The sequence below is a fragment of the Telluria sp. Soil_C_11 genome (assembly GCF_057657395.1).
In genome coordinates this window covers 114,359-341,320 of sequence record NZ_JBDGIN010000001.1, presented here as the reverse complement: position 1 = coordinate 341,320, position 226,962 = coordinate 114,359, and the positions used below count along the sequence as shown (strand labels likewise).

Sequence of the window (226,962 nt, the reverse complement as noted above, 5' to 3'; positions counted from 1 at the left end):
GTCGGATGCGCGTTCGCGGACCGCGCTGTCCGGCGAGGACGTGGACCGGCTGGTCGATGCGCAAGAGGGCGAGCGTATCGAGCAATCCTGGGACATCGTGGTCGGCGAGCCCGACACGGCGCCGATGCCGGCATTCGGCGCGCTGCCCACCCGCGCCGGCGCAGGCGCGCCGGCAAAGGGGGCCAAAAGCACGGCGCAGGGAACGCCGACCATCGAATCGGTGGCCGCCCCCAGCTCGCTGCCGTACACGATCTACTACGGCAACCTGCACAGCCAGACCAACCACAGCGACGGCGGCGGCGTGCTGTCCTCGTGCACCGGCGCACAGAATCCGCAGGCCGGCGCCTACGGTCCGACCGACGCCTGGAACTACGCGATGGGCAAGGGCCTCGACATCCTGATGGCGTCCGAGCACAACCACATGTACGACGGCTCGGACTCGACCAACACCTCGGCCAGCCCGGCCACCGCCAAGTCGCTCTACCAGTCCGGCCTGTCGGCGGCCGCCAGCTTCAACACCGCCCATCCCAACTTCCTTGCCGTGTACGGCCTGGAGTGGGGCGTGATCAGCAACGGCGGCCACATGAACATCTTCAACACCGGCGAACTGCTCGAGTGGGAATACAACAGCGGCAACCAGCTGATCGGCGACACCTACACCGCCAAGAGCGACTACGCCGCGCTGTACACCCTGATGAAGAACCGCGGCTGGATCGGCCAGTTCAACCATCCCGATACCACCGGCCAGTTCCTGGTGAATGGCGTCCCGCTCGGCTACACGGCCGACGGCGACCAGGCGATGGTGCTGTGCGAAGTGCTGAACACCTCGGCCTTCTCGACCAACACCAGCGAAACCGAAACCAGCCGCAGCAGCTACGAAGGCGCCTGCAAGAAGGCGCTCGAGGCGGGCTTCCACGTCGCCTTCTCGACCAACCAGGACAACCATTGCGCCAACTGGGGCGCCTCCTACACCAACCGCACCGGCGTGCTGATCCCGAACGGCACGGCGCTCAGCAACGCCAGCTTCATCGAAGCGCTGCGCGCGCGCCGCGTGTTCGCGACCATGGACAAGACTTCGCAACTGGTGCTGACCGCGAACGGCCACGTGATGGGCGAACGCATCAGCAACAGCGGCCCGCTGAACCTGGTGGCCAACTTCGCCAGCACCTCGGGCAAGACCGCATCCACGGTGGTGATCTATGAAGGCGTCCCGGGCCGCAACGGCACCGTCACCCAGCTGGCGGCCAGCGCCAGCACGACGATCACGCCGGCCACCGGCGAACACTTCTACTACGCCAAGGTCACGCAAAACGACGGCAACAGCCTGTGGTCGGCGCCCATCTGGGTCACGCAAACGACCGGCACCGGCGGCGACACCACGCTGCCTTCCGTGAGCGCGAGCGAGAGCGGGACCAGCGGCACGATCACGCTGTCGGCCACGGCCAGCGACAACGTCGGCGTCACCAAGGTCGAGTTCTATGTGGACGGCGTACTGAAGGGGACCGACACCACCGCAGCGTATTCGATGACGCTCGACTCGACCCTGCTCGCGAACGGCAGCCACACGCTCACCGCGAAGGCCTACGACGCGGCCGGCAACGTGGCCACCTCGAGCGCCGTCGGCTTCAGCGTCAGCAATACGGCGCCATCCACGCAGCTGCTGGCGAATCCGGGCTTCGAGTCGGGCGCGGTATCGTGGACCGCGTCCAGCGGCGTGATCACCAACGATGCCTCGGTGGCCGCGCACGCCGGCAGCTACAAGGCCTGGCTCGACGGCTACGGCGCGACGCACACGGACACGCTGTACCAGCAGGTGACGATTCCCTCGACCGCCACCAGCGCGACCTTGGCGTTCTGGCTGATGGTGCTGTCCGACGAGACCACCACCACGACCGCCTACGACACCCTCAAGGTCCAGGTGCGCAACAGCAGCGGCACGGTGCTGGCCACGCTGGCGACCTACTCCAACCTGAACAAGGGAACGAGTTATTCGCAGAAGAGCTTCGACCTGTCGGCCTACAAGGGACAGACCGTGCAGGTCTACTTCGTCGGTGCGGAAGACTCGACGATCCAGACCTCGTTCGTGCTCGACGACGTGACGCTGACCGTGAACTGACTGAAGCGGGGCTTACCAGTTCTTGACGAGGGTGAGCCTGAACGAGCGCGATTCGAGCGGGTGGAAGTGGATGTCCTCGCGCGGCGCAGGCTCGCCGCGCAGCTGCGAGGCATAGTAGTAGTCGATGCTCGAGACGCGCCGGTTGGCCAGGTTGAAGCCTTCCAGCTCCAGCCGCAGGTCTTTCGCGACGCGGTAGCCGATGCGTCCGTTCAGCGTGGTGCTGGCGTGCGAGCGCACGCTGTTGTCCTCGATGAGCGGGCGCGGCCCGAAGTAGCGCAGGCGCAGCGCGCCTTCCCAGGCGCCGTTGTTCCCGAGCTGGCTGGCGGTGATGGCCAGCTGGCCCACGCCCTCGACGGCGCCGGGAATCCGGTCCTGTCCCGGCGCCACCCCGCGCGAGCGCGCGTGCGCGAACGCGGCGTCGAAGTCGATCGACAGCCATTTCATGGGCTTGTAGTAGTTCGAGAACTCGATGCCGATGCGCCGGCTCGGCGACCCGGCCTCGGTCGTTCCTTCGTCGCCGACGTAGCTCAGCTCCGAATCGAAATCCAGGCGGTACAGCGACAGCGCGGTCTGCATCTTCGGAACCGCTTCCGTGCGCAGGCCGATCTCCATGCCGCGCGAGCGCACCAGTCCCGGCGCCCCGGCGATCACCCCGCGCGCATCGTTGCTGTGGAAGCCCTGGCCATAGTTCAGATACAGCTCGCTGCTCTTCCAGGGGCCGAACACCAGGTTCAGCGAAGGGCTGAGCAGGGTATCGCCGGCGCTGCCCGAATTGCCGGCCAGGCTGCTGCGGACCCTGAAGCGGTAGTCGTCGGCGCGCAGGCCGACGATGCCGCGCAAGGATTCGCCCCAGCGCGTCGCGCTCTCGATCCAGGCTGCGCGGCTGGTCTCGACGATGTGGTCCTGGCGCGTCACGTCCAGCACCTGCCGGGCCTGCGTGTGGACCAGCGCATTGAAGATATTGTCGTTCTGGGCCTGTGCGCCGACGCTCAGGTCCGAGGTGAGCGTATCGCTGTGGTAGGCATGCCAGGTGTGTTGGGCGTTGACGCCGGCGGTGACGCGGCGGTCGGGTTGGGCGAACTGGTCGCCATGCACCGGGTCGTTCATGAAATAGGTGAAGTTCGACCACAGGTCCAGCTGGTTGCGGATGATGTAGGCATTCAGCTTCGAGGCCGAATCGGCGGCCGTGCGCCGCCACACGCCCGACAGGCTGTAGCGCCGCGCTTCGCCGCCGTCGCTGTCGTCGATGGCATCGAAGCGCCCGATGCCTTGATTGTCCACTGAGTCGCCGACGGCGCGTTCGGGGATCTGGTCGGTCGCATTCCAGCGCCCGTGGTAGGCCATCGCCGTGACGCTCCAGCCATTGTTGGCATAGCCGCGGCTGTAGCGCAGCACGCCGTTCACCTTTTGATAGTCATCCGGATGAACATAGGGACCGTCGTTGTGCAGCAGTTCCAGCGCGTAGGTGAGGGCGCCGCCGGCCGCGTCCTGCGAGGCCGCCAGCGCCGTGCGCGCATAGCCGTTCTGCCCGACGCTCAGGGTGGCTACGTCGCGCGCCAGCCGGTTGGCATAGGTGATCGCGGCGCTGCCGGCCGAGGCGAAGTCGCCGTCGCGCGCCGAGTACGGCCCCTTGCGGTAGTCGAGGCGGGCGGTCAGTTCCGGGATCAGGAAATTCAGGTCGGTCCAGCCCTGGCCGTGGGCGTGCGAGCGCTGGTTGACCGGCATGTCGTCGACCCAGGTCGCGAGGTCGGTGCCGTGGTCGAGGTTGAAGCCGCGCAGGTAGAACTGGTTGGCCTTGCCTTCGCCGCTGTGCTGGCTGGCGATCAGGCCGGGCGCCGCTTCCAGCAGCTCGCCGGGGCGGTAGATGGTGCGCATCTCCAGTTCCTTCTGGCTGACGCTGCCGGCGTTCGCGGATTCGGCGATGCCGAGCTGGCTGGCGCGCGCACCTTCGACCAGCACGCGCTGGATCACCAGGTCGTCGGCATGGGCGCAAGGAATGGCAAACAGCGGAGAGGACAGCGCGGCCAGCGCGCAGGGCAGGACTCGGAGAGGCATCGATTAATGAACCCTAAACTCGGAATGACTGCTGCTGAAGCCGAAGGTGCGCACGCTGCCGGCCACCGTCAGGTTCACGGTATTCAGCTGGTCGGGCATGAAGTCGGTCATGACTGCGTCGTGGATGATCTCGACCTTCGCGGCCGGGGTCTGCGGCGCTTCCTGGTAGATGACGACGCTCTGGGCGTCGGCCGTCATGCCGACCCAGCTCAGCGGCAGGCGGCGCTTGTCCTTGTCCGCCAGCCAGAACTGCCTCTCGACGTATTTGCGGAACACGGCCTGGTCCTCGGGATCGGACAGGTCGAACTGGCGCTGGTACAGGTTGGTCAGCAGGGCTTCGACGTCGTGCGCCATATAGGTGTGCACGACTTCGAGGCTGCCGGTACGCTCGTTGTGGCTGATGTCGGTGATCCCGGCATGGAAGTTGTGCGCCGGCGCCAGCGCGCAGGCGCCGGCCAGCACGGCGGCGCCCGCACACCGGGCAATGAAGCGTTTCAGGTTCATTGCACCTTCCTGCCCGCTTCGATGGACTGCTCGGCATCCTTCACGGCTTCCTTGCTGTCCTTCGTTTTCAGTTTTTCACTGTAGTCTTTCATCATGTCGTCCTGCGGGTGCTGGCTCTTGAACAGTTCCAGGCGCGACTGCACCGGCTTGCGCGGCCAGGCATTGTCGCTCTGGTCGACGTCGGCGGTTTCCCGGTACGGGTCCTGCACCAGGCTGGTCATCGGCTCGTCGGTGATGATCAGCTTCGTGATCTTCTTCGGGTTGTAGCGCCACACTTCGGCGGGCACGCGCTCGATGTACTTCTTGCCGCTCGCCAGCGTGATCTCCAGGATCAGCGGCGTCACCAGCCCGCCCTTGTTGCTGAAGTCGACCAGGTACAGGTGCCTGCCTTCCTTGAGCAGCGCCTTTTCCCAGTCCTCCAGGCCTTCCACGGTTTCATTGTACTTGTTGCGGTCCTTGTTGGTGACCGTGAAGTCGTCGTGCTTGTTGTAGAAATCCTTCAGTTCCGGATGGGCGTCGACGCGGCGCGGCAGGGTGCCCTTGTTGCGCTGGTCGGTGACCGAGACCGGTTCTGCATCGTGGCGGGCGCGCTTCCAGGCCTTCTCGACTTCCGGATCCTTGCTGCCGATGGTGTATTCGCTGATGCCGTCCACGCTCACGTCGACCGCATCGGTGGTGTAGAACCAGCCGCGCCAGAACCAGTCGAGGTCCGTGCCGGAGGCGTCTTCCATGGTGCGGAAGAAGTCGGCCGGGGTGGGGCGCTTGAACTTCCAGCGCTCGGCATAGGTGCGGAAGGCGAAGTCGAACAGTTCGCGGCCCAGCACCGTCTCGCGCAGGACGTTCAGGGCGGTGGCCGGCTTGGCGTAGGCGTTGCTGCCGCGGTTGGTGATCGACTCGGAATTGGTCATGATCGGCTGCTGGTTGCGGCTCTTCATGTAGTCGACGATGTTGCGCGCTTCGCCGCGGCGGGCCGGGTAGTTGTCTTCCCACGCGGTCTCGGCGAGGAACTGCATGAAAGAGTTCAGGCCCTCGTCCATCCAGGTCCACTGGCGCTCGTCCGAGTTGACGATCATCGGGAAGTAGTTGTGGCCGACTTCGTGGATGATCACGCTGATCAGGCCATACTTGGTGCTGCGCGAGTAGGTCAGCTCGCCGGTCTTCTTGTCCTTCGTCGGGCGGCCGCCATTGAACGAGATCATCGGGTATTCCATGCCGCCCACCGGGCCGTTCACCGAAATCGCCACCGGATAGGGATAGTCGAACGAGTACTTGTTGTACTGGTCGATGGTGTGGATGATGGCCTGGGTCGAATACTTTTCCCACAGCGGGTTGCCTTCCTTCGGATAGAAGGACATCGCCAGCACGTCGGTCCCGCCCTTCCTGAAGCCTTGCGCATCCCAGATGAACTTGCGGCTGGTGGCCCAGGCGAAGTCGCGCACGTTGTTCGCCTTGAAGCGCCAGGTTTTCATCGTGGTGGCGCGGCCTTTTTCGCGCGCTTCGGCGTCCGCCTGGCTGGCGATGACGACCGGCTGCTTCGCCGTGCGCGCCTGCTCGAGGCGCTGGCGCTGGGCCGCGCTCAGGACCTCGCCCGGGTTCTGCAGTTCGCCGGTGGCGGCCACGATGTGGTCCGACGGGACCGTGATCTCGACGTCGTAGTCGCCGAATTCCAGCGTGAACTCGCCGTCGCCCAGGTACTGCTTGTTCTGCCAGCCATGGACGTCGTAGTAGGCGGCCATGCGCGGGTAGAACTGGGCGATCTCGAACAGGTCGTTCTTGTCTTCCTTGTCGAAACGTTCGAAGCCCATCCTGCGGCCCAATACGTTCGTCTCCGGCACGTTGAAGGACCACGCCATGTTGAACGAGAAGCGCGAACCCGGCTTGAGCGGCTGCTCGAGGTCGATGCGCATCATGGTCTTGTTGATCACGTAGCGCAGCGGCTTGCCGTCCGTACCGGTGACGCTGGCGACCTTGAAGCCGCCGTCGAACTTGCGGCTCTCGACCAGGAAGCGGGCCGCCTCGTACTGCAGGCCAGTCTGCCCGCCGGGGCCGGCCGTGCGCCATGCCTCGCGCGACGGATAGCTCGAGATGTTGCGGTTGTCGGAGTCGGCGCGGAACATGTTCTGGTCGAGCTGCACCCACAGGTAGTTGAGCGTGTCCGGCGAGTTGTTGTGGTAGGTGACGGTCTCGCTGCCGGTGATGGCGCGTCCGGCCTCGTCCAGCTGCGCACGGATCCTGTAATCGGCGCGCTGCTGCCAGTAGGCGTGGCCCGGCGCGCCCGATGCGGTGCGGGTGTCGGTGGGCGTGGGCAGCAGTTCGTCGAGCTGGCGGAACTTGTCGTCGAACGGTTCCGCGGCGTGGGCGGAACCGGCGATGGCGGCGATCAGGGCGAGGGCGGCGGGGAGGCGTTTCATGTGTTTGATGTGGAAACGGTAGCCGGACCTGGCTGGCGCGGCTACCGGAATGACGTCACGTCGTCCCCGCGCAGGCGGGGACCCAGGTTGGATGCGTTGCGACAGCGCTGGCAAACCTGGATTCCCGCCTTCGCGGGAACGACGGGGGTGGGTTACTTGGCTGCGCCTTCGGCGGCGTTCACTTCCGGCTTGGCATCCTTGGACTCTTTCGACTCCTTGGTTTTCAGCTTTTCGTTATAGTCACGCATCATGTCGTCACCGCCATCGCGTTTCGACTTGAACAGTTCCAGGCGCGACGGGGCCGCCTTGCGCGGCCAGGCGTTGTCGCTCTGGTCGGTGTCGGCGGTTTCCCAGTACGGGTCCTGCACCAGGCTGGTCATCGGCTCGTCGGTAATGATCAGCTTCGTGATCTTCTTCGGGTTGTAGCGCCATACTTCGGCGGGCACGCGCTCGATGTACTTCTTGCCGCTCGCCAGCGTGATCTCCAGGACCAGCGGCGTCACCAGCCCGCCCTTGTTGCTGAAGTCGACCAGGTACAGGTGCTTGCCTTCCTTGAGCAGCGCCTTTTCCCAGTCTTCCAGGCCTTCCATCGCCTCGTTGTACTTGTTGCGGTCCTTGTTGGTGACCGTGAAGTCGTCGTGCTCGTTGTAGAAGTCCTTCAGTTCCGGATGCGCATCGACGCGGCGCGGCAGGGTGCCCTTGTTGCGCTGGTCGGTGATCGAGATCGGCTCCTGGTCGTGGCGGGCCTTCTTCCACGCCTTTTCGATTTCCGGATCCTTCGTGCCGATGGTGTACTCGCTGATGCCGTCCACGCTCACGTCCACATGGTCGGTGGTGTAGAACCAGCCGCGCCAGAACCAGTCGAGGTCCGTGCCGGAGGCGTCTTCCATGGTGCGGAAGAAGTCGGACGGGGTCGGACGCTTGAACTTCCAGCGGCGCGCGTACTCGCGGAATGCGAAGTCGAACAACTCGCGGCCCAGCACCGTTTCGCGCAGGACGTTCAGCGCGGCGGTCGGCTTGGCGTAGGCATTCGGGCCCAGCGCCGAGATCGACTCGGAATTGGTCATGATCGGCTGCTGGCCGGCGCTCTTCATGTAGTCCACGATCGCGCGCGGCTCGCCGCGCGACTGTGGGTAATTCTCTTCCCAGGCCTGCTCGGCCAGGTACTGCACGAAGCTGTTCAGGCCCTCGTCCATCCAGGTCCACTGGCGCTCGTCCGAGTTGACGATCATCGGGAAGTAGTTGTGGCCGACTTCGTGGATCACGACGCCGATCAGGCCGTACTTGGTGCGTTTCGAATAGGTGATTTCGCCGGTCTTCTTGTCCTTGGTCGGACGCGGGCCGTTAAACGAGATCATCGGGTATTCCATGCCGCCCACCGGGCCGTTCACCGAAATGGCGACCGGATACGGATAGTCGAACGAGTACTTGTTGTACTGGTCGATGGTGTGGATGATGGCCTGGGTCGAGTACTTTTCCCACAGCGGGTTGCCTTCCTTCGGGTAGAAGGACATCGCCAGCACATTGGTCGCATCCTTCTTGAAGCCTTGCGCATCCCAGATGAACTTGCGGCTCGACGCCCATGCGAAGTCGCGCACGTTCTTCGCCTTGAAGCGCCAGGTCTTCATCGTGGTGGCGCGGGTCTTTTCCTTCGCTTCGGCCTCACGCTGGGTCACGATCACGACCGGCTGCTTCGCGGTGCGGGCCTGCTCCAGGCGCTGGCGCTGGGTCGCGGTCAGGACCTCGCCCGGGTTCTGCAGCTCGCCGGTGGAGGCCACGATGTGGTCGGCGGGGACCGTGACGGACACGTCGTAGTCGCCGAATTCCAGCGTGAATTCGCCGGTGCCGAGGAACTGCTTGTGCTGCCAGCCCATCACGTCATAGTAGGCGGCCATGCGCGGGAACCACTGGGCGATCTCGAACAGGTCATTCTTGTCTTCGTCGAACTTCTCGTAGCCGGAGCGGCCGCCGAGCACCTTCTGCTCGTTGATCTTGTAGCTCCACTCGACCGAGAACGCCACCTTCGCGCCCGGCTTGAGCGGCTGCGGCAGGTCGATGCGCATCATCGTGCGGTTGATGACGTAGTGGAGCGGGGCGCCGCCGGCATCCTTCACCGACTTGATGTTGAAGCCGCCGTCGAAGCTGCGCGCAGTCATCAGCGACTGCAGCGCGTCGAACTTCATGCCGTCGTCCGGGCCGCGCGGCTTGTCCCACGCGTCGCGCGAGCGGATCGTGGCGCCGGTACGCGCATCCGAGTTCGGCTTGTAGATGTTCTGGTCGAGCTGGACCCACAGGTAGGTCAGGGTATCGGGGGAGTTGTTGTGATACGTGATCGTCTCGGCGCCGCTGATCGCCCGGTTGGCCTCGTCCAGCGTGGCGCGGATCGAATAGTCGGCGCGCTGCTGCCAGTAGGCCTGGCCCGGAGCGCCGGAGGCGGTGCGGATCGTGGTCGGGGTGGGAAGCAGTTCGTCGAGCTGGCGGAACTTGTCGTCGAAAGGTTCGGCTGCGATTGCGGACATGGTGAGGCATAGCGCCGCCAAGCTGATCGGCAAACGTATCATATTTACCCTGCGATAGAGGTTGAAAAGAAGAAAATATTCTAGTCTTACCTCTAAAACAATGGTTCGCTTGATTTGTAACAACGTTGTTACAAAGCACTAAAACGCCTGAGTGTGGCGTTTTGGATACTGTCGTACGGCCGGGGAGGGGGCGCTCAGGCGCTTGGCGCGGCGGCGTTCAAACCGCCAATGAAGCCGGTCACGAAGTCGAAGGACCCGGCGCCGAACCACAGCAGCAGGGCGGCGCCCAGCAGCATGTTGCGGTTGGTGCTGCGGAAACCCATCACGAGAAGGATCAGGCCCAGCAGTTGGATGGCCAGCGAGATGGCGACCATGGATGTCTCCGTGTCTGCGTTTTGACCAACGAATTATAGGCAAATCTAATTTATTTTTGTCAACTATCAGCAAGTCTCATGCACGCCGCACCGTGTTCGCCACGCCCCGCAGGTAGAGCGTGGCGATGGCGATCAGGATGCCCAGAAGCAGCAGCACCGTGTTCATCTCCAGCTTCACCTGCAGCGCCATCGCATAGCTGGCCGTCATCGCCAGGATGGCCAGGTTCTCGTTGAAGTTCTGCACCGCGATCGATTGTCCGGCGCTCATCAGGCTGTGGCCACGGTGCTGCAGGATGGCATTCATCGGCACCACGAACAGCCCGGCCAGCACGCCGATTCCCAGTAGCAGCGGCAGCGCGACCTGCACCGTGTGCACGAACACCATCGCGCACAGGCCGACGCCCAGCACGATCCCGACCGGCATCACCGCCATCGAGCGCACCAGCGGCACGGTCTTGCCGGCGATCGCGGCGCCGACCACCACCCCGGCCGCGAACACGCCCTGCAGCGCGGCCGCCTTGTCCAGCCCCAGGCCGAGGGCCGACTGGGCCCAGGCCAGCAACAGGATCTGCAGCACCATGCCGGCGCCCCAGAACAGCGACGTCACGCCCAGCGACACCCGGCCCTCGCGGTCGCGCCACAGGGTCGAATTGCAGCGGTAGAACTCGAGCAGCAGGGAAGGGATGGAGCGGCGCGCCTTCGCATAGCGGGTGCCGGCGTTCACGACGCACAGGTTCAGCACCCCGGCCAACAGGTAGGTCAGCACGATCACGGACACCGCCGCCTGCACCGGCGTATTGGCGATGCCGCCATGCGCGGGCGCGAGCCGCAGCAGCCACCCGATCATGTGCTCGTTGGCGGAAATCAGGCCGCCCAGGATGGTGCCGAGGATCATCGAGAGCACGGTGGTGCCCTCGATCCAGCCGTTGGCCGCCACCAGGCGCCGCGCCGGCAGGACTTCGGCCAGGATGCCGTACTTGGCCGGCGAGTAGGCCGAGGCGCCGAAGCCGACGATGCCATAGGCGAGCAGGGGATTGGCCTTGGCCAGTATCAGCGAGCAGCCGACCATCTTGATCGTGTTCGTCACCAGCATCACCCGTCCCTTCGGAAACATGTCGGCGAAGGCGCCGGCGAAGGGCGCCAGCAGGATGTACGAGAGAACAAAGCCCATCTTCAGCATCGGCGTCATCCATTCCGGAAACGACAGCGTCGTGATCAGCGAGACGCAGAGGATGAACAAGGCGCTGTCGGCCAGCGAGGAAAAGAACTGGGCCCCAACGATGGCGAAGAAGGCGGGTTTCATGGCATCGGGCTCGATGGTTGGAGAGCCCTTATATCACAGCCACTATAGCGCTCGGTTTCGCTTGGATCATGCGGAGCGGATGATGCAAGTATTTCATTGTGAGCGCAATCTTTATATTTACCTATTGACAATAGTATTATGCTTCTGGCATCGTTATTTGATTGCTGGAATTTCCGTAGTCGAGACCAAGGATGGATCCGTTCACACTCGTCGTGGCGTCCGCGCTGGTGGCCGCCATCATGGCCGTCAGCATGCTGCTCATCTACCGGACCAGTTCGCGCCAGTCCTGCCTGCTGGACTGGGCGCTGAGCGGCCTGTGTTTCCTGGTGAGCAGCATCATCGGCGCTTTTGCCGCGAAGTACCAGCCCGTCGGCGTGCTGGTGCCCGCCATCGCCAACGCCTTCTATATTGCCGGCCATGCCGGAATCCTGGTCGGCATGCGGCGCCACCTCGGCCTGCGCGCGCGCTACGACATGCTGGCGCTGCTCGCATTGGCCGTGCTGGCTGCGCACGCGCTGCCTTTCGCCCAGGGTTCGGTGCTGCAACGCCTGCTGATGTTCACGCCGGTCGTGGCCTGCATCAACCTGGGCGTCGCCTGGCTGCTGTGGCGCCAGCCCGACGACGGCGACAAGCCCGCCTACCTGCCGCTGATGGCGCTTGAGCTGCTGTTCATGGCCCAGATGGTCCTGCGTACCCTCTACCTGGTGATCAGCGATGACCGCAGCCTGACCTTCATGGGCAGCCAGTTCCTGCAGACCTCGGGCTCGCTGTTCGTGCTGGTGTTCCTGTCGGTGGCGACCATGAGCTGCGCCGTGATCGTCACCCACCACCAGGAGCTGGCCCTGCGCCGCGCCTCGCTGACCGACACCCTGACCGGCTGGCTGAACCGCCGCGCCCTGCACGACATCGCCCGGCGCGAATTCGAGCGCCGCCAGCGCACCGCCATGCCGCTGTTCTTCATCACCTTCGACATCGACCACTTCAAGGCGATCAACGACCGCTACGGCCACGGCGTGGGCGACACCGCGATCCGCCACGTGACCGCGCTGTCGGCGCGGGTCCTGCGCGGCTACGACGCCCTGTTCCGCGTCGGCGGCGAGGAATTCGCGGTGCTGGTCGGCGGCGGCAGCCTGGCCGACGTGCAGGGCATCGCGCAGCGCCTGCGCGAACTGGTTGCGTCCACGCCGCTGCTGGAACAGGGCCTGATGGTGCCGATGACGGTCAGCGTCGGCGTGGCCGCAGCCCGGGAGAACGACCTGCGCTGGGAAGACGTGCTGCGGCATGCGGACGAGGCGATGTATCACGCCAAGCAGCAGGGGCGGAATCGCGTCAGCGTGTATGGGGTGGAGGTGGGGATGAAGGAGGCGCGGCTGCAGGCGATGGCTGCCTGAGCCGCTCCTGCGGGTAGTGCCGGTCAAGATGGCCGATAAAGCCTTGGGCAACCTTGTTCCGCAGCATTATTCGTTGCTTTTTTGCACTTGAAATCAACAATTATTTTGTAGGACTGTTCTTACAAAGTATAGTCCTAAAAATCTGTTGATCAAGTTGCAATCAAGCCACTCAATGAATTACAAAAATAGCAGCACCGGTCGCCGGGGAGAATTCTTTGCACTCGCCCTGATCTACGGTTTTTCCGTTGCCAACGTTTTGAAAATCAAGGAAATCACCTTGAGCGAAGGCGGGTACCGGATCGTCAGCCGGATTGTCGGTGAGAGCGAAGCCATGATCGGCTGGTTGTCCCGCCTGCATTTCTACTCGGCAGATATCCTGCTGCTGCTGGGATTGATTCCTGTTGTGCTCGTGGGCATGGCCAGGGTCCTGACCCCCAAGGTCTTTGCGCGCATCGTTCTGCTGCTGTCCCTGGGCCTCGTCGGCCTGTCCTTCGTCAACATCAATGCGTTGGGAGTCACCGGCAAGTTCTTTTCTGCCGACCAGGTCGGACCCGTGCTGACCTGGGTGCAGGAGCGTCCGGATACCGTTTTCGAGTATATGTCACCGTCCGCGCTGTTGAAGCTGGGATCGATCTTGGCGCTCATCTGCACGATCTATCGCTTCAGAATGGCGTCGCTGTTCTCCTCGTTCACGCCGGCACCGGTCCTTCTGTTCGCGGTGGCGTGTGTCGCCAATGTGCTGTCGGTCTATGCCTGGGAAACCGATCGCATCCCGGAGACCAGGTTCCATGCCGCCGCCGCGATACAGATGAGCGAAGCGCTGTTGCCCGAGGAGACATCAAGAGTTTCGCCGGATGACATGAAGCGCGCCTCGGAGCACCTGGCCTATGTCTGCGAGCCGCCGGCCTCGCGCGGCAAGGCGGCGCCGGCTCCGGGAAAGCGTAATTTCCTGCTGTTCGTCATGGAGACCGTTCCCTATGAACTATTCGCCAGCGCCGACGCGGCGGATACCAGGACCTTCGACGATCTGGCGAAATCCGGCTACCGGTCGAGGCAGCATTTTTCGACCTATCCCTTCACGAGCTACGCCCGGTTTTCGATCTTCACGGGCCTCTATCCGTCATACCGCCTGGAGAAGACGCTGCCGCTCGGCGCGCAACATCCCTATCGCAGCTTCTTCAGTGCGCTGGCCGGACAGGGATACGATTTCAAGGTCTTCGATCCGGTGACGAAGCGCTACGAGGTCGACGACTGGCTGGTGCATCAGTTGCAGGGCCAGGTGGTCAGCGCGGACACCGATGGCACCGTCAAGGAAAAGGATGAGCAGGTCCTCCAGAAGCTGATCGAGCATATTGGCCATGCCGAAAGGAGCGGGCTCCCCTTCGTGTATGCCTACCTGCCGCAGATCACGCATGGCCCCTGGATTGCGCCGGGCGCGTCGAAAGAAGCGCTGTACAAGGATGGCCACGACCGGCTCCGGCAACTGGACGCCAGCCTAGCGGCCGTCGTCGGTGCCCTGAAGCAGAACGGGATGTACGAGGATACTGTCATCGTCGTGACAGCCGATCACGGACTGAGGACGAAGAAGGAAGCGGAATTCCTGAAGACCAGTGTGCTCAACGAAGTCTCCTATCACGTCCCGATGCTGATCCACGATCCGCGCATGAAAAAGCGCGTCGAGATCGACGGGCCGACGAGCCACCTGGACATCTCGCCGACGCTGCATTGCCTCTACGGTGCGCAGTCGGCCCAGATCGACACGCAGGGAAGGACGATGACTGCGGCGCTTTCTCGCCCGCGCATGCTGCACTTCGGCGGCGCATGGTACAACGGCAGCGATGGACTATGGGATGGCAATGCCTTCTATAGCTACAACCGTCAACTGAACATGCTCTGGAAAAGCGACCGCTTCGATTTCGACGAATCGATGCCTCTGCGCGATGCACGGCTGGTCGACGAGGTGGGCGGCATCATGCAGCGGCAGAGCAGCTTTCAGGAAGCACTGCTCGGCAACAGGAAGCCGGCAGATCAGTCGAATCCGCGCACCGGCAGGCTGGCATCCCGCTGGATCCAGTTCCGCGCCGAATACGCGGTCCGCCCATCCGTCGCATGCAGGGTGAACGCATGCCGCGACACGTTCGAGCGGTTCGGCGCGCTGTAGTGCGGCAGCAGGCCGTGGAAGCACACCAGGCTGCCGGCCTTCGCTTCCAGCGGCACCGCCGTGCTGTCATCCGGCCAGGGCGTCGGGTCCAGCTTCTCCATCGTGATCTTGTCGCCGTTGCGCAGGAAGCGCTCGCGCAGCGGGCCGCGGTGCCCGCCCGGTTCGACCCACAGGCAGCCGTTGTCGACGGTCGCATCCTCCAGCGCGAACCAGAACGTGGTGACGCTGATCGGGGTCGAGTCGAAGAAGGTGGCGTCCTGGTGCCAGCGCACCTCGCCGCCGATGCCGGGCTGCTTGAAGATGTACATCGACTGCCACACCTGCGGCTGATCGAGGCCGAGGTCGCGCGCCACCGCCGCCAGCTTCGCATCGCGCGTGAACGCTTCGAACACCGGGTCGAGGTCGTGCATGGCGTGGCCGATCTTGTTGATCGACAGGGCCTTGGCCTGCTTCAGTTGCCCGTGTTCGTCGAAGGCTTCCTCTTCGAAGAAGCAGCGCACCGTGTTGTCCGAGCCGAGGAACCAGGCGTCGCTGGCGTTTTCCTGGTCGCGCGTGGTGAAGACGGCGCGTGATTCCGCCGGGTCGAAGGCGTCGACGATGGCTTCGGCGCGTACGCGCAGGCGCGCGATCTCCTCGGGCGCCTTGAAATCCGGGATGACGATGTAGCCGTCGCGCTGGTACTGTTCGCGCTGTTCCTTGGTCAGCATGGTGAAGTAGGCTCCGTTAAGTGAGCGTTTATTCTACGCCGCCACGGTCCAGGCGCCATCGGCGTACACCCGCTCGTCATCGAGGTAGACCGCATCCGTCACCACGAACACATCGATGTGGTAGCGCGCATCCTTGCGCTTGAAGCCGGGCTTGGCGTACACGCCGTGCTTGGCGCCCAGCGACAGGTGGATGCCGCACATGCGCTCGTAGGTGCCGATGTCGTCGACGCGGCGCTCGCGCGAGAAGGCGCGGTTCATGCCGAAGCCCAGTTCGCGCACCCAGACCTCGCCCTCGTCGCGGCGGATGATGTCCAGCACCTGCTGGAATTCGGGCGTCGCGTTCTCGGCGCCCACCACGCGCCCGCGCTCGATCAGCAGCGTGACCGGCGCGTCCGGACGGTTCACGAGGTAGGAGGTGTCGCCGAACACATGGACCTGGGCGCGGCCGCTGACGGCTTCCAGGTCGCGGGCTTCGGTGAACACTTCGCCGATCGGGAACTGGCCGCCGACATTGTTCATCGCGCTGTAGTCGCCGACGTTCAGCTTGGCCGGTTCGAAGGGCGAGTCGAACACCAGCACGTCGCCGCCGCCGTGCACCTCGGCGCGCTTTGCCGTGTCGATGCGGCGCTTCAGCGCGTGGCCGACGCCGCGGAAGTAGTGCGGGTCGTAGGCCAGCGATGCGATGTAGTGCTCGCCCTGCGCGCCCGGCATGCGCGACAGGTGCACGTGCTCGATCACCTTCAGGCCCAGCTTGAACAGTTCCACGCGCAGGCGGAAGCCGTCGAGGCGGAAGTTGGTCGACTGCACCAGCACCACCAGGTCGCCCGGCGCATAGGTCTTGAAGGCGGCCAGCACGGCGTCCGGCGTCACGGCGTCGAAGTCGATGAAGTCGGCATCTGGCAGGTTGCGGCGGTAGCCCTCGAGCAGCGCGCGCGACAGCGCCGTGCGCCGGTCGAACACCACCAGCGCGCGCCGTCCCGGCCCGTGTCCGAGCGCGATCGCGAGCACGTCGCGCAGGTGGGCGGCGGCGGCGTCGATGGCGGAGGAGGGCAGCGAATCGGAAAACTGCGCGGAAAACTGCGCGGAAAACTGCGTATCCGGAAGTGCGGTGGCGGTCATGGCGTCGGAACGATGGGAAGCAACCCGTCATTATAGCCGCGCCCGGGCCGCCCGGAGGCCCACGGCCGGCGCTTGCGGCAGCTCACGGCCGCCCGCCCGGCTTTGCTGCACAGTCTGCCTGTAGGGGGCTTATCATGTTGATTCTAAAAGAAAAATTTCCTGTCTTCAAACTGTTCGGGCTGCTGCTCGCGCTGGTGCTGGCCGCCGCGGCGCCGGCGCGGGCGCTCGAGGCCAGGGCTGCCGGGCGCGCGCCGGACGCCGTCGCGGTCGAGTTCTACCGCTGGTACCTGGAGACCCTGGGCGCCGACCAGGATCCGCTCAGCGACCGCTACGAGACCTTCACCCGCTACGTGTCCAGGGAGCTGGCGGCGCGCCTGGTCGAACGGCTGCAGGGCGGGCGGGCGCCGCGCAGCGATTACTTCACCCAGTCTTCCAGCTATCGCCCGGCCTGGCAGCGCGGCGTGCGCGCCGCCACCATGCGCCAGCGCGCGGGCACGGCCGATGTCCTCGTCGCCCTCGGCGATGGCGGCGAAGGGGATGACAACGCCGGCCCGCGCCGGGTGCTGGCGCTGTCGATGGTGCTGGAGAACGGCGCCTGGAAGATTCGCCGGGTCATTTCCGTCGATGCGCCCGGAAGTTCCGCTGAACAGCCCGTCATTTGATCCCCGCGGGACCGCCCCGCGCTCCTTTCGTGAACGGCGCGCCGTGCCCCCCATGGTGGCGCTATGATTCCAAAAGCATAACGGCCCCATGATGGTGCGGGTCGTGGCATTTTTTTGGCGATCCAACGGCGGAGGGATATGGGAGATCGGGCGTACCGATGGGAAACTCCGGCCAGCGTCTGGCTGGAAGACGAGCGCGGACAATTCGAACTGGCCGCCAGCGAAGGGCTGGGCCGGATCGACTGGAGCGCCCATGCACGCGGCCGCATCGAGGATGTCGCCCACCTGCTCGGCGCCTCGCTGCCGCAGGCTTGCGCCGGCCATGGCGAAGGCCGCGCGTATTCGCCCATCTATCCGGAAGGTTTCGCTTTCTGCCCCGAATGCGGGCGCCCCTTGGCCCGCCTGGCCGGGCGCCAGCAGCGCCGTCCCGACTGGTGGGGACCGCATGCCGACCAGCTGCTGCCGCGCCATGTGCCGCATGGCCTGCCCGTCACCTCGCTGCCGCTCGGCGACAGCCTCGAAGAGCGCCCCGCGGCGCCGGCCGTCGGCCGCTTCGACGAGGCGATGCCGCCGCCGCCGAACGCCCAGTGCGTGTTCGCCGCCGCCGGTTTCGGCTTTCCGGAACAGCGCCTGCTGGCCCTGGCGCCGGGACGCGGCGTGCTGCAGTACTGGGATCCGCTGGGCGCGCTGTGGCACGTGCTGGTGCCGGAAGAGGGCACGGCCGACCTGCGCTTCGGGGTGTCCGACTACGGCTGGCTGCCCGCGCAGGATGGGACGCCGCAGGCGCCGCGCCGCGGCGAAGTCGGCCTGGTGCCGACCGCCCAGGGCCTGTACCGCCTGTGGATCAACCCGATCAACGAAACCTACCGCCTCGAACCGGTGCTGGCCGCGCCCCTGGCCGCCGCGCCGGGCCTGATGCGGCGCCAGCTGGCCTGCCCGGTGCGCGGGAATGCCGGGCTGCTGGCGCTGGCCACGCTGGATGCCGACCTGGCTCCTGGCCCGCACTACGATTGCGGCGCGCTGCCGCTGTCCGGCTGGAGCCGGCCGATCGGCTACGATGGCCAGCTGTTCTGGCTGCACGACGAAGGCCAGCTGCTGTGGCGCCCGGGCGAGGCGCCGCGTTTCCTGCCCTGGCCCGACACCTGGCTGCCGCGCCTGCAGTTCGGCGGCCCGACCCTGAGCCGCGACGGCCGCATGTGGCTGATCGGGCACGACGGCCAGTCCTACTGCTTCCTCGAACTCGGGGTGGCGAACCCGCAGCGCGAACCGATCGACGGCGCGCGCCTGGGCTTCGCCAACCTGCTGTTCCGGCGCGGCCATCCGGTGGTCGACGAACCCTGGTCCGGCGAACATGTCGAAGACCAGCACGAAGACGATTCGCTGGTGCTGCCGCTGCTGCGCAGCTTCAACAACAACCGCAGCCAGCCCAGCGGGCTGGTGCTGCGCTTCCACAAATACACCGGCCGCGCGGAAGACGCGCTGGCCGACCGCGTGATCGCCCGCACCACGGTGGAATGGATAGGCCGGCGCAACGTCATCCTCGACGAGATCGCACGCCTGTCGCGTCCGCTCGAGTGCCTGCCCTTCGTGTACGCCAACCGCCTGTGGCTGCACCACCCAGACTGGAACCGGATCCGCGGCTGGAACCTGGAAGAGCTGTCGTGAGGCGCGCGCTCGCCCCGGTTGCGACCCGCTTGGCGATGCTGGCGGCCGGCCTGCTCTTCATCGCCGCACCCGCCTTCGCGATCCCGCAGGTGGTGCTGGTGCAGAACTCCGGCTGGATGGAGCCCTTCTACAGCGATCCCGGCTCACCCTTCAAGCCGCTGGTGACGGAACTCGTGTCCAGCGTCGTGCAGCCTGGCGATGCGCTGGTGCTGGCCGCCTTCAACCAGTCGCTGCCCGGGGCGCCGTCGCCGCGCGGGCTGCTGTCCGAGCAGGTCGATGCGAACACCGTGCATGGCCACGTGCAGGCCGCGCTGGCCGGCCTGCAGATGGCGCGCAAGCCGGGTGGCCAGGCGCTGGCCGACACGGACCTCGGCGAAGCCGTCGACGCCGCCCTCAACCAGGTCCTTGGCGGCAAGCCGGGCCTGGTGTGGCTGGTGACGAACAACCGCAACAGTCCCAACAACGACCAGGCCACCGCCGCGCGCAACCGCGAGTTCTACACCCTGATCCACCGCGGCGCCGCGATCGACAAGGCCCTCGCGTTCCCGCTGCGCATGCCGGTCAAGGGCGTGCACTACAGCGCGAACGGCCTGATGGTGTACGTGTTCGCGGCCGGCAAGGAAGGCACGCGGGCGCTCGACGCCCTGCTGGCTTCCGGCCGCGTGCAGCGCGTGATCACCGAGCCGCCGGCGCGCCTGAAGCCGCTGGACCGCGACATCGTGCGCCTGGTGCCGCGCCGCGTCGAGGGCGCGCCCGGCGTGTCGCTGGCGATGGACGCCGGCGGCCGCCTGCGCGCCGACGTCGAACCCGGCGCGACCGCGCCCAGCACCCGCATCCAGTGGCAGCTGGAGAACACGATCTACCCGTACACCATCGGCGATGCGTCGATCAGCGCGCGCTCGATGCTGGCCGGCGAAAGCCGCCCGATCGAACTGGCGCGCCGCGAAGTGCGGCAGCTGGCGCCGGGCAAGACGGAACCGCTGGCCTCGACCCTGCAGCTGCCGGTGGCGAAGCTGCCCGGCAAATGGTCGATGGAGGCGCTGAAATCCGCCGGTTCGGCCTATGTGCTGCCGGGGCGGATCGAGCTGCACCTGGCCGGCCAGCGCCTGGTGCTGTCGCAGGCTTTCCGCGAACGGATGGCGGCGCTGTTCCCCGGCGATCCGCTGCCCGAGATCTTCACGCCACCCGCCGAGATCCAGGCCTCGACCGCGGTGCTGCCGCTCGAAGTGAGGGTGCACTACGGCTCCGGGCCGCTGCTGGCGCTGATCGGCGGCGCGCTGGCGGTGCTGGCCGCGCTGGGCGGCGCGGCCTGGGCCTACGGCCGCCCGCGCCGCGTGCGGCTGACCGTGGAGGACGAACTGCGCACCATGCACACGCGCGCCGGCGCCACCCAACCGATCTACGACAAGGCGGGCAAGCAGGTGGCCAGCCTGAAGACGACGCTGTTCGGCCACCGGCTGATCGACCTGCGCGAAGGCGCCCAGGTCAGGCTGGAGCCGTGAAATACCAAATAAAAAATACCCGAGAGGACCCCATGCAGAACCAGAAACCTACCGACCCCGGCTTCAGGCTGCCGGACCAGACCCAGCAGGCCACGCCCCCGGGCGCGCTGCCGAAGACCGCGCCCGACACCGCCACCCAGCCGGTCGAGATCGCGCCGGGCGGCGCCACCAACACCAGCGCGGCGCCGCTGCGCGACACTTCGGCGCGCGACCTGGCGATCGGCGGCGCGGTGTTCGTGGTGCTGCTGGTGATTTACTTCTTCGTGCGGAACGCCTACGTGCACCACCTGGTGGTCAGGCGGGTGGCGCCGTCCTCGGCCGGCAGCGCGGGCTGGCTGATGTTCGTGGGCCTGGCCTTCCTGTCCTTCGCGGCGGTGCTGGCGATCATCAACGCCAGCAAGTACCTGACCCTGGCGATCACCGGGCCGCTGGTCGTGATCGGCGTGGTGGGCCTGATCGCGGCGCTGTTCATTGGCCGCCGCTAAAGCAAAGGGAGCATGACATGGCAGATTTTCCCGACCCATCGGCCCTCGGCCAGAAGACCGAGCTCAAGGTAGACCTGCGTCCGACGCTGTTCATCGGCGCCGGCGGCACCGGCATGGAAGTCATGATGCGGATCCGCCGCCGCATCCTGTCGGCGGTCTGGAACCGCCAGCATCCGACCCGGGTCGAGTCGATCGCCGACTTCCCGGTGGCGCGCTTCCTGCACTTCGACCTCGACAACCAGGCCATCATCGACGAAGGCAAGTCGCAGCGCACCGACCCCTGGTTCGAGCTGGTCAAGCTGACCGACGAGGAGCGCCTGGTCGAGCCGCTCGACCTGCCGCAGTACCACGAGTCCGACGACAGCCTGGCGCGGTTTCCCTTGATAGAACAATGGATGCCGCTGCGCCCCAAGAAGCTGCGTTCGCTCGGCATCGACCCGTCGAAGGGCGCCGGCCAGATCCGCGCGCTGGCGCGGCTGTATTTGTTCGACAAGTACCCCAAGCTGCGCGGCCGCATCAAGGGCGCGCTGAACTTCCTGAGTTCGAACGCAGGCATCGAGCGCAAGGAGAATTACCAGCGCCTCGGCCTGCAGGTCGATACGTCCAAGTTCCGCATCGTCGTGATCGCCTCGAACGCCGGCGGCACCGGGGCCGGCAGCGCCATCGACCTGGGCTGGATCGCCAAGGCCATCGCGCGCCAGGAAGTGTCGGACAGCCAGGTCGACCTGGTGATGTTCATGCCATCGGGCTATGCCAAGGCCAACAAGGAGCGTACCGAGGCCAACGCCTACGCGACCCTGATGGAGCTGGAGACCACCATGCGCGACATGAACGCGCGCGTGCAGTGGATGGACCCGGACAGCGTGGTCGGGCGCGGCGCGCCGTTCGACGACGTGTATTTCGTCGACACCGCCAACCTGGCCAACAAGGCGACCCAGGACGTGAAGGACGTCTACCAGATGGTGGCCGACACCCTGTTCGAGGACTTCGCCTCGGCCGATTTCGCCAACCGCAAGCGCTCGGTGGCGGTCAACCAGCAGCAGCACAAGCTCGGGCCCTACAATCCGCGCGTGCCGGAGCAGCGCTTCGGCGACATGCGCCTGTCCTACTCGAAGGTGTATTCGGCCTTCGGCAACGCCGTGCTCGATACCCAGCAAAGCCTGCGCGACGACATCCGCGCCTATGAACTGGCGGCGCAGATGGTGAAGGCCTTCTTCGGACTCGCATCGACCGACGGCACGGCCGCGCGCCGCGCCACCGACGCCGAGCGCGACAGCTTCATGCGCGAACAGATGGGCATGGGGGAGCATCCCTTCTCCGAATTCCCCGACTTCCGCAAGGGCACGGTGGACGTCACCCCGTTCCAGGAATACGCACTCACCGACACGCTCCTGATGGACAAGGACCAGCGCTCGCTGCTGGAGCGGGTCGAGAGCAAGGTGCAGGTCGAGATCGACCGCATCATGGCCTCCTACGACCTCAAGTTGTGGCGCGAGAAGGTGGTCGAGCTGCTGCCCAACCTGGAGCGCGACGCCATCCGCGAAGCTGGCGCCACCGCCGAGACCAGCGAGGACCGGATCAAGCGCCACACCGGAGAGCTGCTGGCCAACCTGCGCCTGAACGTGCGCGGCCGCCTGTACATGCTGCTCGACGACCGCAAGCAGGGCGGCCTGGAATTCGTGCTGTCGCTGCTCGAACAGGTCAAGGCACGCCTTGGCCAGCGCGACCTCGCCAATGCCCAGCGCAATGGCAAGCGTTACCGCGACATCCGCGACGCCCTGCGCACCCGCCAGGTCGAGGAATCGCTGAACAACCTGTCGCAGGCCGCCGGCCGCCTGTTCGGCAAGGACGCCCAGGCGCGCGAGGTGATGAACCACCTGAAACGCGACATCGCCGACTACCTGCGGTTCCACTTATTAGCTGTTGCGTCGGGCCAGGCGATCGACGTCATGAACAGCATGTCGGCCTGGCTCGGCAATCCGCAGGGCACCGACGAACAGGGCCAGGCCCAGTGGAGCGGCATCGCCGGCGAATTCCAGGAAGGGCGGCGCAACGTGGCGGCCATGCTGGCGGCCTGCGACCAGCGCATCGGCCAGCTGCGCGACGATGCCCGGCACGAGCACGCCACCTACATCAAGCTGGCCAGCGACGCGCTGCCGGAACCGGTCCGCCTCACCAGCGACGTCAGCGGCTGGGCCGAGGAAGTGCTGCTGGAATTCGGCGGCTCGGCCAGGCTGTTCCCGCAGCTCGGCGACGAGCGCCTGCGGGCCGAGCTGCTATTGAAGCTGTTCCGCCGCGCGCAGACCCAGCTCACCGCCATGCAGGCGCAGGGCGCGGAGCCGGCCCAGGCCGTTGACCCATTGCTGGAACGCCTGGGCGCGATGTCGCCGCAGGAGCGCCACCGCGTGTTCGGCGAGTGGATCCGCAGCGCCATGCCCTGGATTAACGCGCGCTTCTCGGCCGAGTTCACGCCCAGCGCCGACCAGTTCAAGTGCTTCATCGGCGTCGGCGATCCGGCGGCGTGGCGCAAGCTGGAACCCGAGATCCGCGCCGCGGTGCCTGCAGGCCTGTTCCACGGCGACGCGGTCGCGATCGTCAACACCGGCGTGGCCGGCAGGGCGGTGTGCTATATCGAGCTGTCCGGCTACCCGATGACGGTGCTGCGCGGCCTGCCCACCTGGCGCGCCTCCTACCAGATCGAGAACCCGAAGATCCCGACCCACCTGCACTTCGATTCGACCCGCTTCCGCCACCCGATCTCGCCCTCGATGGACGAGCTGAACCGCCTGGCCGACGACTACGAGTGGTTCCTGCAGGCGGTCGCGCTGGGCGTGATCCGCCGCAAGCAGGATGCGGGCGACCGCGAAGCGGCCTTCCAGCCGCGCGGCCAGTACCTGTTCGAGGTCGAGCCGGGTTCCGGCGAATGGCTCCAGATCGGCAACGAGTATGCGGTCCGCTCGAACGGCCTGCCGCCCTACTACCGCGAACAGGTGATCGCGGCGGTGCGCCAGCGCCTCGGCACGATGGGACCTTACCGGCTGGCGCTGCTGGCATCGCTGATGCGCTATTACCAGCTGCGCGTCTACGAACCCAGGCTCGAAGTCGACGAGACCGGCGCCCAGCTGCCGTCACCCTCGCTGCCCACCATCACGGCGCGGCGCCTGTACGACCAGTGGATGCGGCGCGCCGCGACCCTGCATCCCGGGCTGTCGCCGGCCCAGGTCGAGGCGGCGCTGGCCCAGCTCGACCTGTGGTCCGAGCCGGTGCCGGATTCGGCCAGCGACGCCTACCAGTGGGAAGTCGAGCGCCCGAGCGACAAGCGGGTGATCCGGCCCGAGTTCCTGGCCAGCGAGGCGCGCGCGCTGCAGGCGCTGGAGCGGCGCGCGGCGGGAGCGTCGGCGCCGGCAGCCGGCCTGTCCGCGCCCTACGCCTCCGCCGCCACCCCGGGCGCCACCATCGTCAGCCCGTCGATGCCGGCAATGCCGGCGGCGGAAGGCGTGCAGGCGGCCGGACTCGGGCCGTCTGCTTTCGTGGTGGGGGCCACCCCGATGGCGCCGCGCTACAAGCTGTTCGTGAACGGCGCCCAGCGCGGTCCGTATGCGCTGGAGGAGGTCGCGCAGCTGCTGGCGCGCGGCGAGATCGACCACGGCACGCGCATCTGGAACATGCAGTGGAATCCGCGCCAGGACAAGTGGAAGACAGTCGCCGAGATCCCGGAACTGGCGGCGAACTTCGATGCCGCGATCCCGGATCCCGACGACGGGATTCCCGATCCGGAATAAGGGAGCGCCGTGGCCGACGAAGCAATCATCTACCGCTGCATCAACGAAGCCTGTGGCCGTCCCGCGCCGCGCCCCGTGAACTTCTGTCCGTGGTGCGGGACGGCGCAGGGGCGCGCGGGCGTGCGCGCGCCGTCGCCGGCTGCTGCCAATGCCGCCGCGCCGGGGGGCTCCGACGCCGCCACGGCGGCCGCGGCGGGTGAGAGCGCCGCGGCCGCGCTGTCCGGCTGGTCGGATGCGCCATCGCAGGCGGAAGCGCCGGCCGCCGCCGCGCCGCGTGCCGCGCAGCCGGCCGATGCGCAGCGCGCCGAAGCGGCCGCTCCTTCGTCCGGGGTCCCGCAAGGACCGGCGCCCACCCCGAGCGCGGCCGAGTTCGGGCACGCCGGCAAGGGCGTTCCACCCGCGGGGCCGGCAGCGCCGCCGCCGCAGGAAGTGCCGCGCCCGCCGCTGGACGCGCGTCCGCCCCAGCGCAAGCCGATCCGGCTGCGCTGGTGGGTGCTGGCGCTGGCCGTGCTGTGGGGCGTGTGGCTGATGGCCAAGCCGTCGGCCAGGAAGATCGACCGCCGCATCGACGCCGCGATCGCGCTGGCGCACCAGTGCAAGGGCAGCGAGGCGCAGGCCGAGCTGATCGCCCTGCGCAAGTCGAGCGCCACGCCGGAGCAGTTGCAGCGCCTGCAGCAGGGCCTCAACGACGAAGCGGCGATCTGCACGCGGCGGCGCCAGCGCGCCGCTGCCTGGGAAGAGACCAGCGCCGCGGCCGAGTCGGCGCTGGCGTCCGCCGGCTGGGAGAAGGCGCGCACCCGCCTGAATGCCTTCATCCGGCGCTGGGGCGAGGACGACAGGACGCGCGCACTCAAGGCCCGGATCGAGGATGCGCGCCGCGAGGACGAGGCGCGCCGCTCCCATCCGCTGGCGGCGCCTTCGGAATAAGAGAGGAGGTAAGGCGATGAAACACGTTTCGATGTCAGTTGTGCTGCTGGCGGCCGCCGTGCTGGCCGGCTGCGATTCGTCGCCCGGCGACGGGGTCGGACCGGCCCAGCGCGCCGGCAAGGCGGTCGACGAGGCCGGCGCGAAGGTCACCAGCGCGGTGCAGGAGCAGGTCGTCAAGGCGGATGCCGCGGCCGAGCGGGCGCGCGAGAAGGTGAAGGACGCGACCGCCGATGCCAGCCGCAACCTGGACCGGGCGACGGCGGAGGTGGGGAAGAAGGTCGAGAAGGCGGGGGAAAAGCTGCAGGAAAAAGCGGCTCGCTGAAACCGTCGTTCCCCCAGAAACCGTCGTTCCCGCGCAGGCGGGAACCCAAGTTCATTCGCGTTTCGTTAGCGCACGCAAAACTTGGGTCCCCGCCTGCGCGGGGACGACGGGGTATGGCGCGGGAACGACGGTTTTGAATTCAGGAAGCCGCCCGCAGCTCGGGCCAGCTCCCCTGCACGATCGACAGCTCGACACTACCCGCGCGCCAGGCCGCTTCGATGTCCTGCTCGATCTCTTCCATCGTCATGCCGGTTTCGCGTGCGAAGCCCTGCACGCCGTAGGCGCGATTGCGGCCGTGGCCCTTGGCCAGGTAGAGCGCCATGTCGACCAGGTTGACGGCGCGTTCCCACGACATCGGCTTGCCGCCCGGAGCCAACGGGAAAGGCGCGAAGCCGATCGAGACGTTCACCGACAGCGTGACGCCCTGGTACTCAATGGTGCGGGCCGGGATCCCGCTCAGCAGGCGGCGCGCGACGTCGTCCAGGCTGCTGCGCGGCACCGCCGGCAGGAAGGCCAGGAATTCCTCGCCGCCCCAGCGCACGATCATGTCGGTCTCGCGCAGGATCTCGCGCAGGCCGTCGGCGATCTCGCGCAGCACCGCGTCGCCGGCGCCGTGGCCGTAGGTGTCGTTGATGTGCTTGAAGTGGTCGACGTCCATCAGGTACAGCGCGCTGACCGTCTCCTCGTTGGCGGACTTCGCCACCGCCTGGTGGCCGCGCATGAATTCCTGGAAGTGGCGGCGGTTGTACAGGGCGGTCAGCGGGTCGCGCGCGCTTTGCTGCTTGAGCTCCTGGTTCTTGACTTCGAGCTGGGCGTTCGCATGGCGCACCTTGCGGTACAGGAAGGTGACGATCACCGAAGACAGCGCGAACACCAGCGCCAGCAGCCACCAGACACGCTGCTGCAGGCGGCGGTTGTCGATCTCGGTGCTCTTGACCTGGTTTTCCTGGCGCAGCAGCTGGATCTGGCGCTGGCGCTTGTCCGCCTCGTACTTTTCCTGCAGCTCCATCATCGCTTTCTGGCGGCGCTTTTCGAACAGCTCGTCCGACAGCGCGCGCTCGCGGTGATAGGCGCGCAGGGCGCCGGACAGGTCGCCGGCGCGTTCCAGGGCGTCGCCGTATTCATTCAGGAAGGCTTGCAGCGAGGGCTTGTCGCCCTGCTTTTCGTACCAGGCCAGGGCTTCTTCGATGTACTTCTTGCCCTCGGCCATGCGGCCCAGGCCGAGGTAGGCTTCGCCGATGTTCGTATATGCGGTCGCGATCGAGCTTTCCCGGTTGATCAGGCGCGCCTGCTCCAGCGACTGCTGGGCGTACGTGAGGGCGTTGCGGTAGTCCCTCAGCTTCAGGTAGCAGTCGGACAGGTTGACCAGCGACGTGGCGACCATCGGGCCGGCGCCGATCTTGCGCTCCAGCTCGACCGCGACCAGCAGCGCCTTCAAGCCGCGCTGGACCTGGCCGGAGTCGATCGACAGTGCGTATTCGGTATTCTTCAGGGTCGCCAGGCGTCCCAGCGAGTCGATGCCCTCGGCGGCGCGGTAGGCTTCCTGCAGCGCGTCGAAGCCTTTCTCGTGCTCGCGCATCTGGTTGTACAGGTAGGCCAGCGAATTCAGGGCGATCGTCATCAGCATCGGATCGCCGCTCTGGCGCGCCAGCGTGACGGCGGCCTGCAGCTTGCCCAGCGCCATCGGGAAGTTGCCGTCCTCGGCGAAGGACTGGCCCGACGAGATCGTGACGCGCACCCGCAAGTCCATGTCGCGGCTGCCGGCGGCCAGCTTTTCCGCCTGCCAGACCAGCTGGTGCGACTGCGCCAGCTCGTTCATCGCGAACAGCACATAGCCCTTGGCCAGCATGCCGCGCGCGATGATCGTATTGTCCGCATGCTGCTGGCCGAGCTGGATCAGCTCGTCGCACAGCTTGTTGGCGAGTTCCTGGTGACCCAGATTCTTGTGGGTCTTGCAGGCCAGGTCGAGGAAGGCGGCCTTTTCGACCAGCGGCGCGCTGCGGCTTTCCTGCTCCAGCCTGGACAGCATGGGCAGGGCGCGCAGCGGCGTGAACCGGCTGATGTCCTGGATCGCCTCGAGGCGCTGGGCCAGCGGCAGGGGAGCGTCGGCAAAGGCCAGGCCGGACGCCAGGAAAAGCGCCGCCAGCAGTCCCAGACTGCGCCGGTGATGCGATCCGCGTTGTAGGCCTGCCAGCATAATTCCCCAGGAACTGTCGGTTGTCCCACCCGGGACTCAGCCAAATATTGTACGCCGGTTGCTATCGAGAAATACAAGTTTTCCGGGATATATGCGAAAAAGATACATATATTCCTTTAACTTATGGTTTCTCGTCAGACGGCCAGCTGCTGCAGCAGATACAGGCGCTGGTACAGGCCTCCTTCGATGCGCATCAGCGCTTCATGCTTGCCGGCTTCGCTGATGCGGCCGTGGTTCAGCACGATGATGCGGTCGGCGTCGCGGATGGTCGACAGGCGGTGCGCGATCGCGATCACGGTGACCTTGCCGCGCAGCCCGACCACGGCCTGCTGCACGATCTGCTCGGTCTGGCTGTCGATGCGGGAAGTGGCTTCGTCCAGCAGCAGGATGCGCGGGCGGCCGGCGAGGGCGCGCGCGATCGCGATCAGCTGCTTCTGCCCCGACGACAGGCGCGAGCCGCCTTCGCCCAGCGGCGTGTCGTAGCCCTGTTCCAGCGCCGCGATGAAGTCGTGGGCGTGGGCGGCGCGCGCCGCGGCCTCGATCGCCTCGATGGAGAGTCCGCGCCCCATGTCGATGTTCTCGCGCGCCGACGCCGCCAGCAGGAAGGGATCCTGGGGCACCAGTCCGACTTCGTTGCGGAAGCGCTCGTTGTCGATGCCGGCCAGCGGCTCGCCATGGATTTCGATGCTGCCCTGGCGCGCCGGGTAGTAGCGCAGCAGCAGCGACAGCAGGGTCGACTTGCCGCTGCCGGTGTGGCCGACGATGCCGAAGAAGGCGCCCTGCGGGATCTCGAGCGACAGGTGGTGCAGCACGGTCTGGCCTTCGACGTAGGCGAAGCTCAGGTCGCGCACCCGCACGGCCGGCGCGTCCGGCGCGGCGTTGGCGGGGTCGTCGGCCGGGCGGCCGCCGCTGCCGCTGCGCTGGCCGTGCTCGGGGGCCTTGCCTTCGTCGAGCAGGGCGGACACGCGCGCGGTGGCGATCACCGCCTGCTGCAGGCCGCTGAACTGCATCGTAATCTGGATCAGCGGCTCGACCACCCGCGCGATGTAGCTGATGAAGGCGTACAGCACCCCGACCTCGACCGCGCCCATGCTCTGGCGGCCGAAGCTGAAGATCACCACCGCCAGCAGGATCACGTTGAGGAAGTCCAGGGCCGGGCGCAGCAGGAAGGCGTTGGCGCGCAGCTCGGCCACCCGCGCCGTGTAGTGCTGGTCGTTGGTGGCGGCGAAGCGCTCGCCGAAGCGGTGCTGGGCATTGTTCGCCTGCAGCACGCTCATGCCGCCGATCGATTCCGCCATCTGGGCGTTGATGTCGCTGCGCAGGGCGCGCGCGCGGGTGACGGCCGGCGCGCTCAGGCGCTGGTACAGCCAGATGATGCCCAGCACGGCCGGCAGCAGGGCCAGCACGATCAGCATCAGGCGCCAGTCGAGCCAGGCCATCGCGATCGAGGTGCCGACCAGCACGATGCTGCTGTCGAGGATCACGAACAGCACCTGGATATACAGCGTCTTGACCGCCTCGGTGTCGTTGGTGACGCGGCTTACCAGCTGGCCCGTGATGGCGCGGTCGAAGAAGGCCATCGGTAGGCGCAGCACGTGGCCGTAGACCCATTCGCGCAGGCGCTGCACCGAGCGCATCGCCAGGCCGGACAGGCGCACCAGCTGCAGGAAGCGCAGCCAGGACGCGGCCCAGCCGGTGAGCAGCACGCCGGCCAGCAGCAGGGCCATGCGGGTCCAGTCCAGCCGGTGCGGCAGCAGGTGCTCGTCGATCAGTTTTTTGCCAAGCAGGGGACCCAGCACTTCGAGGCCGGCCGCCAGGACCAGCCAGGCCGTGGCCCAGCCGAGGTGGCCGCGGTCCGGGTGCGCGGCGCGGCGCAGCAGGCCGGCTGCCTGTTTCGCTTGATTATTGAGCATCGAGGCTGGCCTCCAGTTGTTGATAGCGCCACTGGCTGGCGTACCAGCCGTCGTGCTCCAGCAATTCTTCGTGGCTGCCGGATTCGACGATGCGGCCATCCTTCAGCACGACGATCAGGTCGGCCTTGACCACGGCCGACAGGCGGTGGCTGGCGATCACCGCCGACAGCTCCGGGCGCCTGGCGCGCAGCTCGTCGAGGTGTTCGAGGATGCGGGTCTCGGTGCCGGTATCGACCGCCGACAGGGCATCGTCGAGCAGCAGCAGCGGGCTTTGCGCGAGCAGCGAGCGGGCGATCGCGACGCGCTGGCGCTGGCCGCCGGACAGGGTGATGCCCTTTTCGCCGACCGGGGTGTCGTAGCCCTCCGGGAAGCGCAGGATGTCGTCGTGGATGTCGGCCATCCTGGCCGCGTGCTCGATCTCGGCGCGCGAGGCGCCGGGCCGGCCGAGAGCGATGTTCTCGGCGATCGAGGCCGAGAACAGGAAGGATTCCTGCGGCACCCAGCTGATCCCGGAGCGCAAGGTGGCCAGGGTATAGTCGTCGAGCGCATGGCCGCCCCAGCTCACCTTGCCGTGCTGGGGCTCGGCCTGGCGCAGCAGCACCCGCAGCAGGGTCGACTTGCCGGCGCCGGTCGGGCCGACCAGGCCCAGGGTCTGGCCCGGCTCCAGCCTGACCGACACCTGCTTCAGCGCCGGCGCAGTTTGCTCGCCTCCCTGGCTGCCGTAGGCAAAGCTGACGTCCTGCAGCACCAGCGGGCCGCGCCCCAGCCGCTCGACCGTGCCTTCGTCGACCACCGTCAGCGGCGCGTCCAGCAGCGGCTGCAGGCGCGCCAGCGCGGCGCGTCCGCGCTCGATCAGCGACAGCACCCAGCCGGCCGCGAACATCGGCCAGATCAGCTGCCCGAGGTACATCGTGAAGCTGGTCAGCGAACCGATGGTGAGCTGGCCGTTCCACACCAGGTAGCCGCCCAGGCCGAGGGTCAGGCCGGTGGCCGCGGTCAGGGTCAGGCCCACCGCCGGCTCGTAGGCCGCCTCCCATTTCTGCGCCGCCAGGCTGGCGTCGGCGGCGCGCGCGGCCAGCTCCGAGAACTGCTTGGCGCTGCGCTGCTCCAGGCCGAGGGCGCGCAGGGTGCGCACGCCGCTCAAGGTCTCCTGCACATGGTCGTTCAGCGCGGAGAAGCGTTTCAACGAATCGCCGGACGCGGTGTGGATGTGGCTGGAGATGCGCCAGAACGCCAGCGCCATCAGCGGGAAGGGCAGCAGGGCGATCAGGGTCAGGCGCCAGTCGACGCCGAGGAACATGATGCCCAGCACCATGACGAGGGTGAGGGTGCCGTCGAAGCCGGCCAGCATCGCTTCGCCGGCGGCCTGCTCGATGGCGTCGATGTCGTTGGTGGCGAGCGCCATCAGGTCGCCGGTGCGCTGGCGCTGGTAGAAGGCCGGACCCTGGGCCGACAGCCGCGCATACAGTTTCGTGCGCAGCTCGACCCCGAGCCGGTAGGCGGCCGAATACAGGCGCAGCCGCCAGGCCACGCGCAGGACGTAGATCGCCAGGCCCAGGCCGAGCAGCTGCAGCAGCTGGAAGGTGAGTTCAGGGCCCTGGAGGCGATGCGCCGCCAGGGCGTCGATGGTGGCGCCGACCTTGCGCGGCACCAGCACCGAGCAGAGGGCGACGCCGAACAGCATCACCGCCGACGACGCGTACGAGCGCCAGTGCCGGCGCACGAAGCCGCCGATCAGCCTTGCCAAACCCATTGCCTGTCCTGTTCTTTGTTCCGGTTCCGAGGACCGCTAATGTACTATTTTTGGCAAGCTCTTGCGCTGTTCGCTTACTTCTTGCGCGAGGCGCGCGGCGGCTTCGGCGGGGCGGCGTGTTTCGGCGGAGCGACGGTTTCCGGCGGCGTGACCGGCGGCAGCTCGACCTGGCCTTCGGCCTGCAGCGGCACGGTGGAGGCGAGCGGATGCTCGGCGCCGGCCGGTTTCGGCGAGACCTCGTTCAGGGCCTTGGCCACCGGATTCGGTTCGGCAGGCGGGACTTCGTCGGCGATGGCGGTATCGATCGCCGCTTCGGCCGCGGCGAGCCGGGCATCGACCGGTTCGGGAGCCGGCGCGGCCTGCGTGCGCACCACGGTGCCGGCATCGATCGCGGCTTCGGTCTGGGCGGCACTGATGTCCATGACCGCGGCGGCGATCTCGCCGCTGATCGTGGTGGCGGCGTCGGTGGCGATCGAAGCCTGTTCGATCGCCTGGGTGTAGCTGGTCGGCACGTTCGCGGTCCGTGCCGGCGCGGCCAGCAGCGGGATCGTGGCCGGCAGCGCCCGCGCGCCGATGGCCAGGCCAAACAGTTCGCGGCCATACGAGAACAGGGTATGCCACTGTCCCTGGGCGGCGGAGCCGAGGGCGAACAGGTCGCGCGGGTCGCGCACTTCGAGCAGGTGCTTCATGGTGCCGGCAGCTTGCTCGATCGAAACGCGCGAGGTGCGCGCATTCAGCACGGCGATCTGGGCGGCGCTGTCGAGCACGCGGGTCGTCATGGTGCGGAAAATGTCGAGCTGGGCCTCCAACTGGGCCTGGCGGACGGCGGACAACTGGTCGGAAAATAGAGTCATCTGGATCCCTTTTTTGTTCAGTTATGACGCACTGCAATAAGGACTAGTGTAAAGGCGTTCGGTAGTGTTGGAAAGAAGTATTTGTGTTGTTTTTACAAGGAAATCTTGCGTCGCAGCATGACTTCTTAACCTGCATCATTGACACGGCGAATTTCCTGCTAAGCTGACTACAATCAGGCAAGCTCATCAGATCATCAGATCATCAGGAGAAGGCATGGACCTCGTCATCCGCAACGCCACCCTGGCCGACGGCCGCCACGGGATCGACATCGCCATCGAGGGCGAACGCATCGCCGCGCTCGGGCCGGACCTGCCGTGCCAGGGCCGGCGCGAGATCGATGCGGGCGGCGACCTGGTGAGCCCGCCCTTCGTGGACGCCCACTTCCACATGGACGCCACCCTCAGCTACGGCCTGCCGCGCGTGAACCAGTCCGGCACCCTGCTGGAAGGGATCGCGCTGTGGGGCGAACTGAAGCCGCAGCTGGCGCAGGACGCCCTGGTCGGGCGCGCCCTCCAGTACTGCGACTGGGCGGTGGCGCGCGGCCTGCTGGCGATCCGCACCCACGTCGACATCTGCGACGACCGGCTGCTGGCGGTCGAAGCCCTGCTGGAAGTGAAGCGCCGGGTCGCCCCTTACATCGACCTGCAGCTGGTGGCCTTCCCGCAGGACGGCCTGCTGCGCAGCCCCGGCGCGTTCGACAACCTGAAGCGCGCGATCGCGATGGGCGTGGACGTGGTCGGCGGCATCCCGCACTTCGAGCGCACCATGGCGCAGGGTGCGGAATCGGTGCGCCTGCTGTGCGAGTTCGCGGCGGAGCAGGGCCTGATGGTCGACATGCACTGCGACGAGACCGACGATCCGCTGTCGCGCCACATCGAGACGCTGGCGATGGAAACGCAGCGCCTGGGCCTGCAGGGCAGGGTGGCCGGCTCGCACCTGACCTCGATGCACTCGATGGACAACTACTATGTCAGCAAGCTGCTGCCGCTGATCGCGGAATCGGGAGTGGCGGCGATCGCGAACCCGCTCATCAATATCACCCTGCAGGGGCGCCACGATAGCTACCCGAAGCGGCGCGGCATGACCCGCGTGCCGGAGCTGCTGGCGGCCGGGGTGCCGGTCGCCTTCGGCCACGACTGCGTGATGGACCCGTGGTACGGCCTCGGCTCCGGCGACATGCTGGAAGTGGCGCACATGGGCCTGCACGTGGCCCAGATGACGGGCCAGGCCGTGATGCGCCAGTGCTTCGAGGCCGTGACCGCGACCCCGGCGCGCATCCTCGGCCTGCAGGGCTATGGCATCGAACCGGGCTGCTACGCCGACCTGGTGCAGCTCGACGCCGGCGGCCCGGTCGAGGCGATCCGCCTGCGCGCCGCGCGTCGCCTGGTCGTGCGCCGCGGCCGGATCGTCAGCGAGGCGCCGCCGGCGCGCGCCACCCTGCACCTGCCGAACCGGCCGTCGAGTGTCGATTTCCGCCTGACACGCAAGGAGTAGAAATCCCTCCCATTGTCGGCTTTGCAAGCTAAACAAGGGGCGGAATCGCTAAACATGCGGAAAATTTGTGCTAGTTCGTCCGAAAACGTTGCCTACCGTTATTCAATTTCTTTCTGTAAATGCAGTTACATTTTTCTGTAGCCGTGTGGACAAATACCGGTTTAGAATCTTGCGCTTTCGTTACATTCCAGTAGGCCAGCAGTGAGAGACATCAAGATTCGTCCAGCGTGCGACGCCGACTTCAATGCAATGTGGACCATTTTCCAGGCGCATGTCGCAAGCGGAGAAACCATCGTCCATGGTTCCTCGACCAACCGGGAAGACAGCCATGAATACTGGTTCGCGCCGCGCGCGACGACCTTCGTGGCCGTGAAGGGCGAGGAAAGGGTGCTCGGGATGTACAAGCTGCAGCCGAGTCACGCCGGGCGCGGCGACCACGTGGCCAACGCTTCCTACATGGTCAGCCCGAACGCCCAGGGCGTGGGGGTGGGGCGCCTGCTCGGCGAACACAGCATCGAAGAAGCGCGCCGCCAGCGCTACCTGGCAATGCAGTTCAATTACGTCGTCAGCACCAACAATGCCGCGATCAACCTGTGGAAGCGGCTCGGGTTTTCGATCGTCGGCACCCTGCCCAAGGCCTATCGCCACCGCCGCCTGGGCTATGTCGACGCCTATGTGATGTATAAATTACTGGAAGACCCGGCGCGCTGGGACCATCCGGAGGAAGACTGAATCCATGCAGATTGCCGAGACCGCGCGCCTGCGCGTGCGCACCGCGACCACCGACGATGCCGCATTCTTTTACGCGCTGGTCAACGACCCGGCCTTCATCGAGCATATCGGCGACAAGGGCATCCGCTCGCTGGACGAGGCGCGGCATGCCCTGCTGACCGGGCCGATCGCGATGCAGGAAGAGCGCGGGCACTCGCTCTACGTGGTCGAGCTGAAGGGGGAGCGTACGCCGATCGGCATGTGCGGCCTGATCAAGCGCGACACGCTGGACGGCATCGACATCGGCTATGCCTACCTGCCCGACTGGCGCGGCCAGGGCTATGCCTTCGAGGCCGCCCAGGCGGTGCTGGCCTATGCGCCGACGCTGGGCATCCGGCGCCTGCTGGCGATCGCCTCGCCCAACAACATCGCCTCGAACGGCCTGCTGCGCAAGCTGGGGATGGGGTTCGTGCAGTTCATGCACCTGGTGCCGGAGGATGCGGGGACCAATCTGTACCGCATGGAGCTGCCGGAGATGGCGGAGCGGGTATGACTGCGTTCTGAAACATCGTCGTCCCCGCGCAGGCGGGGACCCAAGTTTGCACGCGTATTCGCATCACCAAGCGCTAGCGGTACGCGACGAACCTGGGTTCCCGCCTGCGCGGGAACGACGGTTTACTGCTTCGCACTCCCCCAAGGGAAGAACCAGGTCAGCGGCTTCTCCACCCGCGCCGCCCACGAGGCTTCGTTGTGGCGCCCGCCTTCGGCCTTGAAGAACATCAGGTCCTCGCTCTCGCGGTAGCCCTTGGCCCGCATGGCGTTCACCATTCTGGTCGTGTCTTCCAGCCCGTCGTCGGTGGTGCCGGCGTCGAGGTAGAACTTGACCGGCACGCGCGCCGGCAGCTTCGAGATCAGCGCGCCCTGGTTCCACCAGAACGAGCTGGAGACGCCGCCCGCCTTCGAGAAGACGTCCGGGTAGCGCTGCGCGATCGCGACCGAGGCGATGCCGCCCAGCGAGGAGCCCATGATCGCGGTGTTGTCCTTGCCCGGCAGCGTGCGGTAGCTGCGGTCGATGTAGGGCTTGACCGTCTCGACGATGAAGGCGCCGTAGGCATCGAGCTTGCCGCCACCGTATTTCGGGTCGCAGCAGGGCGTGTATTCGGGAATGCGGTCCGGCGTGTTGTCGATGCCGACCACGATCACCTCGTCCACCGTGCCGGCCGCCACCAGGCGGTTCATGGTCTCGTCGATGCCCCATTCGACGCCGTAGGCCGCGGTCTTCGCATCGAACAGGTTCTGGCCGTCGTGCATGTAGAGCACCGGATAGCGCTTGGCCGGATTCTCCGCATAGCTGGGCGGCAGCCAGATGCGCAGCGCGCGGCTGTTCTTCAGCTGCGGCGAGGCGAAGTCCTTCACGATCGTCACCTTGCCGAACGGCGCGCCGAAGAAGGGGTAGATATCGACCGTGGATCCGGGCGCCAGCCTGTAGGCGCCGCCGATCGAGACCTTGTCCTCGCCCAGCGTCGGCTTCATCTGCACCTCGCCCAGCGCGTCCGGCCAGGTATAGGTCCAGATGTTCACCGGGCCGTCGGGCGCCTGCGCCGGCACGCTCTTCGACCAGCTCGTCAAGCCTTTGTCGCCGACGATGCCGATGCCTTCCTTGCCGGCCGGGTAGTGCACGCGCACCGTGGTGGCGGCGGCCTGTCCGGCTGCCAGTGCCAGCAGCATCGCCGCTGCGGCCAGATTTACGAGTCGTTTCATGGGTTTCCTGTTCAGTGCACGCGCAGGAGGCGCACGCCATAGATGTCGAAGCGGTTGAATGGGCCCTCGGCGCCGCCCGCCGCGCTGAAGGTGCTGTTGCTCTGCAGGTAGCTCATGTTATAGAAGTCGCTCATCTCGATGTGGTAGACGCCACCGGCCTTCAGGCGCGCCGCCAGCGGGGTCGAATACACGATCGGCGTGTGCGCCTTCTCGATGCGCGCGTGCGGCAGCTGCACCACGCCCTGCGCGACGATGGCGCCCGACTCATCCTTTACGGCGAGCCATTTTACGCCACCGCTGATGCCCAGGTTCACCTGGTTGGCGCCGTTGTGGTAGCGGACCTGCACCGCGTAGTCGCCGGCCGAGGGCAGCCTGATATCCCTGACGCTGAAGCGGTCCTGCGGCTTGCCCCAGCCGGCCAGGTGCGGCTCGTCGAAGCGTGCGCCCGGCGCGGCCAGCGGCACGCCGGCGCTCACGCGCGCATCCAGGGCGGCGATCTCGACGCCGACGTCCACGCAGCGCGGCCGGCTGTGGTGGCTGCGGTGGCCCGAGCCTGCGAATTCCGCTTCGACGGCGTAGCAGGCGGTGCCCGAGGCTTGCCGGTCGGTCCAGGCGCCGGCCGGCAGCCTGGAGGCCACCAGCCTGCCGTCGCGGTAGACGTTGTAGCGCACGTTGCCGCTGTCTTTTGCTTCGATGGTCAGCTTCGCATGGCCGGCGGCATCGCGTTTCAGGTCGGCGATGACCGGTTCGTGCGGTCCGAACACGGCGGGCGTCTCCGCATACGGATCGGCGCTCACGCGGCGGATCGCCTGCTCGCCCGGCTCGAGTTTGCCGAGCACGATCTCGATGCGGTTATCGGCCGCCAGTTCATTCCACTTGATGGTGGTGCCGGCCGGCTTGCCGTTCAGGAGGATGTGCTCGACCGCGTAGACGCCGTTCGTGCCCGCGCCCGCGGACGCGGGCAGGCGCAAGGTCACGTCGAGCGCGCGGCCCTGCAGGCGCAGGTTGGCCAGCGTGACGGTATCGGTGGACGCGAACACGCCGCCGCGCAGCTTCGCTGTCACAAACGGCTGCAGGGCGATGCCGTCGCCGGTGGTCGAGACCCCGAACACGTTGCGCACCACCATGCCGAGGTAGGCGCCGACGGACCACAGCTGGCGCTTCGAGTTGATCACCGGGCCGATCAGCTTCGGATGGGCTTCGTCCAGCAGCAGCGGCTGGCCGGACAGCCACTCGAGGTTTTCCATGTTCGACAGGTTCAGGGCCGCGCCGCGCATCAGCGAGTCGTAGGCCGCGTCGGCGACGGCCACGTTGCGGCTAACGGCGGCGGCGCGCAGGCCGTAGGCCGTTACGAAAGGCCACATCGCGCGGTTGTGGTAGACCGGCATGTCGAGCTGCTGCGGCCAGATCACGGGCGCGCCCATCGGGCCGTGCGGATAGGCGGCCAGGATGCTGCGCGCGCGCTTGCCGTCGGCGATGCCGGTGACGATGGCGAGCGACTGCCCGAGCCAGTCGAACTTGTGCATCGGCGCGCCGTCGAAATGCGCGGCGGTCAGGCTGCTGTACATGCCGGCGTCCTGCAGCCACAGGCGGGCGTTGATGGCGCGCTTCAGGGCGCGCGCCCAGCCGGCGTAGCGTGCTGCACGCGCGGCGTCGCCCTGTTCGCGGGCCAGCCGGCTTGCCAGCGTCAAGGCCTTGTAGTGGCCGACGTTGGTCGACAGCGCCTTCGAACTCGCCATCGAGGCCAGGTCTTCCGGGATCCACGACGCGTAGCTCTGGTCGCGCCAGTCGAGGAAGGACTCCTCGCCCGTGTACAGGCCGGTGGCTCGATCGAAGGCGGCGATGCGGTCGTTGTCGATCGTGTTCGACAACGCCTTCAGCGCGGTGGCGGCGAAGGCCTGGCGCTCGCCAGGCGGCAGGGCCTTCAGCACTTCCTCGGCGGCGAAGGCCCAGGTGATGCGGTCGGTGCTGACCGGCCAGCTGCCGCCGCTGCCGGTGTCCTGCGCGATCTGGAGGCCGTCCCTGCTTCCCGCCACCTGCGGGGCAGGGACGATGCCTTCCCGCCAGCCGGACAGCTTGAACAGCAGCGAATTGCGCACCCGCTGCGGATCGAGCATGGCGAGGCCCAGGTCGGCCGCGTAGGACAGGTCGCGGGTCCAGACGTAGTGCCACTTTTCCCCGGTCTCGAAGCAGTCGCAGGGAATGGCGTTGTTGCCGTTGTAGTTACCGTCGCGGATTTCCTTGACGGAGTCCAGGCGCATCTCGTGGGCCGCCAGCGCGAACAGGGCGTCGAAGCCGAGGTTGCCGCTACGGACCCGGGGCAGGGCGGCGTCCTCCTGGTAGGTGACGTATTGCGGGCCGGGATCGCGCAGCTGCATGGTGGTCGAGTGCGCGTAGCTGCGCAGCGGCGCCTGCGGATCGCGCACCGAAAAGCGCGCCGTCTCCTGCTTGCCGTCCCAGGTCGGGAAGGTGAGGGAGGCGGTCGCGCCGGCGTTCGCATGCGGATCGGCGGCCGGCCCGCCGGCGGGCGTCTCGACGCGGCTCACGCTCAGCACCGGCTTCGACGGATCGGACACGTCGACGCGGAAGCGGAAGGTCGCGGTCTGCTTCGTGAACAGGTAGTCCTCGGGGCCTGCCTCGGTGGCCAGCGGGTAGGCCGTGCCGGGCGCCACCGACACGCTGGCGGACGGGTTCGCGACCCACTCGGCGTTCCAGTCCTTGCTGCCGATCTTGAAAGCGTGGTTGCCGGGGCTGACCAGGATGTCGGTCTCGTAGATGCCCTTGCCCTTCCAGGCGAGCTGGTTGTCGGTGCCCCAGCCGTTGAAGGCGCCACGCACGTAGAGGTCGAAGCGCAGCGGCGGCGCTTCGGCGGCGATGGCGGGCAGGGATTGCGCGAACAGGGCCGCGGCGATGGCGATAATTGTTGGCTTCATAGGTAGGGTGGGCACCCCGTGCCCACGCGTGACGTTTGCGTGATGTTGGCGATTGCGTGGGCACGGTGTGCCCACCCTACGTCAGATTTCCAGAATGAGAGTCGACTTTGCCGGGAGGCGGATCTGGTCCTTCAAAGCGACCACGTTACCGGTCAGGACATCGCGTCCGGATGAAACGCCCGACAGCATCTCGTGGAAGCGCCCCGCATCCAGCACGGTCTCCTTGTCGTTGGCGTTGAAGGCCACCATCACTTTCTTCTGGCCGTCGTAGCGGAAGTAGACATAAGTATTGTTCTCCGGCCCGTAGTGCATCAGCTTCCCGTGGTGGATGACGGGGCTGTTCTTCCTCCAGTTGACCAGCTTGCGAACGAATTCCTGGGCCTCGCGCTGGCGCGGCGTGAGGCCGGCGCCGGTGAAGGCGTTGACCTTGTCGCCGGCCCAGCCGCCCGGGAAGTCGCGGCGGTAGCTGTTGTCGTCGCGCTGGCCCGTGGCGCTGGTCATCAGCAGCTCGTCGCCGGTATAGAAGTGCGGGATGCGCGGCATCGTCATCACGAAGGCGATGTCCATCTTGTAGCGGTCGAAGTCTTCGCCGACCACGCTGTAGATGCGCGCCATGTCGTGGTTGGCCTCGAACAGAACCAGGCGGCTCGGGTCCGGATACAGGTAGTCGAGCGACAGGGTCTCGTAGACCGGGTTGAAGATGTTCTCGGCCCAATCGTCGCCGCGCTGCTTGGGCGCCAGCGCCGTGCGCATCGCTTCCGTGAGCGGGAAGTCCATCATGCTGGGCATCGAGCTGACATAGCCGTCGAAGTTCACCTTGCCGCGCTGCCAGTGCGAGACCACGGCCGGCAGCTTGCTCCATTCCTCGCCCACCATGTTCAGGTGCGGGTACTCGGCCATCAGGCGCTTCGTGTATTCGGTGAGGAAGGCGCCGTCGGAGTAGCCGAAGGTGTCGATCCGCAGGCCGCTCAGGCCCGCGTACTCGATCCACCAGATGTTGTTCTGGATGAGGTAGTTCGCCACCAGCGGGTTGGTCTGGTTCATGTCCGGCATGCCCGGGCTGAACCAGCCGGTGGTGAAGTTGCTGGCGTCCTCCTTCGACGCGTACGGATCCTGCACGGCGGTGCGGTGGTGCTGGGTCGAGACGAACTTGCCGGCGTGGTTGATCCAGTCCGGCGTCGGCAGGTCCTTCATCCACCAGTGGTTCTTCCCGATATGCGAGAGCACCACGTCCTGGATCAGGCCGATGCCGTGCTTGCGCGCTTCCTTCGACAGGCGCACGTAGTCTTCGTTGCTGCCGTAGCGCGGGTCGATCCTGTAGTGGTCGGTCGCGGCGTAGCCGTGGTAGGAGGCGGCCGGCATGTCGTTCTCCACCAGCGGCGTCGGCCACAGCTGGGTGAAGCCCATGCCGGCGATGTAGTCGAGGTGGTCGATCATGCCCTGGATGTCGCCGCCGTGGCGGCCGTGACCCAGCTTGCGGTCCAGTTTGTCGGCCAGGCCGGCCACGCTGTCGTTGCCCGGATTGCCGTTGGCGAAGCGGTCCGGCATCAGCTGGTAGATCGCGTCCTGGGTATCGAATCCCTTGCGGTCGGCGGAACCGGCCTCGCGCGCCAGCAGGCGGTAGGTATGGCTGGCGCCGCGGCCCCTGGCGTCGCCGCTGCCGCGGAAGTCGATGCGCAGGTTGCCCGGCGCCGCCTTGCTGTCGACGACCAGGTCGATGAACAGGTAGTTGCGGTTGGCGACCCTCGTCACCTGGGCGATGCGCACCCCGGGATACGCCAGCGCCGGTTCGAGGTCGGCGATGGCGGGGCCGTGGATCATCAGTTGCAGGCGCTGGTCGTGCATGCCGGCCCACCAGAACGGCGGCTCGACGTGGTCGATGGCGGGCGCCTGGGCGTGGGCCGCGCCGGCGGCGAGCAGGGCGGCGCCGATGAAGAGGCTGGACAGGGTGTGGCGGATGGTGCCGGGCATGGGATTGTCTCCGTAAGTAGCGTAACTACATCGGCTGTCGGACGGAAGTGTCCGGGGAATTGTGCCGGAGTTGGATTGTTGCCCAGAGAATACACCAGCCGATCTATGGCTTCAACGACAGTGCGCCAGCGAATCTCTAGTTTTGCTACAGCGTTTTAGCAATGTACGTACGCATTGCGTGACACAGTCCTTGACATAAGCTGAAAATCTACTACGAAAATTTGCACCAACATGGTGCAAAAGCAAGCAATGTTGGTGCAAAGTAAGCGGTTTGTAGTACGACTACATTGTCTGTATAGCGACTTTGTAGCTCGAATACAACGATATTCCGCTTCACTCTGAGAAAACCGCGTAAAAAATCCACATTCCCGTAGTCGCGGACAAGTTCCGTTGACAGTGCATCTAGTTTTAGTACAGAATCGTTGGCAGAACGTCTAAGAACGTTTGCTTCTGGCTCCCGTGGTGATGGCTCTCCGGCTAGTGTTTTCGGGAAAAACATAGATTTGAACGATTTGAGGGGACAAATGAACCTTATCAACAAGCGCGCGGCGCGCACTGTGCCGGGTAGTATTGCATTCAAGCTGAGCCCGGTTGCAGCAGGCTGCGCCGTCTTCATGGCACTGAGCAGCCATGCCGCGCTCGCGCAGGAAACCAGCGGCCAGGACGCCGCCGCGACCGGCGCAACGAATTCCAGCATCCAGACCGTCCAGGTGACCGGCATCCGCCGCGGCATCGAGGCGGCCATCTCCGTCAAGAAGAACAACGACTCCATCGTCGAAGCGATTTCGGCCGAAGACATCGGCAAGCTGCCGGACCAGTCGATCGCCGAATCGATCGCGCGTCTGCCGGGCGTGACCGCCCAGCGCACCAACGGCCAGGCGGCCGTGATCTCGATCCGCGGCATGTCCCCGGACTTCTCGACCGGCCTGCTGAACGGCCGCGAGCAAGTCTCGACCGGCGACTCGCGCGGCGTCGAATTCGACCAGTACCCGTCCGAACTGCTGTCGGGCGTGGTGATCTACAAGACCCCGGACGGCGCCCTCGTCGGCCAGGGCCTGTCGGGCACCGTCGACCTGCAGACCGTGCGTCCGCTGGACTTCGCCAAGCGCACCGTCGCCATGAACTACCGCCGCGACAAGACCGGCCTGGGCATGGACAACGCCAAGGGCCACGGCAACCGCTTCACCTTCTCGTACATCGACCAGTTCATGAACCGCCAGGTCGGTATCGCGTTCGGCTTCGCCCGCCTGCAGGGCAAGAGCGGCGACACCACCCGCTTCGAATCCTGGGGCAACGGCAAGGCCAAGTACAACGGCCAGGATGTCGCCGTGCCGTACAACGGCTTCAATGCCTGGACCGATGGCTACGAGCAGTCGCGCAACGGCCTGATGGGCGTGATCCAGTACCGTCCGAGCAAGGAATTCACCTCGACGGTCGACCTGTTCTACACCCGTTACGACCGTAACAACCGTACCCGCGGCATCCAGATGCCGCTGAACGACGACTACACCAGTCCCACCAGCGCGTACGACCAGCCGGGCCACCTGATCAACCCGACCCTGTCGGGCAGCACCGCGACCGCCGGCGCCTTCGACAACGTCAAGGCCGTGGTCCGCAACGACGCCGTGCAGTGGACCGACGTCACCAAGTCGATCGGCTGGAACAACAAGCTGCGCGTGACCCCGGACTGGACCGCCAACATGGACCTGTCCTTCAACTCGGCGGAGCGTAACGGCACCAACATCGAAACCTATGGCGGCGCCGGTCTCGACACCGTCAAGTTCACCGCCGGCAGCCACACCTTCGTGCCGGGCCTGAACTACGCCGATCCGAACGTCGTCAAGCTGACCGACCCGCAGGGCTGGGGCGGCGCCGACGTGCAGGCTGGCTACGTCAAGTTCCCGCACGTGTACGACAAGATCAACGCCTTCCGCCTGGACGCATCGCGTGACCTGCCGGACGGTATGTTCTTCAGCAAGCTGACCACCGGCGTCAACGTCTCGAGCCGTTCGAAGACCCGCGAGTACACCGAGAACCTGCTGTCGATCAAGGGCAACAGCAACCGACTGGCTACCGCACCATATCCGGCCGGCAGCGGCTCGGGCATGGCCGGCGACAGCGGCATCAACGTGATCACCTTCGATCCGGTCGCCAACCTGAACGCCCTGTACGACCTGAAGCGCAAGGACCATCCGGACATCTGGAACAAGGACTGGATCGTGAACGAGAAAGTCGCGACCGCCTTTGCCAAGCTGGGCATCGATTCGCAGATCGGCGCGATCCCGCTGCGCGGCGCCCTGGGTGTGCAGATGCTCCACACCAAGCAGGATTCGACCGCGTACTCGGTCGACAAGAACGGCGGCACCAGCGATGCCAATCGTCCGGTCGCTCCGGTCACCGAAGGCACCAGCTACAACGACTTCCTGCCGAGCCTGAACCTGATCGGCGACCTGGGCAACCAGCAGACGCTGCGCTTCTCGCTGTCGAAGATCATGGCTCGTCCGACCCTGAACGACATGCGCGCCAGCGGCAACTTCGGCTATGACGCCACCCGCGCCATCTACAGCGGCAGCGGCGGCAATCCGAAACTGGATCCGTTCCGCGCCAAGGGCATCGACCTGTCGTACGAGAAGTACTGGGGCAACAAGGCCTACGTCAGCGCCGCGACCTTCTACAAGAAGCTCGATACGTTCATCGTGACCACCGGCCGCCAGTTCGACTTCACGCCGTTCATCCAGCCGAGCACCGTGAAGGCGCCGACCAACATCGGCGAGATGACCTCGCCGGTCAACGGCCACGGCGGCAATATCAAGGGTATCGAACTGGCAGCATCGATGCCGCTGAACGTGTTCACCCGTTACCTGGACGGCTTCGGCGTGGTGGCCAACGCTTCGCAGACCAGCAGCTCGGTCACCGCTCCCGATACCGCCGAAGGCGGCTCGGGCACGATGGCCCTGCCGGGCCTGTCGCGCCGCGTTGCCAGCCTGACCCTGTACTACGAGAAGGCAGGCTTCTCGGCACGTGCCGCCGAGCGCTACCGTTCGGACTTCATCGGTGAAGTCAGCACCAACACGGGCGACCGTCAGCTGACCTACATTAACGGCGAGAAGGTGCTGGACCTGCAGTTCGGCTACGAGATCCAGAGCGGTCCGATGAAAGGCCTGTCCTTCCTGCTGGAGATGAACAACGTCAACGACGCTCACTTCAAGCGCTATCGCAAGACCAAGGATAACGTCATCGAAGACACCCGTTACGGCCGCACCGTGCTGTTCGGTCTGAACTACAAGATGTAATCCCGTGTTGGCGCAAGCCGACAAATAAGTAAGCAAAAGCCTCTTGCCCGGTGTTGCCGCGCAAGAGGCTTTTTACTATGCTGGCAGAACAATGAAAACCGAGACGACTCCCCACACCCCCCTCAAGAACATCGTGATCGTCGGCGGCGGCACCGCCGGCTGGATGACAGCGGCCTCGCTGTCGCGCCTCCTGCAGAACCGCTACCAGGTTCGCCTGATCGAATCCGACGAGATCTCGACCGTCGGCGTCGGCGAATCGACGATCCCGATGATCCGCCTGTTCAACACCGCCCTCGGCATCAACGAGGACGAGTTCATGCGCGAGACCAGGGCCACCTTCAAGCTCGCCATCGAGTTCGAGGACTGGGGCAGGCTGGGCGAGCGCTACATGCATGGTTTCGGCACCATCGGCCAGCCGCTGTGGACCCTCGAATTCTTCCAGTACTGGCTGCGCGCCTGGCAGGCCGGCAAGGCGCCGGACCTCGAGCACTATTCGCTCAACCGCATGGCCGCCAGGGCCGGCAAGTTCATGCGCCCGTCCACCGACATGCCGAATTCGCCGCTGGCCGACATCCCTTACGCGTTCCACCTCGATGCGGGTCTGTATGCGCGCTACCTGCGCAAGTACGCCGAAAGCCATGGCGTCGTGCGCACCGAAGGGAAGGTGGTCGACGTGCGCCAGCGTGCCGACGGCTTCGTCGAATCGGTGGTGATGGAGAGCGGGACGGCGATCGAGGGCGACCTGTTCATCGACTGTTCGGGTTTCCGCGCCCTGCTGATCGAGCAGACGCTGAAGACCGGCTTCGAGGACTGGAGCCACTGGCTGCCCTGCGACCGCGCCTGGGCGGTGCCCTGCGAACTGTCGGGCGAACTTCCTCCCTATACGCGCGCCTCGGCGCGCCCGGCCGGCTGGCAGTGGCGCATCGGCCTGCAGCACCGCACCGGCAACGGCCACGTGTACGCGAGCCGCTTCATGAGCGACGACGAGGCGGCGGCCATCCTGATGAAGAACCTGGACGGCAAGGCGCTGGCCGAGCCGAAGATGCTGCGCTTCACGGCCGGCAAGCGCAAGAAGACGTGGAACAAGAACGTGGTCGCGATCGGCCTGTCGTCGGGCTTCCTGGAGCCGCTGGAATCGACCTCGATCCATCTGGTCCAGTCGACCATCTCGCGCCTGGTGGGATTCTTCCCGGATCGCGGCTTCGCCCAGGCCGACATCGACGAGTTCAACGCCCAGTGCGACTTCGAGGTCGAGCGCATCCGCGACTTCATCATCCTGCACTACCACGCCACCGAGCGCAACGACACCCCGTTCTGGGACCACTGCCGCACGATGGACATTCCGGACACCCTGCGCCGCAAGCTGGACCTGTACAAGACCCACGGCCGGGTGATCCGCGACAACAACGAGCTGTTCGCGGAGGTCGGCTGGCAGCAGGTGCTGCACGGGCAGGGCGTGCGCGCCCAGGGCCACCATCCGCTGGCCGGCCTGCTGGACGAAAAGGAGCTGCTCGGCTTCCTCGGCAATATCGAACAGGTGATCGGCAAGTGCGTGGACTTCATGCCGGGCCACAAGGACTTCATCGACGCTATCGTTGCGGCGGGCCGGCCAGGTACTCCTCGTCGCTGACCTTCTCGAGCCACACCACGTTCACGCCATCCAGCGCTTCCTGGATCGCGATGTGCGTCATCGACGTGGTCGGCGATGCGCCATGCCAGTGCTTGTGGCCGGGCGGGCACCAGACCACGTCGCCGGCGCGGATCTCGACGATCGCTTCGCCCTCGCACTGGGTCCAGCCGCAGCCTCGCCGGCCTCGGTCGGCGCCACACCGCGCGTGGTGCGGGCCAGCAGGCGCACGCCCAGCCTGGCTTCCAGCGCGCGGATCGTGTGGCTGAGCGCGGACTGCGACACGCCCAGCTGGGCGGCGGCGCGCGTAAAGCTGCGCTCGCGCGCGACGAGGATGAAGGCCTGCAGGTGGTTGAAATCGGGACGTGCCATGGACGAGGAGTGTAGCAGCGCGTCGTATTCCGGGTGCATTGGCCGCAAATAATCGGGCTTACCGGGCCGTGAAAGAGTAAACTGCAGGTTTGCCTACGATTTTTAAGAGAATTTCCTACATGCATGACACCCCGCTCCCGACGTTTGCCGACCTGAACATCCCCGCGCCCATCCTCAAGGCGCTGAAGGACGTTGGCTACGAGACGCCGTCGCCGATCCAGGCCGCCACCATTCCCCTCCTGATGGAAGGCCGCGACGTGCTGGGACAGGCCCAGACCGGTACCGGCAAGACCGCCGCGTTCGCGCTGCCGGTGCTGTCGCGCATCGACGTCAAGAACCCCGCCGTGCAGGCGCTGGTGCTGGCGCCCACGCGCGAACTGGCGATCCAGGTGGCCGAAGCCTTCCAGAGCTACGCCGCGCACCTGAAGAATTTCCACGTGCTGCCGATCTACGGCGGCCAGGCCTACGGCCCGCAATTGTCGGCGCTGCGGCGCGGCGCGCAGGTCGTGGTCGGCACCCCGGGCCGCGTCATCGACCACCTCGACAAGGGCACGCTCGACCTGTCCCAGCTCACCACCCTGGTGCTGGACGAGGCCGACGAGATGCTGCGCATGGGCTTCATCGACGACGTCGAGCGCATCCTGCAGGAGACGCCGGAACAGCGCCAGACCGCGCTGTTCTCGGCCACCATGCCGCCGCAGATCAAGCGCATCGCCACGACCTACCTGCACGAACCGAAGGAAGTGACGGTGGCCGCCAAGACCACCACCGCCACCAACATCACCCAGCGCTACTGGCTGGTGGCCGGCCTGCAGAAGCTGGAAGCGCTGACCCGCATCCTCGAAGCGGAACCGTTCGACGGCATGATCATCTTCGCGCGCACCAAGCTGGGCACCGAGGAACTGGCGTCCAAGCTGCAGGCGCGCGGTTTCGCCGCCGCCGCCATCAACGGCGACCTGGCCCAGGCGCAGCGCGAACGCACCATCGAGCAGCTCAAGAACGGCAAGATCGACATCCTGGTCGCCACCGACGTCGCCGCGCGCGGCCTGGACGTCGAGCGCATCAGCCACGTGATCAACTACGACGTGCCGTCCGACCCGGAAAGCTACACCCACCGCATCGGCCGCACCGGCCGCGCGGGCCGCAGCGGCGAGGCGATCCTGTTCGTGACCCCGCGCGAGCGCGGCCTGCTGAAGGCGATCGAGCGCGCCACGCGCCAGCCGGTCGCCCCGCTGACCCTGCCCACCATCAAGGCCGTCAACGACGTCCGCATCGCGAAATTCAAGGACCAGATCGGCGAAGCCCTCGCGGCCGGCGGCCTGGACATGTTCCGCAACCTGATCGAAGAGTACGAGCGCGACAACAACGTGCCGGCGATCGACATCGCCGCCGCCCTGGCCAAGCTGAACCGCGGCGACGAGCCGCTGCTGCTGGAGAAGCCGGACCGCGAGCCGAAGCCGGAGTGGAAAGAGCGCGAGCCGCGTGGCGAGTGGCGCGACGATGCGCGTCCGGCCCGGGGCCGCGAGAGCTTCGGCGGCGAAGAGCGTCCGGCACGCCCGACGCGCGAAGGTTTCGCCCAGCCGCGCGAGAGCTTCAAGAAGGAGCGCGTGATGCGCGCGCCGGAGCCTGGCATGGCGACCTACCGCATCGAAGTCGGTCACGCGAACAGCGTCAAGCCGGGCAACATCGTCGGCGCCATCGCCAACGAGGGCGGCATCCCGTCCAAGGAAATCGGCCGCATCGAGATCTACGACGACTACTCGACCCTCGACATGCCGTCCGACCTGCCGCAGGACCTGCTCGACCACCTGCAGAAAGTGTGGGTGGCGGGCCGCCAGCTGAACATCACGCGCGACGGCGAAGAGCCGATCAAGGCGGCGCCGAAGAAGAAGTTTGGCGAGAAGAAGACCTACAAGAAGGGCTAAGTTGGCCGTCATTTGCAGACGTCATTCCCGCGAAAGCGGGAATCCATACTGAGGCACCGGAGTTACCGCCGTTAATCAGGCCGCGTTTTGTTTGGATCCGCGAATCCGGTAATTCAGCATGGGTTCCCGCCTGCGCGGGAACGACGGTGTCGGTTGTGTTGTTTGACTACATAAAACCGCCGCTTCCTAGGCATTCCCCGGATTGACACTCAACATTCCCCATGTTACTTTGCTACATGGAGGTAGTCTGGCATGAGTCCGGGCACCGTTAGGGGACAAAGATGGAAATGCAAACTCACTCGCTCAAGCCGCGCCTGTCGTTCTGGCAGCTGTGGAACATGAGCTTCGGCTTCTTCGGCATCCAGTTCGGCTTCGCACTGCAGAACGCCAACACCAGCCGGATCTTCACCACCCTTGGCGCGTCGCCCGACGACCTGTCGCTGTTCTGGCTCGCCGCGCCCGTCACGGGCCTCTTGGTGCAGCCGGTGATCGGCTACCTGAGCGACAACACCTGGCACCCGACCTGGGGCCGCCGCCGTCCCTTCTTCTTCCTCGGCGCCATCCTGGCCGCCGTCGCGCTGTTCCTGATGCCGAATTCCGCCGCCGTCTGGATGGCGGTGGCCGTGCTGTGGATGATGGATGCCGCGATCAACGTCTCGATGGAGCCGTTCCGCGCCTTCGTCGGCGACAAGCTGGACCCCTCGCAGCAGACCGCCGGCTACGCGATGCAGACCTTCTTCATCGGCTGCGGCGCGGTGATCGCCTCGCTGCTGCCGAAGATCTTCGCGGACTACCTGGGCGTCTCGAACGTGCCGGTGGACGGCGCGATTCCGGACACCGTGCGCTACTCGTTCTACGTCGGCGGCGCCGTGTTCCTGGCCGCCGTCAGCTGGACCGTGTTCACCGCCACCGAACTGCCGCCGCCCGACCTGGACCGTTTCCAGGAACAGCGCAAGCATTCGCGCAGCTTCGGCGTGGCGCTGCGCGAGATCATCGGCGGCTTCGGCCAGATGCCGAAGACCATGGTGCAGCTGGCCTTCGTCCAGTTCTTCACCTGGATCGCCCTGTTCGCGATGTGGATCTACACCGGCACCGCGATCGCGGACAACGTCTACGGTACCGTCGACGCCCAGTCGGCCGCCTACCAGGAAGCCGGCAACTACGTCGGCGTGATGTTCGCGGTGTACAACGGCGTGTCGGCGCTGGCCGCCTTCCTGCTGCCGATCCTCGCGCGCGCCACCAGCCGCAAGGCCTGCCACACGATCTGCCTCGCGATCGGCGGCCTGTCGCTGGCCAGCCTGTTCCTCATCCACGACAGGCAGGCGCTGATGCTGCCGATGATCGGCGTGGGCATCGCCTGGGCCAGCATCCTGACCATGCCGTACGCGATCCTGGCCGGCGCGCTGCCCGCCAACCGCATGGGCTACTACATGGGCCTGTTCAACTTCTTCGTGGTGATCCCGCAGATCGTCAGCGGCCTGCTGCTCGGCTTCTTCACCAAGCACTTCTTCGGCGGCCACACGGTCCTGACCCTGGTGCTGGGCGGCGCCTGCATGGTGCTGGCGGCCGTATTGACGCTGTTCGTGACCGACAGGGCCGAGAAGTAAGCTGCGCCACCATTTCGCCTCCTGTCGTATCGTAAAGGTTTGACAACAAACCCATGCACTAGCGAATACGACAGGAGCGACAATGACGATTCAGACAGTAGCGACCACGCCGTTCGCCGGGCAGCGCCCCGGCACCTCGGGTCTGCGCAAGAAGGTGACCGAGTTCCAGCAGCCCGGCTACCTCGAAAACTTCGTCGAGGCGATTTTCCTGACCCTGGGCGACTGCAGCGGACGCACCCTCGTGCTCGGGGGCGACGGCCGTTTCTTCAACCGCACTGCGATCCAGACCATCCTGCGCATGGCCGCCGCGCACAAGGTAGATAAAGTACTGGTCGGACGCGGCGGCATCCTCTCCACGCCGGCGGTCAGCTGCGTGATCCGCAAGCGCGGCGCCTTCGGCGGCATCGTGCTGTCGGCCAGCCACAACCCCGGCGGCCCGGACGGCGACTTCGGCATCAAGTACAACATCGAGAACGGCGGCCCGGCGCCCGAGAAGGTCACCGAGGCGATCTTCGCCCACACCCAGTCGCTGCGCGAATACCGCATCAGCGATGCCGGCCCGGTCGACCTCGACCGGCTCGGCACGACCCGGCTCGAAGAGATGACGGTCGAGGTGATCGACCCGGTGGCCGATTACGCCGAGCTGATGTCGCGCCTGTTCGACTTCGACGCCATCCGCGCCCTGTTCGGCCGCGGCTTCACGATGCGCTTCGACGGCATGAGCGCCGTCTCCGGCCCCTATGCGAAAACCATCATCGAAGGCATGCTGGGTGCGCCCGCCGGCACCGTCGTCAACGCCGAGCCGCTGGAAGACTTCGGCGGCCACCATCCGGACCCGAACCCGGTCAACGCGTCCGATCTGGTCGCGCTGATGGACGGCCCGGACGCGCCCGAATTCGGCGCCGCCTCGGACGGCGACGGCGACCGCAACATGATCGTCGGACGCAAGCTGGCCGTGGCGCCGTCGGACAGCCTGGCCATCATCGCCGCCAACGCGACCATGGCGCCGGGCTACCGCGGCGGCATCAAGGGCATCGCGCGCTCGATGCCGACGTCAACGGCGGCCGACCGCGTCGCCGAAAGCCTCGGCATCTCCTGCTTCGAGACCCCGACCGGCTGGAAGTACTTCGGCAACCTGCTCGACGCCGACCTCGCCACCCTGTGCGGCGAGGAGAGCTACGGCACCGGCTCGAACCACATCCGCGAGAAGGACGGGCTGTGGGCCGTGCTGTTCTGGCTGAACCTGATCGCCGCCAGCGGCAAATCGGTCAACCAGCTGGTGCGGGAACACTGGGCCCGCTTCGGCCGCAACTATTATTCGCGCCACGACTACGAAGCCGTCGACGCGGCCGCTGCCGAGCGCATGATGACCGACCTGCGCGCGGCGCTCCCGAGCCTGGCGGGGAAGACCTTCGGCGAATTCCGCGTCGCCCAGGCCGACGACTTCGTCTACACCGACCCGGTCGACAACTCGGTCGCCAGCCGCCAGGGCATCCGCATCATCATGAGCGACGGCTCGCGCATCGTGCTGCGCCTGTCCGGCACCGGCACCGAGGGCGCGACCGTGCGGGTCTACCTCGAACGCTACGAAGCCGACCCGTCGCGCCACGACCTCGACACCCAGGAAGCGCTGGCGCCCTTGATTGCCATTGCCGAGCAGGTGTCGGAACTGAAGCAGCGTACCGGGCGCACGGAACCGAGCGTCATCACTTAACCGTCGTCCCCGCGGAGGCGGGGACCCAATTCACGACCAGAGGACCCTGAATGAAGATCTCCGCCCTTGCCGTTTCCCTGCTGCTCGCCTTCGGCTCCGCGTCCGCCGCCCCGGACCTGACGCCGGTGAAAGGAAAGCCCTTCACCTGGGAGAACGCGACCGTCTACTTCCTGCTGACGGACCGCTTCAACAACGGCAACCCGGCCAACGACCACGCCTATGGCCGCAAGGACGATGCCGCCGTCGCGCGCGGCTTCATGGGCGGCGACCTGGCCGGCGTCACGGCGAAAATCAAGGAGGGCTACTTCGACGACCTGGGCGTGGACGCGATCTGGATCACGCCGCCGGTCGAGCAGATCCACGCGCCCACCGACGAGGGCACCGGCAAGACCTACGGCTTCCACGGCTACTGGGCACGCGATTTCACCGCTATCGACGCCAACCTCGGCACCGAGAAAGACATGCGCGAGCTGGTCGACGCCGCCCACGCGCGCGGCATCCGCGTGCTGCTGGACGTGGTGATGAACCACACCGGCCCGGTCACCGCCGACGATCCGGCATGGCCGGCCGAATGGGTGCGCACCTCGCCGGCCTGCACCTACAAGGACATGAAGACCACGGTCGAGTGCACGCTGGTGAAGAACCTGCCGGACATCCGCACCGACAGCAACGAGAAGGTCGACGTGCCGCCGGCCCTGGTGGCGAAGTGGAAGAAGGAAGGGCGCTACGAGCGCGAGACGGCGGAGCTGAACGACTTCTTCAAGCGCACCGGCTATCCGCGCGCGCCGCGCTACTACCTGATGAAATGGCACGCCGACTGGGTCCGCAAGTACGGCTTCGACGGCTTCCGCGCCGATACGGTCAAGCATACCGAGCCGGGCGTGTGGAAGGACCTGAAGAAGGTCGCGAGCGCCGCCTACGAGGACTGGAAGCGCACCCCGGCCGGGAAGCAGACCGTGGCCAGGATCGGCAACCTGCCGTTCTTCATGACCGCCGAGACCTACGGCTACGGGATCGGCGCCGGGCGCCAGTTTATCTACGACGGCGGCACCAAGGTCGATTATTACGACAACGGCTTCGACAGCATGATCAACTTCAGCATGGCGGGCGACGCGCGCCAGGGCTACGAGCAGCTGTTCTCGTCGTACTCGGCGGCGCTGCACGGTCCGCTGAAGGGCTATTCGGTACTGAACTACCTCGATTCGCACGACGACGGCCATCCCTTCGACGCGCTGCGCGAGCATCCGATGGAAGAGGCGAACAAGCTGCTGCTGGCGCCGGGCCAGGCCCAGATCTACTACGGCGACGAAACCGCCCGCGTGCTGAAGATCGACGGCGCGGAAGGCGACGCCAACCTACGCTCCTTCATGAACTGGGACCAGCTGAAGAACAACACGAAAGTCGGCCTGTTCGGCGTGGCCGAGGTGCGCGACCACTGGGCGCGCCTGGGCCGCTTCCGCCATGCGCATCCGGCGGTGGGCGCGGGCGCGCACCAGATGCTGCAGTCCAGCCCCTACGTTTTCAAGCGCACCTACGAAAAGGATGGCGTGACGGATCGCGTGGTGGTCGCGCTCGGCCTGCCGCAGGACCGCCTGGTGGCGATCCCGGTGGCCGGCGTGTTCTCGGACGGCCAGACCGTGCGCGACTGGTACACCGGCAAGACCGCCCTGGTCTCGGGCGGCAAGGTGCAGTTCGAGCTGCGGGCGCCGGTGGCGCTGATTGCGCTGGACTGATCAGCAGCCGGTCGTCTTCAGGCGCTCGACCTCGAGCCCGAACAGCGGGCGCAGGCGGGTGCCGAAGACGTTGCCGGCGAACGCGGCGACCAGCCACAGCCAGCCGTGCAGGCTGCCCGACACGATGCCGCTGAAGTAGGCGCCGATGTTGCAGCCATAGGCCAGGCGGGCGCCGTAGCCGAGCAACAGGCCGCCGACGACGGCCGCGATCAGGGAGCGCAGCGGCAGTTTCCAGACCGGCGCATAGCGGCCCGCGAGGGCAGCCGCCAGCATCGCGCCGAGCACGATGCCGATGTCCATCACCGAGGTCACGTCATGCGAGACCGGCGCGGCCAGCGCGGCGGCGTTGGCCTTGGTCGACCAGTAGGCCCAGCTGGCGGTATCGATGCCGATGCTTGATGCGGCCTTCGCGCCCCACAGCGCGAACGCCGAGGTCACGCCCCACGGACGGCCCGACAGCGCGAGCGTGGCGAAGTTGAGCACGACCAGCGCGATGGCGCCGGCCACCAGCGGCCACGGGCCGTGCAGCCAGGTCGCGGCGCGTCCGGCCGGCAGGTCCGGGGCGACCAGCTTGCCATGGCGGCGCTTTTCGACCACCACCGTGATCCACGCGATCAGCGCGAACACGGCCCAGTTCAGCAGCAGCGCGGGCGCCAGGCCCAGCGTCTTCACGAGCGAGATCGGCTTCAGCTGCGGCAGCGAGGTCCAGAACGGCATGTGCGCGGTGGCGATCACGGAACCGGCGATGAAGGCGATCAAGGTGACGATCATGCGCGTGCTGCCGCCGCCGACCGTGTACAGCGTGCCGGAGGCGCAGCCGCCGCCCAGTTGCATGCCGATGCCGAACATGAAGGCGCCGATGACCACCGAGGCGCCGGCGGGCGAGACGAGGCCGTTGACCGGATTGCCGAACAGGGTGCCGGCGGCCAGCGCCGGGAAGAACAGCGCCACGCCGACGGCGAGCATGATCATCTGCGCACGCAGGCCGGCGCCGCGGCCGTCCGCGATGAAGACCCGCCACGAGGACGTGAAGCCGAAGGCGGCGTGGTACAGCGCGAGGCCGAGCAGGGCGCCGACCACGAACAGGGCGGACAGTTTCGCGCCGACGGTCTGCGCAAGATACACCGCCCCGCCCAGGATGAGTAATAGCGAAACGCCGAGCGGCTTCGGATTGATGTCGACACGGCGCGGGACAGACAAGGTTGCTGAATCGGACATATTAAGTGTTTGAATTTGAACCGGAATCCGTTATTTTCGCGCGTTTTCGGATTTCGTGCAGGCGGCCCGCCGCGCATCCGCAGAGGTTCACTCTTTCAGGCGGATCGCATCGATCACCAGCGCCAGCGCGCGCGAATTCTGGCGCCGGCTCGGGTAATAGGCGTAGGGAGGGCGCACGCGCCGCCTGAGTTGGCCGCGGTCTTGTCGTATGATGAGCCCATGACCCAGACTCCGCCTGCTACCGCCGCTGCGCCGGTCACCGAAAAGGAGATCCGCGCCGTCTACTTCGCCCTGATGGCCGTGCTCGGCCTGGGCGCGCTCGACCAGAGCATCGTCGCCACGGCCCTGCCGCGCATCGTCGCCGACCTCGGCGGCATGGCCCATCTGTCGTGGGTGGTGACCGCCTACGTGCTGGCCTCGACCGCCACCATGCCGCTGTACGGCAAGATGGCCGACCAGTACGGCCGCCGGCCGATGATCTTCACGGCGCTCGCCACCTTCCTGGCCGGCTCGGTGCTGTGCGGCCTGGCCGGCAGCATGACCCAGCTGATCGTGTTCCGCGCCATCCAGGGCATGGGCGCCGGCGGCTTCATGCCGCTGGCCCAGATCATCATCAGCGACCTGGTCGCGCCCCGGGACCGCGCCAGGCGCCAGGGCTCGATCGCGATCGTGTTCGCCGTCACCAGCGTGCTCGGCCCGGTGCTGGGCGGGTTCATGACCGACCTGCTGTCGTGGCACTGGATCTTCTTCATCAACCTGCCGGTCGGCGCCTTCGCCTGCTGGGCCATCGCGCGCTCGCTGCGCAAACCCGTGATCACGCACGCGCACCGCATCGACTACCTGGGCTCGGTCCTGCTCACGTCCAGCATCGTCTCGCTGCTGCTGATACTGGCGCTGGGCGGCACCGAATGGCCCTGGGATGCGCCCCAGATCAAGGTCTGCGCCGCGCTCGCCGTGGTGCTGGGCGGCTGGCTGTTCGTGCACCTGCGCCGCGCCGCCGAGCCGGTGCTGCCGCCCGACCTGTTTGGCAACCGGGTGTTCAACCTGGCCAGCGTGGTAATGGCGCTGAGCTTCGTCGGCCTGATGGGATCGAGCGTGTTCTTTCCGCTGTTCTTCCAGCTCGTGATGGGCAGCAGCCCGGCGACTTCCGGCATGCTGACGGTGCCGATGATGGCCGGGATGATCGTCGCCTCGAGCCTGGTCGGCCGCCTCGTGGCGCGCGCCAACAGGTACAAGGAAGGGCAGGTGGCGGGCCTGGCGGTGGCGGTGGCCGCCTTCGCCGCGCTGACCTGGGCCATGGCCACCGGACGCGGCTACCTGTTCATCGAGCCGCCGATCTTCTTCCTCGGCGCGGGCCTGGGCCTGGTGATGCCGAACATGACCATCGTCGTGCAGAGCGCGCTGCCGGTGGCGCGGCGCGGCGTCGGCACCGCCATGCTGACCTTCTTCCGCTCCTTCGGCGGCCTGCTCGGCGTGACCGGCTCCGGCGCGATCCTGGCGCACCAGCTGCAGGCCCACGGCATCGCGGCCGCTGCCAGCGCCGGCTCCGGCAAGATCCTCGACCCGGCCATGCGCGAGGTCTACCGGCAGGCCATCGCCAACATCTTCGGGGCCGGCACCGTCATCGTGCTGGCGGCGCTGGTAGTGTTGTGGTTCATGCCGGACGTGCGGGTGGAGGGGGCGGTGGCGCCGCAGCCGCCGCAGGCGGAATAGTCATCTCCGTCGTCCCCGCGCAGGCGGGGATCCAAGTTCTGCGTGAGCTGTCGAAACGCATACTAACTTGGGTCCCCGCCTGCGCGGGGACGACGGCCTACGACGGGCTAATGGTTTTGGTGCCTTTCAATCAATGGTATCCTTGGGCAATGAATACCGAGTCCGACACCGAACAGAAGCAACCCCGCGCCGCCTACGCCGACGGTCCGCGCCTGCTGGCCGACATCGGCGCGACCCATGCGCGCTTCGCGCTGGAGAGCGCGCCCGGCGTGCTGCGCAACGTCGCCGTGCTGCTGTGCGACGACTATCCCGGCATCGTCCCGCTGCTGAACGCTTACCTGGAACAGACGGGCGGCGTGCGCATCAGCCATGCCGCCTTCGCGCTGGCGAACCCGATCAGCGGCGATTTCATCCGCATGACCAACCGCGACTGGCAGTTCTCCACCGACGAGGTACGGCGCACGCTGGGCCTGGCCACGCTGCTGATCGTGAACGACTTCACGGCGCTGGCGATGGCGCTGCCGGGCTTCAAGCCGGACGACCTGCTGCAGATCGGCGGCGGCAAGCCGCAGCCGCATGCGGTGGCCGGCGTGCTGGGCCCGGGCACCGGCCTGGGCGTGTCCGGCGTGATCCCGACCGTGGACGGCTTCGTCACCCTCGGCAGCGAGGGCGGCCACGTCAACTTCGCCCCTGCCGACGAGCGCGAATTCGCGATCCTGCAGTACGCCTGGCGCGAGTGGCAGCACGTGTCGAACGAACGCCTGATCTCTGGCCCCGGCATGGAGATCATCTACCGCGCGCTGGCGCAGCGCAATGGCGTGCAGGCCCATGATGGAGCACCTGCGCGCAACGCCGCCGACATCGTCAACGCGGCGCTCGAACAGAAGGACCCGCTGTGCCTGGAAGTGCTGGAGTGCTTCGCCGGCATGCTGGGCGGGGCGGCCGCCAACCTGGCCGTCACGCTGGGCGCGTTCGGCGGCATCTTCATCGGCGGCGGCATCGTGCCGCGCGTCGCGCAGTGGTTCGCGACGTCGCCGTTCCGCGCCCGCTTCGAAGCCAAGGGCCGCTTCTCGGATTACCTGGCGCAGATCCCCACCTACGTGATCATGACGCCCAACCCGGCGCTGTACGGCGTGGCCAGCATCCTGTCCGAACACCTGCGCGGCCGCACCGGCGCCAACACGCTGATGGAAAGGGTGCAGCACCTGCAGCACGAGCTGTCGCCGGCCGAGCAGCGCGTCGCGACCCTGGTGCTGGAGCATCCGCGCAAGGTGCTGTCCGAGCCGATCGCCGAGATCGCGAAGCTGGCCGACGTCAGCCAGCCGACGGTGATCCGCTTCTGCCGTTCGCTGGGCTTTTCCGGCCTGGCCGACTTCAAGCTCAAGTTCGCGGGCAGCCTGACCGGCACCATCCCCGTACGCCACAGCCAGGTGCGCATGACCGACAGCACCCACGACCTGTCGGCCAAGGTGATCGACAACACGGTGTCGGCGATCCTGAAGTTCCGCGACCAGCTCGACGTGCATTCGATCGACCGCGCCATCGAGATCCTGCGCCGCGCCAAGCGCGTCGAGTTCTACGCGATGGGAAATTCGCGCGTGGTGGCGCTGGACGGCCAGCACAAGTTCTTCCGCTTCCGCATCCCGACCTCGTCCTACGGCGACTCGCACCTGTTCTCGCTGGCGGCCGAGCTGCTGGGGCCGGGCGACGTCGTGATCGCGATCTCGACCACCGGCCAGCTGCCAGAGCTGCTGTCCGCCGTCGATACCGCGCGCGCGGCGGGCGCCGACGTCATCGCCATCACCAGCAGCAAGTCGGCGCTGGCGAGAAAGGCCAGCATCTGCCTGGCGGTCGACCACAGCGAGGACAGCACGACCTTCCTGTCGATGATTTCGCGCATCCTGCAACTGCTCCTCATCGACATCATGGCGGTCGGCATCTCGCTGGGCCAGGAGAACGGCGACACCGGCGAAGGCGACAGCGAGCGCCGGCGCCTGCTGATTTCCCACCTCGATATCTGATCGGCCGGTCCGGCGCACGAGCCGGATCGGGATCAGCGGTTCCGGTCCGGCTGGATCAAGGATGTTTCCTTGCGGCATTCCACAATGGGCGTATTTCCCCATTGGAGAGCGCGATGATGCACCCGGATGACATCAGGCGGCTGGCGATCATGGCCACGTTGATCATGTTGTGCGTGCTCAGTTCGGGCCTGGCCAGGCCGCCCCTCGGATGAGCCGTTCACAAACCGGTTGCCTGCCGGGCGGCGATGCTTCATCCTTGTTGAACATACATCAACAACAAGGGATGGAGCATGAAGCGACGCGAGGTGTTGACGGCTTCCCTGGGCGCCGCGCTGGCGGCGGGCGGCCTGCCCGGACTGGCGCGGGCGAAGACCACCTATTCACGCGTGCGTCCCGGCGGCCCCGGCTGGCCGAATGCCGCCGCGTGGGACGGGCTGCGGCGCGCGACGTCGGGACGGCTGCTGAAGCTGGCGCCGCCGTTCGCCGCCTGCTCCCTTGATGCCGCCGCCTGCGCGGCGGTCCGCGAACAGCTCAAGAATCCTTACTTCATCGGCGACACGCCCGCGCTGACCCAGACCAGCGGCTGGCAGGACGCCTGGCTGTCGCAGCCGAGCGCCTACGCGGTCGCGGCGCGCGAGACGGCCGATATCGTCGCCGCCGTCCGTTTCGCCCGCACCCACAGGCTGCGCCTGGTGGTGAAGGGCGGCGGCCACAGTTACAAGGGCGCCTCGAACGCGCCGGACTCCCTGCTGGTGTGGCCGCGCGCGATGAACGCCGTCGAGCTGCATGACGCTTTCGTGCCGCAAGGGGGAGCCAGGGCCGAGGCCGCGCCGGCGGTGAGCGTCGGCGCCGGCGCGATGTGGATCGATGCCTATACGGCCGTGACCACGAAAGCCGGCCGCTATGTGCAGGGCGGCGGCTGCACCACGGTCGGCGTGCCGGGACTGGTGCAGGGCGGCGGCTTCGGCAGCTTCTCGAAGCGCTACGGCACCGCCGCTGCCAGCCTGCTCGAAGCCGAAATCGTCACCGCCGACGGCGCCGTCCGCATCGCCAACGCGCACACCAATCCGGACCTGTTCTGGGCCATCAAGGGCGGCGGCGGCGGGACCTTCGGCGTCGTCACGCGGATGACCCTGGGCACCCACGAACTGCCGGAGTTCTTCGGCGGCGTGTTCGGCGAGATCACGGCGAACACCGACGCGGCGTTCAAGCCCCTGGTCGCGCGTTTCATCGCCTTCTACCGCGAGCGCCTGTTCAACCCGCACTGGGGCGAAACGGTCTCGCTGCGCGACGGCCGGCAGCTGCAGCTGTCGATGGTATTCCAGGGACTCGACCGCGCTCAGGCCCAGGCGATCTGGGCGCCGTTCTTCGACTGGGTGCGCGCCAGCGGCGACTACACCGTCAAGGAGCCGACCATCATGGCGATCCCGGCGCGCCGGTTCTGGGATGCGGAGTTCTGGGACAAGACCGCGCCCGGCATCATGGCGCGCGACGGCCGCGCCGGCACGCCCGCGCATCACGTGGTGTGGGAGGGCGACCGCGGCCAGGCCGGCTGGTATATCCACGGCTACGAATCGACCTGGCTGCCGGCCGCGCTGCTGGAAGAGGGCGCCCAGGCGCGCCTGGTCGACAGCCTGTGCGCGGCGGCCGGCCAGTGGGACGTCGGCCTGCACTTCAACAAGGGACTGGCGGGCGCGCCGCCGGAAGCACTGGCCGCCACGCGCGCGACGGCGACCCATCCGGGCGTGGCCGAGGCGTTTGCGCTGGCCATCATCGCCGGCGGCGGCGGGCCGGCCTATCCCGGCATGCCGGGCGCGAAGGTCGACGAACAGGAAGCGCGCCGCCGCGCCGCGACGATCCGCCGCGCCATGGACGCGCTGCGCAAGGCGGCGCCGGGCGCCGGCGCCTACGTCTCCGAAAGCGATTACTTCCAGCAGCGCTGGCAGGATGCCTACTGGGGCCCCAACTACGCCAGGCTGCTGCGGGTGAAGCGGCGCTACGACCCGGACGGCCTGTTCACCGTCCGGCACGGCGTCGGTAGCGAGGATTGAGCGCTACTTGAAATCGGCATCCAGCACGATCCGGTAGCTCGCCTTGCCGGCGCGCAGGTGGTCCATCGCCTCGTTGACCCGGCTCATCGGGAAGTGCTCCACTTTCGGCGCGACGTGGTGGTGGGTGGCGAAGCGCAGCATGGTGTCGATCTGGTCGCGGTTGCCGGTCGGCGAAGCGGACACCGCCCGCTGGCCCATCAGCAGGCTCATGACCTGCACCGGCACCGGTTCGAGCACGGCGCCGAGGAAATGCAGGCGGCCGCCCGGCGCCAGCAGGTTGATGATCGCATCCCAGTCGAGCGTCGCGTTGGCGGTGATGAAGATGAAGTCGAAGCTGCCCGCCAGGCGCTGCAGGTCGGCTTCGGAACGGCTCGACGCCGCGTGGTGGGCGCCGAAGGACAGCGCCTCCTGCACCTTGTTGGGCGAGGACGTGAAGGCCGTGACGTCGCAGCCCCAGGCTTTCGCGAACATCAGGGCCATGTGGCCCAGCCCGCCGATGCCGAACACCGCGACCCGCGCGGTCGGCGGCACGTGCAACTGCATCAGCGGCGCGAACACGGTGATGCCGCCGCACAGCAGTGGGCCGGCATTGCCCGGCGCCAGCGCGGCGGGGATCGGAATGCTCCAGATCCAGTGCGCCCGCACGCGGTCGGCGAAGGCGCCGTGGTGGCCGACGATGGTGGCCTGCCCGTTCTCGCACAGGTGGAAGTCGCCGCGGATGCAGGCCGCGCAATGCTGGCAGCTGCGCACGTTCCAGCCGACGCCGACGCGCTGGCCGATGCTCAATCCCTTGGTCCGCGCAACGTCGCCGAGGCCGACCACGTGCCCGATCGCCTCGTGGCCCGGCACGAAGGGATAGGCGGTGATGCCCCATTCGTTGTCGAGCATCGACAGGTCGGAGTGGCAGACGCCGCAATGTTCGACCTGGATTTCCACGTCTTCCGGCCCCAGCGGGCCGGGGTCGTATTCAAAAGGAACAAGTTGGCCGCCCGCGGCTTGCGCGGCCCAGGCCCGGATCTTTTCCATGCCGCCCTCCTTGAGGTAATGGAAAAAATACTAGCACCGCTGCCGCTGCGGCCTTGTTCCTTTGCTGCGCGGATATCCCGGCGACGCTCCCGGGCGCTCAGTCTTCCACGAACACCACCGCCGTGCGCGGCGGAATGCTGAACGCCCCGCTCGCCGGGTCGAACGTCGCCTGGGTCGCGCGCTTGTCGGCCGCGTTCGGTGACAGGAACACCGGATGCAGGCGCATCGCCTTGCCGGCCGCCTGCGGATCGAACACCGTGTGGCCGACCTTGTCGACGTTGATGAAGTAGCTGATCCCCTTGAAGCCGGCGCCTGGATAACCTTCGCCGTCGAGGTGGGCCGCGACCACGGTCGGGTTCTGGGTCGAGCCGGTGTTGAAGAAGCGCAGGCGGCGCCTGATCTCCGCGCTGGTGGGCAGGCGGAACAGGGTCGAGCTGGCGCGGATGGCCAGCAGGTCGCGGAAGGCGTCGCGCGCGAAGGCGATGTCGGCTGGCGCCGGCTTGAAGGCCGGGTTGCCCAGCAGGGGCTTCAGCAGGGCGTAGTCCTTGCCGTTGTCTTCCGCCGGCGGCAGGCCGGTGCCGAAGTAGTTGTCGCGGTAGGTCCAGTCCAGGCGATTGAACCAGTCGCCCGAGTTGAAGCTGTTGCGGTCCAGGGACTTCGAACGCAGCACGTCGATGCCGGCGTGGAAGTAGGCGATGCCCTGCGCGAACGCGTCCACCGCCATGCCAAGCACCTGCACGCGGGCGCGGTCCTGGCTGGAGGTCGATGCCGGCAGCTTGAACACGTCGATGTCGTACAGGGTCTGGTTGTCGTGGTTCTCGACGTAGTTCACGACCTCGGACGGTTCGCTCGCATAGCCGGCCGGCTGGTCGCCGTAAGCGATCGCCTGCAGCGGCACGGTCCTGTCGTCGTAGGTCTGCAGCGGATAGCTGCGGATCGAGCCCGCCAGGCCGGCGCGCACCATGTCGGCGGCGCGCAGCAGCTCGGCGGGGTCACGCTTGCCGGCGTGGCCGTTCGGGTCGTAGACCAGGCCGTTGATCCAGCCCTGGCGCGCGAACAGCGCTTCGCCGGAATCGCCGGCCGAGCCGCCGCGCACGGCGTCGCGGGTGCGGTCGTTGAAGGTGCCGATGCCGCTGCCGTTCAAGGACAGCTGCGAGGCCTGCACGAAGCGCGCGCCGTTCGCCACTTCGCCGAAGTTCCAGCCTTCGCCGATCAGCTGCACCGGGTGGCCGGCGGCCGCGTTCACGCGCCGCTGCAGGGCTTCCATGGTGGCGCGCGGCTGGTGGCCCATCAGGTCGAAGCGGAAGGAATCGATTTTGTACTGGGTCGCCCACAGGGCCACCGAGTCGATCATCAGCTTGCCCATCATGAGGTTTTCGGTGGCCGTGTTGTCGCAGCAGGTCGAGCGCTCGATACTGCCCGTCGCGTTGAGGCGGTGGTAGTAGCCGGGCACGACGCGGTCGAGCACCGACTTCTCGTGCTGTCCGGCGATGAAGGTGTGGTTGAACACCACGTCCATGCCGACGCGCAGGCCGAGCCTGTGCAGGCTGCCGACCATCTCGCGGAACTCGACGATGCGGCGGGCGCCATCGGCGGGATCGGTGGCGTAGCTGCCTTCCGGCGCGTTGTAGTGGTAGGGGTCGTAGCCCCAGTTGAAGCAGTCGGTCTGCGCGGTTTTTCCGATCAATGCCTGCTGGGCCTCGCTGTCCGGCGCGCCGGTAGGCTTCGGTACGGCGCAGCCAACTTCGGGCACGCTGCCGATGTCGTACACCGGCAGCAGGTGGATGTCGGTCAGGCCGCTTTTCGCCAGCGCGGCCAGGTGGCGCACGCCGTTCGAATCGCTGCGGGTGAAGGCGCCGTACTTGCCGCGCAGGCGCTCCGGCACGCTCTCGTCATTGATCGAGAAGTCGCGCACGTGCAGTTCGTAGACCACCATGTCGGTCGGGTTCCTGACGGTCTGCGGCGAGGGCGTGGCGTCCCAGCCGGCCGGCTTCAGGCGCGGCGAGTCCAGGCGTACGATGTAGCTGCGCTTCGAATCGGTGCCCAGGCTGATCGAGTAGGGATCGGTGACCAGGTTGCGCACCATGCCCACGCCGTCGACCGGCACCTCGACCGCATATTTGTAGTATTTGCCGCTCAGGTCGCCCGGCACCGCCGTATTCCAGGCGCCGCTGGCAGGGTCGAAGCGCAGCTGGTAGACCGCGCGCGCGGTGCTGCCGGCCGAGTTGTAGACGCAGACGGCGGCTTGCCGCGCGGTCGGCGCCCACACCGTGAACGCCGTCTTGTTGTCGGCGATGTCGACGCCCAGCTTGTCGAGGCTTGCGGCCGACGCATACAGGTCGTCCAGTGCGCCCGCCACCTGCACGCGCGTGGCCGCGCGCACGGCGCCCTGCGCATCTTCCTGCACCAGCACCAGCTGTTCGCGGTGCAGGTCGCCGATCCGCGACAGGTCGTTGTCATCGAGTTGCAGCACCGGGCCGGCGCCGACCCACTTGAAGCGCGCGGCCAGCGGCGCGGGCACGCCGTCCCTGGCCAGGCCGAGGACCAGCGCGCCGGCAGCGCCCGTGACCTTGCCGCCGACCTGCGCGGCGATCGCGCCCGTGCGCGAGTGATAGAGCTTGAACACGCCATCGGGCGCCGCGCCGGGGAAGGCGATCAGGCGCCGGTCGAGCCAGACGGCGCGCGCGTCGAAGCTGGCCGCGGCAGGATGCAGGACGGTCTGGAAGCCCTTGCTGTCGCAGGCGTCGGGGGTGATGGCGGCGTGGGCGCCGGCGGAGGCGAGCAGGGCCAGCAGGCCTGCGGCGGTGGTGGTGATTCTATTCATTGAATAATTATGTCTAGTTAGCTTAACGGGACCTCGACAAACCGTAGCGAGCGGAAGCCGAGTTGGCCGAGAAGCGCAGCCGTACTTACGGTACGGCGAGCATCGCAGGCCGACTCCGCGACGCGCAGTAGGTTTGTCGAGGTTCCCTCATGCAGCCTCGTTGCGGTAGTTGTCGACCATGCGGTAGCGGGTGGCGTACCAGCCGAACACCAGCGCGGCAAGGAGGGCGAAGGCGGCGAAGAAATACATCTGGAAGGCCATCACGCCCAGGCCGGTGCTGGCGATGTGGCCCAGCACGGCCTCGTTCTTGACGCTGGCGTTCACGATCAGCACCCACAGGCTGCCGACCGTCACCGCCAGCGACCAGAAGGCCATGATCACGCCCTTCATCGATGCCGGGGCCTGGCTGTAGGCGAATTCGAGGCCGGTGGCGGACACCAGCACCTCGCCCAGGGTCAGCAGGGCGTAGGGCAGGATCTGCCAGGCCATCGAGACCGGCGTGCCGCCGTCCATCACCACCTGGATGGTGCCGATCGCCACCCAGGACAGCGCCGACAGGGCGATGCCGGCGGTCATGCGGCGCAGCGCGGTCGGCTCCCAGCCCAGGCGGCGCAGGGCGGGAAACACGACCAGGTTGTTGAACGGGATGAGCAGCATCACCAGCAGCGGATTCAGGGCCTGCATCTGCGCCGGCTCGAAGCGGAATTCGCTGCCGAACAGCGACAGGGTCGGACGCATCATCGAATTCGCCTGCACGATCCAGGTCGACGCTTTCTGGTCGAACAGGGACCAGAACGGCGTCACCAGCGCGAACACGATCAGGATGCGCAGCACGCCGCGCACGCCGTCGACCGCTTCATCCGGATGCAGGCCGCGCGCCCGCTCCAGCTGCAGCGCCACGCCGATGCCGCCGAAGGCCAGCAGCAGCACCAGGGCCGTGCAGGCGGCGATCACGAAGCCCCAGCTGGGCGTCATCGCCAGCGAGGCGAGCGCGCCGATGGCGCCGACCGATGCCACGGCCAGGCCCGGCCGGCCGGCGCCGCCGCGTTTCGCCAGCAGGGCGGTGCGCGCGACGTTCATGAAGGAATGCGGATTGGCGGGGCTCGGCGGCACGTGCACGTACTTCCTGCGGCCGCTCCAGAACACCAGGGTGGCGATGGCCATCAGGATGCCGGGAATGCCGAAGGCCACGGCCGCGCCGTAGTCGCGCAGGAAGATGGGCATCAGCAGCGAGGCGAAGAAGGAGCCGAAGTTGATGATCCAGTAAAAGGCATCGAACACCACCTTCGCCTTGTCCTTGTTGGTGTGGTCGAATTGGTCGCCGACGAAGGAAGACACCAGCGGCTTGATGCCGCCCGAGCCGAGCGCGATCAGGAACAGGCCGAGGTAGAAGCCCTGGACGTTGCTCTCGAACGCGGCCAGGCAGGCGTGGCCGGCGCAGTAGACGAGGCTGAGCCAGAGCACCGTGTTGTACTTGCCGAAGAAGCGGTCGGCCAGCCAGCCGCCCAGCAGCGGGAAGAAGTAGACGCCGATGACGAAGGTGTGGAACACATGCTTGGCCTCGCCCGCGCGCTCGGCCTCGGGCAGGAACAGCAGCAGCGAGGAAATCAGGAAGGGCGTCAGGATGTTGCGCATCCCGTAGAAGCTGAAGCGTTCGCAGCCCTCGTTGGCGATGATGAAGGGGATCTGGCGCGGCATGCGGCCGGTTTTTACAGGGGGCGGGTTCTGGGTCATCGGCGTCTCCTTTTATTTGAACGTCATTCCCGCGAAGGCGGGAATCCAAGTTGTACGCGTCCCGGCGGCTCAACAAACTTGGGTTCCCGCCTTCGCGGGAACGACGATGAGTGATGCGATGCTATTCAACCCACTCTATCTTGGCAACAAGAACTTGTTCGGCAAGCACGTCACCCTAACATCGAATCTGTAGTTTGACTACTACACCGCCATATATTCTTCAGTCAACATTTTTATAAGACACTGATTTTCAAGGATATTTACGATAATTCATCATTTTCCGGCAGATTGTCAGCCCAGTATCGATGCTGTATATTGCCTAAAAATTTACTAACCGGACATCATCATGAGCACTCCCGACGCGAACAATCCGTGGTGGAAAGAAGCCATCATTTACCAGGTCTATCCGCGCAGCTATCTCGACACCAATGGCGACGGCGTCGGCGACCTGCCGGGCATTACGGCCAGGCTCGATTACATCGCCAGCCTGGGCGTCGACATCGTCTGGCTGTCGCCCTTCTTCAAGTCGCCGCAGAAGGACTTCGGCTACGACATCGCGGACTACTGCGACGTCGACCCGATGTTCGGCACCCTGGCCGACTTCGACGCGCTGGTCGCCAAGGCCCACAACCTGGGCCTGAAGATCATGATCGACCAGGTGATGTCGCACACCGCCGATACCCACCCGTGGTTCGTCGAAAGCCGCGCCAGCCGCGACAATCCGAAGTCCGACTGGTATGTGTGGGCCGACCCGCTCCCGGACGGCAATCCGCCGAATAACTGGCTGTCGGTGTTCGGCGGCTCGGCGTGGCAGTGGGATACCCGCCGCAAGCAGTACTACATGCATAACTTCCTGGTCAGCCAGCCGCAACTCAACTTCCACAATCCGGACGTGCAGCAGGCCCACCTGGACGCACAGCGTTTCTGGCTCGAGCGCGGCGTCGACGGCGTGCGCATGGATGCCTGCGTGTTCCACTTCCACGACCGCCAGCTGCGCAGCAACCCGCCGGCGCTGGTGCGCGACACCTCGACCGTCACCGACGTGAACCCCTACGGCATGCAGGCGCACATCTATGACAAGACCCAGCCGGAGAACATCGCCTTCCTGCAGCGCGTGCGTGCGCAGCTCAATGAATTCGGCGCGGTGTCGATCGGCGAAGTGAGCTCCGACGATGCGCTCGAACAGATGGCCGAGTACACCGAAGGCGGCGACAAGCTGCACATGGCCTACAGCTTCAACCTGCTGACGCCGGTGTTCACGGCGGCGCACATTCGCCAGCAGGTCGAGGAATTCAATGCGCGCGTGAAGGATGGCTGGGCTTCCTGGTCGGTCGGCAACCACGATGCGATCCGCGTGGCCACGCGCTGGGCGCGCGGGGAAATCACGCCCGCCCTGTCGAAGCTGGTGCTGGCCATCCAGCTGTCGCTGAAGGGCACTCCCTGCCTGTACCAGGGCGACGAACTGGCGCTGCCGGAAGCGGACGTCCCTTACGAGCTGCTGCAGGACCCCTACGGCATCACCTTCTGGCCCGAGTTCAAGGGCCGCGACGGCTGCCGCACGCCGATGCCGTGGACCGCGCTTGACGCAAACGGCGGCTTCACGACCGGCAAGCCGTGGCTGCCGGTGCCGGCCGAGCACCTGGCCCTGGCGGCGGACCTGCAGGACAAGGATCCGCAGTCGATGCTGAACTTCCAGCGCGCCATCATCCACTGGCGCCGCACGCTGCCGCAGCTCACGCGCGGCGACATCGTGTTCTTCGACGTGCCGGAACAGGCGCTGGCGCTGCGCCGCGACCTGCCGGGCCACCCGTCGGTGCTGGCCGTGTTCAACACCACCGGCCAGCCGCTGAACTTCGACTGGCCGGAAGCGGCCGGCGCAAGCAGGCTGAATGGCCACGGCATGCCGGGCGAGGTCGGCGGTACCACCGTCACCCTGCCGCCCTACGGCGCCTGGTTCGGCACCGTGGCCGGGAAGGGCTGAGGTATGCAGGAGCAGCCGGACCATGTCCGTACCGCCTTCGCCGACGGCCCGCGCCTGCTGGCCGACATCGGCGCGACGCACGCGCGTTTCGCCCTGCAGGTCGCGCCGGGCACCTACCGGAAGGTAGCAGTGCTGAAATGCGACGAGTTCGACGGCATCGTTCCGCTGCTGCGCTTCTACCTGTCCGAACATGAGGACGTGCGCCTGAACCACGCGGCGCTGGCGCTGGCCAACCCGGTGGACGGCGACTACGTGCGCATGACCAACCGGCCCTGGGCCTTCTCGACCGACGAGGTGCGGCGCGAGCTGGGCCTGACGACCCTCCTGATCGTCAACGACTTCACGGCGCTGGCGATGGCGATCCCGGGCCTGAAGCCGGAAGACCTGATGCAGGTCGGACCGGGCAAGCCGGCGCCGCATGCGGTGCTGGGCGTGCTCGGGCCGGGCACGGGCCTGGGCGTGTCGGGCGGGATCCCGACCGTGGACGGCTTCGTCACCCTCGGCAGCGAGGGCGGCCACGTGAACTTCGCGCCCGGCGACGAGCGCGAATTCGCGATCCTGAAGACCGCCTGGCGCGAGTGGAGCCACGTGTCGAACGAGCGCCTGATCTCCGGCCCCGGCATGGAAATCATCTACCGCGCGCTGGCCGAGCGCAATGGCGTGGATGCGCGCCCGCGCGACTCCGCCGCCATCATCGCCGCCGCGCTGGACGAGAAGGACGCGCTGTGCCTGGAAGTGCTGGAATGCTTCTGCGGCATGCTGGGCGCCGCCGCGGCCAACCTGGCCGTGACCCTGGGCGCCTTCGGCGGCATCTTCATCGGCGGCGGCATCGTGCCACGCCTGGGCGAGTGGTTCCGGACGTCGCCGTTCCGCGCCCGCTTCGAGGCCAAGGGACGCTTTTCGGGCTATATCGCCGACATCCCGACCTACGTCATCGCCACCCCCCACGTGGCCTTCGACGGCGTGGCCAACATCCTGTCCGAGCACCTGCGCGGGCGCAGCGGCGACAACACGCTGATGGACCGCATCCGCCAGCTGCAGCCGGAACTGACCCCGGCCGAACAGCGCGTGGCCAGCCTGGTGCTGGAGCAGCCGCGCCTGGTGCTGAACGAGCCGATCGCCGGGATCGCGAAGCTGGCCGACGTCAGCCAGCCGACCGTGATCCGCTTCTGCCGCTCGCTGGGCTTCCTCGGCCTGGCCGATTTCAAGCTGAAGTTCGCCAGTTCCTTGACCGGCGCGATCCCGGTGCGCCACAGCCAGGTGCGCCACAGCGACAGCACGCATGACCTGTCCGCAAAAGTGATCGACAACACCGTGTCGGCGATCCTGAAATTCCGCGACCAGCTCGACGTGCGCGCGATCGACCGCGCGATCGAACTGGTGAGCCGCGCCAAGCGCATCGAGTTTTATGCGATGGGCAATGCGCGCGTGGTGGCGCTGGACGGCCAGCACAAGTTCTTCCGCTTCCGCATCCCGACCGCGCTGTACGGCGACTCGCACCTGTTCAGCCTTGCCGCGGACTTGCTGGGGCCGGGCGACGTGGTGGTGGCGATTTCGAATTCCGGGCGCCTGCCCGAGCTGCTGGGCGCCGTCGACAAGGCGCGCGCCGCCGGCGCCGACGTGATCGCGATCAGCAGCAGCCAGTCGCCGCTGGCCCGCCGCGCCAGCGTGCTGCTGGCGGTCGACCACGCCGAGGACAACACCAGCTTCCTGTCGATGATCTCGCGCGTGCTGCAGCTGCTCCTGATCGACATCATGGCGGTGGGCGTGTCGGTGGACGTGCACCATGCGCGCCCATCGTCTTCGTTATCATCGCCGACGCAGGCCCTCATTTCGCACCTTGATAGCTGAGTTCCGGTAGCGGGCCGGTCATTTGCTTTTGTGATGGCCGGCATCAGAACATGTCATTGGACGACATATCAGCAGCTCTTTAACATGGTCACCAATCCAAACATTCTTCGAAAGGTGAATCATGTCCAACCAGTCCAGCGCAGTCGCACAACTGCAATCGATGTCGTCCCCGGCCCTCGTCCAGCCGGGCCGCGGTTTCTGGCGCAGCCTGTTCGATGCGTGGGTGCAGTCGTACGCTAATCGTATCGACCCGGAAGGTAATGTTCTGATCGAGCTCTGAGTCAGCCTGAAGACCGTCGTCCCCGCGGAGGCGGGGACCCAAGTTGCACGCGTTACGATAGCGCCAGTAGAACTTGGATCCCCGCCTGCGCGGGGACGACGTTTTAAGGCACGTGTCCTCGTTTTAAGGTACGTGTCTTCGCTTTAAAGTACGTGTCCTCGTTTTAAGGCACGTGCCCTGTTCCAGGCCTAGTACTTAATCTTCCAGCACCACCACCGCCCGAAAATCATTCACATTGGTGAGCGTCGGCCCGGTCACCACCGCATCCCCCAGCGCCCCGAAGAAGCCGTGTCCGTCGTTGTCCTGCAAGGCATCGGCCGGCTTGATCCCCAGCGCCCAGGCGCGCGCCAGCGTGTCCGGCGCCAGCACCGCGCCCGCGATTTCCTCCTGGCCGTCGACGCCGTCCGTATCCCCGGCCAGCGCGTGAATCCCGGCCCGTCCTTCCAGCGCCAGTCCCAGCGACAGCAGGAATTCGACATTCCGTCCGCCGCGGCCCTGGCCGCGCACGGTCACGGTGGTTTCGCCGCCGGACAGCATCACGCAGGGGCGCGCGAAGGGCTGGCCGTGGTCGGCCACCTGGCGCGCCATGCCCGCCATCGCCTTGCCGACGTCGCGCGCCTCGCCCTCGATCGCGTTGCCGAGGATGTAAGGCGTGATGCCGGCGTCGACCGCGACGGCAGCCGCGGCTTCCAGCGCCATCTGCGGCGTCGCGATCATCCTGGTTTCGCAACGTTCCAGGCGCGCATCGCCCGGCTTGACCGATTCGCCACGCCCGCTCTCCAGCACCTCGCGCACCGCGGCCGGCAGGGCGATGCCATAGCGGCGCACGATCGCCAGCGCGTCCGCGCAGGTGGTCGGATCGCCGACGGTCGGGCCGGAAGCGATGTCGCAGGGGTGGTCGCCGGGCACGTCGGAGATCAGCAGCGTGACCACGCGCGCCGGATGGCAGGCTGCGGCCAGGCGTCCGCCCTTGATCGCAGAGAGATGGCGCCGCAAGCAGTTCATTTCGCTGATGGTGGCGCCGGAAGCGAGCAGGGCGCGGTTGACCGCCTGCTTGTCTTCCAGCGTGATGCCGTCCAGCGGCAGCGGCAGCAGGGACGAGCCGCCGCCCGAGATCAGGCAGATCACGGTATCGTCCGGGCCGAGACCCTGGACCAGGTCCATCATGCGGCGCGCCGCATCCAGGCCGGCCTGGTCCGGCACCGGGTGCGCGGCCTCGACGATCTCGATGCGCTGGCAGGGCACCGCATAGCCGTAGCGCGTGACGACCAGGCCGGACAGCGGACCGGCCCAGTTTTTCTCGAGCGCGCGCGCCATCGCGCTCGACGCCTTGCCGGCCCCGATCACGATGGTCCTGCCCGCGCCCTGCGAGGGCAGGTGCGGCGGGATGCAATGTTCGGGCTGGGCGGATGCGATCGCCGCCTCGAACATCTTCACCAGCAGCTGGCGTGGGCTTGAAAGCGGCGGAGTCATTTTTGCTGCTGGCCGATTTCGAAGTTCGCCATCTTTTCCAGCGCGCGCACCATGGCCGAGTGGTCCCAGCCGCCGCCGCCGTGGGCCGCGCAGCTGTTGAACAGCTCCTGGGCGGTGGCGGTGTTCGGCAGCGAGACGCCGACCGCGCGCGCGCTCGACAGCGCCAGGTTCAGGTCCTTCTGGTGCAGCTCGATGCGGAAGCCCGGATCGAAGGTGCGCTTGACCATGCGCTCGCCATGCACCTCCAGGATGCGCGAGGCCGCGAAGCCGCCCATCAGCGCCTGGCGCACCTTGGCCGGATCGGCGCCCATCTTCGATGCGAACAGCAGGGCTTCGCCGACCGCCTCGATGTTCAGCGCGACGATGATCTGGTTGGCGACCTTGCAGGTCTGGCCGGCGCCGTTCTCGCCCACCAGGGTGATGTTCTTGCCCATTAGTTCGAACAACGGCTTGACGCGGTCGAACGCGGCTTCCGAGCCGCCGGCCATGATGGTCAGGCTGGCCGCCTTGGCGCCGACTTCGCCGCCGGATACCGGGGCGTCCACGTATTCGCAGCCCAGCGCCTTGATGCGCTCGGCGAAGACCTTGGTCTCGACCGGCGAGATCGAGCTCATGTCGACCACCACCTTGCCCGGCGTGAGGCCGGCGGCCACGCCGTTCTCGCCGAACAGGGCGTCCGCCACGTGCGGGGTGTCCGGGACCATGGTGATGATCACGTCCGCGTTCTGCGCCACTTCCTTGCTGGAGGCGCAGGCCTTGCCTCCGGCTTCGACCAGCGCGCCCGGCACGCTGCCGTGGGTGTACAGGAAGACCTCATGGCCGGCCTTGATCAGGTGGCCCGCCATCGGGTTGCCCATGATGCCCAGGCCGATGAATCCGATTTTGCTCATTGTGTTTCTCCGTGATTTTTACAAAGCGTACTTGTCGCGCAGCGCCTGGGTGGCGGCGCGGAACAGGCCCTGGTCGCTGCCGACGGCGACCATGGTCGCCCCCATTTCGATGTAGCGGCGCGCGTCGTTCTCGGCGGGCGCGAGGATCCCGACCGGCACGCCGGTGGCCTTGGCGGCGGCGAACACGCGCTGCATCGCTTCCTGCACTTCCGGGTGGTTGGCGTTGCCGAGGTAGCCGTAACCGGCCGCGAGGTCGGAAGGGCCGATGAAGACGCAGTCGACGCCGTCCACCGCGCAGATGGCTTCGATGTTGGCGACCGCGGTGCGGCTCTCGATCTGCAGGGCCACCGTGATGTGGCGGTTGCTGACCTGGTGGTAGTCGGGGATGGTGCCGAAGCGGTTGCCGCGCATCGACACCGAGACGCCGCGCACGCCTTCCGGCGCATAGCGGGTCGCGGCGACGGCCTGGGCTGCCTCGTCGGCGTTCTCGACGAAGGGGATCAGGAAGTTGTAGAAGCCGGCGTCGAGCAGGCGCTTGATCTGCACCGTGTCGTTCGACTGCGGGCGCACTACCGGCGCGCTCGGGCTGTCCTTCAGCGCCATCAGCTGCAGGATGAAGCTGTTCAGGTCATTCGGCGAATGCTCACCGTCGAGCAGCAGCCAGTCGAAACCGGCCAGGCCGAGGATCTCGGTGGTGAAGGGATTGGCCAGCGAAGACCAGCAGCCGATCAGCTGCTTGCCCTCACGCAGGTCCTGCTTGAAGCGGTTCGGGATGCCGCTGTAGGGAGTGGTGTAGCTCATGATGGTCTTCTGTCAGCGATAGGAATCAGCGCACCAGGCAGGGGCGCTTGTTGTCGAAGGTCCAGTTCGGAACCAGGAATTGCATCGCGGCGGCGTCGTCGCGCGCGCCCAGGCCCATGTTCTTGTAGGCTTGATGGGCTTTGTCGAGTTCATCGAGATCGATCTCGATGCCCAGGCCAGGCCTAGACGGGATGCGGATCATGCCGCCCTCGATCTTCAGCGGGTCCCTGGTCAGGCGCTGGCCGTCCTGCCAGATCCAGTGGGTGTCGATCGCGGTCACCTTGCCCGGGGCGGCGGCGCCGACGTGGGTGAACATGGCCAGCGAGATGTCGAAGTGGTTGTTCGAGTGCGAGCCCCAGGTCAGGCCGAACATCTCGCACAGCTGGGCCACGCGCACCGAACCCTGCATGGTCCAGAAGTGCGGGTCGGCCAGAGGGATGTCGACCGACTGCAGCTGGATCGAGTGGGCCATCTGGCGCCAGTCGGTGGCGATCATGTTGGTCGCGGTCGGCAGGCCGGTGGCGCGGCGGAACTCGGCCATCACTTCGCGGCCGGAGAAGCCGTTCTCGGCGCCGCACGGGTCTTCGGCATAAGCCAGCACGCCGTGCTTGTCGCGGCACACGCGGATCGCTTCCTGCAGCGACCAGGCGCCGTTCGGGTCGAGCGTGATGCGGGCATCCGGGAAGCGCTCGTGCATGGCGACGATGGCTTCCATCTCTTCGTCGGCGGACAGCACGCCGCCTTTCAGCTTGAAGTCGTTGAAGCCGTAGCGTTCACGGGCCGCTTCGCACAGGCGCACCACGGCTTCCGGCGTGAGCGCTTCTTCGTTACGCAGGCGGAACCAGGCGTTGCCGGCGTCCGGCTCGCTGCGGTAGTCCAGGTTGGTCTTCCTGCGGTCTCCGACATAAAAGAGGTAGCCCAGCATCTCGACGGCATCGCGCTGCATGCCTTCGCCGAGCAGGCTTGCCACGGGAACGTTCATGAACTGGCCCAGCAGGTCGAGCAGGGCCGATTCCACCGCGGTGACGGCGTGGATGGTGGTGCGCAGGTCGAAGGTCTGGTTGCCGCGGCCGCCCGCATCGCGGTCGGCGAAGGCCTTGCGCATCGCATTCAGGATGTTGTTGTACTCGCCCAGCGTCTTGCCGACGATGAGCGGCTTTGCATCCTCGATGGTCTGGCGGATCTTCTCGCCGCCGGGCACTTCGCCCAGGCCGGTGTTGCCGGCGCTGTCGGACAGCAGGACGATGTTGCGGGTGAACCAGGGGCCGTGTGCGCCGCTCAGGTTCAGCAGCATGCTGTCCTGGCCGGCCACGGGGACGACCCGCAGGTCGGTGATGACGGGAGCGCCCGAAACGTAGGTAGTCATGTTGTCCTTCCTCGATAAATCTTGGATGATGTTTATTTCGCGATCAGCGATTTCTTCAGGCTGACGCGCTTGATGTCGCCGACGATGAACAGGTAGCAGGCGATCGCCAGCGCCGCGTTCGCGCCGACGAAGACCAGCGCGCCGGCGAAGGAGCCGGTGCCCTGCACGATGTAGCCGATGACGATCGGGGTGGTGATGCCGGCGGTGTTGCCGAAGGTGTTGAACAGGGCGCCCGACAGGCCGCCGGCTTCTTTCGGCGAGGTGTCCGACACGACCGCCCAGCCCAGCGCGCCGACGCCCTTGCCGAAGAAGGCCAGCGACATCACGGCGATGACCAGCGTGTCGGTCTCGATATAGTTACAGGCGATCATGCTCATCGACATCAGCATGCCCAGCACGATCGGCAGCTTGCGCGATACCGACAGCGAGTAGCCGCGCTTGGCCAGGCGGTCGGACAGCCAGCCGCCGGTCACGCCGCCGATGAAGCCCGCGATCGCCGGCAGCGAAGCCACGAAGCCGGCCTTCAGGATGGTCATGTGGCGCTCCTGCACCAGGTAGACCGGGAACCAGGTCAGGAAGAAGTAGGTCAGCGTCGTGATGCAGTACTGGCCGATGTACACGCCCAGCAGCATGCGGTTGCCCAGCAGTTCCTTGATGGCGGCGAAGGTGTTGACCTGGGCCGGGGCCTTCTGCGCGCCGTCGAGGTCGACCAGCGCGCCGCCTTCCTGGATGTATTTCAGTTCGCTCGGGCTGACCGAGGGGTGGTCCTTCGGTGCGTAGATGACCTTGAGCCAGACGAAGGCCATGACGATGCCCAGCGCGCCCATCACGTAGAACACGCTGTGCCAGCCGTAGGAATGCACCAGCCAGCCCATGATCGGCGCGAACAGCACGGTGGCGAAATACTGCGCCGAGTTGAAGATGGCGGCGGCCAGGCCCCGTTCGTTGGTCGGGAACCAGCTTGATGCGATCCGGCTGTTGCCCGGGAAGGAGGGCGCTTCGGCGGCACCGACCAGCAGGCGCAGGGTGAACAGCATGGCCACCGCGGCGCCACCGGCGACGAAACCTGCGGCGCCGGTCAGCATGGTGAACACCGACCACAGGAAGATGCTGAAGAAGTAGGTGATTTTCGAACCGAAGCGGTCGAGCAGCCAGCCGCCCGGCAGCTGGGCGATGACGTAGGACCACGCGAAGGCCGAGAACACGAAGCCCATCTGGACCGCATCCAGGCCGAGCTCCTTCTTGATGCCCGGGGCCGCGATCGAAATCGTGGCGCGGTCGGCGTAGTTGATGGTGGTGATCACGAACAGCATTGCGAGGATCATCCAGCGGGTACGGGTCTGCACCTTGGCCGCTGCGGCGGTCCTGATGGCTTGTGCTTGTTCCACAAGTGTCTCCTAGTGTCGTTGTATCGCCCCCGCCGGCGGCAGGGGTCCGATTCGATTTATGTTTTTATGACACCAATCTTAGAGCGGCAATCATGCTCAAACAAACCAATGAGTGTTTGGATCGATTCAAGAATTGGATCGCTGGCTGCGTACGAAGGCTGGCAGGATGTCGCGCCGGAAGATATCGAGGATGGGGTTGCCGTTGTCGCGGCGGTAGGCGCAGATGGTCTGCACTGGCTCGGGCGGGTCGGTCTGCATCGTGCGCAGCACCACGCCGCGCAGCTGCAGGCGCGCGGCCGCGGTGGGAATCAGGGCCACGCCCACGCCCGAGCTGACCAGGGCCAGCATGGTGTGGATCTGGCCGATGTGCTCGACCACGTCGGGCGTCACGCCGGCCGCGTCGAAGCAGTTGTTCAGCAGCTGGTAGAAGTAGCGCGCCTCGTAGGGCGAATACATGAGGAAGGGCTTGCCGTGCACGCAGTCCAGCGTGGGGCGCTCGGGCCAGTCGGCCGCTTCGCGCTCGGGAATCGCCAGCATCAGCGGCTCGGTGGCCATCAGCACGGTCTCGAGCTCGCCGTGGCGCGCGTGCGGGCGCATCAGGCCGATGTCGAGCTGGCCGCTGTCGAGCCCTTCCAGCTGGGAGGTGGTGACCAGTTCCTTCAGGGTCAGCGAGATGCCGGGCGCGCGTTCGCGCAGGCGCCGCACCAGGTCGGGCAGCAGGCCGTAGCCGAAGGCGGCGGTAAAGCCGATCGCCAGCCCGCCCTGTTCGCCCTTGGCGACCCGGCGCGCCGTGACCACCGCCTCATCGGCCATGCGCAGGATGCGCGCGGCTTCGGGAAAGAAGGCCTTGCCGGCCGCCGTCAGGCGCACGCCGCGGCTGCTGCGGTCCAGCAGCCGGGTGCCGACGTGATGTTCGAGCAGCTGGATCTGCCGGCTCAGCGGCGGCTGCGTCATGTTCAGGCGCTCGGCGGCGCGCCCGAAATGCAGTTCTTCCGCCACGGCGACGAAGCAGCGGACCTGGCTGATCTCGAACATCCTTTCTCCTTGTTAGAACACGTGGCGGATACCCAGGTTGTAGCCGGTGTTGCCGGTGCCCGATTCCGTATTGTTGGCGACAGTGTAGCCTGCGCCGTTCTGGTTGCGGATATGGCCGTACGCCGCGTACAGGCCGGTGCGCTTGGACAGCCCGTACAGGTAGCCGATGCCCCAGGCGTTGGCATCCTGGTTGAAGCTGGTGCGGTCGTCCTTGTGCTGGACCGAGGCCATCAGCGTGCCCGGGCCGATCGGCGCGGACAGGCCCAGCAGGATCGAGCGGCCATCCGTCGACGGGGTCGGCTTGACGCCGCCGTAGGGGTTGTTGTTATTGCCCAGCGTGGCGGCGTTGAAGCCCTTGTCGATGCCGTAGGCGAAGCGCAGCGAGGCCACCGGGAACTGCCAGGCCGCGGTCAAGAGGGTGTTGCGGCCCAGCGAGCGGCTGACGAAGGGAGCGCTGGCGGTGGCGGCGACGTCGGTGTTCTTGCTGTTGTAGGCCAGGCGCAGGGCCAGCGGGCCGTTGGCGTAGCCGACCGCGCCGCCGAACTGGCGGCCGGTCGAGGCATCGGGCTGCTCGCCGAAGGCATAGGCCAGTTCGCCGTCGAAGCCGTTCACCTTCGGCGATTTATAGGTGATGGTGTTGCTGGTGCGGACGTTCGAGCCGTTGTCCGGGAACAGGTTCTTCGAGGTGCCCGCATAGCCGGTGCCGAAGGGGTCGACCGCGGCCAAGGCCGTGTGCCAGGGCGTGTACTGGCGGCCCAGCGCGACCTGGCCGGCGCCGCTCTTCAGGCCGACGAAGGCCTGGCGGTTGAAGATGGTGCCGGCGGCGTCGACCTCGCCGGTGTCGATCTTGGTGCCGGTTTCGAGCGTGAAGAAGGCAGACAGGCCGCCGCCCAAATCTTCCGTTCCGCGGAAGCCGATGCGCGAGGCCGAGGCTGCGCCGCTGGTGATCCTGGTGGACGGGCTGGCCACGCCGCCATGTTCGCCGACGATGGCGGCGTCGACGATGCCGTAGATGGTCACGTTGGTCTGGGCCTGGGCCGAGCTTGTGCTCAAGCCCGCGGCTGCCATGCCGATCATCAGTGCTGCTGCTTTCTTCATGCTGCTGTCTCCTTGTGGTTGTTGTAGGGGGCGTACGCCGGCCACGCCGGCTTCTCGCATGGAGAGGCCGGACGCGGCAGGTGCCTGGATGAAAACGGGACTCACGGGTGACCGCTAGGTCAACGGGGCCGGATTGAACAGCGCCAGCGCGTTATGCAGGCGCCAGTGCTCCGCCCAGGTCTTCTTGCGGCCGCTGGCGACGTCGAGGATGAAGTGGAACAGTTCCCAGCCGACGTCGGGAATGGTCGCCTCGCCGGTGGCGATGCGGCCGGCGTTGATGTCCATGAGGTCGTGCCAGCGGCGCGCCAGGTCGTCGCGCGTGGCGACCTTCACCACCGGCACCGCGGCCAGGCCGTAGGGCGTGCCGCGGCCGGTGGTGAACACGTGCACGTTCATGCCGGCGGCCAGCTGCAGCGTCCCGCAGATGAAATCGCTGGCCGGCGTGGCGGCGTAGATCAGGCCTTTCTGCTGCAGCTTCTCGCCCGGCGACAGCACGCCGGCGATGGGCGCGGTGCCCGACTTGATGATCGAGCCCATCGCCTTTTCGGTGATGTTGGCCAGGCCGCCCTTCTTGTTGCCGGGCGTGGTGTTGGCGCTGCGGTCGACGCCGCCGCGTTTGAGGTATTCGTCGTACCAGGCCATCTCGCGGATCATGGCCTGGGCCACGTCTTCGTCGACGGCGCGCGCGGTCAGCTGGTCGATGCCGTCGCGGACTTCCGTCACTTCCGAGAACATCACGGCGGCGCCGGCGCGCACCAGCAGGTCGCTGGCGAAGCCGACCGCCGGGTTCGCGGTCACGCCCGAGAAGGCATCGCTGCCGCCGCACTGCACGCCGACGACCAGGTCGGACGCCGGGCAGGTCTCGCGGCGGCGCGCGTCCAGTTCCATCAGGTGCCGCTCGGCGGTGTCCATGATGTTCTCGATCATGGAGCCGAAACCGACGTGGGCGTTATCCTGCAGGCAGACGTGGTCGGGACCGGCGACGTCCTTGATCGGCATTGCCCCCGCCGGGAACAGGCGCCCCGGCTGCAGTTTTTCGCAGCCCAGGCTGACCAGCATGGCGCGGCCGCCGAAGTTCGGGTTCTTCGCGATGTTGCGCAGCGTGCGGATCGGGATCTCGGCGCCCGGCGCCTCGATCGCCACGCCGCAGCCGTAGGTGTGGTCGAGGCTGACGACGTCGTCGACGTTCGGGTACTTGGGCAGCAGTTCGCTCTTGATGCGCTTGACGGCGAAATCGACCACGCCGGAGACGCATTGCACGGTGGTGCTGATGGCGAGGATGTTGCGGGTGCCGACCGAACCGTCCGGGTTGCGGTAGCCTTCGAAGGTGTAGCCGTCCAGCGGCGGCAGGGGAGCGGGGCGGATCGTGGCGATCGGGAGGTTGTCGAGTTCGCGGGCCGGCGGCATGCCGACCAGGGATTCTTCGATCCACTGGCCCGGTTCGATGTCGCGCAGCGCATGGCCGATGACGACGTTGTAGCGCAGGATCGCTTCGCCTTGCGCGATGGGCCGCAGCGCCACCTTGTGCCCTTGCGGGACCTTGTCTTTCAATACCAGGCCGTCGGGGAAGACGGTGCCGGCCGGCAGTCCGCCATCGTTGGCGACGATGGCGACGTTATCGTTGTCGTGCATCCGGATGCTGCGTGGCACTCCGGTGGAATCTGACCGCATGTTTGCCTCCGTGCTTGTGTTGCTCTGTATAAGGTCAGTTGTCTGACGTCTTACAAGCTGAGGGCCAGTATAATCAGGCATTCCTGAAATAGCAATCGCCATGACGCCATCTGCCACGCCCCGAAAGCACCGCAACCTCGCCCAGCTCGTGGTGGAGCAGCTGACCGAGCACATCCGTCATGGCGAGTTGCAGCCCGGCGACAAACTGCCGACCGAAACCGAAATCATGGTGGAGCAGGGCGTCAGCCGCAGCGTGGTGCGCGAGGCGATTTCGCGCCTGCAGGCGGCCGGCCTGGTCGAGACCCGGCACGGGATCGGTACTTTCGTGCTGCCGCCGCCGGCCGTGATGGGAATCGATCCGGCCACCGTGACCACGGTGCGCGACGTGATCGCCCTGCTGGAGCTGCGGATCGGCCTGGAAACCGAGGCGGCCGGGCTGGCGGCGGCGCGCCGCACCGAGGCCCAGCTGGCGGAAGTGCGCGCCGCGCTGGCGGCCTTGCAGCAGGCCGCGCGCAGGGGCGAGGATACCGTCGAGCTGGACCAGCGCTTCCACCTGGCGATCGCCGAGGCGTCCGGCAACGAATACTTCCGCGCCATCCTGCAGCACCTGGGCGCGAACATCATCCCGCGCGCGCGCATCAACTCGGCGCGGCTGACCCATGCCGACCCCGCGGCCTACATGGAGCAGGTCGGGCGCGAGCACGAACAGCTGGTCGACGCGATCGCGCGCGGCGATGCCGAATCGGCCCGGGCCGCGATGCGCCTGCATATCGGTAACAGCCGGGAGCGGCTGCGCAAGGCACAGGAAGCGCTGGAGGCAGCGCAAGGGCTGGAAACAGCATAGACGTAAGATGTCCGATGTCTTTTCGAATTGATTTTGGGTCGATCTGGCAACAGTTTCCTGCTTGCCAATAGAGTAACAACCCCCGTACACTGGATTTTTCTGAACGGGAGGAAACTCATGAAGTTCGCAGTCCACGCCATGCTGGGTCTTTCGCTCGCCTTCGCCGCCCCGGCATTTGCCGCCAACACGGCGCCCACCGCGGCGGCTGCCGTACCGAACGCCGCACACGTCAAGGCCGTGCAGGACCTGCTAGGCGCGATGCAGGCAGAAAACGTCCTGCGCGGCGTCGCCGCCCGCAGCCGGTATTCGAGCGACGCGCAGCGCAAGGAAGTGTTCGCCAAGATCGGCAAGACGCCGCCCGCAGAGATCTACCAGCGCCTGGCGCCGCCGCTGGCGCGCACCATTTCCGCCGATACCGCGGCCGAGATGACCCGCTTCTACCAGACCCCCTACGGCAAGAAGGTGATCCACGACAGGTACAACAGCGCCGGCGGCATCATCATGCCGGGCGCGGTGCCGGTCGTTCCGCCGGAAGAAAAAAAGGAGCGCAAGCGGGCCGCTTATGTGAAGGCGAGCAAGGAGCTTGCGGATGCGCAGCCAGCGGTCGAGCATGAGGCTTTTGTGCTGCTGCAGCAGATTAACAAGGAAAAGCGATAAGGGCTGCTGGCCGATGCCAGTCAAAGACATCCAATGACCATAGTCGATTCCCTGTTATCCACTGCGTATGAGGACACACAGCTGCTCACTAAACTGGACGGGGAAGGTGACAAATTCTCGATCGCCCGTGACGTCGACTTTGTCCTGACAACACAAGAGCATGGCAAAGCAGAGATCGTGGCTTCATTCGCTGCCGACAACCGCTATGGCGTTTCGAGAATCGAGGAAGCTGACGAAGGCTACCGGGTGATCATTACGGTCCATATGCCGATCACCCAGCACGTGCTGTGCTCTGTATCCGGCCTGATGATGTGCCTGGCTCGGCTGTTCTCCCTCGACTACGACGGTTGGGGATGCGTCGTTCAGCGGCAAACCGCATGACCAGGCCTGATCCATTGATGATCGACTGCGGCGACTGGACACGCTAACTCCGCGCAATCCGGGCTTCATGTAAGACTGCTTTGGTCCGCGATACCTGTTTCTCCAATTTCAGGCACTCTTATGGTTTCAACATAAAACGGAGATGACCATGCCCCTGCCACCAGAGTTCGATACGCCCCAATTTGCCAAGGGACTGGAAGTCCGCCGCGAAGTGCTCGGCGCGGAATACGTCGACAAATCGGTCAACGAAGTCGAGGATTTCATGAAGCCGATGCAGAAAATGACCACGGAATGGTGCTGGGGCGAGGTCTGGACCCGGCCCCAGCTCGACCGCCGCACGCGCAGCATGCTGAACCTGGCGATGCTGACCGCGCTGAACCGTCCGAACGAGGTGCGCCTTCACGTGCGCGGCGCCCTGAACAACGGCGTGTCGATCGCGGAAATCCAGGAAGTCCTGCTGCAGGCCTGCATCTATTGCGGCGTGCCCGCCGCGCTCGACAGCTTCAAGATCGCCCATGAAGTGATCAAGCAGGTCGAGGCGGAGAAGGCCGCCCCTTGAGTCACTTTTCCATATCCGGCAGCAGCGCCGCCAGGATGCCCAAGAGCGGCAGGAAGGAGGCGATGCGGTACACCTGCTCGATGCCCGCCACGTCGGCGATGTGGCCCATCGCGGCGGCGCCGATGCCGCTGATGCCGAACATCAGGCCGAAGAAGATCCCGGCGATCATGCCGACCTTGCCCGGCACCAGTTCCTGGGCGAACACCACGATGGCCGAGAAGGCCGAGGACATCACCAGGCCGATCACCACCGACAGCACGCCGGTCCAGAACAGGCTGGCGTAGGGCAGGGCCAGCGTGAACGGGGCCGCGCCCAGGATCGAGACCCAGATCACGCGCTTGCGGCCGATGCGGTCGCCGATCGGGCCGCCGGCGAAGGTGCCGACCGCCACCGAGGCGAGGAACAGGAACAGATACATCTGCGCGGTGCCGACCGGCACATGGAATTTTTCGATCAGGAAGAAGGTGTAGTAGCTCGACAGGCTGGACATGTAGATGTACTTCGAGAACACCAGCATCGCCAGCACCGCCAGCGCCTGGATCACGCGCTTGCGCGGCAGCGATGCACCGGCGCGCGCGGCCGCCTTCTTCGGCGCGTTCTTCAGGTGGCTGCCGTACCAGCGGCTCACGCCCACCAGCACCAGCACCGCCAGCACGACCAGCACCGCGCACCAGGCGAACCTGCCGTGGCCGCTGCCGACCAGGATCGCGGCCGCCAGCAGCGGGCCGAGCGCCGAGCCGAGGTTGCCGCCGACCTGGAACAGCGACTGGGCGAAGCCGAAGCGCCCGCCCGAGGCCAGGCGCGCCACCCGCGATGCCTCCGGGTGGAAGGTCGAGGAGCCGACGCCGATCATGCCGGCGCCCAGCAGCAGCATGCCGAAGCTGCCGGCCATCGACAGCAGCGCCACGCCGAGCAGGGTCATGCACATCCCCATCGGCAGCAGGAAGGGAATCGGGTGCTTGTCGGTGTACAGGCCGATCCAGGGCTGCAGCAGCGAGGCCGTGCACTGGAAGGTCAGGGTAATCAGGCCCACCTGCGCGAAGCTGAGCGCGAATTCCTGCTTGAGCAGCGGGTAGATCGCCGGCAGCGAAGCCTGCACGCAGTCGTTCAGCAGGTGCACGAAGGCGACGGAAAACAGGATCTGCAGCACAGTGCCGGAGCGTGCGGCTTGAACGGTGGTCGAGGCGGTGGGCGTGGTCATGGCGATGGATGATCGGGAGAGCATGCCAGTGTAATATGTGCGATCCGAACGCATATTCCATGTTTCGTCGCCCAAGTGACACTCACGCCATCGCCCCGCTATCGCCAGAGATTCAGCTCGCTGCCGCGCAGCGTGACCGCGGTGCCGTCCGATGGCCGGCGCGGCGACATGATCGAAGCCCACAGCCATCCTTGGGTGCAGCTGCTGTACGCCAGCGATGGCCTGATGCGCGTGCGCACGGAACACGGTGTCTGGATCATCCCGCCGCGCCGCGCGCTGCTGATCGCACCCGGCGTGCTGCACGAACTGACCATGCTCAGCCACGTCAACCTGCGCACCCTCTACATCGACGCGGAGGCTGCCGCCGGCCTGGTCGAGGATTGCCGGGTGCTGGAAGTGAGCCCATTGCTGCGCGAGCTGATCCTGGCGCTGGCGCAGGAGCCGGTCGACTATCCGCCCGATGGCCGCGGCGGCGACCTGGCGCGCCTGATCCTGTCCGAACTGGCGGCGATGGAGACGGTGCCGATCGCCGTGCCCTGGCCGCGCGACCGCCGCCTGCAGGCGCTGTGCGCGGAGATCATGGCGCGTCCGGGCAGCCCGCGCCGGCTGGACGACCTGGCGCTGGACGCCGGCGCCAGCGCGCGCACCCTGATCCGGCTGTTCCCGAAGGAGACCGGCCTGCATTACCGCCAGTGGGTGCAGCAGGTGCACCTGGCGCATGCCTTCGAAATGCTGGCGAGAGGGGAGGGCGTCGGCGCGATCGCGCGTGCGCTGGGCTATGCGAGCCCGAGCGCATTCACGAGCATGTTCAGGAGACTGCTGGGCAGGACGCCCCAGCATTACCTCGCCGAGTGGCGGGGAGGAACGGTGCCGCCGGCCGGGGGAGGAGTGGCGCCGCAGCATCTGCATGCTGCGGCACCTCGCGGCCAGCGGCGCTGACTACGATAAGCGCATCAAGTCGAAGGGAACTTGCGCCGGATCAATGTTAATTCGCTTTTAATTCGACGTGCCGGATATTGCGGCGCCATTCGGACAGCGATTGCAGGGTATCGGTTTCCCCGTCCTCGACCAGGATGTCGTCGCCGCTCTTCGCGACCAGGAAGCTGGCGCGGCGGTGCACGTTCTGCTTGCGGTTCTCGACGAAGCTGAGCTGGTAATAGGCCTTGCCGTCGATGACGCGCGGCGTCGGATCGTCTTCGATCACGGCGCCGTGCGCCTTGCCGTGCGAGCTCTTCTCGATCTCCTCCGACCACATCCTGATCTCCGGCAGCGCCATCAGTTCGGCGATGGCCTGGTCGCGCGTGCGCGCGGGCGCGGCGGGCGCCTCGGCGACGACGGGCTTGGGAGGCGGGGGCGCCTCGCGCTTGCAGGCGGCAAGGGCGCACAGGACCAGGGCGGCGGCGCCGAACAGGCGGGCGGGAAGGGGATATGGGTTTGGCATGGGGGATTCCGTTGTTATCCGGACATACTAAACCACCGCCTTGTTACGGACAATATATCGCTAGAACACGTCGAGCATCGGGAAGGCGGGCTGCGCCCGGATGCAATCCCACAGGTAGATGGCAAAGCCCAGGTCTCCGGTCCACAGGGAGTAGCGCGCCCGGCCATAGTGGGCGGCATCGCGCTGCACCTGGCCGATGCCGTGCATGGCAAAGGCGCGCGCGCGCTCGAGCCAGCGTGGGTCGCCCGTGCGCCGGTACAGCACCAGCAGGGCATAGCCGTTCCCGCCGGTGCCGTGGCACAGGTTCGATCCCTTGGCCAGCGGGCCGCCCTCCCAGACGGTCTCGCCCGCCGCAACCAGCAGGTCGTCGAGCTCCTCGCCGGGAAAGCCGGCCAGGCAGATGACGAAGCCCGGCGCGCCGTGGCAGAACTGCAGCAGCTTCTTGTCCGCTTCCCTTTGGCTGCCGAACAGCTGCGGGCGCCAGTTGGCCTGCTCGCCCTCCACGTCGGCGGTGCGGCGCACCGTGTTGGCGATGCACTGCTGCCACTCGTCCCAGCGCCCGGCGCCGAGCAGGTGGCGTCCGCGGATCAGCGGCACGGCCGCGGCGACGAAGCCGTGGACCGCGTCGAGGTAGGTCGAGCGGCGCCCGTACAGTTCCTGGGTCCAGTAGGCGCAGCCGTGTTGCTCCGACCATTCGAGCCGCTTCCAGAGCGTGTCGGCAGTGGCGCGGTACAGCGCGGCCAAGCACGCGTCGCCCGTCCGCTCCCACAGGAACAGGGCGGCGAGCAGGGTGCCCGGTGCGCCCCACATCAGCTCGCGCGCCGGATGGTCCGCATTGCCGGCGATGAGGTCGCGCAGCGCCTGCGCCTGCCGCGCCTCGTGCGTTCGTGCCAGGGCCATCATCGCGATCGGCGTGTCGCCCATCAGCCAGGAGGCGCGTTCCCGGTCCAGCCCCTGGCCAGCGAGCCAGTCCCGGTTGCGCGCGAGCAGGCGATCGCATCCGGGCAGGTCGTCGCGCGACAGCCGGGCCGCGCCGCAGGCCTGCAGATAGCCCAGGGCCCAGGCCACGCCGGCGGCGCCGTGGTACATCGGGGTCTCGACCAGGTCGGGGCCGTCGCCTTCGCGGTCCAGCGGATGCAGGGGCCAGTAGCGTTCCGGGTCGAAATGCGCCTCGGCGTCCGCGACGATGCCTTCGATGGCGCGCCTGGCATGGTCTTCGTCCCACGGGCGCGGGATCAGCGCTTCGTGCCTGGCGGGATCGTAAAGCATGTGTCTCAGCCTTCCAGCTGCAGGCCGTGCTGCTCGCACCAGTGCTGCAGCGCGGTGCGCGTCTCGTCCTCGCGGAAGCGGTACCAGGCATCGAGCACGCCGCGTTCCTCGAGCAGGCGGGCGAAGCGGTCGTAGCCGTCGTCCCTGGCGAACAGTTCCTGCACCCGTTCCCGGTCGCCGGGCAGGTGAGAGGCGGCAAAGCGGAACATCAGTTCGCGCCCCAGGCCCAGCTCGCTGGCCGCGGGGACGGTCACGTACTGCCCGCTGGATTCGATGTCGCCGGGCAGCGGCGCTTCCTCGTCCATGTATTCGTCGTTGAGCAGGTGGATCATGCCGGTCTCGCGCGCGACCAGGGCGTGGGCGCTGCCCTCGCCATCGTCGACCAGGATGGCCGCATTTTCCAGTTCGTCCAGTTTGATCGCCGGCATCGCTTCCTCCCATGAAAAAAGCCCGCGGGGCGCAAACCCCGCGGGCCTTACTTTACTACTCGGTAGGCTGTAAAGCCGTCCGGCTTGAATTACATCATGCCGTCCATGCCGCCCATGCCACCCATACCGCCCATGCCGCCCATGCCGCCGGCCGGCTTGTCTTCGACGATCTCGGAGACCATGCAGTCGGTGGTCAGCATCAGGCCGGCGATCGACGCTGCGTTCTGCAGAGCCGAGCGGGTGACCTTGGCCGGGTCCAGCACGCCCATTTCGACCATGTCGCCATAGGTGCCGTTGGCGGCGTTGTAGCCGTAGTTGCCGGTGCCGTTCAGGACAGCCGAGACGACGACCGACGGCTCTTCACCGGCGTTCTGGACGATCATGCGCAGCGGCTCTTCCATGGCGCGCAGGACGATCTTGATGCCGGCTTCCTGGTCCGGGTTGTCGCCCTTGACCTGCAGGGCAGCGCGGGCGCGCAGCAGGGCCACGCCGCCGCCCGGGACGATGCCTTCTTCCACGGCAGCGCGGGTAGCGTGCAGCGCGTCTTCCACGCGTGCTTTCTTCTCTTTCATCTCGACTTCGGTAGCGGCACCGACGCGGATCACGGCAACGCCGCCGGCCAGCTTGGCCACGCGCTCTTGCAGCTTCTCACGGTCGTAGTCCGAGGTCGCTTCTTCGATCTGGACGCGGATCATCTTGACGCGGGCTTCGATCGCTTCAGCGGCGCCGGCGCCATCGATGATGATGGTGTTTTCCTTGCCGACTTCGATGCGCTTGGCCTGGCCCAGTTCGTTCAGGGTGACCTTTTCCAGGGTCAGGCCGACTTCTTCGGCGATGACCTGGCCACCGGTCAGGATGGCGATGTCTTCCAGCATGGCCTTGCGGCGGTCGCCGAAGCCCGGGGCCTTGACGGCGACGGTCTTCAGGATGCCACGGATGTTGTTGACCACCAGGGTCGCCAGGGCTTCGCCTTCGATGTCTTCGGCGACGATCACCAGCGGACGGCCGGCCTTGGCGACTTGCTCCAGCACCGGCAGCAGGTCACGGATGTTCGAGATCTTCTTGTCGCACAGCAGGACGAACGGGTTCTCGTGAACGGCAACCTGCTTGTCCGGGTTGTTGATGAAGTACGGCGACAGGTAGCCGCGGTCGAACTGCATGCCTTCGACGATGTCCAGCTCATCCTGCAGCGACTTGCCGTCTTCGACGGTGATCACGCCTTCCTTGCCGACTTTTTCCATCGCTTCGGCGATGCGCTCGCCAACGGACGAATCCGAGTTGGCCGAGATGGTGCCGACCTGGGCGATCTCTTTCGAGGTGGTGGTCGGCTTGGCGATCTTCTTCAGTTCTTCGACGGTGGCGGCGACGGCCTTGTCGATGCCGCGCTTCAGGTCCATCGGGTTCATGCCGGCGGCAACGAACTTCATGCCTTCGCGTACGATGGCTTGCGCCAGCACGGTCGCGGTGGTGGTGCCGTCACCGGCGTTGTCGCTGGTCTTCGAAGCGACTTCCTTCACCATCTGCGCGCCCATGTTCATGAGCTTGTCCTTCAGCTCGATCTCTTTCGCGACCGAGACGCCGTCCTTGGTGACGGTCGGGGCGCCGAACGAACGGTCCAGCACCACGTTGCGGCCTTTCGGGCCCAGGGTAACTTTGACTGCATTGGCCAGGATGTTCACACCCTCGACCATCTTGGCGCGTGCCACATCGCCGAAAATTACGTCTTTAGCTGCCATTTCTTGATTCTCCGTATTCAGGAAGTAAAAATCCCGTAAAACCTGCTGCGCGTCGCACTGTCGGTCTGCGATGCTCGCTACGGTTTTCCGCGATTTTTTGGTGTTGGACTAAATTACTGGGCCACGACGGCCATGATGTCTTCTTCGCGCATGACCAGCAGTTCCTCGCCGTTGACCTTGACGGTCTGGCCCGAGTACTTGCCGAACAGCACGCGGTCGCCGACTTTCACTTCCAGCGGACGGACGTTGCCGTTTTCTTGCACTTTGCCGTTGCCCACGGCGAGAATCTCACCCTGGTCCGGTTTCTCGGCCGCTGCATCGGGGATGATCAGGCCGGACGCAGTCTTGGTTTCCTGGTCGAGACGCTTCACGATCACGCGATCGTGCAATGGGCGAAGGTTCATGCAAAACTCCTTTGTGTGTTGATTGACTGTTCGTTTGAAAACCGCCCCGGATTCGGCGGCGGGCGAGGAGCTGTTAGCACTCCTCACTAACGAGTGCTAATTATAGGGACGATAATTTCCCATTTCAAGCCGCTTGTGTTCGTGAATTGACAGACTTTTTGAGAAGTCGCAACCGGATTGTTCGGTCTGTCGCAATATGCGGGGGTCATGACTGGTCGTTCCCATGCATGCGGAATGACAGGGATTGGCGAATGCACAAGGGCAGAAGCCTACCATTCATTTCCTGAAACCCGCGCACGGCACGGCATGTGTTGACGAAAAATCGATCCCGGTCCTATAGTTACGGATGATTTCCGAATTCCAAGAACTGTCCGATAAAATCGACCGTCTCGCCCAGCTGACCCAGTCGCTGCGCAGCGAGAACTATCTGCTGCGCCAGGCGAACGCCCTGCTGAGCGCGGAGAACGTCGATTTCAAGCACCGGCTGCTGCAGGCCCAGCAACGCGTCGAAGCGATGCTGGCCCAGCTGGAACCTGCCGACGCGAGCCCCGACGAGGCCGACACCGCCGATGGCACCACCCCTGACGACGCCGAGGCCGCCCGATGATCTACCTTGACGTGCTTATCATGGGCCAGTCCTATCGCCTGGCCTGCCGGGAAGGCGAGCAGCACACGCTGCGCGAAGCGGTCCACTACCTGGACAGCAAGATGTGCGCGCTGCGCGACTCGGGCAAGGTCAAGGGCACCGATCGCATCGCCGTCATGGCCGCGCTGTCGGTGGCGGCCGAATTCCTGTCGGTGAAGTCGCCGCAAGGCCCGCTCGGCGACCAGTCCATGCTGGAAGTCAAGCAGAAACTGGAGGCGATGCACTCGGTGTTGGATCAGGCCCTGTCTCCGCAGGAAAATCTGCTCTGAGGGCAAATTCGTTTGACATGGCAGTTCATCGTAGTAAACTGCCGTCTACCCTGCGGTGTTCGAGATTTGTCATATATTCCTTGAACCATTCTTTCGCATAGGTTGCGGGACATGTTTGGTGGGCGCGATCGTCACTAGTCTGACGAACCCGAAATCGAGCTGACTGCGACCACCTTGAGCCTTCTGGTTCGGGATGCCGGCAAAAACGGCACAGGCGGGGCTATATTCACGGGCGGTTGCGACACTTCGGTGCGCAACCGCTTTTTATTTCGTGTTTCTGTCTTGGGAGTCCGGCGCATGCGCTACTGGTTGATGAAATCCGAACCCGATGAAGTCAGTTTCGACGACGTCCTGCAGGCGCCCGATAAAACGGTGGCGTGGTTCGGGGTGCGCAACTACCAGGCCCGCAACTTCATGCGCGACCAGATGCAGCCTGGCGACGGAATCCTGTTCTACCACTCCAGCTGCGCGGTGCCGGGCGTGGCGGGCTTCGCGCGGGTCGCCAGCACGCCGTATCCCGATGCGTCGCAGTTCGAGGACGGCGGCAAGTACTTCGATCCGAAGGCGACGCCGGAGAATCCGCGCTGGATCTCGGTCGATGTGCAGGCGCTGGCCCAGGGCCGCTACCTTCCGCTGACGGAACTGCGCGGCGTGCCGGAACTCGAGGAGATGGTGTTACTGCAGAAGGGCAGCCGGCTGTCGGTGTCTCCGGTCACGCCGGGACAGTGGCAGCGGATCCTGGAACTGGCGGGCGTGGACGAAGCGGCGCTGGCCGCCTGAGCCCTGTCAGGTCACGCCCACCAGGGTATCGCGCCGCAGGCGCAGGCGCGTGTGCGGGGTGCGAATGCCGGCGTACATGCCCCATGCCGCGGCCCAGCGCAAGGCCTGGTCCGTGGCCGCGCCGAAGGGCCGGGCCGCGGCGGCCCGCCGCAAGGCGATCGACATGCGCTGCATCGCATACATCTTTTTCGGTGAAAACGCTTTGCTCATGGGATGACGATACGGGCATCGCCATCCCCTTGCAGTGCTGTACTTAACGTTTCAGGCGTGCACGGCGCGCTTGCCGTTGCCGGAATAGGCCCATCCCAGCATCAGCAGGCCGGCCACGATCATCGGCAGCGACAGCACCTGGCCGGAGGTGATCGGCATGCCCAGCACGTGGGTTTCCCAGTCCGGCACGCGGAAGTACTCGGTGAAGAAACGGGCGCAGCCGTACAGCAGCGTGTAGAGGGCGCCGACCGCGAGGCGCGGACGCGGCTTCCTGGCGAAGATCCACATGATGACGAACACCAGCACGCCATCGACCAGCATCTGGTACAGCGGCGACGGATGGACCAGGTGGTCTTCGATGCCTGGCCACTTCATGGCCCAGGGCAGCGAGGGATCGGCCAGCCGGCCGGGCAGCTCGTGGTTGATGAAATTGCCCAGGCGGCCGCAGGCATAGCCGATCGGCACCATCGGCGCGATGAAGTCGTACACGTCGAGCAGGTTGCGCTTGCGCTTCCTGGCCCACAGCGCCATCGCCAGCAGCACGCCGATGAAGCCGCCGTGGTAGGACATGCCGCCTTCCCAGGTCTTGAAGATCTCGATCGGGTTCGCGAAGTAGTGGGCCGGCTGGTAGAACAGCACTTCGCCCAGGCGCCCGCCGATCACCACCCCGAGCATCCCGTAGAACAGCATGTCGTCCAGGTCCTCTTTCGTCCAGCCCTGGGCCTGGATGTGCGGCTGGGTCTTGATGCGCACGCGCCCGAGCATGATGAAGAGGGCGAAGGCGAGCACGTACATGATGCCGTACCAGTGGATGGCCAGGGGGCCGATATGGAAGGCGACGGGATCCGGGTTCGGATGGACGAGCATGGTCAGTGATTCCTCAGTAGTTCCAGAAAACCCTTCAGCACGGGCGACGCGTTGTCGCGGCGCCAGGCGATGCCGGTCTCGACCAGCGGGGTCGGGTCCGCGAGGGCACGGTATTCTACGCCGGGCCGCATCAGGTTGGAGACGGATTGTGGCACAAGTGCCAGGCCCATGCCGCCGGACACCAGGCTGACGATGGTCTGCATCTGGATCGCCAGCTGGCCGATGACGGGGGTGATGCCGGCCGCGCGGAAGCAGGACAGGATGGCGTCGTGCAGGGCCGGAGAGATCTCGCGCGGGAAGATGATCAGCGGCAGGCGCGGCAGGTCCGGCAGGCGCACCGGGCCCTCCGTGGGACTGGCGAGGCCGGCCGGCGCGCACAGAATCAATGGTTCTTCGAGCACCTTCATGTAGTCGAGCTCATCGAGCGCCTTGTCCGGCAGCGGCGGAATCAGGAGGCCGGCGTCGATGCGCCCGCGCAGCAGCGCATCAAACTGCACGTCGGAGGTCGCTTCCAGCAGGTTCAGGTGGACGCCCGGATAACGTTCGCTGTAGCGGCGCAGGAAGGCCGGCAGCACGCTGTAGTCGCAGGAGGTGACGAAGGCCAGCGAGAGCCGGCCCGCCTCGCCGGCGGCCGCGCGGCGCGCCAGTTCCGGCAGCGCATCCGCTTCCATCAGCATGCGCCGGGCTTCGGGCAGCAGGGCGGCGCCGGCCGGGGCCAGCTCGACGGTGCGGCGGTTACGCACGAACAGCGGCGCCCCCAGCAGCTCTTCCAGCGCCGCGATCGCCTGCGACAGCGGCGGCTGTGTCATATGCAGCCGCGCCGCCGCCCGGCCGAAGTGCAGCTCTTCAGCGACGGTGACGAAGTAACGCAGCTGGCGGAGTTCCAGGCTCATGTGATATGCATTTCTCGCGAAATTGGACCGATCTATTCGCGGAATGTATCACACAGATGATTCAGCACAAACCGGGGTCAGACTCCCGATTTTGGCAATTTCCCCTTGGTTGTTGCCAAAAATCGGAGTCTGACCCCGGTTTGAGGTTTATTTATGTTTGTTGAAGGCTTGCTTGACGCGCGCCTTGCGGTGGGCGTCGTCTTCCTTGTGCGCTTTTTTCTTGTCGAGGCCGAGCAGCTTTTCGATGAATTCGAACCAGATGAAGGCGAATACCGCCAGGGCGACGATCCAGCCCCAGGAGAGCTGGGCGAATTTCCAGACTTCGAAGAAGCGCAGGATGACCAGGGCGACGAGCAGGAGGATGAGTGGCATGACGATTCCTTTCAACGGCCATCTTACAATAATAGTGCCATGCGGCAACGGATTCCTGCCATTCCGTCAACCGAAATGTGTGTCAGCCGTTACAGACTGTATCGCTGTAACCTACACAAGGGAAACAGGATAGAATCTGCACAGGATTTCACTTTGGAGAGTACTGAATGAAACGGTCCCTGATGATGTTGATGGCGGTCTCCGCCCTGGCGTCGACCAGCGCCTTCGCGCAGGCCGACCTGGCAAAGGCCAAGAACTGCATGGCGTGCCACGCCATCGGCAACAAGCTGGTCGGTCCGGCTTACAAGGACGTCGCCGCCAAATACGCGGGCCAGAAGGGCGCCGAGGACAAGCTGGTGCAGAAGGTCATGAAAGGCGGTTCGGGCGTCTGGGGGCCGGTGCCGATGCCGGCCAATCCGCAGGTCAGCGAGGCCGAAGCCCGCAGCCTGGTCAAGTGGGTGCTGTCGCAGAAGTAAGCTGCAAACAAGCTGCCCCAATGAAAAAGCGCCCGGCCAAGGGCGCTTTTTTCATGCCTGCGCGGAGCGCGGATCAGCGCACCACGTCGATCTTGCTGCGCTTGCCGCCCTTGTAGGTGTACAGGGTCATGGCGCCGTCCTTGATGTCGCCGTTCTGGTCGAACTGGATGGTGCCGGTCACGCCTTCGTACTTGATCGCCTTCAGCACCGGCAGGTATTTGGCCGGATCGGCGGACTTGGCGTTCTGCATCGCGGTCGTCATCACCATCACCGAGTCGTACACGTAGGGCGCGTACAGCTGCACGTCCTGGTTGAACTTCTTCTTGTAGCGCGCGCGGAAGTCGTCCATCACCTTTTCCTGCGGGCCTTTCACGCCGCCGGCTTCGGCGCAGATCACCTTGCCGTCGACGAGGCCGTCGCCGGCCAGGCGGCCCAGCGCTTCCGTGCACATGCCGTCGCCGCCCATGAAGGTGGCCTGGATGCCGAGCGCCTTCATCTGCTTGAGCATCGGGCCAGCCACCGAGTCCATGCCGCCGAAGAAGATCAGGTCCGGCTTCTTGGCCTTGATCGAGGTGAGGATGGCGGTGTAGTCGGTCGCCTTGTCGCTGGTGAATTCACGGCCGGCGATGCGCAGGCCGGCGGCTTTCGCTCCCTTGACGAATTCGTCGGCGACGCCCTGGCCGTAGGTGGTGCGGTCGTCGATGACGGCGATGTTCTTCACCTTCAGCGTGTCGGCCGCATATTTCGCCAGCGTGCCGCCCAGCTTGGCGTCGCTCGCCACCACGCGGAAGGCGCCCGGGAAGCGCTGGCGGGTGTAGGCCGGAGCGGTGGTGGCCGGCGAGATCTGCACGATGCCGGCGTCGTTGTAGATCTTCGAGGCCGGCACCGTGGTGCCCGAGTTCAGGTGCCCGATCACGCCGTTGACCCTGGCGTCGACCAGCTTCTGCGCGACCGCCGTGCCCTGCTTGGGATCGGCGCCGTCGTCCTCCGAGATCAGCTGCAGGGTGACCTTCTGGCCGTTGATCGTGAAGCCCTTGGCGTTGAGTTCGTCGATCGCCATGCGCGCAGCGTTCTCGTTGTCCTTGCCGAGGTGGGCGCTGGGTCCGGAGATCGGCGCCACGTGGCCGATCTTGACCACTTGCTGGGCCCAGGCGGAACCGGCAAATGCCAGTGCGACGGCGGCTGGGAGGAGGGCGAATCGGATGGTGGCCTGCATGCTTTGGTCTCCTGGAGATTGGTAGTTACGCAAGGCAAAGGTACATCAAATTCCGGGCCTGGCAAAGCGTTATCGAGCAATGCACATGCGGGGTGCGTGCGCGCCCCGCAACGGTTCGAAAAAACCGCCGGATGCTCAGTCCTGGCGCGCGGTCAGGTGGGCCAGTTCCTGCTGCACGGCGCGGGCGACGACATGCTCGATCGACTGCTGCAGCGCGGCGCGCAGCTCGAGGCCGAGGCGCTCGGCCACGTGGTCGAGCACGATCGCCATCTGGTCGCGCACCTGGTCTTCCAGCACCACGTCGATGCGCGGCTGCAGCCGGTCCAGCACGCGCGTCACCAGGCGCTCCTCGAGGGTGCGCCAGGCATCGTCGCCGGGGGCGCCGGAGCGGGCCGGTGCGGGTTCGGCCAGCGCGGGTTCGGCCGGCGCCTCGAGGACCGGAACCGCCTCGGCGTCATCGGCGGCGGGCGCTGCCGGAACGTCCGCGAGAGCAGGAGCAGGAGCGGGAGCAGCAGGCGCTGCCGGCTCCGCAGCCGGCGCCGGCTCGGCCACGACCTCGGTCAGCACCGGGATCTCGTCGAAGGAGGGAGTGTCGGTCATGACTGGCCTGCCACGAAGTGAGTCAGCGGATAGTCCTGCTTGCGGTAGGCGACGTAGCGGGCGCGCCCGGCGGCGGCATCTTCCTCGTCGGTCGAGATGATCTCGAACACGCGCGCGAAGCGCTCGAAGCCCTCGGGCGTGCGGCGGGTCAGGTTGACCAGCATGTCGCGGTGCGGCAGCTCGGCGCGTTCGTCGAAGGTGACGATCACCGGCGTCTCGGGCGCCAGCGGATCGCCCGCCATCACGTGCGGGATGAAATCGGTGCCGGACAGGGTCCACAGCGCCTCGTTCAGCTGCTCGGCCTGGTCGCTGGTCTCGGCCAGCAGCACGACCTTGCCGCGCGCGGCATAGGCCTTGCGCGCCAGCCGGCAGGCGTACCCGAGCTTGTCGGGGATATTGGTATGGAAGTCGATCCGGGTCATGGCGGTGTCGTGCGTCAGAATTGAAAACCGGGCGGCGCATTGCCCGTTGGCGGTTTGGCGGGCGGCGTCTCGCGCGCGGACGGGCGGCGCGGCTGCTGTTCGGCGGCCTGGGCCGCGGCTTCGTCCGGGGCGGGAACGTTGTTCTCGCGCGCGGGCGGGACCGGCACGCCGGCGGGCGCGGGTGCGGCGGCCTGCGGCGCCGCGTACTGGTAGCCCGGCGGCAGCTGGGCCGAGCGCGGATAGGCGGCCGCGCTCAGCGCGTCCTGCCAGGCCGCATTCTCGAAGCCGGCGATGCGGCGGCTGCCGACCACCAGCACCGGCAGTTCCAGCTTGCCGGTGAGCTGGCGCAGCTGTTCCTTGTCCTCGTCCGTGTTGACGGTCTTTTCGGCATAGGGGATGCCGCGCGCGCGCAGCAGGGCGCGGCCCTGGTCGCAGGCGGCGCAGGGCGCCAGCACGGTGGTGTACAGGGTGACCGGGCTGGCCTTGGCGGCCCGCGCCAGTTCGTAGGGCAGGGCGGCCGCCTCGCCTTCGGCCTGGGAGGGCGTCCTGAGCTGGCTGGCGCCGCGCCGGGGCGGCGGCGTGTCGCCGTAGTGGACCGTGCCCCGGGCATCGGTCCATTTGTAGACCTGGGCAGCAGCTGGAACAAGCGCGGGGAGGCAGGCGAGCAGCAGGAGCACCGGCAGCATCCGCCGCCCGCGCCGTCCGCCGCCCTGGTGCCTGTTCCCCATCGCGCCGTTCCCGAGCCGCAGCCGTCAGGCCGCCTGCATGCCGTTGTGGCGCAGCAGCGCGTCGATCTGCGGTTCGCGGCCGCGGAAGGCCTTGAACGATTCGAGCGCCGGACGCGAGCCGCCCACCGACAGGATCTCCTGGTGGAAGCGCTTGCCGGCCTCGAGCACCGCGTCGCCGCCCGCCTCGACCGCCTCTTCGAAGGCGGCATAGGCGTCGGCCGACAGCACTTCCGCCCACTTATAGCTATAGTAGCCGGCCGCATAGCCGCCGGCGAAGATATGGCCGAAGGAGTGCTGGAAGCGGTTGAACGACGGCGGGATCAGCACCGAGAACTTGGTGCGGACCTCGTCGACCAGTTCCTGCACCGTCTTCTGGCTGTTCGGGTCGAAGTCGTAGTGCAGGTGCATGTCGATCAGCGAGAACTCGACCTGGCGCAAGGTCTGCATGCCGGACTGGAAGTTCTTCGCCGCCAGCATCTTCTCGTAGAGTTCGCGCGGCAGCGGCTCGCCCGTCTTCACGTGGGCGGTCATGCCCTGCAGGACATCCCACTCCCAGCAGAAGTTTTCCATGAACTGCGACGGCAGCTCGACCGCATCCCATTCCACGCCCGAGATGCCGGACACCGACAGCTCGTCGACTTCGGTCAGCATGTGGTGCAGGCCGTGGCCGAACTCGTGGAACAGGGTCGTCACTTCGTCGTGCGTGAACAGCGAAGGCTGCAGCTGTCCGTCGACCTCGGCCGGCGGCGTGAAGTTGCAGGTCAGGTAGGCGATCGGGGTCTGCACGATGCCGCCGGTGGTGAGCCTGCGGCCGCGCGCGTCGTCCATCCACGCGCCCTGGCCCTTGCCGGGGCGCGCGTACAGGTCGAGGTAGAACTGGCCGATCAGCTGGCCGTTCTTCTCGATGCGGAAGAAGCGCACGTCCGGATGCCAGACCGGGGCCTGGTCCGGGGCGATCGTCACGTTGAACAGCTTCGAGATCACGCCGAACAGGCCGGCCACGACCCGCGGCTCGGGGAAGTACTGCTTCACTTCCTGGGCCGAGAAGGCGTAGCGCTTCTCGCGCAGCTTTTCGGAGGCGTAGGTGGCGTCCCAGGCCTGCATGTCGTCGATGCCGAGTTCGTCCTTCGCGAAGGCGCGCAGTTCCGCGAGATCCTTCTCGGCATACGGACGGGCGCGGCGCGCCAGGTCTTCCAGGAACTCGATCACGCGTTCCGGGCTTTCCGCCATCTTCGGCTCCAGCGAGACGTCGGCGAAGCTGCGGAAATCGAGCAGCTTGGCTTCCTCGTCGCGCAGCTTCAGGAGCTGGGCGATGTTGCTCGTGTTGTCCCACTTCTCGACCTCGGAGAACACCGCGCCCATTTCCGAGGCCTTGGTGGCGTTGGCGCGGTAGATTTTCTCGCGCAGTGCGCGGTTGTCGGCGAACTGCAGCACCGGGAAATAGGACGGGAAGTGCAGCGAGAACTGCCAGCCCTGCTTGCCGTCGCGCTCGGCGGCGGCGCGGGCCGCGGCCCTGGCGTCGTCCGGCAGGCCGGCCAGCTCGGCTTCGTCTGTCACCAGCAGCTTGAAGTCGTTGGTGGCGTCGAGCACGTTTTCCGAGAAGCGGGTCGACAGCCTGGCCTGCTCTTCCTGGATCTCGGCGAAGCGCTCTTTCTGTTTCTCGGGGAGTTCGGCGCCGCCCAGGCGGAAGTCGCGCAGGGCGTTCTCGACGATGCGCTTGCGCGCCGGCGTGAGGTTCACGAATTCCGGGCTGGCGCGCAGCTGCCTGTATTTGCCGAACAGCGCCTCGTTCTGGCCCAGCTCGGTCCAGAACTCCGTCACCTTCGGCTGGTTCTCGTTGTAGGTGGCGCGCAGCTCGGGCGTGTCCATCACGTGGTTCAGGTGGTTGACCACGCCCCAGGCGCGTCCCAGGCGCTCGGTGGCTTCCTCGAGCGGCACCACGAAATTGTCCCAGCTGACGTCGTCGGCCGGGGCCTCGAGCTGCTGGACGACGTTGCGAGCATCGGCGATCAGCTGCTCGATCGCCGGCGTGACGTGCTCGGGCCGGATCAGGTCGAAGCGGGGCAGACCCGAAAAATCGAGAAGGGGATTGCTGGTATCGATGCTCATGGTATTCCTTTCAAAGTTCATGCAAGGCCGGGCTTCGGGTCCATTCCCGAGGCCTGGCCAGGCTGTGCTTGATTCTTGGCAAGCCCGCGTTCCGCGGACTCGAGCGTGTTCATCAACAGCATGGTAATCGTCATCGGGCCAACGCCGCCCGGAACCGGCGTAATGTGCGAGGCCACTTCGCTGACGCTGGCGAAATCGACGTCGCCGCACAGCTTGCCTTCGTCGTCGCGGTTGATGCCGACGTCGATCACGATCGCGCCCGGCTTGACCATGTCGCCGGTCAGGGTGTTGCGGCGGCCGACCGCGGCGACCACGATGTCGGCCTGGCGGGTGTGGTAGCCCAGGTCCGGCGTCGCGCTATGGCAGATGGTGACGGTGGCATTCTGTTGCAAGAGCAGCAGCGCCATCGGTTTGCCGACCGTGTTCGAACGGCCGATCACGACCGCGTGCTTGCCGCGCAGGTCGACGCCGGTGGTCTCGATCAGCTTCATGCAGCCATACGGCGTGCAGGGACGGAAGCCCGGCAGGTTGGCGACCAGTTCGCCGGCCGACAGCACCGAGTAGCCATCGACGTCCTTGGTGGCGGCGATCGCCTCGATCACCTTCGACGGGTCGATGTGCTTCGGCAGCGGCATCTGCACGAGGATGCCGTGGATGGCCGGATCCGCGTTCAGGGCCGCGATGCGGTCCAGCAGGGCCTGCTCCGACAGGCCGGCCTCGTATTTTTCCAGCACCGAGTGGAATCCGGCGTCGCCGCAGGCCTTGACCTTGTTGCGCACGTAGACGTGGCTGGCCGGGTCGTCGCCGACGATGATCACGGCCAGGCCGGGCTGGCGGCCCTGGGCGGTCAATTCGGCGGCGCGGCGGGCGATGTCGGCGCGCAGTTGTTGGGAAAGTTTGACTCCATCGATCAGTTGGGCGGGCATGGCGGGACTCGAGGCTGGACAAAAACGAAATTATAAGCCGACGCCCCGTATTGCGCGCCGCGATGGGGCGTTCGTTGTCATATTTATAGATATGCCCGCGCCAGGGCAGGAGTCCCCCTGTGCTTTGCTGATGAGCAAGCAAACGTCGTCCCTGCGCAGGCGGGGACCCAATTTCTTTGCGCCATCGAAACGCCAGCAAACTTCGGCCCCCGCCTGCGCGGGGGCGACGGTATGTGCGTGGGGACGACGGTATGTGCGCGGAGACGACGGTATGTGCGCGGGGGCGACGGTGTTTGCATGCGTCAGGGATTAGCTTTTTCCATATTATGAAATCGTATATCGTATTTTGAAAAATACGTGCTCCACTGGTAGAATCGACAGGCTTTAATTTAGGGATAGTCTTTTCGCCACCAAACGTCCGCTTCAGGCTCAAGGTCGGGTGGGGCACCAACTCAAGGAGACGTAGCACATGTCAGCTCAACTCGACCAGTTGACGGCCCAGGCCGCCAACGACCCGGATACGCTCGAGACCAAGGAATGGCTCGACGCGCTCGAAGCAGTCATCGAATTCGAAGGCACCGATCGCGCCCACTACCTGCTGGAGCGCCTGGTCGACCTGGCACGCCGCCGCGGCGCACAAATGCCGTTCTCCAGCAACACCGCTTACGTCAACACCATCCCGGCGCACCTCGAAGAGCACTGCCCGGGCAACCTCGAATATGAAGAGCGCCTGCGCTCGTGGATGCGCTGGAACGCGATGGCGATGGTGGTCAAGGCCAACCGCGCCGACGGCGACCTGGGCGGCCACCTCTCGTCCTTCGCCTCGCTGGCGAACATGCTGGGCATCGGCTTCAACCACTTCTGGAAAGCCCCGAGCGCCGAGAGCGGCGGCGACCTGCTGTACATCCAGGGCCACTCCTCGCCGGGCGTCTATGCGCGCGCCTTCCTGGAAGGCCGCATCAGCGAAGAACAGCTGGTGAACTTCCGACGCGAAGTCGACGGCAAGGGCCTGTCGTCCTACCCGCACCCGAAACTGATGCCGAACTTCTGGCAGTTCCCGACCGTCTCGATGGGCCTGGGCCCGCTGATGGCGATCTACCAGGCGCGCTTCCTGAAGTACCTGGAGGCGCGCGGCATCGCCCAGACCGAAGGCCGCAAGGTCTGGGTCTTCTGCGGCGACGGCGAGATGGACGAGCCGGAATCGATGGGCGCGATCGGCATGGCCGCGCGCGAGAAGCTCGACAACCTGGTCATGGTCGTCAACTGCAACCTGCAGCGCCTGGACGGTCCGGTGCGCGGCAACGGCAAGATCATCCAGGAACTGGAAGCGGACTTCCGCGGCGCCGGCTGGAACGTCATCAAGGTCATCTGGGGCTCGCAATGGGACGCCCTGCTGGCCAAGGACAAGGACGGCATCCTGCAGCGCGTGATGATGGAAACCGTCGACGGCGAATACCAGAACTACAAGGCCAAGGACGGCGCCTACGTGCGCAAGCACTTCTTCGGCAAGCACCCCGAGCTGCTGAAGATGGTCGCCAACATGACCGACGACGACATCTGGCGCCTAACCCGCGGCGGCCACGATCCGCACAAGATCTACGCCGCCTTCAAGAAGGCCAATGAAAACAAGGGCTCGCCGACCGTCCTGCTGGTCAAGACCGTCAAGGGCTTCGGCATGGGCAAGTCGGGCGAGGCGCGCAACACCGCGCACCAGACCAAGAAGCTGGACGACGAAGCCATCCGCGAAATGCGCGACCGCTTCGCCATCCCGATCCCGGACGACAAGCTGGCCGAGATCCCGTTCTTCAAGCCGTCCGACGACGCGCCCGAGATCAAGTACCTGCACGAGCGCCGCGCGGCCCTCGGCGGCTACCTGCCGTCGCGCCGCGAACAGGCCGACGAGAAACTGCCGGTGCCGCCGCTGGAAACCTTCAAGGCCGTGCTGGATCCGACCGCACCGGGCCGCGAAATCTCGACCACCCAGGCGTACGTGCGTGTGATCACCACGCTGCTGAAGGACAAGGAAATCGGCCAGCGCATCGTGCCGATCCTGGTCGACGAATCGCGTACCTTCGGCATGGAAGGCCTGTTCCGCCAGATCGGCATCTTCAACCAGCAGGGCCAGCTGTACGAACCGGTCGACAAGGACCAGGTGATGTACTACCGCGAAGACAAGGCGGGCCAGATCCTGCAGGAAGGCATCAACGAAGCGGGCGGCATGTGCTCGTGGATCGCCGCGGCGACCTCGTACTCGTCGAACAACCGCGTGATGATCCCGTTCTACACCTTCTACTCGATGTTCGGCATGCAGCGCGTCGGCGACCTGGTCTGGCTGGCCGGCGACATCCGCGCCCGCGGCTTCCTGATGGGCGGCACCGCCGGCCGCACCACGCTGAACGGCGAAGGCCTGCAGCACGAGGACGGCCACAGCCACATCATCGCGGCCACGGTCCCGAACTGCATTCCGTACGACCCGACCTACGGCCACGAAGTGGCGGTGATCATCCAGGACGGCCTGAAGCGCATGGTGGAGAAGCAGGAAGACATCTTCTACTACATCACCATCATGAACGAGAACTACGAGCAGCCGGGCCTGAAGCCGGGTACCGAAGAGGGCATCCTCAAGGGCATGTACCTGCTCCAGGAAGGCGACAAGAGCGCCGCCAACCGCGTCCAGCTGATGGGCTCCGGCACCATCCTGCGCGAGTCGGTGTTCGCCGCCGAGCTGCTGAAGAACGACTGGAACGTGGCTGCCGACGTCTGGTCCTGCCCGTCGCTGACCCTGCTGGCCCGGGATGGCCAGGATGCCGACCGCTGGAACCTGGTGCACCCGCAGGAGGAAGCGCGCCTGCCGTACGTGACCCAGCTGCTGAAGGACACGCAAGGCCCGATCGTCGCGACCACCGACTACATGCGCCTGTTCGCCGAGCAGATCCGCGCCTACATCCCGAACGGCCGCACCTATAAAGTGCTGGGCACCGACGGCTTCGGCCGCTCGGATTCGCGCGTCAAGCTGCGCGAATTCTTCGAGGTGAACCGCTACTACATCACGGTCGCCGCGCTGAAGTCGCTGGCCGAAGAAGGCAAGATCCCGGCATCGACGGTTGCCGAGGCGATTGCGAAGTACGGCATCGATCCGAACAAGCCGAATCCTGTGACCCAGTAATGCTCTAGGCCGCTGCGCGTGCGCAGCGGCCTTGGCTAACTAATAAAAACGGAGCTACCCAACATGAGCATTGTGGAAGTCAAAGTCCCCGACATCGGCGACTTCAAGGAAGTGGAAGTGATCGAGCTGATGGTCAAGCCGGGCGACACCATCAAGGTCGACCAGTCGCTGATCACGGTGGAATCGGACAAGGCCAGCATGGAGATCCCGTCCAGCCATGCCGGCGTCGTCAAGGAAATCAAGGTCAAGGTCGGCGACAAGGTTGCCGAGGGTTCGGTGGTGCTGATGCTTGAAGAAGCCGCAGGCGGCGAAGCGCCTGCGCCGAGCGCCGCCCCGGCTGCCGCACCGGCACCGGCCGCTGCACCGGCTGCTCCGGCTCCGGCCGGCGAGGCGTCTGCGCCGAGCGCACCGGCACCGGCTCCGGCCGCAGCCCCTGCGCCTGCACCGGCATCGGCCGCTGCTCCGGCAGCAGCCTCCGGTCCGGCGCCGTCGTTCGCGACCGCCCACGCCTCGCCGTCCGTGCGCAAGTTCGCACGCGAACTGGGCGTCGACCTGAACAAGGTCAAGGGTTCCGGTCCGAAGGGCCGCGTCACCCAGCAGGACGTGCAAGGCTTCGTGAAGGGCGTGATGGCCGCGGGCCCGACCGCCGCACCGGCCGCCGCCGGCGGTGGCGCCGGCATGAACCTGCTGCCGTGGCCGTCGCTCGACTTCAGCAAGTTCGGCCCGACCGAAACCCAGCCGCTGTCGCGCATCAAGAAGATCTCCGGCCCGAACCTGCACCGCAACTGGGTCATGATCCCGCACGTCACGCACTTCGAAGAAGCCGACGTGACCGACCTGGAAGCCTTCCGCGTCGATTCCAACGCCGCGTACGCGAAAGCCAAGTCGCCGGTCAAGCTGACCATGCTGGCCTTCGTGATCAAGGCATCGGTCGCCGCGCTGAAGAAGTTCCCGTCGTTTAACGCCTCGCTGGACGAGCCGAACGGCGCGCTGATCCTGAAGCAGTACTACAACATCGGCTTCGCGGCCGACACGCCGAACGGCCTGGTGGTCCCGGTGATCAAGGACGCCGACAAGAAATCGGTCTCGCAGATCGCCACCGAGATGGGCGAGCTGTCCGCGCAGGCGCGCGAAGGCAAGCTGTCGCCGGCCAACATGCAGGGCGCGACCTTCACGATCTCGTCGCTGGGCGGCATCGGCGGCACCAACTTCACGCCGATCATCAACGCACCGGAAGTGGCGATCCTGGGCCTGTCCAAGTCGGCGATGAAGCCGGTGTGGGACGGTTCCACCTTCCAGCCGCGCCTGATGCAGCCGCTCGCCCTGTCGTACGACCACCGCGTGATCGACGGCGCCGGCGCGGCCCGCTTTGCCGCCTACCTGGCCGACGTCCTGGCCGACCTGCGCAAGACGCTGCTGTAAGGAGCCGACAAGATGAGCACCGTTGAAGTCAAAGTCCCGAATATCGGCGATTTCAAGGAAGTCGAAGTCATCGAGCTGATGGTCAAGCCGGGCGACACCATCAAGGTCGACCAGTCGCTGGTGACCGTGGAGTCCGACAAGGCCAGCATGGAGATCCCGTCGACCCACGCCGGCGTGGTCAAGGAAATGAAGGTCAAGGTCGGCGACAAGGTGGGCGAAGGCTCGCTGTTGTTGCTGCTCGACGAAGCAGGTGAGGGCGCCGCGCCGGCAGCCGCCCCGGCCGCCGCGTCGGACAAGCCGGCCGCCCAGATCGGCGCGCAGGCAGCCGCTCCGACCGCCGCCGCCGGCCCGACCGACTCCTATGCGCCGGCCCACAAGGCCGACGCCGCCGCACCGAACGCCGTGCCGGCCCCGAACGCATCGAGCTACGGCGGCCCGGTCGACATCGAATGCGAGATGATGGTGCTGGGCGCGGGCCCGGGCGGCTACTCGGCCGCCTTCCGCTCCGCCGACCTCGGCATGAACACCGTGCTGGTCGAGAAGTACGCGACCCTGGGCGGCGTCTGCCTGAACGTGGGCTGCATCCCGTCCAAGGCGCTGCTGCACGTGGCGCACATCATGGACGAGACCGCGCACATGGCCGACATCGGCGTGTCCTTCGCCAAGCCGCAGGTCGACATCGACAAGCTGCGCGCCTACAAGGACGGCGTGATCAAGACCATGACCGGCGGCCTGGCCGGCATGGCCAAGGGCCGCAAGGTCAACGTGGTGCAGGGCGTCGGCAAGTTCCTGAGCCCGAACCACATCGAGGTGACCGCTGCCGACGGCGGCAAGAAGGTCGTGGCCTTCCAGAAGGCGATCATCGCGGCCGGTTCCTCGGTCGTGAAGCTGCCCTTCGTGCCGGAAGATCCGCGCATCGTCGACTCGACCGGCGCGCTGGAACTGCGCCAGGTGCCGAAGCGCATGCTGGTCATCGGCGGCGGCATCATCGGGCTCGAAATGGCGACCGTGTACTCGACCCTGGGTGCGCGCATCGACGTGGTCGAGATGATGGACGGCCTGATGCAGGGCGCGGACCGCGAGGCCGTCAAGGTCTGGCAGAAGTTCAACGCGCACCGCTTCGACAACATCATGTTGAAGACCAAGACCGTCGGCGTGGAAGCGCTGCCGGAGGGTATCAAGGTGACGTTCGAAGCCGCCGAAGCAGGCCAGCCGGCGCCGGAAGCGCAAACCTACGACCTGGTGCTGGTGGCCGTGGGCCGCAGCCCGAACGGCAAGAAGATCGGCGCGGAAGCCGCCGGCGTGGCGGTGACCGATCGCGGCTTCATCCCGGTCGACGGCCAGATGCGCACCAACGTGCCGCACATCTTCGCGATCGGCGACCTGGTGGGCCAGCCCATGCTGGCGCACAAGGCCGTGCATGAAGCCCACGTCGCCGCCGAAGCCGCGCATGGCGAGAAGGCCTTCTTCGATGCGAAAGTGATCCCGTCGGTGGCCTACACCGATCCGGAAGTGGCATGGGTCGGCCTGACCGAAGACGAAGCCAAGGCCAAGGGCATCAAGGTCGAGAAGGGCCACTTCCCGTGGGCGGCCTCGGGCCGCGCCGTGGCCAACGGCCGTTCGGAAGGCTTCACCAAGCTGCTGTTCGACGCCGAGACCCACCGCATCATCGGCGGCACCATCGTCGGCACCAGCGCCGGCGACATGATCGGCGAGATCGCCCTGGCGATCGAGATGGGCGCGGACGGCGTGGACATCGGCAAGACCATCCACCCGCACCCGACCCTGGGCGAGTCGATCGGCATGGCTGCCGAAGCCTACGAAGGCGTCTGCACCGATTTGCCGCCGCCGCGCAAGCGCTGAGCAGTACATCAGGTTGTCTGGAAAGCCGGGACCTCGCGTCCCGGCTTTTTTCTTTGTAGTTGCTTTCCGAGCAATAAGCCGCGTATATTGGATGATTGCCAAGGGCCGCTATCGGCTTGCCTGGCGCCAGTACAAGGAATCCAGCGCATGAATAGCGAATTCATCACTTCTGTTCCCTGTCTTCACACGGAACGGCTCATGCTGCGCGAATATCGACGGGAGGACTTCGATGCATTCGCAGCGCATTTGGCCGACCCGGTAAGCTCGGCCCATTTGGTCCCTGCTGACCGCCATGCTGCATGGCGAATCTTCTGTTCACAAGCAGGACTATGGCTCATCCATGGCGCCGGATGGTGGACTGTCGAGGAAAAGGAGACTGGTCAAGTCGTCGGGAGTGTTGGCGCATTCTTTCGCGAGGAATCCACGGTGATGGAGCTTGGCTGGAATACCTATCGCGCCTTTGGGGGCCAGGGATTCGCGAGCGAAGCGGCGGCGGCAGCCGTGAACCATGCGCTCGAGATCCGGCGCGAACCAACAGTCCGGGCGCTCATCGCTTCGGCCAATGCATCGTCGCTGCGCGTTGCAAGGCGCCTTGGCCTGGCTTATGAAGCGGAAACCGAGATATACGGCAAAGCGGTCGGCATTTATTCGCGTGGGCGGGAAGGCCCGGTTGTTTAGGCCTGCGGGACTGCATGGGATCTTGTACTTGGATGGCAGCATCAATTCCGTGAATTTCCGCCTCGGCCGCCATCCCAGAACTTCTCCATCGACAGGAAGGTGTACGACGCCGTCCACCCGATCAGCAGCATGCCGTTCAGCGCTTCCAGCCCCGCCAGCAAACGCAGGTCGCCGTGCGGCAGCACGTCGCCGTAGCCCAGGGTCGTGTAGGTTTCGGCGGAAAAGTACAGGCAGCGCGTGAAAGGCAGCGGCCCCGGATCGCCCATCCTGCCGATGTCGAAATAGCTGGCCAGCACGTAGTAGGCTGCGCCGTACAGCAGGATCTCGAGGAAGTGCGCGCCGAACGCGCCGAGGATCACGAACACGAGCTGCACGCGCGGCCGGATCCGCAGCACGGGCAGGCCGGCCGTCAGCAGCCGCAGCACTTCGTAGTGGATGACGGTCGTGGCGACCAGCAGGAACAGGCAGGTGGCGGCGGCGATGTCCATCGCGACAGCTTAGCCTGAAAAGCGGGCGCAGGCCGTTTCACTTCCTGCGTGTGTGCATGATTGCTGGTCTAATATCGAACTTGGGTTCCCGCCTGCGCGGGAACGACGGTGCATCCACCAACATAGGGAGCAAACAATGACCATCGGATTCATCGGCCTCGGCGCCATGGGCCAGCACATGGCAAGCAAGCTGCTGCGTTCGGGGCAGCCCGTCCACGTCTGGAACCGCAACCCGGAACCCGTGCAGGCGCTGGCGGCGAAAGGCGCCAAGCCTGCCGCGACGGCCGCCGAGTGCGGCATCGCCGACGTCGTCTTCACCATGCTGGCCGACGACGACGCGACCCGCGCGGTGATGGTCGACGGCGGCGTGCTGGACGCGATGGCGCCGGGCAGCATCCACGTCAACATGGCCACGGTATCCGTCGCGTTCGCGCGCGAGATGGCGGCGCTGCACGTGGAGAAGGGCGTCGGCTACGTGGCCGCGCCGGTGCTGGGCCGCGTGGACGTGGCCGAAGCCGGCAAGCTGAACATCCTCGCTGGCGGCGCCGACGAACTGGTCAACCGCGTGCAGCCGCTGCTCGACCTGATGGGCCAGAAGACCTGGCGCTTCGGCGAAGCGCCGGAACAGGCCAACGCGGTCAAGCTGGCCTGCAACCTGACCCTGGCCTGCGCGATCGAGGCGATGGGCGAGGGCTCGGCGCTGGCGCGCGCGCATGGCATCCCGGCCGCGGATTTCATCGACCTGATCACGACCACCCTGTTCGCCGGCTCGCCCGTGTACAAGGGCTATGGCGGCATGATCGCGCAGGAGCGCTACAGCCCTGCCGGGTTCAAGCTGTCGCTGGGGCAGAAGGACGTGCGCCTGGCGGTCGAGGCGGGGCAGGGCAAGGGCTTGCCGCTGGCCTTCGGCGATGCGTTACAAGGCGTGCTGAAGGAAGCCATCGACCATGGCGACGCCGACCTCGACCTGGCGGCGCTCGGCAAGAACGCGGCGCGCAGGGGTAAAATCGGGTGATGGAAAAACTGATTGCAGAACTGAGCCGGCTGTACCTGGCGCCGGAAGCCGTGACCCGCGAGGTGCTGGCCCAGCACATCCTCGGCCACACCACGCTGGCCATCAAGCTGACCACGGCCGATGGCCTGACGCGCGCGCTGGCCATCCCCTTCCGCAAGGTCTTTGGTGATGGCGAGACGGGGCACTGGGAGCGCCTGTGCGCGGTGGCGAACGCGTTGCAGGCCGAGCTCGGGTTGCCGGTGCCGGCGGTGAGCATCGACGGCGCCAACGCCTACCGCCTGTGGCTGTCGCTGGAGACGCCGGTGCCGGCGGACCAGGCCCAGGACTTCCTGGAGCTGCTGCGCCAGGCCTACTTTCCGGCACTCGAACTGGCGCCCGACGCGGCCACCGCGCCGGTCTACCTGCCGCCCTGCCTGAACCCGCGCAGCGGCAAGTGGGCAGCCTTCATCCATCCGGGCATGGGCGCGTCCTTCGCCGAGGAATCGGGGCTGGAAGTGGCGCCGCCGCTGGCGGGGCAGGTCGGTTTCCTGGAGGGGCTGGACAGCATCGACGAAGAACAGTTCCGCCAGGCGCTGCGCAAGCTCGAACAGCGCCGCGCGCCCGCGCCCGCACCGGCACCCGCGCCTGCGATCTCGGAGGCGGCAGCCACCGCGCTGGCCGCGGAACCATCGCCGCCAGCCGCGCCGCCGTCCCAGCCGCGGGCACGTAGCCGGGCCACTGCGGCAGCGCCCATGCCGGCGTCCACCCCCGACGGCCTGCTGCTGAAGGACGCGACCCTCGAAGACATCGTGCGCTTCCTGCACGAGAAGAACATCGAGCCGACCTTCCGCTTCCTGCCGCCGCGCTGAGCTCAGGCCGGCCGCGCCCGGATGATGTCGTTGCTGCCGACGTGGGCGAACGACACCATCCCCCGGCCGCCGTCCTTGGCGCGGTACAGGGCCTCGTCCGCCGCTTCGGTCAACGCCTCGATATCGGTGCCGTGATGCGGGAAGCGCGATACGCCGATGCTGGCGCCGACCGCGCCCTCGGCGAGCCGGTCGTGCAGCTTCGGGGATAGCGATGCGATGAGCCGCTGCCCGAGCTGTTCCAGGTCCTTGCGGGACACATCCCCTTCGATGAGCAGGCCGAATTCGTCGCCGCCCAGTCGCGCAAGGAACTCGCCGCCGCGCAGGCTGGCCTGGAAGCGCGCGGCCGCTTCCTTGAGGACGTCGTCGCCGACCAGGTGACCGAGCGTGTCGTTGACCTTCTTGAAGCCGTCCAGGTCGACCAGCAGCAGCGTGAACGGTCCCCGGTCGCGGCCGTTCTTGTTGAGCAGTTGACGTACCCAGCGGTCGAAGAAACGCCGGTTCGGCAAACCGGTCAATGCGTCATACGACGCTTCCCGGGCCAGGGTCTGGGCAAGCTCATTGTTGATGCGGATCGCCTTCGACATGGAACGCCAGGCATGCACCGCCAGTGCCGACACCACGGCAAGGATCAGAACCAGCAGGATGGCGGTGCGCCGCAGCCGCGCATCCAGGCTGTCGATGGCGCGGTTGCGCTGCAGCTGCAACTGTTCGATGTTGCGCTGGATGAGTTGGCGGGCGTCGTCCATGGCCGACTTGCCGTAGCCGCGTGTCACGACCTCCAGCGCGGCGGCCGTGTCGCCCCGCTTTTTCAGCACCACCGTACGGTCGAGTTCCTCCAGCTTCCGTTCCGCCAGCAACATGATCTTCGGGAAATCCGCGACCGGCTGGTCCTCCGGACGGACTGATTGCTGGGCTTTCCGGATGCTTTCCCTGACGTGGTTCTTGCCGCGGTAGTAGGGCTCGAGGTAACTCTCCTGGCCAGTGAGGATGAAGCCGCGCTGTCCCGTTTCGGCGTCGAGCAGGTCGACCAGCACGTTGCGTATTTCGACGCGGGCGCGGTCGTTATTGCGCAGCTTGCCCATGGATCCGTGCAGATCGACGACTTCCCTTACGAAAAAGACGCCGAGCGCAGCGACCAGCAGCAGGGCAAGGGTCAATGCGAAGTTGGTGCGGCGGAGATTGGAATGGGGGACGATGAACGAGCTGGGCATCTGAAGCCTTGCTTTATGGAATCATCGTCATCCTAACTTAAATGTGAAGAAAGTTCACACTTAAGTTGTTTCTTGTGACGCGGCGCGTCCAACAGCCTGCTTGCATCGGGTCGCGCATGATGCTACCGGGGCGGCCGCGCCACGCTCCCTTCCGGAGATGCCGGCGCTGGTGTGGACGACGTGGCAACATGGTTTCTTCATCAACGCCGAGCTGGAACCGCCGCATGATCAAGACCATTGCACGCCTGCCGCTGCCGCTACTGATGCTGATGCTGGCTGTCCTGGCCCGGCCAGCCGCCGCCGAGCCCCCGGCTCCGCCCGCGGCCTTCGAGAAACTGGTGCCGCGCCAGTTTGCGGACGGGCTCCGGCTGGTCGAACTCAAGCAGCGCTGCACGGATTGCCCGGCCTGGCGTAGCGTCGAGGTGGTGCCGGCGCAGCCGGGCGGCGCGGTGCGCAAGGAGCAGGTAAGCGTCGTCGACGGGGTCACCGCCATGTACGCTTATCCCGGCAGCGGCTTCTTTGCCAACACCAAGGTCGAGAAAAGCGCGCCGGGCCGCTACGAACGCGACAAGGACGTCCTGGTCGAGGCGCTCGAGCATGTGTACGCCTACGGCAGCAAGCATGCCGAAAGCTACCTGAAGGCACATCCGGAAGCGAAGGAAAAACTGGACCGGATCGTTGCGGGCAGGGAGTACATGGAGCTGGAGCGCGCGCATTACAGGGGTGTCGAGTACGCAGCGCTGACCCAGAATGCGCTGATCGCCAACGCCAGCGCCATGCCGACCCAGTTGCATATCTTCGTGCCGCGGGACGGCGTGATCGTCACCGCCTACCTGATGAAGCAGCAGACCACGATGTTCAGGACGGTCGACGAATTCCGCCGCTCGCAGCGCGCCTTCATCGAAGGCTATATCGATTTCCTGGTGGGCGCGTCCGCCAAATGAAAAACGCCGCCCAGGTTTCATCCGGACGGCGTCGTGCATGCAGCAAAAAAGACCGCTGACTTAACTGTAGGCCGTGAAGGTCTGCGGGATCTCGATATGGCCCGCGCGGGCCGCATCGGCGTAGGCGCGCATCTCGGCGACCACGGCTTCCATTCGCTCGCTGTCCGGATTTGCCAGGAAACCCTTCATGCGCTCCTGCAGCGCCGCCTGCTGGTCTCGCCATTCGTAACGGGACGACTTGCTCATGCTACCTCCTTGCGGCGAACTGCCGTCTTTGTATTTTTCGTGTCCATGACATCCTCCTTCATAAGGCATTCAGGATGCCCCAGAGTGGTGCAGGCGTTCCGTGCGATGCCGCACATTGACCCTGGCGCTCAGGGCCTGGCCAGCACCGCGTGATAGAACAGGTCGAGCCGGCCTTCGAGCTCGCGCTCGATTTCTTCCGGCGTGCGCTGCTGTTTCGCCAGCACGAAACGGCACAGCTGGTCGCCGGAGAGGCCGCTCATCAGGAATTCGGGCAGCAGCTCGAGCGGAACGTCGGCGCGCAGCTGGGCACGGATGTCCGGGCGCGCAAAGTAGCGGCCGAGCATCTCGCGGGTCTGGCGTGGACCGCCATTCCAGAAGGCTTCCGCCAGCTCGGGATTGGTCGGCGCCTCGGCCATGACGATGCGCTGCATGTCGATCGCTTCCTGCGAATTCTTCAGTTCGACCAGCTGGCGCGCGAAATCGGCGACGACTTCCTTGAACGGGCGAGGGTCGGAGTCCATCGGCTGGCTGCTGAAGTAGCGGTCGCGCTTGGCCGCCAGCACCGCGTGCAGCAGACCCGCCTTGCCGCCGAATTTCACATAGATCGTGCGCACCGCGACGTGGGCGGCGCGGGCGATCGATTCCAGGCTGGTCTTGGTATAGCCATTCTTGAGGAAGAGCCTGCCTGCGGTGTCGAGCAGCTCCTGCATGCGTGCTTCGACCTCGTCGGCCTTGGGCCGGCCAGCCGCCTTGCAGGCGCTATCGATGGGATCGTGCAGTGGTTTGTCCATGCCGACACTCTAGCGCAGGAAAAAATGAAATGCAACCGTTTCATTTCTTGACTTCGCCGGATTCTTGTCGAATAATGCGATGAACCCATTTCATTTTTTTCGGAGTCGTACTCATGCCAGATTCGCATACCACGGTCGAGAAACCGTTTGCCGCCGCGGTTCCTCCGGCAGCGCCGGCCACGCCTGCCAACGCCAGCAAGGGTCCGCCCAAGCGCGTGCTGATCGTGGTCGGCCTGATCGCGCTGGCCGCCATCGGCGCCGGCGGCCGCATGTGGTATCGCAGCAGCAACTTCGTCGATACCGAAAACGCCTACATCACCGGCCACGTGCATCCGGTATCGAGCCGCATCCCGGGCGTGGTGACCAAGGTCCTGTTCGACGACAACCAGGTCGTGAAAGCCGGCGACGTGCTGGCCGAGCTGGATCCGGCAGACCAGGGCGTGAAGGTCGAGCAGATCCAGGCCCAGATCGCCAGCGTGCAGCAGCAGATCCTGCAGGCCGACGCCGCCGTCGAGCAGGCGCGCGCCCAGGCCTCGGCCGCCGGCGCCCAGGTGGTGCAGGCCCAGGCCAACCTGGTCCGCGCCAGGCAGGACGCCGAGCGCTACGGCCAGCTGTATAACACCACCATGAAAGCCGTCTCGAAGGCCGAGGTCGACGCCGCCACCGCCGCGCGCGCCAGCGCCTCCGCCGACGTCAATGCGCGCCGCGACAACGCCGCCGCCGCCAAGGCCCAGATCGCCGCCGCCGCCTCGGCGCGCGACGTGCTGAAGGCCCAGGTCAAGGTGCTGCAGGCCCAGCTCAAGGACGCCCGGCAGCAGCTCGGCTACAACCAGATCGTCGCCCCGGTCGGCGGCCGCATCGGCAAGCGCAGCGTCGAAGTCGGCGCCCGCATCCAGCCGGGCCAGCAGCTGGCTGCGATCGTCCAGGACGACGTGTGGGTGACCGCCAACTTCAAGGAAACCCAGCTGCCGGGCCTGGCGCCGGGGCAGGAAGTGAAGATCGAAGTCGACGCCCTGAAGGACAAGGAACTGGTCGGCCGCGTGGACAGCTTCTCGCCGGCCTCGGGCAACCAGTTCGCGCTGCTGCCGGCCGATAACGCGACCGGCAACTTCACCAAGATCGTCCAGCGCGTGCCGGTCAAGATCACCTTCAGGCCGGAAGACCTGAAGAAGTACGCGGGCCGCCTGGTGCCGGGCATGTCGACCGTGGTCGAGGTCGACCTGCGCCAGAACACCAAGCACTAAGGAATCGTCATGACGAGTTCCACCACGGCCTTGAAGACGCCCGCCGCACCCGGCGCGCCGCGTCCGGCGCCGCACAACGCGCCCCCGGGGGCCCCGGCCAACGGCGCGCACATCGATGCGCGCACCTGGATCGCGGTGTTCGCCGGCATGCTCGGCGCCTTCATGGCGGTGCTCGACATCCAGATCACCAACTCCTCGCTGCGCGACATCCTCGGCACGCTGTCGGCGACCCAGGAAGAGGGCTCGTGGATCTCGACCGCCTACCTGTGCGCCGAGATCGTGGTGATCCCGATGACCGCGCTGTTCGTGCGCGCCTTCGGCCAGCGCCGCTACCTGATGGGCACCACCGCCTTCTTCCTGCTGTTCTCGACCCTGTGCGGCACGGCCTGGAACCTGCAGAGCATGATCGTGTTCCGCATGCTGCAGGGCTTCACCGGCGGCGCGCTGATCCCGATGGCGATGACGCTCGTGATGACCCGCCTGCCTCCCGCCAAGCGCGCGGTCGGCATGGCGATGTTCGGCCTGACCGCGACCCTGGCGCCGGCCATGGGCCCGACCCTGGGCGGCTACCTGACCGAGCTGTATGGCTGGCCCTCGATCTTCTACATCAACTGGGTGCCGGGCGTGCTGCTGATCGCCGGCATGTACTGGGGCATCGACAAGGAGCCGAAGAACCTGCAGGCCCTGCTGAAGGCCGACTGGCTCGGCATCGCCTTCATGGCGGTCGGCCTGGCCAGCCTGACCATCTTCCTGGAAGAGGGCAATTCGAAGGACTGGTTCGAGTCGAGCTTCATCATCACCTTCGCCGCGCTGGCGCTGGCCGGCATCCTCGGCTGGGTCGTGATCGGCTTCTGGCGCGCCGAGCCCTTCGTCAACCTGCGGCTCTACGGCCAGCGCAACTTCCTGGTGGCGACCGCGCTGTCGGCGGTGATCGGGATGGGCCTGTACGGCTCGTCGTACCTGCTGCCGCTGTACCTGGGCCAGATCGCCGGCTATTCGCCGATGCAGATCGGCGAGGTGATCGCCTGGATGGGCCTGCCGCAGCTGTTCGTGATGCCCTTCGTGGCGCGCCTGTCGCAGAAGGTCGACAACCGCATCATGTGCATGTTCGGCCTGGGGCTGTTCGGCGTGTCCTGCCTGATGAACGCCTACATGGATGCGTCGACCGGCTACGACCAGCTGATGCTGTCGCAGGTCATCCGCGCGATCGGCCAGCCCTTCGTGATGCTGACCCTGTCGAACTTCGCGATGAACGGCGTGATGCCGAAGGACATGCCGTCGGCCTCGAGCCTGTTCAACATGACCCGCAACCTGGGCGGCTCGGTCGGCATCGCGCTGCTGGCGACCGCTTTGACCAACCGCGAGCACTTCCACTCGGCGCGCCTGGGCGAAGCGGTCTCGCTGGCGTCCAGCGCGACCCAGCTGCGCCTGGACCAGCTGACCCAGGCCTTCATCGCACGCGGCATCGACCCGGCCACCGCGGCCCAGCAGGCGATCGGCGCGATCGACCGCATCGTGCGGCGCGAGTCCTATGTGATGGCCTACAACGACGGCTTCTTCATCGTCGGCGTGATCCTGCTGGCTGCGATCGTTCCGCTGTGGTTCGCGGACAAGGTCAAGTCGCCGGGTGGGGCTGGTGGCGGAGGCCACTGACATATGCCCTGTCATTCCCGCGAATAATTCGCGTCGTCCCCGCGCAGGCGGGGACCCAAGTTTGCGTGAATGGTGAAAGCGCTAGCGGTACGCCGCGAACTTGGGTTCCCGCCTCCGCGGGAACGACTGAGAGGATAACTTTAATGAAAACGATTATGTTCAAGCCCGTCATCCAAACCGCCCTGGCCGCCGCCGTCGCCGCGCTTCTTTCCGCCTGCGGCACCATCGGCCCCGACTTCAAGGCCCCGGCCGGCGTCGCGGCGCCGGCTTATCGCCACGTGCAGGGCAGCCAGCAGGACCAGGCTGCGCGCCTGCCGGCCGACTGGTGGACCGTGTTCGGCGACCAGACCCTGAGCGCCCTCGAGACGCGCGCGCTGCGCGACAACCCGAACGTGCGCGCCGCCGCGCAGCGCCTGGTGCAGGCGCAGGCCCAGCTGGGCGTGGTGCGCGCCGGCCAGCTGCCGACCGTGAGCGTGGGCGCCGGCGTGTCGAACTCGCGCACCTCGGCCGAGACTTCGCAGGGCCTGGCGCTGGGACACCGCTCGATCGAAGGCAATAACTACCAGGCCGGCGCCAACTTCTCGTGGGAGCTGGACCTGTGGGGCCGCGTGCGGCGCGTCGTCGAGGCGGCCGACGCCCAGGCCCTGGCGGCCCAGGACGACCGCGACGGCGTGCTGCTGATGCTGTCGAGCCAGGTGGCGACGACCTACTGGCAGCTGCGCGGCCTGGACGCCGAGCTGGCGATCCTGCGCAACGCGCTGGCGACCCGCCGCGAATCGCAGGAGCTGATCGAGGCGCGCTTCAACGCCGGCCTGTCGAACGAGCTGGACGTGTCGCGCACCCGCATCGAGCGCGCCAACGCCGAGGCCGACCTGCACGAAGCCCAGCGCCAGCGCAACACGCTGGAGCATGCGCTGGCGGTGCTGGTGGGCGCCTCGCCGAGCGAGCCCTTGATCCCGGCCAGCCCCGACGCCGCGCTTCCGCAGCCGCCGGGCATCCCGGTCGGCCTGCCGGCCAGCCTGCTGGGCCAGCGCCCTGACCTGGCATCGAGCGTGGCCACCCTGAAGGCTTTCAACGCCCAGGTCGGCGTGGCCGAAGGCGCGTTCTACCCGGCGCTGTCCCTGACCGGCAACTTCGGCTATGCCTCGGAAAACCTGCGCAACCTGGCCCAGGGCAGCGCACGCCAGTTCTCCTTCGGTCCGCTGGCGCTGTCGCTGCCGGTGTTCGACGCCGGCCGCAATCGCGCCAACCTGAAGCTGGCCCAGGCCCGTTACGACGAGGCGGTGGCAAACCATGAAGCGCGCCTGCTGACCGCGCTGCGCGAAGTGGAGGATGCGCTGTCCGACGTGCAGCAGCGCCAGCAGCAGGGCGAGGTGCAGGCCCAGGCCCAGCAGGCAGCCAGCCGCGCGCTGCTGGTGGCGCAGGCGCGCTACGAGCGCGGCGTCTCGACTTACCTGGACGTGACCGACGCCCAGCGCAGCACGCTGGCGGCGGACCGCGCCGCGGCGCAGATCCGTACCCAGCGCCTGCTGGCGGCGGTGTCGGTGGCGCGGGCGCTGGGTGGGGGGTGGACGCAGGGGGAGCCTGTCGCGACGATTGCGAAGGCGGGTAATTAAGCAGGGAAAGTCAACTTGGGTCCCCGCCTGCGCGGGGACGACGTAGCCAAGCCGTCGTTCCCGCGCAGGCGGGAACCCAAGTTTCGTCGGTAACCCCTAGCGCTTCCTGGGCCCACCCTTCTGGTGCTGCGCCCGCTGCTGCTTCTGCTGCGTCTGCACGCGGTTCTGCTTTGCGGTGTACAAGGCCACCGCCTCCTTCTTGGCCTGCTCCAGCGTCCGCAGTTCTTCCTTGTCGTCGTGGACGACGAAGTACTCGGCATCCTGCGCCTGCATCACCAGCTTGATGGCGGCTTCGTCTTCCATGTCGTACATCTCGGTGAGCAGGGTGGTCACTTCGTCGAGGAAGGCTTCGTAGGTCAGGGTCGTCATGGTGTTCGTTTCAAATTGCGGGTAAGGCCGCCATTATCGCAAACTGGCCGCTTGCGCGGGCGGCGGTGTAAGATCGGCCATCATGACTCTACAGGCCGGTACCATGCCCGCACGCTCGCTCCTCCTCGCCGCACTGCTGTCTTCCACCACCGCCTTCGCATCGGCGCAAGCCTGGCAAGCGACACCCAGCGGCACCGGCGCCGAACTGCGCGGCCTGTCCGTCGTCAGCGACCGGGTCGCATGGGCCAGCGGGGCGAGGGGCACGGTCCTGCGCACGGTCGACGGCGCGCACTGGCAGGCGATGCAGGTGCCGGACGCCGACAAGATCGATTTCCGCGACATCCACGCGATCGATGCGAAGACCGCCATCGTGATGGGCGCGGGACCGGGCGCGGCTTCGCGCATCTACCGCACCGAGGACGGCGGCGCTTCCTGGCGCCTGATGGCGACGAACCAGGTGGCCGAGGGTTTCTGGGACGCGATGGCGTTCTGGGACAAGGACAACGGCATCCTGTTCGGCGACCCGGTCAAGGGCAGCTTCCAGGTCTACACCACCAGCGACGGCGGCGCCAGCTGGCATGAAGTCGCGGCCAAGGGACTGGAAGCGATGCCCAACGAAGGCGCGTTCGCGGCCAGCGGCACCTGCCTGACCGTGGCCGGCGCCAGCGATGCCTGGATCGCCACCGGCGGCAGCGCGACTTCGCGCGTGTTCCACTCGCCCGATCGCGGCAAGACCTGGCGCCCGAGCGCGACGCCGATCCCGGCCGGCGCGGCGGCGCGCGGCGTGTTCTCGGTCGCCTTCCTGAATCCGGAAGAGGGCTTTGCCGCCGGCGGCGACTACAAGGAAACGCAGATGGCCGGCATCAACGGCGCCCTTACGTCCGACGGCGGCGCGAGCTGGACGCCGGTGCAGGTGGCGCCAGCCGGCTACATGTCGGTGGTGGTGCCGGTGCCGGGTGCGCCGCGCGCGCTGGTCGCCGCGGGCCTGGCCGGTTCCGGGTTCTCGCGCGACGGCGGCAAGAGCTGGACGGTGCTGGACAGGACGCCGATGAACACGGTCGGTTTCGCGACGCCTTCGAGCGGCTGGGCGGTGGGGCCGAAGGGCCTGCTGATGAAGTACAGCGGGCCGGCGCTGGATGGCAGGGAAGGGCGGTGACGTGAAGACGACCGGCCGGTTGATTCAGCGCGGATAAACGAATCCAGTGCGGATATCGGTCGGCAGCAGGCGCGAGCCATCGCGCACCATCAGGCGCTGGGGCGGCTCATCGCCGGCCAGCGCACGCCAGATGACGGGCAGCCCTTCGCCCTTGCGCAACAGCTCGTCGCTGCGTTCGAAGACGTTGGGGCAGCCTGTCGCCGCCAGCAGCGCCTGCACGATGGTCACTTTCCAGAAGTCGACGCCGGCCGCGTTGAACTGGCATACGAGGTAACCGCCGGTCCCGCCATAGCTGTGCACCAGAAGGCCCGGCAGGCCGTCTTTTTCGCCATCGATGACCAGGACCAGGGCTTGCGGATCGGCGCCGCGCACGGCATCGGCGCGCCGCGCGACCGCGGCCTGCACGCGGCGCTTGATCATTGCGTGGTCGACCGGCTCGTCCTCGCGCAGGGTCCAGACGCGGGCTGCGATCTGTGACCTGGCGTTATAGGCCGCGCGGGCCAGGAACTGGCGCGACGACGATTGCACGAGCGCCGTGGCGCCGGACTTGCTGCGCTCCTGGGGCCGGCCCTCGACCTTGTCGATGGCCGAGAGGTAAATCCAGGGATCGCCGGACAGCAGGCTTTTTTCCTTGCCCTGTTTGATAGTAATGATGAGCATATGCGGGCTTCGTTTTCAGGAGCCGAATGATACAGCAAGGCCTTGCCGGCCCGTGTGCCTCTCCTGGACTCCAGACACCGATCCTGCGCCAGCCGGCAGAACAGGATTACAATCGCCCAACTACAACTACCCCAACCAGAGACACCATGAAAACCCTGTTGCTGCCCCTCGCCCTTGCCGTCCTCGGCGCCGTCTCCATGCCCACGCTGGCCGCAGACTCCCCCGCCCACGCCGCCGCACCGGCCACGGCCGCCGAACTGACCACGATGGCCAGGCGCTTCGCCCCGGTCGCCCTGAACGCCGACACCAGCAAGCTGTCGAAGGGCGACCGCATCGCCATCGGAAAACTGATCGAAGCCGCGAAGATCGTCGACACCCTGCAGCTGCGCCAGCGCTGGTCCGGCAACGAGGCGCTGTGGGCGGCGCTGCAGAAGGACACGAGCGCGCTGGGCCGTGCGCGGCGCGACTACTTCTGGCTGAACAAGGGACCGTGGTCGATCATCGACGGCAACCGCTCCTTCATGCCCGCCGAATTCGCCGGCATCAGGATCCCGCTTGAAAAGCCGCTGGGCGCCAACTTCTATCCGGAAGGGGCGAGCAAGCAGGACCTCGAGACCTGGATGAATTCCCTGTCGCCGCAGGACAAGGAGCAGGCGCAGTGGTTCTTCACCACTATCCGCAACACCAAGGACGGCACGGGCGCCAAGCGCTACGCCATCGTGAAGTACTCCGACGAATACGCGACCGAGCTGCAGCAGCTGTCGAAGCTGCTGAAGGAAGCCGCCGGCGCCACCGACAACGCCTCGCTGAAGAAATTCCTGAACCTGCGCGCCGACGCCTTCCTGTCGAACGACTACCTGGCCTCGGACTTCGCCTGGATGGACCTCGATTCGCCGGTCGACGTCACCATCGGCCCCTACGAGACCTATAACGACGAGCTGTTCGGCTACAAGGCCGCCTTCGAGGCCTATGTGAACGTGCGCGACGCCAAGGAGACCGAGAAGCTGAACTTCTTCGGCAAGCACATGCAGGAGCTGGAAAACAACCTGCCGATCGATCCGAAGTACCGCAATCCGAAGGTCGGCGCGCTCGCGCCGATGGTCGTCGTGAATCAGGTGTATGGCGCCGGCGACGGCAACATGGGCGTGCAGACCGCCGCCTACAACCTGCCGAACGACGAGCGCATCATCAGCAAGCGCGGCTCCAAGCGCGTGATGCTGAAGAACGTGCAGGAAGCGAAGTTCGAGAGCACGCTGGTCCCGATCACGAAACTGGTGCTGCGCCCGGCCGACCAGAAGGATCTCGACTTCGATTCCTTCTTCACCCACATCCTGGCGCACGAGATCATGCACGGCCTGGGCCCGCACGCGACCACGCAGGGCGGCAAGCCCTCGACCCCGCGCCAGGACCTGAAGGACGCCTACTCGACCATCGAGGAAGCCAAGGCCGACGTGACCGGGTTGTGGGCGCTCGGCTACATGATGGACAAGGGCCAGCTGAAGTCGTCGCTGGGGCAGGGCGCCGCCGCCGAGCGCAAGCTGTACAACACCTTCCTGGCCTCCGCCTTCCGCACCCTGCACTTCGGCCTGACCGATTCGCACGCGCGCGGCATGGCGATCCAGGTCAACTACCTGCTCGACAAGGGCGGCTTCGTCTCGCACGGCGACGGCACTTTCTCGGTGGACTTCAACAAGATCAAGGGCGCGGTGGCCGACCTCGACCGCGAATTCCTGACCATCGAGGCGACTGGCGACTACGCCCGCGCGCAGGCGTTCATGAAGCAGTACGTGGTGATCCGCCCGGACGTGCAGAAGGCGCTCGACAAGATGAAGGCGGTGCCGAACGATATCCGGCCGGCGTTCACGACGGCGGCAAAGCTGACGGCGCATTGAGCAATTTGTACTTTTGGTAAGTTTGACGTTCTATATAGCCAGTAAAAAATATTCTGGCGAGGGGTTCACGCAGGGATAGAATTGCCGATAGGCATGTTATCTATCCCGCGCGGAATCCCTCTCATGTTCAAGTCCCTCCTCGTCGCCGCTGCCCTGTGCGCGGCATCCCAGGCAGCGATCGGCGCCGACCTCACTTCGCTCGAAAAACGCTGGATTGCCGCTGCTTATCCCGTCCTCGAGTACGCCCGTGGCCAGCAATTGCCAATCGATATCGTGGTCCAGCCCCAGGCCGGCCCCGACACCGTGCCGCTGGCGATGGGCTTCGATGGCGGCCGCTGCAAGCTGGTGGTGTCGCTGCGCGGCAATCCGGACGCCGAGAAGGTGCTGGCCGGCGTGGCGCAGGAGCAGCAGGGGGAATTGATCGAAGCGATGGCGGCGCACGAGATCGCGCACTGCTGGCGCTATGCGCAGGGCGTCTGGCATGCGCTGCCGGCCGGCTTCGTCGAGGTCGGCGAAGAGACCGCGGCCGATCCGTCGCTGCTGGCGGCCTCGAAGGCGATGCGCGAGATGCGCCGCGAGGAAGGCTATGCCGACCTGGCTGCGCTGGCCTGGACCCGCCACAGCCACCCCGGCGACTACGCCCGCGTGCATGCCTGGCTGGACAAGGTGCGCGCCGTGCAGCCGGTGGCGCGCAGCGGCCACGACACCCGGGTCTGGGTCAAGCTGGCCGGGGACGGCAATCGCTTCGGCGCGGCCGGCAAGCCTTTCGAGGACGCAGCGGTCCTCTGGAAAGAGGGATTGTTGAGCGACGACTAGGCTTTTTATGGTTTTTTCAACAATTGTGCGATGACGTACAGATGTTCGGTCCGGCGCGGCGTTTAATCACCTGTATCAAAACAACTGATACAAGGGACATCGATATGAAAACGCTGATTGCGACCCTGTTCGCGACGGCCGCCGGCGCCGCCTTCGCCGCGCCCACAGTGGCACTGAATCACGATCCGGCCAGCTACCGCGCCGTCACCCAGAAAGCCGCCGCGGACTACAAGGTGGCGACCGCGAAATGCGGTAGCATGAGCGGCAACGACAAGGATGTGTGCCTGGCCGAGGCCCGCCTGGCGCGCACCCGTACCGAATCCGACGCCCTGTCCCAATACAACAATACGGCCAAGGGCCGCGAAAAGGCGCGCGCCAACCTGGCCGACGCCGAGTACGACCTGGCCAAGACCAAGTGCGGCGCGAAGAGCGGCGCCGACAAGGACGACTGCATGAACAATGCCAAGTCGGTCCATACCGCGGCCCTGGCGGACGCCAGGGCCGCCACCACCGCAACCGGTTCGAGCGCGTCCGGCGCCACGGCGTCGGGCACCGCCGCCATGGACAAGTGCGCGCAGCAGGGCGGTGACAGCAAGACCGGCTGCCTGGTGCAGACCAAGCCGTCGACCGTGAAGGAAAACGCCGGCGAGGTTGCCAACCGCACCGAGAACGCCGCCGACCGCGCCGGCGACAAGACGGCCGCCGCCGCCTCGACCGCCGCCGCCAAGACCAAGGATGCGGCCGCTACCGTTGCCGAGAAGACCAGGGAAGTCGCCCACACCGCCGTCGAGAAGACCAAGGCGGCAGCGCATACGGTTGCCCAGAAGACCGAGAACGCAATGGACCGTACCGGCGACAAGACCCGCGACAGCGCCTCCGTCGCTGCCGACAAGACCGACAACGCGGCCGACCGTGCCGGCGACAAGACCCGCGATGCCGCCGCCAACACCAAGCTGGCAGCGTCCGACACCGCCATCACCACCAAGGTGAAGGCCGACCTGATCAAGGAGCCGAACCTGGAATCGCTGGGCATCCACGTCGAGACCGAGAAGGGCGTCGTGATGCTGAGCGGCTTCGTGAATTCGAAGGCCGAGGCCGACAAGGCGGTCAAGATCGCCAAGGGCGTCGAAGGCGTCACCAGCGTGAAGAGCGCAATCAAGGTCAAGTAAGCACTTGCTTGACTGGAAATGCGGCCGGCTTTGTAGCCGGCCGTTTGTTTTGTTGTGATACCACAGGTTGCGATCGCTAGAACGGAAATTGCCTGTAGGCTAAAGTCTGCAAGGTATAATCGCCGCCGTGAACAGAATCGAAGCCTTCGGATACATTGCGGCCCAGGCGGCGCGCGGTGACATATCCTTCCCCACCAGCGTGAACGCCGTCCTGCGCCTGCAGCAGGCGCTGAACGAGCCCGACTGCCATCTCGAGCAAGCGATCCGCCTGGTGCTGGGCGAACCCCAGCTGGCGGCGCGTACCGTGGCCCTGGCCAATACCTCCGCCTTCAACGCCGGCAACGCCCCGATCACGAACGTGCGCGCGGCCGTCACCCGGGTCGGCTACCGCAACCTGCAGATGCTGGTGGCGAGCCTGGCGGTGCGCCAGTTCGGCAGCTGCATCCAGGACCGCGGCCTGCGCGCCAAGGCCGAACAGCTGTGGGAACACACGGTGCAGGTGGCCGCGCTGGCCCAGGTGTTCGCGCGCCACGTCACCTTCATCAATCCGGACACGGCCATGTTCGCCGGCATCGTGCACGAGATCGGCGCCTTCTACCTGCTGACCCGCGCCGATGAATTCCCGGGCCTGCTCGACGATGACGAGGAGCGCTGGGGCGAGTTGTGCGAGGACGTGGTCACGCGCGAAGTGGGGCGCCGCCTGGCCCTGCCGGAACCCGTGGCCGAGGCCGTCTTCGAGCTGCGCAACGGCTGGCTGAATATGCCGCCGAGCTCGCTGCTCGACACGCTGCTGCTGGCCAACCTGTACGCCAGGGTGCCGTCGCCGCTGGGCGTCGAGGTGTCCTTGCCGGACCACAGCGAAAGCGCGCTCGACTTCATCGTCGACGAGGCGACCCTGCAGGCCATCATCGGCGAGGCCGAAGAACTCAGTGAATCGATGGGGATGGCGGTTCTCGTCTGACCCGATAACGTCGCTCCCCGGCGTACCCAGCGTCGTACCCGCGACTACGACCGTCGTCCCCGCGACCACAATCGTCGTCCCCGCGACCACAATCGTCGTCCCCGCGACCACAATCGTCGTCCCCGCGAAGGCGGGGACCCAAGTTCGCAGCAAATCGCCAGAGCCAACAGTACTCATGCAAACTGGGGTCCTCGCCTGCGCGGGGACGACGATCAACTCCAGGCCAGGATTCCCGCCTGCCAGGCCTTCGTCCGCTCCACCATCTTCCTGCTGCGCAGGATCTTCAACACCGCAGCCACTTCCGGGCGCCGCATCGCCGCGGCATCTCCGGCCAGGGCAAAGCTGCGCCGGGCCGGGATCGGCAGGGCCAGCGTGCGCACGCCCTCCGGTTCGGGAAACACCGCCAGCCGCGGCATGATCGAAAAGCCCATCCCGCGCGCGACCATGGCGGCGATGCTGGTGTCGTTCGCCAGCCTCTGCCTGGCCCGGACCGCCAGGCCGGCGGCGCGGCAGCGTTCCAGGACTTCGTCGGCGCCCGGGCAGGCCAGCTGGATGAAGGGCAGGCCATCCAATTGGTCCCAGGAAAATGGCTGCAAAGCGGTCCGCTCGGCCGGCAGGACCAGCACGTAATCGTCGTGCAGCCAGGGCAGGGAAGCCAGGCCGCGCGCCAGCGGCAGCTGGGCGACGGCGATATCGGCACGGCGCCCGCGCAGCGCGTCCAGCAGGGCGTCGCGGCCGAGGTGGCCATCGTCGATCTCGAGCACGATGCCCGGATGCGCGGCGGCCAGGGCCTCGGCCGCGTAGGGCAGCAGGTGGGTGCCGACGCTGCGGAAGCACGCCACCCGGACCTGCCCGGCCAGGGCTTCGGCAGCGCCGGTGCCGGCGCGCAGCTCCTGTTCCAGCTGCAGCATGGCGCGCGCCTTGTCCAGCACCCGCCGCCCGGCCTCGGTCGGCGCGGACCCGCCGTGCGAGCGGTCGAGCAGCCGCACCGCCAGTTCGCGTTCGAGTTCGGCGATGGCGTGGCTGATGCGCGACTGCGTGCACGCCAGTTCGGCGGCGGCCGCGCTGAAGCTGCCGTGGTCGGCGACGGCGGCGAACATCTGCAGTTGGCTGAGCTTGAGGGCCATCGAAATCCTTCATGGTTGGATCGTCGATTATCCGGGATTTCGGTAGCGCATGGTGGCGCAGGGCGCGAACATGCGGTTTTTCACCAGCAAGGAGAGACTTCATGCACCTGCCCGCGAATGCGGCCCTGATCCCGATCGACGTCCAGCAAGGCTTCCTCGATCCGCGCTGGGGCCAGCGCAACCACCCCGAAGCCGAGGAGCGGATCGCCGCGCTGCTGGCCGCCTGGCGCGCCACGGACCGGCCGGTCATCCACGTGCGCCACGCCTCGCGCAGCGCGACCGGCGCCTTCCGCGCGGGAACGCCCGGCTTCGCCTTCAAGCCGCAGGCCCTGCCGCTGGACGGCGAGACGGTGATCACAAAAGAGGTCAACAGCGGCTTCATCGGCACCGACCTCGAGCGGCGCCTGCGCGAGGGCGGCATCGATACCGTCGTGCTGTGCGGCCTGACGACCGATCACTGCGTGTCGACCACGGCGCGCATGGCCGGCAATCTCGGCTTCACGACCGTCGTGGTGGACGATGCCTGCGCCACCCACGAGCGCACCGGGCCGGATGGCCGCCATTTTACGGCCGGGGAGATGCACGCGACGGCGCTGGCCAGCCTGCATGGCGAATTCGCGCGCATCGCCGGTTCGCAGGAAGTGCTGGCGGCGCTGCAGGCGAAATGAATCAGGCCAGGACGCGCACCTCGCGGCGCCCGTGCGCCTGCATCGCGAACGCCAGCACCAGGCCCGCGCCGGCCAGGGCCGCCGCGACCCATTGCGGCGAGGCGTAGGAGTAGCCCATGATCAGCGGAATGCCGCCGAGGAAGGCGCCGGTGGCATTGCCGATATTGAAGCCGGACTGGCCCAGCGAGGAGCCGAGCATCTCGGCCTCGCGCGAATGCTCGATCAGCAGCATCTGGATCGACGGCCCCAGCGCCAGCGCGTTCGCACCGACGCCGAAGGCCAGCAGCACCATCGCCACCTGCGAGGACGCCAGCAGCGCGTTCAGCACCAACAGGACGATCATCGAGGCCAGCAGGATCTGGATCGCGCGCAGCGGATGCAGGCGGTCGGCCAGCTTGCCGCCGAAATGCACGCCCACGGTCATGCCGACCCCGACCACGGTCATGATCAGCGGGATCGCGTCGGCGTGGAAGCGCGTCACCTCGGTGAGGAGCGGGGCGATGTAGCTGAGCCAGGCGAACAGGCCGCCGGTGCCGATCGAGGTGATGCCCAGCGCCAGCCACAGCTTCGGGTTGCGGAAGATGCGCAGGTCCCGGGCCAGGCCGGCGCGCTTGCTGCCTTCGAAATACGGGATGACCTTGTGCGTCATGAAGGCGGTCGCCAGGCCGATCAGGGCGACGATCAGGAACACGATGCGCCAGCTCATGTGGTGGCCCAGCCAGGTGCCGGCCGGGACCCCTACCACGTTGGCCAGGGTCAGGCCGGAAAACATGCTGGCGAGCGCCGCCGCTTCCTTGCCCTTGTCCGCCAGGCGGGTGGCGACGACGGCGCCGACGCCGAAGAAGGCGCCGTGCGGCAGCCCCGCCAGGAAGCGGAACAGCATCATCGATTCGAAGTTGGGCGCGAAGCTTGAGAGCGCATTGAAGACGGCAAACATCAGCATGAACCAGACCAGCACGCCGCGCGGCGGGCGGTGGCCGAGCAGGCTGACCAGGGTCGGCGCGCCGACCACGACGCCGACGGCGTAGGCCGAAATCAGGTAACCCGCTTGGGGGATGGAAATATCGAGGCCGCTGGCAATGTCGGGCAGGATGCCCATCATGACGAATTCCGTCATGCCAATGCCGAAACCGCCCAGGGCCAGTGGGGCCAGGCTCTTCTTGATCACGTTATTCTTCGCTTTACTGTGGTTTGACGGCCCGCGGCGCCGCAGGCAGGGCAGGCGGCACGGCGGGGAACCGGCCATTATGCGGGCGCACGGTTGCGGCGTCCGCTTTCGAGTCGTGATGACGGATATAGGCTGGGTTGATGGCTAGCACGTCGTTCCCGGCATTGCCGGAAACGACTTCCCGCGAAGGCGGGATAGCGCCACCGGCGCTATCCCCCCAAGTTTGCGTGCGTACCCAAAGCGTTTGCTTGCGGCCCGCAACGAACTTGGGTCCCCGCCTGCGCGGGGACGACGTGCGAGCGCGGGGACGATCGTTAGTCCCCGGTCTCGTCGATCCAAGCGATGCGCCCGCTCCCCGCCTCATTCAGCCGCGCTACCAGCGCCCCGGCCTTGTCTTCGGGCAGGCTGAAAGCGAACGACACCTGCTCGCCATGCGCCACCTGCTCCAGCGTCGCCCCGGCCAGTTCCAGCTCGCGCCGCACCAGGCCTTCCATCGGATAGGAAACGGCGCAGCGCAGCAGGCGCTGGCGGACGATGGCAATCTTTTCCGCTTTCAGGAGGGCTTGCGCCACGCTGTCGGTGTAGGCGCGCACCAGCCCGCCGGCGCCCAGCTTGACGCCGCCGAAGTAGCGCACCACGGTGGCCAGCACGCCTTCGAGGTCCTGGTGGCGCAGCACGTCGAGCATTGGACGTCCGGCGGTGCCGCCCGGTTCGCCGTCGTCGACCGCGGCCGATTGCCCGCCGGCCAGCAGGGCCCAGCACACGTGCGCGGCGCCGGGGTGTTCCGCGCGCAGCCGCGCCACCACCTGTTGCGCGCCGGCGCGGTCCGCCATCGGCTGCACGCAGGCGATGAAGCGGCTCTTCTTGATGATGAGCTCGTGGTCGACGGGGGCGAGGATGGTCTGGGGCATGGAGGCCGGCGTTCCGATCGGACAAACAAAAAAGCCAGCTCGAAAGCTGGCTGATCTGCTACTGCTTGTTCGTGGTAGGCCGTGCTGGGCTCGAACCAGCGACCAACGGATTAAAAGTCCGCTGCTCTACCAACTGAGCTAACGACCCGACGGCCCGCATTATAGCGGCTCGGCAGCATCCGGCCAAGACCTTTCGTGTAGGAAATCTTGTGATATGCAAAAAGAATCACACAGCAATAAATCATGTATTGGACAAATCACAGGTCCTGCGGCACTCTGGTCGTTCATTCGATTGCCGTTCCGAGGAGACATCATGCCGACCTACCGTTCCCGTACCACCACCCAGGGCCGCAACATGGCCGGCGCCCGTGCCCTGTGGCGCGCGACCGGCATGAAGGATGGCGACTTCGAGAAACCGATCATCGCCGTGGTGAACTCGTTCACCCAGTTCGTGCCCGGCCACGTCCACCTGAAGGACCTCGGCCAGCTGGTCGCGCGCGAGATCGAGGCGGCCGGCGGCGTGGCCAAGGAATTCAACACCATCGCCGTCGACGACGGCATCGCCATGGGCCACGGCGGCATGCTGTATTCGCTGCCCTCGCGCGACCTGATCGCCGACTCCGTCGAGTACATGGTCAACGCCCACTGCGCCGACGCCATGGTCTGCATCTCGAACTGCGACAAGATCACGCCGGGCATGCTGATGGCCGCGATGCGCCTGAACATCCCGGTGGTGTTCGTGTCGGGCGGCCCGATGGAAGCGGGCAAGGTCATCAAGACCGTTAACAACGACAGGAAGATCATCAAGCTGGACCTGATCGACGCCATGATCAAGGCCGGCGACCCGACCCAGTCGGACGCCGACGTGCTGGAAGCCGAGCGTTCGGCCTGCCCGACCTGCGGCTCCTGCTCGGGCATGTTCACGGCCAATTCGATGAACTGCCTGGCCGAGGCGCTGGGTCTGGCGTTGCCGGGCAATGGCACCATCGTCGCCACCCACGCCGACCGCAAGGAACTGTTCCTGCGCGCCGGCCGCCTGATCGTCGACCTGGCCAAGCGCCATTACGAAGGCGACGATTACTCGGTCCTGCCGCGCAGCATCGCCACCCGGACGGCGTTTGAAAACGCGATGGCGCTGGACGTCTCGATGGGTGGCTCGACCAACACCGTGCTGCACCTGCTGGCCGCCGCCCATGAAGCCGGCGTCGACTTCACGATGGCCGACATCGACCGCATCTCGCGCAAGGTGCCCTGCCTGTGCAAGGTCGCGCCGATGACGGACAAGTACCACATCGAAGACGTGCACCGCGCCGGCGGCATCATCTCCATCCTGGGCGAACTGGCGCGCGCGGGCCTGCTCGACACGGAGGTAGCAACCGTGCACTCGCCGACCATGGCCGACGCGATCGAGAAATACGACATCCGCCGCAGCGACGACCCGGCCGTGCACCAGCTGTTCCGCGCGGCGCCGGGCGGCGTGCCGACCCAGGTCGCGTTCTCGCAGGCCGAGCGCTTCGATTCCAACGACATCGACCGCGCCACCGGCTGCATCCGCGACCGCGAACACGCCTACTCGCAGGACGGCGGCCTGGCGGTCCTGTACGGGAACATCGCCGAGAAGGGCTGCATCGTGAAGACGGCCGGCGTGGATGAGAGCATCTTGAAATTCTCGGGCAGGGCGCGCGTGTTCCACAGCCAGGACGCGGCGGTCGAAGCCATCCTCGGCGACCAGGTAGTGGCAGGGGACGTCGTCATCATCACCTACGAAGGGCCGAAGGGCGGCCCGGGCATGCAGGAGATGCTGTACCCGACCTCGTACATCAAGTCGAAGGGCCTGGGCAAGGCCTGCGCGCTGTTCACGGACGGACGCTTCTCGGGCGGCTCGTCGGGCCTGGTGATCGGCCACGCTTCGCCGGAAGCGGCGGAAGGCGGCGCGATCGGCCTGGTGGAAGAGGGCGACATGATCGACATCGACATCCCGGCCCGCACCATAGCCCTGGCCGTGTCGACCGAAGAACTGGCGCATCGCCGCGCGAAGATGGAGGCCCGCGGCATTGAAGCGTGGAAGCCGAACCGCGAGCGCGTCGTCTCGCAGGCGCTGCAGGCGTATGCGGCGCTGACCACCTCGGCCGACCGCGGTGCGGTGCGCGACCTGTCGCAGCTGAAGCGCTGAAGCCGGCCTCGAAACGCCGGACCCTGCGCCCAGCCGCGCACGGTCCGGCGTTTTTTTACGCCTTGCCGACCGGCCGATGCCGGCTCAGAAACCGAGCTTGAACCTGGCGTTCACGCCGTTCCCGTTTGTGTCCTTGCCCCATTTCTGGGAAGTATTGCCGTAGTTCTGGCTTTCCACGGTCACCGACGCTTTCTCGTTCAACCTGTACTGCGCACCGAGCCGGGTATACAGGCCGGTATCGGCGTTGTCGTCCCTGCCGAAGGCGTCGGCGCCCCGGCGTTCGCTGTGGGCCATGCCCAGCGCGCCGTAGGCCGAGAGCTTGTCGGTAAGCGGCGCCGTTGCCTTGACGGCGAGATAGCCGTGGAAGCCCTTGGCGCCGAGCGCGCCCGTGGTGTCGAGGGGATCGCGCGGGTCGATTGCGTGGAAACCGCGGTCCTTGCGTTCCCGGTAGCCCGCTTCGAGCGCGAGATAGCGGTTCAGGTTGATGCCGGCGACGAGCCGGGGATCGCTGCGGTAGCCATCGAAGAGTCTGGTGTACGGATGCTCGGCCTCGTCGGCCATGTAGGCGCGCTCGAAGGGCGCCGGGATCCTGGCGAATGCCCTGGCTTCCGGCGACGGCCGGGACTCCAGCCGGGCCTGGGATGGCGGATCCACCGGCTGCCCGTGGGCGCCGCTGGCGGCCAGAACGGCCGCGGCAAATGCGAAACGGAATGCGTTCATGCGCGCAGGATAGCAGCTGGTCATCGGAATAATTGTCATGATTTGGTAAGCGTCTATACTGGAATGGCAGGCTGGTGAACCGCCGTGCGCCCGACACGGTCCAACACCAGGACAACCGGACGAGGAACCGACATGGCCACGTATCTGGTGGAAGCGAACTATCTCAGCAAGGGGATCAACGGCCTGATGAAGGAAGGCGGCACCCGGCGGCGCGAAGCCGTCGACGACCTGTTCGCCTCGCTTGGCGGCCGCGTCGAAGCCTTCTATTTCGTGTTCGGCGACCGCGACGTCATCATCATCGGCGAGCTTCCCGACAACACTGCCGCCGCTGCGCTCGCCCTCCGGGTGAATGCCGCCGGGGTCACCACGTGCAAGACGACCGTGCTGCTCACGCCGCAGGAAATCGACGTCGCCGTGACGAAGAGCGGGACCTACCGACCCCCCGGCGCCGACATTCCCTACGAGGTCGCCAACTGGGAAGGCGAAGGCGGGCATGTGACGGCGGATTGAAACGCCGGAAATCGGCGATCAATCCATCATGACCCCAGGGGCACGTGCCAGGAGCGCAAGGTCGAGAGCACTGTCAATAGTTCGGCAGGCTCAACCGGTTTGGCCACGTGCATCTGGAAGCCGCTTGTCAGCGCGCGCATGCGGTCCTGAACGCGCGCATAGGCCGTCAACGCCACGGCCGGTACGCCCGGCAGGCCCTTCTGTTTCTCGCGCTGCCGTACTTCCGTAATGAAAGCATAACCATCCATTCCAGGCATGCCGATATCGCTGACGATCAAATCGGGTTGCATGCCTTCCCAAAGAAGCAGTGCTTCCTCGGCGTTGCCAGCAGTTTCGACCACGGCGCGCGCACTGGACAGCACCGACGCCAGCATGTTTCGCGCGTCGTCGTCGTCTTCGACCAGGAGCACAACCACACCTGCCAATCCAAACTCTTCTGTATTGAGTGGAATGGGGTAGGACTGTGCCGCCGGTTCATGCGATGCCGCAGCCGCGGAACGGGTCGCCAGGGGGGCCAGCGGCAGGCAGACAGTAAACGATGCGCCCTTGCCCAGTCCATCGCTATACGCGCTTACGGTACCGCCATGCAATTCGACCAGTTTCTTGACGATCGCCAGACCAAGCCCAAGCCCGCCATGCTTGCGGCTCGACGAAGAGTCCACTTGGGTGAAGCTGTCGAAAATCCGCGGCAGATATTCCGACGGGATGCCGGCCCCGTTGTCCGTCACGACGACATGGACATTCGAATGGTGCCGTTGCAGGGCAAGGTGTACACGTCCACCCTTTGGCGTGAACTTGATGGCATTGGACAGGAGATTCCAGATGATCTGCTGCAAGCGTTCCGGATCGCCGGAAACCGGTCCGGCCAGCGGATCGGTCACGACCTGCAGTGCGACCGATTTTGCCATGGCCGCTGGACGTAGTGCCTCCACGGCGGCTTCGAGCGAGGCCTGTGGCGAGAAAAGCTGCACATTCAGGCGCAGCTTGCCGCTAACGATACGCGAAATATCGAGCAGGTCTTCCACGATCTGGGCTTGGGCCCGGGCATTGCGCTCGATGGTCTCGATCGCGCGCTGCGCCATGGCACTGTCCAGGCGGCCGGAAGTCAGCATCTGGGACCATCCCAGGATGGAGGTGAGGGGCGTCCTCAATTCGTGCGAGACGGTTGCGAGGAACTGGTCCTTTGCTTCGTTTGCCCGTGCCGCCTCTTCGTACAATCTCTGCTTTTCGACGGCTTCCAGCTCCGCGCGGTGCTGCGCGAACACGGCGTCCTGGTACAACGATGCCTTGTTCAGGCCAATTGCCGCCTGTGCCGCAAGGGTCTCCACCAGCCGTTCGTGTTCTTCCTTGAACACCGCGAGGTGCTCGTGACCGAAGAACAAGCCACCGATGACCTCACCGTTACCGAACGTGACCGGAACGGCCAGATAGGAACGTACCGGCAGATGCCCCGGCGGCATGCCGTGATGCGGAGCCATTTTTCCGTAGCGCGGATCCGCCAGTATGTCGTCGCTGCGGATTGCGCCTTCGCCCCGGAACGTCGGGCCGAACAGATGGGTATTGCGGGGCAGTGGGAACTTGGAGAAGTGTTCCTTCGGTACGCCGGAGATGGTATACAAGGTATACGACTCTCCGGCCTGGTCACGTACGTTGTAGAAAAAGGCGCCGAACTGCGCGCCCGTCAGGCTGGTTGCCGTATCGGTCACTGCCTGCACAATTTTTCCGTGGTCGAGTTCTTGTAAAATCAGCAGGCCAATCTGGTACAGCGCTTCGCGTTCGTGCTCTTGTTTGCGTACCGTGCGGGCATCCTGCACTTCGATGACCGTCCCCACTACCTGGCCCTGTCGACGGATGGGGCTGGCGGTAAATGTTACCGGATAAAAGGTGCCGTCCTTGTGTACGAAAACCTCTTCGCCCTGTTCCTGCATATCGGCAGGAGCCGCGCGATCGATCGGGCATTCCGCAAGCGGGTAATGGCTTCCATCCGGGCGGGTGTGATGGACGAATTCATGCAGTGGAGCACCTTGTACTTCAGCAAGGGTATAGCCCGTCAGCTGCTCTGCCGCAGGATTCATGTACACGCAATATTGCAGGTGATCCATGACAAACAGTGCTACCGTAGCGTTGTTGCACAAGTCCTCCAGATCGATCAGGCGATGGTTTTCCACGGTCAACTGTAAGTGATGAAATTGTCGAGATCTTACAGGAAAGATACATACGCACGATTCAAACCGACATGTTACCGTGCCGTGCTGGCAGGCCCAGAAAAAGCAAAAAGCCCACGAACCGAAATTCGTGGGCTTTTCATGTGTTCTGGTAGGCCGTGCTGGGCTCGAACCAGCGACCAACGGATTAAAAGTCCGCTGCTCTACCAACTGAGCTAACGACCCGAAGGCCGGCATTATAGCGGCTCTGCAAGGTTTTGCTAAGCCCCTGGCTCTGGTTGTTCTATTGCAACTGAAAGCTTGGCGACGGCGTCCCGGTTTCGTCTGGGCGGGGCATGAAAGCAAAAAGCCCACGAACCGTCGTCGTGGGCTTTCGGGGCAAAAAAGTCTTAGTTTGCGCCGCCGCGTCCCGCGCGCTCGTTCGACGCGAGGCGGATCGTTTCCTGCCGGACGATGGAAGGGTCCTGCGCGAGCACGATGCGGTCGGTGTCGGGTTCGGAGCTGAACTGGATCGATATCTTGCCGTCGCTCGAGGCAAAGCGGTCCGTTCCAGCCAGATCGAGTTCCTTCTGCTGGCCGCGCCCGATCCTTACATAGAGGCGCCCTTCGAGCACGTAGAGTTCGGCGCGGCTGCCATCGCTGAGCCTGTACACGCCCGTGACCTGAGCCATCTGTTGTGTGGTGGCGTGGCGTGGTTCGGCCGATCCCGCTTCGGCGTGGGCCGTGCTCACGGTCGTCAGCAGGGCGGCAGCCGCCAGGAAGATGGAAAGTGCTCGCATGGGTCGCTCCATTTCGGTGGTTGGGAAGGTGACGTACCGAGTGTAGGGAAGACCGCGAAAGAGGGTGTTGACTGTAGCCAACTTTTGATTCTCAGCGGAATCAAAAACGAAAACGCCAACCCGAAGGCTGGCGTTTTCGTTGAATCTTGGTAGGCCGCGCTGGGCTCGAACCAGCGACCAACGGATTAAAAGTCCGCTGCTCTACCAACTGAGCTAACGACCCGAAGAAGGCACGCATTATAGCGGGCCGTTTTGATTTACGCTAGAGGTACGTGAACATCAGGACAATGCCGAGGTGACTTTTAGCACCTCTTCCGCCGTCGTCACCCCTTCGACAACCTTGTACGCCCCGGCGATGCGCAGCGGCTTCATGCCGTCGAGCACGCTCTGCTGGCGCAGTGCCGCCAGGTCCGTCACTTCCCGGATCAGGTGGGAAAACGCTTCCGTCACCGTCGCCAGCTCATAGATGCCGGTGCGGCCGCGGAAGCCGGTCTGGCGGCATTCCGGGCAGCCGACCGGGCGGTAGACAGTCGCCGGTTTCGGGATTTCCAGGGCCCCGACTATGCTGTCCCAGACTTCGTCCGACAGTTCGCCGTCCGGGCTCTTGCAGTGCGGGCACAGGGTGCGCACCAGGCGCTGGGCCATGATGCCGCTCAGGGTCGAGCCCAGCAGGTACCAGGGTACGCCCAGCTCCAGCAGGCGCATCACGCTCGACGGGGCGTCGTTGGTGTGCAGGGTCGAGAGCACCAGGTGGCCGGTCAGCGCGGCCTGGATCGCCATCTCGGCCGTCTCCAGGTCGCGGATCTCGCCGACCATGATGATGTCCGGGTCCTGGCGCATCAGCGCGCGCACGCCGTCGGCGAAGGACAGGTCGATGCCGGGCTGGACCTGCATCTGGTTGAACGACGCTTCGACCATCTCGATCGGGTCCTCAACCGTGCAGACGTTGACCTCGCTGGTGGCGAGCGCCTTCAGGGTCGTGTACAGGGTCGTGGTCTTGCCCGAGCCGGTCGGCCCGGTCACCAGGATGATGCCGTGCGGGCGCTTGGTCAGTTCATCCCAGCGCTGCGCGTCGTCGGGCGGGAAGCCCAGCTCCGGCAGGGTCTTGACGACCACTTCCGGGTCGAAGATACGCATCACCAGTTTCTCGCCGAACGCGGTCGGCATGGTCGACAGGCGCAGCTCCACCTCCTGGCCGCCGCCGGTCTTGGTCTTGATGCGGCCATCCTGCGGGCGGCGTTTTTCGATGACGTCCATCCGGCCCAGCAGCTTGATGCGCGCGGTCATGGCGATCATTACCACCGCCGGCACCTGGTAGACCTGGTGCAGCACGCCGTCGATGCGGAAGCGGATCACGCCGAACTCGCGCTTCGGTTCCAGGTGGATGTCGGAGGCGCGCTGGTCGAAGGCGTAGCTCCACAGCCAGTCGACGATGTTGACGATATGCTGGTCGTTGGCGTCGACCTGCTTGTTGGTCTTGCCCAGTTCGACCAGCTGCTCGAAGTTGTTGCGCAGCGCGAGGTCCTGGCCGCTCGACTTGTTGGCGTCGCGGATCGACTTGGCGAGGCTGAAGAACTGCGAGATGTACTGGGCGATGTCGAGCGGATTGGCCAGCACCAGTTCGATGCGGCGGCGCGAGATGCGGCCGATCTCGTCCTGCCACTCGGTGTGGAAGGGATCGGCGGTCGCCACCACCAGCGTATCGCCCTTGAGCTCGACCGGCAGGATGTTGAAGCGCGCCGCATAGCTGGCCGACATCACGTCCGCGACCTTGGTGAAGTCGATCTTCAGAGGATCGATGCGCAGGAAGGGCAGGCCGACCTTGCCCGCGCACCACTCGCCCAGCACGTCCAGGGTCAGCAGCCGGTGCGGCGGCCTGGCGGAGACGATCTTGCACTGGGCGACCGCGGTAAGCGGATGCATCGAGCCGACCGCATTCTTGAGGATGCCCTGGGCCTGCGAAAAGTGCGGCTTGACCGTCGACTTCTCGACGATGCCGTCGGCCAGTAGCCACGAAAAGATGGTCTGCAGGTCGAGCGCCCTGGGGCGGGTGGACTTCGATGCGGTGGTCGGGGCGTTCATGGCGTCAGGCGATGCCGGCCTGCAGTCCCTTGACCCAGGACTTGGCCGGCAGTTTGGTGGCGGCCACGATCTGCGCGGCGCGGGCGGCCAGGCGTTCCGGGTCGAGGTCGGGCTTGTTCTTGAAGCACAGCGCGACCACGTTGCCGTCGTGGACTTCCGGCAGGCAGATCACCTGTTCGAAGGCGAAGCGCATCGCCTTGATGTTCTTCTTGAAGCTCGGGTGGTCGCCGAACAGGTTGACCGTCATGACGCCGCCCTCCGCCAGGCAGGCGTTGCAGGCCAGGTAGAACTCGGGCGTGTCGAGCACCGGGCCGCGCGCGGTGGCGTCGTACAGGTCGCACTGCAGCACGTCGAAGGCTTCATGGTTGGCGTCGTCCTGCACGAAGTCCATCGCATCCATCTCCAGCACCTGCAGGTGCTCGTCGTCGGGCGGCAGCTTGAACATCGAGGAGCAGATCGCGATCACGGACGGGTTCAGTTCGACCGCGGTCACCAGCGCCTGTGGGAATTGGCGGTAGCAGAACTTGGTGAGCGTGGCGGCGCCCAGGCCCAGTTGGGCGATGGCGCGCGGCTGCTCGATGAACAGCATCCAGGCCATCATCTGCTGCGCGTATTCGAGCTCCGGCCAGTCCGGTTTGCGGATCCGCATCGCGCCCTGGACCCATTCGGTGCCGAAGTGCAGGTAGCGCACGCCGTCCTGTTCGGACAGGGTGACGGGAGCGAATTTCGGCTTGCGCGACGGCTTGGCGGCGGCGGGCGCGGAGGCGGGGCGGCGCGAGGATTCGGCCTGTTCGATGGATTTGCGTTTGATGAGCATAGGACGACCTGAAGGGAACATCCTATTATCGGGGGGAGGCTTCCCCAGTGCAAGCAACGCACCGGGGAAGAGCAGCAGGCTGATGCTGCGGGAGGAACCGACGGCGCGGAGAAGAGGGGAGTCCTCCGGGCCGGTAGAACAGATTACTGGTACGGGTCCGCTTCGACCGAGACGCGCACGCGGACGCGGTTGCCCGGATCGCGGTTCATCACGGTGGTGTAGGTGTGGCCGCGGTAGTCGTAGGTCACGTCGTAGCCGTTGGTGCGCTGTTCGACCGCTTCCACGGTGCGGCAGCGCTGCACGGCCTGTTCCTGGGTGCCGGCATAGTTGCTGCGGCCGTCGTTCTCGACGTGGTCGCCGACCATGGCGCCGGCGATCGCGCCGGCGGCCGCTGCGGCGACCTTGCCGTTACCGCTGCCGACCTGGCTGCCGAGCAGGGCGCCGGCGATACCGCCGACCACCGAGCCGCCCTGGCCGCGCTGTTGCTGGACCGGGGCCTGCACGTAATCGGTGCGGCATTCGCGGCGCGGGCTGCGGATCTGCTCGATACGCGGCTGTACACGCACGACCTGGCCGAAATCTTCGAAATCGCCAGCCTGGGCCAGCGGCAGGGCGCACACGCCCAGAGCGGAAAGAATCAGTTTGGCTTTGAAGTTCATTTTCGTACCTCGGTTAGTAGACTTTTACTGCCACAACTGAATGTTACCGCTAGTTGACGACCTGAAGCGATCCGTGTGGCAACAAATTGTAACAGCCGGAAGGAGATATACAGATACATCTCTTCAGCGAAAAAAGGTGTAAAAAGCCTTAATACAGGCTGAAAAAGCCCTGCAATTGTCAGAAATCTTGGCTGCTCGGCCATATTCGGGTTGATTCAGATACTACAAAACGTTACCCTTACGGGACTAAGGGTTTTAACGGTGGGAAACTTGAGGGGAAAATGAGTTTGTTGATGAGAGTGCCGCCTAATCTTGTGCAGTCGATCCGGGCTTATCGCGCCACGGAACTGCAGAAGGAAGCAGGCCGCCTTGGCCATCACTTCCTCTATGCTCATTGCGCCAACGCCCTCACCAAACAGCAAGTCTGCGCCCGCATCGGGGAGCAATTCACCTTCCCCCGCCAGTGCAGCAAGAATTTCGATGCGTTGCGTAATTGCATCACCAATGTGATTGCCGAGGCCGGACCGCAGCCGGGCTTCATCGCCGTGCTCGATCAATTGCCGAATACGCAAAAATTCGACAAGGAAGCCCGCGAAACCCTGCTCGACGTCTTCCGCGACGCGGCCGAATTCTGGGCCGAGAAAAAAGTCCCGTTCCGCGTGTTTTATTCGTTCGAAGAACCGCAATCGCCGCAGTCGGTGGGGTGGGTCGGGGCAAGGCCGTTCGAGCAATAAAGCCCGCAACACCTAAACGTCGCCGCCGCGACTCGACGTCGTCCCCGCGAACGCGGGGACCCAAGTTTGCAAGCGCTTTGTTAACTTAAGCAGAAATTGGGTTCCCGCCTGCGCGGGAACGACGGTTCTTACCATTCCTTTCCATTGGCCCACCCCCAGCCTCGGGTTACAATGCTCGCTTATGAAAAATATCGTGATCCTTATTTCTGGCCGAGGCAGCAATATGGAGGCCATCGTGCGTGCGCGGGAAGCGCAGCAGTGGCCGGCCAGGATTGCCGCCGTGATCAGCAATAAGCCCGACGCAAAGGGGCTCGCATTCGCGCAGGCGCACGGCATCCCGACCGCCGTGGTCGACCACAAGGCCTTCGCTTCGCGCGAAGCCTTCGACGCCGCCCTGCAGGAAACCATCGACGGCTTCCAGCCCGACCTGGTGGTGCTTGCCGGCTTCATGCGCATCCTCACCGCAGGCTTCGTCGAGCACTATGCCGGCCGCATGCTGAACATCCATCCCTCGCTGCTGCCGCTGTTCCCCGGACTGCACACGCACCGGCAGGCGCTGGCGGCAGGGGTGGCCGAGCATGGCGCCACCGTCCACTTCGTCACCGCCGAGCTGGACCATGGTCCGACCGTCCTGCAGGCGCGCATTCCCGTGCGGCCGGGCGATACCGAGGACGATCTCGCGCAGCGCCTGCTGGCCGAGGAACACGTCATTTATCCGCAAGCGGTGCGCCTGTTCGTCGAAGACAGGCTGCGCATCGCCGACGGCGAAGTCCGCATCGCCGAGACCACCAGTATTTAAACCAAGGAAACACATGAGATTGCCACCCGCGATTCTCGGCAATGCTGAAGAAGTATTGCGCGAGATCCTGCGCTTCACGTCGCCCGCCGACGTCACCCTGTCGCGCTACTTCAAGGACCATCCCCGCCTCGGCGGCCGCGAGCGCGGCGCCATCGCCGAATGCGTCTATTCCATCCTGCGCAACAAGAACTTCTTCACGGAATTCGGTGGCTTCGGCACCGGCGCCAGCGCCACCATGCGCCGCCTGGTCCTGCTCGGCATGGCCGAGGCCGTCGGCGCGGAGTCGCTGGGCGGCCTGACCGAGGACGAAAACGCCTTCCTGGCCCGCATCAAGGAAATCGACCGCTCGCTGCTGCCGCCGAAGAAGCGCGCCAACCTGCCCGACTGGCTGTACGACAAGTTCGTCGCCCAGTACGGCGAAGAAGAAACCCTGCAGCTGGCCGCGGTGCTGAACACGCCCGCGCCGCTGGACCTGCGCGTCAACACCCTGAAGACCGACCGCGAGAAGGTGATCGCCGAGCTGGCCACGGCCCCGATCGTGGCCGAGCCGACGCCGTATGCGCCGACCGGCCTGCGCATCATGAAGAAGCCGGCCCTGCAGAACCTGCCGCTGTTCAAGGAAGGCGCGATCGAAGTCCAGGACGAGGGCAGCCAGGTGCTGGCCCAGCTGCTGGGCGCGCGCCGCGGCGAGATGGTGGTCGACTTCTGCGCCGGCGCCGGCGGCAAGACGCTGGCGATCGGCGCGATCATGCGCAGCACCGGCCGTCTGTACGCCTTCGACGTCTCGGAAAAACGCCTGTCGAAGCTGAAGCCGCGTTTGGCGCGCAGCGGCCTGTCGAACGTGCACCCGGTCGTCATCGCCCACGAGCGCGACGCCAAGGTCAAGCGCCTGGCCGGCAAGATCGACCGCGTGCTGGTCGATGCGCCGTGCTCGGGCATGGGCACGCTGCGCCGCAATCCGGACGTGAAATGGCGCCAGCAGCCGGAAGGCATCGCCGAGCTGACCGAAAAGCAGATCTCGATCCTGGACGGCGCCTCGCGCCTGGTGAAGTTCGGCGGCCGCCTGGTCTACGCGACCTGCAGCCTGCTGGATGAGGAAAACGACGGCATCGTCGCGCAATTCCTGGCCAGCCACCCGGACTTCGAACTGGTTCCGATGAACAAGGTGCTGGCCGAGCAGCGCATCCCGCTGGAGATGGGCGATACCCTGAAGATGCTGCCGCACAAGCATGGCACCGACGGCTTCTTCGCCGCCGTGTTCGAGCGCAAGGCCGCTGCCAAGGCCGTCAAGGCGGAAGACGCCGCCGACGCCGAAGAGTAATCCGACCGCGCCGACCGCATGCCGCTGACCAGCCTGATCGACGACCTCCTCGATGACCTGAGCCGCCCCGGCATGCCGTGGCAGGTCGGGTCCATCGCCGCCAGCATCGCGCTGGGCTGGCTGGTGGCGGGGCTGTTGCAGTTCTGGTGGCGCCGGCGCCGCGCCGCGCGGGGCATCACCGCGCCGCACATCGGCATGGAAAGCCTGGCGCGCGTGGTGGCGCCGCTGCTGGTGGTCGGCCTGCTGTACCTGTCCAGCGCGCTGCTGGCCGGGCACCGATTCCACACCAACATCGTGAAGGTGGCGATTCCGGTGTTCTGGTCGCTGGTCGTGATCCGCCTCGCCTTCTACCTGCTGCGGCGCGTGTTCGCGCGCCACGGCCAGCTGGGCGAGGCCTTCGTCACCTTCGAAAAGATCTTCGCCCTCGTGGTGTGGCTGGCGGTGGCGCTGTACATCACCGGCATGTGGCCGGACATCTTCGACCTCCTCGACAGTTACCAGCTGAAATACGGTCCCAAGCGGACCGAGCGGGTATCCCTGTTCGATATCCTGCAAGGCGTCGCCTCGGTAGCGATACTGATGATGCTGGCGCTATGGGCCGGCGCCGCGCTGGAAGAGCGCCTGATGGGCGTGCAGGCCCTGCACAGCTCGCTGCGCGTGGCGCTGGCGCGGGTCGGCCGCGCGGTCCTGATCGTCGGCTCCGTGCTGCTGAGCCTGAGCCTGGTCGGCATCGACCTCACCGTCCTGTCCGTGTTCGGCGGCGCGCTCGGCGTCGGCCTCGGCCTGGGCATGCAGCGCATCGCCAGCAATTACGTGTCCGGCTTCATCATCCTGATCGAGCGCAGCCTGTCGATCGGCGACATGATCTCGGTCGACAAGTACGCCGGCAAGGTCACCCAGATCAACACCCGCTACACGGTCCTGCAGGGCCTGGATGGCGTCGAAACCGTGCTGCCGAACGAGATGCTGATCTCGGGGCCGGTGCTGAACCAGACGCTCAGCATGCGCGCGGTGCGGGCCTCGACCAAGCTGATGGTGGCCTACGGCTCCGACCTCGACCAGGTGATGCCGCTGCTGGTGGCCCAGGCCGCCGGGACGCCGCGGGTGCTGGAACATCCCGCGCCCGGGGTCTCGCTGAGCCGCTTCGCCCCGGAAGGCTACGAGCTCGACCTGGGCTTCTGGATCGGCGATCCGGAAAACGGGCAGGGCGGCGTAGTGTCCGAAATCAACAAGAAAATCTATGCCCTGGTGCAGTCCGGCGACATCAAACTTGGCATCCCGTCACTTGATACTCGCCTCCTTGATGCGCATATAGCATCGGTTGTGGCACGGATTCACAATTAACCCTGTCCTCATTGCGTCCTGACGTGCCGCAGGGCAGTAGATACGCGTAAAATGCGGTGTGCGTCATGCGATGCGTATGACATTTCGGCGATCGCAAGCCATCCATTCTGGAGTGTTAATGAATTTTCTGAGCAACATCTTCCAAGCCGTCCTGTCCTTCCTGGACGGTGGCTTGGCCGATCTGTCGGGTTGGCAGATGGTCGTGTACACGCTCATCGTGACCCACATCACGATTGCCGGCGTCACCATCTACCTGCACCGTCACCAGGCGCACCGCGCGCTGGACCTGCATCCGATCGTCAGCCATTTCTTCCGTTTCTGGCTGTGGCTGACCACTGGCCAGGTGACCAAGGAATGGGCTGCGGTGCACCGCAAGCACCACGCCAAGTGCGAGACCGCCGAAGATCCGCATAGCCCGGTCACCCGCGGCATCAAGAAAGTCCTGCTGGAAGGCGCCGAGCTGTACCGCGCGGAGACCAAGAACCTGGAAACCCTGGAAAAGTATGGCCACGGTTGCCCGAACGACTGGATCGAGAAGAAGCTGTACACCAAGTACAGCTGGCTCGGCGTGTCGATGCTGCTGCCGTTCAACGTAGCGCTGTTCGGCGTGGCCGGCATCACCATCTGGGCCGTGCAGATGCTGTGGATCCCGATCACCGCGGCCGGCATCATCAACGGCCTGGGCCACTGGACCGGCTACCGCAACTACGACTGCAACGATGCTGCGTGCAACCTGATTCCCTGGGGTATCCTGATCGGCGGCGAAGAGCTGCACAACAACCACCACACCTTCGCCACCTCGGCCAAGCTGTCGAGCAAGTGGTACGAGTTCGACATCGGCTACGCCTACATCCGCATGATGGAAATGGTCGGCCTGGCCAAGGTCAAGAAGACGATTCCGAAGCCGAAGCTGGCCAAGAACAAGCTGGAAGCCGACCTCGATACGCTGCAATCCGTCATCACCAACCGCTACGACGTGATGGCCAAGTACGCCAAGTCGGTGAAGGCCGCCTTCCGCGAAGAAGTCGAGCACCTGAAGCACAAGGCCGAACTGGAATCGCGTTTCCTGAAGACCTCGCGCAAGCTGATGCAGCGCGAGCCGGCCAAGCTGCAGGCCCCGCAACAGGCCCAGCTGAGCGAGTTGTTCGAGCACAGCAAGGTGCTGGAAACCATGCACCAGATGCGCGTGGAACTGGGCGCGATCTGGGAACGTTCGCACTCCACCCGCGACCAGCTGCTGCAACAGCTGCAGGACTGGTGCACCCGCGCCGAAGCCTCGGGCATCAAGGCGCTGCAGGAGTTTTCGATGCGCTTGCGCAGCTATGCGTAAGCATTAGGGCAGCAAATGATAATGGCTCCTTCGGGAGCCATTTTCATTTCCGTCGTTCCCGCGAAGGCGGGAACCCAAGTTTGTTTGCTTTACCGGCACCCCCCCGTTTTCGGAAACCCGCAAGCAATCAGCTCCGCCACGCCCGGATTCGCCAGGTAATCCATATGCGCCGACACCGGGTTTTCGATCAGGCCCAGCCAGGTCGTGTCGATCGACACCAGCGCATCCGCCACCGCCACGTCCGGCGCCGCGTAGCGGGCCGGCAGCAGGCGGTAGGACAGCAGGTCGTTCGGGTCGGTGAAGGCGACCACGGCCAGGCGGGCGACCGGTTCCGCGCGCAATGGCGCCTGGCGGCGGCGCAGTTCGAGGAAGCGTTGCAGCGCATCCGGCGCCGCGGCCGAGCGGCTATCCGGCCGGCGTTCGATGTCCTGTTCGGACAGGCCCAGGATGGGCAGCTGGTTGCCGGCCATGAACACCAGGCCCAGGCGCCGCGCGGCCTGCTGGCCCATTTCCCGGATGCGCGGCTGGCGCGATTCGAGCATGCTGCTCAAGGCGTCGAACAGGATCTTGCTGCCCAGGCTTTCGGCGACCACCGCCAGGGTGTGGTCGCCGTTCGGATTGCTTTCGAGGATGCGCGAGATCGACTCGATCATGGCGTCGCGGATCGCATTCCGGCTGGCGCCCTCGTAGATCACGGCGTCGGACAGGCAGTCGTTCAGCAGCCTGTCCTTGACGTAGCCGTTCAGCCAGGCGCGCGCCGGCTTGCACTCGCCGGCCGGAACGCCCGCGGCGGAACAGTCGCTGCTGGTGCCGGTATTGTCATAGTCGAGCTGGCGCTTGAGCTGCGCCGTCAGGCGCGACCAGACCAGGGCGTGGAAGCGCACCGGCGTGTTGCCGATCTGCTGGGTGCGCTCGATGAGCTGGATGCCGTTGGCGCCGAGCGCCGCCTGTTCCGGAACGTTCGCCGACACCACGCCGGCGATGCGGTCGATGCCGTGGTTGGCCCAGGCGGCATCGTGGGTGCACATGCCGTGCACCAGGATGACATCGAGCGGGCGTCCGCCGCCGGCCTGGACGAGATTCGCGATGCCGGGGAAGGGCGTGCTGTCGCGCACGACGATCGGTGGGCGGTAGGGCGTGGAGCAGGCGGCCAGCAGGCCGGGGATGAGCAGGGTGAGCAGAAACCGGGGTGCGCGCCGCATGGTTTTTCCTCCAGGAGCGCCGGCCGGGGCGGTCGGCAGACGGGCTCGACTATAGCGAGCCTGCCGGCGGGGAGCGGGGCAGTTCGAGGGTGGTCTGATCCGGGTCAACAAACAAAAAAGCCGCGCACTGCGAAGTGGGCGGCTTTTCTGGACCGAAGAAACGAGATTACTTGATCTTGGTTTCTTTGTAGATCACGTGCTTACGTGCTTTCGGGTCGAATTTGGTGATTTCCATCTTCGCCGGCATCGTGCGCTTGTTCTTGGTCGTGGTGTAGAAGTGACCGGTACCTGCGGTCGATTCCAGTTTGATCTTGTCGCGGCCAGTTTTTGCCATGATAGCTCCCTATTTAGATTTTCTCGCCGCGGGCGCGCAGATCGGCCAGCACAGCGTCGATGCCCAGCTTGTCGATGACGCGCAGGCCGGCATTCGAAATACGCAGGGAGACCCAGCGGTTTTCGGATTCTACGAAGATGCGACGGTTCTGCAGGTTCGGCAGAAAACGACGCTTGGTTTTGTTGTTGGCGTGGGAGACGTTGTTGCCAACCATCGGGCCCTTGCCAGTAACTTGGCAAACACGTGCCATAGCGCACTCCTTGAGTAAACTTCCACAATTGGAAAAACGAGAGTATAGCGTGAAAACAGCCGCGTAATCAACAACTTGCGGAAAAAAATTGTTTCTTAAATCATCGCCTGAATTTAACAATCGTAAAATTACGCAAGTATTGCGCTGTAAGCTGCTGTTTTCACACTGTTATCCGGCGGCGCCGGGGGCTTGTGCGGCTGCCCGCAGGCGCCGCGGTTGTCCGCCTGGCGCCACGGTAGGGTAAAGCCGCGGCCGCCATGCCGCACGTTTGTCGCAGTTCAATCCCATGCCGCATGCATGCCTCAATGTGGATACTTCAATCACGAGGATGTCATGCACGACGATTCCCAGGCCGAACTGCAGCGGCCCGCAGGCGCCCATGCCGCGCCGCCGGGTGCGTTATCCGGCACGGACCGCGGTCCGCTGCTGGTGCTGCTCGCCTGGTGCCTGGCCTATCTCGCCATCCGCCTTGCCGAGCACGGCACGCTCGAGCGGGACGAAGCCGAGATCGTCTATCTCACCCAGCAGCTGCGGCTCGGCTACGGCACCCAGCCGCCCCTGTATGCCTGGCTGCAGTGGCTGGGCTTCGAGGCCTTCGGTATCGACCGCTTCGGCCTGCTGATCCTCAAGACCCTGGCGCTGGCGGCGACCGGCATCGCGATGTTCGGGGCGGCCCGGCCCCTGGTCGGCCGCAAGGGTGCCCTGGCCGTGACGGCCTCGCTCGTCCTGTTTCCGCAGCTCGGCTGGGAAGCGCTGCGCATCCAGACCCATTCGGTGCTGATGACCGCCATCGCCTGCGCCACACTGTGCCTGTACTTCGCGTTGCTGCGGCGGCCGACGCTGGCGCGTCATGCCGGGTTCGGCCTGCTGTGCGGCCTGGGCCTGCAGACCAAATACAACTACGGCGTATTCCTGGCCGGCGTGCTCGGGGCCAGCCTGCTGGTGCGCGCGCACCGCGAGGTCTTCTGGAGCCGCAAAGTCTGGGCCGCCGCGCTGCCGGCCCTGCTGCTGGTACTGCCGCATGCCGCCTGGGTGGCCCGGCATCCCGAACTGGCCTTCGGCGGCACGCTGCGCAAGATGCAGGACGGCGCCGTGGCCGCGCCCTGGCTGGAGCGGGTGGCGCAGGGCGGACTCGGGGAAGTCACGGCGCTGGTCACCTTCACGGCACTGCCGGCGCTGGTCTGGGCGGCGGTCTGCTGGCGCCGCCGTGCGCTGTGGCGCGGCCAGGTAGCGTTCGATCGGCGTTCGCCGGCCAGCCTTTTCTTCGCCTGCCTGTACGGCGTCTGCGGGGCGTTGCTGGTCGCGCTGGCGCTGACGGGCGAGGTCGGCACAATCAAGGAGCGCTGGATGATTCCGTTGCTGTTTTCACTGCCGCTGGGGATCTTCGTGATGTTTCCCGAAATAAATAAAGACGCCGTCTGCGCGGATATCCTGCGCGTGGCGGCCGCCGCGGCGCTGTGCCTGCTTGTCCTGCTGCCGGCACGCACCTGGCTGGCGCCGCTGTTCGGCAAGATGATGACGCGGCACCACCCTTATGCGGCGCTGGCGGACGCCATCCGGCGGCATTGTCCGGCGGCGCGCACGGTCGTCACCGAAAGCCTGCTGTCAGCCGGCAATTTGCGCTTCGCCCGGCCTGCCGTGTCCACGCTGCTGCTGGAGGATGCCCGGCGCGCGCATCTTCCGCTGGCAGGGCCGGCGGCGCTGGTGGCGCATACCCGGGATGCGGCGTCCGCGCTGGCGGTCTTTCATGCGGTGTGGCCGGACGCCAGGCTGGAAGGACGCGAAGAGCTGCGCCTGGCGCTGGAGGATGGCAGCGTCAGGCACATGGCTTTCATGCTTGTCTGCGTGGCAAGGGCGCCGCCATCAGCGCGACATGGCTAGAGCTGCCCATGCTCGGCAAACGAATACACCTGCGGCCCGGCCACCACGAAATGGTCGAGTACGCGGATGTCGACCAGCCCCAGGGCCTGGCCCAGCGTATGGGTCAGGCGCAGGTCGGCTTCGCTCGGGTCGGGCGAGCCGGACGGGTGGTTGTGCGCCAGCAGGACGTTGGCGGCGTTGTAGGCCAGCGCTTCCTTGACCACTTCGCGCGGGTGGACGCTGGCATGCGTCAGCGTGCCGCGGAACAGTTCCTTGTCGGCGATCAGGCGGTTCTTGACGTCTACAAACAACACCACGAAGGATTCGTAGGGGCGGCCGCCGAGCTTGATGCGCAGGTAGCGCTTGACCGCCTCGGGCGAGGACAGCAGGTCGCCGGCCTGCAGCTGCTCGGCGATCGCGCGCCGCGCCAGTTCCATCACGGCCTGCATCTGCGCATACTTGGCCATGCCGAGCCCGTGCACTTCCGAAAAATCGGACAGCGTGGCCCCGAACAGGCCGTGCAGGGAGCCGAAGTGCTGCAGGATGTCGCGGCCCAGCTCGACCGCGCTCTTGCCGCGCACGCCCACCCGCAGCAGCAGGGCCAGCAGCTCGGAATTGGACAGCGCATGCGGGCCTTCGCGCACCAGGCGTTCGCGCGGCCTTTCCTGTTCGGACCAGTCGTTGATTCCCATTCTTCCCCCGTCTAAAAGTGGGCTTGGGCGGACGGGACCGGCGGCTCTGGCTTACAATAGCGGTTTGCACGTTACGCACACGCACAATCCGCAATGTCCACCACCAACGCTCCCATCGTCACCGAATCGGCTTACCTGACTCTGCATTATCGTCTGGCCACTGCCGACGGTACTGATATCGTCACAACCTTCGGCAGTACGCCGGCCACTTTGTTGCTGGGCCAGGGCCAGCTTGCGCCCTTCCTCGAGCAGCGCCTGCTGGGCATGGCGGAAGGCACGCACGCGACCTTCGATCTGAGCCCGGCGGAAGGCTTTGGCGAGCGCAACCCCGAACTGATCCAGGCCGTGTCGAAGAAGACGCTGGAAGACAATTCGGTGCCGGACGCCGATTACCAGGTCGGCGACCTGGTCGATTTCGCGGCGCCGGGCGGCGGCCGTTTCGCCGGCGTGCTGCTGCAGATGCGCGAGAACGACGCCCTGTTCGACTTCAACCATCCGCTGGCAGGCCAGTCCCTGAAGTTCGAAGTGCAACTGATTTCCGTCCTTTAAAAAGATTATGGAAAACGAAATCCTGTTAGCCCAGCCGCGCGGCTTCTGCGCCGGCGTCGACCGCGCGATCGAGATCGTCGAACGCGCCCTGCAGCAGTTTGGCGCGCCGATCTACGTGCGCCACGAGATCGTGCACAACGCCTATGTCGTCAACGACCTGCGCAACAAGGGCGCGATCTTCATCGAAGAGCTGGACGACGTCCCGCCGGGCAACACCCTGGTGTTCTCGGCCCACGGCGTGTCGAAGGCCGTCCGTGAGGAAGCCGAAGGGCGCGGCCTGAAAGTGTTCGACGCGACCTGCCCGCTGGTCACCAAGGTCCACGTCGAAGTCGCCAAGATGCGCAAGCAGGGCGCCGAGATCATCATGATCGGCCACGCCGGCCACCCGGAAGTCGAGGGCACCATGGGCCAGGCGGAAGAGGGCATGCACCTGGTCGAGACGGTCGAGGACGTCGAGAAGCTGCAGGTCGCCAATCCGGACCTGCTGGCCTATGTGTCGCAGACCACGCTGTCGGTGGACGACACCGCCGAGATCATCGCCGCCCTGAAGCGCCGCTTCCCGAACATCATCGAGCCGAAGAAGGGCGACATCTGCTACGCCACCACCAACCGCCAGGAAGCCGTGAAGTTCCTGGCGCCGCAGGTCGAGGTCGTGGTCGTGGTGGGCAGCCCGAACAGCTCGAACTCGAACCGCCTGCGCGAAGTGGCAGAGAAGAAAGGCACGCCGGCCTATATGGTCGACAACGCCGACGCCATCGACCCAAGCTGGATCGCCGGCAAGAAGCGCATCGGCGTGACCGCCGGCGCCTCGGCTCCGGAAGTGCTGGTGCAGGCCGTGATCGACCGCCTGAAGGAACTCGGCGCGGCCAGCGTGCGCGCCCTCGAAGGCGTGGAAGAGCACGTCACCTTCCCGCTGCCGAAGGGCCTGGCCTGATCCATGGGTTTCCAATCGATCCCGCTGGAGTTTTTCAAGGACTATCCTGAACCTGGCGTCAACTTCATCGACGTCGGCTGCGTCTTCGACAACCCGGTCCACTGGCAGGTCGCCATCGACACGCTGTACGAGCGCACCGCCGACCTGCATTTCGACTTCATCCTGGCAATGGATGCGCGCGGCTTCATGATCGCCGGCGCGCTCGCCTACAAGCGCGCGATCGGCTTTGCCATGGCGCGCAAGCCAGGCAAGCTGCCGGGCGAAGCGATCAGCATCGACTACCAGCGCGAGTACGGCAGCGCGACCATCGAGATCCAGCCGGCGCGCATCAAGGGCGAGCGCGTCCTGATCGTCGACGACGTGCTGGCTACCGGCGGCACCATCGAGGCGGCGGCAGCCCTGCTGCGCCAGGTCGGCAAGGAAGTGGTGGGCGCGGCGGCGCTGTTCGACATCGCCTTCTTCCAAGACAAGCGCACACTCACGATGCCAGTCATCACGCTCCGGGACGTTTGAGCGGGGCCGGCATGCCCGGCGCATCAATTTCCGATGTCAGTTTTTCAAAAACATCGCTATGATGATGACGCTCGGAAATCGTGTATGCAACAGCAAAGCGGCACTTCGGCAACCCGGGTGCCGTTTTTTATATGAGACAGTAAAAACGATGGAAACTTTCGTCCAACAGATCCTGAACGGACTGGTGCTGGGTAGCATGTACGCGCTGATCGCGCTCGGCTACACCATGGTCTACGGGGTGCTGAACCTGATTAACTTCGCCCACGGCGACGTGCTGATGATCGGCGCGATGGTTGGCCTCTCCATCCTGAAAGGCCTCGATGCCGCCTTTCCGGGCATGTCCGGCGGCCTGCAGCTGGCGATCGCCATCATCGGCGCGATGCCGGTGACGATGCTGGTCAACGTGCTGATCGAGCGCATCGCCTACCGCCGCCTGCGCAATGCGCCGCGCCTGGCGCCCCTGATCACGGCGATCGGCGTCTCGATCCTGCTGCAGACCTTTGCGATGATGATCTGGGGCCGCAGCCCGCTGCCGTTCCCGCAACTGCTGTCCTCGGATCCGATCATGGTCGGCGGCGCCGTGATTTCGCAGACCCAGGTGCTGCTGCTGGTGCTGGCCGCGCTCAGCATGGTCGGGCTGGTGTTCCTGGTCGAGAAGACGAAGATGGGCCGCGCGATGCGCGCCGTCGCCGAGAACCCGCGCGTGGCCGGCCTGATGGGCGTGGACGCGAACCGCGTGGTGGTGACCACCTTCGCGATCGGCGCCGCGCTGGCCGCCGTCGCCGGCGTGATGTGGGGCGCCAACTATGCGTCGATCCAGTTCGCGATGGGCACGGTGCCGGGCATGAAGGCCTTCTCGGCCGCGGTGCTGGGCGGTATCGGCAACATCTACGGCGCAATGATCGGCGGGATCGTCCTCGGCATCATCGAAAGCCTGGGCGCCGGCTACATCGGCGACCTGACCGGCGGATTCCTCGGCAGCCACTACCAGGACATCTTCGCCTTCATCGTGCTGATCCTGGTGCTGACCGTGCGTCCGTCCGGCATCATGGGCGAGCGCGTGGCGGACCGCGCATAAGGAAAGGAATACAGACCATGGCTCTCCTGACCTTCGACCTCGAGCGCAAACCGCGCCAAGCCTGGGCCAGCATCGGCGTGCTGCTGGCCGTGATGCTGATCTTTCCCTTCGTTGCCAGCCAGTTCGGCAATTCCTGGGTGCGCATCCTCGACATGGCCCTGCTGTACATCATGCTGGCGCTGGGCCTGAACATCGTGGTCGGCTTCGCCGGCCTGCTCGACCTCGGCTACATCGCCTTCTTCGCGGTGGGCGCCTACCTGACCGGCCTGCTGGCTTCGCCGCAGTTCGCGACCCTGCTGGAATCCGTCGTCAATTATTCGCCGGCGCTGGGCGACTCGCTCGTCGCGCTGTTCGGCGAAGACATCCGCAGCAACGGCATCCACCTGTCGGTGTGGGCGATCGTGCCGCTGGCGGCGATCGTGGCCGGCCTGTTCGGCGCGCTGCTGGGCGCCCCGACCCTGAAGCTGCGCGGCGACTACCTCGCCATCGTGACCCTGGGCTTCGGCGAGATCATCCGGATCTTCATGAACAACCTGAACGATCCGATCAACTTCACCAACGGCCCGCAGGGCATCAACCTGATCGATCCGATCCGCATCTTCGGCGTCTCGCTGGCGGGGGAGGCCGGATCGAAGGCGACGGTCTACATCGCCGGCTTCGGCATCCCTTCGGTGAACGCCTATTACTTCCTGTTCCTGCTGCTGTGCATCGCGACCATCTTCATGACCAGCCGCCTGCAGCATTCGCGCCTGGGCCGCGCCTGGGTCGCGATCCGCGAAGACGAAATCGCGGCCAAGGCGATGGGCATCAACACCCGCAACGTCAAGCTGCTGGCGTTCTCGATGGGCGCCTGCTTCGGCGGCGTGGCCGGCGCGATGTTCGCGGCCTTCCAGGGCTTCGTCTCGCCGGAATCCTTCTCGCTGACCGAATCGATCGCCGTGCTGGCGATGGTGGTGCTGGGCGGCATCGGCCACATCCCCGGCGTGGTGATGGGTGGCGTGCTGCTGGCGGCGCTGCCGGAAGTGCTGCGCCACGTGGTGGAGCCGGCCCAGCAGACGCTGTTCGGCAAGGTGCTGATCGAGGCCGAAGTGCTGCGCCAGCTGCTGTACGGCCTGGCCATGGTCGCCGTCATGCTGTACCGCCCGGCCGGCCTGTGGCCCTCGCCGCGCAAGGAAGACCGCCCGGCCGCGGCCATCGCAAAAGAAGAACACGAAGAGAACAAGGCATCATGAACGACGTCCTCTTGAACATCTCCGGCGTGAACAAGCGCTTCGGCGGCCTGCAGGCCCTGACCGACGTCGGCATCCGCATCGAGAAGGGCCAGATCTATGGCCTGATCGGGCCGAACGGCGCCGGCAAGACCACTTTCTTCAACGTGATCACCGGCCTGTACCAGCCGGATACCGGCACCTTCGAACTGGCCGGCAAGCCGTATTCGCCGTCCGCACCGCACGAGGTGGCGAAGGCCGGCATCGCCCGCACCTTCCAGAACATCCGCCTGTTCGGCGAGATGACGGCGCTGGAAAACGTGATGGTCGGACGCCACGTGCGCACGCGCCAGGGCGTGATCGGCGCGATCCTGCGCCACAGGGCGGCGCGTCTCGAAGAAGCGGCGATCCGTGCGCGGGCCCAGGAACTGCTGGACTTCGTCGGCATCGGCCAGTTTGCCGACCGCACCGCGCGCTACCTGTCCTACGGCGACCAGCGCCGCCTCGAGATCGCGCGCGCGCTCGCGACCGAACCGCGCCTGCTGGCGCTGGACGAACCGGCGGCCGGCATGAACGCGACCGAGAAGCTGGCGCTGCGCGAGCTGCTGGTGAAGATCCAGGGCGCCGGCGTCACCATCCTGCTGATCGAGCACGACGTGAAGCTGATGATGGGCCTGTGCGACCGTATCTCGGTGCTGGAGTACGGCAAATTGATCGCGGAAGGGCTGCCGGCCGAGATCCAGAAGAACAAGGCGGTGATCGAGGCTTACCTCGGCACCGGCGCATCGACTTGATGAGCGCATTGATGAGCGAGAACATTCTTAAAATCGCTGGCCTGAAGGTGGCCTACGGCGGCATCAAGGCCGTCAAGGGCATCGGCCTGGAGGTTAACCGTGGCGAACTGGTTACCCTGATCGGCGCCAACGGCGCGGGCAAGACCACGACCCTGAAGGCCATCACCGGCACGCTGCCGGCGTGCAAGGTGGAGGGCAGCGTCGCTTACATGGGCCAGCCGCTGGGCAATGCGAAGTCGTTCAGGCTGGTGCAGGACAAGCTGGCGATGGTGCCGGAAGGGCGGGGCGTGTTCACCCGCATGACCATCCACGAAAACCTGCTGATGGGCGCCTACACGCGCAACGACAAGGCCGGCATCGATGCCGACATCGAGAAGTGGTACACGGTCTTCCCGCGCCTGAAGGAGCGCGCCAGGCAGTTGGCCGGCACGCTGTCCGGCGGCGAGCAGCAGATGCTGGCGATGGCGCGCGCCCTGATGTGCCATCCGACCCTGCTGCTGCTGGACGAGCCGTCGATGGGCCTGTCGCCGATCATGGTCGAGAAGATCTTCGAGGTGATCCGCGATGTGTCGGCCCAGGGCATCACCATGCTGCTGGTGGAGCAGAATGCCAAGCTGGCGCTGCAGGCGGCGCACCGGGCCTACGTGATGGAATCGGGTTCGATCACCATGACGGGGGATGCGCGGCAGATGCTGGATGATCCGCGGGTGCAGGCGGCCTACCTGGGCGAATAAGACACGTCGTCCCCGCGGAGGCGGGAACCCAAGTTTGCGTGACTATCGCAGGCGTTAGCACTTGGCCACGAACTTGGATTCCCGCCTTCGCGGGAACGACGGAAAAACAACGGCCCGGACTGCTTGCGCGGTCCGGGCCGTTTTGCTTGCCCAGAAGGGCAGCGTTATTTAGGCAGCGTTGGCAGCGCCGTTGGCGGCCTTGCCGGCAGCCTGGGTGAACTGCGACACGGCGGCGTTCATGTTCGACTCGATCGCTTCGGCGGCCTGCTTGGTGGTCTTGGTGAACTGCTCGTAGCCGGCGTTGGCGTTGCTGATCGCGGTCTTCAGGGCCGACACATAGGTCTCGGAACCGGCCGGGGCGTTCTTGGTCACTTCGTCGACCAGCGAGATCACCTTGCGGTTGACTTCGGCGATCTGGCTTTCGGCGGCGCGCGAGAACTCGGCGCCGGTGTCGGCGGCGATCGAGGCAACCTGACGGCCGTAGGCCAGGGCTTTTTCAGCGTTCGGCTGGGCCTGGGCGGTGGTCACGGCGAAGAATTCTTGCGGATCCTTGACTGCCAGCAGCTGACGTGCCGTTGCCGACGAGTTTTCCAACGTGGCCTTGGCAGTGTTGATATTCAGTTCCACCAGCTTTTCCACGCCTTCGAAAGTCTTGGAGGTCAGGGCCGACAGCAGGGCGAATTGGGATTCCAGATTGGCTTTGGTCGCGTTCGAAAACTGCTCGGGGAATGCAAACATGTAGTTCTCCAGTAATGGACAAAATTGAACTTGGGTACGGATGTTGCTGAAACCTGTGCAGCGGGCTTATTCAAACGGGCTTTTGTGCGCCGCAACATGAACAGATTTTACCGGGTTTCGATTATGCGTCAAGCACTTTTGATGCGGCGCACAAGAGAAAAACCATGTCTTGAGTTCTATCAAGGCATGCAATCGTTTGCGCCGTCGTTTGTTTGTGCGAATACAACACCCGAGAAAAAAATCTTGGGTCGGCGAGGACCCAGGCAGCATGCTAGACTGGCAATCCGATGACCCCCGATAATCCCGACTCTTCTGCCACGCCATCCGCCATCGAGCCATCCGCGGCCCCGTCCGCTCCGCCGGCACGCGCCGGCTGGCTGTCGCCGGTGCCGCTGTTCTTCGTCTTCCTCTGGAGCACCGGTTTCATTGCCGCCAAGTATGGCTTGCCCTACGCGCCGCCCCTGAGTTTCCTGATCGTGCGTTGCCTCGGCGCGGTGCTGGTCCTGCTGCCGATGGTGCTGGTAAGCGGTGCACCATGGCCGCGCGGACGCATCCTGCACGTGGCCGTGGCCGGTCTGTTGCTGCAGGCCGGCTACCTGGGCGGGGTCTGGAGCGCCATCAAGATCGGCATGCCGGCCGGGCTGTCTGCGCTGATCGTCGGCCTGCAGCCGATCCTGACCGCCTTCGCCGCGCCGCTGGTCGGCGAGCGGGTCACGCCGCGCCAGTGGCTGGGGCTGCTGCTCGGACTGGGCGGGGTCGGCCTGGTGGTCTACGCCAAGATCAGCCTGAACGGCCTGGCCCCTGGCGCCATCGGTTTATGCCTGCTGGCGCTGCTGTCGATTACTTGCGGCACGCTGTACCAGAAACGCTTCTGCCCGCGGTTCGACCTGCGCACCGGCACCCTGATCCAGTTCGTGGCCTCGGCGCTGCTCCTGCTGCCATTCGCGGTCGCGCTGGAAGGCTTCGGACCGAGGCTGTCGAACGTGCACTGGACTCCGCAATTCGTCGGCGCGCTGCTGTGGTCCATCCTCGCGCTGTCGATCGGCGCCATCTTTCTTTTATTTAGACTCATCAGCCGCAACGACGCCACCCGGGTCACCAGCCTGCTGTACCTGACGCCGCCGACCACGGCCGTGATGGCCTGGCTGATGTTCGGCGAAGCACTGAGCCTGCTTGGACTGGTCGGTATGGTGGTGGCGGTGGCGGGTGTCGCTTTTGTGGTGAAAAAATAACGTATCAGGAGACTTCATGATCACCAGCCAGCAGCAACAGGCCGTGGACGCGGCCATCACTTCACGCCGCTCGATCCGCGCCTACCTGCCGACCCCGGTCGCGCGCGAGGACATCGAAGCCATCCTCGAAGTGGCGGCGCGCGCGCCGTCCGGCACGAACACCCAGCCGTGGAAGGTCTACGTGCTGACGGGCGAGGCCAAGGAGCGCCTGAGCGCGGCCATCCTGGCGGCCTATGGCGATCCGCAGCAGTCCAAGGAACACACCGAGGAGTACGCCTACTACCCGCGCGAATGGGTCTCGCCCTTCATCGACCGGCGCCGCAAGGTGGGCTGGGACCTGTATTCCCTGCTGGGCCTGACGCGCGACAACAAGGCCGGGATGGCGGCCCAGCACGGCCGCAACTATCGCTTCTTCGACGCCCCGGTCGGCATGATCTTCACGATCGACCGCGTGATGGAGCAGGGCTCCTGGCTCGACTACGGCATGTTCCTGCAAAACATCATGGTCGCGGCGCGCGGTCGCGGGCTCGACACCTGCCCGCAAGCGGCCTTCACGCAATTCCACCGGATCATCCGCGAACATCTGGGATTGCCGCCCAACGAGATGGTGGTCTGCGGCATGGCGCTGGGCTGGGCCGATCCGGACAAGATCGAGAACAGATTAGTTACGGAACGCGAACCGGTTTCAAGCTTCGTGCGCTTCGCCGAGTAGCTTGTTCGATATACTTGACGTGCCAAGCTGTTGAAATATCAAGAGATTTCTACAACGTTAGAAACATTGCGTTGTGGCAAAACGAGAGCGCAGATGTTACATTCTCTTGCGCTCCACCCGTCTTTCGCTACACTGCAATAGTGCTCATCAGTTCGCGTTCAAGGATTTCCAGATGCTCAAGCTCGCGTTGGCCGCCGCCATGTCCATGTTGTTCCTGCTTGAACCCGCCCACGCCGCAACGGGCAGCAAACACAAGGGACGCACGGCCACTGTCAAGAAAGTGAAGGCCAAGCGCACCGATCTCGCCAAGGTCATCGCCGACGACAACCGCCAGCGCATGGTGCGCCGGATCGAGATGGTGCACGGCAAGCGCAAGGTGGTCTACCAGCGCGTGCGCCGCGCCGCGCCCGCGCTCGCCATGCTCACCGCCGGCGACATTGCCGGGCTGAACAAGACCCATGACCCGCTCGACCTGCGTTCCTCGGTTGCCTACGTGATGGACCAGACCAGCTCGGAAGTGCTGTTCGAAAAGAATTCCACCGTCGCCCTGCCGATCGCCTCGATCACCAAGCTGATGACCGGCCTGCTGGTGGTGCAGGCCCAGCAGAACCTGGACGAGGTGCTGACCATCACCGACGCCGACGTCGACCGCCAGAAATACTCGAGTTCGCGCCTGCCGGTTGGCACCCGCATGACGCGCGGCAACCTGCTGCACATCGCCCTGATGAGCTCGGAGAACCGCGCCGCCTCCGCACTGGGTCGCAACTATCCGGGCGGTATCACGGCCTTCGTCGAGGCGATGAATGCCAAGGCCAAGGAACTCGGCATGAACGATACGCATTATGTGGATTCGAGCGGCCTGTCGAGCCAGAACGTGTCGAGCGCGCGCGACCTGGCCAAGCTGGTGATGACGGCCCACCAGGAACCGCTGCTGCGCCAGTACACGACCGACCCGAACTACGTGGTCGAAGCCAGCGGCCGCCGCATGCAGTATCACAACACCAACTACCTGGTGGCCATGCCCGACTGGAATATCGGCCTGCAGAAGACCGGCTTCATCAACGAAGCAGGGCGCTGCCTGGTGATGCAGGCCATGATCCAGGGCCGCAACGTGGTCATGGTGTTCCTGGATTCGAAGGGCAAGCAGTCGCGGACCGCGGACGCGGGCCGGATGCGCAAATGGCTGGAGGCCCTGAAGCCGGCGGCGATTCCGGCGGCGGCCGCGGCCGGGGTACCGGTGACGGTGTCGGCGGTGGCGCCGGGGACCAGCGCGCAATAAAAGATAACGCGGGAACGACGGTTTTTGAGCTAGCGGTGCTTTAAACGCCGGCGCCAACCCGGTGCCCCAGCGTCGCCGAAATCTGCGCCGCCGTGTTCACCAGGTCTTCCAGCCACTCATCCTGCAGCCGGTCGGCCGGCGCCGAGATCGACAGGCCCGCGACCAGCTTGCCGCTGTCGTCGTGGATCCCGGCCGCCATGCAGCGCACGCCCAGTTCCAGTTCCTCGTTGTCGCGCGCGTAGCCGCGCGAGCGCACCAGCGCCAGCTCGCGCTCCAGGCGGGCCAGGTCGGTGATCGAATTCTTGTTGTGGCCGGCCAGCCCGGTGCGGGTGGCGTAGGCGCGGATCGCCTTCGGCTCGTCCACGGACAGGAACAGCTTGCCGGTCGAGGTCAGGTGCAGCGGACCGCGGCCGCCGATCGCGCGCACCACCTGCATGCCGGAACGCTCGGAGAAGGCGCGGTCGATGTAGACGATCTCGTCGCCCTGGCGCACCGACAGGTTGACCGTCTGCCGGGTCTTGTTGTGCAGGGCCCGCATCAGGTCGACCGCCGCTTCGCGTACCGACAGCCGGCTCTTCACCACATTGCCCAGTTCCAGCAGGCGCATGCCGAGGCGGTAGGTGCCGGGTTCGACACGGTCGACGAAGCGCGTCACCACCATGTCGTTCAGGATCCGGTGCGCGGTCGACGGATGCAGACCGGAAACCTTCGACAATTCCTTCAGGCTGACGGGGTCCGAATAGCTGGCCAGCACGTCGAGCAGGGCGACCATGCGCTCGATCACCTGGATGGAAGTTTTCGCCGGTTCGAGGGTTTCCATTTTCATGATGTGGTTGGTGCAGTGCGGTATATTTCTCTACTTTATACCATAATGTGAAAATTGTGGTAACGCCTCCTTTCAGTGTGCGGCATAATGCAAATCCTGCAAGCAGCCACGACACGTATGGATCAACCAAGCAGCGAGTTCAAAAGCAAGGGAGGCCTGCGGCGCGTCATCGCCGCTTTCGGCTATTCGATCGAGGGTTTCAAGACCGCCTGGAAGCATGAGCACGCGTTTCGCCAGGAGTTGATGGTGGCGGTGCCGGCGACGATCGTGGCGCTGGCGCTGAAGATTTCCGCCTTCCAGAAGCTGGCGTTGATCGCGGTGCTCGGGCTGGTGCTGCTGGTGGAATTGATCAATGCCGCCATCGAGGCGGTGGTCGACCGCGTCTCGCTGGAGCGCCATCCCTTGTCCAAGGCCGCCAAGGACCTCGGCAGCGCGGCGGTAGCGATGGCGATCGCGATCGCCGGGGCGACATGGGCCGTGGTGCTCTACAACCGATTTTTCTGACCGCATTGTTTGATGCGCTAACCTCAAGGAGAACAGCATGACTTTACGCCTGGGCGACACCGCTCCCGATTTCGAGCAGGATTCCACCATCGGCCGCATCCGTTTCCATGACTGGGCGGGCGATTCCTGGGTGGTGCTGTTCTCCCATCCGGCCGACTTCACGCCGGTGTGCACGACCGAACTGGGCCTGACCGCCAAGCTCAAGCCAGAGTTCGACAAGCGCAACGTCAAGGCGATCGCCCTGTCGGTCGACCCGGCCGAGCAGCACAAGGCCTGGATCAAGGACATCGAGGAAACCCAGCAGACCGTGGTCGGTTTCCCGATCATCGCCGACGCCGACAAGTCGGTCTCGACCCTGTACGACATGATCCACCCGAACGCCTCGGCCACCGCGACCGTGCGCTCGCTGTTCGTGATCGACCCGGCCAAGAAAGTGCGCCTGATGATCACCTACCCGATGAGCACCGGCCGCAACTTCGACGAAGTCCTGCGCGTGATCGACGCCCTGCAGCTGACCGACGGCTACACCGTCGCGACCCCGGGCAACTGGAAGGATGGCGACGACGTCATCATCCCGCTGACCGTTCAGGATCCGGAGCAGCTGAAGCAGAAGTATCCGAAGGGTTACACGGCGCCGCGGCCTTACCTGCGTTTGACGCCGCAGCCGAACAAGTGATCACGTCGCCCCCGCGCAGGCTGGGATCCAGGTTTTGTATGAGCAGTCGAAATGCAAACAAACTTGGGTCCTCGCCTTCGCGGGGACGACGTGTATTGGTCGCATAAGCAAATAAGGAAGCTGTCGTTTGCTGAACGGCTGAGGCCATTTACCCTTGGAGCCAATCTGGGGGTAAAGCATGTCCATAACGTATATCCTGTCGGGATTCGCCGTCGGCCTGCTGGTCGGCATGACGGGCGTCGGCGGCGGTTCGCTGATGACGCCGCTGTTGACGCTGCTGTTCGGCGTCACGCCGTCGGTGGCGGTCGGCACCGACCTCGCCTTCGCCTCGCTCACCAAGAGCGCCGGCACCATCACCCATCGGAAGCGCGGCAATGTCCAGTGGGACATCGTTGGCCGCCTGTGCATGGGCGCGCTGCCTGCGGCGCTGCTGTCCACGCTTGCCCTGCACTATGTCGGTCCCCTGAATGCCGCCATCGGCCAGGTGATCCGCTATTCGATCGCCGTCTCGGTGCTGCTGACCGTGGTCGCGATCCTGTTCCGCTCGAAGATGCTGGCCTGGGTCAACGCCAGACCCGGGCGGCAGCTGCAGGGGAGAAAGCTGGCCGGCGCCACCATCCTGTCCGGCGCCATCCTCGGCACCCTCGTCACCGTGTCCTCGATCGGCGCGGGGGCGATCGGCGCCACCCTGCTGGTGATGCTGTATCCGAAGCTGAGCGCGGCCGAAGTGGCGGGCACCGACATCGCCTACGCCGTGCCGCTGACCGCGATCGCCGCCGTCGGCCACTGGTGGCTGGGCTCGATCAACTGGGTGCTGCTGGTGACCCTGCTGGTCGGCTCGGTGCCGGGCATCACGCTCGGTTCCTGGGCGGCGAAGGCCGTGCCGGAACGTTTCCTGCGCGGCCTACTGGCGATGACCCTGGCCGGTGTGGCGCTGAAGCTGGTCTACTGAAGCGAGGCCGAAGCAAGCCTTTAATAGCGGAATCTTCTATACAAATAAGGATTGCTTCGTTTGTAATATGTAATTCGCGTGCGATTATGGCGCCCTATTAGAAGAAATTGTAATAAGGCTCTCCCATGAATACGCTAGTGACCAGCCGCAGCAGCGCCAACCGGGTGATTCCCGGTTTCGGGCTCTCGCTCGGCTTCACGATCTTCTACCTGGCGCTGATCGTGCTGATCCCGCTGTCGGCGATCTTCCTGAAGACCTTCACCATGAGCTGGGACGCGTTCTGGAGCGCCGTCACTTCCGAACGCGTGATGGCGTCCTATCGCCTGAGCTTCGGCGCGGCCCTGATCGGCGCCGCCATCAACGTCGTGTTCGGCGGCATCGTCGCCTGGGTACTGGTGCGCTACCAGTTTCCCGGCAAGCGTTTCGTCGACGCCCTGGTCGACCTGCCGTTCGCGCTGCCGACGGCGGTGGCCGGCATCACGCTGACCGCGCTGTACTCGAGCAATGGCTGGATCGGCAAATACCTGGACCCGCTGGGCATCAAGGTCGCCTTCACCCCGCTGGGCGTGGTGGTGGCGCTGACCTTCATCGGATTGCCGTTCGTGGTGCGGACCGTGCAGCCGGTGCTGGAAGATGCCGAGCGCGAGCTCGAGGAAGCCGCCGCCAGCCTCGGCGCCAGCCCCTGGCAGACCTTTACGCGCGTGATCCTGCCGGGCATCGTCCCGGCGCTGCTGACCGGCTTCGCGCTGGCCTTCGCGCGCGCCACCGGTGAATACGGCTCGGTGGTCTTCATCGCCGGCAACATGCCGATGGTGTCCGAGATCACGCCGCTGTTCATCATCACCAAGCTGGAGCAGTACGACTACACGGGCGCCACCGCGATCGCCGTGGTCATGCTGGTCGCCTCCTTCATCCTGCTGCTGGCCATCAACCTGCTGCAGGCCTGGACACGCAAACGGGCGGGCAAATAAATGAGCGCAGTTCTCGATAAAGTCGAACCCGCGAAAGCGGCCGTGCCCCAGGCGCCGCGCAAGACCACCAATACCCTGGAGCCGGCCTGGGTGCGCTACGGCCTGATCGCCGTGGCGCTGCTGTTCCTGACGCTGTTCCTGTTCGTGCCGCTGGTTGCCGTGTTCGCCGAGGCGCTGAAGAATGGCTGGGATACCTACAAGGAAGCCATCGTCGATCCGGACGCGCTGTCCGCCATCAGGCTGACCTTCGTCGCGGCCGGCATCTCGGTGCCCCTGAACCTGGTGTTCGGCGTGGCGGCAAGCTGGGCCATCGCCAAGTTCGACTTCCGCGGCAAGAGCCTGCTGCTGACGCTGATCGACCTGCCGTTCTCGGTCTCGCCCGTGATCGCCGGCCTGATGTACGTGCTGATGTTCGGTTCGCAGGGCTGGTTCGGCCAATGGCTGATGGACCACGACGTCAAGATCCTGTTCGCGGTGCCGGGCATCGTGCTGGCGACCGTCTTCATTACCTTCCCCTTCGTCGCGCGCGAGCTGATCCCGCTGATGCAGGCCCAGGGCAGCGAAGAGGAAGAGGCGGCGCTGGTGCTGGGCGCGTCCGGCTGGCAGACCTTCCGCCGCGTGACCCTCCCCAACATCAAGTGGGGCCTGCTGTACGGCGTGATCCTGTGTAACGCCCGCGCGATGGGCGAGTTCGGCGCCGTTTCGGTGGTATCGGGCCATATCCGCGGCGAGACCAACACCATGCCGCTGCAGGTCGAGATCCTCTACAACGAGTACAACTTCACGGCGGCGTTCGCGATCGCTTCGCTGCTGGCCCTGCTGGCGCTGGTCACGCTGGCGGTGAAAACCTTTATCGAATGGCGGTTGCACCAAAGCAGGAAAGCAAACCCAGCCAACATCACGGAGTAATCAGCATGACGATCGAAGTCCAACACATCCGCAAGCAGTTCGGCCAGTTCACGGCCCTGGATGACGTCTCGCTGCAGTTCGCCGACGGCGAGCTGACCGCGCTGCTCGGTCCTTCCGGCTGCGGCAAGACCACGCTGCTGCGCATCATCGCCGGCCTGGAATTCCCGGACGCCGGCCGCGTGCTGCTGGATGGCGCCGATGCCTCCGCCAGTCATGTGCGCGAGCGCCAGGTCGGCTTCGTGTTCCAGCACTACGCGCTGTTCAAGCACATGACCGTGTTCGAGAACGTCGCGTTCGGCCTGCGCGTCAAGCCGCGCAAGGAGCGCCCGTCCGAAGCGCAGATCCGCGAGAAAGTGAAGAAGCTGCTCGAGCTGGTGCAGCTGGACTGGATCGCCGACCGCTACCCGCCGCAGCTGTCCGGTGGCCAGCGCCAGCGCATCGCCCTGGCGCGCGCCCTTGCCGTGGAGCCGCGCGTGCTGCTGCTCGACGAGCCCTTCGGCGCGCTGGACGCCAAGGTGCGCAAGGAACTGCGCCGCTGGCTGCGCCAGCTGCACGACGAGCTGCACGTGACCTCGATCTTCGTCACCCACGACCAGGAAGAAGCGCTGGAAGTGGCCGACCAGGTGGTCCTGATGAACAAGGGCCGCGTCGAACAGCTCGGCACCCCGGACGCCGTCTACAACCAGCCGGCCTCGCCCTTCGTGTACGGCTTCCTGGGCAACGTCAACCTGTTCCACGGCCGCGTCAACGACGGCGTGCTGGCCAGCGGCGAAGCGAAATTCCATGCGCCGCAGTACGCCGGGGTGCAGAACGGCGAGGGCATCGCCTACGTCCGTCCGCACGACCTCGACGTCGAACGCTATGTGCCGGGCGGCGAGGGCGTGGCGGTCAAGCTGCGCCGCGCGCACGCGATCGGCCCGCTGGCCCAGCTCGACCTGGAGCGCGCCGACAATGCGCAATTGATCGAAGCGGTGATCCCGAATGAGCGCTTCCGCGAGCTCGGCCTGCGCGACGGCGAGACCCTGCTGGTGAAGCCGCGCCGCATGCATGTGTTCGTCGACCAGGGTGATGGCATATGAACTTCCAGCAGCTGCGTTCGGTGCGCGAAGCCGCGCGCCGCAATTTCAACCTGACCGACGTGGCGAACGCCCTGTTCACCTCGCAGCCGGGGGTGTCGCGCCAGATCCGCGAGCTCGAGGATGAGCTGGGCGTCGTCATCTTCGAACGCAACGGCAAGCGCCTGACCGGCATGACCGAGCCGGGCAAGGGCATCCTGAAGATCATCGAGCGCCTGCTGGTCGAGGCCGAGAACCTGCAGCAGGCCAGCAGCGAATACGCGGCCCAGGACAGCGGCACGCTCACGGTCGCCGTCACCCACACCCAGGCCCGCTATGCGCTGCCGCAGGTGGTGCAGGCCTTCCGCGCCTCTTTCCCGGGCGTGCGCATCGCCCTGCAGCAGAGCGCGCCGGACCACATCGCCGAATGGGTGCTGTCGGGCCGCGCCGACATCGGCATCGCCACCGAAGGCCTGTCGACCTTCCCCGACCTGGTGTCTTTCCCGTGCTACCGCTGGAGCCACCTGGTGGTGGTGCCGGACGGCCACCCGCTGCTGGGCCGCAGCCCGATCAAGCTGGCCGACCTGGCCGAGTTCCCCTTGATCACCTACGACGTCGGCTTCACCGGCCGCAGCCACATCGACGCGGCATTCGCCGCCGCCGGCGTGCATCCGGACATCGTGCTGACCGCGATGGATTCGGACGTGATCAAGCAGTATGTGTCGCTGGGGATGGGCGTCGGGATCGTGGCCTCGATGGCCTTCGACCATGGGCGCGACCGCGGTTTGCGGGCGATCGAGTCGTCGCACCTGTTCGCGCCGAACGTGACCCGGCTGGCGGTGCGGAAGGGAGCGTACCTGCGCGCGTATGCCTATGATTTCATTGAGCGTTTTGCGCAGGGGTTCACGCGGGCGGATATCGAGCGGGCGTTGCATCCGGTGGCGGCGGAATGATCACCCGTCGTTCCCGCGAAGGCGGGAACCCAAGTTCGTAGCGAAGCACAAAAACTTGGATTCCCGCCTGCGCGGGAACGACGTTTACAGGGCGCGGGTCATGTTCTTACGGCGCAGGCTTACTGACCTGGATTGGTGTACCGCGCCTGAATCGCATCGATCGCCGCGATCACCTCATCCGACAGCACGACGCTTTCCGCATCGATGTTCTCCTCCAGCTGCGCCAGCGTGGTCGCCCCAATGATGGTCGACCCCACGAACCAGCGCGAATAGCACCACGCCAGCGCCATCTGCGCAGGCGACATGCCGTGTGCGCGCGCCAGTTCCGCGTATTCCTTGACCGCCGCCAGCACCGATGGACGCAGGTAGCGCGGGCTCCAGGTCGGCGGGAAGATGGTCAGGCGGCCGTGCGCTTTCGGATCGTCGAGGTACTTGGCGCTCAGCTGGCCGAAGGCGAGGGGGCTGTAGGCCAGCAGGCTCACCTGTTCGCGGTAGCAGACTTCGTCCAGCAGCGTGGTCTCGAAGGCGCGCGCGGTCAGGTTGTACAGGTTCTGGATGGTGGCGATGCGCGGCAGGCCCTTCATCTCCGCCTGCTTGATGTACTCGCACACGCCCCACGGGCTTTCGTTCGACACCCCGATATGGCGGATCTTGCCCTCCGCGATCAGCTCGCCCAGCACGGCCAGCGTCTCCTCGATGGCGACGCTGGTACGTTCCCTGGCCGGATCGAAGCTGTTGGCGCCGAAGATCGGCACGTTGCGGCTCGGCCAGTGCAACTGGTAGAGGTCGACGTAGTCGGTCTGCAGGCGGCGCAGGCTGTCGTCGAGGGCGGCGCGGATACTGGCTGCGTCCAGGTTCTGGCGGCCGCCGCGGATCCAGTGCATGGCCGGGTTCGGGCCGGCTGCCTTGGTGGCCAGGACGACCTGGTCGCGCTTGCCGGATTTCTTCAGCCAGCTGCCGATGAAGCGCTCGGTCGATCCCTGGGTGCGGGCGCTGGGCATGACCGGGTACATCTCGGCGGTGTCGACGAAGTTGATGCCGCGTTCCAATGCATAGTCGAGCTGGCTGTGCGCGTCGGCTTCCGTATTCTGCTCGCCGAAGGTCATGGTGCCGAGGCAGACGCGGGAGACGGTGAGGTCGGTTTTGCCGAGTTGGTGTTTCTTCATTGTGGAATCCTTTCAGTCTGCTGCGCAGAGAATTGGGCCGCAGGCAGAGAACCGGGGTCAGAGCCCACCCGCGTGAACCGGGCTCTGACCCCTACGCCGGGCTCTGACCCCTGAGCGCGTCCGCACACTCCCGGATCAGCCGCGGCCCGCGATAGATCAGTCCGCTATACAGCTGCACCAGCTGGGCGCCGGCCTGGATCTTGGCCTTGGCGTCGCGGCCGCTCAGGATGCCGCCCACGCCGATGATCGGCACGGCGTCGCCGACTTCCTGCTTGAGCGCGCGGATCACGATGTTCGACAGGTCGAATACCGGCGCGCCGGACAGGCCGCCCTGCTGGTTGCCGTGGCGGAGGTTTTCGACGTCGCGGCGGGTGAGGGTGGTGTTGGTGGCGATCACGCCGTCGATCTTGTGGCGCAGCAGGGCGGCGCCGATGTCGCGGATCTGGTCGCCGTCGACGTCGGGGGCGATCTTCAGGGCCAGCGGCACGTAGCGGCCATGCTCATCCGCCAGGCGCGATTGCTCGCCCTTCAGCTGGGACAGCAGGGCGTCGAGTTCCGATGCGCCCTGCAGCTGGCGCAAATTCTTGGTGTTCGGCGAGGAGATGTTCACCGTCACGTAGCTGGCATAGGGATAGACCTTGCGCAGGCAGTGCAGGTAATCCTCGGCGGCGCGTTCGATCGGGGTGTCGGCATTCTTGCCGATGTTCAGGCCGAGCACGCCCTGCTGCTCCAGGTAGAAGCGCGAGGCGCGCACGTTGGCGACGAAGGCGTCGACACCGCCGTTGTTGAAGCCCATGCGGTTGATGATGCCGCGCGCGGCCGGCAGGCGGAAGATGCGCGGCTTCGGGTTGCCGGCCTGCGGGCGCGGCGTGACCGTGCCGACCTCGATCGAGCCGAAGCCCAGCGCCGCCAGGCCGTCGATGTAGGCGCCGTCCTTGTCGAGGCCGGCGGCCAGGCCGACCGGATTCGGGAAGGTGATGCCCATCACGGTGCGCGGATCGGGCGCCGGCTTCTTGACCAGTCCGGTCAGGCCGAGCGCGTTCGCACGACGCAGTGCCGGGAGGGTCAGGTTGTGAGCCGTTTCGGGATCGAGGGAAAACAGCAGCGGGCGGGCGAGTGAGTACAGGAAATTGTCGGACATGATTACCTAACGTGAATTGCCGACATTTTACCTGTAACTACCGCTCCAAAACTCCCCATACGCCGTCGATCCGCGCCTCCAGCGGCCGGAAATTGATCTTGTAGGCCATCTTCGGGCTCTGCTCGATCCAGTAGCCGAGGTAGACGTAGGGCAGGCCCAGGTCGCGCGCCTGCTCGATCTGCCACAGCACGTTGTAGGTGCCGAAGGAGGCGCCCTCGACGTCCGGATCGAAGAAGGTGTAGACCGAGGACAGGCCGTCCGACAGCACGTCGATGATCGACACCATGCGCAGCGTGCCGTCCGGTTCGCGGAATTCGACCAGGCGCGTGTTCACGCGGCTTTGCAGCAGGAACTGGGCGTACTGGTCGCGGCTGTCCTGGTCCATGCCGCCGCCGACGTGGCGCGTGGTCTGGTAGCGCAGGTAGAGCGCATAGTGCTCGTCCGAGAACGACAGGTTGGCCACCACCGCGGACAGGTCGGCGTGGCGCTTCCAGGCGCGGCGCTGGCTGCGGTTGGGGGCGAAGTCGTTCACCGCCACCCGCACCGGGATGCAGGCGCGGCAGCCGTCGCAATACGGACGGTAGGTAAAGATCCCGCTGCGGCGGAAACCGTTGCGCACCAGTTCGGAATACACGTCCGCATTGATCAGGTGCGAAGGCGTGGCGACCTGCGAGCGCGCCTGGCGCGCATCCAGGTAGCTGCACGGATAGGGCGCCGTGGTATAGAACTGCAGCGTAGAAAAGGGCAAGTCATTTAAGTGCGTCATGCAATGCTCTCGAGACGACGTTTGACCCATTGTAGCCAAAGACGGCGCGATGCACCGTTAGGTGGTCAACGGTGACGCGACTTCCCAGCGTTCGATGGCGGGCTCGGCGATGGCCTGGCGCAGGTGCTCGAGGAAGGCCTTGCGCGGGATCGGGTAGGCGCCCAGCGAGGCCAGGTGGCCGGTCTCCTGCTGGCAGTCGAGCATGCGTACCCCCTGGCTGCGCAGGAAGGCCACCAGGTAGGCCAGCGCCACCTTGGAGGCGTCGGTGACGCGCGCGAACATCGATTCGCCGTAGAACATGCGGCCGATGCAGACGCCATAGGCGCCGCCGACCAGTTCGCCATCCAGCCACACTTCCGCCGAGTGGGCATAGCCCATCCGGTGCAGGCCGGTGTAGCCGGCGATGATGTCTTCCGAGATCCAGGTGCCGGGGCCGTCCTTGCGCGGTGCGGCGCAGGCGCGCATCACCTGTTCGAACGCGGTATCGAAGCGCACCACCCAGGGGCCGTCTGCATGGCGCGAACGTTCGATTTTCTTCAGGGTTTTCTTGAGGCTGTCACTGATCTTGAAGCGGTCGGTGTACAGCACCATGCGCGGATCGGTGCTCCACCACAGGATCGGCTGGCCTTCCGAGAACCACGGGAAGATGCCGTTGCGGTAGGCTTGCAGCAGGCGCTGGGGCGAGAGGTCGGCGCCGGCCGCGAGCAGGCCGGGGGCGTCGGTGGTCAGCGCTTCGGATACGTCGGGGAACGGCGTATTCGCTTCGAGCCAGGGAATCATCGTCTCTCTATGGTCAATCGGGTTCGACGGGGGCGCGCATTGGCTTGGTGATGTCGCGGCTGTGGAAACCGTAGCTGCCGCCCTCGAGCACCTTGCGGCGGTCGGCGAAGAACAGCTCCAGGGTCGTGCGGATCGTCGGGAAGGCCAGGTCGTCCCAGGGAATCTCGTGTTCCGCGAACAGCTGCACCTCCAGGCTCTCGATGCCGGGCGCGAAATCCAGGTCGAGCAGGCGCGCCAGGTAGAACAGGTGGACCTGGTGCACGTGGGCGACGTTGAGCAGGGTGAACAGGTTGCCCAGTTCGACGTTGGCGCCCGCTTCCTCCTCGGTCTCGCGCACCGCGGCCTGGCCGGTGGTCTCCTCGTTTTCCATGAAGCCGGCCGGCAGGGTCCAGTAGCCGTAGCGCGGTTCGATCGCGCGCTTGCACAACAGTACCCGCAGCTCGCCGTCCTGTTCCCAGACGGGGATCGAGCCGATCACCATTTTCGGGTTCTGGTAGTGGATGGTGCCGCATTGGGTGCACACGTAGCGCGGACGGTTGTCGCCTTCGGGGATGGCCACCGTCACCGGATGGGCGCACTCGGAGCAGAATTTCATGGAAAAAGGATGTAATGATGTTGCCCTTACTTTACCACCGTATCGTGACAACTGTGCCGCAATCCGTACGCGTCACCAGGCCTCCACGCGGGCAGCTTATGCTGCAAGAGGCGGGGTAAATGGGATCGGCATTGCCTAAACCGGGGAAGGTGCGTATAATGCAAAGCATCAGACGCGGGGTGGAGCAGTCTGGCAGCTCGTCGGGCTCATAACCCGAAGGTCACAGGTTCAAATCCTGTCCCCGCAACCAGATTCCAAGGCCGTTGATCCTGTTCAGGATCAGCGGCCTTTTCATTTGTGCCTGCCGGTCCGGCCCGCCACTGAAGCGCCTCAATCCCCATCTCCTTCCCCGCAACGCCCGCGGTCCAGCCCGGTCGAAGACATGTCGGCTGAATGCGGAGGGATTCATGATCAGTGTTGACGAGATTAACGAGGCCTGGGGCTGGGTTGGCCTCAAGGCGGTGGAAGTGCTGGGGGAGAATGCCTTCGGCAACCTGATCATCCGGGACGACGAGGGCCGCTACTGGCGCCTGGCGCCGCAGGACCTGCGCTGCGAACCGGTGGCCGAAGACCGCGCCGCCCTCGATGCGCTGTCCTATAACCAGGAATTCCTGAACGACTGGTACATGCCCGAGGAGGTGCGCCTGGCCGAGTCCACCCTGGGGCCGCTGAGCGCGGGCCGCAAGTACTGCCTGAAGATCCCGAGCGCGCTGGGCGGCCACTACGGGCGCGACAACCTGGCCACCGTGCCCTTGTCCGAACTGATCCGCTTTGCGGGCGAGGGCGCGCAGCAGTTCGACGGCCTGCCGCGCTGGTAGCGGCTGTCAGAAGTCCGTCAGCAGGCCCAGCTGGAACAGGTCGCGGTCGTCGGTCTGGCGGAAGGTTTTTACGCGGTTGAAGTTCAGGAACGCGCGCGCATGCCGCGACAGGGCCTGTTCGGCCTGGAAGGTGACCAGCAGGTTGCCGTGGGTGATGTTGTCTTGCCGCCGGTTCCTGGCGACGTAGGGGCCGAGGCCGGCGCTCATCGCGAAGCGCGGCGTGACCGTCTGCACGTACCAGAGCTGGGCCGCGGCGCCGCGCCGGTCGACCCGGGCGCCGTCGTCGCCCTCGAACAGGAATTTCCCGGATACCGCCCAGTGCTCGAGCCGTTCGCCCAGGTAGCGCCGCACTTCCAGCACGGAGGCGCGCGCGCCGTCGGTGCCGGCCATGTTCGTGATCGAGTTGCCGATCGAGGCGCCGAACCAGGTGCGGCCATTGGCGGGGTCCGTCTCCGGATCGGGCTCGGCGCGGCCGAACTGGCGTCCGATGCCGACCATCAGCGCATCGGAGCGGTGCACGGTGCGCATCTGCACGTGGTTGTAGCCGATGCGCAGGTGGGTCCCGGCCGGCAGGTCGCCCAGCGGCAGCCGTAGGCCCAAGCTGAACAGGGCGCCGACGTTGGCGTCGTCGATCTGGCGGCCGTCGATGACGGTGGTGTTCATGCTCAGGTAAGGGCCGATGCCCAGCTCGACGGCGCTGCGCGCGCCCAAGCGGCGCACCGCCAGCCATTGCACTGCGAAGCCGTCGCGGTGGTTGTTGTCCGGATGGCCTTCGTTGTAGTGGACGAAGTCGATCCGTTCGCTGAGGCTGTCCGGCAGGGGCGAACCGAACAGGGTGCGCTGCTGGCGTCCCGCCCTGATCTCGAAGGTCCGGCCGCGCATCCAGCGGTTGCCTTCGGCATTGCCGCCATGGATGCGGCCGTTGCCGAACACCAGCGACAGGTAAGCGCCGTGGTCGTCCGGGGCGTCGGTCACGTCGGTGGGAGCGTCCTGGGCCTGGGCTGTACTTGCGCAGGCCAGCAGCAGGAGGGCAAGGAGGGAGGTGGTGCCTGGTGCGATTTTCATTGCGAGAGTGTAAATGATCCGCTGAAAATCGGCTGTGGGCCCTCAGAACCCCTGGCGAATACCGATCAGGAACAGGTCCCGGTCATCCATCCGCAGGAAGGTCTTCACGCGCCCGAAGTCGAAGAAGATCCGGGTGCGGGGCGACAGGGCGCGCTCCGCCTCCAGGCTGACCAGCACATTGCGGCGCACCGGTCCGCGCGTGCCGGCGACATCGGCCCCTGCTTCGCGCCGGTTCCGCGTGAAGTAGGGGCCGATGCCGGCGCTCATCGAGAAGCCCGGCGTGACTTCCTGCACGTACCAGAGCTGGCCGGTCACGCCGCGCCGGTCGACACGCTTGCCGTCGTCGCCTTCGAACAGGTAGCGGGCCGACCAGGCCCAGTGCGCGGCGCCATGGCTGATGTCGCTGCCGGCGTCGAGGATGGCGGAGCGGGCCGTATTACTGTTGGGCATGGTGGTGAGCGCGGTGCCGGCCGACACGCCCAGCCAGAGCGGATGGGAGGACCCGGTGGCGGGACCCTGCGCGACGGGACCGAACTGGCGCGCAAGGCCCAGCATCAGGGCATTCGAGCGGTGCACGCCCGGCATCTGCGCATGGTTGAAGCCGAGCCGCAGCGCGGTGCCGTCGGGCGCGGCGGACAGCGGTACGCGCACCGCCGCGCTGAGCAGCAGGCCCCAGCGGGTGTCGTCCAGCTGGCGGCCGTCGAGGAAAGTGGTGTTCATGCTGAAGTAGGGACCGATGCCGAACTCGCCGCCGAGCCGCTCCGTCGCCCGCCAGACGCCCGTCCACTGCAGCGCGAAGCCATCGCGGTGGTTGTTGTCGGGATGGCCTTCGTTGTAATAGACGATGTCGACGCGGCTGCCGGTTCCGCCGGCCAGCGGGCGGCCGATGCGCAGCTCTCCGGCGCGGCTGCGCATCCAGCGGTTGCCGCTGGCATTGCCGCCATCGATGCGCCCGCCGCCGAGCTGCGCCGACAGCCAGGTGCCGCGATCGATCGCCGTGTCCTCGGCGTGAACGCTGCCGTTGCAAGCCAGCAGCAGTGCGCAGATCCATGCTTGTGCTTTCATTCCCACCTCGCGTAGCTGACGATCCCGTCAGTCTCGCCAAGCGGGATGGCGCTGCCTTGCGTTGGATCAGTCCGTCTGCACCTGGCTCAGGCTTGCCCACAGGTGAGCCGCCGCCATGGTCCGGTGCGGACGGTAGGCCTGCAGGAAGGCGGCGGCTTCCGGCAGGTTGGGGCGTTCGGCGCCGAGCAGGCGTCCGATGGCGGTGCGCACCGCCACGTCGCCTTCCAGCGAACAATCCGGAAAACCATAGCCGCGCAGCAGGGCGTAGTTCACGGTCCAGGGGCCGATCCCCTTCACCGCCAGCAGGCGCTCGCTGACGTCGTGCGGATCGGCATCGCGCCGCAGGTCGAGCGTGCCGTCCGCCGCCAGGCGCGCCAGCCGCAGCAGGGTCTCGGCCTTGGCGCGCGAGAACTTGCGGCTGGTGAGCTGGTCGAGGTCGAGGCGCGCCGCGTCCTCGGCGTCCGGATAGCACCACAGGCCGCCGGGGTGGGCGCGTCCGGCCAGCGCAATGAAGGTGCGGCGCAGGGCGATCGCAAAACCCAGGTTGATCTGCTGGCCGATGATGGCCCAGCTCAGGGCTTCGAAGATGGTGGCGGACTGGATCACGCGCAGGCCGCGCTCGCGCGCCACCAGCGGCGCGAACAGCGAGTCGTCCGCGACCGCGGCTTCGAAGGGTGAGGGATCGATGCGCAGGCCCAGCACGTTGAGCAGCATGCCAGGCACCTGGGCCGGCAGCGTGGCGGCATCGACGTCGACCGTGCACAGGGCCCGGTCCGGCTGCGCGCCGAGGTCGATCTCGAGCACGGCCGGCACGCCATCGACCATCACGCCCTTGCGGATGCGCCGGTCTTCGATACGCTCGGCCAGGCCCTCGGCGTCGCGGCCATGGAAGGCGAACACGTCCTGCCGGCGGTAGTCCGGCGGCAGGTCGATGGACAGTGCGAAGCGGCTCACTGGATCATTTTCCCTGCGTCGCCGCCGCCGCGGCCGCCGCGTTGCGCTTGATGCGCGGTACGAAGCCCGTCACCAGCGCGGTGCCGACCAGGGTGATCGCGGAGCCGGCGATGGTGTACCAGCCGATGGTCTCGCCGAGGAACAGCGCGCCCCACAGGATGCCGAACACCGGATTCAGGAAGGTGACCGTCAGGGCCGAGGTGGTGCCGACTTCCTCGATCAGGCGGAAGTACAGGATGTAGGCGATGCCGCTGCACAGTACACCCAGCGCGACCACCGCGCCGACGATGCCGGCGGTCGGCGCGCCCGTCATCGGGAAGAAGGGCAGCACCGGCAGCACCATGATGGCTGAGGTCCACATCGTGCCGTGGGCGTTGGCGAAGGGCTCGACGCTTTTCGCCGAGCGCGCGTACTGGCTGGCGACCCCGTAGCTCAGGGCCGCGGCCAGCGCGGCGACCACGGCGAGGCCGGCGCCGGGCTTGCTCGAGACGTGGTCGAAGCCGACCAGCAGGGCCACGCCAGCGGTCCCCAGCAGCAGGCCGAGCGCGGTGCGCAGGCCGATCGCATGGCGGGTCCAGACCGCGCCGACCAGCGCGCCCCACATCGGCGCGGTCGCGTTCAGCACCGACAGCACCGAGGCCGACAGGGTGCGCGCGCCGAATGCGAACAGCAGGAAGGGCAGGGCGGAGTTGAAGAAGCCGAGGATGAAGAAGTGCTTCCAGTTGGCGCGCAGGTCGAGGCGCTTCTTCAGCACGAAGCCGACGATCGCCAGGAACAGCGCGGCGAACAGCACCCGAAATTCGATCAGCACCGCCGGCCCGAGCACGGGCGCGCTGATCCGCATGAAGAGGAAGGAGCCGCCCCAGATGGCGGCAAGGGAAACGAGGCGCAGCAGGTTGGCGGTGTTCATTGCGTTCTTCTTTGTCGAGGCGTCAGGCATTGTGGCCTGGCGCGGCGCCGGGATGCTTCCTGATTCTTGCTGCTGAATTCGGAGGGCGTGGCGGGGAACTGGCAATGATACAAAAAATTGAGACCACCCGTCGTCCCCGCGTAGGCGGGGACCCAAGTTTGGGTGCGTATTCGTAGCAATGGCTAATGGCCCGCGACGAACTTGGGTCCCCGCCTGCGCGGGGACGACATAGGTCAAGTGCGCGGGAACGGCGTGAGCTGAGGGCTTACGGCACCAGCGCCTTCTTCGCCGCCTTCTTCGCCTTGATCTCGGCCTGCGCCTTCTCGATCGCCGCCAGGCGCGCCGCGATGGCCGGGTGGTTGGCGTTGTAGCCGTTCAGGACCGTGGACGGAGTGGTTTCGTTCAGGCGCTTCCAGAAATTGTCGGCGTTGTCGATCTCGTAGCCGGCGCGCGCGGCCAGGTAGAGGCTGAGGCGGTCGGCGGCGGCGTCCATTTCCGGCGGCATCGCCTTGATGCCGCCGCTGCCGATCAGCATCGAGTTGTCCGGCGTGACGCTCTTGAGGTTGTCGATGATGCTGCCGATGGTGGAGACGTTGCGCTGGGCGGCGGCGTGGCCGAGCATGTTGTGGGCCATGGTCTTGGCCAGCACGAAGGCCAGTTCGTCGTCGTTGCGGGTGGCGTTGATCATGCCGCGCGTGACCAGCACGCGCGAGCCGTCGGCGTAGGCGTTGACGTTGTCGGCGTTGCCCAGCTCGATCGCGAAGGCGCAGGCGCGCGTGACCGGGATCGACAGGTGACGCTCGCTGTCGTGGCGTTCGACCGTCATCGGCAGCGTGGCCTGGGACGCGACGATCTTGCCGAAGATGGCGCCGGCCTGGCTCAGGGCATGGGGACCGGTCGGCAGCGGCTTGTTGCCGGCCGCCAGCAGCACGTCGCCGGTCTGCAGGCCGGCCTTGGCGGCGCCGCTGCCGGCCAGCACGCTGGTGACCTGCAGGCGTTCGTCCATGCCGAAGGCGACGTGGGCCGCTTCGTTGTAGTCGCCCGGGTAGGACCAGCGGTTCTTGGCGGTGAAGCCGAGCAGGTTGCGCGCCTGGTTCTTGCACAATTCTGCGTTGTGGATGAGGAGCGGGGCCGCGACCTTGTACAGGCGGTTCTGCAGGTCGGCCATTTTGGTGAGCGTGTCGGCCGCGGCCGCCATCTGCGGGCTCAGGCCCGGCGCTTCGGGTGCGCGTTCGACGACCCGCGGCGAAGGCGCGGGCTGCTGTGGTCCCTGGGTGGCGCAGCCGGACAGCAGCAGGGCAGTGGCGGCGGCCAGTACGGGAAGTGCCTGGATGGCAGGGCGGCGAATGGCGCTCATGTGCTCCTCATTCGGTTTTTATTGTTTGCCGGTGCTGCCGAATCCTCCGGCGCCCCGGTCGCTCGATGCAAACTCCTCCACGACATTGAAACCGACCTGAACGACGGGCACCACGACCAGCTGCGCAAGCCTGTCCATCGGCTGCAGCGTGAACGCGGACTGGCCCCGGTTCCAGGTCGAGACCATCAGCTGGCCCTGGTAATCGGAGTCGATCAAGCCTACCAGATTGCCGAGAACGATGCCGTTCTTATGGCCGAGTCCACTGCGCGGCAGGATCATCGCCGCGTAGCCGGGGTCGCCGAGGTGGATGGCCAGGCCGGTCGGCACCAGGACCGTCTGGCCCGGTTCGATGGTGAGCGGCGCGTCGATGCAGGCGCGCAGGTCGAGTCCCGCGCTGCCGCCGGTGGCGTAGGCGGGCAGGAAGTCCTTCATGCGCGGGTCGAGAATCTTGAGGTCGATCTGTTTCATGGAGAGTGATGCGTTGAGGCGTTGGTGGGTATTCAGGTCAGCAGCGACCGCTGCTCGAGGCGCTTGGCGATTTCGGAGACCAGCTGGCGCGCCAGTTGCAGCTTGCCCGCCTGCGGCAGCACGGTGTGGCCGCTGTCGTCGAACAGCACGATCGAATTCTCATCCTGCCCGAAGGTATGGTGGCCGATATTGCCGACCAACAAAGGGATGCCTTTCTTTTCGCGCTTGGCGGCGCCGTATTCGATCAGGTTTTCCGACTCGGCGGCAAAGCCCACGCAGTACGGCCAGCCGCTGAGGGACGTGGTGGCGGCCACGGTGGCAAGGATGTCCGGGTTCTGCGCGAACTCGAGCTTTGGCGTACCGCTGCCGTCCTTCTTGATCTTCTGCGCGCTGGCATTCTCGACGCGCCAGTCGGCCACCGCGGCCACGCCGATGAAGATGTGCTGGTGCTCGACGCCGGCCATCACGGCATCCAGCATCTGCCGGGCGCTCTTGACGTCGATGCGGCGCACGCCGTGCGGCGTCTCCAGCGCGGTCGGGCCGGAGACCAGCGTGACCTCGGCGCCGGCCTCGCGCGCGGCGCGCGCGACCGCATAGCCCATCTTGCCGGACGAGAGATTGGTGATGCCGCGCACCGGGTCGATCGCCTCGTAGGTCGGACCGGCCGTGATCAGCACGCGCTTGCCCGCCAGGACCTTGGGCTGGAACGATGCCACCAGTTCTTCGAGCAGCTCGTTCGGCTCCAGCATACGGCCCATGCCGGTCTCGCCGCAGGCCTGGGAGCCGGCGGCCGGGCCGAAGATCCTGACGCCGTCCGCGCGCAGCTGCGCGACGTTGCGCTGGGTGGCCGGCTTTTCCCACATCTCGACGTTCATGGCCGGCGCCACCAGCAGCGGCACCTGGTGCGGGCGCGCCAGGCACAGGGTCGACAGCAGGTCGTCGGTGGCGCCGTGGGCCAGCTTGAACAGGAAGTCGGCCGAGCAGGGCGCCACCAGGATCGCATCGGCATCGCGCGTCAGGTCGATGTGGGCCATGTTGTTGGGGATGCGGCCATCCCACTGGTCGGTGTAGACGGTGCGGCCGGACAGCGCCTGCATCGTCACCGGCCCGATGAAATGGGTGGCGGCTTCGGTCATCACGACCTGCACGCTCGCCCCCTCCCTGGCGAGGGCGCGGCACAGCTCCGCGGCCTTGTAGCAGGCCACGCCGCCGGACAGGCCGAGGACGATCTTCTTTCCCTTCAGGTCCATGCTCATGGAATGCCTCCGATGCTCAGTGCTCAGTGCTTGTTCACCCGGCGCAGTTCGTCGAAGATGAACAGGATCGCGCCGATGGTGATCGCGGTGTCGGCGATGTTAAAGGCCGGGAAGTGGCCGACGCCGGACAGGTAGAAATCGAGGAAGTCGATCACGTGGCCGTAGGCCAGGCGGTCGATCAGGTTGCCCAGCGCGCCGCCCATGATCAGGGCCAGGGCCCAGCAGAACATGCGCTGGCCGGCGTGCTTGCGCAGCAGGTAAATGATGAAGGCGACCGCGCCGATCGCGATGGCGGCGAAGAAGTAGCGCTGCCAGCCGCCCTGGTTGGACAGGAAGCTGAACGCGGCGCCCGGGTTATACGCCAGCACCAGGTTGAAGAAGCTGGTGATCGGCTTCTCTTCGCCGTGCATGAAGGTGCGGGTGATGGTGATCTTGCTGATCTGGTCGAGCAGGATCACGATGAAGGCGATGCCGAGCCAGGGCGTCAGGCTGGAGCTGGCGCGGGACGGAACGGCAGTGAACGATTTCTTTTTAGTGGCCATGGCTTGGACGATGAGGAGGGGGAAGCCGCCCATCCCCGCTTGACGGGACGGGCGGCCGGCACGTTTTACGAATTACGCGAAACGGCGCTGCTCGCCGCTGCCGAACAGGTTGCTCGTGCAGCGTGCGCACAGGCCCGGGTGGGCCGGATCATGGCCGACGTCGCGGCGGTAGTGCCAGCAGCGCTCGCACTTTTCCGCCGTCGACGGGGTCACGGCCACCGCTTCCTGGGCCGCGTCCTCGACCTTCTCGACCGCCGCCTGGGAGGTGATGAAGACGAACTTCAGGTCGTCGTCCAGGCTGGCCAGCGCGTCGAACTTCCCGCCCGCGGCCTTCAAGGCCAGTTCCGCCTGCAGCGAGGAGCCGATCGCGCCCGATGCGCGGACTTCTTCGAGCTGCTTGGTGACGTCGGCACGCACGGCGCGCAGCAGGGCGTACTTGTCCAGCAGCGCGGCGCTGTCCGCGACCTCCGGGAAGGTCCACAGGGTCTGGGTGAAGATCGTGTCGTCGGAATCGCGGTAAGCCTTCTCGCCCGCGAACACGGCCCAGGCTTCCTCGGCGGTGAAGGACAGGATCGGCGCCATGATGCGCAGCAGGCTGTGCGCGATGTGCCACAGCGCGGTCTGCGCCGAACGGCGGGCGATCGAGTCGACGCCGGTGGTGTACAGGCGGTCCTTCAGGATGTCGAGGTAGAAGCCGCCCAGGTCTTCCGAACAGAAGTTCTGCAGGCGCGCGACCACCGGGTGGAACTCGTAGCGCTCGAAGTGGGCGGCAATGTCAGCCTGCAGGCGCGCGGTTTCGGCCAGTGCGTAGCGGTCGATCTCGAACATCTCGGCGACCGGCACGGCGTTCTTGCCCGGGTCGAAGTCCGAGGTGTTCGCCAGCAGGAAGCGCAGGGTGTTGCGGATGCGGCGGTAGGATTCCGTCACGCGCTTCAGGATCTCTTCGCCGATCGACAGCTCGCCGGTGTAGTCGGTCGAGGCCACCCACAGGCGCAGGATGTCGGCGCCGAGCGTGTCCGAGATCTTCTGCGGCGCCAGCGTGTTACCAAGCGACTTCGACATCTTCTTGCCGTTCTCGTCGACCGTGAAGCCGTGGGTCAGCAGCGCCTTGTACGGCGGACGGCCGTTCAGCATCGAGGAAGTCAGCAGCGACGAGTGGAACCAGCCGCGGTGCTGGTCCGAGCCTTCCAGGTAGAGGTCGGCCGGGAATGCCGACTGCTCCTTGTGCGAGCCGCGCAGCACGGTCTGGTGGGTGGTGCCGGAGTCGAACCAGACGTCCAGCGTGTCGCGGTTCTTTTCGTAGATCTCGGCTTCATCGCCCAGCAGTTCGCGCGGGTCGAGCCGGTGCCAGGCGTCGATGCCGTTCGCTTCGATCAGCTTGGCCACCTGCTCCAGCAGTTCCGGGGTGCGCGGGTGCAGCTCGCCGGTCTCCTTGTGGATGAAGAAGGCCATCGGCACGCCCCACTGGCGTTGGCGCGACAGGGTCCAGTCTGGACGGTTGGCGATCATGCCGTGCAGGCGCGCCTGGCCCCAGTCCGGGAAGAATTTGGTGTCGTCGATGCCGGCCAGCGCGGTCTCGCGCAGGGTCGGGCCGCCATCCTTCGGGGTGACGTCCATGCCGGCGAACCACTGGCTGGTGGCGCGATAGACGATCGGGGTCTTGTGGCGCCAGCAGTGCATGTAGCTGTGGTCGAACATCTTCAGTTCGAACAGGGCGCCGGCTTCGGTCAGGGCGTTGCAGATCGGCTTCGAAGCTTCCCAGATCGTCATGCCGCCGAACAGCGGCAGGGTCGAGGCGAAGCGGCCGTCGCCCATCACCGGCTTCAGGATCTCGTCGTCCTTCATGCCGTGTGCCTTGCAGGACTGGAAGTCTTCCAGGCCGTAGGCCGGCGCCGAGTGGACCACGCCGGTGCCGCTGTCGGTGGTGACGTAATCGGCCAGGTAGACCGGGGAGGTGCGGTCGTAGAACGGGTCAAGCGCGTGCAGCGGGTGCTTGAAGCGGATGCCGCCCAGCTTTTCACCGAGGGTGGTGGCGACGACTTCGCCTTCCAGCTTGTAGCGCTGCAGGACGGATTCGGCCAGGTCTTTCGCCACGACCAGCAGGACCGGCTTGCCGTTCTTTTCGGTCCGGACCAGCGCGTAGGTGACTTCCGGGTGCACGTTCAGGGCCTGGTTCGACGGGATGGTCCACGGGGTGGTGGTCCAGATCACGATGAAGCCATCGCCGGCCGGCAGCTCGGCCAGGCCGAAGGCATCGGCCAGTTTCGCCGGTTCGGCAAACGGGAAGCCGACGTCGATCGCCGGGTCGCGCTTGTCCTGGTATTCCACTTCCGCTTCGGCCAGGGCCGAGCCGCAGTCGAAGCACCAGTTCACCGGCTTCAGGCCGCGGTACACATAACCCTTCTCGAGCAGGGTGCCGAGGGCGCGCAGCTCGTCGGCCTCGTTACCGTAGGCCATGGTCATGTAGGGGTTGTCCCATTCGCCCAGCACGCCCAGGCGGATGAAGCCGGCGCGCTGGCGGTCGATCTGCTCGAGGGCGTAGGCGCGGGCTTTCTGCAGGACCTCGGCGGTCGGCAGGTTCTTGCCGAACTGTTTTTCGATCTGGATCTCGATCGGCATGCCGTGGCAATCCCAGCCCGGCACATAGGGCGCGTCGAAGCCGGCCATGGTGCGCGACTTGACGACCATGTCCTTCAGGATCTTGTTGACGGCGTGGCCCAGGTGGATGTCGCCGTTGGCGTAGGGCGGACCGTCGTGCAGGATGAACTTCGGACGGCCGGCGGCGGCCTTGCGGACGCGCTCATAAATCTTCTTGTCCTGCCATTGCTTGACCCAGCCCGGCTCGCGCTTGGCGAGGTCGCCGCGCATCGGGAAGCTGGTGTCGGTCATGTTGACCGGGTATTTGCTGTCGGGCTTGTTGCCCCCTTGTTTGGCCCCTTTCGGACCGTTCTTCGTATCGGACATAGGATTTTTCTAAAGTGGACTGCTGTTGTGCGTGAAGTGTGACCAGCCGCATCGGGCGGCGTGGCCGGGCGGTTCACGTTCAAATTCGGTCGGTGGCGGTAAGGGCGGACCTGCGCTGGGCGAACCAGGCCCGCGCCTGCTGGGCATCGCGCTCGATGGCCGCCGTGAGGGTGGGCAGGTCGATGTATTTTTCTTCGTCGCGCAGCTTGGTCAGGAATTCGACGCGCACCAGCTTGCCGTAGCAGGGCTGGTTCCAGTCGAACACGTGCACTTCGAGCAGCATGCGGCCCGCGTCCTCGACGGTCGGGCGCACGCCCAGGCTGGCGACGGCCGGCAGCGGCTGCTCCGCCAGGCCATGCACCTGCACCACGAAGACGCCGGCCAGGGCCGGGCGGTGGGCGACGCGCAGGTTCAGGGTCGGGAAACCCAGCGTGCGGCCGAGCTTGGCGCCATGGATCACGTGGCCGGACATCGAATAGGGATGGCCGAGCAGGGCGCGGGTGGCGTCGAAATCGCCGGCCGCCAGCGCCGCGCGCACGGCCGAGGACGAGATCCGGGTCGAATCGTGCAGCACGGCCGGCAGGCTGTGGACTTCGAAGCCGTATTCCTTGCCCGCTTCGGCCAGCAGGGCGACATTGCCGGCGCGCCTGGCGCCATAGCAGAAATCGTCGCCGACCATCAGCCATTTCACGTGCAGGCCGTCGACCAGCACTTTCTTCGTGAACTCCTGCGGCGACATCGAGGCGAAATGCTCGTTGAAGTGCTCGACGATGACGCGGTCGACGCCGGCGTCGGACAGCGACTCCAGCTTGTCGCGCAGGTTGGCGATGCGGGCCGGCGCCTTCGACATATCGCTTGCCCGGCGGGCGAAGTATTCGCGCGGATGCGGTTCGAAGGTCATCACGGCGGACTCGAGCCCGAGACGCTGCGCGGCCGCGGTCACGTGCGCCAACAACGCCTGGTGTCCGCGGTGGACACCGTCGAAGTTGCCGATCGTGAGTGCGCAAGGAGCGCGCGCCCTGTCGTTGGGAAGTCCGCGAAATACCTTCATTGGATGATTCGTGCTCCAAGGCGAAATACCAGATTATACGGCAACTCGCATGTTGCACAGCGCAATGGTCGGAATGACCAGGGGAAAGAAAAAAGCGCCGCCTGCAGGGCAGGGCGGCGCTTTTCAGCGATGTCAGCGCGAAGTCGGGGCTCAGGCCGCCGGCTTGTTGATCGCCATGATGAAGTAACGGGCCAGTTCGGCGGTGCCTTCCTTGCCGCCCACCGACTTCAGCGTGTTGATGGCCTGCTGCTTCTTGCCGGCCACGGCATACGCTTCACCCAGGTGCAGCTTGGCGTCTTCCGGATACTTCAGGCCGCCGGCCTTGATGGCCGCTTCCATCATCTTCAGGCCCTTGTCAGTCTGACCCGACTGGACCAGCGCGTAGCCGAGGGCGGCCAGGCCATCCTGGTCGTTTGCCTTGACCATTTCGGCTTCGTCGGCGGCGAAGGTCTTGTTCTGCTCGGCGAGGTTCTTCGCCGCCAGGTCCTTCAGGCGCTGGTGACGGGCGGCATCCGGACCGGTGCCCAGGGCGCCGGCCTTGTAGCCCTTGTCGATGACCTTGATCGCTTCAGCCGGGGCCTTCGCCTGCAGCACGAGCTGGCCCATTTCCATGAACTCGCTCGGCTTCTTCATCAGGTTGTTGGCCAGCTTCAGGCGCCAGACGTCGACCGACAGGCGGCTTGAGAAGCCCGGCTTGCCTTGCACGCGGTTCAGCAGGTCGGTCCAGTACTGGGCCTTCGGATAGCTGGCGGCCAGCTTCTCGATGGTGTTGACGTAGCCGGCCTTGTCGTTCTTCTTCAGCTGGACGTTGGCCAGCATGCCGAGCTGGTCTTCGGTGAGCTGGCCGCGCTTGTCGGCGGCGCGCAGTTCGTTCTCAAGCGCGGCAACATTGCCCTGCTTGTAATAGTTCTGCATCAGGTAGGCGCGCAGTTTCGGATCGTCGCGCTCTTTCAGCTGACGCTCGATGGCGGCGTTCGCCTTGCCCAGGTCGCCTGCACGCATGTAGATACCGATCAGGCCTTCCGAGAACTGGGATTTTTCCTGGGCCGACAGCTTGCCGGAACCGATCAGGTATTCGAAGGCCTTGGCGGCGGTGTCGTAGTCGCCTGCGGCCGACGCGGCGCCGGCACGGGTGCGCTCGATCAGGTAGGTCTCGTTCGCGGATTTGCCGCTGACGCTGTCGAGCTGGCGCAGTTTGGCCAGGGCTTCCTTGTTCTTGCCCGATTTCATCAGTTGCTGCGCTTCCTGCAGCGGCTTGCCGATCTCGGGGCGGAGGGTCTCAGCGGCGTAGGCAGGGGCCAGGCCAACCACCGGAGCGGCGGCGGTGAAACCGAGTGCGGCCAGTGCGAGGCCGAGGTGTGCGAGGCGGAACTTGATCATTATCGGAATTCTTTCATTCAAAATAGACACGGCAGGGAATCCCTGCCGTGTTCATTATAGCCAAAGCTAATTACTGGAACTGTTCGTTACCGACCATACCGATCTTGGTCACGCCCAGACGCTGGGCCGAAGCCATCACGCCAGCCACGACCTTGTATTCGACCAGCTTGTTCGGACGCAGGTGCACTTCCGGCTGATCAGCCTGGGCGGCCACGTCGGCCAGCTTCGCTTCCAGAGTGGCGCGATCGGGGATCGGGACGTTATCCCACAGGATAGTGCCGTCGAAGTCCACGTCGATCGTGATCACTACGGGTTCCTTGGTCGGCGGCGGTGGGTTGCCAACCGGCATGTTCAAGTTAACCGAGTGATTTTGCTTCGGAATGGTGATGATCATCATGATGATCAGCACCAGCATGACGTCGATCAGCGGCGTCATGTTCATTTCCATCATCGGTTCCGGATCTGCTCCTTTAGCTCCGGATGAACCAACGTTCATAGACATGGTGTTTCCTTTCAAATCTTGGGACGCCCGATACAGGACGAACCGGTATCGGGCGGAAGGGTTGGGCCTTTGTCAGGTTTAACCCTTGTCAGGCGGTTCGGTGATGAAGCCGACCTTCTGAACCCCGGCACGCTGGGCCGTGTAGAGAACCTTGCCGATGAACTCGTAGCGGGTAGCTTGGTCGCCACGGATCTTCACTTCCGGTTGCGGCACTTTCACCGATTCCTTGCTCAGGAAATCGAACAGTTCGTCGGTGTTAGCCAGGCGCTTCTGGTTCCAGTACATGTCGCCGTCTTTGTTGACAACGATGTTCACGTCTTCCGGCGTGGTCTTGGCAACCTGGTTGATCTCGAGCGGCAGGTTGATCTTCTGCAGCTTGAGAACCACCGGGCTGGTGATCAGGAAGATGATCAGGAGAACCAACATGATGTCCACGAGGGGCGTCGTGTTGATCTCCGACATCACGGTATCTTCATCTCCGCTATCGGAGCCGACACTCATCGACATGGTTTAGCCAACCTTTTTAGCACCAGCGGCGGCACGCGCAGCTTCCGAGGTGTGCATGGCGCCCGAGATCAGGACCGAGTGCACGTCGGCGCTGAAGGAACGGACGTCTTCCATCGCGGTTTTGTTGCGGCGAACCAGCCAGTTGTAACCCAGAACGGCCGGGACTGCGACGAACAGACCGAAGGCGGTCATGATCAGTGCTTCACCCACCGGACCTGCGACCTTGTCGATCGACGCGTTACCGGACATACCGATACCGATCAGTGCGTTGTAGATACCCCAGACGGTACCGAACAGACCGATGAACGGTGCGGTCGAGCCGACGGTTGCCAGGAACGACAGGCCATCCTGCAGACGCGACTGGACTTTGTCCACGGCGCGCTGGATCTGCATGGTGGTCCAGGTCGACAGGTCGATCTGCTCGAGCAGGGCGCCGTCGTGGTGCTGGGTTGCCTTGGTGCCGGTTTCAGCGATGAAGCGGAACGGCGAGCCATTGCTCAGTTGTGCCGAACCGGCAGCGATCGACGGAGCTTTCCAGAACTTCTGGTTGGTTTCCTTCGACTGCTTGAAGATCTTCATCTGGTCCAGCAGCTTGGTGATGATGATGTACCACGAACCCATCGACATCAGGGCCAGGATGATCAGGGTGCCGCGCGACACGACGCCGCCAGCCCACACGGCTTCGAAGCCGTACGGGTTCTCGACTTCTTCCTGTTTCGCGCCGGATGCGGCCGGAGCTGCTGCGGCCGGAGCTGCAGCGTCGGCTGCCGGAGCTGCTGCAGGTGCAGCTGCGTCAGCCGCCGGGGCGCTTGCCGCTGCCGATGCCGGAGCGTCGGCGAAAGCCGGTGCGGACACCAGCGCCGAAGCTGCCGTAACCGAGAACAGGACAGCCGCCAGCAGAGCGGACAAACGGGTATTCTTAAACATGCTTCCTCCAAAAATTTAAAATGAACAGTTCGCTGAACTAGTACAACGAAACTCAATTTGAGGCGACGTAGCCGCCCCTATTATTCAAGCGTCCAGACGTACTGCACCGGCTGCCACGATTGCACGGGCGCGCCATTTTCCGTTGCCGGCTTGAAGCGGCATTTACCCAGAGCTGCCTGAGCTGCCTTGTCCAGGTCACGGAAGCCGCTCGACTTCGTGATCTTGGAATCATTCACCCGACCGTCAGTGCCGATCAGGAACGAAATCGTCGAAATACCAGTTTCTTCGTTACGCAGCGACGATTTCGGATACTCCGGCTTCGCACAGCTGTTCAGATCGACGACCGCAGCAGTCTTGGCCGGACCTGCCGGAGCTGCCGGTGCCGGGGGAGCTGCCGGCGCCGGAGGCTGACGGTTGATTTCCGTCGTTGCCGGCTTGGTCTGGGTCGCGTTGGCGATCACATTCTGTTGCGGCGGCGGCTGCTGCACCTGCACTTCGACCGGCGGGATGAACGGAGGCGGCGGGGCCTTCATTTCCGGCGGCGGAGGCGGGGGCGGCGTTTCCGGCGGTGGCGGCGGTTTCACGTCTTCGACAATCTTGGTTTCCACTGCCTCGGCCATCTTGGTGACCATCCGCTTGCCGAGACCAGTAACGATCCCGTAAGCAACGATCAAGTGCAAGACGATGACAATGGCGATACCAGTGACGTTTTTCCCGGGGTTCTTCTCATGCGAAAAATTCATCCTGCTTTCTCCAATACCAACCTTTTTTGTTGCTACCAAACCCACTAAACACGACAAAAGCTACGGGCCGCATCCGGGACATCGGCGAATTATACCTACGAATTCTTTTTTGCACATACATTTTTATACCTCCAAAGAGGGGCTAACTGCCTGTAAAAACAAGCAAACAAGCTCATCAGTAATGAGGACGCGTAGGGTGCATGATGGGGAATATAGTTAGTTAATTTGCAATATTGACGCTTGGCCTTTCATGATGTGTAGAAGATGAGGCAACTGGACTGTTTTCGCCAAATTTTCCATGCCGATTTTGCCGGTTGGCAAATATCATATGATCCATTCATGGCGTTTCTGCAAACTATAGCCAGATTCATTAACAGGGGGCGTACTGTTGAAACGGCCTCGCCCTTGTGGTAAGGGCAAAAGCCATAAGACGCACTTATGTGCACACGTCTCTTTGATATGGCTCAGCTGCCACGCGGGCAGGAATTTGCGTTGACACAGAAAAAAGGCCTACCCCAAACGGGTAGGCCTGACGGCGCCGGGCGGCGCGGTGTCATTAATAACGTGCGCGCTTTTCGCGGCGGCACTCCAGGCTGCTGATCACGCGGCCGGACGGGTCCACGGTTTCCAGCCGGACGTCGAAGCCCCACAGCCGCGCCACATGCTTGAGCACTTCGTGCGCCTGCTGGTTCAGCGGACGGCGCTGGAACTGGGTATGGCGCAGGGTAAGGGCGCGGTCGTCCCGTGTATTGACTTGCCAGACCTGGATGTTCGGCTCGCGATTGCCCAGGTTGTACTGCTCGGCCAGCTGCTGGCGCACATAGCGGTAGCCGGCTTCGTCGTGGATGGCCGAAATCGTGAGCTTGTCGCTGCGGTCGTCGTCCAGCACCGCGAAGAAGTGGAAGTCGCGGATCAGCTTGGGCGACAGGTATTGGGCGATGAAGCTCTCGTCCTTGAAATTGCGCATCGCGAAATCGAGCGTCTTGATCCAGTCGCTGCCGGCGATGTCCGGGAACCAGGCGCGGTCCTCGTCGGTCGGGTCCTCGCAGATGCGCTTGATGTCCGTCATCATCGCGAAGCCGAGCGCATAGGGATTGATCCCATTGTAATAAGGACTGGTCGCGGGCGGCTGGTAGACCACGTTGGTATGGCTCTGCAGGAACTCGAGCATGAAGCCGTCGCCGACGATCCCCTCTTTATATAGTTCATGCAGGATCGTGTAGTGCCAGAAGGTGGCCCAGCCCTCGTTCATCACCTGGGTCTGGCGCTGCGGGTAGAAGTATTGCGAGATCTTGCGCGTGATGCGCACCAGTTCGCGCTGCCAGGGTTCGAGCAGCGGGGCGTACTTCTCTATGAAGTAGAGCAGGTTTTCCTCGGGCTCGGCCGGGAAGCGCGGCGGGGGCGCATCGCGGTGCGCTTCTTCGCGCCGCGGCAGGGTGCGCCAGATTTCGTTGATCTGCGACTGCGCGTATTCCTCGCGCTCCTTCTGGCGGTTCTGTTCCTGGGCCACCGACAGCTTGGCCGGACGCTTGTAGCGGTCGACGCCGTAATTCTGGATCGCATGGCAGGAATCGAGCAGTTCCTCGACCGCGTCGATGCCGTGCCGCTGTTCGCACTCGGCGATATAGTTCTTGGCGAAGACCATGTAGTCGACGATGGCGTCGGCGTCGGTCCAGGTGCGGAACAGGTAATTCCCCTTGAAGAAGGAATTGTGGCCATAGGCCGCGTGGGCGATCACCAGGGCCTGCATCGTCAGGCTGTTTTCCTCCATCAGGTAGGCGATGCAGGGATTCGAGTTGATGACGATCTCGTAGGCCAGTCCCATCTGGCCGCGGCGGTAGCTCTTTTCCGTGGTCAGGAAGTGCTTGCCGAACGACCAGTGGTTGTACGAAACAGGCATGCCCACCGAGGTGTAGGCATCCATCATCTGCTCGGCGGTGATGATTTCGAGCTGGTTGGGGTAGGTGTCCAGCCCGAACTTCCTGGCCACCCGGCGGATTTCCTCGTGGGCCTGCTCGATCAGGTCGAAGGTCCACTCCGACTGGTCGGGCAGGGCGCGCGGGTTTTTCGGATCTCTTGGCATGAGCGGGCCTCGTCTACTTGGGCTGCTTCTTGAACAATTCGCGGAACACCGGATAGATGTCGGCCGGGGTCACGATCTTCTGCATCGCGAAGTTCGCATGCGTCGTCGCGACCTCGGAATACTGCTCCCACAGGTTCTGCGGTGGGCCATCCGTGATCTCGACATAGGTGTAGTACTGGACCCGGGGCATGATGGCATTGGTCAGGATCTGCTTGCACAGGACCGAGTCGTTGTCCCAGTTGTCGCCGTCCGAGGCCTGGGCCACGTAGCTGTTCCAGTCGCCGCTGCTGTAGCGCTCGCTGATGATCTTGTGCAGCAGGTGCAGGGCCGACGACACCACGGTGCCGCCCGATTCGCGCGAGTGGAAGAAGTCGTTCTCGTCGACTTCGGCCGCTGCCGTGTGGTGGCGGATGAAGACCACGTCGATCTTCTCGTACACGCGCTTGAGGAACAGGTAGAGCAGGATGAAGAAGCGCTTGGCGGTGTCCTTGCGGCTCTCGTCCATCGAGCCGGACACGTCCATGATGCAGAACATCACGGCCGAGGTGGACGGCTTCGGCACCTTGATCCGGTTGCTGTAGCGAAGGTCGATCGGATCGATGAAGGGAATCGCCAGCAGCCGCGTGTGCAGCGCATGGATCTTGTGCTTCAGTTCGATGACGCGCGGATCGTCATCCCCGGCGCCAAGGGCCTGGATCTCTTCGAGTTCCTGCTCGAGCCTGGCCAGGGTCTTGCGGCTCGGGCCGCCGACGGCGATGCGCCGGCCGAGCGCGCCGCGCAGCGAGCGCAGCACGTGGATGTTGGACGGGGTGCCGGAGATGTTGTAGCCGGCGCGCTGGTTCTTGAATTCGACGACCTGGGTCAACTGCGTCTTGATCATGTTCGGCAGCTCGAGATCCTCGAAGAAGTAATTCATGAATTCTTCGCGGCTCAGCTCGAAGATGAAGTCATCCTCGGTGGTCTGTTCGCTGTTGCCGGCACGGCCGCGGCCGCTGCCGCTGCCGCCGCTGCGCGGGCGGTTGATCTGGTCGCCTTTCTGGTATTCGGTGTTGCCGGGGTTGACGACTTCCCAGACACCCCCATGGGCGTGTCCGAAATGAGGCTCGCTCACGTCCTTGACGGGAATCGAGACCTTTTCGCCGTTTTCGATGTCGGTGATCGAGCGACCCTTGATCGCCCGGCCGACCGCATCCTTGATCTGCGCCTTATAGCGGCGCAAGAAGCGTTCGCGGTTGACCGCAGACTTGTTCTTGCCCTGCAAGCGTCGGTCGATGAGGTAAGTCAAAACAGGCCTCCTGCTCAAATTCGCGGCGGGCCAGATACCACCGTGCCCCTATATTAACGCGCCGCGCATTAACGTGGTTGGCGTCCCGGATTTTGGTGGGACAAAGCCTACGGGCGAACCAGAAATTTGGTCCGCCCAACCACGCACCTGGTGTGGCAATGGCCTTCTTACGAGGACTTACGCACCCGCAGGTACCATTCGCACAACAGCCTGACCTGTTTCGGCGTATATCCCTTCTCGACCATGCGGGCGACGAAGTCCGCATGCTTGGTGGCGTCTTCCGTGCTGGCCTTGGCATTGAACGAGATGACGGGCAAGAGTTCCTCGGTATTCGAGAACATCTTCTTCTCGATCACGGTGCGGAACTTTTCATAACTCGTCCAGGCAGGGTTCTTGCCGCCATTGGTCGCACGGGCACGCAGGGCGAAGTTGACGATTTCGTTTCGGAAATCCTTCGGGTTCGAGATGCCGGCCGGCTTCTCGATCTTCTCCAGCTCGGCGTTCAGGGATTCGCGGTCGAAGCTCTCGCCGGTGTCCGGGTCGCGGAACTCCTGGTCCTGGATCCAGAAGTCGGCGAAGGTCACGTAGCGGTCGAAGATGTTCTGGCCGTACTCGGAATAGCTTTCCAGGTAGGCGGTCTGGATCTCCTTGCCGATGAAGTCGACGTAGCGTTGCGCCAGGTGTTCCTTGATATAGGACATGTAGCGCTGCTCGGTCTCGCCCGGGAACTGCTCGCGCTCGATCTGCTGCTCGAGCACGTACAGCAGGTGGACCGGATTGGCCGCGACCTCGGTGTTATCGAAGTTGAAGACCTTCGACAGGATCTTGAAGGCGAAGCGCGTCGACAGGCCGTTCATGCCTTCGTCCACGCCGGCGTAGTCGACGTACTCGTGCATCGACTTGGCCTTCGGATCGGTGTCCTTCAGGTTTTCGCCGTCGTACACCAGCATCTTCGAATAGATGCTGGAGTTTTCGGGATCCTTCAGGCGCGACAGGATCGCGAACTGCGCCATCATGCGCAGCGTGCCCGGCGCGCAGGGCGCCTTGTCGAGCGAGGAATTGCGCAGCAGCTTGTCGTAGATCTTGATCTCGTCGGACACACGCAGGCAGTAGGGCACCTTGACGATGTAAATACGGTCGAGGAATGCCTCGTTGTTGCGGTTGTTGCGGAAGGTCTTCCACTCCGATTCGTTCGAGTGCGCCAGGATGATGCCTTCGAAGGGAATCGCGCCGAAGCCCTCGGTGCCCTTGTAGTTGCCTTCCTGGGTCGCCGTCAGCAAGGGGTGCAGGACCTTGATCGGCGCCTTGAACATCTCGACGAATTCCATCAGGCCCTGGTTGGCCAGGCACAGGCCGCCGGAGTAGCTGTAGGCGTCCGGATCGTCCTGCGAATAATCCTCGAGCTTGCGGATATCGACCTTGCCGACCAGCGAGGAGATATCCTGGTTGTTCTCGTCGCCCGGCTCGGTCTTGGCGATCGCGATCTGCTTGAGGATGCTGGGATAGCGCTTGACGATGCGGAACTTGTTGATGTCGCCGCCGAACTCGTGCAGGCGCTTGACCGCCCACGGACTCGGCACGTTGCGCAGGTAGCGGCGCGGGATGCCGTAGTCTTCCTCGAGGATGGCGCCGTCTTCCTCTTCGCTGAACAGGCCGAGCGGCGATTCGTTCACCGGCGAGCCCTTGATCGCGTAGAAGGGGATCTGCTCCATCAGGTGCTTGAGCTTTTCGGCGATCGACGACTTGCCGCCGCCCACCGGGCCCAGCAGGTAAAGGATCTGTTTGCGTTCTTCCAGGCCCTGGGCCGCATGGCGGAAGTAGGAGACGACCTGCTCGATCACTTCCTCCATGCCGTAGAACTCACGGAAGGCGGGATAAATCTTGATGACCTTGTTGGCGAAGATGCGCGACAGGCGCGGGTCGAGGCGGGTATCGACCAGGGTGGGGTCGCCGATGGCGGCCAGCATGCGCTCGGGAGCGCTGGCGTAAGTCAGGGGATCCTTCTTGCACAGTTGCAGGTACTCCGACAGGGAATACTCCTCTTCCCGGGTACGCTCATAGCGGGCTGCGTAGTTATCAAAAATGGTCATGTGAATGTCCTCTAATGTGCTAACACTGATCACTGTCGTGGCAGCCGATGAAAGACGGCTGTCCAAGCCCCGGTTTTGGCATATACCTGTCGTGGGGTCGCCGTCTGCGTTCGAGAGGTCAGGCCAGGCGGCCTGACATGGAAACGGAGGGCGATATTCTTGTTCTCATCCGGCCATGCAGCCGGTTTGTTAGCGCCCGCTGAGAGCGTCTTCTTACGCTTATGAAATTTATTATGTGCCTATTAGTTCCCGAAGTCAAAACAGTGTGGCGCAGTTTTTGGTAATTGTTGTAAGTATTTGAAAACAAAGAAAAAACAAGCAATTTTGATGAGTCTGTCGACCTGATCCCGACACCGCTTTAACGGGTCATGGCGAGCTTGTGTTGACAGGGCTTTTGACCCTGATGGACAACGTCATGTTTATCAAAAGGTAACTGGATATTGCACTAACTTGCTAAGCAGTGGCGCACGCGTATCGTGCCGGGCTTCTACAAAATTCCAGAGCGAAATGAGGCTCGCGAGCGCATGCGCTACACTTTCCCCTGAAGGCGAACATCGCCGGTCCACCCTGGAGATCCCTCATGCTGAATGAAGAGCTGCGCCGCATCCTGCAGGCGATGCCGAAGGCAGAATTGCACATCCATATCGAAGGCTCCCTGGAACCGGAGCTGATTTTTGAGCTAGCGCAAAGGAACGGCGTTTCGCTCGCCTACCCCACCGTGGAAGCGTTGCGGCAAGCGTACGCCTTCACCGATCTGCAATCCTTCCTCGATATCTATTACGCAGGCGCCAGTGTGCTGCTGACCGAGCAGGATTTCTACGACATGACCGCCGCCTACCTGAAGCGCGCGCATGCCGACAATGTGCGCCACGCCGAGATCTTCTTCGACCCGCAAACCCATACCGCGCGCGGCGTCGCCATCGAGGCCGTGATCAACGGCATCTGGCGCGCCTGCCAGGACAGCAAGGTAGACGCCACCCTGATCATGTGCTTCCTGCGCCATTTGTCGGAAGAAGAAGCGATCGCCACGCTGGAGGAAGCGATACCGTACCGCGACAAGTTCATCGGCGTGGGCCTGGACTCGTCCGAGGTCGGGCACCCGCCGGAGAAGTTCGCGCGCGTGTTCGAGCGCGCCCGCAACCTCGGCCTGCACCTGGTCGCGCACGCGGGCGAGGAGGGACCGCCCGCGTATATCGAGAGCGCGCTGGACGTGCTGAACGTGGAGCGCATCGACCACGGCGTGCGCTGCCTCGACGATCCCGAACTGGTGCAACGGCTGGTGCGCGAACAGATGGCGCTGACGGTGTGCCCGCTGTCGAACATCAAGCTGCGCGTGTTCGACGTGATGGGCGAACACAATCTGCGCCGCCTGCTCGATGCCGGACTGGCCGTCACCGTCAACTCCGACGATCCGGCCTATTTCGGCGGCTACGTCAACGACAATTACCTGGCCGCGTTCGACGCGCTGCCGCTGGACGTCGCGCACGCGCGCCAGCTCGCGCGCAACAGCTTTGCCGCCGCCTTCCTGGAGCCGGAGCAGAAGCGCGCCTATCTTGCCGAAGTCGACCGGTTTTTCGCAGCGACATAATCAAACGAGACGAGCATGCTGATCCAATCTCTGAGGATGACCGCGCGCGACTGGCGCGCCGGCGAACTGCGCTTCCTGCTGGTGGCCCTGGTGGTCGCGGTGTCGGCCCTGAGCGCGGTCGGCTTCTTCGTCGACCGCATGCGCGCGGGCCTCAACCGCGACGCCCACCAGCTGCTCGGTGCCGACCTCCTGATCAACGCCGACCAGCCGCTGCGCCAGGACTGGCGCGACGAAGCTGTCAGGCGCGGCCTGCTGCTGGCCGATACCGTCACCTTTCCCAGCATGGCGCAGGCGGGCGAGGGCGATGCGTCGCAGGCCCTGCTGGCGTCGGTGAAGGCGGTCTCGCCCGGCTATCCGCTGCGCGGCCAGCTGAAGGTCACCACCAGCCCCGATGACGCCAGCGAAGCGCTGGGCGACGCGACCCGCGAGACGCCGGCCCCGGGCACGGTCTGGGTCGACGTCAACCTGCTGCCGCCGCTGAAAGTGAAGGTGGGCAGCGTCATCCAGCTGGGCGAGAAAAGCTTCCGGATCGCCCGCCTGATCGCCACCGAACCGGACCGCGGCGCCTCGTTCTCGAACTTCGCGCCGCGCGTGATGCTGGCGCTGTCCGACCTGAAGGCCACCGGCCTGGTCGACAACTATGCGCGCATCACCTACCGCATGCAGGTGGCCGCGCGTTCGCCGAACGACCAGGCGGCGGTGGCCGGCTACGAGCGCTGGGTGCGCGAGCGGATCGCGCTGGATAACGTCAAAGGCGTGCGCATCGAGACGCTGGAAAACGGCCGCCCCGAAATGCGCTCGACCCTCGATCGTGCGGAACGCTTCCTGGCCCTGGTCGGCCTGCTGTCGGCGATGCTGGCGGCGGTGGCGGTGGCGATGGCGGCGCGCCGCTTCATGCAGCGCCACCTGGATGCGGTGGCGATGCTGCGCTGCCTCGGCATGACCCAGAACGAGGTCGGGCTGCTGTTCCTGATCGAGTTCGCGCTGGTCGGCCTGCTAGGGAGCGTGCTGGGCGTGCTGGTCGGCTTCGGTGCGCATTACGTGCTGCTCGAACTGATCGGCAAGCTGATCCCCACCGAGCTGCCGCCGGTGTCGCTGCTGCCGGCGCTGCAGGGCGTCGCCACCGGCTTGCTGCTGCTGGTCGGCTTCGCGCTGCCGCCGGTCTTGCAACTACGCAATGTGCCGCACAACCGCGTGATCCGCCGCGAACAGGCGGCGCCGCAGCCGATGGCGCTCGCCACCTACGGCCTGGGCACGGCGGTCTTCCTCGGCCTGCTGCTGTGGCAGGCCGGCGACCTCAAGCTGGCGCTGCTGACCGCCGGCGGCTTCCTCGGCGGCCTGGCCGTGTTCGCGCTGGTCGGCTGGCTGGCCCTGCTGGGCTTGCGCAGCCTGCGCGGCGTCTCCGGGAACCAGGGCTGGCGCTTCGCCATCACCTCGCTGCAGCGCCGGCCCGGCGCCACCGTGGTGCAGATCGTCTCGCTGTCGCTGGGCCTGATGGCGCTGCTGGTGCTGACCGTGGTGCGCGGCGACCTGATGGACGCCTGGCGCCTGGCCACCCCGGTTGATGCGCCGAACCGCTTCATTATCAACATCCAGCCCGACCAGAAGGAGGGCGTGGAAAAGAGCATCCGCGCGGCCGGCGTCGACCATTTGACTCTGTACCCGATGATCCGCGGCCGCCTGGTGGCGGTGAACGGCAACGCGATCACGGCCAGCACCTACACCAGCGAACGCGCGAAGGCGCTGTCGGACCGCGAATTCAACCTGTCCAGCGTGAACGCGCTGCCGGAAGCGAACGACATCGTGGCCGGCCAGTGGTACCGCGATGGACCCGGCGTGGCCGAAGCCTCGGTCGAGCAGGGGATCGCGCAAACACTGGGTTTGAAACTCGGCGACACGATGCGCTTCGACATGGGCGGCCTGCTGGTCGACGCGAAGATCACCAGCCTGCGCAAGCTGGAATGGGGCTCGATGCGCGCCAACTTCTTCGTCATCATCAACCCCGCCGCGATGCGCGACGCTCCCACCACCTACATGACGGCCTTCCACCTGCCGGCGCGCGGCGTCGGGCTGGCCAACGCGCTCACGCGCCAATTCCCTAACCTGACCGTGATCGACGTCAGCGGCATCATCCGCCAGCTGCAGGAAGTGCTGGACCAGGTCGTGACCGCGGTCGAGTTCCTGTTCCTGTTCACCCTCGCCTCGGGCGTGCTGGTGCTGTACGCGGCCCTGATGGGATCGACGGCCGAGCGCACCCGCGAAGCCGGCCTGCTGCGCGCGCTGGGCGCCACCCGCGCCCAGCTGGCGACCGCGCAGCGCATCGAGTTCGCGCTGGTGGGAGGATTGTCCGGCCTGCTGGCGGCGAGCGGCGCGGCGGGCCTGGGCTGGGCGTTGGCGGAATACCAGTTCAAGTTCCCCTGGCATGTCGAGCCGCAGGTGTGGGTGGCTGGATTGGTGGTCGGCGCGGCCTGCGCGCTCGTCGGCGGCTGGCTGGGGCTGCGGAATGTGTTGCGGCAGCCACCGCTGCAGACGCTGCGGGAAGCCTGAGATAAAATGGGCGGATGCAAGAATCTCAGAATCCCCAACAGGACCAGGACGCCGCCGACGAGCGCACCGCGTATGAGCTGATCGGCGGCGAAAGCCGCCTGCGCGAACTGGTCGACCGCTTCTACGACATCATGCAGCTGGAGCCGGATTTCGCCGGCATCCACGCCATGCACCCGAATCCCAACGACAGCTCGCGCGAGAAGCTGTTCATGTTCCTGTCCGGCTGGCTGGGCGGGCCGAACCTCTTTATCGAGCGTTACGGCCACCCGATGCTGCGCGCACGTCACCTGCCGTTCGCGATCGGCACCACCGAACGTGACCAGTGGCTGCGCTGCATGGCGATGGCGCTGGAAGACCTGGGCTACGACTACGACCTGCGCCTGCGCCTGATGGGCGCGTTCTACCAGACCGCGGACTGGATGCGGAATCGGCCACACTAAGGGCCCGCACTGATCACCATGTCGACCATCGAATTCATCGTTCTCGCGGCCGGCCTGCTGGCCGTGCTCGGCCTGCAGGTCGTCCTGTTTTCACGTGGCCGCGGCAGCGGCAAAGACAGCGATGGCTCAGCCCACGCCTTCGAGCGACTGGAGCGCGAGCTGCGCCACGAACTGCAAACCAGCGCCCAGGCCACGCGCCAGGAACTGGCCGCCCACCTGGCCCAGAACCAGGCCGCCATCGCCCAGCAGCTGGAAGCGATGCGCCAGCAGATCCAGTTGCACGCCGCCGGCGGCCGCGAGGAACAGGCGCGCGTGCTCAAGCGGTTCGCGGACAGCATGAACACGGCGATCGCCACGCTGACCGAATCGAACGCCCAGCGCATGCTGGAAGTGCGCGGCACGCTGGAAACCAAGATCCGCGACCTGCAGGCCGACAATGCGCGCCGCCTCGAAGAGATGCGCCAGACCGTCGACGAGAAGCTGCACGCGACCCTGGAAACGCGCCTGACCGAATCCTTCCGCCAGGTCTCGGACCGTCTCGAACGCGTGCACCAGGGCCTGGGCGAGATGCAGCAGCTGGCCATCGGCGTGGGCGACCTGAAGCGCGTGCTGACCAACGTGAAGACGCGCGGCACCTGGGGCGAAGTGCAGCTCGAGATGCTGCTCGAGCAGGTGCTGACGGTCGACCAGTACGCCAAGAACGTCGAAACGGTCAGTGGCTCGAACGCGCGCGTCGAGTTCGCGATCAAGCTGCCGGGCGTGGTCGACGGCGGCCCGCCGCTGTGGCTGCCGATCGACGCCAAGTTTCCGAAGGAGCAGTACGAGCGCCTGGTCGAAGCGGCGGACAGCGCCGATGCCGACGGCGTCCTGCGCTTCGGCGCAGAGCTGGAGCGGGCCGTGCGCAACGAGGCGAAAACCATCTGCGAAAAATACGTGTCGCCGCCGCAGACCACCGACTTCGCGATCCTGTTCCTGCCCACCGAAGGCCTGTACGCCGAAGTGATGCGCCGCCCCGGCCTGGCCGACGACCTGCAGCGCAGCTTGCGCGTGACGATCGCCGGCCCGTCGACGCTGACGGCGCTGCTCAACAGCCTGCAGATGGGCTTCCGCACGCTGGCGCTGGAAAAGCGCTCGTCCGAAGTGTGGCAGGTGCTGGGCGCGGTGAAGACCGAGTTCGGCAAGTTCGGCGACGTGCTGGCCGCCACCAAGACCACGCTGGAGCGCGCCGCCAAGAACATCGAGAACGCCGAGGTGCGCAGCCGGCAGATGGCGCGCAAGCTGAAGTCGGTGGAGGCTTTGCCGAGCGAGGCGGCGCAGTTGATGCTGGGGGCTGGCGCGGTTGACGGCGAGGAGTGAACGCTATTCGCCGCCGAAATTCCCTATGGTCGGAATCAGCGCGGCCCCGCATGTCGTTTTATGCCCTTCGTAGGCGACCGCAATGCCGTCGATGACGTGGTGAGGATCGCCTTCGGCAATCGTGCACTTGTCATGTCCCTTGATCGGACAACTGCAAACATCGCCGACACGGGCCACCGCGATGCCGCCTACCGTGACGTGGGTGGCGCTGACGCTTTCGACCTTGCCGCCATGTGAGGTGGGGTCGCCGAGACGGATCACGTTGCGCATGGCTCAGCCTTTCCTGTCTGTTGGCGTGCGCGCCGCCAGGTCGGTCTGCGCGGGCGGATCGTCATAGCCGACCAGTTGCCAGACGGTCGCCGTGCGATAAGAAGGCCGTTCTCCCTTGAGTTTTTGCCACAGTGTTGGTTCGCCGAGCGATACCACATGCGGCATCCGTTCGCCGGCCTTGATGTGCTGGCGCTGCCCGCCTTCGATATTTTCAAGTTCGCTAGACGCCCACCAGCCGGTCTGGGGGCAGGTGCGTCCGGTTGCTGCAAGCTCTCCCAAGGGCATCCGTGGGCCGTCGTCGGCGGACTTGACCGGCGTGCTGCTTGTCGGGCGCACGCGGATGGTGCTGGTGATCCTGTCCCAGACTGCGATGGCTTCTTCGTCGGTCAGGCTGGCTTTGGTGGCGCCGGCGGCGTTGTCGGCCACGCCGGTCTGGAGTTGGATGTCCACATAGGGCTTAAGCGGATCGTGTGGAACACCTGTGAATCTGACCTCGAAGTCATGATAAGAATGCACGTTTTCCTCATCGGGGTTACGCACGAGGACCTCGTAGCCAGTGTCCCAGTTACGAATCTGGCGCGTGCTTTCGCGGAAATATTTGATCTTGGCTAGTGCCTGTTTCTCTTCGGGTGTTGCCGGGTCTTCTTTGATGCGTTTCCACTGTCTCTTAAGTGATGTGCTTTCCGGGTCGTGTGGATTTGATGGGTGGGTTTGGATCGAAAGATGTGTGTCCGGAAATTCTTTCAGGCGGAAGCCGATGCTAATCAGTTCGCCAGGATGGTTCTTTTCGTCATCCGGCGAATCTGGCAGGAAGGCATTCTCGACGCAGTTACCGGGCTCGGTAGGGACTTCATTTTCGGCACGTTGCCGTAGACGGCGAGCCATACTTTTTATGTCTGCTATAGTCCCATCCTTATCTTCTTTTAGCGGCCGTGCATCTATGACGACACCGTCGTTGTTCAATCTGAAGTAGCCGTTGATTTTTAGCTCGCGCATCGCTTCAAAACCTTCGAAACCAGTTACGATTTTTCCCTCGGGCTGGCGCAGATCATCAACTGAAATCAGCAAAGGGATGTTGTTCAGATATATAGCTTTTTCGCTTTTTAGCTCATCAATAAACTTCTGCGCTAATGTCTTCACTTCGTCGGCGCCGTTAGTGTAGATGCTGACACCCAGCGGAACATCGACCTCACCCCAGACGACGATGGCCGATGCCGGTATATCGATCATGAAGCGTCCGAAGCAAACAGTCTTGGTTTTCTCGAATAAGGGTTCCAGGCGGGGCGTGATTGCGGTCATGTTCGGTGTCTTCCATTCTTTCGGGTTGTGGTCGCAGGCGGTGATCAGCAGGGGCACAGCTGCGATCGGCGCAAGGAGCAGGCGTTTAATGGCGGTCATTTGCATGAGTGTCTCTTCCAGCATTATTTCCAGATTGCCTTCTGGGCGATGCGCACGATGCTGTACAAGGTCGAGGCGATGGCTCGAGGGTCCTTGTAGCTGGACTGGTGTTCGTAGCCCGTCTGGCGGAACACGCCCTTGAACAGGCCGCTGTTGAGCTGATGGTCGGCGGATTTGGCGGGCACGGTCTGATCGCCTGGTGCCGAAGGTGGGAGTATCGTTGCATGTACTGGGCCTGCCACCGCATCATTGAACGGCAGGGGTGCGATATTGTCTACCCCATCGGGGTCCCAAGAAGTGAATTCCAGTCTGCCTTGCCTGGTATCGCTGACAATGGACCAGTTCTGCCAGCCGGTAGGATCATTGCAGTTCCTGATTTCCCATACGACTTCGCCAAAGCTCTGCCGATTCTTGTCGGCCCCATAATGCGCGTAACTGTTGGGGTGATAGGTGCCCGCAATCGTTTGATGAAAACTCTGCGCTCTGTCGAGATATGCGCAAGTCCGTTCGAACGTTCCACCCCCTTTCTTTTGGGTATAACCGGAAGGGTTGATCCAGTCTTCCCGGAACAACGCATACCACTTGTCCCGCACCTTGTAGATCTCATTGTATGGATCTCCTTGTTTCGGCCATGAATCCAGGTCGTGGGCGTTGTGCCGCACCCGCAACCAGCCATTGCCATACGTCTCGCTAGGCAGTAGTTGCAATCCACCGGGTGCGTTCGCCAGCACTGCGGTGACTTCGTCGCCATAATTACCGGCAACCTTGGCAGCCAGACTTTCCGTCGGAGCGCTCATCATGCCTGGATCCTCGAATCCGGCCCGCATGCGCTTGTAGGCTGCCGGGGCGCCGATAGCAGGCATCACGCCGTGGACGATGCCCAGAACCTTGTCCCCCAGATTGCCATAAGCCGGATGAACCAGCGCCCGCCCGACCAATCCACCCATGGAGTGGGTCACGACGATCACCTGGGTGCACTCGTATCCAGTCCCGTTCAGGTCGTCGATAACCTTGTTAATGCGCTTCGCGATGATTTTTGCGCTGTCGCCGTTCGATTGCAGCCAGTTGTAGCCAAACGCATAGACCGCAAACCAGCAGCCCATAGCAACTTTCTTAAGTTCATCCTCGGTCAGTATCTGCAGCGGCAGCTTTGGATCGAGATTCCATGCCTTTGGATCGACACCGATCACATCACGCCACTCGGGCCGTACCTTGCCCTCGGAGAAAGTACTGTTGAGGCGCGATTCAAGATGTTGCAGCAGCTCGCCATAGCTCTTGAAGAAGACTTCGCCCCACCCCCTCTCCCGCGCTTTTTGTACAGCCGTTCGCCCGTTTTTGGCCGTCGGCGGATCGTCCACCAGCAATGGCGAGTTGAAGCTCTTAGCGAGTCCGACGTTGGCATGTCGTCCGTCAGCGCTGACCTCCGACGGTCCGGAGGGGTCGTAAATATCGACGGTGGTTTGCAACGGGTCCAGGCGCAGTTGACGTTCATCGGGCGGACTTTTCGCGTTTTTATGAATATTTGTAGCGCCAAGGATATCCGGCCGCCAGGCGATATTGTCCTTCTGGCGCAACTCCTTCTGTCGCTGCGCGCTCATCCGCAAGTTCGACCCCATAATCCCTGGCAAAAAAATAACCGGCAAAACCCGCTTTGGAAGCATTCGCGCGCACTGCGGTTTTTTGTCCTGCTTCGGTGTCGTAAAGCCTTCCGCCTTACGGGTGGCACCGTCATGCCGTTGCGCGGGTAGCGGGTGTTCGGCAGTCGTCATTGCGTTCCCCTATGAGATCAGTCGTCCAGTGCCTCGATGGTGTAGCGCCCGAAAGGAATCGCGCTGGTAAATCGCTCGGTCAACCCAGCCGCATCGGTCCGCCCCTCGAATATGCGTCCATCCTCTGTAGTGATGCGATATCGCTGGTTCTTCATCGGCTCGTCGGTCCCAATCCATCGCAGGACCGTTTGCTGGTCATGCGCCGACTCGCTGGCGATCGAAGGCGCAGCGCCCGGGCTGCCGCCACCCGGCCCGACATGCGCGAATTTCGATGATTTGACGGTGTGCTCGCCACTGCTCTGCTGGGTGATGGCGCCGCCGCCAATACCCACCTGCGCACCCTGTGCCACGAAGCGGATCCTGGGCGCCTGCAGCACGATCTCGTCGGTGGCTGTCAGCACGATACGCTTGGAAGAAGTGACTTCGATGTCATCGGCATGGGTCTGCAGTTCGAGCTTGCCGCTGGCGGCGACGAGCTTGATGCCGAGCCGGTGCGCGAACAGGCTGATGCTTTCCGACACACGGGCCAGCAATTTCCGGCCGACCGACAGCTGGGTATTCCCGATACTGACCATGTCGACATGCGTTTGCGCGCCAATCGCCATATTGGCCTGGCTGGTCACTGCCACGCCGGCAGGCGCCGATAGCGCGACCACGGGCTGGCCGCCGTCACCGGAACCGTTCTTTTCGGTATTGCTGCCAGCTTCCCACTGCTGCAGGTACCCGATCAGCTGCTTGAGCTCCTTGTCGTCGGTGTCATCGGCATGATGCGTCGCCGACAGCGCGGAAAGCTGCTGCTGCACGCCCTGCAGCGCCTCGACCAGTCCCGTCAGCTCGGAGCGGTCCAGTTGTCGACCGCTGGCTTTCTGGCGTGCTGCTGCGCTGATGAGCACGCCTTGCGCACCGCGAACCGCAACCGCAAGGTCACTGCGCAGCTCTGCTCCTTCACCGCGCGCCTCGCCTTTGCCGTCGCTGCGTGGATGGGTGAGCCATCCCAGGTTCAGTTCGCTGTGACCATGCTCGGAGGACAGCTGCGCATTGATCTGTCCCGGCGTGTCGTCCAACCGTAGCTGGTTGCAGCGGGTGCCTTGGACTTCCTTGCTCTTGATGCCGGCCAGGTACCTGTTGCCGGGCAGCGTTCCGGTATGGCTGAAGGAGGGCGGCGGGGCGCCGCCGCCATAGACCTGCGCTACGATGATCGGCTTGTCCGGGTCTCCGCCCAGGAAGTCGACGATGACTTCATCGCCCACACGCGGCAGCGTAATCGCTCCCCAACGATTGCCGGCCCAGTTGCTGGCAACCCGTACCCAGGCGGAGTCCCGGTCGCTGTCGCTGGCGCCAGCGCCTTGCGCATGGCTGTGGTCTTCCACTCTCGTGCCGGGAAAACGCACCTTGACGCGGCCGTGCTCGTCGCAGTGCACTTCTGTGCCTGGCGGCCCGACGACGACTGCGCTTTGCAGCTGGGGATGCGGCAGATCGGTGCGCGGGTCGAAAGCGGGCACGATGGGAATGCCGCGGCGCACGCAAGCAAAGCGGTTCGTATAGCGCATGCCGCGCTCTTCGCTGGCTTGCCGCAGCGCGCCGCGCGATGGCCTGTCATCCCATCGATTGAGAGCGAACAGGCGCTGTACGCGATCGTCGACGGTCTTCGGCAGGTTGTTTTCTGCATCGACGTCCAGGCAGGTAATGATGAATTCCCGTTCCTTTTCCGGATGCGTGTCGATTTCGGGATGGCCGCTCAAGCCGATCCATTCGCCGATACACAGCGCCCGCACACTCCCTTCTCCGTAAAAACATTTGGATTCGTATTCGTGGCGCTTCATGCGCAGTTCGCCAAGATTCCGGAAATCTTCGCCGTCGTTACCCGCATGCGGCATGTCGATCAGGTAGTCGTCGAGGCTGGCAGCGAACCGATTGCCCGTCGTCCCCTGGTCGATGCGAGAAGGCTTATTGGTGGTCGTTGGCCGGCCTTGCAGGTAATCCCAGCTCAGGCGGTTGAGATTGCCCGGTTTGAGCTTGCGTACAGGGCTCCACGCGATAACGGTGTCCCTTTGTTCGGTACCGTCATCCCGGTGATATCGGACAATGCCGGCTGCATTCCGTGGCAGCGTAAAAGCATCGTCGAACAGCACAAGGGAATGTCCCGGTATGTCCTGGCTTGGCGATCGGCTGGCTTGCCCGGGCTGTATGAACCACGCGATACCGCGCCGTTTCCATAAACGGCGCAGAAAGTCGGCATCAGACTCGTTATGCTGCATCGTGAATGCCCGCGCGGGATAGGTGCGCGTTACATGCGACCAGTTCACGCTGAAGGCATTGGCCAACACTGGATTATTCTGACGCCACTCATCCAGGATAACCTGGGTGATCTCCAGTTCGTTCAGGTCGCGGAAGACGCGGGTATTGATGCGCTGCTCCATCAACGCAAGCGCGTCGCGCAGCACCAGTTCGTACGTCGCCAAACCGCCATCGCACTGGCCAGCGGCTGCCTGCGCAACGACGCCGCAGACGGAGCGCAAGTTGCCGCCGTCCGTCACGAACTGCAGCTCGACCGGCAAAGCGATGAATTCCTTCAGGGGCAAATCGGCGCGGGTCGATACGCACAAGAGGCGGTATTCCAGTCCGCCACACAAGGCCTCGCTTCCGGTGACGCGCTTGACCAGCAAAACGTCTTCGAGCACGCGCTGTCCTTTCGACAGTCGCGCACGGATCGGGCGATTTGCTTCAGATAATCCGGCTAATCCTTCAACGATATCCTTGACGTACATTCAGGATTCCCAAGTCATATGAGCAGAACTGCTCAATGGTAGGAACCTGGAATTTCATCACATTGATATCAATAAAGTCTTTGCCTGATACCAATCAGGCATATCAAATAGGTAGGATGTGCGGCATCAAGCCTAGACCAGCCCCTCGAACATCAGCACATCCACCATCTCCCCAGCCTGCACGCCACCCTGCTCATCGTGCAGCACCACCATGCAGTTCGCCTCCGACATCGAACGCAGGATGCCCGAGCCCTGCGAGCCGGTAATCTTCACTTCGGGCAGCCCATCCGTCCCGCGCGACAGCACGCCGCGCTGGTATTCGGTACGCCCCGGCTTCTTGCGGATCGGCGCCGCGGAGCGCGCGCGAACCAGTTCGAGAGGCGCTTCCGCCCCCATCATGCGCAGCAGCGCCTCGCGCGCGAAGAAGTAGAACGAGACCATCACCGCCACCGGATTGCCCGGCAGTCCGAACAGGAAGGCGCTGTGACCATTGGAAGAGATGCGCCCGAAGGCCAGCGGGCGGCCCGGACGCATGCCGATCTTCCAGAAGGTCACGTCGCCCAGTCTCGCCATGATCTGCTTGGTGTAGTCGGCCGCGCCGACCGAGACGCCGCCCGAGGTGATGATGGCGTCGGCGTTCTCGCAGGCTTCGCGCAGCGCCGCTTCCAGCGCCTGCGGGTCGTCGCGCACCACGCCCATGTCGATGATGTCGCAGCCCAGCCGCTGGAGCATGCCGTAGATCGTGTAGCGGTTGCTGTCGTAGACGCAGCCTTCGTCGAGCGGCTGGCCGATCGAACGCAGCTCGTCGCCGGTCGAGAAGAACGCGACGCGCAGGCGCCGCTGCACCGGCACTTCGGCCACGCCGAGCGAGGCCAGCAGGCCCAGGTCGGCCGGGCGTATCACTTTCCCCTTGCGCAGCGCGGCGCTGCCGGCCTTCAGGTCTTCGCCGGCAAAGCGGCGGTTGTCGCCAGCGCGGATGGTGCCGGGGGCGATGACGACCATGCCCTCGGCTTCGGTGACGAATTCCTGCGGCACCACGCTGTCGCAGCCGGCCGGCATCACGCCGCCGGTCATGATGCGCACGCATTCGCCGGGGCCCGGCACCGCGCCGGAGCTGCGGCCGGCATACACGGTATCGATCACGCGCAGGCGCAGCGGGGTGTCGGCGGACAGGTCATCGCCGCGCAGCGCATAGCCGTCCATCGCCGAGTTGTCGTGGGCCGGCACGTTGATCGGCGAGACGACATCGAGCGCCAGCACGCGGCCCAGCGCGGCGCGCAGCGCCACCTGCTCGGTCGCGCGCACCGGGGCCACGAAGTCGCGGATGATCTTCTGGGCGTCGCGCACGGGCAGGGCGTCGGGATCATACGCCGAGAGGCAGCTGACCACGTCGGCCAGGCGCGGCGGACGCGAAGGGTCGAGCCCGCGCAATTCGTCCAGGGTATTGATGTTGCGGAAGGCGCTGGCATCCTCGAACAGCACCTCGGCCACCTTGATCTGCGGGTACCAGCCATCCATGCGGCGACCGCCGGCGGCCAGGTATGTCGACAGCACTTCGGCCTTGTCGGCCTTCACCAGGCAGAACACCGGATGCGGCTGGCGCAGGCCGTTCTCTTCGGTGACGGCCTGCGCGAGGTCGGCGCCCGCTTCCTCCAGGCCCGCCAGAAGGCGCTCGGCCAGATCTAGGGGCAGGAAGGGCGAATCGCAGGGCGCGGTGAGCAGGTAGTGCGTGGCGCAGCGGCGCAGGCCCGCTTCCAGTCCGGCCAGCGGACCGGCGAAGCCCGGCGTGTCGTCCGGCCACACCGGCACGCCAAAGGCGGCGTAGGCATCCAGGTTCTGGTTGGCGTTGATGGCGATGCTGGCCACTTGCGGCTGCAGGCGGGCCAGGACGTGCGCCACCATGGTCGAGCCGCCGAAGGGCTGCAGGCCCTTGTCGACGCTGCCCATGCGCGTGCCGCGTCCACCGGCCAGGACCAGGCCGCTGATCGATGCTGTGTTCATTTTATTTATCCACCAATGTAGGACATTTCGATTTTCTTTGCGCCGCGCGACAGGCCTTCGGTATGGATGGTGCGGGTCTCGGAATAGCGGTCCGCGCGCCGGCTCCACAGCTGGGCGATGGCGGAAAGGATCTCGGGATCGCTGCGGCCATCGCGCAGCAGGGCGCGCAGGTCGTGGCCGCGGGTCGCGAACAGGCAGGTGTAGAGCTTGCCCTCGGTCGACAGGCGGATGCGCGAGCAATCGCGGCAGAAGGCCTGGGTCACGCTCGAGATCACGCCGACTTCGCCGGCGCCGTCCACATAGCGCCAGCGCGCCGCGGTCTCGCCCGCGTAGTTGGCGCCGATGGGTTCGAGCGGCATCTCGGCCGAGATGCGGCGCACCACTTCGCTGGACGGAATGACTTCGTCCATGTTCCAGCCGTTCGAGGCGCCCACGTCCATGTATTCGATGAAGCGCAGGATCGTCGGCGTGCCCTTGAAGTGGCGCGCCATCGGCAGGATCTGGGCGTCGTTCATGCCGCCCTTGACCACCATGTTGACCTTCACCGGACCCAGGCCGACGGCGTGCGCGGCGTCGATGCCGTCCAGGACGTCCGCCACCTTGAAGTCGACGTCGTTCATGCGCTTGAACACGGCGTCGTCGATGGCGTCGAGCGAGACCGTCACGCGGTCCAGGCCGGCGTCCTTCAGGCTCCTTGCCTTGCGCGCCAGCAGCGAGCCGTTGGTGGTGAGCGTGAGGTCGAGCGGGCGGCCGGACGGCGTGCGCAGTGCGCGCAGTTGCGCGACAAGGCGCTCGAGGTCCTTGCGCAGCAGCGGTTCGCCGCCGGTCAGGCGGATCTTTTCGACGCCGTGGGCGACGAACAGCCGCGCCACCCGCGTGATCTCCTCGAAACTCAGCAGCGAGGAATGGGGCAGGTAGGCGTAGTTCTTGTCGAAGACTTCCTTCGGCATGCAGTAGACGCAGCGGAAGTTGCAGCGGTCGGTGACCGAGATACGCAGGTCGTGCAGCGGGCGGCCGAGCGCGTCCGCCAGCAGTCCGGACGGCTCGACCAGCGCCTCGGGAATCGGCATCGCCGGCGACCGGGCATCGCCCAGCAGGATGATTTTTTCAGACATGCCAATACGATAGCACGAGGCCCGCCACCGCACAGGCGAGGATGAGGGGGATGGTCCCGGCCTTGTAGCGCAGCACGGCGATGCCGGCGCCCACTCCGATCACGATCGCCGGCCACTGCGGCCGTCCGCCGGCCAGGAACACGTGCCCGCCGAAGAACACGGCCAGGCTGGCGATCACGCCGACCACCGCCGCCGAGATCGCCGTGAGCGGCGCCGTCATGCGCACGTTGCCGCGCGTGGACTCGACCAGCGGCCCGCCGGCCAGGATGAACACGAAGGACGGCAGGAAGGTGAAGAAGGTCGCTACCGTCGCTCCCGCCGCGCCGGCGGCGAACGGCGTCTCCGGCCCGAACAGGGCATGGGTCCAGCCGCCGACGAAGCCCACGAAAGCGACGATCATGATCAGCGGCCCGGGCGTGGTCTCGCCCAGCGCCAGGCCGTCGATCATCTGGCTGGCGCTGAGCCAGCCGTAGTGCTCGACCGCGCCCTGCACGACATACGGCAGGACCGCGTAGGCGCCGCCGAAGGTCAACATCGCGCACTTGGTGAAGAACCAGCCCATCCGGGCCAGCGCACCGGACGGGCCGTACAGCGCGGCCAGCAGCAGCCAGGCCGCCAGGCCGAGGCCGCAGCCGATCAGTGTCACGCGCGCCAGCCCGGCCCAGGAAAAGCGCGCGTGCGGCGGCGTCGGTGTGTCGTCGTCGATCAGCGCCGGGCCGTAGGAAGTGTGCGCGGCCGCGTGCGTGCCGCCGAGGTCGAACAGGGCGGGGCGCTGCCTTCCGCCCGCCAGCCCGGCCAGCGCAGCGGCCAGCACGATCAGAGGGAAGGGCAGTTCGAGCACGGCGATCGCGACGAAGGCGCAGGCGGCGATCGCGGCCAGCAGCCAGTTCCGGATCGTGCGGCTGCCGATGCGCCAGGCCGCGCCCAGCACGATCGCGACCACGGCCGGCTTGATGCCGTTCATGATGCCGGCGATGGCGGGCAGGTGGCCCCAGGCCATGTAGACCCAGGACAGTCCGATCAGGATTAACAGCGACGGCAGCACGAACAGGACGCCGGCGGCGATTCCGCCGGCCGTGCGATGCAGCAGCCAGCCGATGTAGACGGCGAGCTGGGTCGCTTCCGGGCCGGGCAGCAGCATGCAGTAGTTGAGCGCGTGGAGGAAGCGCCGCTCCGAGATCCAGCGCCGGCGCTCGACCAGCTCGGCGTGCATCATGGCGATCTGCCCGGCGGGGCCGCCGAAGCTGATGAAGCCGAGTTTCAGCCAGTAGCGCAGGGCGGTGCGGAAGGTGAGGGTGGGCGGCACTTCAATAAGGGTGGACGTGGGAATTGCTTATCTTACATTAGCTGGCTTCAGGCTGAAAAAAAGGGAAGCACGAATGCTTCCCTTCTTCAATGGGCCGCGCAAACGCGGCTCACGCTCTGCTTACTGGCGCGTATCGACCTGGATCAGCGGTTCCTGGACCGGCGGCGGGGCAAGCTTGCGGGTGCGGCCGAGACGGACCGGCTGCTGGGCCTGAGCGGCCGCTTCCTGGGCGGCGCGCAGCTTTTCCGGATCGGTCGAGGCCAGTTGCAGGCCGGCCTGGGCCAGCACTTCACCCAGATCGGCCTGGGCGGCAGCCGGAGCCGGGGCGGACGTCTGGACCGGCGCCGACGGAACCGGCGCGACCGGCGCCGGCATCACGACCGGCTGCGGCGCAGGAACAGCGGCTTCGACCGGAGCCGGGGCCGGCGCCGGTGCGGCTGGAGCAGCCGGAGCAGCCGGCGCCTGGGCGGCAGCGCTGCGGGCAGCCGCTTCGGCGACCGATTGCGCGGTCGGGAAGGGCCATGCACCCTGGCTCGACGCCTTCGCGGTCTCGGCAGCGGCTTGGGCAGCGGCGGCTTGCAGCGCGGAGGCGGCGGCCTGCTCGGCACGCGCCTGGGCGGCGGCTTGCTCGGCGGCAGCTTGCTCAGCTGCAGCCCTGTCGGCAGCGGCTTTCACCGAAGCAGCGGTCGGGAAGGGCCACGGACCCGGGGCGGCAGCTTTGGCCGGCTTGGCGCCTTTCGATTTCGCAACCTTCGACTCGGCCTGGAACTTGGCGGCTTCCTCGTCGGCGACCGGCGCGAAGGCCGGTGCGCCTTCTTCTGCGCCTTCGTTCTCGGCCATCTCGGCCTGGTCACGGTCGCGGCGGTTACGGTTGCGGCCGCCACGACGGCGACGGCGGCGCGGCTCGTCGCCACCTTCGGTCTCGGCTTCCTCGCCGTTCGGGCCGATCGCGGTGACCGTCTTCACGACTTGTTCCTGGATGATTTCCTGTTCGCCATTCGGGCCGGCCGTCGCGATCGTCACGCTGGTCGCGGCGGTGGCCTGGACCACGTTCAGTTCATCGGACTTCGCTTCCACGACCTGGGTACGCTCGGTACGCTCAGTACGCTCACGCGGCTGGCGCGGCTGGCGTTCCGCACGCTCGGCACGGTCCGGGCGCTCGCCACGTTCGGCGCGCGCGGCCGGCTGGCCTTGCGCCTCGACCGTCTCGCGGGTCTCGCGGCCTTCGCGCGGCTCGCGCTGTTCACGCGGCTTGCGCGGCGGGCGTGCCGGTTTGCCCTCGGCATCCGCCGGCTTGGCGGTGTCGTCCAGCGATGCGCCTTTCGCGACCTGTTCGCGGTCCTCGCGCTCGCGGCCCTTGCCGGCGCCAGTGCCGTTGCGTCCGCCACGGCCATTGCGCTGCTGGCCGCGACCGGCACGCTCGCCGCGTTCGGCAGCTGCCGGTGCCGGTTCAGCCGGCTTGACGGGCGCTGCCGCCGGAGCGGGTGCCGGGGTCACGGCGACCGGACGGCCGAAGAAGAAATTGCGCAGCTTGGCGAAGAAACCTTCTTCCGCCGGCGCAGGAGCCGGAGCGGCAGCAGCGGCAGGCGCGGCGGCCGGAGCAGCCTCGGCCTTGACCGGTTCGCGGCGGTCGACCATCGGCGCCGGCTGGGCCGGGGTGATGGTCTTGACCACGGCTTCCTGGCGCGGCTTGGCTTCTTCCTTCTGGCGCTTGGCGTAGGCCATGTCGGTTTCGGCCGACTCGGCCAGCGTGTAGCTGGAGGCGGCGTCTTCCAGGCGCGGATCGTCGTGCTTGATGCGCTCGAGTTTGTAGTGCGGGGTCTCGAGGTGCTTGTTCGGGATCAGGATGACCGTGATGCGGTGGCGGTTCTCGATCTTCAGCACTTCGCCGCGCTTTTCGTTCAACAGGAACGCGGCGACGTCGACCGGAACCTGGACGTGGATCGCGGCCGAGTTTTCCTTCATCGCCTCTTCCTGGATGATGCGCAGCACCTGCAGGGCGGACGATTCGGTATCGCGGATGTGGCCGGTGCCCGAGCAGCGCGGGCAGGTCACGTGCGAGCCTTCCGACAGCGACGGACGCAGGCGCTGGCGCGAAAGCTCCATTAAGCCGAACCGCGAAATCTTGCCCATCTGGACGCGTGCACGGTCATGGTGCAGGGCATCCTTCAGGCGCTGCTCGACTTCGCGCTGGTTCTTGGCGACTTCCATGTCGATGAAGTCGATCACGATCAGGCCGCCCAGGTCGCGCAGGCGCAGCTGGCGGGCCACTTCGTCGGCCGCTTCGCAGTTGGTGTTGAAGGCGGTGGTCTCGATGTCCGAACCGCGGGTGGCGCGGGCCGAGTTGACGTCGATGGAGACCAGGGCTTCGGTGTGGTCGATCACGATCGCGCCGCCCGACGGCAGCGGGACGGTACGCGAATACGCGGTCTCGATCTGGTGTTCGATCTGGAAGCGCGAGAACAGGGGAACGTCGTCGGTGTAGCGTTTCACGCGGTGCGCCATGTCGGGCATCACGTGGCTCATGAACTGCTGGGCCTGGTCGAAGATCTCGTCGGTGTCGATCAGGACTTCGCCGATGTCAGGCTGGAAATAATCGCGGATGGCGCGGATGACGAGGGAGGATTCCTGGTAGATCAGGAAGGGGCCGGGGGCCGACTTGCCGGCGCCTTCGATCGCGCGCCAGAGTTGCATCAGGTAATTCAGGTCCCACTGGAGCTCTTCGACCGTGCGGCCGATACCGGCGGTACGGGCAATCACCGACATGCCTTGCGGCAGGTCCAGCTTGTCCATGGTCTCGCGCAGTTCCTGGCGTTCTTCGCCTTCGACCCGGCGCGAGACGCCGCCGCCACGCGGATTATTCGGCATCAGGACCAGGTAGCGGCCAGCCAGCGAAATGAAGGAGGTCAGCGCCGCGCCCTTGTTGCCGCGTTCCTCTTTCTCGACCTGGACCATGATTTCCTGGCCTTCGCGCAGCGCTTCCTTGATGGTGCAATTGCGGACGTCGACGCCATCGCGGAAATAGGAACGGGCGACTTCTTTGAAGGGGAGGAAACCATGGCGGTCTTCGCCGTAGCTGACGAAGCAAGCTTCGAGGGAGGGTTCGATGCGGGTGATGACACCTTTGTAGATATTCGATTTGCGCTGTTCGCGACCAGCGGTTTCGATATCGATGTCGATCAGTTTTTGGCCGTCGACAATCGCTACGCGCAGCTCCTCTTGCTGCGTAGCGTTAAACAACATACGTTTCATTTTTATTAACTCCGCGACCCTGAGGCCGTAGTAGATACAGGGATGTACGCGGGGAGGGGAGTGTTGGCGGTGGTATGCCCGGGGCGTGGCACGGCATTGCCGGCCACAGGGCGCAAATGGCATCGAACGTCATTGTCGCGCGCACGCCGCAACCTTGTTTGGCCAGCGCGGCCCGGTCAGGGCGGCGCAGGGGCCTTCGGGCGGGTGCAAAAAGCGACCACAGCCAAACCAGGGCGGCCGTATCGGGATCCTGGACCAGGCGATCTATCAGCCTTGGCCTGCAAGTTCTCGCGACAAAGCCTGCCGGAACCATGGACAACCTGCGATCGGCACGATTTCCAGGTTCCTTACATCGGGTCGGGCGAAAACGACAAGCGTTATCGACGCCATCACCCGGCGAGCCAAGCCTGAAGCCGGCTTGCCGGTACTTATCCTTACGATTCCAAACAATCCAATCCTGCAGTCCTGTGCGCTACCCGATTACAACTGCGGTGCAACCCTGATATCCGCGCAAGACTGTGCGTACACGTTTTGTCATCTCACCAAACCTGCTGCGCGTCGCATTGCCGGCCTGCGATGCTCGCCGTACCGTCGTACAGCTGCGCTTCTCGACCGACACTGCTTCCGCTCGCTACGGTTTTGTAAGATTCCTTCTTTTCTTCATCGAATTCGCATTTTTGCGGGGCCGATGAAGACGCCCCTGTGTAAAATATCGTTTTAATTCTTACACCAGCAGAGGTTTGACCGCCGCCTGTCGATTATATATTCAAAATGAAGGACTTAGAGAGAAATTCTGTCCAGCTTGTAACAATCGTCGAAGAAGAGGCTGGACAGCGCATCGACAATTACCTGCTGCGTGTCTGTAAAGGTGTCCCAAAAAGCCATATTTACCGCATTCTCCGCTCCGGCGAAGTGCGTGTGAACAAGGGGCGTATCGATCAGTTGTACCGACTGGAAGCCGGCGACGTGGTGCGGATCCCGCCGATCCGCACCGCCGAAAAGGCTGCCGGCAGCGCGCCGGTGCCGGGCGCCGAGTTCGCGATCGTCCATGAGGACAGCCACCTGCTCGTGATCGACAAGCCGGCCGGCGTTGCCGTGCATGGCGGCTCGGGCGTGTCCTATGGCGTCATCGAACAGCTGCGCGCGGCGCGGCCGGATGCCAAGTTCCTGGAACTGGTGCATCGCCTGGACCGGGAAACCTCGGGCTTGCTGTTGTTGGCGAAGAAACGTTCTGCCCTGACCAATTTGCACGAGCAAATGCGCGACGGTAAGACTGACAAGCGCTACCTGACCCTGGTCAGCGGCGACTGGAAGAACCCGCGCCAGCACGTCAAATTGCCCTTGCATAAATTCACGACGCCCGACGGCGAGCGCCGCGTGGTGGTGCAGGCCGGCGGCCAGGAGGCGCACACCGTGTTCAATCTGCGGCGCAAGTGGGAAGGCTTTGCCCTGCTCGAAGCCGAGCTCAAGACCGGGCGCACGCACCAGATCCGCGTGCACCTGGCCTCGAGCGGCTTCCCCATTGCCGGTGACGAGAAATACGGCGATTTTGCATTGAACAAGCAGCTTCAGAAGGCAACCGACACGCGTGGTGCCCTCAAGCGCATGTTCCTGCACGCCTGGCGGATCACCTTCCAGCACCCCGATACCGGCCAGCCGATGACCCTGACGGCGCCGCTGCCGCCGGAGTGCGAGCGTTTCTTGGTAAGCTTGGGGCAACCCGTGAGCAAACACACATAACGAAAGAATGTCCCTTCTGGGGCGAAAAACATGGCACGAAAGCAATTCGATCTGATCGTCTTTGACTGGGACGGCACGCTGATGGACAGCACCGCCACCATTGTCAAATGTATACAGTCGGCCGCCAAGGACCTCGGCCTGAGTGTCCCCAGCGACGCGGCGGCCGCGCACGTGATCGGGCTCGGACTGTCGGAGGCCATGCAGGCAGTCATGCCGGACATCGATCCGGCACTGTATCCGCGCATGGTGGAGCGATATCGCTACCATTTCCTGACAAAAGACCACGAACTGGTGCTGTTCAAGGGCGTTCCCGCCATGCTGGAAGAGCTCTCGCAGCTCGGCTATTTCCTGGCGGTCGCCACTGGCAAGAGCCGGGTTGGCCTGAACCGTGCGCTGAACGCCTGCCGCCTGCTGTCGACCTTCGATGCGACCCGTTGCGCGGACGAGACATTTTCCAAACCCCACCCTGCAATGTTGCAAGAATTGACAAGGGAGCTGGGGCAGGACATGCGCCGTACCGTTATGATCGGCGACACAACACATGACTTGCTTATGGCCAACAATGCGGGTGCTTCGGGGATTGCGGTCGAGTACGGCGCGCATCCTGTGCAGCAACTGCAGGCATGTCACCCGATCTTCACCGCAAAGAACGTGCCTGAGCTCCACCAGTGGCTGATCGAGAACGCATGAGCGACGCCGGAGAAGTTTTCATCTGCGGCGCCGATGCGCTGGTCGACGGCGGCACCGGCGTGCGCTTTCCCGTGCTGGCCTTCGGCGAGGAAGCAACCGGCTTCGTGGTGCGCCATGGCGGCAAGGTCTACGGCTATCTGAACCGCTGCGCCCATGTTCCCATCGAACTGGACTGGTTCCAGGGTGAATTCTTCGAGTCGAGCAAGCTGTACCTGATGTGTTCGACGCACGGCGCGATCTATGTGCCCGAAACCGGCCTCTGCGCCGGCGGCCCTTGCCGGGGCGGCAGGCTGCGCCCGATCGCCGTGCGTGAATCCGGGGATGGCGTCTACTGGCAGCCGGACCAGCATTTCCAGCCGCCGAAGTAAATCAAGCAAATATTTATGAGCGAAAACTACAGGAACGAGAATCAGAACGCGAACGACGCTAGCGGCGGGCCACTGCGCAACTGGGAACGCGACACCCTGGAGCGGCTCGTGTTCGCCACGGTGCGCGAACAGCGGGCCGCGCGGCGCTGGGGAATCTTCTTCAAACTATCCTTCTTGTTGCTGGCATTTTTCGCGATCTGGGCGTATTTTGACTTTAACTTCAACGGATCGGATATCGAATCGCTGGGCCGCCACACCGCCCTGATCGAAATCGACGGCACCATCGACGACGAAGGCAGCGGCGCTGCCGATACCGTGATCCCGTCGCTGAACAAGGCGTTCTCGGACGCCGGCTCGGCCGCGGTAGTGCTGCGCATCAATAGCCCAGGCGGCAGTCCAGTGCAGGCCGGGATCATCGTCGACGAGATCCAGCGCCTCAAGAAGGGCTACCCGAACAAGCCGCTGTACGTGGTCGTGGACGAGATCTGCGCCTCGGGCGGTTATTACATCGCGGCGGTGGCCGACAAGATCTATGTCAACAAGGCCAGCATCGTCGGCTCGGTCGGCGTGCTGATGGACGGCTTCGGCTTCACCGGCCTGATGGACAAGCTGGGGGTCGAGCGCCGCCTGCTGACGGCGGGCGAGAACAAGGGCTTCCTCGATCCCTTCAGCCCGCAGTCGGACAAGCAGAAACAGCACGCGCTGGCCATGCTCAACGAAATCCACGAGCAATTCATCGCCGTGGTGCGCGCCGGCCGCGGCAAGCGCCTGAAGGAAAACCCGGAAATCTTCTCCGGTCTCTACTGGACCGGCGCCAAGGCCGTCGAGATGGGCCTGGCAGATGGTTTCGGCACCGTCGATACCGTTGCCCGCGACGTGGTGAAGGCCGAGGACATCATCGACTACACCGCCCATGAAGGCTTGCCGGAGCGTGTGCTGAAGAAATTTGGTGCCTCGGTGGGGTCAGGTGCCGTGCATTCGATCTATCGCGGAGCGGTTCCCAGCCTCCGCTGATTTGTATCAATGTACCTTGAAAATTCTGGAAGGTCGGCTATAGTTGTTTTGTAGCTTTCAACTACAGACCCGCATCCGTGCGGTTTAGAGTGAACTCCATTCCTCAGGTTGGACCCCGCAATGGGAGAAAACGACGGCGCAAGCCGTCGTTTTCATTTTGCGGTCAGGCTTTCCTGGCGGTGAAAGCCGCCATCTTCGAGCCAAGCCTGGAAATGGCGTTGGGCTTGGGCATACCAGGCGGCGCGCAGGGGGACATCATGCGTGGAGGAAAAGACATGCGGAATGTCGCCGCCGCGCGTCCAGCGTGCCAGCGCCAGGGCGGTTGGAAACGCCGCGAGATGGTCGGCAGCAACATGACATGCTCCGTTATGTTCTTGTTGGATATGCACTTTTACCTCATTTCTTGGGTTGGGGTTCGATGAACGTTCGTCCTAAGAGCTAGTGAATCGTAGTCTTGCGCTCATCAGTTGTAGGTCGATTCCTAACGCGGTTTCAGTTTAACAACGGGAATCGTTTCCCATTTGACTTGTGTCAAATGTGTTCTTGGCTTGGATTCACACTAGGGAACCAGCTGAGCTTTGCCATACACATCGGTTCTGTTAAAGTCGCGCCCCATGAGCAAACTTTCCCTTGACCGCGTGCTGCAATCCCAGGGCTTCGGCACGCGCAAATACTGCCGCGCCCTGATCGAGGACGGCGACGTCGCGATCGGTGGCGAAGTCCAGACCAGCTACAAAACCACGGTCGAGACCGACAGCCTGGTATTGAGCGTGTTCGACGAGGAATGGGTCTACCGCGAACGCGTCTATATCGCCCTCTACAAGCCGGCCAATTTCGAATGCTCGCGCAAGCCCAGCCACCATCCCGGTGTGCTGACCCTGTTGCCTGAGCAATTTACCTGGCGCGAAGTACAGCCGGTCGGCCGCCTCGACCATGACACCACCGGGCTGCTGCTGATGTCGGACGATGGTCCCTTCATCCACGCCCAATCCTCGCCCAAGCGCCACGTCCCCAAGGTCTACCAGGCGACTACCCAGGAGCCGGTGACCCAGGCCCTGGTCGACCAGTTGCTGGCCGGTGTGCAGCTGCATGACGAACCGGCCCCGCTGGCGGCCCAGACCTGCATCCAGCGCGGCGACCACCAGCTCGAGATCGTGCTGGAGCAGGGCAAGTACCACCAGGTCAAGCGCATGCTGGCGGCGGCGGGCAACCATTGCGTGGCCCTGCACCGGTCGCAGATCGGCGGGCTCACGCTCGACGCGCTCGGCCTCAAGGAAGGGGAGTGGTGTTACCTGGAGCAGGCACAGCTGGATTTGCTGGCGCAAACCTGATCGTTGTCCAGGCGAACGCGGCAGCGACGGACTAGCTGCCGTGCGACGCAAAAGATGCTTTTCCGCGACACTCGCTATCCAGAAGCTTGTCAACAAGATAGCGACACATGCCAACGAATCCTTGCCGAATCCTCCCGCTTTTATCCTTCTTCCTCATCACCCCGGCCCTGGCCCAGCAGGGCGTTCCTGACCTTTCCGGCTGCGCCAGGATCGCGGATGCGAGCCAGCGCCTGGCCTGCTATGACCGCCTCGCCGGCGTTGGCCAGCCTGCCCAGTCCATGCCGGCCGCCGGGGCCGCCCCTTCGGTTGTGCAAGCCGATCCCGAGGTCGAGGCATCGCTCGACCTCTCGCCGGAAAAGACCCGCGGCTTCAGCCTGGCCGATCATTGGGAGCTGGACCAGGCGCACCGGCGCGGCGTCTTCAATTTCCGCCCGCACCATGCGAACTACATGATGGTGACGCGCACCGCGCATCCGAACGACGAGCCCTACCGCCCATTCCGCGATATCGCCGACCTGACCACCGACCTCTCGCATGCGGAGCTGGTATTCCAGCTTGGCTTCAAGACCAAGCTGGTCGAAACCGCTTTCGACAAACCGGTCGACCTGTGGTTCGGCTATACCCAGAACAGTTTCTGGCAGGCCGGCAACCGCCAGGCTTCCAGTCCCTTCCGCGAGACCAATTACCAGCCCGAACTAATGGCGGTGACGCCGTTGAACTTCAATGTGCTGGGCATGCATGCGAGTTTCCTCAACCTGGGCGTGGTACACCAGTCGAATGGCCAGGCGTCGACGCTGTCGCGCAGCTGGAACCGGGTCTATGCGCAGGTCGGCCTGGAACGTGCCGGCTTCACCGTCCTTGGGCGGGTGTGGAAACGCATCAACGAAGCGGCCATCGACGACAATAACCCGGACATCGTCGACTACATGGGCCGCGGCGACCTCGCCGTCACCTACCGCAGCAACGGGTACGACTACTCGGCCCTGCTGCGCCGCAATTTCTCGACCAATCGCGGCGCGGTCCAGCTCAGCTGGGCGTTCCCGCTGGCCGGCCACTTCAAGGGCTATGCGCAATACTTTTCCGGCTACGGCCAGAGCCTGATCGACTACAACTACTACCAGAACGTGCTCGGGCTGGGGCTGCTCGGCACCTTCTAATACAATGTCGGCCAAACTCACTTTGCGCCGCTATGAAACTTGCCACCCTCAATGACGGATCGCGCGACGGCCAGCTGGCCGTCGTCTCGCGTGACCTGAAAACCGCCCACGTCGCCGACGGTATCGCGCCCACACTGCAGGCCGCGCTGGACGACTGGGCCTTCATCGCGCCCCAGCTGGCGGAACTCTACGACCAGCTCAACGCCGGCCGCGCCCGCCGTCCCTTCGACTTCGATCCGGCGCGCTGCATGGCGCCGCTGCCGCGCGCCTACCAGTGGGCGGACGGCTCGGCCTACGTCAACCACGTCGAACTGGTGCGCAAGGCGCGCGGCGCCGAGATGCCCGAATCGTTCTGGGAAGATCCATTGATGTACCAGGGCGGCAGCGACGACTTCCTCGGTCCGATGGACGACATCGTGCTGGCGCGCGAGGAATGGGGCATCGATTTCGAGGCCGAAGTGGCCGTGATCACGGGCGACGTGAAGATGGGCGCGACGCCGGACGACGCCATCGCGCAGATTCGCCTGCTCATGCTGGCCAACGACGTCTCGCTGCGCAACCTGATCCCGCCCGAACTGGCGAAGGGCTTCGGCTTCTTCCAGTCGAAACCGGCAACCGGCTTTTCGCCGGTGGCGGTGACGCCGGACGAGCTGGGCGACAGCTGGCGCGGCGGCAAGGTCCACCTGCCGCTGCGCTCGACCTGGAACGGCCGCCTGATCGGCCAGCCGGAGGCCGGCGTCGACATGGTCTTCAACTTCCCGCAGCTGATCGCCCATCTCTGCAAGACCCGCAACGCGCGCGCCGGCAGCATCGTCGGCTCGGGGACGGTGTCGAACAAGGATGCGTCGAAAGGCTATTCCTGCATCGCCGAGCAGCGCTGCCTGGAGACGATCGAATTCGGCCAGCCGGTCACGCAGTTCATGCGCTTCGGCGACACGATCCGGATCGAGATGCTGGATGAGAAGGGCAAGTCGATTTTCGGGGCGATCGAGCAGAAGGTGGTGCGGCTGGACAGCTAATCGTACCGTTAGCGCGCTAACGTCGTTCCCGCGCTTATTCACTGTCATTCCCGCGCCTATTCACTGTCATTCCCGCGCAGGCGGGAATCCAAGTTCCTTACCGGAGCCGAAGAAGTCTCCGTCCACGCCATCGCCTCTTAAGTCCACCTCGACCGGCCGCGAAATCCTGCGCACCGCATCCGCGAAACGCAGCGTCCCATCCGGCTCATGCACCCGGTACCAGAGAAACGCCACCCCCGACAGGCGCAGCTTCTGGCCCGTGAACAAGGCATCCTTCACGATCGTCATCCCTTCCAGGCGCAGGTCGAAATCCAGCACCAGCATGCCCTCGGTGCGCGCCGCATAGCCCAGGTAGCGCGCGGCGTTGAACAGCGGGCTGCGGTCGCCCGTTTCGCCGGCCCTGAGCGAGTCGATGAAAGCGTCGACGGTCTTCAGCAGTGCTCCGGCGCCCGAAACCAGCGCCGCCAGGCCGCGCTTCTCTTCGCCCTTGGCGGCATCCGCGAGCTTGTCCAGGGCGGCGATCCGCTGCGCCAGCTCGCCGCGCTGCGCCGCCAGCGCGCGCGCGCGCGCGAGCAGGATGGCGTACTGCCTGCCGTCCAGCTCGCCGAGGTAGCCGGAGCCGAGCCCCGCCAGCTTGTCCGGGCAGCGCTGCGACAGCAGCGTCGCAAACAGGCTCCTGGCGCCGTCGCCGTAGGCGATCCCCTGCGCCGAGACGTCGGTCTTGAACAGCGCGGCCAGGTCGGCGCCGGCCTTCATGGTCGCCGGCACCGCCGTGAGCAGGGCAAGGCCGATGGCGGCGGCGCTGCCCTGCGGCGTGTGCGCTTCGATGACTTGCTGCAGTTCCTTGTTCTGCCGGACCAGGTCATCCTTCAGGCGCTCGATGGCGTCGACCACCTGGCGCGCGGCCAGCACGCCCTGGGCGGCCGCCGGCTCGTAGATGACGGCCTTGCGGTCGGCCGGAAGGGCGGCGCAGACTTCGGAGGCCAGCTCGCGCGCGAGGTCGAAAGCCCTGACCAGGCCGGCGGCGCCGAACTGCCGGGTGTCGATGCTGCCCTGGAGCGGCTTGATGGAGGAGGGCGGCAGGCGGGCGAGGAGTTCGGCGCGCTCGGCTTCGGCGATGGCGGCGCGGGCCTCGGCTTCGCGTTGCGCTGTGGCGAGGTCGGCAGTGTCCAGGCCGGCGCCGGCGGAGCAGGGCGCCGCGAGGTTTGAAGCCAGGAACAGGACGAGTGCCACGCAGTGGCCGGCTGCACGGTTTCTTATCATCATCGTCTTACTATCCCGAAATCGAAGCCGCAAGGTTTAGTATTGATCAATGCAGCTTCCGATATTGATAAAATCCACGCTTGAGCTGAGCGCATAGAGGGCATGCTGGATGATTCTGATAACTGGTGGTGCCGGCTTTATCGGTAGTAATTTCGTGTTGGACTGGTTCGAGGGAAGCGATGAGCCGGTGCTCAACCTCGACAAGCTGACCTATGCCGGCAACCCCGACAACCTGGCCAGCCTGCAGGGGCATCCCGGGCATCTGTTCGTCAAAGGCGACATCGGCGATGCCGCGCTGCTCGACCGCCTGCTGAAAGCGCACCGGCCCCGCGCCGTCCTCAACTTTGCAGCGGAAAGCCATGTCGATCGCAGCATCCACGGTCCCGAGGACTTCATCCAGACGAATATCGTCGGGACCTTCCATCTGCTGGAGGCGGTGCGCGGCTACTGGAGCGCCCTGCCGGAACAGGAAAGGGGCAGCTTCCGCTTCCTGCACGTATCGACCGACGAAGTGTATGGCTCGCTGGGCGAGCGTGAACCGCCGTTCCGGGAAACGAACCGTTACGAGCCCAACAGTCCTTATTCGGCAAGCAAGGCGGCCAGCGACCACCTGGTGCGCGCCTACCACCACACCTATGGCTTGCCGGTGCTGACGACCAATTGCTCGAACAATTACGGACCGTATCACTTCCCGGAAAAGCTGATCCCTTTGTGCATCCATCATGCGCTGGCCGGCAAGCCACTGCCGATTTATGGCGACGGCCAGCAGATCCGGGACTGGCTGTACGTGAAGGATCATTGCGCGGCGATCCGGCGCGTGCTGGAAGCGGGCAAGACCGGCGAGGTGTACAACGTCGGCGGCTGGAACGAAAAGACCAACCTGGAGGTCGTGCGGACCCTGTGCGATGTCCTCGATGAGCTCAGCCCGCGCACCGATGGCCAGTCCTACCGGCAGCAGATCGCCTTTGTCGCCGAACGCCCGGGCCACGACCGCCGTTATGCGATCGACGCGAGCAGGCTGGAGCGGGAGCTGGGCTGGCGGCCGCTGGAAACCTTCGACACCGGGATCCGCAAGACGGTGCGCTGGTACCTCGACCACCAGGAATGGGTCAGGAAGGTCACCAGCGGTGCGTATCGCGACTGGGTCGACAGGCAATACGGAGCCTGAAGTGAAGATTCTTCTTACCGGAAAAAACGGCCAGCTCGGCTTCGAACTGCGACGCGCCCTGGCCCCGCTGGGGGAGGTCGCAGCGGTCGGCCATGCGGAGTGCGACCTGGCCGATGCCGGGGCGCTGCGGGCACTGGTGCGCCGTGTCGCTCCGGACGTCATCGTCAACCCGGCCGCCTACACGGCCGTCGACAGGGCCGAGTCCGATGCTGACGCCGCGTTCGCGGTGAACGGGCTGGCGCCCGGCATCCTCGGCGAAGAAGCCGCGCGCCTGGGGGCGCTGGTCGTGCACTATTCGACCGATTATGTTTTCGACGGCGCCAAGGACGGTCCTTATGACGAAGCGGACAGGCCCGCGCCGTGCAGCGTCTACGGCAAGACCAAGCATGCCGGGGAGCAGGCGCTGGCCGCGGCGCACGCGCGTCACCTGATCCTGCGCAGCAGCTGGATACTTGGCGCGCACGGCGGCAATTTTGCCAAGTCGATGCTGCGCCTGGCCGCGGAGCGCGACAGCCTGGGCGTGGTGGCGGACCAGGTCGGTGCACCCACCCCGGCGGCACTGCTGGCCGACGTGAGTGCGCACCTGATCCGGCAATACCGGCGCGAAGGCGCCGATGTTTTTCCCTATGGCACCTATCATGTTGCTGCCTCGGGCGCCACCAGCTGGTACGATTACGCCCGCTTCGTCATCGGCGCGGCGCAGGCGGCCGGCAAGACACTCAGGGTAGGGCCGGAGGCGATCGTGCCGCTGGCGTCCGCGCAATACCCGACCGCGGCCAGGCGACCGGCCAATTCACGGCTCGATACCAGCCTTTTCCGCCGCACCTTCGGCCTGAGGCTGCCGCCATGGCAGGAAGGCGTCGAACAAGTACTTGAGCAAATATTCTAGAGAAGCAAAGAGACGCATGTCCGACTTCACACGAAAAGGCATCATCCTTGCCGGCGGCACCGGTACCCGCCTGTATCCGGTTACCAAAGCCGCCAGCAAGCAATTGATGCCTGTGTATGACAAGCCGATGGTCTACTATCCGCTCAGCACCCTTATGCTGAGCGGCATTCGTGACGTGCTGCTGATCAGCACACCTCATGACGTCTCGCGCTTTGCCGAATTGCTGGGAGACGGCAGCCAGTGGGGAATGCACATCCAGTACGCGGTCCAGCCGTCTCCGGACGGGATTGCACAGGCCTTCATCGTCGGCCGCGATTTCGTGGGGAAGCACCCGAGTGCGCTGGTGCTGGGGGATAACATCTTCTACGGCCACGACCTGGCAAGGCAGCTGCACAACGCTAGCGGGCGTGCCGATGGCGCGACCGTCTTCGCCTACCACGTCAACGATCCGGAGCGCTACGGCGTGGTCGAATTCGACGCCGGCCGACGCGCCATCAGCATCGAAGAAAAGCCAGCGGTGCCGAAATCCCACTATGCGGTGACCGGCCTGTATTTCTACGATCACCAGGTGTGCGATATGGCCGCCCAGCTCAAGCCGTCCGCGCGTGGCGAGCTGGAAATCACGGATGTCAACCGCTGCTATCTCGAGCGCGGTACCCTGGACGTCGAGATCATGGGCCGCGGTTTCGCGTGGCTCGATACCGGCACCCACGACAGCCTGCTGGAAGCGGCCAGCTTCATCGCGACGCTGCAGAAGCGCCAGGGCTTGCAGGTGTCGTGTCCGGAAGAGATCGCTTTTCGCCAGGGCTGGATCAGTGCCGCCGATCTTGAAAAACTGGCAACGCCATTGACAGCCAGCGGTTACGGCCGTTACCTGCTGAACCTGCTGACATAATCCGAGCATGGCTTATACCGTCACGCCAACGGCCATCCCCGACGTACTGGTGCTGGCACCGGCCGTCTTCAGCGATAGCCGCGGTTTCTTTTTCGAAAGCTTCAACGCACGCGATTTCCGCAGTGCTACCGGCCTGCAGGTCGACTTCGTGCAGGACAACCACAGCAGGTCGACAAAAGACGTGCTGCGCGGCCTGCATTACCAGATCCGCCATCCGCAAGGGAAACTGGTGCGCACGGTGCAGGGCGCCGTGTTCGACGTCGCCGTCGACCTGCGCAGATCGTCGCCGACCTTCGGCCAGTGGGCAGGGGAGATCCTCACCGCCGACAACCGCAAGCAGATGTGGGTGCCGCCCGGCTTCGCCCATGGTTTCGTGGTGCTGGGCGAATCGGCGGACATTCTCTACAAGACCACCGATTACTGGCATCCGGAGCACGAACGCAGCCTGTTGTGGAACGATCCGGCCATCGGCATCGCATGGCCGATCGATTTCGTGCCCCAGTTGGCGGCCAAGGATGCCTTGGCCTGCGTGCTGGAGCAGGCTGAGCTGTTCGACTGAAAAAAAGCGGATTTGCCCGGCTTTTCCGCCTATCCATACCCGCCACATCCGGGAATAATTTCCTATTGGATTCCATCCTGCGCGAGCATTGCTCATCGGCATTAAATATGGAAAAAGCGACATGATGAAAGTATATGGAACAAGCGTGGTATTCCATGTTTTTCCACATGTCGTATACGGATACCAATACTTATTGCATATTTGGCGTCACATTCCTGCGACAGAAACCAGCCATTGTTTGTCGAGCAGGAGCTTTGGCCCAAACATGACACAAGATAAAGCCAGCAGTCGCCATGTATTTACAAGTGTTAATAAATGCCGATGCAAGTGCAGAAAAAAATGGCTGGGGTGGCAATTTCTTTGTGTTTTTTATCAAGAATTTTTCCGGCCGAAGTTTCGCCGAGGACCGCGTTTTGACTAAATCTCACAAATTGTTTCATGTAATTACATGATTTTGAACGTTTTTTTTGACGGGTGGTGATCAAAAACTCTGAGGATGGGTGGTACTAAATGTGGCTGTGAAGTAAAATTGCCGATGACCTGCAGCGCAATGTCCGCGAAGGTCTCCGATAGTGACCGAGTGTCACATCGGTGGGCAGTGAAGTGAAGCGATTGACAGCGCCGTATGTGCGTCCCTTCAGTAAGAATAATCCCTGCAAGGCACTCTATCGAACCCAGCGTCGGTGAATGACGCTGCACTTTATTTCTTGTCCCGGATTTCCCAGAATCCTTCATGCCATCGCTGTTTTCAGCAAATTTGCTGACCGGTGCGGGGTGATTTATTACTCGATTTATGTAATTCATTGATATGGCGCGCCAGATCCGTTCATCGGTACAAATTACTTTCGCAACCTGGAAAGCATTATTCCTGCGCGAAGCCGTGACCAGGCTGGCCGCCGGCCGTGCCGCCTGGGTATGGCTGCTGTTCGAGCCGCTGGCGTATCTCATTTTCCTTATGACCCTGTTCGGTTTTGTTTATCACAAAAAAGTGGGGGGAGTCGATGGCGCCATGTTTGTTGTCACCGGCTTGCTGGGTATCTATTTTGCGCGCAATACGTTTTTGAGGAGCATGGAAGCGATTCATGCGAACGGTGCATTGTTCACCTATCGCCAAGTCAAACCCATCGACACGGTGTTGGTGCGCGCTACCCTGGAAGGGTTTTTGACCCTGCTGAGTGCCATCCTGATTTTGGCCGGTGCAAGCCTGTTTGGTTACGATGTCTTGCCTAGCGATCCACTATTGGTCATGGCAACGGTGCTCGGCATGTGGCTGTGCGGTCTCGGCATCGGCCTGATCCTGTCCGCGGGGACGAAACTCGTTTCCGAACTCGGCAAGGTGGTCCATATCCTGGTCCTGCCACTGTATTTCATTTCGGGCGTCATGATCCCTGCAAGCACGATTCCGCAGCCTTATCGCGACTACCTGTTGTGGAATCCTTTCTTGCACGGTCTTGAAACCTTGCGCGGCGCGTATTTCTCGCATTTCCATCCAGTACCTGAAGCAAGCCTCGCTTATGTATATGGATTCGCACTGGTGGCGGTGTTTTTGGGGCTCACGATGCACCTGCGTTTTTCACGACGGTTGATTGCAGAATGATTATTGTCGAGGATGTGCACAAGCGCTATATGACGGACCATGGCGCCGGGCGCTGGATCCTGAAAGGGCTGAATTTCACGATCCCGCCGAAAGTCAACGTTGGCCTGGTGGGGCGTAACGGGGCGGGCAAATCGACCCTGCTGCGCCTGATCGGCGGGATCGATACGCCGACCAAGGGACGGATCGAACGCTATTCCCGCGTGTCCTGGCCGATGGGCTATGGCGGTGGCCTGCAAGGGTCGCTGTCCGGTAGGCAGAACGCTAAATTTGTCTGCCGTATCCATGGGCACGACCATGATATGCAGGACCGTCTGGACTATATCCAGGACTTTGCAGGCATCGGGCATTATTTCGATCAGCCGGTAAAAACCTATTCGTCGGGCATGCGTTCGCGACTGCAGTTCGCCATGTCGATGGCCTTCGACTTCGACGTGTATATCTCGGACGAAGTCACCGCCGCAGGCGACATGGCATTTACCAACAAGGCGGCGGCGGCGTTCAAGCGCGTCGCCGACCATGCCGGGCTGATCATGGTGTCGCACAGCGAAGAAACGCTGCGCCAGTTCTGCCAGGCGGGTATCTGGCTGCACGAAGGATCGGCCCACTGGTTCGATGACATTGAAGACGCATTGGCAAACTACAAGGAAAGCATTGGCGCATGAGGGATGGCACTAAAGAGGCGGTACGCGCACGCAGCCCGAAAGCGGGTTTGGCGGCCGTTACGCGATTCGTAACGAATCAAAAGAACATATGGCGTGCCGCTACCGCACTGTGCGTCGGCGCGACCGTGTACTGGGGAGCCATCGCTTCCGACCGCTACGTGTCGGAAGCGGATGTCGTGATCGAACACACCCAGCTCGGCGCTTCGAAAAGTGTCGATCTCGGCTCCCTTCTGGGTGGCGGCGCTGGCGGCAATAACAGGCCCGACCAGCTCCTGCTGCGCAGCTACCTGCTGTCGGCGGACATGATGAAGAAGCTGGACGCCAGGTTGCACCTGAAGGCCCATTTCAGCGATCGCGCACGCGATCCGCTGTCGCGCCTGTCGGGTTCCGCGACGCAGGAGGCGTTCTACCGTTATTACCTGTCGCGCATCAGCGTCGAGTTCGACGACTACTCCGGCGTGCTGGTGATCAAGGCGCAGGCCTTCGATCCGAAAACGGCCCAGGCCATTACCCAGGCCCTGCTGTCCGAGGGCGAGGCCTACATGAACGAGATCGGACACCACCTCGCCGAGTCGCAGGTCACTTTCCTGGAAAAGCAGGTGCAGGAAATGGCGGCGCGCTTCCAGCAGGCCCGTCTCGCCGTGCTCGACTTCCAGAACAAGCATGACATGGTGTCGCCCGAAAACACGGCGGAAACCGACGTCGGCAGCCTCAACAAGCTGCGCGCCACCCGTGTCGAACTGGAAACCCGGCGCTCGGCGCTGCTGGCCTACCTGACGCCGGAGGCGCCGGGTGTGGTCGACCTGAACGTCCAGATCGCCGCGGTCGACAAGCAGATCGCCGAGCAGCAAAACCGTCTGACCGGCGGCAAGGGTACACCGCTGAATCGCACGCTGGAGGAATACCAGCGCCTGCAGTTGGCGGCCGGGTTTGCCGAGGACGTCTACAAGACGGCGCTGACCGGTCTCGAAAAGGGCCGCGTCGAGGTCACCCGCATGCTGAAGAAGGTTTCGGTGTTGCAGGCCCCGACGCTGGCGGAGGAGTCGCTCGAGCCGCGCCGCCTGTACAACATCATCACTTTCGTTCTCGTCACGATGCTCATCGCCGGCATTCTCACCCTGCTGGCAGCCATCATCCGTGACCACAAGGATTAACGCATGCGATTTTCTTTAGTTATGAGCCTGGTATTCGCAGTGGCCATGTCGAGCGCCGCTGTCGCCCAGGATGCCGATGCGACCAATGCCAAGTCGAAGCAGGCCGCCGCCGCCGACATCAAGACCCACGCCGGTGGCGAGGGTGGTCCGATGTCGCTGTCCCCGGCGGCCGCGATGACCCAGTACGGAGCGGGTGCGCAGCTGGAAGCGATGAGTACCGCCGAGGCGGGACCCGCGGCGCCGGAAAAGTTCGACTATTCCGTGAACCTGAAGAGCGATGTGTTCGGCGCAAGGCTGTTCAGCGGCAGCTTCGTGCAGAAGGGCGCGATGCAGTTCAACCCGGATTACCTGATCGCGGTCGGCGACAAGCTGATGATGCGCTTCTGGGGCGGCTTCAATTTCGAGGGCGTGTTCACGGTCGACCCGAAAGGGAACGTCTTCGTTCCGCAGGTCGGCCCGGTGTCGGTGCTGGGCGTGCGCAACAAGGACCTGCAACAGGTCGTCGAGGCGGCGGTCCGCAAGGTATTCCGCGCCAACGTGTCGATCTATGCCAGCCTGGCCATGGCGCAGCCGGTACGCGTCTTCGTGGGCGGCAACGTGCGTCGTCCGGGCCTGTACAACGGCACCAGCATGGACAGCCTGCTGCATTATCTCGACAGTGCCGGCGGTATCGACACCGAGCGCGGCAGTTTCCTGAACGTGGTGGTCAAGCGCGGCCAGCAGGTCCGCACCGCGGTCAATCTCTACGACTTCCTGCTGAACGGCGTCATGCCCATGATCCAGCTGGGCGACGGCGACGTCATCTTCGTGGAGCCGCGCCACCATACCGTCAAGGTTGCCGGCCTGGCGGAGAATGCCAAGCGTTTCGAATTCATCGACAACACCATCACCCTGGCCGACGTGATGGCGCTGGCCAAGCCGACCTCGCAGGCGACCAATGTGCGCGTGGTGCGTAATTCCGGCACGGTCCGCAACATCGACTATTACGCGCTCTCCGCCGCGGCCGGCGTGCGCATCGGCGACGGCGACGAAGTCGAATTCA

191 protein-coding genes, 4 tRNA genes, 1 other RNA gene and 3 pseudogenes (2 of these 199 only partly in view) are annotated in these 226,962 nt (G+C 65.4%); 97 read left to right on the top strand and 102 right to left on the bottom strand.

Annotated features, from left to right (window positions below):
- On the top strand, nt 1-2,116 hold the 3' portion of the coding sequence (locus AC3A6M_RS01485) for a CehA/McbA family metallohydrolase (RefSeq protein WP_487850981.1). Its footprint begins 383 nt before the window's first position; only the last 2,116 of its 2,499 coding nucleotides appear in the window; its start codon lies beyond the left edge, outside the window; its stop codon occupies nt 2,114-2,116.
- A 12-nt stretch (nt 2,117-2,128) separates the two neighbouring features.
- On the opposite strand, the gene AC3A6M_RS01480 is transcribed toward AC3A6M_RS01485, so the two are convergent.
- From AC3A6M_RS01480 to lplT, 6 genes are all read right to left on the bottom strand, one after another.
- Nucleotides 2,129-4,171: a TonB-dependent receptor gene (locus AC3A6M_RS01480; protein WP_487850980.1), complete on the bottom strand. Its 2,043-nt coding sequence runs from the start codon at nt 4,169-4,171 to the stop codon at nt 2,129-2,131.
- A gap of 3 nt (nt 4,172-4,174) precedes the next feature.
- Nucleotides 4,175-4,675, bottom strand: coding sequence for a DUF6702 family protein (locus AC3A6M_RS01475; RefSeq protein WP_487850979.1), 501 nt, complete (start codon nt 4,673-4,675; stop codon nt 4,175-4,177).
- Nucleotides 4,672-7,086: a M1 family metallopeptidase gene (locus AC3A6M_RS01470; RefSeq protein WP_487850978.1), complete on the bottom strand. Its 2,415-nt coding sequence runs from the start codon at nt 7,084-7,086 to the stop codon at nt 4,672-4,674. Before AC3A6M_RS01470 ends, AC3A6M_RS01475 begins: the two co-directional genes overlap by 4 nt.
- A 152-nt stretch (nt 7,087-7,238) precedes the next feature.
- Nucleotides 7,239-9,605, bottom strand: a complete 2,367-nt coding sequence (locus AC3A6M_RS01465; RefSeq protein ID WP_487850977.1) for a M1 family metallopeptidase — start codon at nt 9,603-9,605, stop codon at nt 7,239-7,241.
- 194 nt (nt 9,606-9,799) lie between these two features.
- A complete protein-coding gene (locus tag AC3A6M_RS01460) occupies nt 9,800-9,979 on the bottom strand; it encodes a hypothetical protein (RefSeq protein ID WP_487850976.1) in 180 nt (59 codons plus the stop codon).
- A gap of 76 nt (nt 9,980-10,055) precedes the next feature.
- The gene (gene lplT / locus AC3A6M_RS01455; RefSeq protein WP_487850975.1) at nt 10,056-11,282 is read right to left on the bottom strand and encodes a lysophospholipid transporter LplT; all 1,227 of its coding nucleotides are present in this window, start codon (nt 11,280-11,282) and stop codon (nt 10,056-10,058) included.
- Between the two features lie 191 nt (nt 11,283-11,473).
- Between lplT and AC3A6M_RS01450 the strand changes: the two genes are divergently transcribed.
- Nucleotides 11,474-12,673: a GGDEF domain-containing protein gene (locus AC3A6M_RS01450; RefSeq protein ID WP_487850974.1), complete on the top strand. Its 1,200-nt coding sequence runs from the start codon at nt 11,474-11,476 to the stop codon at nt 12,671-12,673.
- A gap of 172 nt (nt 12,674-12,845) precedes the next feature.
- Nucleotides 12,846-14,387, top strand: a pseudogene (locus AC3A6M_RS01445) (sulfatase-like hydrolase/transferase); the annotation flags it as partial.
- Between the two features lie 314 nt (nt 14,388-14,701).
- Here AC3A6M_RS01445 and AC3A6M_RS01440 read toward each other — a convergent pair.
- Both AC3A6M_RS01440 and AC3A6M_RS01435 read right to left on the bottom strand, forming a co-directional pair.
- Complete coding sequence (locus tag AC3A6M_RS01440; protein ID WP_487850973.1) at nt 14,702-15,541, bottom strand: phytanoyl-CoA dioxygenase family protein; 840 nt, start codon at nt 15,539-15,541, stop codon at nt 14,702-14,704.
- A gap of 33 nt (nt 15,542-15,574) precedes the next feature.
- Nucleotides 15,575-16,660 (bottom strand): M29 family metallopeptidase, encoded by a 1,086-nt coding sequence (locus AC3A6M_RS01435; RefSeq protein WP_487850972.1) that lies wholly within the window; start codon nt 16,658-16,660, stop codon nt 15,575-15,577.
- Nucleotides 16,661-16,794: 134 nt separating this feature from the next.
- Here AC3A6M_RS01435 and AC3A6M_RS01430 point away from each other — a divergent pair, with 134 nt between their 5' ends.
- The 7 genes from AC3A6M_RS01430 (at nt 16,795) to AC3A6M_RS01400 (ending at nt 26,005) form a co-directional block, all read left to right on the top strand.
- Nucleotides 16,795-17,322, top strand: coding sequence for a DUF3828 domain-containing protein (locus AC3A6M_RS01430; RefSeq protein ID WP_487850971.1), 528 nt, complete (start codon nt 16,795-16,797; stop codon nt 17,320-17,322).
- Nucleotides 17,323-17,460: 138 nt separating this feature from the next.
- Nucleotides 17,461-18,987, top strand: a complete 1,527-nt coding sequence (locus AC3A6M_RS01425) for a hypothetical protein (RefSeq protein ID WP_487850970.1) — start codon at nt 17,461-17,463, stop codon at nt 18,985-18,987.
- Nucleotides 18,984-20,489: a hypothetical protein gene (locus AC3A6M_RS01420; protein ID WP_487850969.1), complete on the top strand. Its 1,506-nt coding sequence runs from the start codon at nt 18,984-18,986 to the stop codon at nt 20,487-20,489. Before AC3A6M_RS01425 ends, AC3A6M_RS01420 begins: the two co-directional genes overlap by 4 nt.
- A 32-nt stretch (nt 20,490-20,521) precedes the next feature.
- Nucleotides 20,522-20,974, top strand: a complete 453-nt coding sequence (locus AC3A6M_RS01415; protein ID WP_487850968.1) for a hypothetical protein — start codon at nt 20,522-20,524, stop codon at nt 20,972-20,974.
- Nucleotides 20,975-20,991: 17 nt separating this feature from the next.
- Entirely contained in the window at nt 20,992-24,756 is a 3,765-nt protein-coding gene (locus tag AC3A6M_RS01410) for a tubulin-like doman-containing protein (protein ID WP_487850967.1), read from the top strand.
- Nucleotides 24,757-24,765: 9 nt separating this feature from the next.
- A complete protein-coding gene (locus AC3A6M_RS01405; RefSeq protein WP_487850966.1) occupies nt 24,766-25,683 on the top strand; it encodes a hypothetical protein in 918 nt (305 codons plus the stop codon).
- A gap of 16 nt (nt 25,684-25,699) precedes the next feature.
- The gene (locus AC3A6M_RS01400; RefSeq protein ID WP_487850965.1) at nt 25,700-26,005 is read left to right on the top strand and encodes a hypothetical protein; all 306 of its coding nucleotides are present in this window, start codon (nt 25,700-25,702) and stop codon (nt 26,003-26,005) included.
- A gap of 139 nt (nt 26,006-26,144) precedes the next feature.
- Here the strand turns inward: AC3A6M_RS01400 and AC3A6M_RS01395 are convergent, their stop codons facing one another.
- The 4 genes from AC3A6M_RS01395 to AC3A6M_RS01380 all read right to left on the bottom strand — a co-directional run bounded on the left by AC3A6M_RS01395 (nt 26,145) and on the right by AC3A6M_RS01380 (nt 32,722).
- Nucleotides 26,145-28,202, bottom strand: coding sequence for a tetratricopeptide repeat-containing diguanylate cyclase (locus AC3A6M_RS01395; protein WP_487850964.1), 2,058 nt, complete (start codon nt 28,200-28,202; stop codon nt 26,145-26,147).
- Nucleotides 28,203-28,336: 134 nt separating this feature from the next.
- Nucleotides 28,337-30,115 (bottom strand): ABC transporter ATP-binding protein, encoded by a 1,779-nt coding sequence (locus AC3A6M_RS01390; RefSeq protein WP_487850963.1) that lies wholly within the window; start codon nt 30,113-30,115, stop codon nt 28,337-28,339.
- Nucleotides 30,105-31,868, bottom strand: a complete 1,764-nt coding sequence (locus AC3A6M_RS01385) for an ABC transporter ATP-binding protein (protein ID WP_487850962.1) — start codon at nt 31,866-31,868, stop codon at nt 30,105-30,107. Before AC3A6M_RS01385 ends, AC3A6M_RS01390 begins: the two co-directional genes overlap by 11 nt.
- Nucleotides 31,869-31,942: 74 nt before the next feature.
- Entirely contained in the window at nt 31,943-32,722 is a 780-nt protein-coding gene (locus tag AC3A6M_RS01380; protein ID WP_487850961.1) for a phasin family protein, read from the bottom strand.
- A gap of 214 nt (nt 32,723-32,936) precedes the next feature.
- Here AC3A6M_RS01380 and AC3A6M_RS01375 point away from each other — a divergent pair, with 214 nt between their 5' ends.
- The 3 genes from AC3A6M_RS01375 to AC3A6M_RS01365 all read left to right on the top strand — a co-directional run bounded on the left by AC3A6M_RS01375 (nt 32,937) and on the right by AC3A6M_RS01365 (nt 35,481).
- On the top strand, nt 32,937-34,217 hold the full coding sequence (locus AC3A6M_RS01375) for an amidohydrolase family protein (protein ID WP_487850960.1): 1,281 nt from the start codon (nt 32,937-32,939) through the stop codon (nt 34,215-34,217).
- A gap of 249 nt (nt 34,218-34,466) precedes the next feature.
- Nucleotides 34,467-34,949: an N-acetyltransferase family protein gene (locus AC3A6M_RS01370; protein WP_487850959.1), complete on the top strand. Its 483-nt coding sequence runs from the start codon at nt 34,467-34,469 to the stop codon at nt 34,947-34,949.
- A gap of 4 nt (nt 34,950-34,953) precedes the next feature.
- The gene (locus AC3A6M_RS01365; RefSeq protein ID WP_487850958.1) at nt 34,954-35,481 is read left to right on the top strand and encodes a GNAT family N-acetyltransferase; all 528 of its coding nucleotides are present in this window, start codon (nt 34,954-34,956) and stop codon (nt 35,479-35,481) included.
- 122 nt (nt 35,482-35,603) lie between these two features.
- Here the strand turns inward: AC3A6M_RS01365 and AC3A6M_RS01360 are convergent, their stop codons facing one another.
- The 3 genes from AC3A6M_RS01360 to AC3A6M_RS01350 all read right to left on the bottom strand — a co-directional run bounded on the left by AC3A6M_RS01360 (nt 35,604) and on the right by AC3A6M_RS01350 (nt 41,593).
- Entirely contained in the window at nt 35,604-36,689 is a 1,086-nt protein-coding gene (locus AC3A6M_RS01360) for an alpha/beta hydrolase (RefSeq protein WP_487850957.1), read from the bottom strand.
- 11 nt (nt 36,690-36,700) lie between these two features.
- Entirely contained in the window at nt 36,701-39,622 is a 2,922-nt protein-coding gene (locus AC3A6M_RS01355) for an MGH1-like glycoside hydrolase domain-containing protein (RefSeq protein ID WP_487850956.1), read from the bottom strand.
- An 81-nt stretch (nt 39,623-39,703) separates the two neighbouring features.
- Nucleotides 39,704-41,593 (bottom strand): glycoside hydrolase family 13 protein, encoded by a 1,890-nt coding sequence (locus AC3A6M_RS01350; protein WP_487850955.1) that lies wholly within the window; start codon nt 41,591-41,593, stop codon nt 39,704-39,706.
- 524 nt (nt 41,594-42,117) lie between these two features.
- Between AC3A6M_RS01350 and AC3A6M_RS01345 the strand changes: the two genes are divergently transcribed.
- Together AC3A6M_RS01345 and AC3A6M_RS01340 are read left to right on the top strand one after the other, a co-directional pair.
- Nucleotides 42,118-44,886, top strand: a complete 2,769-nt coding sequence (locus AC3A6M_RS01345) for a TonB-dependent receptor (protein WP_487850954.1) — start codon at nt 42,118-42,120, stop codon at nt 44,884-44,886.
- A gap of 91 nt (nt 44,887-44,977) precedes the next feature.
- Nucleotides 44,978-46,516 (top strand): tryptophan halogenase family protein, encoded by a 1,539-nt coding sequence (locus AC3A6M_RS01340; protein ID WP_487850953.1) that lies wholly within the window; start codon nt 44,978-44,980, stop codon nt 46,514-46,516.
- Here AC3A6M_RS01340 and AC3A6M_RS01335 read toward each other — a convergent pair.
- Together AC3A6M_RS01335 and AC3A6M_RS01330 are read right to left on the bottom strand one after the other, a co-directional pair.
- A pseudogene (locus AC3A6M_RS01335) lies at nt 46,476-46,691 on the bottom strand (cupin domain-containing protein); the annotation flags it as partial. The gene AC3A6M_RS01340 and the pseudogene AC3A6M_RS01335 overlap by 41 nt on opposite strands.
- Nucleotides 46,691-46,885, bottom strand: a pseudogene (locus tag AC3A6M_RS01330) (helix-turn-helix domain-containing protein); the annotation flags it as partial. The pseudogenes AC3A6M_RS01335 and AC3A6M_RS01330, both read right to left, overlap by 1 nt.
- A 119-nt stretch (nt 46,886-47,004) precedes the next feature.
- Between AC3A6M_RS01330 and AC3A6M_RS01325 the strand changes: the two are divergent.
- From AC3A6M_RS01325 to AC3A6M_RS01310, 4 genes are all read left to right on the top strand, one after another.
- Nucleotides 47,005-48,810 (top strand): DEAD/DEAH box helicase, encoded by a 1,806-nt coding sequence (locus AC3A6M_RS01325; RefSeq protein WP_487850952.1) that lies wholly within the window; start codon nt 47,005-47,007, stop codon nt 48,808-48,810.
- A gap of 281 nt (nt 48,811-49,091) precedes the next feature.
- Nucleotides 49,092-50,417 carry an MFS transporter gene (locus tag AC3A6M_RS01320; RefSeq protein WP_487850951.1) on the top strand — a complete coding sequence of 442 codons (1,326 nt, stop codon included), beginning with the start codon at nt 49,092-49,094 and terminating at the stop codon, nt 50,415-50,417.
- An 82-nt stretch (nt 50,418-50,499) separates the two neighbouring features.
- Entirely contained in the window at nt 50,500-52,131 is a 1,632-nt protein-coding gene (locus tag AC3A6M_RS01315) for an alpha-D-glucose phosphate-specific phosphoglucomutase (protein WP_487850950.1), read from the top strand.
- A 50-nt stretch (nt 52,132-52,181) separates the two neighbouring features.
- Complete coding sequence (locus tag AC3A6M_RS01310) at nt 52,182-53,864, top strand: alpha-amylase family glycosyl hydrolase (RefSeq protein ID WP_487850949.1); 1,683 nt, start codon at nt 52,182-52,184, stop codon at nt 53,862-53,864.
- On the opposite strand, the gene AC3A6M_RS01305 is transcribed toward AC3A6M_RS01310, so the two are convergent.
- On the bottom strand, nt 53,865-55,082 hold the full coding sequence (locus tag AC3A6M_RS01305; protein WP_487850948.1) for a YeeE/YedE family protein: 1,218 nt from the start codon (nt 55,080-55,082) through the stop codon (nt 53,865-53,867).
- A gap of 219 nt (nt 55,083-55,301) precedes the next feature.
- Between AC3A6M_RS01305 and AC3A6M_RS01300 the strand changes: the two genes are divergently transcribed.
- From AC3A6M_RS01300 to AC3A6M_RS01290, 3 genes are all read left to right on the top strand, one after another.
- Nucleotides 55,302-56,795, top strand: a complete 1,494-nt coding sequence (locus AC3A6M_RS01300; protein ID WP_487850947.1) for an MDR family MFS transporter — start codon at nt 55,302-55,304, stop codon at nt 56,793-56,795.
- Nucleotides 56,796-56,944: 149 nt separating this feature from the next.
- Nucleotides 56,945-58,816: a glucokinase gene (locus AC3A6M_RS01295; protein WP_487850946.1), complete on the top strand. Its 1,872-nt coding sequence runs from the start codon at nt 56,945-56,947 to the stop codon at nt 58,814-58,816.
- Nucleotides 58,817-59,106: 290 nt separating this feature from the next.
- On the top strand, nt 59,107-60,867 hold the full coding sequence (locus AC3A6M_RS01290) for an FAD-binding oxidoreductase (RefSeq protein WP_487850945.1): 1,761 nt from the start codon (nt 59,107-59,109) through the stop codon (nt 60,865-60,867).
- Between the two features lie 3 nt (nt 60,868-60,870).
- On the opposite strand, the gene ahr is transcribed toward AC3A6M_RS01290, so the two are convergent.
- From ahr to AC3A6M_RS01275, 3 genes are all read right to left on the bottom strand, one after another.
- Nucleotides 60,871-61,893: an NADPH-dependent aldehyde reductase Ahr gene (gene ahr, locus AC3A6M_RS01285; protein WP_487850944.1), complete on the bottom strand. Its 1,023-nt coding sequence runs from the start codon at nt 61,891-61,893 to the stop codon at nt 60,871-60,873.
- A gap of 97 nt (nt 61,894-61,990) precedes the next feature.
- Entirely contained in the window at nt 61,991-64,717 is a 2,727-nt protein-coding gene (locus tag AC3A6M_RS01280; protein WP_487850943.1) for an alpha-1,6-glucosidase domain-containing protein, read from the bottom strand.
- Between the two features lie 147 nt (nt 64,718-64,864).
- Nucleotides 64,865-66,415: a POT-type proton-dependent oligopeptide transporter gene (locus AC3A6M_RS01275; RefSeq protein ID WP_487851216.1), complete on the bottom strand. Its 1,551-nt coding sequence runs from the start codon at nt 66,413-66,415 to the stop codon at nt 64,865-64,867.
- Between the two features lie 382 nt (nt 66,416-66,797).
- Between AC3A6M_RS01275 and AC3A6M_RS01270 the strand changes: the two genes are divergently transcribed.
- The 3 genes from AC3A6M_RS01270 to AC3A6M_RS01260 all read left to right on the top strand — a co-directional run bounded on the left by AC3A6M_RS01270 (nt 66,798) and on the right by AC3A6M_RS01260 (nt 70,563).
- Nucleotides 66,798-68,432 carry an alpha-amylase family glycosyl hydrolase gene (locus tag AC3A6M_RS01270; RefSeq protein WP_487850942.1) on the top strand — a complete coding sequence of 545 codons (1,635 nt, stop codon included), beginning with the start codon at nt 66,798-66,800 and terminating at the stop codon, nt 68,430-68,432.
- Nucleotides 68,433-68,435: 3 nt separating this feature from the next.
- Nucleotides 68,436-70,283 (top strand): glucokinase, encoded by a 1,848-nt coding sequence (gene glk / locus AC3A6M_RS01265; protein ID WP_487850941.1) that lies wholly within the window; start codon nt 68,436-68,438, stop codon nt 70,281-70,283.
- A gap of 121 nt (nt 70,284-70,404) precedes the next feature.
- The gene (locus tag AC3A6M_RS01260; RefSeq protein ID WP_487850940.1) at nt 70,405-70,563 is read left to right on the top strand and encodes a hypothetical protein; all 159 of its coding nucleotides are present in this window, start codon (nt 70,405-70,407) and stop codon (nt 70,561-70,563) included.
- A 195-nt stretch (nt 70,564-70,758) separates the two neighbouring features.
- On the opposite strand, the gene AC3A6M_RS01255 is transcribed toward AC3A6M_RS01260, so the two are convergent.
- The 8 genes from AC3A6M_RS01255 to garD form a co-directional block, all read right to left on the bottom strand.
- A complete protein-coding gene (locus AC3A6M_RS01255; RefSeq protein ID WP_487850939.1) occupies nt 70,759-72,036 on the bottom strand; it encodes a glycerate kinase type-2 family protein in 1,278 nt (425 codons plus the stop codon).
- Nucleotides 72,033-72,926 carry a 2-hydroxy-3-oxopropionate reductase gene (glxR, locus tag AC3A6M_RS01250; protein WP_487850938.1) on the bottom strand — a complete coding sequence of 298 codons (894 nt, stop codon included), beginning with the start codon at nt 72,924-72,926 and terminating at the stop codon, nt 72,033-72,035. Before glxR ends, AC3A6M_RS01255 begins: the two co-directional genes overlap by 4 nt.
- Before the next feature lie 18 nt (nt 72,927-72,944).
- Entirely contained in the window at nt 72,945-73,727 is a 783-nt protein-coding gene (gene garL, locus AC3A6M_RS01245) for a 2-dehydro-3-deoxyglucarate aldolase (RefSeq protein WP_487850937.1), read from the bottom strand.
- Nucleotides 73,728-73,752: 25 nt separating this feature from the next.
- A complete protein-coding gene (gudD, locus tag AC3A6M_RS01240; RefSeq protein ID WP_487850936.1) occupies nt 73,753-75,093 on the bottom strand; it encodes a glucarate dehydratase in 1,341 nt (446 codons plus the stop codon).
- 32 nt (nt 75,094-75,125) lie between these two features.
- Entirely contained in the window at nt 75,126-76,418 is a 1,293-nt protein-coding gene (locus AC3A6M_RS01235) for an MFS transporter (protein ID WP_487851215.1), read from the bottom strand.
- Nucleotides 76,419-76,607: 189 nt separating this feature from the next.
- Nucleotides 76,608-77,516, bottom strand: coding sequence for a LysR family transcriptional regulator (locus AC3A6M_RS01230; protein ID WP_487850935.1), 909 nt, complete (start codon nt 77,514-77,516; stop codon nt 76,608-76,610).
- Nucleotides 77,517-77,528: 12 nt separating this feature from the next.
- Nucleotides 77,529-78,614: a porin gene (locus AC3A6M_RS01225; protein WP_487850934.1), complete on the bottom strand. Its 1,086-nt coding sequence runs from the start codon at nt 78,612-78,614 to the stop codon at nt 77,529-77,531.
- A 114-nt stretch (nt 78,615-78,728) separates the two neighbouring features.
- A complete protein-coding gene (gene garD, locus AC3A6M_RS01220) occupies nt 78,729-80,285 on the bottom strand; it encodes a galactarate dehydratase (RefSeq protein ID WP_487850933.1) in 1,557 nt (518 codons plus the stop codon).
- Between the two features lie 88 nt (nt 80,286-80,373).
- On the opposite strand from garD, the gene AC3A6M_RS01215 reads away from it, so the two are divergent.
- The 4 genes from AC3A6M_RS01215 to AC3A6M_RS01200 all read left to right on the top strand — a co-directional run bounded on the left by AC3A6M_RS01215 (nt 80,374) and on the right by AC3A6M_RS01200 (nt 82,726).
- The gene (locus AC3A6M_RS01215; RefSeq protein WP_487851214.1) at nt 80,374-81,129 is read left to right on the top strand and encodes a FadR/GntR family transcriptional regulator; all 756 of its coding nucleotides are present in this window, start codon (nt 80,374-80,376) and stop codon (nt 81,127-81,129) included.
- Nucleotides 81,130-81,246: 117 nt separating this feature from the next.
- Nucleotides 81,247-81,786, top strand: coding sequence for a hypothetical protein (locus AC3A6M_RS01210; protein WP_487850932.1), 540 nt, complete (start codon nt 81,247-81,249; stop codon nt 81,784-81,786).
- Between the two features lie 33 nt (nt 81,787-81,819).
- Entirely contained in the window at nt 81,820-82,167 is a 348-nt protein-coding gene (locus tag AC3A6M_RS01205; RefSeq protein ID WP_487850931.1) for a ribonuclease E inhibitor RraB, read from the top strand.
- Nucleotides 82,168-82,315: 148 nt separating this feature from the next.
- Nucleotides 82,316-82,726, top strand: coding sequence for a carboxymuconolactone decarboxylase family protein (locus AC3A6M_RS01200; RefSeq protein WP_487850930.1), 411 nt, complete (start codon nt 82,316-82,318; stop codon nt 82,724-82,726).
- 1 nt (nt 82,727) lies between these two features.
- Here AC3A6M_RS01200 and AC3A6M_RS01195 read toward each other — a convergent pair whose 3' ends face one another.
- Nucleotides 82,728-83,927: an MFS transporter gene (locus AC3A6M_RS01195; protein WP_487850929.1), complete on the bottom strand. Its 1,200-nt coding sequence runs from the start codon at nt 83,925-83,927 to the stop codon at nt 82,728-82,730.
- A 75-nt stretch (nt 83,928-84,002) separates the two neighbouring features.
- On the opposite strand from AC3A6M_RS01195, the gene AC3A6M_RS01190 reads away from it, so the two are divergent.
- Entirely contained in the window at nt 84,003-84,866 is an 864-nt protein-coding gene (locus AC3A6M_RS01190; RefSeq protein ID WP_487850928.1) for an AraC family transcriptional regulator, read from the top strand.
- A gap of 46 nt (nt 84,867-84,912) precedes the next feature.
- Here AC3A6M_RS01190 and AC3A6M_RS01185 read toward each other — a convergent pair whose 3' ends face one another.
- The 5 genes from AC3A6M_RS01185 to groES all read right to left on the bottom strand — a co-directional run bounded on the left by AC3A6M_RS01185 (nt 84,913) and on the right by groES (nt 89,205).
- Nucleotides 84,913-85,368: a hypothetical protein gene (locus tag AC3A6M_RS01185; RefSeq protein ID WP_487850927.1), complete on the bottom strand. Its 456-nt coding sequence runs from the start codon at nt 85,366-85,368 to the stop codon at nt 84,913-84,915.
- A 60-nt stretch (nt 85,369-85,428) separates the two neighbouring features.
- Nucleotides 85,429-86,637 (bottom strand): lanthionine synthetase C family protein, encoded by a 1,209-nt coding sequence (locus AC3A6M_RS01180; protein WP_487850926.1) that lies wholly within the window; start codon nt 86,635-86,637, stop codon nt 85,429-85,431.
- Between the two features lie 5 nt (nt 86,638-86,642).
- Entirely contained in the window at nt 86,643-87,065 is a 423-nt protein-coding gene (locus AC3A6M_RS01175) for a hypothetical protein (RefSeq protein WP_487850925.1), read from the bottom strand.
- Between the two features lie 89 nt (nt 87,066-87,154).
- Nucleotides 87,155-88,801 (bottom strand): chaperonin GroEL, encoded by a 1,647-nt coding sequence (groL, locus tag AC3A6M_RS01170; RefSeq protein WP_487850924.1) that lies wholly within the window; start codon nt 88,799-88,801, stop codon nt 87,155-87,157.
- Nucleotides 88,802-88,914: 113 nt separating this feature from the next.
- Complete coding sequence (groES, locus tag AC3A6M_RS01165) at nt 88,915-89,205, bottom strand: co-chaperone GroES (protein WP_052233260.1); 291 nt, start codon at nt 89,203-89,205, stop codon at nt 88,915-88,917.
- Between the two features lie 346 nt (nt 89,206-89,551).
- On the opposite strand from groES, the gene AC3A6M_RS01160 reads away from it, so the two are divergent.
- From AC3A6M_RS01160 to AC3A6M_RS01145, 4 genes are all read left to right on the top strand, one after another.
- Nucleotides 89,552-89,812 (top strand): hypothetical protein, encoded by a 261-nt coding sequence (locus tag AC3A6M_RS01160; protein ID WP_487850923.1) that lies wholly within the window; start codon nt 89,552-89,554, stop codon nt 89,810-89,812.
- Nucleotides 89,809-90,120, top strand: coding sequence for a cell division protein ZapA (locus tag AC3A6M_RS01155; protein WP_487850922.1), 312 nt, complete (start codon nt 89,809-89,811; stop codon nt 90,118-90,120). Before AC3A6M_RS01160 ends, AC3A6M_RS01155 begins: the two co-directional genes overlap by 4 nt.
- A 44-nt stretch (nt 90,121-90,164) precedes the next feature.
- Nucleotides 90,165-90,345, top strand: a non-coding RNA gene (gene ssrS / locus AC3A6M_RS01150) — 6S RNA.
- Between the two features lie 72 nt (nt 90,346-90,417).
- Complete coding sequence (locus AC3A6M_RS01145; protein ID WP_487850921.1) at nt 90,418-90,900, top strand: EVE domain-containing protein; 483 nt, start codon at nt 90,418-90,420, stop codon at nt 90,898-90,900.
- A 6-nt stretch (nt 90,901-90,906) separates the two neighbouring features.
- Here the strand turns inward: AC3A6M_RS01145 and AC3A6M_RS01140 are convergent, their stop codons facing one another.
- From AC3A6M_RS01140 to AC3A6M_RS01125, 4 genes are all read right to left on the bottom strand, one after another.
- Nucleotides 90,907-91,110, bottom strand: a complete 204-nt coding sequence (locus AC3A6M_RS01140) for a hypothetical protein (RefSeq protein ID WP_487850920.1) — start codon at nt 91,108-91,110, stop codon at nt 90,907-90,909.
- A gap of 51 nt (nt 91,111-91,161) precedes the next feature.
- Nucleotides 91,162-91,977, bottom strand: a complete 816-nt coding sequence (gene lgt / locus AC3A6M_RS01135; protein WP_487850919.1) for a prolipoprotein diacylglyceryl transferase — start codon at nt 91,975-91,977, stop codon at nt 91,162-91,164.
- A 2-nt stretch (nt 91,978-91,979) separates the two neighbouring features.
- The gene (locus tag AC3A6M_RS01130) at nt 91,980-92,870 is read right to left on the bottom strand and encodes a LysR family transcriptional regulator (protein ID WP_487850918.1); all 891 of its coding nucleotides are present in this window, start codon (nt 92,868-92,870) and stop codon (nt 91,980-91,982) included.
- Nucleotides 92,871-93,017: 147 nt separating this feature from the next.
- A complete protein-coding gene (locus AC3A6M_RS01125) occupies nt 93,018-93,242 on the bottom strand; it encodes a TIGR04438 family Trp-rich protein (RefSeq protein ID WP_487850917.1) in 225 nt (74 codons plus the stop codon).
- A 167-nt stretch (nt 93,243-93,409) separates the two neighbouring features.
- Between AC3A6M_RS01125 and AC3A6M_RS01120 the strand changes: the two genes are divergently transcribed.
- Nucleotides 93,410-93,718 (top strand): c-type cytochrome, encoded by a 309-nt coding sequence (locus AC3A6M_RS01120; protein ID WP_487850916.1) that lies wholly within the window; start codon nt 93,410-93,412, stop codon nt 93,716-93,718.
- 73 nt (nt 93,719-93,791) lie between these two features.
- Here AC3A6M_RS01120 and AC3A6M_RS01115 read toward each other — a convergent pair whose 3' ends face one another.
- The 6 genes from AC3A6M_RS01115 to folD form a co-directional block, all read right to left on the bottom strand.
- Nucleotides 93,792-94,934, bottom strand: a complete 1,143-nt coding sequence (locus AC3A6M_RS01115; RefSeq protein ID WP_487850915.1) for a branched-chain amino acid ABC transporter substrate-binding protein — start codon at nt 94,932-94,934, stop codon at nt 93,792-93,794.
- Between the two features lie 135 nt (nt 94,935-95,069).
- Nucleotides 95,070-95,534, bottom strand: a complete 465-nt coding sequence (locus AC3A6M_RS01110) for a DUF2486 family protein (RefSeq protein WP_487850914.1) — start codon at nt 95,532-95,534, stop codon at nt 95,070-95,072.
- The gene (locus AC3A6M_RS01105; protein WP_487850913.1) at nt 95,531-95,956 is read right to left on the bottom strand and encodes a DNA polymerase III subunit chi; all 426 of its coding nucleotides are present in this window, start codon (nt 95,954-95,956) and stop codon (nt 95,531-95,533) included. The genes AC3A6M_RS01110 and AC3A6M_RS01105 overlap by 4 nt, the downstream gene beginning before the upstream one ends.
- Before the next feature lie 14 nt (nt 95,957-95,970).
- Complete coding sequence (locus AC3A6M_RS01100) at nt 95,971-96,684, bottom strand: DUF4124 domain-containing protein (protein WP_487850912.1); 714 nt, start codon at nt 96,682-96,684, stop codon at nt 95,971-95,973.
- Nucleotides 96,685-96,708: 24 nt separating this feature from the next.
- Nucleotides 96,709-98,793 (bottom strand): M3 family metallopeptidase, encoded by a 2,085-nt coding sequence (locus tag AC3A6M_RS01095; protein ID WP_487850911.1) that lies wholly within the window; start codon nt 98,791-98,793, stop codon nt 96,709-96,711.
- A 17-nt stretch (nt 98,794-98,810) separates the two neighbouring features.
- Nucleotides 98,811-99,719, bottom strand: a complete 909-nt coding sequence (gene folD / locus AC3A6M_RS01090) for a bifunctional methylenetetrahydrofolate dehydrogenase/methenyltetrahydrofolate cyclohydrolase FolD (RefSeq protein ID WP_487850910.1) — start codon at nt 99,717-99,719, stop codon at nt 98,811-98,813.
- Between the two features lie 469 nt (nt 99,720-100,188).
- Here folD and aceE point away from each other — a divergent pair, with 469 nt between their 5' ends.
- The 4 genes from aceE (at nt 100,189) to AC3A6M_RS01070 (ending at nt 106,848) form a co-directional block, all read left to right on the top strand.
- Nucleotides 100,189-102,885: a pyruvate dehydrogenase (acetyl-transferring), homodimeric type gene (gene aceE, locus AC3A6M_RS01085; RefSeq protein WP_487850909.1), complete on the top strand. Its 2,697-nt coding sequence runs from the start codon at nt 100,189-100,191 to the stop codon at nt 102,883-102,885.
- Nucleotides 102,886-102,948: 63 nt separating this feature from the next.
- Complete coding sequence (gene aceF, locus AC3A6M_RS01080; protein ID WP_487850908.1) at nt 102,949-104,307, top strand: dihydrolipoyllysine-residue acetyltransferase; 1,359 nt, start codon at nt 102,949-102,951, stop codon at nt 104,305-104,307.
- Nucleotides 104,308-104,319: 12 nt separating this feature from the next.
- Nucleotides 104,320-106,170, top strand: a complete 1,851-nt coding sequence (gene lpdA / locus AC3A6M_RS01075) for a dihydrolipoyl dehydrogenase (protein ID WP_487850907.1) — start codon at nt 104,320-104,322, stop codon at nt 106,168-106,170.
- A gap of 147 nt (nt 106,171-106,317) precedes the next feature.
- Nucleotides 106,318-106,848 (top strand): GNAT family N-acetyltransferase, encoded by a 531-nt coding sequence (locus tag AC3A6M_RS01070; protein ID WP_487850906.1) that lies wholly within the window; start codon nt 106,318-106,320, stop codon nt 106,846-106,848.
- A 41-nt stretch (nt 106,849-106,889) separates the two neighbouring features.
- On the opposite strand, the gene AC3A6M_RS01065 is transcribed toward AC3A6M_RS01070, so the two are convergent.
- Nucleotides 106,890-107,336 carry a potassium channel family protein gene (locus AC3A6M_RS01065; RefSeq protein WP_487850905.1) on the bottom strand — a complete coding sequence of 149 codons (447 nt, stop codon included), beginning with the start codon at nt 107,334-107,336 and terminating at the stop codon, nt 106,890-106,892.
- Nucleotides 107,337-107,388: 52 nt separating this feature from the next.
- Between AC3A6M_RS01065 and AC3A6M_RS01060 the strand changes: the two genes are divergently transcribed.
- Both AC3A6M_RS01060 and AC3A6M_RS01055 read left to right on the top strand, forming a co-directional pair.
- The gene (locus tag AC3A6M_RS01060; protein ID WP_487850904.1) at nt 107,389-108,351 is read left to right on the top strand and encodes an NAD(P)-dependent oxidoreductase; all 963 of its coding nucleotides are present in this window, start codon (nt 107,389-107,391) and stop codon (nt 108,349-108,351) included.
- Nucleotides 108,351-109,199 (top strand): hypothetical protein, encoded by an 849-nt coding sequence (locus tag AC3A6M_RS01055; RefSeq protein ID WP_487850903.1) that lies wholly within the window; start codon nt 108,351-108,353, stop codon nt 109,197-109,199. The genes AC3A6M_RS01060 and AC3A6M_RS01055 overlap by 1 nt, the downstream gene beginning before the upstream one ends.
- A 2-nt stretch (nt 109,200-109,201) precedes the next feature.
- Here AC3A6M_RS01055 and AC3A6M_RS01050 read toward each other — a convergent pair whose 3' ends face one another.
- Complete coding sequence (locus tag AC3A6M_RS01050) at nt 109,202-110,410, bottom strand: diguanylate cyclase domain-containing protein (RefSeq protein WP_487850902.1); 1,209 nt, start codon at nt 110,408-110,410, stop codon at nt 109,202-109,204.
- Between the two features lie 224 nt (nt 110,411-110,634).
- Between AC3A6M_RS01050 and AC3A6M_RS01045 the strand changes: the two genes are divergently transcribed.
- The gene (locus AC3A6M_RS01045) at nt 110,635-111,354 is read left to right on the top strand and encodes a hypothetical protein (protein WP_487850901.1); all 720 of its coding nucleotides are present in this window, start codon (nt 110,635-110,637) and stop codon (nt 111,352-111,354) included.
- A 60-nt stretch (nt 111,355-111,414) separates the two neighbouring features.
- Here AC3A6M_RS01045 and AC3A6M_RS01040 read toward each other — a convergent pair whose 3' ends face one another.
- Together AC3A6M_RS01040 and AC3A6M_RS01035 are read right to left on the bottom strand one after the other, a co-directional pair.
- A complete protein-coding gene (locus AC3A6M_RS01040; RefSeq protein WP_487850900.1) occupies nt 111,415-111,600 on the bottom strand; it encodes a hypothetical protein in 186 nt (61 codons plus the stop codon).
- Between the two features lie 128 nt (nt 111,601-111,728).
- Nucleotides 111,729-112,391: a TetR/AcrR family transcriptional regulator gene (locus AC3A6M_RS01035; protein WP_487850899.1), complete on the bottom strand. Its 663-nt coding sequence runs from the start codon at nt 112,389-112,391 to the stop codon at nt 111,729-111,731.
- A 113-nt stretch (nt 112,392-112,504) separates the two neighbouring features.
- Here AC3A6M_RS01035 and AC3A6M_RS01030 point away from each other — a divergent pair, with 113 nt between their 5' ends.
- From AC3A6M_RS01030 to AC3A6M_RS01020, 3 genes are all read left to right on the top strand, one after another.
- Complete coding sequence (locus AC3A6M_RS01030; RefSeq protein ID WP_487850898.1) at nt 112,505-113,635, top strand: HlyD family secretion protein; 1,131 nt, start codon at nt 112,505-112,507, stop codon at nt 113,633-113,635.
- A 9-nt stretch (nt 113,636-113,644) separates the two neighbouring features.
- Complete coding sequence (locus tag AC3A6M_RS01025; RefSeq protein ID WP_487850897.1) at nt 113,645-115,288, top strand: DHA2 family efflux MFS transporter permease subunit; 1,644 nt, start codon at nt 113,645-113,647, stop codon at nt 115,286-115,288.
- A 143-nt stretch (nt 115,289-115,431) separates the two neighbouring features.
- Complete coding sequence (locus tag AC3A6M_RS01020) at nt 115,432-116,904, top strand: efflux transporter outer membrane subunit (RefSeq protein WP_487850896.1); 1,473 nt, start codon at nt 115,432-115,434, stop codon at nt 116,902-116,904.
- A gap of 96 nt (nt 116,905-117,000) precedes the next feature.
- Here the strand turns inward: AC3A6M_RS01020 and AC3A6M_RS01015 are convergent, their stop codons facing one another.
- Nucleotides 117,001-117,273, bottom strand: coding sequence for a hypothetical protein (locus AC3A6M_RS01015; protein ID WP_487850895.1), 273 nt, complete (start codon nt 117,271-117,273; stop codon nt 117,001-117,003).
- Between the two features lie 103 nt (nt 117,274-117,376).
- On the opposite strand from AC3A6M_RS01015, the gene AC3A6M_RS01010 reads away from it, so the two are divergent.
- Nucleotides 117,377-118,429: a WD40/YVTN/BNR-like repeat-containing protein gene (locus AC3A6M_RS01010; protein ID WP_487850894.1), complete on the top strand. Its 1,053-nt coding sequence runs from the start codon at nt 117,377-117,379 to the stop codon at nt 118,427-118,429.
- Between the two features lie 24 nt (nt 118,430-118,453).
- Here the strand turns inward: AC3A6M_RS01010 and AC3A6M_RS01005 are convergent, their stop codons facing one another.
- Nucleotides 118,454-119,089: a class I SAM-dependent rRNA methyltransferase gene (locus tag AC3A6M_RS01005; protein WP_487850893.1), complete on the bottom strand. Its 636-nt coding sequence runs from the start codon at nt 119,087-119,089 to the stop codon at nt 118,454-118,456.
- A 146-nt stretch (nt 119,090-119,235) separates the two neighbouring features.
- On the opposite strand from AC3A6M_RS01005, the gene AC3A6M_RS01000 reads away from it, so the two are divergent.
- The 4 genes from AC3A6M_RS01000 to AC3A6M_RS00985 all read left to right on the top strand — a co-directional run bounded on the left by AC3A6M_RS01000 (nt 119,236) and on the right by AC3A6M_RS00985 (nt 123,927).
- Entirely contained in the window at nt 119,236-120,981 is a 1,746-nt protein-coding gene (locus AC3A6M_RS01000) for a dipeptidyl-peptidase 3 family protein (protein ID WP_487850892.1), read from the top strand.
- Nucleotides 120,982-121,104: 123 nt separating this feature from the next.
- Nucleotides 121,105-121,797, top strand: a complete 693-nt coding sequence (locus AC3A6M_RS00995) for an NUDIX hydrolase (RefSeq protein WP_487850891.1) — start codon at nt 121,105-121,107, stop codon at nt 121,795-121,797.
- Between the two features lie 104 nt (nt 121,798-121,901).
- Nucleotides 121,902-122,966, top strand: coding sequence for a BON domain-containing protein (locus tag AC3A6M_RS00990; protein ID WP_487850890.1), 1,065 nt, complete (start codon nt 121,902-121,904; stop codon nt 122,964-122,966).
- 127 nt (nt 122,967-123,093) lie between these two features.
- The gene (locus AC3A6M_RS00985; RefSeq protein ID WP_487850889.1) at nt 123,094-123,927 is read left to right on the top strand and encodes an HDOD domain-containing protein; all 834 of its coding nucleotides are present in this window, start codon (nt 123,094-123,096) and stop codon (nt 123,925-123,927) included.
- A gap of 212 nt (nt 123,928-124,139) precedes the next feature.
- Here AC3A6M_RS00985 and AC3A6M_RS00980 read toward each other — a convergent pair whose 3' ends face one another.
- Nucleotides 124,140-125,054 carry a LysR family transcriptional regulator gene (locus tag AC3A6M_RS00980; protein ID WP_487850888.1) on the bottom strand — a complete coding sequence of 305 codons (915 nt, stop codon included), beginning with the start codon at nt 125,052-125,054 and terminating at the stop codon, nt 124,140-124,142.
- 101 nt (nt 125,055-125,155) lie between these two features.
- Between AC3A6M_RS00980 and AC3A6M_RS00975 the strand changes: the two genes are divergently transcribed.
- Nucleotides 125,156-125,722: a cysteine hydrolase family protein gene (locus AC3A6M_RS00975; RefSeq protein ID WP_487850887.1), complete on the top strand. Its 567-nt coding sequence runs from the start codon at nt 125,156-125,158 to the stop codon at nt 125,720-125,722.
- A gap of 1 nt (nt 125,723) precedes the next feature.
- Here AC3A6M_RS00975 and AC3A6M_RS00970 read toward each other — a convergent pair whose 3' ends face one another.
- From AC3A6M_RS00970 to AC3A6M_RS00960, 3 genes are all read right to left on the bottom strand, one after another.
- Nucleotides 125,724-126,890, bottom strand: a complete 1,167-nt coding sequence (locus tag AC3A6M_RS00970; RefSeq protein ID WP_487850886.1) for an MFS transporter — start codon at nt 126,888-126,890, stop codon at nt 125,724-125,726.
- Between the two features lie 314 nt (nt 126,891-127,204).
- The gene (locus AC3A6M_RS00965; RefSeq protein WP_487850885.1) at nt 127,205-127,801 is read right to left on the bottom strand and encodes an IMPACT family protein; all 597 of its coding nucleotides are present in this window, start codon (nt 127,799-127,801) and stop codon (nt 127,205-127,207) included.
- A 72-nt stretch (nt 127,802-127,873) separates the two neighbouring features.
- Nucleotides 127,874-127,949: transfer RNA gene (locus AC3A6M_RS00960), tRNA-Lys, on the bottom strand.
- 165 nt (nt 127,950-128,114) lie between these two features.
- On the opposite strand from AC3A6M_RS00960, the gene ilvD reads away from it, so the two are divergent.
- A complete protein-coding gene (gene ilvD, locus AC3A6M_RS00955; protein ID WP_487850884.1) occupies nt 128,115-129,974 on the top strand; it encodes a dihydroxy-acid dehydratase in 1,860 nt (619 codons plus the stop codon).
- Nucleotides 129,975-130,058: 84 nt separating this feature from the next.
- Here ilvD and AC3A6M_RS00950 read toward each other — a convergent pair whose 3' ends face one another.
- Complete coding sequence (locus tag AC3A6M_RS00950; RefSeq protein WP_487850883.1) at nt 130,059-130,694, bottom strand: outer membrane beta-barrel protein; 636 nt, start codon at nt 130,692-130,694, stop codon at nt 130,059-130,061.
- 132 nt (nt 130,695-130,826) lie between these two features.
- On the opposite strand from AC3A6M_RS00950, the gene AC3A6M_RS00945 reads away from it, so the two are divergent.
- Nucleotides 130,827-131,204 (top strand): GYD domain-containing protein, encoded by a 378-nt coding sequence (locus tag AC3A6M_RS00945; RefSeq protein ID WP_487850882.1) that lies wholly within the window; start codon nt 130,827-130,829, stop codon nt 131,202-131,204.
- Between the two features lie 26 nt (nt 131,205-131,230).
- On the opposite strand, the gene AC3A6M_RS00940 is transcribed toward AC3A6M_RS00945, so the two are convergent.
- The 7 genes from AC3A6M_RS00940 to AC3A6M_RS00910 form a co-directional block, all read right to left on the bottom strand.
- Nucleotides 131,231-133,372, bottom strand: coding sequence for a PAS domain-containing hybrid sensor histidine kinase/response regulator (locus AC3A6M_RS00940; protein ID WP_487850881.1), 2,142 nt, complete (start codon nt 133,370-133,372; stop codon nt 131,231-131,233).
- Nucleotides 133,373-133,518: 146 nt separating this feature from the next.
- Nucleotides 133,519-133,594, bottom strand: a tRNA-Lys gene (locus AC3A6M_RS00935).
- Between the two features lie 164 nt (nt 133,595-133,758).
- Nucleotides 133,759-134,148: a hypothetical protein gene (locus tag AC3A6M_RS00930; RefSeq protein WP_487850880.1), complete on the bottom strand. Its 390-nt coding sequence runs from the start codon at nt 134,146-134,148 to the stop codon at nt 133,759-133,761.
- 147 nt (nt 134,149-134,295) lie between these two features.
- A tRNA-Lys gene (locus tag AC3A6M_RS00925) sits at nt 134,296-134,371 on the bottom strand.
- A 56-nt stretch (nt 134,372-134,427) separates the two neighbouring features.
- The gene (gene tfpB / locus AC3A6M_RS00920) at nt 134,428-136,230 is read right to left on the bottom strand and encodes a type IV pilus assembly ATPase TfpB (protein WP_487850879.1); all 1,803 of its coding nucleotides are present in this window, start codon (nt 136,228-136,230) and stop codon (nt 134,428-134,430) included.
- Between the two features lie 4 nt (nt 136,231-136,234).
- A complete protein-coding gene (locus tag AC3A6M_RS00915) occupies nt 136,235-137,047 on the bottom strand; it encodes a spermine/spermidine synthase domain-containing protein (protein WP_487850878.1) in 813 nt (270 codons plus the stop codon).
- A gap of 143 nt (nt 137,048-137,190) precedes the next feature.
- Nucleotides 137,191-137,706: a glycine zipper 2TM domain-containing protein gene (locus AC3A6M_RS00910; RefSeq protein ID WP_487850877.1), complete on the bottom strand. Its 516-nt coding sequence runs from the start codon at nt 137,704-137,706 to the stop codon at nt 137,191-137,193.
- A 281-nt stretch (nt 137,707-137,987) separates the two neighbouring features.
- Between AC3A6M_RS00910 and AC3A6M_RS00905 the strand changes: the two genes are divergently transcribed.
- The 5 genes from AC3A6M_RS00905 (at nt 137,988) to AC3A6M_RS00885 (ending at nt 143,234) form a co-directional block, all read left to right on the top strand.
- Entirely contained in the window at nt 137,988-138,440 is a 453-nt protein-coding gene (locus AC3A6M_RS00905; RefSeq protein ID WP_487850876.1) for a barstar family protein, read from the top strand.
- Nucleotides 138,441-138,621: 181 nt separating this feature from the next.
- Nucleotides 138,622-139,239 carry a phosphoribosylglycinamide formyltransferase gene (purN, locus tag AC3A6M_RS00900; RefSeq protein ID WP_487850875.1) on the top strand — a complete coding sequence of 206 codons (618 nt, stop codon included), beginning with the start codon at nt 138,622-138,624 and terminating at the stop codon, nt 139,237-139,239.
- Nucleotides 139,240-139,252: 13 nt separating this feature from the next.
- On the top strand, nt 139,253-140,560 hold the full coding sequence (locus tag AC3A6M_RS00895) for an RsmB/NOP family class I SAM-dependent RNA methyltransferase (RefSeq protein ID WP_487850874.1): 1,308 nt from the start codon (nt 139,253-139,255) through the stop codon (nt 140,558-140,560).
- A gap of 18 nt (nt 140,561-140,578) precedes the next feature.
- Nucleotides 140,579-141,904: a mechanosensitive ion channel family protein gene (locus AC3A6M_RS00890; RefSeq protein WP_487850873.1), complete on the top strand. Its 1,326-nt coding sequence runs from the start codon at nt 140,579-140,581 to the stop codon at nt 141,902-141,904.
- 118 nt (nt 141,905-142,022) lie between these two features.
- A complete protein-coding gene (locus tag AC3A6M_RS00885) occupies nt 142,023-143,234 on the top strand; it encodes a DesA family fatty acid desaturase (RefSeq protein WP_487850872.1) in 1,212 nt (403 codons plus the stop codon).
- A gap of 89 nt (nt 143,235-143,323) precedes the next feature.
- Here AC3A6M_RS00885 and AC3A6M_RS00880 read toward each other — a convergent pair whose 3' ends face one another.
- From AC3A6M_RS00880 to rpmB, 3 genes are all read right to left on the bottom strand, one after another.
- Nucleotides 143,324-144,436, bottom strand: coding sequence for a hypothetical protein (locus AC3A6M_RS00880; RefSeq protein ID WP_487850871.1), 1,113 nt, complete (start codon nt 144,434-144,436; stop codon nt 143,324-143,326).
- 166 nt (nt 144,437-144,602) lie between these two features.
- The gene (gene rpmG / locus AC3A6M_RS00875; protein ID WP_005665735.1) at nt 144,603-144,770 is read right to left on the bottom strand and encodes a 50S ribosomal protein L33; all 168 of its coding nucleotides are present in this window, start codon (nt 144,768-144,770) and stop codon (nt 144,603-144,605) included.
- Between the two features lie 13 nt (nt 144,771-144,783).
- A complete protein-coding gene (rpmB, locus tag AC3A6M_RS00870; protein WP_060567073.1) occupies nt 144,784-145,020 on the bottom strand; it encodes a 50S ribosomal protein L28 in 237 nt (78 codons plus the stop codon).
- Between the two features lie 333 nt (nt 145,021-145,353).
- Here rpmB and AC3A6M_RS00865 point away from each other — a divergent pair, with 333 nt between their 5' ends.
- Entirely contained in the window at nt 145,354-146,901 is a 1,548-nt protein-coding gene (locus tag AC3A6M_RS00865; protein ID WP_487850870.1) for an ArnT family glycosyltransferase, read from the top strand.
- On the opposite strand, the gene radC is transcribed toward AC3A6M_RS00865, so the two are convergent.
- Nucleotides 146,898-147,572 (bottom strand): RadC family protein, encoded by a 675-nt coding sequence (gene radC, locus AC3A6M_RS00860; RefSeq protein ID WP_487850869.1) that lies wholly within the window; start codon nt 147,570-147,572, stop codon nt 146,898-146,900. The two genes, AC3A6M_RS00865 and radC, sit on opposite strands and share 4 nt — an antisense overlap.
- A gap of 93 nt (nt 147,573-147,665) precedes the next feature.
- On the opposite strand from radC, the gene AC3A6M_RS00855 reads away from it, so the two are divergent.
- From AC3A6M_RS00855 to AC3A6M_RS00825, 7 genes are all read left to right on the top strand, one after another.
- Nucleotides 147,666-148,121, top strand: coding sequence for an FKBP-type peptidyl-prolyl cis-trans isomerase (locus tag AC3A6M_RS00855; protein ID WP_487850868.1), 456 nt, complete (start codon nt 147,666-147,668; stop codon nt 148,119-148,121).
- A gap of 7 nt (nt 148,122-148,128) precedes the next feature.
- Nucleotides 148,129-149,055, top strand: coding sequence for a 4-hydroxy-3-methylbut-2-enyl diphosphate reductase (gene ispH, locus AC3A6M_RS00850; protein ID WP_487850867.1), 927 nt, complete (start codon nt 148,129-148,131; stop codon nt 149,053-149,055).
- 3 nt (nt 149,056-149,058) lie between these two features.
- Entirely contained in the window at nt 149,059-149,568 is a 510-nt protein-coding gene (locus AC3A6M_RS00845; RefSeq protein ID WP_487850866.1) for an adenine phosphoribosyltransferase, read from the top strand.
- Nucleotides 149,569-149,716: 148 nt separating this feature from the next.
- A complete protein-coding gene (locus tag AC3A6M_RS00840) occupies nt 149,717-150,646 on the top strand; it encodes a branched-chain amino acid ABC transporter permease (RefSeq protein WP_487850865.1) in 930 nt (309 codons plus the stop codon).
- A gap of 17 nt (nt 150,647-150,663) precedes the next feature.
- Nucleotides 150,664-151,878: an ABC transporter permease subunit gene (locus tag AC3A6M_RS00835; protein WP_487850864.1), complete on the top strand. Its 1,215-nt coding sequence runs from the start codon at nt 150,664-150,666 to the stop codon at nt 151,876-151,878.
- A complete protein-coding gene (locus AC3A6M_RS00830) occupies nt 151,875-152,648 on the top strand; it encodes an ABC transporter ATP-binding protein (RefSeq protein ID WP_487850863.1) in 774 nt (257 codons plus the stop codon). The genes AC3A6M_RS00835 and AC3A6M_RS00830 overlap by 4 nt, the downstream gene beginning before the upstream one ends.
- Nucleotides 152,649-152,659: 11 nt before the next feature.
- Entirely contained in the window at nt 152,660-153,382 is a 723-nt protein-coding gene (locus tag AC3A6M_RS00825) for an ABC transporter ATP-binding protein (RefSeq protein ID WP_487850862.1), read from the top strand.
- Nucleotides 153,383-153,550: 168 nt separating this feature from the next.
- Here the strand turns inward: AC3A6M_RS00825 and phaP are convergent, their stop codons facing one another.
- Nucleotides 153,551-154,120, bottom strand: coding sequence for a TIGR01841 family phasin (phaP, locus tag AC3A6M_RS00820; protein ID WP_487850861.1), 570 nt, complete (start codon nt 154,118-154,120; stop codon nt 153,551-153,553).
- Between the two features lie 287 nt (nt 154,121-154,407).
- Between phaP and AC3A6M_RS00815 the strand changes: the two genes are divergently transcribed.
- The 3 genes from AC3A6M_RS00815 (at nt 154,408) to pbpG (ending at nt 157,343) form a co-directional block, all read left to right on the top strand.
- Nucleotides 154,408-155,352: a DMT family transporter gene (locus AC3A6M_RS00815; RefSeq protein ID WP_487850860.1), complete on the top strand. Its 945-nt coding sequence runs from the start codon at nt 154,408-154,410 to the stop codon at nt 155,350-155,352.
- A gap of 16 nt (nt 155,353-155,368) precedes the next feature.
- Complete coding sequence (locus AC3A6M_RS00810) at nt 155,369-156,064, top strand: nitroreductase (RefSeq protein ID WP_487850859.1); 696 nt, start codon at nt 155,369-155,371, stop codon at nt 156,062-156,064.
- A 172-nt stretch (nt 156,065-156,236) separates the two neighbouring features.
- The gene (gene pbpG / locus AC3A6M_RS00805) at nt 156,237-157,343 is read left to right on the top strand and encodes a D-alanyl-D-alanine endopeptidase (protein ID WP_487850858.1); all 1,107 of its coding nucleotides are present in this window, start codon (nt 156,237-156,239) and stop codon (nt 157,341-157,343) included.
- 40 nt (nt 157,344-157,383) lie between these two features.
- Here pbpG and AC3A6M_RS00800 read toward each other — a convergent pair whose 3' ends face one another.
- On the bottom strand, nt 157,384-158,169 hold the full coding sequence (locus tag AC3A6M_RS00800; RefSeq protein WP_487850857.1) for an IclR family transcriptional regulator: 786 nt from the start codon (nt 158,167-158,169) through the stop codon (nt 157,384-157,386).
- Between the two features lie 117 nt (nt 158,170-158,286).
- Between AC3A6M_RS00800 and AC3A6M_RS00795 the strand changes: the two genes are divergently transcribed.
- The 7 genes from AC3A6M_RS00795 to AC3A6M_RS00765 all read left to right on the top strand — a co-directional run bounded on the left by AC3A6M_RS00795 (nt 158,287) and on the right by AC3A6M_RS00765 (nt 164,189).
- Nucleotides 158,287-158,673, top strand: coding sequence for a diacylglycerol kinase (locus AC3A6M_RS00795; RefSeq protein WP_487850856.1), 387 nt, complete (start codon nt 158,287-158,289; stop codon nt 158,671-158,673).
- Nucleotides 158,674-158,710: 37 nt separating this feature from the next.
- Nucleotides 158,711-159,349, top strand: coding sequence for a peroxiredoxin (locus tag AC3A6M_RS00790; RefSeq protein WP_487850855.1), 639 nt, complete (start codon nt 158,711-158,713; stop codon nt 159,347-159,349).
- A gap of 178 nt (nt 159,350-159,527) precedes the next feature.
- On the top strand, nt 159,528-160,301 hold the full coding sequence (locus AC3A6M_RS00785; protein ID WP_487850854.1) for a sulfite exporter TauE/SafE family protein: 774 nt from the start codon (nt 159,528-159,530) through the stop codon (nt 160,299-160,301).
- A 125-nt stretch (nt 160,302-160,426) separates the two neighbouring features.
- Nucleotides 160,427-161,272 carry a sulfate ABC transporter permease subunit CysT gene (gene cysT, locus AC3A6M_RS00780; protein ID WP_047826847.1) on the top strand — a complete coding sequence of 282 codons (846 nt, stop codon included), beginning with the start codon at nt 160,427-160,429 and terminating at the stop codon, nt 161,270-161,272.
- Complete coding sequence (cysW, locus tag AC3A6M_RS00775; RefSeq protein WP_487850853.1) at nt 161,273-162,181, top strand: sulfate ABC transporter permease subunit CysW; 909 nt, start codon at nt 161,273-161,275, stop codon at nt 162,179-162,181.
- Between the two features lie 5 nt (nt 162,182-162,186).
- Complete coding sequence (locus AC3A6M_RS00770) at nt 162,187-163,260, top strand: sulfate/molybdate ABC transporter ATP-binding protein (RefSeq protein WP_487850852.1); 1,074 nt, start codon at nt 162,187-162,189, stop codon at nt 163,258-163,260.
- A complete protein-coding gene (locus tag AC3A6M_RS00765) occupies nt 163,257-164,189 on the top strand; it encodes a CysB family HTH-type transcriptional regulator (RefSeq protein ID WP_487850851.1) in 933 nt (310 codons plus the stop codon). Before AC3A6M_RS00770 ends, AC3A6M_RS00765 begins: the two co-directional genes overlap by 4 nt.
- Before the next feature lie 119 nt (nt 164,190-164,308).
- Here AC3A6M_RS00765 and AC3A6M_RS00760 read toward each other — a convergent pair whose 3' ends face one another.
- The 5 genes from AC3A6M_RS00760 to AC3A6M_RS00740 form a co-directional block, all read right to left on the bottom strand.
- Nucleotides 164,309-165,355 (bottom strand): aldo/keto reductase, encoded by a 1,047-nt coding sequence (locus AC3A6M_RS00760; protein WP_487850850.1) that lies wholly within the window; start codon nt 165,353-165,355, stop codon nt 164,309-164,311.
- Nucleotides 165,356-165,446: 91 nt separating this feature from the next.
- On the bottom strand, nt 165,447-166,496 hold the full coding sequence (locus tag AC3A6M_RS00755) for a quinone-dependent dihydroorotate dehydrogenase (protein WP_487850849.1): 1,050 nt from the start codon (nt 166,494-166,496) through the stop codon (nt 165,447-165,449).
- A gap of 37 nt (nt 166,497-166,533) precedes the next feature.
- Nucleotides 166,534-167,262 carry an arginyltransferase gene (locus AC3A6M_RS00750; protein WP_487850848.1) on the bottom strand — a complete coding sequence of 243 codons (729 nt, stop codon included), beginning with the start codon at nt 167,260-167,262 and terminating at the stop codon, nt 166,534-166,536.
- A gap of 57 nt (nt 167,263-167,319) precedes the next feature.
- Nucleotides 167,320-168,042, bottom strand: coding sequence for a leucyl/phenylalanyl-tRNA--protein transferase (aat, locus tag AC3A6M_RS00745; protein WP_487850847.1), 723 nt, complete (start codon nt 168,040-168,042; stop codon nt 167,320-167,322).
- 13 nt (nt 168,043-168,055) lie between these two features.
- Entirely contained in the window at nt 168,056-168,637 is a 582-nt protein-coding gene (locus tag AC3A6M_RS00740) for an NUDIX hydrolase (protein WP_487850846.1), read from the bottom strand.
- Between the two features lie 173 nt (nt 168,638-168,810).
- On the opposite strand from AC3A6M_RS00740, the gene AC3A6M_RS00735 reads away from it, so the two are divergent.
- Nucleotides 168,811-168,887 (top strand) — tRNA-Met (locus AC3A6M_RS00735).
- Between the two features lie 157 nt (nt 168,888-169,044).
- Nucleotides 169,045-169,455: a T6SS immunity protein Tdi1 domain-containing protein gene (locus AC3A6M_RS00730; protein WP_487850845.1), complete on the top strand. Its 411-nt coding sequence runs from the start codon at nt 169,045-169,047 to the stop codon at nt 169,453-169,455.
- Between the two features lie 6 nt (nt 169,456-169,461).
- Here AC3A6M_RS00730 and AC3A6M_RS00725 read toward each other — a convergent pair whose 3' ends face one another.
- From AC3A6M_RS00725 to AC3A6M_RS00640, 18 genes are all read right to left on the bottom strand, one after another.
- Nucleotides 169,462-170,520, bottom strand: a complete 1,059-nt coding sequence (locus AC3A6M_RS00725) for a hypothetical protein (protein ID WP_487850844.1) — start codon at nt 170,518-170,520, stop codon at nt 169,462-169,464.
- A gap of 42 nt (nt 170,521-170,562) precedes the next feature.
- The gene (locus AC3A6M_RS00720; protein WP_487850843.1) at nt 170,563-171,585 is read right to left on the bottom strand and encodes a hypothetical protein; all 1,023 of its coding nucleotides are present in this window, start codon (nt 171,583-171,585) and stop codon (nt 170,563-170,565) included.
- Nucleotides 171,586-171,651: 66 nt separating this feature from the next.
- Complete coding sequence (locus tag AC3A6M_RS00715) at nt 171,652-172,539, bottom strand: DNA-3-methyladenine glycosylase family protein (RefSeq protein WP_487850842.1); 888 nt, start codon at nt 172,537-172,539, stop codon at nt 171,652-171,654.
- Nucleotides 172,540-172,543: 4 nt separating this feature from the next.
- On the bottom strand, nt 172,544-173,449 hold the full coding sequence (locus AC3A6M_RS00710) for a DMT family transporter (RefSeq protein ID WP_487850841.1): 906 nt from the start codon (nt 173,447-173,449) through the stop codon (nt 172,544-172,546).
- Between the two features lie 265 nt (nt 173,450-173,714).
- A complete protein-coding gene (locus AC3A6M_RS00705) occupies nt 173,715-174,806 on the bottom strand; it encodes a M48 family metallopeptidase (RefSeq protein WP_487850840.1) in 1,092 nt (363 codons plus the stop codon).
- An 18-nt stretch (nt 174,807-174,824) separates the two neighbouring features.
- Nucleotides 174,825-175,274, bottom strand: a complete 450-nt coding sequence (dut, locus tag AC3A6M_RS00700; RefSeq protein ID WP_487850839.1) for a dUTP diphosphatase — start codon at nt 175,272-175,274, stop codon at nt 174,825-174,827.
- A gap of 32 nt (nt 175,275-175,306) precedes the next feature.
- Nucleotides 175,307-176,524 carry a bifunctional phosphopantothenoylcysteine decarboxylase/phosphopantothenate--cysteine ligase CoaBC gene (coaBC, locus tag AC3A6M_RS00695; protein ID WP_487851213.1) on the bottom strand — a complete coding sequence of 406 codons (1,218 nt, stop codon included), beginning with the start codon at nt 176,522-176,524 and terminating at the stop codon, nt 175,307-175,309.
- Nucleotides 176,525-176,553: 29 nt separating this feature from the next.
- Entirely contained in the window at nt 176,554-177,072 is a 519-nt protein-coding gene (gene lspA / locus AC3A6M_RS00690) for a signal peptidase II (protein ID WP_487850838.1), read from the bottom strand.
- A 72-nt stretch (nt 177,073-177,144) separates the two neighbouring features.
- Nucleotides 177,145-180,036, bottom strand: a complete 2,892-nt coding sequence (gene ileS / locus AC3A6M_RS00685; RefSeq protein WP_487850837.1) for an isoleucine--tRNA ligase — start codon at nt 180,034-180,036, stop codon at nt 177,145-177,147.
- Between the two features lie 79 nt (nt 180,037-180,115).
- Complete coding sequence (locus AC3A6M_RS00680; protein ID WP_487850836.1) at nt 180,116-181,087, bottom strand: bifunctional riboflavin kinase/FAD synthetase; 972 nt, start codon at nt 181,085-181,087, stop codon at nt 180,116-180,118.
- 150 nt (nt 181,088-181,237) lie between these two features.
- Nucleotides 181,238-182,467, bottom strand: coding sequence for a tetratricopeptide repeat protein (locus AC3A6M_RS00675; RefSeq protein WP_487850835.1), 1,230 nt, complete (start codon nt 182,465-182,467; stop codon nt 181,238-181,240).
- Between the two features lie 70 nt (nt 182,468-182,537).
- Nucleotides 182,538-182,969 (bottom strand): ExbD/TolR family protein, encoded by a 432-nt coding sequence (locus AC3A6M_RS00670; protein ID WP_487850834.1) that lies wholly within the window; start codon nt 182,967-182,969, stop codon nt 182,538-182,540.
- Between the two features lie 78 nt (nt 182,970-183,047).
- Nucleotides 183,048-183,476 carry an ExbD/TolR family protein gene (locus tag AC3A6M_RS00665; protein ID WP_487850833.1) on the bottom strand — a complete coding sequence of 143 codons (429 nt, stop codon included), beginning with the start codon at nt 183,474-183,476 and terminating at the stop codon, nt 183,048-183,050.
- Nucleotides 183,477-183,479: 3 nt separating this feature from the next.
- The gene (locus tag AC3A6M_RS00660) at nt 183,480-184,403 is read right to left on the bottom strand and encodes a MotA/TolQ/ExbB proton channel family protein (protein WP_487850832.1); all 924 of its coding nucleotides are present in this window, start codon (nt 184,401-184,403) and stop codon (nt 183,480-183,482) included.
- An 80-nt stretch (nt 184,404-184,483) separates the two neighbouring features.
- A complete protein-coding gene (locus AC3A6M_RS00655; RefSeq protein ID WP_487850831.1) occupies nt 184,484-185,146 on the bottom strand; it encodes an energy transducer TonB in 663 nt (220 codons plus the stop codon).
- A gap of 556 nt (nt 185,147-185,702) precedes the next feature.
- A complete protein-coding gene (locus tag AC3A6M_RS00650; RefSeq protein ID WP_487850830.1) occupies nt 185,703-187,229 on the bottom strand; it encodes a SpoVR family protein in 1,527 nt (508 codons plus the stop codon).
- Between the two features lie 13 nt (nt 187,230-187,242).
- The gene (locus tag AC3A6M_RS00645; protein ID WP_487850829.1) at nt 187,243-188,514 is read right to left on the bottom strand and encodes a YeaH/YhbH family protein; all 1,272 of its coding nucleotides are present in this window, start codon (nt 188,512-188,514) and stop codon (nt 187,243-187,245) included.
- A gap of 167 nt (nt 188,515-188,681) precedes the next feature.
- Nucleotides 188,682-190,604 carry a PrkA family serine protein kinase gene (locus tag AC3A6M_RS00640; protein WP_487850828.1) on the bottom strand — a complete coding sequence of 641 codons (1,923 nt, stop codon included), beginning with the start codon at nt 190,602-190,604 and terminating at the stop codon, nt 188,682-188,684.
- 580 nt (nt 190,605-191,184) lie between these two features.
- Here AC3A6M_RS00640 and AC3A6M_RS00635 point away from each other — a divergent pair.
- The 4 genes from AC3A6M_RS00635 to AC3A6M_RS00620 are packed head-to-tail and all read left to right on the top strand — an operon-like array spanning nt 191,185 to nt 196,535.
- The gene (locus AC3A6M_RS00635; RefSeq protein WP_487850827.1) at nt 191,185-192,192 is read left to right on the top strand and encodes an adenosine deaminase; all 1,008 of its coding nucleotides are present in this window, start codon (nt 191,185-191,187) and stop codon (nt 192,190-192,192) included.
- A 15-nt stretch (nt 192,193-192,207) separates the two neighbouring features.
- Nucleotides 192,208-194,739, top strand: coding sequence for an ABC transporter permease (locus tag AC3A6M_RS00630; protein WP_487850826.1), 2,532 nt, complete (start codon nt 192,208-192,210; stop codon nt 194,737-194,739).
- A gap of 14 nt (nt 194,740-194,753) precedes the next feature.
- Complete coding sequence (locus AC3A6M_RS00625) at nt 194,754-195,179, top strand: group II truncated hemoglobin (protein WP_487850825.1); 426 nt, start codon at nt 194,754-194,756, stop codon at nt 195,177-195,179.
- An 18-nt stretch (nt 195,180-195,197) separates the two neighbouring features.
- Nucleotides 195,198-196,535: a DNA recombination protein RmuC gene (locus tag AC3A6M_RS00620; protein ID WP_487850824.1), complete on the top strand. Its 1,338-nt coding sequence runs from the start codon at nt 195,198-195,200 to the stop codon at nt 196,533-196,535.
- Nucleotides 196,536-196,538: 3 nt separating this feature from the next.
- On the opposite strand, the gene AC3A6M_RS00615 is transcribed toward AC3A6M_RS00620, so the two are convergent.
- The 8 genes from AC3A6M_RS00615 to AC3A6M_RS00580 form a co-directional block, all read right to left on the bottom strand.
- A complete protein-coding gene (locus tag AC3A6M_RS00615; protein ID WP_487850823.1) occupies nt 196,539-196,805 on the bottom strand; it encodes a PAAR domain-containing protein in 267 nt (88 codons plus the stop codon).
- A 3-nt stretch (nt 196,806-196,808) separates the two neighbouring features.
- On the bottom strand, nt 196,809-198,209 hold the full coding sequence (locus tag AC3A6M_RS00610) for a T6SS immunity protein Tli4 family protein (RefSeq protein WP_487850822.1): 1,401 nt from the start codon (nt 198,207-198,209) through the stop codon (nt 196,809-196,811).
- Between the two features lie 17 nt (nt 198,210-198,226).
- A complete protein-coding gene (locus tag AC3A6M_RS00605; protein ID WP_487850821.1) occupies nt 198,227-199,972 on the bottom strand; it encodes an esterase/lipase family protein in 1,746 nt (581 codons plus the stop codon).
- 17 nt (nt 199,973-199,989) lie between these two features.
- Entirely contained in the window at nt 199,990-202,740 is a 2,751-nt protein-coding gene (locus tag AC3A6M_RS00600) for a type VI secretion system Vgr family protein (protein WP_487850820.1), read from the bottom strand.
- A 132-nt stretch (nt 202,741-202,872) separates the two neighbouring features.
- The gene (gene moeA, locus AC3A6M_RS00595; RefSeq protein WP_487850819.1) at nt 202,873-204,741 is read right to left on the bottom strand and encodes a molybdopterin molybdotransferase MoeA; all 1,869 of its coding nucleotides are present in this window, start codon (nt 204,739-204,741) and stop codon (nt 202,873-202,875) included.
- A gap of 5 nt (nt 204,742-204,746) precedes the next feature.
- Nucleotides 204,747-205,856: a GTP 3',8-cyclase MoaA gene (gene moaA, locus AC3A6M_RS00590; protein ID WP_487850818.1), complete on the bottom strand. Its 1,110-nt coding sequence runs from the start codon at nt 205,854-205,856 to the stop codon at nt 204,747-204,749.
- Nucleotides 205,849-207,162, bottom strand: coding sequence for a chromate efflux transporter (gene chrA, locus AC3A6M_RS00585; RefSeq protein WP_487850817.1), 1,314 nt, complete (start codon nt 207,160-207,162; stop codon nt 205,849-205,851). The genes moaA and chrA overlap by 8 nt, the downstream gene beginning before the upstream one ends.
- 120 nt (nt 207,163-207,282) lie before the next feature.
- Nucleotides 207,283-210,414, bottom strand: a complete 3,132-nt coding sequence (locus AC3A6M_RS00580; RefSeq protein WP_487850816.1) for an Rne/Rng family ribonuclease — start codon at nt 210,412-210,414, stop codon at nt 207,283-207,285.
- A 771-nt stretch (nt 210,415-211,185) separates the two neighbouring features.
- On the opposite strand from AC3A6M_RS00580, the gene AC3A6M_RS00575 reads away from it, so the two are divergent.
- The 4 genes from AC3A6M_RS00575 to AC3A6M_RS00560 are packed head-to-tail and all read left to right on the top strand — an operon-like array spanning nt 211,186 to nt 214,226.
- Nucleotides 211,186-212,154 carry an RluA family pseudouridine synthase gene (locus AC3A6M_RS00575; protein ID WP_487850815.1) on the top strand — a complete coding sequence of 323 codons (969 nt, stop codon included), beginning with the start codon at nt 211,186-211,188 and terminating at the stop codon, nt 212,152-212,154.
- Nucleotides 212,155-212,184: 30 nt separating this feature from the next.
- Nucleotides 212,185-212,844 (top strand): HAD-IIIA family hydrolase, encoded by a 660-nt coding sequence (locus tag AC3A6M_RS00570; protein ID WP_487850814.1) that lies wholly within the window; start codon nt 212,185-212,187, stop codon nt 212,842-212,844.
- The gene (locus AC3A6M_RS00565; protein ID WP_487850813.1) at nt 212,841-213,212 is read left to right on the top strand and encodes a Rieske (2Fe-2S) protein; all 372 of its coding nucleotides are present in this window, start codon (nt 212,841-212,843) and stop codon (nt 213,210-213,212) included. Before AC3A6M_RS00570 ends, AC3A6M_RS00565 begins: the two co-directional genes overlap by 4 nt.
- A gap of 15 nt (nt 213,213-213,227) precedes the next feature.
- On the top strand, nt 213,228-214,226 hold the full coding sequence (locus AC3A6M_RS00560; protein WP_487850812.1) for a S49 family peptidase: 999 nt from the start codon (nt 213,228-213,230) through the stop codon (nt 214,224-214,226).
- A gap of 152 nt (nt 214,227-214,378) precedes the next feature.
- On the opposite strand, the gene AC3A6M_RS00555 is transcribed toward AC3A6M_RS00560, so the two are convergent.
- On the bottom strand, nt 214,379-214,615 hold the full coding sequence (locus AC3A6M_RS00555) for a hypothetical protein (RefSeq protein ID WP_487850811.1): 237 nt from the start codon (nt 214,613-214,615) through the stop codon (nt 214,379-214,381).
- Nucleotides 214,616-214,840: 225 nt separating this feature from the next.
- Here AC3A6M_RS00555 and AC3A6M_RS00550 point away from each other — a divergent pair, with 225 nt between their 5' ends.
- The 3 genes from AC3A6M_RS00550 (at nt 214,841) to AC3A6M_RS00540 (ending at nt 217,733) form a co-directional block, all read left to right on the top strand.
- On the top strand, nt 214,841-215,557 hold the full coding sequence (locus AC3A6M_RS00550; RefSeq protein WP_487850810.1) for a pseudouridine synthase: 717 nt from the start codon (nt 214,841-214,843) through the stop codon (nt 215,555-215,557).
- 107 nt (nt 215,558-215,664) lie between these two features.
- Complete coding sequence (locus AC3A6M_RS00545) at nt 215,665-216,714, top strand: phospholipase A (protein WP_487850809.1); 1,050 nt, start codon at nt 215,665-215,667, stop codon at nt 216,712-216,714.
- A 32-nt stretch (nt 216,715-216,746) separates the two neighbouring features.
- The gene (locus tag AC3A6M_RS00540; RefSeq protein ID WP_487850808.1) at nt 216,747-217,733 is read left to right on the top strand and encodes a fumarylacetoacetate hydrolase family protein; all 987 of its coding nucleotides are present in this window, start codon (nt 216,747-216,749) and stop codon (nt 217,731-217,733) included.
- Nucleotides 217,734-217,799: 66 nt separating this feature from the next.
- Here AC3A6M_RS00540 and AC3A6M_RS00535 read toward each other — a convergent pair whose 3' ends face one another.
- Nucleotides 217,800-218,966 (bottom strand): hypothetical protein, encoded by a 1,167-nt coding sequence (locus AC3A6M_RS00535; RefSeq protein WP_487850807.1) that lies wholly within the window; start codon nt 218,964-218,966, stop codon nt 217,800-217,802.
- A 139-nt stretch (nt 218,967-219,105) separates the two neighbouring features.
- On the opposite strand from AC3A6M_RS00535, the gene rfbB reads away from it, so the two are divergent.
- From rfbB to AC3A6M_RS00495, 8 genes are all read left to right on the top strand, one after another.
- Entirely contained in the window at nt 219,106-220,164 is a 1,059-nt protein-coding gene (rfbB, locus tag AC3A6M_RS00530; RefSeq protein WP_487850806.1) for a dTDP-glucose 4,6-dehydratase, read from the top strand.
- Between the two features lies 1 nt (nt 220,165).
- Entirely contained in the window at nt 220,166-221,053 is an 888-nt protein-coding gene (rfbD, locus tag AC3A6M_RS00525) for a dTDP-4-dehydrorhamnose reductase (RefSeq protein ID WP_487850805.1), read from the top strand.
- Between the two features lie 16 nt (nt 221,054-221,069).
- Nucleotides 221,070-221,948 carry a glucose-1-phosphate thymidylyltransferase RfbA gene (gene rfbA / locus AC3A6M_RS00520; protein WP_487850804.1) on the top strand — a complete coding sequence of 293 codons (879 nt, stop codon included), beginning with the start codon at nt 221,070-221,072 and terminating at the stop codon, nt 221,946-221,948.
- A 7-nt stretch (nt 221,949-221,955) separates the two neighbouring features.
- Nucleotides 221,956-222,507 (top strand): dTDP-4-dehydrorhamnose 3,5-epimerase, encoded by a 552-nt coding sequence (rfbC, locus tag AC3A6M_RS00515; protein ID WP_487850803.1) that lies wholly within the window; start codon nt 221,956-221,958, stop codon nt 222,505-222,507.
- 808 nt (nt 222,508-223,315) lie between these two features.
- A complete protein-coding gene (locus tag AC3A6M_RS00510) occupies nt 223,316-224,104 on the top strand; it encodes an ABC transporter permease (protein ID WP_487850802.1) in 789 nt (262 codons plus the stop codon).
- Nucleotides 224,101-224,766 carry an ABC transporter ATP-binding protein gene (locus tag AC3A6M_RS00505; RefSeq protein WP_487850801.1) on the top strand — a complete coding sequence of 222 codons (666 nt, stop codon included), beginning with the start codon at nt 224,101-224,103 and terminating at the stop codon, nt 224,764-224,766. The genes AC3A6M_RS00510 and AC3A6M_RS00505 overlap by 4 nt, the downstream gene beginning before the upstream one ends.
- A gap of 125 nt (nt 224,767-224,891) precedes the next feature.
- Entirely contained in the window at nt 224,892-225,920 is a 1,029-nt protein-coding gene (locus tag AC3A6M_RS00500) for a KpsE/RkpR family capsule polysaccharide export protein (RefSeq protein ID WP_487850800.1), read from the top strand.
- Nucleotides 225,921-225,965: 45 nt separating this feature from the next.
- Nucleotides 225,966-226,962, top strand: partial view of a polysaccharide biosynthesis/export family protein gene (locus tag AC3A6M_RS00495; RefSeq protein WP_487850799.1) — the 5' portion only. 713 nt of this gene lie beyond the right edge of the window; the window shows 997 of its 1,710 coding nt (coding positions 1-997); it begins with the start codon at nt 225,966-225,968; its stop codon lies off the right edge, out of view.

What these genes read in the sequence shown, in the direction of transcription:
- AC3A6M_RS01480 (WP_487850980.1), bottom strand. Translation starts at nt 4,171, where the DNA reads ATGCCTCTCCGAGTCCTGCCCTGCGCGCTGGCCGCGCTGTCCTCTCCG.
- AC3A6M_RS01475 (WP_487850979.1), bottom strand. Translation starts at nt 4,675, where the DNA reads ATGAACCTGAAACGCTTCATTGCCCGGTGTGCGGGCGCCGCCGTGCTG.
- AC3A6M_RS01470 (WP_487850978.1), bottom strand. Translation starts at nt 7,086, where the DNA reads ATGAAACGCCTCCCCGCCGCCCTCGCCCTGATCGCCGCCATCGCCGGT.
- AC3A6M_RS01465 (WP_487850977.1), bottom strand. Translation starts at nt 9,605, where the DNA reads ATGTCCGCAATCGCAGCCGAACCTTTCGACGACAAGTTCCGCCAGCTC.
- AC3A6M_RS01460 (WP_487850976.1), bottom strand. Translation starts at nt 9,979, where the DNA reads ATGGTCGCCATCTCGCTGGCCATCCAACTGCTGGGCCTGATCCTTCTC.
- lplT (WP_487850975.1), bottom strand. Translation starts at nt 11,282, where the DNA reads ATGAAACCCGCCTTCTTCGCCATCGTTGGGGCCCAGTTCTTTTCCTCG.
- AC3A6M_RS01450 (WP_487850974.1), top strand. Translation starts at nt 11,474, where the DNA reads ATGGATCCGTTCACACTCGTCGTGGCGTCCGCGCTGGTGGCCGCCATC.
- AC3A6M_RS01440 (WP_487850973.1), bottom strand. Translation starts at nt 15,541, where the DNA reads ATGCTGACCAAGGAACAGCGCGAACAGTACCAGCGCGACGGCTACATC.
- AC3A6M_RS01435 (WP_487850972.1), bottom strand. Translation starts at nt 16,660, where the DNA reads ATGACCGCCACCGCACTTCCGGATACGCAGTTTTCCGCGCAGTTTTCC.
- AC3A6M_RS01430 (WP_487850971.1), top strand. Translation starts at nt 16,795, where the DNA reads ATGTTGATTCTAAAAGAAAAATTTCCTGTCTTCAAACTGTTCGGGCTG.
- AC3A6M_RS01425 (WP_487850970.1), top strand. Translation starts at nt 17,461, where the DNA reads ATGGGAGATCGGGCGTACCGATGGGAAACTCCGGCCAGCGTCTGGCTG.
- AC3A6M_RS01415 (WP_487850968.1), top strand. Translation starts at nt 20,522, where the DNA reads ATGCAGAACCAGAAACCTACCGACCCCGGCTTCAGGCTGCCGGACCAG.
- AC3A6M_RS01410 (WP_487850967.1), top strand. Translation starts at nt 20,992, where the DNA reads ATGGCAGATTTTCCCGACCCATCGGCCCTCGGCCAGAAGACCGAGCTC.
- AC3A6M_RS01400 (WP_487850965.1), top strand. Translation starts at nt 25,700, where the DNA reads ATGAAACACGTTTCGATGTCAGTTGTGCTGCTGGCGGCCGCCGTGCTG.
- AC3A6M_RS01395 (WP_487850964.1), bottom strand. Translation starts at nt 28,202, where the DNA reads ATGCTGGCAGGCCTACAACGCGGATCGCATCACCGGCGCAGTCTGGGA.
- AC3A6M_RS01390 (WP_487850963.1), bottom strand. Translation starts at nt 30,115, where the DNA reads ATGCTCAATAATCAAGCGAAACAGGCAGCCGGCCTGCTGCGCCGCGCC.
- AC3A6M_RS01385 (WP_487850962.1), bottom strand. Translation starts at nt 31,868, where the DNA reads ATGGGTTTGGCAAGGCTGATCGGCGGCTTCGTGCGCCGGCACTGGCGC.
- AC3A6M_RS01380 (WP_487850961.1), bottom strand. Translation starts at nt 32,722, where the DNA reads ATGACTCTATTTTCCGACCAGTTGTCCGCCGTCCGCCAGGCCCAGTTG.
- AC3A6M_RS01375 (WP_487850960.1), top strand. Translation starts at nt 32,937, where the DNA reads ATGGACCTCGTCATCCGCAACGCCACCCTGGCCGACGGCCGCCACGGG.
- AC3A6M_RS01370 (WP_487850959.1), top strand. Translation starts at nt 34,467, where the DNA reads ATGTGGACCATTTTCCAGGCGCATGTCGCAAGCGGAGAAACCATCGTC.
- AC3A6M_RS01365 (WP_487850958.1), top strand. Translation starts at nt 34,954, where the DNA reads ATGCAGATTGCCGAGACCGCGCGCCTGCGCGTGCGCACCGCGACCACC.
- AC3A6M_RS01360 (WP_487850957.1), bottom strand. Translation starts at nt 36,689, where the DNA reads ATGAAACGACTCGTAAATCTGGCCGCAGCGGCGATGCTGCTGGCACTG.
- AC3A6M_RS01355 (WP_487850956.1), bottom strand. Translation starts at nt 39,622, where the DNA reads ATGAAGCCAACAATTATCGCCATCGCCGCGGCCCTGTTCGCGCAATCC.
- AC3A6M_RS01350 (WP_487850955.1), bottom strand. Translation starts at nt 41,593, where the DNA reads ATGCCCGGCACCATCCGCCACACCCTGTCCAGCCTCTTCATCGGCGCC.
- AC3A6M_RS01345 (WP_487850954.1), top strand. Translation starts at nt 42,118, where the DNA reads ATGAACCTTATCAACAAGCGCGCGGCGCGCACTGTGCCGGGTAGTATT.
- AC3A6M_RS01340 (WP_487850953.1), top strand. Translation starts at nt 44,978, where the DNA reads ATGAAAACCGAGACGACTCCCCACACCCCCCTCAAGAACATCGTGATC.
- AC3A6M_RS01325 (WP_487850952.1), top strand. Translation starts at nt 47,005, where the DNA reads ATGCATGACACCCCGCTCCCGACGTTTGCCGACCTGAACATCCCCGCG.
- AC3A6M_RS01320 (WP_487850951.1), top strand. Translation starts at nt 49,092, where the DNA reads ATGGAAATGCAAACTCACTCGCTCAAGCCGCGCCTGTCGTTCTGGCAG.
- AC3A6M_RS01315 (WP_487850950.1), top strand. Translation starts at nt 50,500, where the DNA reads ATGACGATTCAGACAGTAGCGACCACGCCGTTCGCCGGGCAGCGCCCC.
- AC3A6M_RS01310 (WP_487850949.1), top strand. Translation starts at nt 52,182, where the DNA reads ATGAAGATCTCCGCCCTTGCCGTTTCCCTGCTGCTCGCCTTCGGCTCC.
- AC3A6M_RS01305 (WP_487850948.1), bottom strand. Translation starts at nt 55,082, where the DNA reads ATGTCCGATTCAGCAACCTTGTCTGTCCCGCGCCGTGTCGACATCAAT.
- AC3A6M_RS01300 (WP_487850947.1), top strand. Translation starts at nt 55,302, where the DNA reads ATGACCCAGACTCCGCCTGCTACCGCCGCTGCGCCGGTCACCGAAAAG.
- AC3A6M_RS01295 (WP_487850946.1), top strand. Translation starts at nt 56,945, where the DNA reads ATGAATACCGAGTCCGACACCGAACAGAAGCAACCCCGCGCCGCCTAC.
- AC3A6M_RS01290 (WP_487850945.1), top strand. Translation starts at nt 59,107, where the DNA reads ATGAAGCGACGCGAGGTGTTGACGGCTTCCCTGGGCGCCGCGCTGGCG.
- ahr (WP_487850944.1), bottom strand. Translation starts at nt 61,893, where the DNA reads ATGGAAAAGATCCGGGCCTGGGCCGCGCAAGCCGCGGGCGGCCAACTT.
- AC3A6M_RS01280 (WP_487850943.1), bottom strand. Translation starts at nt 64,717, where the DNA reads ATGAATAGAATCACCACCACCGCCGCAGGCCTGCTGGCCCTGCTCGCC.
- AC3A6M_RS01275 (WP_487851216.1), bottom strand. Translation starts at nt 66,415, where the DNA reads ATGCCGCGCCAGATCCCCTTCATCATCGCCAACGAGGGCTGCGAACGC.
- AC3A6M_RS01270 (WP_487850942.1), top strand. Translation starts at nt 66,798, where the DNA reads ATGAGCACTCCCGACGCGAACAATCCGTGGTGGAAAGAAGCCATCATT.
- glk (WP_487850941.1), top strand. Translation starts at nt 68,436, where the DNA reads ATGCAGGAGCAGCCGGACCATGTCCGTACCGCCTTCGCCGACGGCCCG.
- AC3A6M_RS01260 (WP_487850940.1), top strand. Translation starts at nt 70,405, where the DNA reads ATGTCCAACCAGTCCAGCGCAGTCGCACAACTGCAATCGATGTCGTCC.
- AC3A6M_RS01255 (WP_487850939.1), bottom strand. Translation starts at nt 72,036, where the DNA reads ATGACTCCGCCGCTTTCAAGCCCACGCCAGCTGCTGGTGAAGATGTTC.
- glxR (WP_487850938.1), bottom strand. Translation starts at nt 72,926, where the DNA reads ATGAGCAAAATCGGATTCATCGGCCTGGGCATCATGGGCAACCCGATG.
- garL (WP_487850937.1), bottom strand. Translation starts at nt 73,727, where the DNA reads ATGAGCTACACCACTCCCTACAGCGGCATCCCGAACCGCTTCAAGCAG.
- gudD (WP_487850936.1), bottom strand. Translation starts at nt 75,093, where the DNA reads ATGACTACCTACGTTTCGGGCGCTCCCGTCATCACCGACCTGCGGGTC.
- AC3A6M_RS01235 (WP_487851215.1), bottom strand. Translation starts at nt 76,418, where the DNA reads ATGATCCTCGCAATGCTGTTCGTGATCACCACCATCAACTACGCCGAC.
- AC3A6M_RS01230 (WP_487850935.1), bottom strand. Translation starts at nt 77,516, where the DNA reads ATGTTCGAGATCAGCCAGGTCCGCTGCTTCGTCGCCGTGGCGGAAGAA.
- AC3A6M_RS01225 (WP_487850934.1), bottom strand. Translation starts at nt 78,614, where the DNA reads ATGAAGAAAGCAGCAGCACTGATGATCGGCATGGCAGCCGCGGGCTTG.
- garD (WP_487850933.1), bottom strand. Translation starts at nt 80,285, where the DNA reads ATGCGGTCAGATTCCACCGGAGTGCCACGCAGCATCCGGATGCACGAC.
- AC3A6M_RS01210 (WP_487850932.1), top strand. Translation starts at nt 81,247, where the DNA reads ATGAAGTTCGCAGTCCACGCCATGCTGGGTCTTTCGCTCGCCTTCGCC.
- AC3A6M_RS01205 (WP_487850931.1), top strand. Translation starts at nt 81,820, where the DNA reads ATGACCATAGTCGATTCCCTGTTATCCACTGCGTATGAGGACACACAG.
- AC3A6M_RS01200 (WP_487850930.1), top strand. Translation starts at nt 82,316, where the DNA reads ATGCCCCTGCCACCAGAGTTCGATACGCCCCAATTTGCCAAGGGACTG.
- AC3A6M_RS01195 (WP_487850929.1), bottom strand. Translation starts at nt 83,927, where the DNA reads ATGACCACGCCCACCGCCTCGACCACCGTTCAAGCCGCACGCTCCGGC.
- AC3A6M_RS01185 (WP_487850927.1), bottom strand. Translation starts at nt 85,368, where the DNA reads ATGCCAAACCCATATCCCCTTCCCGCCCGCCTGTTCGGCGCCGCCGCC.
- AC3A6M_RS01180 (WP_487850926.1), bottom strand. Translation starts at nt 86,637, where the DNA reads ATGCTTTACGATCCCGCCAGGCACGAAGCGCTGATCCCGCGCCCGTGG.
- AC3A6M_RS01175 (WP_487850925.1), bottom strand. Translation starts at nt 87,065, where the DNA reads ATGCCGGCGATCAAACTGGACGAACTGGAAAATGCGGCCATCCTGGTC.
- groL (WP_487850924.1), bottom strand. Translation starts at nt 88,801, where the DNA reads ATGGCAGCTAAAGACGTAATTTTCGGCGATGTGGCACGCGCCAAGATG.
- groES (WP_052233260.1), bottom strand. Translation starts at nt 89,205, where the DNA reads ATGAACCTTCGCCCATTGCACGATCGCGTGATCGTGAAGCGTCTCGAC.
- AC3A6M_RS01160 (WP_487850923.1), top strand. Translation starts at nt 89,552, where the DNA reads ATGATTTCCGAATTCCAAGAACTGTCCGATAAAATCGACCGTCTCGCC.
- AC3A6M_RS01155 (WP_487850922.1), top strand. Translation starts at nt 89,809, where the DNA reads ATGATCTACCTTGACGTGCTTATCATGGGCCAGTCCTATCGCCTGGCC.
- AC3A6M_RS01145 (WP_487850921.1), top strand. Translation starts at nt 90,418, where the DNA reads ATGCGCTACTGGTTGATGAAATCCGAACCCGATGAAGTCAGTTTCGAC.
- AC3A6M_RS01140 (WP_487850920.1), bottom strand. Translation starts at nt 91,110, where the DNA reads ATGAGCAAAGCGTTTTCACCGAAAAAGATGTATGCGATGCAGCGCATG.
- lgt (WP_487850919.1), bottom strand. Translation starts at nt 91,977, where the DNA reads ATGCTCGTCCATCCGAACCCGGATCCCGTCGCCTTCCATATCGGCCCC.
- AC3A6M_RS01130 (WP_487850918.1), bottom strand. Translation starts at nt 92,870, where the DNA reads ATGAGCCTGGAACTCCGCCAGCTGCGTTACTTCGTCACCGTCGCTGAA.
- AC3A6M_RS01125 (WP_487850917.1), bottom strand. Translation starts at nt 93,242, where the DNA reads ATGCCACTCATCCTCCTGCTCGTCGCCCTGGTCATCCTGCGCTTCTTC.
- AC3A6M_RS01120 (WP_487850916.1), top strand. Translation starts at nt 93,410, where the DNA reads ATGAAACGGTCCCTGATGATGTTGATGGCGGTCTCCGCCCTGGCGTCG.
- AC3A6M_RS01115 (WP_487850915.1), bottom strand. Translation starts at nt 94,934, where the DNA reads ATGCAGGCCACCATCCGATTCGCCCTCCTCCCAGCCGCCGTCGCACTG.
- AC3A6M_RS01110 (WP_487850914.1), bottom strand. Translation starts at nt 95,534, where the DNA reads ATGACCGACACTCCCTCCTTCGACGAGATCCCGGTGCTGACCGAGGTC.
- AC3A6M_RS01105 (WP_487850913.1), bottom strand. Translation starts at nt 95,956, where the DNA reads ATGACCCGGATCGACTTCCATACCAATATCCCCGACAAGCTCGGGTAC.
- AC3A6M_RS01100 (WP_487850912.1), bottom strand. Translation starts at nt 96,684, where the DNA reads ATGGGGAACAGGCACCAGGGCGGCGGACGGCGCGGGCGGCGGATGCTG.
- AC3A6M_RS01095 (WP_487850911.1), bottom strand. Translation starts at nt 98,793, where the DNA reads ATGAGCATCGATACCAGCAATCCCCTTCTCGATTTTTCGGGTCTGCCC.
- folD (WP_487850910.1), bottom strand. Translation starts at nt 99,719, where the DNA reads ATGCCCGCCCAACTGATCGATGGAGTCAAACTTTCCCAACAACTGCGC.
- aceE (WP_487850909.1), top strand. Translation starts at nt 100,189, where the DNA reads ATGTCAGCTCAACTCGACCAGTTGACGGCCCAGGCCGCCAACGACCCG.
- aceF (WP_487850908.1), top strand. Translation starts at nt 102,949, where the DNA reads ATGAGCATTGTGGAAGTCAAAGTCCCCGACATCGGCGACTTCAAGGAA.
- lpdA (WP_487850907.1), top strand. Translation starts at nt 104,320, where the DNA reads ATGAGCACCGTTGAAGTCAAAGTCCCGAATATCGGCGATTTCAAGGAA.
- AC3A6M_RS01070 (WP_487850906.1), top strand. Translation starts at nt 106,318, where the DNA reads ATGAATAGCGAATTCATCACTTCTGTTCCCTGTCTTCACACGGAACGG.
- AC3A6M_RS01065 (WP_487850905.1), bottom strand. Translation starts at nt 107,336, where the DNA reads ATGGACATCGCCGCCGCCACCTGCCTGTTCCTGCTGGTCGCCACGACC.
- AC3A6M_RS01055 (WP_487850903.1), top strand. Translation starts at nt 108,351, where the DNA reads ATGGAAAAACTGATTGCAGAACTGAGCCGGCTGTACCTGGCGCCGGAA.
- AC3A6M_RS01050 (WP_487850902.1), bottom strand. Translation starts at nt 110,410, where the DNA reads ATGCCCAGCTCGTTCATCGTCCCCCATTCCAATCTCCGCCGCACCAAC.
- AC3A6M_RS01045 (WP_487850901.1), top strand. Translation starts at nt 110,635, where the DNA reads ATGATCAAGACCATTGCACGCCTGCCGCTGCCGCTACTGATGCTGATG.
- AC3A6M_RS01040 (WP_487850900.1), bottom strand. Translation starts at nt 111,600, where the DNA reads ATGAGCAAGTCGTCCCGTTACGAATGGCGAGACCAGCAGGCGGCGCTG.
- AC3A6M_RS01035 (WP_487850899.1), bottom strand. Translation starts at nt 112,391, where the DNA reads ATGGACAAACCACTGCACGATCCCATCGATAGCGCCTGCAAGGCGGCT.
- AC3A6M_RS01030 (WP_487850898.1), top strand. Translation starts at nt 112,505, where the DNA reads ATGCCAGATTCGCATACCACGGTCGAGAAACCGTTTGCCGCCGCGGTT.
- AC3A6M_RS01025 (WP_487850897.1), top strand. Translation starts at nt 113,645, where the DNA reads ATGACGAGTTCCACCACGGCCTTGAAGACGCCCGCCGCACCCGGCGCG.
- AC3A6M_RS01020 (WP_487850896.1), top strand. Translation starts at nt 115,432, where the DNA reads ATGAAAACGATTATGTTCAAGCCCGTCATCCAAACCGCCCTGGCCGCC.
- AC3A6M_RS01015 (WP_487850895.1), bottom strand. Translation starts at nt 117,273, where the DNA reads ATGACGACCCTGACCTACGAAGCCTTCCTCGACGAAGTGACCACCCTG.
- AC3A6M_RS01010 (WP_487850894.1), top strand. Translation starts at nt 117,377, where the DNA reads ATGCCCGCACGCTCGCTCCTCCTCGCCGCACTGCTGTCTTCCACCACC.
- AC3A6M_RS01005 (WP_487850893.1), bottom strand. Translation starts at nt 119,089, where the DNA reads ATGCTCATCATTACTATCAAACAGGGCAAGGAAAAAAGCCTGCTGTCC.
- AC3A6M_RS01000 (WP_487850892.1), top strand. Translation starts at nt 119,236, where the DNA reads ATGAAAACCCTGTTGCTGCCCCTCGCCCTTGCCGTCCTCGGCGCCGTC.
- AC3A6M_RS00995 (WP_487850891.1), top strand. Translation starts at nt 121,105, where the DNA reads ATGTTCAAGTCCCTCCTCGTCGCCGCTGCCCTGTGCGCGGCATCCCAG.
- AC3A6M_RS00990 (WP_487850890.1), top strand. Translation starts at nt 121,902, where the DNA reads ATGAAAACGCTGATTGCGACCCTGTTCGCGACGGCCGCCGGCGCCGCC.
- AC3A6M_RS00980 (WP_487850888.1), bottom strand. Translation starts at nt 125,054, where the DNA reads ATGGCCCTCAAGCTCAGCCAACTGCAGATGTTCGCCGCCGTCGCCGAC.
- AC3A6M_RS00975 (WP_487850887.1), top strand. Translation starts at nt 125,156, where the DNA reads ATGCACCTGCCCGCGAATGCGGCCCTGATCCCGATCGACGTCCAGCAA.
- AC3A6M_RS00965 (WP_487850885.1), bottom strand. Translation starts at nt 127,801, where the DNA reads ATGCCCCAGACCATCCTCGCCCCCGTCGACCACGAGCTCATCATCAAG.
- ilvD (WP_487850884.1), top strand. Translation starts at nt 128,115, where the DNA reads ATGCCGACCTACCGTTCCCGTACCACCACCCAGGGCCGCAACATGGCC.
- AC3A6M_RS00950 (WP_487850883.1), bottom strand. Translation starts at nt 130,694, where the DNA reads ATGAACGCATTCCGTTTCGCATTTGCCGCGGCCGTTCTGGCCGCCAGC.
- AC3A6M_RS00945 (WP_487850882.1), top strand. Translation starts at nt 130,827, where the DNA reads ATGGCCACGTATCTGGTGGAAGCGAACTATCTCAGCAAGGGGATCAAC.
- AC3A6M_RS00930 (WP_487850880.1), bottom strand. Translation starts at nt 134,148, where the DNA reads ATGCGAGCACTTTCCATCTTCCTGGCGGCTGCCGCCCTGCTGACGACC.
- tfpB (WP_487850879.1), bottom strand. Translation starts at nt 136,230, where the DNA reads ATGAACGCCCCGACCACCGCATCGAAGTCCACCCGCCCCAGGGCGCTC.
- AC3A6M_RS00915 (WP_487850878.1), bottom strand. Translation starts at nt 137,047, where the DNA reads ATGCTCATCAAACGCAAATCCATCGAACAGGCCGAATCCTCGCGCCGC.
- AC3A6M_RS00910 (WP_487850877.1), bottom strand. Translation starts at nt 137,706, where the DNA reads ATGAACTTCAAAGCCAAACTGATTCTTTCCGCTCTGGGCGTGTGCGCC.
- AC3A6M_RS00905 (WP_487850876.1), top strand. Translation starts at nt 137,988, where the DNA reads ATGAGTTTGTTGATGAGAGTGCCGCCTAATCTTGTGCAGTCGATCCGG.
- purN (WP_487850875.1), top strand. Translation starts at nt 138,622, where the DNA reads ATGAAAAATATCGTGATCCTTATTTCTGGCCGAGGCAGCAATATGGAG.
- AC3A6M_RS00895 (WP_487850874.1), top strand. Translation starts at nt 139,253, where the DNA reads ATGAGATTGCCACCCGCGATTCTCGGCAATGCTGAAGAAGTATTGCGC.
- AC3A6M_RS00890 (WP_487850873.1), top strand. Translation starts at nt 140,579, where the DNA reads ATGCCGCTGACCAGCCTGATCGACGACCTCCTCGATGACCTGAGCCGC.
- AC3A6M_RS00885 (WP_487850872.1), top strand. Translation starts at nt 142,023, where the DNA reads ATGAATTTTCTGAGCAACATCTTCCAAGCCGTCCTGTCCTTCCTGGAC.
- AC3A6M_RS00880 (WP_487850871.1), bottom strand. Translation starts at nt 144,436, where the DNA reads ATGCGGCGCGCACCCCGGTTTCTGCTCACCCTGCTCATCCCCGGCCTG.
- rpmG (WP_005665735.1), bottom strand. Translation starts at nt 144,770, where the DNA reads ATGGCAAAAACTGGCCGCGACAAGATCAAACTGGAATCGACCGCAGGT.
- rpmB (WP_060567073.1), bottom strand. Translation starts at nt 145,020, where the DNA reads ATGGCACGTGTTTGCCAAGTTACTGGCAAGGGCCCGATGGTTGGCAAC.
- AC3A6M_RS00865 (WP_487850870.1), top strand. Translation starts at nt 145,354, where the DNA reads ATGCACGACGATTCCCAGGCCGAACTGCAGCGGCCCGCAGGCGCCCAT.
- radC (WP_487850869.1), bottom strand. Translation starts at nt 147,572, where the DNA reads ATGGGAATCAACGACTGGTCCGAACAGGAAAGGCCGCGCGAACGCCTG.
- AC3A6M_RS00855 (WP_487850868.1), top strand. Translation starts at nt 147,666, where the DNA reads ATGTCCACCACCAACGCTCCCATCGTCACCGAATCGGCTTACCTGACT.
- ispH (WP_487850867.1), top strand. Translation starts at nt 148,129, where the DNA reads ATGGAAAACGAAATCCTGTTAGCCCAGCCGCGCGGCTTCTGCGCCGGC.
- AC3A6M_RS00845 (WP_487850866.1), top strand. Translation starts at nt 149,059, where the DNA reads ATGGGTTTCCAATCGATCCCGCTGGAGTTTTTCAAGGACTATCCTGAA.
- AC3A6M_RS00840 (WP_487850865.1), top strand. Translation starts at nt 149,717, where the DNA reads ATGGAAACTTTCGTCCAACAGATCCTGAACGGACTGGTGCTGGGTAGC.
- AC3A6M_RS00835 (WP_487850864.1), top strand. Translation starts at nt 150,664, where the DNA reads ATGGCTCTCCTGACCTTCGACCTCGAGCGCAAACCGCGCCAAGCCTGG.
- AC3A6M_RS00830 (WP_487850863.1), top strand. Translation starts at nt 151,875, where the DNA reads ATGAACGACGTCCTCTTGAACATCTCCGGCGTGAACAAGCGCTTCGGC.
- AC3A6M_RS00825 (WP_487850862.1), top strand. Translation starts at nt 152,660, where the DNA reads ATGAGCGAGAACATTCTTAAAATCGCTGGCCTGAAGGTGGCCTACGGC.
- phaP (WP_487850861.1), bottom strand. Translation starts at nt 154,120, where the DNA reads ATGTTTGCATTCCCCGAGCAGTTTTCGAACGCGACCAAAGCCAATCTG.
- AC3A6M_RS00815 (WP_487850860.1), top strand. Translation starts at nt 154,408, where the DNA reads ATGACCCCCGATAATCCCGACTCTTCTGCCACGCCATCCGCCATCGAG.
- AC3A6M_RS00810 (WP_487850859.1), top strand. Translation starts at nt 155,369, where the DNA reads ATGATCACCAGCCAGCAGCAACAGGCCGTGGACGCGGCCATCACTTCA.
- pbpG (WP_487850858.1), top strand. Translation starts at nt 156,237, where the DNA reads ATGCTCAAGCTCGCGTTGGCCGCCGCCATGTCCATGTTGTTCCTGCTT.
- AC3A6M_RS00800 (WP_487850857.1), bottom strand. Translation starts at nt 158,169, where the DNA reads ATGAAAATGGAAACCCTCGAACCGGCGAAAACTTCCATCCAGGTGATC.
- AC3A6M_RS00795 (WP_487850856.1), top strand. Translation starts at nt 158,287, where the DNA reads ATGGATCAACCAAGCAGCGAGTTCAAAAGCAAGGGAGGCCTGCGGCGC.
- AC3A6M_RS00790 (WP_487850855.1), top strand. Translation starts at nt 158,711, where the DNA reads ATGACTTTACGCCTGGGCGACACCGCTCCCGATTTCGAGCAGGATTCC.
- AC3A6M_RS00785 (WP_487850854.1), top strand. Translation starts at nt 159,528, where the DNA reads ATGTCCATAACGTATATCCTGTCGGGATTCGCCGTCGGCCTGCTGGTC.
- cysT (WP_047826847.1), top strand. Translation starts at nt 160,427, where the DNA reads ATGAATACGCTAGTGACCAGCCGCAGCAGCGCCAACCGGGTGATTCCC.
- cysW (WP_487850853.1), top strand. Translation starts at nt 161,273, where the DNA reads ATGAGCGCAGTTCTCGATAAAGTCGAACCCGCGAAAGCGGCCGTGCCC.
- AC3A6M_RS00770 (WP_487850852.1), top strand. Translation starts at nt 162,187, where the DNA reads ATGACGATCGAAGTCCAACACATCCGCAAGCAGTTCGGCCAGTTCACG.
- AC3A6M_RS00765 (WP_487850851.1), top strand. Translation starts at nt 163,257, where the DNA reads ATGAACTTCCAGCAGCTGCGTTCGGTGCGCGAAGCCGCGCGCCGCAAT.
- AC3A6M_RS00760 (WP_487850850.1), bottom strand. Translation starts at nt 165,355, where the DNA reads ATGAAGAAACACCAACTCGGCAAAACCGACCTCACCGTCTCCCGCGTC.
- AC3A6M_RS00755 (WP_487850849.1), bottom strand. Translation starts at nt 166,496, where the DNA reads ATGTCCGACAATTTCCTGTACTCACTCGCCCGCCCGCTGCTGTTTTCC.
- AC3A6M_RS00750 (WP_487850848.1), bottom strand. Translation starts at nt 167,262, where the DNA reads ATGACGCACTTAAATGACTTGCCCTTTTCTACGCTGCAGTTCTATACC.
- aat (WP_487850847.1), bottom strand. Translation starts at nt 168,042, where the DNA reads ATGATTCCCTGGCTCGAAGCGAATACGCCGTTCCCCGACGTATCCGAA.
- AC3A6M_RS00740 (WP_487850846.1), bottom strand. Translation starts at nt 168,637, where the DNA reads ATGAAATTCTGCTCCGAGTGCGCCCATCCGGTGACGGTGGCCATCCCC.
- AC3A6M_RS00730 (WP_487850845.1), top strand. Translation starts at nt 169,045, where the DNA reads ATGATCAGTGTTGACGAGATTAACGAGGCCTGGGGCTGGGTTGGCCTC.
- AC3A6M_RS00725 (WP_487850844.1), bottom strand. Translation starts at nt 170,520, where the DNA reads ATGAAAATCGCACCAGGCACCACCTCCCTCCTTGCCCTCCTGCTGCTG.
- AC3A6M_RS00720 (WP_487850843.1), bottom strand. Translation starts at nt 171,585, where the DNA reads ATGAAAGCACAAGCATGGATCTGCGCACTGCTGCTGGCTTGCAACGGC.
- AC3A6M_RS00710 (WP_487850841.1), bottom strand. Translation starts at nt 173,449, where the DNA reads ATGAACACCGCCAACCTGCTGCGCCTCGTTTCCCTTGCCGCCATCTGG.
- AC3A6M_RS00705 (WP_487850840.1), bottom strand. Translation starts at nt 174,806, where the DNA reads ATGAGCGCCATTCGCCGCCCTGCCATCCAGGCACTTCCCGTACTGGCC.
- dut (WP_487850839.1), bottom strand. Translation starts at nt 175,274, where the DNA reads ATGAAACAGATCGACCTCAAGATTCTCGACCCGCGCATGAAGGACTTC.
- coaBC (WP_487851213.1), bottom strand. Translation starts at nt 176,524, where the DNA reads ATGGACCTGAAGGGAAAGAAGATCGTCCTCGGCCTGTCCGGCGGCGTG.
- lspA (WP_487850838.1), bottom strand. Translation starts at nt 177,072, where the DNA reads ATGGCCACTAAAAAGAAATCGTTCACTGCCGTTCCGTCCCGCGCCAGC.
- ileS (WP_487850837.1), bottom strand. Translation starts at nt 180,036, where the DNA reads ATGTCCGATACGAAGAACGGTCCGAAAGGGGCCAAACAAGGGGGCAAC.
- AC3A6M_RS00680 (WP_487850836.1), bottom strand. Translation starts at nt 181,087, where the DNA reads ATGAAGGTATTTCGCGGACTTCCCAACGACAGGGCGCGCGCTCCTTGC.
- AC3A6M_RS00675 (WP_487850835.1), bottom strand. Translation starts at nt 182,467, where the DNA reads ATGATCAAGTTCCGCCTCGCACACCTCGGCCTCGCACTGGCCGCACTC.
- AC3A6M_RS00670 (WP_487850834.1), bottom strand. Translation starts at nt 182,969, where the DNA reads ATGTCTATGAACGTTGGTTCATCCGGAGCTAAAGGAGCAGATCCGGAA.
- AC3A6M_RS00665 (WP_487850833.1), bottom strand. Translation starts at nt 183,476, where the DNA reads ATGTCGATGAGTGTCGGCTCCGATAGCGGAGATGAAGATACCGTGATG.
- AC3A6M_RS00660 (WP_487850832.1), bottom strand. Translation starts at nt 184,403, where the DNA reads ATGTTTAAGAATACCCGTTTGTCCGCTCTGCTGGCGGCTGTCCTGTTC.
- AC3A6M_RS00655 (WP_487850831.1), bottom strand. Translation starts at nt 185,146, where the DNA reads ATGAATTTTTCGCATGAGAAGAACCCCGGGAAAAACGTCACTGGTATC.
- AC3A6M_RS00650 (WP_487850830.1), bottom strand. Translation starts at nt 187,229, where the DNA reads ATGCCAAGAGATCCGAAAAACCCGCGCGCCCTGCCCGACCAGTCGGAG.
- AC3A6M_RS00640 (WP_487850828.1), bottom strand. Translation starts at nt 190,604, where the DNA reads ATGACCATTTTTGATAACTACGCAGCCCGCTATGAGCGTACCCGGGAA.
- AC3A6M_RS00635 (WP_487850827.1), top strand. Translation starts at nt 191,185, where the DNA reads ATGCTGAATGAAGAGCTGCGCCGCATCCTGCAGGCGATGCCGAAGGCA.
- AC3A6M_RS00630 (WP_487850826.1), top strand. Translation starts at nt 192,208, where the DNA reads ATGCTGATCCAATCTCTGAGGATGACCGCGCGCGACTGGCGCGCCGGC.
- AC3A6M_RS00625 (WP_487850825.1), top strand. Translation starts at nt 194,754, where the DNA reads ATGCAAGAATCTCAGAATCCCCAACAGGACCAGGACGCCGCCGACGAG.
- AC3A6M_RS00620 (WP_487850824.1), top strand. Translation starts at nt 195,198, where the DNA reads ATGTCGACCATCGAATTCATCGTTCTCGCGGCCGGCCTGCTGGCCGTG.
- AC3A6M_RS00615 (WP_487850823.1), bottom strand. Translation starts at nt 196,805, where the DNA reads ATGCGCAACGTGATCCGTCTCGGCGACCCCACCTCACATGGCGGCAAG.
- AC3A6M_RS00610 (WP_487850822.1), bottom strand. Translation starts at nt 198,209, where the DNA reads ATGCAAATGACCGCCATTAAACGCCTGCTCCTTGCGCCGATCGCAGCT.
- AC3A6M_RS00605 (WP_487850821.1), bottom strand. Translation starts at nt 199,972, where the DNA reads ATGACGACTGCCGAACACCCGCTACCCGCGCAACGGCATGACGGTGCC.
- AC3A6M_RS00600 (WP_487850820.1), bottom strand. Translation starts at nt 202,740, where the DNA reads ATGTACGTCAAGGATATCGTTGAAGGATTAGCCGGATTATCTGAAGCA.
- moeA (WP_487850819.1), bottom strand. Translation starts at nt 204,741, where the DNA reads ATGAACACAGCATCGATCAGCGGCCTGGTCCTGGCCGGTGGACGCGGC.
- moaA (WP_487850818.1), bottom strand. Translation starts at nt 205,856, where the DNA reads ATGTCTGAAAAAATCATCCTGCTGGGCGATGCCCGGTCGCCGGCGATG.
- AC3A6M_RS00580 (WP_487850816.1), bottom strand. Translation starts at nt 210,414, where the DNA reads ATGAAACGTATGTTGTTTAACGCTACGCAGCAAGAGGAGCTGCGCGTA.
- AC3A6M_RS00575 (WP_487850815.1), top strand. Translation starts at nt 211,186, where the DNA reads ATGAAGGACTTAGAGAGAAATTCTGTCCAGCTTGTAACAATCGTCGAA.
- AC3A6M_RS00570 (WP_487850814.1), top strand. Translation starts at nt 212,185, where the DNA reads ATGGCACGAAAGCAATTCGATCTGATCGTCTTTGACTGGGACGGCACG.
- AC3A6M_RS00565 (WP_487850813.1), top strand. Translation starts at nt 212,841, where the DNA reads ATGAGCGACGCCGGAGAAGTTTTCATCTGCGGCGCCGATGCGCTGGTC.
- AC3A6M_RS00560 (WP_487850812.1), top strand. Translation starts at nt 213,228, where the DNA reads ATGAGCGAAAACTACAGGAACGAGAATCAGAACGCGAACGACGCTAGC.
- AC3A6M_RS00550 (WP_487850810.1), top strand. Translation starts at nt 214,841, where the DNA reads ATGAGCAAACTTTCCCTTGACCGCGTGCTGCAATCCCAGGGCTTCGGC.
- AC3A6M_RS00545 (WP_487850809.1), top strand. Translation starts at nt 215,665, where the DNA reads ATGCCAACGAATCCTTGCCGAATCCTCCCGCTTTTATCCTTCTTCCTC.
- AC3A6M_RS00540 (WP_487850808.1), top strand. Translation starts at nt 216,747, where the DNA reads ATGAAACTTGCCACCCTCAATGACGGATCGCGCGACGGCCAGCTGGCC.
- rfbB (WP_487850806.1), top strand. Translation starts at nt 219,106, where the DNA reads ATGATTCTGATAACTGGTGGTGCCGGCTTTATCGGTAGTAATTTCGTG.
- rfbA (WP_487850804.1), top strand. Translation starts at nt 221,070, where the DNA reads ATGTCCGACTTCACACGAAAAGGCATCATCCTTGCCGGCGGCACCGGT.
- rfbC (WP_487850803.1), top strand. Translation starts at nt 221,956, where the DNA reads ATGGCTTATACCGTCACGCCAACGGCCATCCCCGACGTACTGGTGCTG.
- AC3A6M_RS00510 (WP_487850802.1), top strand. Translation starts at nt 223,316, where the DNA reads ATGGCGCGCCAGATCCGTTCATCGGTACAAATTACTTTCGCAACCTGG.
- AC3A6M_RS00505 (WP_487850801.1), top strand. Translation starts at nt 224,101, where the DNA reads ATGATTATTGTCGAGGATGTGCACAAGCGCTATATGACGGACCATGGC.